Raw genomic sequence first — 223,944 nt, 5'->3', positions numbered from 1 at the left:
CCGATTTCCGATGCCGCCGGATCCCACGTCTTCACCATCCCCCCGGGTGCGCCCTTCCTGGAGACCCTGGCCGAGGCGCTGATCGCGGGCCGGCTCGTGGGCGACATCGGCGCCGATCCGTTCGCGCTGGCCTCCGTCACCCTCTACCTGCCGACGCAGCGCGCCGTCCGGGCCCTCTCGGCGATTCTGGCCGCCCGCCTCGGCCACGCGGCGCTGCTGCCGCGCATGGTGCCCCTCGGCGAGGCGGACGAGGCGGAGCTCGATCTCGCCGCCAACCCCCTCATCGAGAACGGCCCCGACGTGCTCGCCCCGGCGATGCCGCCCCTGGAGCGCCGGCTGATCCTGGCGCGCCTCGTCCAGGGCTGGGCGGAGGCGGTCGACCGCACGCTGCTGCCCATCGACGACGACGTGCCCTTCCTCGTCCCCTCCTCGCCCGCCGACGCGATCGGCCTCGCCGCCGACCTCGAACGGCTGATGGACGCGCTCACCGTGGAGGGCCTGCCCTGGGCCGAGATCGGCAGCGCCGTCGAGGCCGAGTATTCCCGCTATTTCGGCCTGACCCTGGATTTCGTGAAGATCGCCGCCGAGGCCTGGCCCGGCATCCTCGCCGAGCGCGGCATGAGCGACCCCGTTTCGCGCTCGCGCAGGCTTGTCCTCGCCGAGGCCGAGCGCCTCGCCCGGGATCGTCCGGCCGAGCCCGTGATCGTGGCGGGCTCCACGGGCTCGGTTCCCGCCACCGCCCGGCTGATCGGCGCCGTGGCGGCCCTGCCGCGCGGCGCCGTGGTGCTGCCGGGCCTCGACGGCGCGCTCGACGCCGCCGGCTGGGATGCCATCGAGACCGGCGAGGGCTTTTCACGGGAAATCGCCCATGGCCATCCGCAGGCGATCCTGCACCGCCTGCTCGGGCCGGGATGCCTCGGCCTCGACCGAACGCGGGTCGTCCCCCTGGGCACGCCGTCCGACGCGGCGCAGGCCCGCTTCGCCCTGCTCTCGCAGGCCCTGCGCCCGGCCGAGACCACCGAGGCCTGGGCCGAACTCGATGCCGGCGCGCGTGCAGCCCTGGCCGAGGCGGGGATGCGGGGCCTCGCCCTGGTCGAGGCTGCCGACGAGCGCGAGGAGGCGCTGGTCATCGCCATCGCCCTGCGCGAGACCCTGGAGACCCCCGGCGCCACCGCGGCGCTGATCACCCCCGACCGGGGGCTGGCGGTGCGGGTCGCCGCCGAGCTCGCCCGCTGGGGTATCGTCGCGGAGGATTCCGGCGGCGAGGCCCTGTCGCGCAGCCGCGCGGGGCGCCTCGCGCGCCTCGCCGCCGAAGTCGCGGCCGACCTTCAGCCGGCCCGGCTGATCACGCTCCTGTCCCATCCCTACGTGCGCCTCGGCATGCCGCGCAGCGACGTGGTCCGGGCCGCCGCCGCCCTGGAGATCGGCGCCCTGCGCGGGCCCGCGCCGGCGCCGGGCTTTGCCGGATTGCAGCAGGCTCTGGCCGACCAGCGCGCCGGCACCGGGCGGCGTCCCCGGGCCAAGCGCCGCCTCACCGAACACGACTGGGACCTCGCCGCCGGCCTCCTCGACCGGCTGCAAGTGGCCTTCGACGGCTTCCTCGACGTGGATCATCGCGGCGTCGGCAACCTCGTCGCCTACGCCGCCTGCCACCGCGCCACCTTCGACCGGCTGATCGACGCGGCCGAGGGCGAGCCCGTCGACGACGCCTCCCTCGGGGTGCTCGACAGCCTGTTCGACGACCTCGAACTGGCCGAGCCCGGCCTGCTGCCCGGGCGCTTTTCCGATTACCCGGCCTTCTTCAGCGCGCTGGCGCGGGAGCGGCTCGTGGCCTGCAGCGACGGGCGCCCGCATCCCCGCCTGCGCATCCTCGGCCTCCTGGAAGCGCGCCTGATGCACGTCGACCGCGTGGTGCTCGGCGGCCTCGACGAGGGCGTCTGGCCGATGAAGACGACCACGGACGCCTTCCTCAACCGGCCCATGCGCGAGCGCATCGGCCTCAACCCGCCCGAACGCCGCATCGGCCAGAGCGCGCACGACTTCGTCCAGGCGCTCGGCCATCACGACGCGATCCTGACCCGCGCCGCCAAGCGCGAGGGCGCCCCCACCGTGCCCTCGCGCTTCCTCCAGCGCCTGCGCGCCTTCGCGGGCGAGGCCCGCTGGACCGAGGTGACCGAGGCCGGGCGCCGGTACCTGAGCTATGCCGCCGCCCTGGACCAGGGCACCGGCCCCGCGAAAGCCCGTCTCAAGCAGCCGAAGCCCCGGCCCGACCCGGCCCTGTTCCCGCGCTCCCTGAGCGTCACTGAGGTCGAGACGTTGGTGCGCGACCCCTACGTCATCTTCGCCCGGCACGTGCTCGGCCTCGATCCCCTCGATCCCGTGGCGGCCGAGCCGGGCGCCGCCGATCGCGGCACCCTGATCCACGAGATCCTGGGGGAATTCGCGCAGGCCCACCCCGACGCGTTTCCAGACGCGGCGGTAGAGCGATTGTTCAATCTCGCGCTCAACGCCTTCCGGCCGATCTCCGACACCTATCCGGAGCTGTATGCCGAGTGGTGGCCCCGCTACGAGCGGCTGGCCGCGAAATTTTTGGACTGGGAGGCCGAGCGGCGCGGGCAGGTGGCGAAGGTCCATCCGGAGATCTCCGGCAAGTGGGTGATACCGATGGGCGCTGAGAGCTTCACCCTGCGGGCGCGCGCCGACCGGATCGAGCGCCGCCGCGACGGCGGAGCCTGCATCGTCGACTTCAAGACCGGCCTGCCGCCGAGCAACAAGGAGGTCTTCGCCGGCTTCTCGCCCCAACTCACGCTGGAAGCGGCGATGCTCATGGCCGGCGCCTTCGACGGCTTTCCCGCCAGCACGTTGACGCCCGATCTCCTCTACGTGCACGCCTCGGGCGGCCGCAAACCCTTCGAGCCGCTCCCCGTGAAGCCCCCGCGCGGCGAGGAGCGCGAGGTCGCCGCCATCGTCGACGAGCACGTCGCCCGCTTCCGGGGCCTCGTGGCCCGCTTCCTGGCCGGCGAGGCCGCCTACACCTCGCGGCCATACCCGAAATACGCGAAATCCTACGGCGACTACGACCACCTCGCCCGGGTGCTCGAATGGTCGCTCGGCGGCGAGGGAGAGGGCTGAAATACCGCGAGGGACAAACGGGATTTCGATCTTGACCGATATCGCCCGCGATATCATTCTAGGCGCATGATCGTCGTCGATGCCAACGTCGTGCTCGGCGCGCTGCGATCACGCAACGGAGCATCCCACGTCGTGCTTCGTGGTCTGCTCACCCGTCGGTTTTCGTTCGCGCTCTCGCCCGCGATGGTTCTCGAGTACGAAGATGCCCTCAAACGGCCGGGACTTCTGGGGCCGACGCCCTGGATCGACGAGGCCGGAATCGACGCGATCCTCGACGCGCTGTGCGCGACCGCCGTCCTGACCCTGCCTTGGTTCCGCTTCAGGCCGTTTCTCGATGATCCAAAGGATGATGTCTACGTCGAATGCGCCTTGGCCGCCGGAGCCGAGCTGATCCTGACCCACGATCGCCACTTCCGGAAGCCGGTCCTGTCGGCCTTCAGGCGATGACACCGCAAGCCTACTTGACCCGCTGACAGATACGAGGATGGGCCATGCCGAACTTCGCACTCCGCCTGCCCGACCACGTCATGTCCCAGGCCAAGACGGCCGCCGACGAGGACAACGTCTCCATCAACCAGTTGCTCGTCGCCTTCATCGCGGAGGGCCTCGGACACCGCCGCGGCCTGAAGGCGCTCCAGGCGCGGGCCGAGCGCGCCGACGTGGAGGCGGCCCTCGCCCTGCTCGACGGGGCCCCCGACGTCCCGCCCGAGCCGAAGGACCGGATGAGGTTGGATCGATGAGCGGCACGACCGTGCGCGAAGCGTTCGTCGTCGACGATCTCACCAAGGACCGTCAGCGCAAGGCCGCCGATCCGCGTGCCTCGGCCTGGGTCTCGGCCAATGCGGGGGCCGGCAAAACCAAGGTGCTCACCGACCGGGTGGTGCGCCTGCTCCTCGACGGAGCGCCGCCGGCCCGCATCCTCTGTCTCACCTTCACCAAGGCGGCGGCGGCCAACATGTCGATCCGCGTCTTCCGCGTGCTCGGGCGCTGGGTGACCCTGGACGACGCCACCCTCACGGCCGAACTCACCGAACTCACGGGGGAACGCCCATCGCGAACGACCCTGCGGGTGGCCCGGCGGCTGTTCGCCCGCGCGGTGGAGACCCCGGGGGGCCTGAAGATCGAGACCCTGCACGCCCTCTGCGAGCGGCTCCTGCACATGTTCCCGTTCGAGGCGAACGTGCCGGCCCGCTTCGTGGTGCTCGACGAGACGCAGGCCGCCGACGCCTTCCACATCGAGACCGGCAACGTGCTGGCCGATGCGATCGGCGGCCGCCATCCGCATCTCGGCGAGGCGCTGGCCGTCGTCGGCCCCGAGGCGACGGGGGACGCCCTGCGCAAGGCGATCCGCAACGCCATGCGAGCCCGCGACGTGCTCGACAGCCGCGCCGGCCTCGACGGTCCCTTCACGGGGCTCGCCGAGGCCCTCGGCGTCCGCCCGGGCGAGACCGCCGACGCGATCGAGGCGCGGATGCTCGACGGCGTCCTGGGGGATCTCGGCGCGTTGGCCGCGCGCCTGCGCACCGGCAAGGCCACGGATGACGGCATCGCCGACCGGCTGCTGGCGGTCGAGGCCGCCGGGACGCGCTCCGACGCCCTCGAGATCTATCTGGGCATCTTCTTCACCAAGGAGGGATCGCCGAAGGCCGACAAGAGCCTCGGCACCAAGGCCGTGCCGGAGGATGTGAAGAGCGCGCTCTGCGAGGAGCGGGACCGCCTGGAGCCCCTGCGGGATACCCTGCGGGGCGTGCGCGCCCTGGAACGCACCCGCGCCCTGTTCACCCTGGCGGGCGAGATCCACCGCCGGGTCGAGGCCCAGAAGGCCCGCCTCGGCGCCCTCGACTTCGACGACCTCATCCACAAGACCCTCGACCTCCTCGGCCGGGTCGATTCCACCTGGGTGCTGTACAAGCTCGACCGCGGCGTCGACCATGTGCTCATCGACGAGGCGCAGGACACCAACCCGCACCAATGGGAGATCCTGCGCCGGATCACCGCCGAGTTCGCCTCCGGCGAGGGCGCCCGTGAGGTTGCCCGCACCCGATTCGCCGTCGGCGACCCCAAGCAGTCGATCTACAGCTTCCAGGGTGCCGAGCCCCGCGAGTTCGAGACCACCCGCCGGGCCTGGAAGCGGGCGACGGAGGGCGCCGGCCTTGCCTTCGCGGACGTGAACCTCACCCTGTCGTTCCGCTCGGCCGGGGGCGTCCTGCGCGCGGTGGACGCGACCTTCGCGATCCCCGAGCACTACGAGGGCCTCTCCTTCGACGACACGGCCGTCGGCACCAACCACAGCACGGCGCGGACGTCCGCGCCCGGCACGGTCGAGCTCTGGCCGATCGAAGAACCGGCGGACGAGCCGGAACCCGACGCCTGGGCCGCCCCCGTCGACGCGCCCGAGACCAACGCGCCCGCGATCCTCACGGCCCGGCGCGTGGCGCGGGCCGCGCTCGCCTGGATCACCACCGGCGACGAGACCGGCCGGGTCTGGCGTCCGGGCGACATCCTCATCCTGGTGCGCAAGCGCTCGGCGGCCTTCGAGGAGGTGATTCGCGCCATGAAGGCCCTCGGCGTGCCCGTCGCCGGCCAGGACCGCCTCGACATCGCCGCCCACATCGCCGTCAACGACCTCGTGGCGGTGGGCCGGGCCGGGCTCCTGCCCGCCGACGACCTCACCCTGGCCGGCGCCCTGAAGACACCCCTCGTCGGCCTCGACGACGACGACCTCGTGCGCATCGCGGCGCGCCGCGAATTTCACGAGACCCTGGAGGACGCGCTCGCGCGGCACGCCGCCGGCGGCGACCCGGCCGCGATCCGGGGTCACGCGGCCCTGCGGTCCTGGATCGAGCGCGCGGCCTGCGAGGGGCCGTTCGGGTTCTACGCCACGCTGCTGGGCGCGCAGGGCGGCCGGCGCGCCCTGGTCTCGCGCCTCGGCGGCGAGGCGGGCGATGCCATCGACGTGTTCCTGATGACCGCGGCCCAGGCCGAGCAGGGCACGGACGCACCGTCCCTCGGCGGCTTTCTCGCCCGCTACGACACCGTGCCCGGGCGCGGGGAGGGCGGCCACACCGTCAAGCGCGACCTCGACTCGGGCCGGGACGAGGTCCGGGTGATGACCGTCCACGGCGCCAAGGGGTTGGAGGCGCCGGTGGTCATCGTCATCGACGGCTGCGAGACCCTCGGGCGCAACGACCCGCCGCTCCTCGCGATGGCGCCCGGAACCCCGTCCGAGCCCCGGTTCGGACGGGGCGCCAGCCCCCTCCCGCCGATCTGGGCCGGTGCCAAGGCGGGCGATTGCGCGGCCGTGACCGAGGCCCGCGCCGCCCTGCAGGCCCGCGCCCGCGAGGAGCACAACCGCCTCCTCTACGTCGCCATGACCCGGGCGGCCGACCGCCTCGTGGTGGCACCCTATCGGGGCCACGAGGCGCCGACGGAGGCTGCCTGGTGCGAGATGATCCGCAGCGGGATGGAGCGCGCCTTCGGCGCGGGCGAGGTCATCGAGGCCCGGTATGGCCCCGCGACCCTGTGGCGGGAGGGCGGCGCCGTGCCCCCGGCCGAGCGCACCGCTTCCGCGCCCCCGCCGCGGCCCGCGCTTCCGGCCTGGCTCGAAGCGCCCGTGCCCTCGGAAACCGATGCGGCGCCTCCGGTGACGCCCTCGCGCGCCCTCGGCGCCGCCGATACCCGCCGCGAGCCGGGCCGGCGCCAGGCCGACAGCGAGGCGCGTCGGCGCGGCACCCTGATCCATTCCCTCGTCGAGCACCTGCCCCGGATCGAGCCCGGCCAGCGCGAGGCGGCGGCCACCGCCTTCGTGCGCGCCCGCGCCCCGGCGCTGGAGCGGCCCAAGCAGGCGGCCATCGTCAGCGCGACCCTGCGCCTCCTGGAGGAACCCGATCTCGCGCCGCTCTTCGCCCGTGATGCCCGGGCCGAGGTAACGCTCTCGGGACGGGTGACGGCAGGGGGCGTCGCCCGCCCGGTCTTCGGCCGGGTCGACCGCCTGGCGATCTCGGGCGACACGGTCTGGGTGGCGGATTTCAAGACGGGCCGGCCGCCGGCGGCGGGAGCCCCTCTGCCCCGCGCGGAGGCCGGGCAAATCGCCCTCTACGCGGCACTCCTCGCCGAGATCTACCCGGCACACCGGGTCATCCCGATGCTGGTCTGGACCTCGGGGCCGACGATCCGCCGGCTTTCGGCCGACGAGATCGCGGATGCCCTCGCGGCCCTGGCGCAGCGCGCCGCGTGAGGAGCCCTAGCGCCGTCCGCCCGCCGCCCTGCGGCGCGGTGCGGCGGCGCCTGCATCCTCCTCGAACAGTTCGGCGAGCTTTTCCGTCATCGCGCCGCCGAGCTCCTCGGCGTCGATGATGGTCACGGCCCGGCGGTAGTAGCGCGTCACGTCGTGGCCGATGCCGATGGCCAGCAGTTCCACCGGCGAGCGGGTCTCGATGTCCTCGATCATCCAGCGCAGGTGACGCTCGAGATAGTTGCCGGGGTTCACCGAGAGCGTCGAGTCGTCGACCGGCGCGCCGTCCGAGATCACCATCAGGATCTTGCGCTGCTCCGGTCGCGCCAGCAGGCGCTTGTGCGCCCAGTCCAGCGCCTCGCCGTCGATGTTCTCCTTGAGCAAGCCCTCGCGCATCATCAGCCCGAGGTTCTTGCGAGCGCGCCGCCAGGGGGCGTCCGCCGACTTATAGACGATGTGGCGCAGGTCGTTGAGGCGGCCCGGCGTGTTCGGCTTGCCGCCGGCCAGCCACGCCTCGCGCGACTGTCCACCCTTCCAGGCCCGCGTGGTGAAGCCGAGGATCTCGACCTTGACGCCGCAGCGCTCCAGCGTGCGCGCCAGGATGTCCGCGCAGGTCGCCGCCACGGTGATCGGGCGCCCGCGCATCGAGCCGGAATTGTCCAGCAGCAGGGTCACGACGGTATCGCGAAAATTCGTGTCCTTCTCGCGCTTGAAGGAGAGCGGCTGGAACGGGTCGGTGACCACGCGCACGAGGCGTGCGGGATCGAGCTGGCCCTCTTCGAGGTCGAAGTCCCAGGCGCGGTTCTGCTGGGCCAGCAGCCGGCGCTGCAGCCGGTTGGCGAGGCGCCCCACCACGCCCTGGAGATGGGCGAGCTGCTTGTCGAGGTAGGTGCGCAGGCGCGCGAGCTCGTCCGCGTCGCAGAGGTCCTCGGCGTGGATGATCTCGTCGAAGCGCGGATTGAAGACCTTATACTCGGGCCCGCGCGGCTCGTTGGTCTTCTGCGACGGCGGCCGCCACGCTTCCGAGGCTTCCTCGGAGTCGGCGTTCTCGGCCTCGTCGGGCAATTCGCCGGAGGGCGCGTCGGCGGCCTCGGTGGCGCCTTCCTGCAACTCGTCGGTCGCCTCCTGCGAGGTCTCCATCTCGGAGCGGTCGCCCTGGGACTGCTCCTCGGCCTCGCCCTCGCTCGGGGTCTGCTCGTCGTCCTGTGCCTCGTTCTCGTCCTCGTTCTCGTCGTCCTCGGGGTCGAACGGCGTCTCGTCCGCCATGTCCAGGGAGGTGAGGAGGTCGCGCACCGAACGGGCGAAGGCGCGCTGATTCTCGATGGCACCGATGAGGCCGTCGAGGTTCGGGCCGGCCTTCTCCTCGATATGCGGGCGCCAGAGATCGACGATCTTCTTGGCGGCCGCCGGGGGCGCCGCCCCGGTCAGGCGCTCACGCACCATCAGGGCGACGGCATCCTCCATCGGAGCGTCGGCCCGGTCGGTGATGTCCTCGTACTTGCCGCCGCGATGGTAGCGGTCCTCCAGCATCGCCGAGAGATTCGAGGCGACGCCGGCCATGCGCCGCGAGCCGATCGCCTCGACCCGGGCCTGCTCGACGGCGTCGAAGACCGCGCGGGCCCCGGCATTCTCCGGCGCGAGGCGGCGGTGCACGGCGACGTCGTGGCAGCCGAGGCGCAGGGCCATCGAATCGGCGTTGCCACGCAGGATCGCGACGTCCTCGGGCGTCAGCTTGCGCGGCGGCTCGGGCAGGCGTGCCTTGTCGCCGGTCAGGGCCGGCCGGTCACTGGCATAGACCACCTCGATCTCGGCGCGCTTGGCGATGGCGCGCAGGCACCCCGCCACCGAGCGCTTGAGCGGTTCGGCGACGGGCTCGCGCCGGTCGCCGGGCTTGCGGTTGGAGATGCTCACGGGCGCTGCTTCTTCACCGAATCGAAATCGAAGGGGCGGTTCAGGATGTCGTCCCACGCGTATGGGCATTCCGCCGGAAACTCATCCGGCGGAATGTGGGTCTCGTCCGAGGCCCAATCGCGCGCGTCGGGATAAGCGTGACGCAAGGCCTCGTCGATACGAGGCTTGAGGCCCGGATTGGTCGCCAGGATTCGCGCGTAGCGCCGCCGCTGCTCGCGAATTGAGAAGATCCAACTCGGCGTGCGATGCTCGGGCTGCTGGTCCCATTTCAGCATATGCATGACGAGAACGCGCAAGGAGCTCTGAAGCTTGGCGAACTCGCTCTTCGACAATCCCTCCAGCTCCTCGGCGATATGTTCGATGTCGAGCGCATCGACCCGTCCGGCCCGGAGCAGCGCGACCTGCTCCTCCACCCAGGTGTAAAGGTCGTCCTCGTAGCGTGTCCGAGCCGAGATGGCTGCCCCACCTTCGGTCGGTTCGCCCTTCAGAGCCGGCTCGCCCATCGCGTCCTCCGCTCAAAAACCCCTAGCTCAGCGCGACGTTCGACGCGCTCTCCGGCAAGTCCTTGCCGAAGGCGCGCTGGTAGAACTCCGCCACCAGGGTCCGCTCCAGCTCGTCGCACTTGTTGAGGAAGGTAACCCGGAAGGCGAAGCCGATATCCTTGAAGATGTCGGCGTTCTCGGCCCAGGTGATGACCGTGCGCGGGCTCATGACCGTGGAGAGGTCACCGTTCATGAAGGCGTTGCGGGTCAGGTCCGCGACCCGAACCATGCGGTTGACGATGTCGCGGCCGCCGTCGCGCTGGTAGTGCGCCGCCTTGGAGAGCACGATGTCGACCTCGCGGTCGTGGGCGAGGTAGTTCAGGGTGGTGACGATGGACCAGCGGTCCATCTGGCCCTGGTTGATCTGCTGGGTGCCGTGATAGAGGCCCGACGTGTCGCCCAGACCCACCGTGTTCGCCGTGGCGAACAGGCGGAAGGCCGGGTGGGGGCTGATGACCCGCTTCTGGTCGAGGAGCGTCAGCCTGCCCGAGAGTTCGAGCACGCGCTGGATCACGAACATCACGTCGGGGCGGCCGGCATCGTACTCGTCGAAGACGAGCGCGACGTTGTTCTGGAGAGCCCACGGCAGGATGCCGTCCTGGAAGGCCGTGACCTGCTTGCCGTCCTTCACCACGATCGCATCCTTGCCGACGAGGTCGATGCGCGAGACGTGGCTGTCGAGGTTGATCCGGATGCAGGGCCAGTTCAGGCGCGCGGCCACCTGCTCGATATGGGTCGACTTGCCGGTGCCGTGATAACCGGTGACCATCACGCGGCGGTTGCGGGCGAAGCCCGCCAGGATCGCCAGGGTGGTCTCGCGGTCGAAGATGTAGTCCGGATCGAGGGTGGGCACGTGCTCCTCGCTCTGCGAGAAGGCGGGCACCTGAAGGTCGAGGTCGATGCCGAAGGCCTCGCGCACGGAGACGGTCCGGTCGGGCAGCGAGGCGGGCGTGACGTCAGAAAGCATAAGGACCTCGTCGGAGCGCGGGTGCCGGGTCTTCAGGCACGAACCGCGCAGGCTGTGTCGGGTTCTGGTGTCCGCCGGCTCGATTTTCGAGCCGCGCGCGACCGCCATCTAAGGGTCGGCGCCGGGAAGCGCCAAGGGACTTGGCCACGATATAGGGCCTCGCGCGGCAATTGCCCCCCATCGAGACCGATCGGGGCGGTGAAAACCTGCATCGATCGTGCCGTGGGGACGCGGCCGGTCAGCAAAGGCCCGCGGCGCGCAGGGCGTCGTGAGCCCGGATGATGTCCCGCAGCCGCTCCTCGAAGGAGCGGTCGCCGCCGTTCGCGTCGGGATGGAAGCGCTTCACCAGGACCTTGTACTGCGCCTTGATCGCGGCGGAATCGGCGTTCTCGTCGAGGCCGAGCACGTCGAGGGCCTTGAGGGTGGCGGCCGAGTGCCGTGGGCGGCGCGGCTCGGGCGCCTTGCGGCGCGCGGTCTCGCCGACGCCCTCGGCGCGCAGGATGTCCAGCGGGTCGACATAGGCCCAGTCGCGCTTGGGAGCGCCCTTGCCCTTGGCGCGAACCTCGGCGGTCGCGGGGTTCACCCCCATCGCCCAGGTCGGGCGGTGCCCGATGATCGCGTCCTTCTGATAGGCCTGGACAGCGGCATCGTTCATGCCGTCGAAGTAGTTGTACGTGGCGTTGTAGGCGCGCACGTGATCCATGCAGAAGCGCCAGTACTGCCCCTCTGCCTTGCGGCCCTTGGGCGCGCGGTAGAGCCCGGCATTCTTGCAGCCCGGGGTCTCACAGGTCTGGGCTGCGGCCGTCTTCGGCTCGTCGCAGGACGGCTTGATGCGGATGCTGTCGAACAGGGGCGAGTTGAGATCCATGATGGGGCGATTATGAGGGGGCGGTTCGCAGACACAAGAGCGGCGGGCCTGATGCCGCATGCGGCCGCCGGGGGTTGACGCGTGAGACCGGACGAAGGCTCCCGCGCCGGGACAATGGAGACGCCGACATGAGCGAGACCGGAACCCTGAAGGCGTGGATCGCCGAGACGCTGCAGGCCGAACTGGCGCCTCAGGTTCTCGAGGTGATCGACGAATCCCACCTGCACGCGGGCCATTCGGGCGCGCGGCCGGAGGGCGAGACGCACTTCCGACTGAATGTGGTGGCCGCCGCCTTCGAGGGGAAGAGCCGGGTGGAGCGCCACAGGCTCGTCAACGCCGTCCTCGATCCGGCCTTCAAGCGAGGCCTGCACGCGCTGGCACTGCGCGTCCGCACGCCCGCCGAGGCCGTCTGAGGATCCCCCGCCGTGGCCCTGCAATGCACGCCCCACATCGCCATCGACGAGGCGGAGTTGGAGGAGACCTTCGTGCGCGCCTCCGGCCCCGGCGGGCAGAACGTCAACAAGCTCTCCACGGCCGTGCAGTTGCGCTTCGACGCCCGGCGGTCGGCCTCCCTGCCGGACGCCGTGGCCGTGCGGCTGATGCGGCTCGCGGGCCGGCGCCTCACCGTCGACGGCGTCATCGTCATCAGCGCCCAGCGCTTCCGGACGCAGGACCGCAACCGGGCCGATGCCCGCGAGCGGCTGGCCGAGCTGGTGGCCGAGGCGGCGGTGCCGCCGACGCCCCGGCGCGCTACGCGCCCGACGCTCGCCTCGAAGAAGCGCCGCCTCGACGACAAGTCGAAGCGGAGCGCCACCAAGCGCCTGCGCGGGAGCGGCGTCGACTGAGCCGGCGACTCAGATCTTGGCCGCCGCCGTGCCGTCCGGCGGGTGCGTCTCGACCTCGCCGCTGACATAGGCGCTGCCGGGCTTCATGATCGTCAGCACCAGGGCGATGAGGGCCAGGAGCGCCGAGACGGCGGCCGGGAACAGGAAGGCGTCCTCGCCGTACCGTAGCTGCAGGAAGCCGCCGATCACCGCGCCGGTGCTCAGCGCCGCCCAGAGGGGGGCCTGAATCCAGAACGAGGGCGCGACGGTGCCGAGCATCAGGTTCGCGAGGCCGGTGCCGAAACGCACCACCGCGCCGGTGACGTAGGTCAGCGCGAGGCTGCGGCCGCCCTCGTCCTGCAGGGTCGCGTTCTGGAGGCCGAGCGCGATCACGATGGGATAGGCGTGGAGCGGGAACGCGAAGGTCCCGTGGGGCACGATGAGGCCGATGGTGAGCAGCACCGATTGCAGCAGCAGCAGCACCGAGAGGCGCCAGCGCCCGACCCACGCGGCGATGAGCGTGCCCGCGAAGGCCCCGAAGCAGAACAGCACGATGACGGAAGCGACGCGCGAGGTGCTCTCCCAGTCGAACCGGCTCACCGAGACGCCGAACCGCGTCGTGTTTCCGCTCATGAAGGACATGAACAGCTGCGAGAATTCGAGGAAGCCGATCGAATCGGCGCAGCCCGCCACCGCCGAGAGCGCCAGCGCGAAGGGGATGCGTGTCGCGGCGCTCGCGGGAAACGACTTGTTCTGCGTCTCTGCCATAGGTTTGCTAATCCTCCGTCCCGTGTGGCGGCTGAACTACGGTGGCGTAAGGCCGGTACGCCCGGTGCGGAGCCGGACCTCGCGCAGAGGCCGCGGGCGGGGTGCACCGATGCGTCCGGGGCAACAGTCACGCTCCCGTTTGGTTCAACCGCGTCGTGCGCCAGCGCTCAAGGGCGGCAACGGAAACGTGAACGGTCCGGACGCCGGGCCACGATCACCCGGCCGGGCACGTCGACGCCGTTCTCCCGCCGCGCGACGGCCGGCGCGAAGCGTTCGAGGTCGAGGCCCGCCGCCGCCAGGGTCTCTCGCACCAGGGCGTCGCCGTGGGCGTAGCGCGCATCCGGTCCCAGGATCAGCCCGTCGCCGGAATGCGACTGCACCGTGAAAGCGAAGCGTCCGCCGGCACGCAGGACGCGGGCGCTGCCGGAGACCATGCCTAAGACGTCGCCCACGTAGATCATGACGTCGGCGGCCGTGACGCAGTCGGCCGAATCGGGGTCTTCGGCCGCGAGCGCCGCGATCAGCTCGCCCTCCACCAGCCGGTGATAGAGGCCGCGCCGCCCGGCCTCGGCCAGCATGCCGGGCGAGAGGTCGATCCCGGTCAGGTGTTCCGGGCGGCCGGCGAGGGCGGCTCCGACGAGCCCCGTGCCGCAGCCCAGATCGATCACCCGCCCGAGGGGCGCCCCCGGGCCCGCCACGGCGTCGAGGGCGTCGACCACGAGGCCGTGCCCGCGATAGGACAGGCCCTCGACGAGGTGGCGGTCGAAGCGCGGCGCGTAGGCGTCGAACAGCGCCCGGACGTAGCCCGGCGATATCGCGGTGACCGCGTCACCGGCACCGATCCGCACCAGGGCGAGGCGGGCGCCCTGCGCATCCTCGGGGTCGATGTCGAGGGCGGCGGCGTAGGCGCGCAGAGCCGCGTGGTGGTCGCCCGCCTGCCCGCCCCGCAGGTAGCGGGTCTCGCGGGCCCGGCCGAGGAGGAACCAGGCCGGGGCGAAACGCGGGGCGATCTCCAGGGTCTGCTCGGCCATCTCGGCGGCGGCGTCGGGATCGCCGTCGTCGAGGCAGCCCTGGGCGTAGTCGTAGCGCCGGTCGGCACGGAGGTCGCCGGAGGTGATCGTATGGGACATGAGGCTGCGCGGGTGCGTCGGGCGCCCTATATGGCGCGCCAATGAGTTTCAGCGCCAGCGATCTTCTCACCCTGACCCGCGAGGGCCTGTACTGCCCCCTCGGCGGCTTCCATGTCGACCCGACCTGGCCGGTCCCGCGCGCCCTCATCACCCACGGGCATGCCGACCATGCCCGGGCCGGCCACGGCCGGGTGCTGGCCACGGGTGAGACCCTGCGGATCATGGCGGTGCGCTACGGGGCGGATTTCTGCGAAAGCCGCCAGGAGGCGCCCCTCGGAGAGGCGATCCGGATCGGCGACGTCACCGTGCGCTTCGCGCCGGCCGGGCACGTGCTCGGCTCGGCCCAGATCGCGATCGAGGCGCAGGGCGTCCGGGTTGTCGTCTCGGGCGACTACAAGCGCGCCTACGACCCGACCTGCCTGCCCTTCGAGGTGGTGCCCTGCGACGTGTTCATCACCGAGGCGACCTTCGGTCTGCCGGTGTTCCGGATGCCGGACACCCGCGACGAGGTTAGAAAGCTCCTCGATTCCGTGGCCCTGTTCCCCGAGCGCGCCCACATCGTTGGCGCCTACGCGCTGGGCAAGGCGCAACGCGTGATGGCGCTCCTGCGGGAGGCCGGCTACGACCGGCCGATCTACCTCCATGGTGCCATGGAGAAGCTGACCGAGCTCTACAAGCGGGAGGGCATTCCGCTCGGCGAGACCCCCAAGGTCGTCGCCGCCGAGCGCGGCAAGCTCCACGGAGCCATCGTGCTCTGCCCGCCCTCCTCGATCCAGGACGTGTGGTCGCGCAAGTTCCCCGACCCCGTGACCTCCTTCGCCTCGGGCTGGATGCGGGTGCGGGCCCGGGCGCGCCAGAAGGGCGTCGAGCTGCCGCTCTGCATCTCCGACCATTCGGACTGGCCGGACCTCTGCCGTACGATTCTGGAGACCGGGGCCGGCGAGGTCTGGGTTACGCACGGGCAGGAGGACGCCCTGGTGCATTGGTGCGGGACGCAAGGCATCAAGGCCAAGCCGCTGCACCTGCTGGGCTACGGCGACGACGGTGAATCCGAGCCGGCCGCCGCAGCGGAGGAGGCCGCGTGAACGATTTCGCCCACCTCCTCGACCGCCTCGCCTACGAGCCGCGCCGCAACGCCAAGCTGCGCCTGTTGCAGGACTATTTCACCCACGCCCCCGACCCGGAGCGCGGCTACGCGCTCGCCGCGATGACGGGCGGCCTGACGTTTCGCGAAGCCAAGCCCGCGATGATCCGGGGCCTGGTCGAGGCGCGGGTCGACCCGGTGCTGTTCGGGCTCTCGCACAACTACGTCGGAGATCTGGCCGAGACCACGGCCCTGATCTGGCCGGCGCACGATTCCCCCTCCGCGAATGACGGCGGCTTATCCGCATCGGGCCGGCAGCGCGGGTCCCCTCTCCTGGAAGGAGAGGGACAGGGTGAGGTGCGTGGATCATCCGGAGAGGGCACACACCTCACCCCAACCCTCTCCTTCCAGGAGAGGGAGCCTCTCGCGGGCGCTCCCATCGGCCACAACAACCCGCCGCCGCACGTGCCGACGCTGGCTGAGGTGGTCGAGACGCTCGGCACCGTGAAGAAGGCTGACCTGCCCGCCCGCATCGCCGAATGGCTCGATGCGCTCGACGAGACCGGGCGCTGGGCGCTCCTGAAGCTCATCACCGGGTCGCTGCGCGTCGGCGTCTCGGCCCGGCTCGCCAAGACCGCCATCGGGGCCCTCGGCGGCCACGAGGCCGATGCGGTCGAGGAGGTCTGGCACGGGCTGGAGCCGCCCTACGCCACCCTGTTCGCCTGGGTCGAGGGCCGGGCCGAACGGCCCACCACCCTGAACCCGGCCCCGTTTCGGCCGCCCATGCTCTCCCACCCCATCGACGAGGCGGGCGACTTCGAGAAGCTCGACCCGGCGGCGTTCTCCGGCGAATGGAAGTGGGACGGTATCCGTGTCCAGCTGGTCGGTGGCCGCGACGCGGACGGCGCGCAAGTCGCCCGGATCTACTCGCGCACCGGCGAGGACATCTCCGGCGCCTTCCCGGATCTGGCCGAGGCCATCACCTTCTCGGGCGCCATCGACGGCGAATTGCTGATCCTGCGCGAGCAGCGCGTGCAGAGCTTCAACGTGCTCCAGCAGCGCCTGAACCGGAAGGCCGTGACCCCGAAGCTCCTCGAAGAATTCCCCGCCCATGTTCGCGCCTACGACCTGATGCAGGCCGGGGGCGAGGACCTGCGCCCGCTGCCCTTCACCGAGCGCCGGAGCCGGCTGGAGGCCTTCGTGGCCGCACTCGACCACGCCCGGATCGACCTCTCGCCCCTGGTGCCGTTCGCGACCTGGGAGGATCTGGCCGCCGCCCGCGCCGACCCGGCCGCCGTGGGGGCGGGCGCAGATGCCGACGCCATCGAGGGCATCATGCTGAAGGCCCGCGACAGCGCTTACCTGCCCGGGCGCCCCAAGGGTCCGTGGTGGAAGTGGAAGCGCGAGCCGTTCCGGGTCGACACCGTGATGATGTACGCCCAGCGGGGCCACGGGAAGCGCTCGTCGTTCTATTCCGACTACACCTTCGGGGTCTGGCGCGCGCGGGAGGACGGCGCGCCCGAGCTGGTGCCCGTCGGCAAGGCCTATCACGGCTTCACCGATGCCGAGCTGCAAAAGCTCGACCGCTACGTCCGCAACAACACAACCAAGCGCTTCGGCCCGGTGCGCGAGGTCGCCTACGGCCTCGACCACGGCCTCGTGCTGGAGATCGCCTTTGAGGGCGTGCAGCGCTCGACCCGGCACAAGTCCGGGGTCGCCATGCGGTTTCCCCGGGTGGCGCGCATCCGCTGGGACAAGCCGGCGGCGGAGGCCGACCGGATCGAGGCCTTGGAGACCATCCTGGCGCGGGGGATCAGCGAGATCGCGCCGGGCGAGACCCTGAAGGAGGTGGGCGCATGAGGCATTCGGGCAAGATTGGCGCGCTGCAGGGCTTGTCCGCCGGCCCGATCGCGCGACAGGCCGGCGCCACGTTCACGGTGACGACGCCGGGGCAGGGTTTTACGGACATCACCCGGGCGGTCGCGGACTTCCTGGGCCAGAGCGGCATCGCGACCGGCCTCGTCACCGTGTTCTGCCGGCACACCTCGGCCTCCCTGACGATCCAGGAGAATGCCGATCCGGACGTGCAGACCGACCTCCTCACCGCCCTCGACGGTCTGGCGCCGCGCCATGCCGGCTACGTGCACGGCGCCGAGGGGCCGGACGACATGCCCGCCCACATCCGCACGATGGTCACGGATGCGACCCTCGGCGTGCCCGTCGTCGGCGGACGCCTCGCCCTGGGAACCTGGCAGGGGATCTACCTCGTCGAGCACCGCGACCGGCCGCATCGGCGCGAGATCGTCCTGCACGCGCTCGGGGCGTGAGCCCACCTCGCTCGGGAAACCCCGGGCGGAACGCGCGCGAGGCCGGATTGACCTTCGGCCGACGGGCGGGCAGAGGGGGGCTCGGAGCCCTGGATGCGCCGGTGCGGCGTGAGGGCCGGTCGTCCCCATCGCAGAGGTGTCCCGTGGCGGATGAAACGGACGACCCGACGACCCCCGTGCGGGCCTTCCCGCCGCCCTGGATCGTGACCGAGCGGACGGCAGGCTTCTGTGTCGAGGATGCGGACGGCCTCGCCGTCGCCTGGACCTACTTCTCCGACGATGCGGACCAGCGCGCCACCGCGGGCCTGATGAGCCGCGCGGAGGCGCAGCGGATCGCCAAGGCGGTCGCGATGGTCCCCGAGATGCGCACGATCATCCGCTCGCTGCAGGATGGCTTGGCCGAGGCGGATGCCGACGGACCGCAGGCCTGACCCCATGCGGTGCGTGCCTTGCGTGCGTGCCTTGCGGGAATGTCGGGCTTCTGCGAGGGCGGTCGGACACGATCGACCGGGCCCGAGAATCGCGGGCCGGGAACCGGAGGCCATGAACCGGAGGCCATGACATGAACGGGCTCAACCTCGATTGGGTCGAGGCCATCGGATATCTCGGCACCGCGCTCACCATCACCGCCTCGGCGATGACGACCATGATTCCGCTGCGGATCATCGCCCTGGTCGCCAGCGTGGCGGTCATCACCTATGGCGGGCTGATCGGAAGCTGGCCCGTCGTCCTCACCGAGGCGATCCAGATCCCGTTCAACGCCTTCCGCCTTTGGCAGATGGTCCGCCTCGTGCGGCAGGTCGAGACGGCGGCCAACGGCGACCTCTCCCTCGACTGGCTCAGGCCCTTCGGAAACACGATCCGCTTCAAGGCCGGACAGACCGTGTTCCGCAAGGGGGAGGATGCGAACGAGATGTACTACGTCGAGGGCGGCGCCTTCCGCATTCCCGAATACGGGATCGAGGTGCGGGCCGGCGGCGTGGTGGGCGAACTCGGGCTGCTCTCGCCGGGCAACACCCGCACCGCCTCCCTGGTCTGCGTCGAGGCGGGCCAGGCGCTGCGGATCTCCTATTCGGAGGTCAAGCAACTCTACTATCAAAACCCGGAATTCGGCTTCTACTTCCTCAAGCTCACCAGCGAGCGCCTGTTCCAGAGCGCCCAGGAGCGCGCGCAACCCCTGCATCAGGCCGCGATCCCGGCTGGCAGCGAGGCGCTCTGAGCCTCGCCGAGGCTTCAGCCTCCGGCCATTACCAGCGCCCAGAAGCGCTTGTAGCGGGTGCCCGGCGCATCGACTCGCGCGATGCCGACGCGCTTCAGCTGGGGCATGAGCATATTCTTGTTGTGCTCGGGCGAGGCTTTCCAGCGGGCCAGCACCTCGTCGAAGGTCGCCGAGCCGGCGCTGAGGTTCTCGGACGCGTAGGTCCGGCCGAAGCCGGCCTCCGCCATGCGAGCATTGAAGGTGCCACCGATCTCGTGGCTCAGCCGGCCGGCCTTCGCGTTCGTGCCGGCCTGGTAGGAGGCGGCCCGGATCAGGCTCGAATCGATGACGACCGGGCCGAGCCCGTGCTGCGCGCGGTAGCGCGAGATCGCGGCGGCGGCCGCCTGCTCGTCGAGGATGACGAGACTCGTGGGCTGGTCCGGGACGAGGAGGCTCGGCGCGCCGCATCCCGCCAGCATCAGCAGGACGGACAGGCCGATGACGGTGCCCCCGAAGCGGGCGCCGCGCGAACTGGGACGAAGGGGAGGGGTAGGGACGTTGCGCATCGATGCGGGCGGATCTCGGAGGGGCGGCTGGGCGTCCCTCGCCTTGCCCTCCGATACGGCGAAAACACGGCGTCATCGTCCCGCTTGCGCACGGGCTCCGGCCCCTGTGTCCTGGGCACCACGGGAGATCGGCGTCAGATCCGCGTCCCACGGTCGCGCAAGGGTGCGCCGCAGCGCCACCCGGTGATGCGGAACTCGGGGTGCGTGCCGATCCACCGTGCGAGCTGCGGCTGGGCGACGTGCAGGCAGGCCGGAGCGTCCTCCACGTCCAGGGCGAGTTTCAGCGATTCGCAGGTGTCCGGCGCGCGGGCGAGGCAGGCGGTGAAGTACAGGAAGAACACGCCCGACATCCGTCGCCCTCCGGCAAGATCCAGAGGAAGAGAGTAGGGCTCCAGGCTTGAATAGCGAGATGGGAGGGCCGGAAAGCGATGGCGCGGGCGACGGGACTCGAACCCGCGACCTCCGGCGTGACAGGCCGGCACTCTAACCGACTGAGCTACGCCCGCATCCAATATTCGGGCTAAAGGTGACGTGGCGCGGGCGACGGGACTCGAACCCGCGACCTCCGGCGTGACAGGCCGGCACTCTAACCGACTGAGCTACGCCCGCTTGACGTCCCGCCCCGTTTCCGGCGGTGTCGGGGGTGTAGGTTCAGTGCCCTGGGCTGTCAAGCAATCCCGGGGCGCATTCGGCCGGGAATTTCCGGCGCCTGCCTTCGCCCCGGACCGCGGCCGGGAACCTGGCCAGGAACCTGGCATTGAACCCGCGTCTCTTTTCTGTCATACGCCACCTCGCGTTGAACCGCCCGGCCGATCGGGCTGCCGTGGCGGTTCGTGCTGCTCCATCAGAAGCATCAACCGAGCGCATCTCTTCGATCCGAACCGGATCGGAGCCGCTGCGCGTTCAGGAGAGCCAAATGCCCAAGCTGAAAACCAAGTCGGGCGCGAAGAAGCGCTTCAAGATCACCGGCACCGGCAAGGTCATGTACGCCCAGGCCGGCAAGCGCCACGGGATGATCAAGCGGACGACGAAGCAGATCCGCAACCTGCGCGGCACCACCACCCTGTTCGAGGGCGATGCTGCCAACGTGAAGAAGTACTTCCTGCCCAACAGCCGGTAAGCCTTCACGACGCCGACACTGCTTTTTTCGTAATCCAGGAGAACTCCCATGGCCCGCGTCAAGCGCGGCGTGACCAGTCACGCGAAGCACAAGAAAGTCCTTAAGGCCGCCCGTGGTTATTACGGCCGCCGCAAGAATACGATCCGGATCGCCAAGCAGGCGGTCGAGAAGGGCATGCAGTATGCCTACCGCGATCGGAAGAACAAGAAGCGCACGTTCCGCGCCCTCTGGATCCAGCGCCTCAACGCCGCCGTGCGCGAGCATGGCCTGACCTATTCGCGCTTCATCAACGGCCTGTCGAAGTCCGGCATCGAGGTGGACCGCAAGGCTCTGTCCGAGCTCGCCATCCACGAGCCCGCCTCTTTCGCGGCGGTGGTCGAGCTGGCCAAGGCCGCTCTCCCGGCTGCCAAGGCAGCCTGAGCCTCGGACTGTCCGGGGCGAGCCAGGCTTCGCCCCGGTCGAGCACTGATCTTCACGAAAGGCGCGGCGCCCCTGAGGGCCCCGCGCCTTTCGCGTTTCCGGTCGCGATGCTTTTTGGCCGATCGGCCGGGATTTTCCGGAGGCGACCGCTTGCATTGCGGGGCGCGACCCGCAAAACCCCACGCGACATCCGAATGACCGAGCCCGGCCGATCCCTCCCGATCGCCGCCGCCGCAGCCGGTGAGTTGAACCGATGACCGATCTCGACACCCTCGAAGGCGATTTGCTGCGGCAGGTCGCGGACGCGTCCGACGAGGCCGCGCTGGAGGCCGTGCGCGTCGCGGCGCTCGGCAAGAAGGGGTCGGTCTCCGAACTCCTGAAGACCCTCGGGGCGATGACGCCCGACGAGCGCAAGGCGCGCGGCCCCCTCATCAACGGCCTGCGCGACCGGGTGCAGGGTGCGCTGGCGACCCGGCGCGAGGCCCTGGCGGAGGCGGCGCTGGCCGCCCGCCTCGCGGCCGAGCGCATCGACGTGACCCTGCCGGTGCGCGAGGCGCCGGAGGCGCGCGGGCGCATCCACCCGATCAGCCAGGTCATGGACGAGATCACCGCGATCTTCGCCGATATGGGCTTCTCGGTGGCCGAAGGCCCCGACATCGAGACCGACGACTACAACTTCACCGCCCTCAACTTCCCGCCCGGCCACCCGGCCCGCGAGATGCACGACACCTTCTTCCTGGCCCCCGACCGCAACGGGCAGCGCAAGGTGCTTCGCACCCACACCTCACCGGTGCAGATCCGGACCATGCGGACGCAGGCGCCGCCGATCCGGGTGATCTGCCCGGGCCGGACCTACCGGCACGATTCCGACCAAACCCACACGCCGATGTTCCATCAGGTCGAGGGCCTGGTCATCGACAAGGCCGCCAACATCGCCAACCTGAAATGGGTGCTGGAGGAGTTCTGCCGCAGCTTCTTCGAGGTCGAGGCGGTGAAGATGCGCTTCCGGCCCTCGTTCTTCCCCTTCACCGAGCCCTCGGCGGAGGTCGACATCCAGTGTTCGCGGAAAGGCGGCGAGATCCGCTTCGGCGAGGGCACCGACTGGCTCGAGATCCTCGGCTGCGGCATGGTCCACCCCAACGTGCTGCGCAATTGCGGCCTCGATCCCGACAGCGTCCAGGGCTTCGCCTTCGGGGTGGGCATCGACCGCATCGCGATGCTGAAGTACGGCATGCCGGACCTGCGCCCATTCTTCGAGGCGGATGTGCGCTGGCTCGACCATTACGGCTTCCGGCCCCTCGACATTCCGAGCCTGGTCGCTGGGCTGACGAGCTGACGCGCCGTCCAGGTCCGGTGGAACCGGGCCTCACCTCTCCATCCTGATGGGCGACGGATCCTCCCGCGCGGACGGGTCCCGGGTCGCCGAGGGACGCAAGCAATGAAATTCACCCTCTCCTGGCTCAAGGACCACCTCGACGCCGAGGCCTCCCTGGACACCATCGCCGAGACGCTGACGCGGATCGGCCTGGAGGTCGAGGGCATCGAGGACAAGGCCGCGAGCCTGAAGCCCTTCGTGGTCGCCCAGGTGCTGACCGCCGAGCAGCATCCGAACGCCGACCGCCTGCGCGTCTGCACGGTGGATGCCGGCGACGGCCGTCCGGTGCAGGTGGTGTGCGGGGCCCCCAACGCCCGGGCCGGGATGAAGACGGTGTTCGCCCCGCCCGGCACCTACGTGCCTGGGCTCGACAAGACCCTGGCGGTCGGCACCATCCGCGGCGTCGAGAGCCTGGGCATGCTGTGCTCGGGGGCCGAACTCGGCCTCGGCGAGGAGGCGAACGGTATCCTCGATCTTCCAGAGGACGCGCCCACGGGCCAGCCCTACGCCCTCTACGCCCGGCTCGACGATCCCGTCATCGAGATCAATCTCACGCCGAACCGGCCCGACTGCACCGCGATCCACGGCATCGCGCGCGATCTCGCCGCCACCGGCCTCGGCGGCCTCAAGCGCGAGCCGCAGCCGCCGGTACGCGGGGAGGGTGCTTGCCCCGTGACGGTCACCCTCGATTTCGAAGCCCACGATCGGGGGCTGTGCCCCTACTTCACCCTGCGCCTCGTGCGCGGCGTCAAGAACGGCCCGTCGCCGGACTGGATGCAGAGGCGCTTGCGCGCCATCGGCCTGCGCCCAATCAACGCGCTGGTCGACATCACCAATTACCTGACCTTCGACCGGGGCCGCCCCCTCCACGTCTTCGACGCCGCCAAGGTGCAGGGCGGCCTCGTGGTGCGCCGCGCCCAGGAGGGCGAGACCCTGAAGGCCCTCGACGGGCGGACCTACACGCTCACCGGCGACAGCGTGGTCATCGCGGATGCCAACGGGCCGGAATCTATCGGCGGCATCATCGGCGGCGAAGCCTCCGGCTGCGACGCGGACACCGTCGACGTGCTCATCGAATCGGCCCTCTGGGACCCCGTGAACATCGCACAGTCCGGCCGGCGCCTCGGCATCATCACCGATGCCCGCTACCGCTTCGAGCGCGGCGTCGATCCGGCCTACACCCTGCCGGGCCTCGACCTCGCCACCCGTCTCGTCCTCGAGATCTGCGGCGGCACGCCGAGCGAGCCCGTGATCGTGGGCGAGCCCCCGGCCACCGAGCGCGTCATCGACTTCCCCTGGACCGAGACCCGCCGCCTCGCCGGCATCGAACTCTCCCGCGCCGAGATGAAGGTGACCCTGGAGGCGCTGGGCTTCCACGTGGCCGGTACGGGCGACCGCGTGAAGGTGCTCACGCCCTCCTGGCGCCCCGACGTGGAGGGCAAGGCCGACCTCGTCGAGGAGATCGTGCGCATCGCGGGCCTCGACCGGATCGAGCCCAAGCCCCTGCCGCGCATCGAGGCGGCCGTGGGCAAGCCGGTCCTCACCGTGATGCAGAAGCGCACCCGGCAGGCCAAGCGAGCGCTCGCCAGCCGCGGCCTCGTCGAGGCGGTGACCTGGTCGTTCATCCCGCACGACGATGCCGTGCTGTTCGGCGGCGGCGGCGCGGACCTGGCCCTCGCCAATCCCATCGCGGCCGACCTCTCCGACATGCGCCCGAGCCTCGTGCCGGGCCTGCTGCGCGCCGCCCAGCGCAACGCCGACAGGGGCAGCGCCGACGTCGCGCTGTTCGAGGTCGGCCAGTGCTTCGCCACCGACCAGCCCGAGGGACAGACCATCCGGGTGGCGGCGATCCGCCGGGGCAGCGCGACCCATGCGGGCGCCGGCCGCCACTGGGACGGGGGCGCCGGCGCGGTCGACGCCTTCGATGCCAAGGCCGACGCGCTGGCACTCCTGGCTGCCCTCGGGGTTCCGGCCGGCGGCCTGCAGGTCGTGGCCGGAGGTCCCACCTGGCTGCATCCCGGCCGCTCGGGCACCCTGCAGTTCGGACCGAAGAACCCGGTCGGGTTCTTCGGCGAGGTGCATCCGCGCGTGATGAAGGCCCTCGACCTCAAGGGCCAGCTCGTCGCCTTCGAGATCACCCTCGACGCGGTGCCGCTCCCGAAATACCGTCCGACCAAGGTCAAGCCGGCCCTCGCCCTGTCCGACTTCCAGCCGATCTCCCGCGACTTCGCCTTCGTGGTCGGTCGCGACGTCGCCGCCGGGGACGTGGTCAAGGCGGCTCAAGGGGCCGAGCGCAAGCTGATCACCGGGATCGACGTGTTCGACATCTACGAGGGTGTCGGCATTCCGGAGGGTTCGAAGTCGGTGGCGATCGCGGTGCGGCTCCAACCCGTGGAACGCACCCTGACCGATGCCGAGATCGAGGCGGTGACCGCCCGGATCGTGGCCGAGGTCGGCCGCAAGACCGGCGCGACTCTGCGCTCCTGACACGGAAAGCCACAGATGCTCGACCCGGAACTCGTCTCCGCGCTCTCGGCGGCCAAGTACCTTCCGTCCTCCGAGATGCGCGCGGCGCTTGCGGAGCCGAGCAGTATCGCCGACGCGGTGCTCGACGTGTTGGGCCGGGTCGCCGATGGCGGGGAGATCGACGATTCGGAGTCCAACCTGCTGTTCTGGGGCCTGCACGTTCTGGCTGGCGCCCGCGAGACGCGGGTGTTCAGGCCGCTGGTGCGGATGCTCCGCCTGGACGGCGAAACCCTCGACCTGCTTCTCGGCGATGCGCTGACCGAGACGCTGGCTAGGATCCTCGTGAGCGTCTTCGACGGCGACATCGCGCCGCTCGGTGCCCTGCTGGTCGACAGCACGGGCGACGGCACGGCGCGCTACGAGGGCTTCACGGCCCTAACTTACCTGACGCAGACCGGGCGGGTTCCCCGCGAGCAGACACGCGACCTGCTCGTGCGCTTCGACGAGAAGCGCGCTGCCGTCGAGGGCGACATCGCCTGGGCCGGCTGGGAGGAGGCCATCGCGCTCCTGGGCCTGCGCGAGCTGGAGCGCCGCGTTCAGGCGGCGCGCCGCGAGGAGCGCCTCAGTGACGAGTTCAGCGATCCGCCCTGGTTCGCCAAGACCCTGCGGCACGCGGAGGCGCGGCCCGACGACCTGACACGCTTCGATGCCCACCGCTTCGGGACCCTGGACGATCCCGTCGCCGCTCTGGCCTGGACCGCCGAGGGCGTCGGTCAGCCCGTGCGCAACCCGTTGAAGAATGTCGGTCGCAACGATCCGTGCCCTTGCGGCAGCGGCAAGAAGTTCAAGAAGTGCTGCCTCGACAAGGTCGCTTCCTGACGCGGAACCGGACCGTCGCCACCGACGCGCGGCGGCTTGGCCGGCCGAATTCCGCTTAGGCGAGTTCACCCGTCGGCGCCCGTGGCGAACCGGTAGCGCGCCGTGGTTGATCGTGAACATTCTGTAATTATCGATGGGTCAGGGAGCGTTTTAATCCCTGTCGGAGCGAACAAAATACCAGCATAGCGGGGTGCGATTTGGCCCCTCCAGCCTTGGCCGCCCCCTTGTGCGGGACAGCGTGACCGAACATATTTCGGTGCGAGGCGTCGCATGGCGCCAGAGGTCGTGTGCGTGAGCCTCATTCCGAAATCACACGCTGAGAGAGCTTCCAAGGGAAACTCCCATGGCATTCGATAACAGCCCCTTCCGGTACGGCGCTCAGCCGACCGGGTACGCCGGCAGCCAGGTCGAGATCGACCAGGGCCTGCGCACCTTCATGCTGGGCGTCTACAACAACATGGTCATCGGCCTCGGGATCTCCGGTCTCGTGGCGCTGGGCCTCAATATGGCCGCCGTCGCACAGACCGCGACGGGCCGCGTGGCGCTGACCCCGTTCGGCCAGCTCCTCTACACCAGCCCGCTCAAGTGGGTGATCATGCTGGCGCCCCTCGCCTTCATCTTCATCTTCTCGATGCGGATGGACCGGATGTCCGCCGCCTCGGCGCGCCTGACCTTCTTCGCCTTCGCGGCGGTGATGGGCGCCTCGATGTCCTCGCTCCTGCTCGTGTTCACGGGTGCGAGCGTCGTGCGGGTGTTCTTCATCACGGCGGCGACGTTCGGTGGCCTCAGCCTCTACGGCTACACCACCAAGCGCAGCCTGTCGGGCATGGGCTCGTTCCTGATCATGGGCCTGATCGGCCTCATCATCGCCTCGCTGGTGAACATCTTCCTCGCCTCTTCGGCGCTTCAGTTCGCGATCTCGGTGATCGGCGTCCTGATCTTCGCGGGCCTCACCGCCTACGACACGCAGAAGCTCAAGGAGATGTTTCTCTACAGCGGCGCCGATGCCGAGGGCGCGGCCAAGCTTTCCGTGAACGGTGCCCTGACGCTGTACCTGGACTTCATCAACATGTTCCAGATGCTGCTCTCGCTCCTCGGCGACCGCCGCTAAGCGACCCGGTCACTGATCACGAATGAAGAAGGCCCCGGCGGGACACCGCCGGGGCCTTCTTGCTGTCCGGCGTTTCAGGAACCGGCGCGCCGCCGCTCTGCGCAGGGCGTGGCCGGTCAAACGGCCCGTAAGGGCGGCTCCAGCACGGCCAGCACCCTGGCGAGGTCGGTGCCGCGCTTCATCACCAGCCCCGAGGCGGCCACCACCGCGTAGGCGCCCTGGCGGCGGGCGAGCTTCGGGTCCTTCTCGACGCGGTAGAGCGGCATCTCCGAGCTGCGGCGGTAAATCGAGAACACCGCCTTGTCGCGCCGGAAATCGAGGGCGTAGTCACGCCATTCGCCCTGGGAAACCATCCGTCCGTAGAGGTTGAAAATGGTGCGCAGCTCGGCGCGGTCGAAGGCGATCTGCGGGGTCACCGGCGCTGCGGGGAAGGGGATGACCCGGGCGGGAGGCTCGGGCGATCGCGGGTCGGCACCGGTTCTCTCGGTCATCGTCGCTCCTGGTCCGAGTCTGGATCGTCATCATGGTGTCGCGCCAGAGCCCCCGCAAGGGTGCCGAATCAGTGCGCGGAGCGGAAACACATCATCATGATTTCGCCGTCATCAGGCCCCGCGCCGGCCTTGATGAAAAGCGATCCCTGTGGCCGAAACTTCGTCGGCCCTGTTCCCGGTGCGGCGTCCGATCCTACCGGCTCCCCAGCTCTTCGGCCGGCGACCGGCTTGGCAGGACCGACATTCCAGAGGTTTCGAGACCCAAGGACTTCAGGCCGCCTCCTCGGAGTGCGGCCCTTTTTTTGTCCCTTGTTTTGTCCCTTGCCGGATGAGCCGTCTCCGGCGAGAAACGCCCGCGCGACGAACGGGGCGGCTCCCCGCGGGGGACGGATCGTGGTCAGCTTCGATGCCGCTTTTCGCGAGACGCTCGCGGAACTGTTCGCGTGGCGCCGCGACGTGCGCCGCTTCCGGCCCGATCCGGTGGACGAGTCCCTCCTGCGCGCCTGCCTCGACCTCGCCACGCTCAGCCCGTCCGTGGGCAACAGCCAGCCCTGGCGCTTCGTGCGGGTCTCCGATCCGGTCCGGCGGGCCTGCGTGGTCGCGAGCTTCGAGCGCTGCAACGCTGAAGCCGCCGCCGGTTACGAGGCCGAGCGCCGGGAGGCCTATGTCCGGCTGAAGCTCGCGGGCCTGCGCGAGGCGCCCGTCCACCTCGCGGTATTCTGCGACGAAGACACGGCGACCGGTCACGGCCTCGGCCGCACCACCATGCCGGAGATGCTGCGCTACTCGGTCGTCACCGCGATCCAGACCTTCTGGCTCGCCGCTCGCGCGCAGGGACTCGGCGTGGGTTGGGTCTCGATCCTGGAGCCGGATACCGTCTGCGAGACCCTCGCGGTGCCCTGTGCCTGGCACCTCGTGGCTTATCTCTGCGTCGGCTATCCGGTGGAGGAGCATGCCGATCCGGAACTCGTCCGGCACGGCTGGCAGCCGCGCCTCGGGAACGGCATGCCGCTGATCGAGCGCTGATCGCCACCCGGCCGTCGATCCCCGCAGGGTCAACGAACCCTGAAAGCAACGCTGCGGCTTTGTCCTGAAAGACGCGCCATCGCTTTACCGCATCCGGCGATACACCTCGGATAACCCCAAGTCCCCGCGTCGCTTTACCGGAACGACAACCCCGCCCTGCGGATTATCGGCGGGCCAAACGGTCACGCTTACGGGGATGTCGGGTCATGGTGCGTCAGGGAATGGGATCTATACTCGCGGCGGGCTTGATGCTCAGTCTGGGCGTTTCGGGAGGATCGGCCCTGGCCCGCGAGGTCGTGGCCTTCCAGGACGGTGTCATGCCCGGCACCATCGTGGTGCGGACCTCGGAGCGCCGGCTCTACCTCGTCAACGGCGACGGCACCGCGATCCGCTATCCCGTTGCCGTGGGCAAGCCCGGCAAGCAATGGAGCGGTGCCACCCGGATCGACGGGAAGTACGTCGAGCCAGCCTGGGCTCCGCCCCGCGAGGTCAAGCGCGACAACCCGCGCCTGCCCGCCGTGATCGCTGGCGGCTCGCCCTCCAACCCGATGGGTTCGGCCGCGCTGACCCTCGCGGGCGGCGAGTACGCCATTCACGGGACCAACCGCCCGAACTCGATCGGAACCTACGCGTCCTACGGCTGCATCCGCATGTACAATCAGGACGTGGTCGACCTCTACGAGCGTGTCTCGGTGGGCACGCAGGTCTACGTGACCCGCTGAGGAACCTTCCCCGCCGGCCGTGCAGGCGGCTGCGAGCATCACGGGATGGCACGCAGGGGAGGAACTCGCCACGGGCGGGACCAAGCGCTTGCCATCACCGGCGTGGAAGCGCGATGCGACAGAGCGGACGGTTCATCGTGCCGTACCCGGCTCCATTGGGTCGATCCGAGCGCTTCCCGCATATGCCTGTGACAACCGTGGTTGATCGATCGGAGATGGCGCGCGACGTACTCGAACGGTCGCGCCGGAATCTCGTCCATTTGTTGAGCGTCCTGATCAATTTATATCAGTTAGACTCAGCGTGATCGTGAATAGAGCCGTCGCTAGGCATTTTGAATAATGTCCCGCGAAGGGGCTGTCGGTCACATTTATTTGTTGGGCCGATGTTTTTTCGAAGCGTCGCCACATAATTGTTTTCTCGCATTCAATGAGTGTTTGCGGGAGGTTCGGATCAGATGTCGATTGCGTCGGCGGTGCCCGCGCTGCGTGCAGCAGGTTTGGTCGGCGTCTGGGAGACGAACGTCGCGGCCGGCCAATCCATCCTTGACGAGGGCGCCGCTTCTCTTCTGGCTGGCAATGCCAGCCTTGCAGGCCAACCGATCCCGATGGAGGTCGCGCTCTCCCGCACCCATCCGGAGGATCGGCCCTGGGTCTTCGAGCGCATACGCCAGGTCCGGCGGACGGGCGGTCCGTTCGCGGCCGAGTTCCGGGTCCTGACCGAGGGCGGTCATGTCCGCTGGGTTCTCAACCGGGGCATCCTCAGGGCGGACGGCCAGGGTGCCATGCACGGACTGGGGGCCTACATCGACACGACGGACAGCCACGGTCATCCTTTCCTCACCGCCCCGTCTCCCGATCAGGACGCCGCCGATCGCCTCGCGCTCGCGGCCGATCGCTGCATCGAAGCGCACGCCGCGCTGAAGTCGGGCGGTCATACGGATCTGCGGCTCCGCGCGGAATCTCTGCTGATCGGTATCGGGCGGGCGCTCGCGAAGCGTCGAGACTGACCGCGCGCGGTGAAATCCGCGACGCCGCGCCCGCCGGTTGGATCGTCTCGCGATATCTCTTCGGAGCCGAGCGCGACGACGATTGCGTTCGTGGCTGGGGTGGCGTCGACGCCGGTACGGGCGTCGATCACAGGGTTCGTTCCAGATGGCGACGATCGTGCTCCCGTCGCTCTTTGGCATCATCGGCGCATGGCCGGCCGGAGACCTTGGTCGGCCGTCGTCGTCGGCGGTAGTAAAAGCCTTCGTGCCGGCGCGGTTGCGCGGGACCGATCATGCGCAGCGTGGACCAGGCTTGCTGGGACGGTGCAGGTTCCACTCCGGCGTCGGCCACGCGAGCGATTGGGCCCGAGCTATTTCAACGTCCAACCGGCCCCGGAGCGGATGGGCCATCGAGCCGGAGCGACCCGGCAGGAACCGCTACGGGCGCCAGAGATCGCCGACCACCACAAGGGTGAAGCGGTACACGATGTACACCCGCCTGCGTGCTGCGCGTAGGCCCGTCGCGTCCACATCGTCGATCAGATCCATAGCCCAACTCAGCCCGCCTGGAATCGCTCGCGAGAACAACAACTTAAGGAAGCCTCAACAAGGTAAAGCAAGATGGTGGATCGCTTGATGCAAAGCTTCGGCCAATCTTCGCTGATCCGGTCGCGTGAGCCCAAGTGCGCCGCCCGATGGACATGATGCGCCTGGCCGCCGAGCCCGTTTTCCCTGCGGGAACTGTTGGAGGGTGAAGGCAAGGACCCGATCCCGAATGGTCCGCAGCCCAACACTGCCGAGCGCGGCTCCTCGGGCTGGCGCAATGCGAAAGTCCATTTCCTGATCTGGGTCCATAGCGTCGCGGCGCGGTCGGCCGTGCTGATGCACCGATGCAGAATGCCTGGAATTTGGATCGCCACCCGGGCGTGGTATCCGGTACCGCCACATTTCCGCATCCGCTCGACGGACGTCCCCGCACCGTGAGAACGACAGCATGCCGCCTTGAGCGACAATGCTGCTTGGAGTCACGTGATGGAACGGTCAAGAAGCGAGAAGGCACAGTTGTGAAAGAGGTGGCGTAGACCCCGATCGAGTAGTTGAAATGATAGACAAGCCCAATGCTATCAGTCCGTGGCGCTTATCGATTGCGCCCATGATGGACTGGACCGACCGTTACTGTCGTGCCTTCCACCGAACCCTGTCGCGGCGCGCCCGCCTCTACACCGAGATGGTCACCACCGGGGCGGTCATCCACGGACCCCGCGACCGTCTGCTCGGCTTCGCTGACATCGAGCATCCGGTGGCGGTGCAGCTCGGCGGTTCGAACCCGGCCGACCTCGCCGAGGCCGCGCGGATCGCCGAGGGCTACGGCTACGACGAGGTCAATCTCAATGTCGGTTGCCCCTCCGACCGGGTGCAGGACGGGCGCTTCGGTGCCTGCCTGATGCGCGAGCCCGCCGTGGTGGCCGCCTGCGTCGCCGCCATGAAGGCGGCGGTGTCGGTGCCGGTGACGGTGAAGTGCCGGATCGGCGTCGACGACCAGGACACCGAGCAGGCCCTCGACGCTCTGACGGACGCGGTGATCGCGGCGGGCGTCGACGGCCTCGTGGTGCATGCCCGCAAGGCCTGGCTCCAGGGTCTCTCGCCCAAGGAGAACCGCGACGTGCCGCCCCTGGACTACCCGCGGGTGGCGCGGCTGAAGCGGTCCCATCCCGGCCTGCCCATCGCCATCAACGGCGGCATCGCCACCATCGCGGAGGCGGCGGCCCATCTCGCGGAGGTCGACGGCGTGATGATCGGCCGGGCCGCCTACAGCGATCCGGCCCTCCTCCTCGCGGTCGATCCGGTCCTGTTCGGCGAGCCTGCCCCGGTCGCCGACCCGTTCGCGGCCCTGGAGGCGTTCGAGCCGGTGATCGCCGGCTTCCTGCAGGAGGGCGTGCGCCTGCATGCGGTGACGCGGCACATGCTCGGCCTGTTCAACGGCCGCCCGGGCGCCCGCGCCTATCGCCGTCATCTCTCGACGGCCGGGACCCAAGCGGACGCCGACCTCGCGACCCTGCGCGCGGCGATCGCCCAGGTGTCCCGCCACGGCCCCGTCTCGGAGCAGAGCGCCCGAGATGCCGTCGCTGCGCAGGACGCCGCGTAACTTCGGGGCGCGGCGACAATCGTCTCGGTTCTACTTCGCTGGCAAATCACTTGACGGGCAAAGCGAAGTTGTTGCCGATTCAGCACGGCGCGATCCCGCGTATAATATGACAGGATTATGAACAAGCGCGAAACGTAAGCCTCGCTATTCAGTCCCTCCGTCCGGTGGACGGAAGCAGGGGGCGAATCATGCGGTTCCAATACGGGGTTTCGACGGCAGCCATCATACTCTCGGCGACGGGCTTAGCCTCGGCGCAGGCGCAGACGGCCAACATCACGCCGGCCAACGCGAATGTCCTGAACCTGCTCGGACCGTTCCTCGCCCTCAATGCCAGCCCGGTCGGCCAGGCGACGCTTCAACTCAACCTCTCCCAGGCCATCGCCACCAACAACCAGTCGACGCCGCAGCAGCGGGCGCTCGCCATCAGCGACAAGGCTCTGCCGGGCAGCACGCCCTTCCTCGGCACGATCACCCTCATCAACGGCTCGGTGGTCAATCTGGGCCCGGCGGACAACCTGGCCGGCGGCCTGCCGCTCCAGGCGATCCAGAGCAATCCGGGAACGCCGGGCACCATCAACCCGGTCCAGCCGGTGGGCGGTTACGGTACGGTCCTGGGCCCGCTCTACCAGCAGGGAATCCGCGCCAGCACGGCGACGACAGGGCCGCTCGCCCGGACCTTCGACCTCCTCAACCGGGCCTATACCTTCACGAGCTCCGATCTCGGCGTGGCCAAGAACTACTTCGCCAACGGGGCCGCCACCAACCCGAGCGTGACGCCGGCCGGCTACGTCGCAGTCCCGGCCGTGGCGCCGGCCGGCTACACGCTGCCGCGCTTCAACGGGCTCCCCAACACCACGACCAGCGTCCTCGACATCGCCGCCGGCGTCACCAACACGCAAGCGGGTCAGGACGTCTACGGCAGCTCGCGCCCCGTCCAGGCGAGGCCGAACGCGATCAACTCGTTCGACCCGACCTCGATCAACGGGTTGACCACCAACCCCTCGTTCCCGAGCGGGCACACCAACTACGCGATCACCGATTCGATCCTGCTCGGCATGCTGACGCCGTCGCTCTACCAGAGCATGCTCCTGCGCGGGTCGGAATACGCCGACAGCCGCATCGTGCTCGGCGTCCACTATCCCCTCGACATCATCGCCAGCCGCGCCTTCGCGGCCTACGACCTCGCTCAAGCCTTCACCAACCCGGCCTACATCAACAACGCCACCACCACCGGCACCGCGATCAACCTGACGTCGCTCTTCACCCAGGCGCAGGGCGAACTCCAGGGCTACCTCTCGGCCGGCTGCGGGGCCGCCGTCGCCACCTGCGCCACCGGCGCGGCCAACACGGCGAACAACCCCTACGTCCCGTCCGCCGCCAATCAGGCTCTCTACCAGTCGCGCCTCACCTACGGCCTGCCGATCCTGACCTTCGCCCAGGCCCCCCGGGAGGCCGCGCCCGCCGGCGGGCCAGATGCCGCGATCCTGCTCGCGCCCCTCTATGGTGGCAGCAGTGACGCGGCGGCGCAGATCGCGCCGCGGGGCGGCCTCTACGGCTCGCTCCAGACCGGAACGATCAATCAGATCATCGTCAACACCGAGACGAACGCGCTGAGCGCCTTCTACGGCACACCGCTGAGCTATTGGTCGCGCATCGATCTCTACAGTGCGGCCGGCTACTTCCAGAACGTCATCGGCACCCTGTCCCTGGCCGCGAGTGACCGGGTCGCCACCGACGTCACCATCGGCCAGACCGGCGCGCTGTATGCCAACGGCACGATCGCCGGAACGGTGACGGTGGGCGCGGGCGGACTTCTGGGCGGCACCGGCACGGTGGGCGGCCTGGCGGCCCGGTCCGGCGCCGTGGTGGCGCCGGGCAACGGCATCGGCACCCTCGCGGTGGCGGGCAATGCGAGCTTCGCCCCCGGCTCCACCCTCCAGGTCGATGCGGACGCCGCAGGCCAAGCCGACCGCCTCGCGGTGGCCGGCACCGCCACCCTCAACGGCGGCACCGTCCAGGTGCAGGCTGCCGCCGGCACCTACGATCCGCGCACCGCCTACACCGTGCTCACCGCCGGCGGCGGCGTGCAGGGCCGGTTCGACGGGGTCAGTGCCAACTTCGCCTTCCTCACCCCCACCCTGCGCTACCAACCCGGGGCCGTCGACCTGACGCTGACGCTCAACGACATCGCCTTCTCCAGCATCGCCCAGACCCGCAACCAGGCCGGCGTCGCCGACGCCATCCAGGCCGCCGGGCCGGGGGCCGCCCTCTACGGCCGCACCGTCGGGCTGACCACGCCCGAGGCGCGCGCCGCTTTCGGTGCGCTCACCGGCGACATCCACGCGAGCATGGCGGGCGCGCAGTTCGAGACCGCCTTCTTCGTGCGCGAGGCCATCCTCGACCGCCTGCGCTGGGGCGCCACCCCTGGTGCGGCCGAGTTCAGCGATTACGGTGCCCTGCCGGCGGCCTACACGGCCGATCTGCCGGGCCGCGCCGCTCCGGTCGCGCCGGTGCCGGTGCGCGTCCTCGACCCGCGAGTGTTCGGGCTCTGGGGCCAGGGCTTCGGCAGCTTCGGCGAGGCCCGGACCGACGGCAACGCCGCCGGCCTGGCGCGCCAGACCTCCGGCTTCGTGCTCGGCGCGGATGCCCGCCTGGAGACGGGCTTCCGCTTCGGCGTGGCCGGCGGCTACACCGCGACCAGCCTCGACAGCACCGGGCGACTCTCCTCCGGCACCATCGAGAGCGGCTTCGGCGGCGTCTACGGCGGCTTCGAACGCGGACCCGTCGCCCTGCGCCTCGGCGCGGTCTACGCCGACCAGTCGAGCCGCCTGCGCCGGGCCGTGAGCTTTGCCGGGTTCACCGACAGCGACACGGCTCGCTATGGCGGTTCGACCGTGCAGGGCTTCGGCGAGCTCGGCTACAGGTTCTTCCTGGGCGCGCCCCAGGTCGGCCTCCTCACCAAGGGCGAGGGGCCGGTCGCGGCGATCCAGCCGGCCTATCTCGAGCCCTTCGTGGGCGGCGCCTACGTCTCGATCGGGCGGGACCGCTTCACCGAGACGGGGGGCCTGGCGGCCCTGACGGGCGCGGCGCAGACCACCGAGGTGGCGACCTCGACGGTGGGCGTTCGTGGCCAGACCAGCCTCGATCTCGGGTTCGGCGCGCCGGTCTCGCTGCACGGGCTGGTGGGCTACCGCCGGGCCTACGGCGACGTGGTGCCCAAGGCCCTCCTGAGCTTCGGCACGGGCCCGGCCTTCCTCACGGCGGGCACCCCGATCAGCCGGGACGCGCTGGTGGCCGAGGCCGGGCTCGACGTAAGGGTGGCGCGCGACGCCACGCTGGGCGTGGCCTATACGGGCCAAGTCGGCGAGCGGGCGCAGGACCATGCCGTCAAGGGCAACTTCACCTATCGGTTCTGAGCGCGCACGAGACGCCGTCCTCCGGGGCGGCGTCTCGCCTCTCAGCGGTCCCGCAGGATGAGCCGGTCGCCGCGGACTTCGAAGGAGGCCAGCCGGTCGAGGAAGGTCATGCCGAGAAGATTCTCGCGCAGGGCCCCGGGGCGGCTGACCAGGGCGGGCACGCGCCGCTCCACGATCGAGCCGACCTGCAGGCTATCCAGGAAGGCGGGGGCCGCCACGGTGACGCCGTTGGCGGTGGAGACGCGCACGCTGAACTCGGATTCCGCCGGGCGGATACCGAGTTCGGCAGCGCTCTCGGCGGTGAGGACCACGGAACTCGCCCCGGTGTCGAACTGGAAGCCCTGCGGCCGGCCGTTCACCTCGGCCCGGACGTGGAAATTGCCGTCGCTGCGTCGGGTGATCGTCACCGTTCCGTCCGCGCCCGTGACGGCGCTGCCGGGCCGAACCGCGCCGAGCATCCGGTCGCCGAGGGTCCGGGCCTCGTCGCGATAGGCGTAGCCCGCCACCAGGGCCGCGCCGAGGACGCCCCAGATCAGGAGCGCGGTGACGTTCGCGCTCATCCGGCTGCGGAACTGGTGCCAGAACCCCGCCACGATCACGGTGAGCAGGCCCGTGGTCATGGCCACCTGCGCGAACTGGTCGGGCTCGAGACCCGCGATGCGCTGGTTGTCCCCCGACAGCAGGAGGAGCGCGAGGGCACCTCCGACAATCAGCAGCCCGATCAGCCACATGGCGCCGCTCCCGCCAGGGTCCGCGCCGGATAGGCTGCCCTCAGGCGGCCCTCCAGCGTGGCCATCACGGCCCGACGCTGGGGCTCCGACATCGAACCCCACAGGGCGATCTCGTCGCGGGTGCGGCCGCAGCCCTCGCACAGGCCGGTGGCCGCATCGAGGATGCAGAGCTTCGTGCAGGGGCTGGATGGTTTGGGGCGGATCTGGCTCATCGCTCCGATCCATGCCAGGGCGGCGGCACCCGGATCAAGCCCGGCCGGTCTCGCGGCAACCGGATCAGGCTGGGATCGCCGCGACGAGCGCGAGCAGGGCGGCGATCTCCGCGCCCTGCTGCGCGGCGCCCACCACGTCCCCGGTCTGGCCCCCGATGGCGCGGCGCGCGAGCGCCGTGACGGCGAGCGCCGCCGATACGCTCAGGACCGGCATCAGACATCCGCCCAGCGGCGGGAGCCCGAGGAGCAGGGCGAGGAGGGTCAGGGCCACGGCGAGGGCGCCGGCGGTGATCAGCGTCGCCCGGCTCGGGCGGCCGACGCTGGCGCCGGCCCCGTCCGCGCGGGCGGGCGGCAGGAGCGCCAGCGGCGCGAGGGCGACACTCCGCGACAGGGCGGCGGCGAGCATCAGGGCGAGGGCCGCCACGGCCCCCGAGCGGTCGAGGAGCGTCGCCAGGGCGCCGATGCGCAGGGCCAGCGACAGCATCAGGGCGACCCCGCCATAGGCCCCGATCCGGCTGTCGCGCATGATCTCCAGGCGCCGGGCCGGCGTCGCGCCGCCGCCGAACCCGTCGGCCACGTCCGCCAGTCCGTCCTCGTGCAGGGCTCCGGTGATCAGCACGCCCACCGTCACCGCCAGGGTCGCGGCGAGGAAGGGCCCGAGGCCGAGGCCCCAAGCGCCGAGCAGCATTCCCGCGCCGGGCAGGCCGAGGATCAGACCCGCCAGCGGCAGCATCCGGGGCAGGGTGCGGAAATCCGGTACGCCGTGCGGGTCGCCCTCGCCGGGCAGCCGCGGCACCGGCAGGCGCGAGTAGAAGCGCAGGCAGCCGGCCAGATCGTAGGCGAGGGCAGCGCCCGGAAAGGCGGGCTCGACCGTCTCATGCATCGCGAACCGGCCCGCCTTCACCACCCGTGCCCGGGCCGTTATAGCTCCCGCGACGGGCGGCCCGCCATCCTGGCGCCGGGGCCGGCCACCGGATTTGCCCCATGACCGACGTTGACCAGACCGCCGCCACGCCGTTCGACGATATCCGTCGCCTCGTCGCGTCCCTGCCGGGGCCGGACCGGGACGCGGTGGCGATGGTGGCCGAGCGCGACGCGACCCTGACGAAGCCGGCCGGGTCCCTCGGCCGCCTCGAGCACCTCGTCTCCTGGCTCGCCGCCTGGCAGGGCAAGGGCCAGCCGACCCTCGACCGCCCGCTGGTCTGCGTCTTCGCCGGCAGCCACGGCGTCACGGCGCGCGGCGTTTCGGCCTTTCCGGATGCGGTGAACCGCCAGATGCTCGACAACTTCGCGGCCGGCGGCGGGGCGATCAACCAAATCTGTGCCGCTTACGGCCTCGGCTTCAAGGTGTTCGACCTCGCCATCGATATGCCAACCGGCGACATCACGGTGGGACCGGCCTTCGACGAGAAGGCCTGCGTGGCCACCATGGCGTTCGGTATGGAGGCGGTGGCCGCCGGAACCGACTGCCTGGCGCTGGGCGAGATGGGCATCGGCAACACCACCGTCGCGGCGGCGATCTACGCGGCCCTCTATGGGGGCGAGGCCGCCCACTGGGTCGGGCGCGGCACCGGGGTCGACGCCGCGGGGCTCGCCCGCAAGGTCGCGGCGGTGGAGGCCGCGCTCGCCCACCATGCCGGGCATCTCGACGATCCCCTGGAGATTCTGGCACGCCTCGGCGGCCGGGAAATCGCCGCCATGGCGGGGGCGATCCTGGCGGCCCGTCTCCAGCGGGTGCCCGTGGTGCTCGACGGCTACGTGGCGACGGCCGCCGCCGCCATCCTGCACCGCCTCGATCCGACGCTTCTCGACCATTGCCTCGCCGGGCACGTCTCGGCGGAGGGCGCGCACGCGGACGTGCTGGAGCGCCTCGGCCTCGTGCCGCTGCTGGCGCTCGGCATGCGCCTCGGCGAGGCTTCGGGCGCCGCCCTGGCGCTCGGTCTCCTCAAGGGCGCGCTCGCCTGCCACCGCGACATGGCGACCTTCGCGCAGGCCGGGGTCTCGGAGCGCAGCGCGGGCTGATCCTCAAGCGGCGCGGGCACGCCTCTCGGCGGGGGCGGTCTGGGCCTCGCCCGGCACCTCGATGGCGGGCAGCGTATCCATCACCCGGCTCGCGGGGAGGATCACCACGACCTCGGTGCCCTCGCGCGGCCGCGACTTCAGCTGGAAGTTGCCGCCGTGCAGGTCCACGAGGCCCTTCACGATGGGCAGGCCGAGGCCCGAGCCCTGCTCGGCCGTCTTGATCGCCAGCGACCCGCGCCCGAAGGACGACATCACGGTGCCGATCTCGTCCTCGGGAATCCCGGGGCCGCTGTCCTTCATGCTGACATACTGGCCGCCCGACGAGGTCCAGCCGACCTTGATGGTGATCTCGCCCCCCGGCGGCGTGAACTTCACGGCGTTCGAGAGCAGGTTCAGGACGATCTGGCGCAGCGCCCGCTCGTCCGCCCAGAGGCGGGGCAGGGTGGCGTCGATGAACTCGTGGATCGTCTGGTTCTTGCCCCGGGCCCTGAGGCCCATCATGTGCCGGCAATCCTCCACGACGTGGCCGAGCTGCATGGCCTCCTCGTTGAGTTCGTAGCGGCCGGCCTCGATCCGCGACAGGTCGAGGATCTCGTTGATGAGGTTCAGGAGGTGCAGGCCGCTGTCGTGGATGTCGGCGGCGTATTCCTTGTACGAGGCCGCCACGTGGGCGCCGAACACCTCGTTCTTCATCACCTCCGAGAATCCCAGGATCGCGTTGAGCGGCGTGCGCAGCTCGTGGCTCATGGTGGCGAGGAAGCGGGATTTGGCGAGGTTGGCTTCCTCCGCGCGCCGGCGCGCCTCGTCGGAATTCGCCTTGGCCTGCTCGAGCTCGCCGAAGATCGCATCCTTCTCGGCCTGGGATTGCAGGGCCTCGACGGTGGCGGCGTAGACGCGGCGGGCGAGCCCCATGAAGAAGATCTGCGCGCCCACCACCATGGTGACCAGCATCATCGTGTTCACGTCCTGCGACACGGCCAGGAGCGAGAGGGCAGCGACGCAGAGGGGAACGAGGGCCGCGACGGCCGCCGCCGGCAGCGTGGCGGCGAGCATGGTGGCCACGGCCGCCACGATGACGAGTCCGAACAGCACGAAGGTGAGCGCCCCGGAGGCGCCGACGAGCACCATCATGCCCCAGGCGGTGCTCTGGAGAAATTCGGCCGCCATGAAGGTCCGGCGCCACCGCCAGACCGAGACCTGCGCGGGATCCTGCGCCAGGAAGCGCCGGGTCAGCAGAGTCGACAGCGTCACCGTGGCGAGCAGGCAGAGGCCCCAGGCCGCCGCGATCACGGGGGGAGTCCACACGGATGCGATGCCCGCGACCGCGAGGCCGAGCAGCCCCAGGGGGATCACAGCCCCCGCGCGGTGCTGGGCGTAGGCGCGGATGAGTTCGTAGTCGAAGGCGCGTTCCAGCCCGCTCGTCGAGGTGAGCTTCTCGCGGGCCGAGCGCATGTCGCGCGCGACCTCGCGGCGGCGGGCCGCTTCCTGCGCGGAGGGTCCGCGGCCACGCTGTATCATCTCCGCAGTCAGGTCGGTCATCACCGTCTTGAGGATTCGGGGAGGCGTCGCGATCCCGATGAGGGGACCACCGACAGGCCGGGATACGACCGCGCCGAGAGTGCGGGGGATGTGTTAAGAACCGCCTGCCCGGATGGGCGGCATTGTCCGGATTTTCTCAAGTTTTCGTCCGCCGCGCGCGATCCCACGCCGGTATTCACGGTGATGCCGTTCTCCGGCCGGGCGGGCGCAGGTGCGCTGGCGCACACGAATCGGGGCGCGCAAGGATTAGCTCTGTTCCAAACTGCGCGCCTGGAGGCCGGGATGCTGAAACTCACCGTCAACGGAGTCGCCCACGAGGTCGACGCCGACCCGGAGATGCCGCTCCTCTGGGCCCTGCGCGACCACCTGAACCAGACCGGTACGAAGTACGGCTGCGGCATCGCCCAGTGCGGCGCCTGTACGGTCCATCTCGACGGCCAGCCGGTCCGCGCCTGTCAGACCCGGATCGGCGACATCGGTGAGGCCAAGATCACCACCATCGAGGGCGTCTCCGGCAAGGTCGCCGATGCGGTGCGCACCGCCTGGCGCGGCCTGGACGTGGTCCAGTGCGGCTACTGCCAGTCCGGCCAGATCATGTCGGCGATCGGGCTCCTGTCCGAGAACCGCAAGCCGACCGATGCGGACATCGACGGCGCCATGGACGGCAATGTCTGCCGCTGCGGCACCTACCAGCGCATTCGCGCGGCGATCCACGAGGCGGCGCGAACCCTCGCCTGAGCCGCGCCCCCTTCGCCAACGAATTCTTCGATCTCCCGAATCCCGCGTCTGAACTGGAGCCACCCATGCTAAAGGTCCGTCAGGCCGCCCCGCCCGTGCCGTCCCGCCGCGCCTTCCTCGGCGGCGCCACCGTGGCCGCCGGGGCCCTCGTCGTCGGCTTCACCCTCGATCCGGCGAAGTTCGCCCAGGCCGCGCCCGGCCCCGACCTCTCGGGCCTGCCGCCGATGCCGAACGCCTTCGTGCGGATCGCGGCCGACGACACCGTGACAGTGGTGATCAAGCACCTCGACATGGGCCAGGGCAACACGACGGGGCTGGCCACGATCCTGGCAGACGAGCTCGACGCGGACTGGGCCACCATCCGCACCACCTTCGCGCCGGCCGACGCCACGCTCTACAACAACTTCGCTTTCGGCCCCGTCCAGGGCACCGGCGGCTCCACCGCCATCGCCAATTCCTGGGTCCAGCTGCGCAAGGCGGGTGCGGCCGCCCGCGCCATGCTGGTGGCGGCCGCCGCCGAGCGCTGGAAGGTCCCCGCTGCCGAGATCACGGTCGCGTCCGGCACGGTGCGCCACGCGGCCTCGAACCGGCAGGCCCGGTTCGGCGAACTCGCCGAGGCCGCCGCTGCGCAAGCTGTGCCGAAGGAGCCGCGCCTCAAGGAGGCGAGCCAGTTCACCCTGATCGGCAAGAAGCTTCCCCGCCTCGATTCCGTGGCCAAGACCGACGGCACGGCGATCTACTCCCTCGACGTCCGCCGTCCCGGGCAGCTGACGGCGGTGGTCGCCCATTCGCCGCGCTTCGGCGGCACCGTGAAGAGCGTCGACGACAAGGCCGCCCGCGCGGTGGCCGGCGTGGTCGACGTGGTGACGATCCCCACCGGTGTCGCGGTGCTGGCGAAGGACACCTGGTCGGCCATGAAGGGCCGCGACGCGCTCAAGGTCACTTGGGACGACAGCGCGGCCGAGACCCGCTCGTCCGACGCGATCCTGGCCGATTTCCGCAAGCGCCTCGACAGCCCCGGCCTCGTCGCCTCGAAGAAGGGCGATGCCGCCGGCGCCATTGCCGGCTCGGCCAAGGTGCTGGAGGCCGAGTTCACCTTCCCCTACCTGGCGCACGCGGCGATGGAGCCCCTCAACGCCACCATCGAGAAGGCCTCGGACGGCACCTACGACGTCTTCGCCGGCTGCCAGCTTCAGACGATCGAGCAGGCGGTGGTGGCCGGCAATCTCGGGGTGACCACCGACAAGGTCCGCCTCCACACGCAATGGGCCGGCGGCTCGTTCGGCCGACGCGCGACGCCGAGCGCCGATTACTTCGCCGAGACCGCCTCCATCGTGCGCGCCACCGGCGGCAAGGCCCCGGTCCACCTCGTCTGGACCCGCGAGGACGACATGGCCGGCGGCTTCTACCGGCCGATGGTGGTCCACCGCCTGCGCGCCGGCCTCGACGCCAAGGGCGGGATCACGGGCTGGGAGCACCGGACCATCGGCAAGTCGATCATGATCGGCACCGCCTTCGAGACCATGATCGTGAAGGACGGCGTCGACGCGACCACGGTGGAGGGCGCCTCCGATACGCCCTACGCGCTGCCCGCCTACCGCTTCGAGGTCCACAACGCCCGCGAGGGCGTGCCCGTCCTGTGGTGGCGCTCGGTGGGCCACACCCACACCGCCCAGGCGATGGAGGTGTTCATCGACGAGCTCGCCCATGCGGCCGGCGCCGATCCCGTCGCCTACCGCCTCGGGCTGCTCGGCGGCGCCCCGCGCCTCTCCGCGACCCTCAAGCTCGCCGCCGAGAAGGCCGGTTGGGACCCGAAGAAGGCCGCCGACAAGAACCGGGGCCTCGGCGTCGCGGCGCACGAATCCTTCGGCTCCTACGTCGCCATGGTGGCGGACGTGACGGCCGAGGACGCCAAGGTGAAGGTGAACCGCATCGTGGCGGCGGTGGATGTCGGCGTCGCGGTCAACCCGGACGTGATCCGCGCCCAGGTCGAGGGTGCGGTCGGCTTCGCCCTGTCCTCTGTCCTGCGCAACAAGATCACGCTTAAGGACGGCGTGGTGCAGGAGCGGAACTTCGACTCCTACGAGCCGACCCGCATGAGCGAGATGCCGGTGGTCGAGGTCCACATCGTGCCCTCCACCGCCGCACCCACCGGCATCGGCGAGCCCGGCGTACCCGTGATCGCCCCGGCGATCTCGAACGCGATCTTCGCCGCCACCGGCCAGCGCCTGCGCTCACTGCCCCTCGACCTCAGCGGCCTGAAGGGCGCCTGAGCGGAAGCGACGACGCGGCCCCTCGTCCATGGGCGCGGGCCGCCTATCTCGGAAGGCATCATGCTCTCCGAGATCGACTCCGCCGAAACTCCGTTCGACGCCACCGTTGCGCGCCTGCGTGCCTGCCGGATCTGCCGGGACGCGCCGCTCTACGGGGCGCCCCTGCCGCAGGAGCCGCGCCCCATCGTCCAGGGGCTGGCCTCGGCCCGGCTCTGCGTGGCGAGCCAGGCGCCGGGCAACAGGGCCGACAAGAGCGGCGTCCCGTTCATGGACCCGTCGGGCACGCGGCTGCGGGACTGGCTCGGCCTCGACGAGGCGGCGTTCTACGATGCGAGTCGCCTCGCCATCGTGCCGATGGGGGCCTGCTTTCCCGGCTATGACGCCAAAGGCGGCGACAAACCCCCGCGCCGGGAATGCGCCGAGCGCTGGCGGGCGGAGCTGTTCGCCGGGCTTCCCAACCTCGAACTCATCCTGGTGATCGGCCAATACGCTCAAGCATGGCATCTCGGGCGCCAGAAGGCCGGGCTCACCGATACGGTGCGGCGCTGGCGCGAGATCCTGGCGAGCCCCGGCACGCCGCGGGTCCTGCCGCTGCCCCATCCCTCCTGGCGCAACAGCGGCTGGCTCAAGGCCAATCCCTGGTATGAGGCCGAATTGCTGCCGGTCCTCAAGACGGAGGTGGCGCGCGCGATGGCGCCCCGTTGACAGGAGCCGCCATGCGCGGGATCGCTCGCCCGCGAAACCGGAGAGAGCCATGACCGTCTTGCAGGACCCGCGCGACCGCCTGATCGTCGCCCTCGACGTGGGAACCGTGGCGGAGGCGGAGGGCCTCGTCGACCGGATCGGCGATGCCGCGACCTTCTACAAGATCGGCTACCGGCTCGCCTATGCGGGCGGGCTCGCCCTGGTGCCGCGCCTCGCCGCGACCGGCCGCAAGGTCTTCCTCGACCTCAAGCTGCACGACATCGGCAACACCGTGGAGGAGGGGGTGCGCGCGCTCACCGACCTCGGCGCCACCTTCCTCACCGTTCACGCCTATCCGCAGACCATGCGGGCGGCGATCCGCGGCCGGGGCGCGAACGGCCCGAAGATCCTCGCCGTGACGGTCCTGACCTCCTACGACGATGCGGACGCCGCCGAGGCGGGCTATGCCCTGCCGGTGGCCGAACTCGTGGCCCGTCGCGCCGGTCAGGCGGCCGAGGCCGGCATCGACGGAATCGTCTGCAGCGCCGCCGAGGCTGCGGCGGTGCGCATCCGAATCGGGACGGACCGCGCCATCGTCACCCCGGGCATCCGGCCCGCCGGTGCCGAGACCGGGGACCAGAAGCGCGTGATGACGCCCGGCGCGGCGCGCCGCATCGGGATCGACCACGTCGTGGTCGGCCGCCCGATCACCCAGGCGGCGGACCCCCGCGCGGTGGCGCAGGGCATCGTCGCGGAGATGCGGTGAGAGTTTGTCGCGTCAGGCCCTGCGGCGCAGGCTTCCAAGCAGGAAGGCGATCATCGCGGCGAGCGGCGGAGCGCCCGCGTCCGGGTAGTGGCTGACCAGGGCGGGATGACAGTAGCGGATGATGGCGGTGTGGATGCAGGCCGCCGCGATCGCGGGATCGGCGACGTCGAACTCGCCGGCTTCCATACCTTCCTCAACGAGCCGGCGTAGGACCGAGCCGATCGCGTCGATATGGGCGTGGCAGACGTCCCAGCTCTCGGTGATGGCCGCCTCGACCATCTCGTGCAGGCGAGGGTTGGCTTCGCAACGCTCGACGCAGGCCTGATGCATGACCGTGATCGTGTCGGCGATGCGCTCGGCCGCGTTTCGGCCCGGCGCGACGGCGGCGAGAGCCACGCGGCGCTCGGTGTCGTCCATCAGGCGCTTGATCACGGCCTCGTGGATCGCCTTCTTCGATTCGAAGAAGCGGTACACGTTGGCGGGGCTCATTCGCAGGGTCTTGGCGATGTCGGCGACGGTCGTCTTCTGGTAGCCGACGACGCGGAATGCCTCCTCGGCCGTCGCCAGGATGCGGCAGCGGGTGGTGGGCGCGGATTCTTCGGGGATGTCGCGGACAACGGCCGCCGTGCGGGTCATGACACTTAAACTAGGCTGTCGCCGCAGCGGCGTCAAAACCGCACCTGGAGCCTGGGGAGCGGTTTGACGGGTGATCGGAGGGATCAGGAGCCGAATTGCGAACCCAATTGCTCCAGGTATTCGGCCAGATCGACGCCGCCGACCCGCTTGCCGTAGTCGAAGCGCATGCCCTGGCGGATGTCGACGCTGCTGCTCTTCGTCGTCAGCGTGAACGGCTTGACGCAGATCCAGGCGCCGTCGCGGCGATGTTCGAAGAAGTTCAAGATCTCATGCTTGGCCATGGCGCGCTCCTGGCTGTCTCGCCATACAACGAGGCAGGACCGGAACGGTTCACCAAGGGTCGCGCTTTCACGATATTCAGTGCAAGCGTGGCCTTGAGCCTGATCTAGTGTTGCGGTGCGGGGCCGTGATGTTGCGCCGCATGGATCTGGATTGAATTCGGTTCCCCGCCTCCGTCGGAAGCGCGCCCGCCGGGGCGTATTCCCGGCGGGCGCCGATGGTGCATCAGGCGGCGCTTTTCAACGCACCCGTGCTGTCGTGAAAGTCGGGACCGTTGACGGTGCGCGTCACGTAGCCGTCGCGGATCAGGTAGTCGCCGAAACGCTCCCCGGCCTGCTTGTTGCGGGCATAGGCTGCGAAGAGCGGGTCGAGGTGGGTCTTGATCTCCGCGGCGGTGACGTCCTCGGCGTAGAGCTTGCCGAGGCGCGAGCCGTCGAAGGCCGCGCCGAGATAGAGGTGGTAGCGCTCGGGGCCGCGGCCGACGAGGCCGATCTCGGCGATGAAGGGCCGGGCGCAGCCGTTGGGGCAGCCGGTCATCCGTATGGTGATCTCGTCGTCCTGCAGGCCGTGGGAGGCGAGGCTCGCCTCCAACTCGTCCATCAGGCTCGGCAGGTAGCGCTCGCTCTCGGCGAGCGCGAGGCCGCAGGTCGGCAGGGCGACGCAGGCCATGGAGTTGCGGCGCAGGGCGCTGGCGCCCTTCATCATACCGTACTGGTCCACCAGCGCCTCGATCTCGGCGCGCTTCTCGGCCGGCACGTTGGCGATGATGACGTTCTGGTTGCCGGTCAGGCGGAAATCGCCCTGGTGAACTTCCGCGATTCGGCGCAGGCCCGTGAGCAATTGCGGGCCGCCGTCCGGATAGTCCTTGATGCGGCCCGACGCCACGTAGAGCGTGAGGTGGTGGCGCCCGTCGTCGCCCTCGGTCCAGCCGTAGCGGTCGCCGTTGCCCGTGAAGGTAAAGGGTTTCGGATCGTCCAGCTTCTTGCCGACGCGCTTCTCGACCTCGGCCCGGAAGGCGGCGAGGCCGTAGCGCTCGATGGTGTACTTCAGGCGGGCGTTCTTGCGGACCTTGCGGTTGCCCCAGTCGCGCTGCACCGTCATCACGGCCTCGGCCGCCTTCAGGGCGTCCTCGGGCTTCACGAAGCACATCACGTCGGCGGTGCGCGGGAAAGTATCGGTCTCGCCATGGGTCATGCCCATGCCCCCGCCGACCGTGACGTTCCAGCCCGTCACCTTGCCCTTCTTGTCGAGGATCGCGATGAAGCCGAGGTCGTGGGCGAAGATGTCGACCTCGTTCGAGGGCGGCACCGCCACCACGGTCTTGAACTTCCGAGGCAGGTAGGTCTTACCGTAGACGGGCTCGACCTCGGCCACCTCCTCGCCGCCAACCACGCGCTCGCCGTCGAGCCAGATCTCGCGCCAGGCGCTGGTCTTGGGCAGGAGCGAATCCGAGATGTCCTTGGCGAGTTGGTAGGCGGCCTTGTGGGCGCCGGTTTGGGCCGGGTTCGTCGCCGCCATCACGTTGCGGTTGACGTCGCCGCAGGCCGCGATGGTGTCCAGCAGCGTCGCGTCGATGGCCGCCATCGTGCGCTTGAGGTTCGACTTGATCACGCCGTGATACTGGAAGGTCTGGCGCGTCGTCGCGCGGAGAGCCCCGCCCGCATAGGTCGTGGCGATCTCGTCGAGCGCCAGCCACTGCTTCGGGGTGACGACGCCGCCGGCGATGCGCAGGCGGATCATGAAGCTGTAGGCCTTCTCGAGCTTCTTCTTGGTGCGCTCGGCCCGGATGTCGCGGTCGTCCTGCAGGTACATCCCGTGGAACTTCACGAGCTGCCCGTCATCTTCCGAGATCGCCCCGGTGGCGTGCTTCAGGAGGCCGTCGGCGAGCGTACCGCGCAGGTAGCCGCTGGCGATCTTGATGTGTTCGTTGGCAGCCAGTCCCGCCGCGCGCGCCGCTTCCGCGTCCGAGATCGGGCGGTCGGTGGGCGGGGTCTCGTAGGTGCGGGTGGTGGTCTTGTCGGCCATGGCGGGCATCCGGTTCGGGAGCTCTCCTCCCCCCTGTGGGGAGGAGTTGGAGGTGGGGGTGGTGCAGAAGGCACCGCGAGCGCTCGATCCTGCACCACCCCCACCCTCGGTCCCTCCCCGCAAGGGGGAGGGAGGGGTCTCAGTAGACGTCCTGCTGGTAGCGGTGCGCCCGCTCCAGGGCGGCCACCGCCGCCTCGGCATCCGCCGGGCTGAGGGCCTTCACGTCCTGGTAGGCCTTGACCACGGCGCCCCGCACGTCCTTGGCCATCCGGGTGGCGTCGCCGCAGACGTAGAAGCTGGCGCCGCCGTCGAGCCAGGCCACCAGTTCCTTGGCGTGCTGGGCGATGCGGTCCTGCACGTAGATCTTCTCGGGCTGGTCGCGGGAGAAGGCCACGTCGATCTGCGTGAGCGAGCCGTCCTCCAGGGCCTCCTGCCATTCGAGCTGGTACAGGAAGTCGTGGGTGAAGTGCCGGTCGCCGAAGAACAGCCAGGCGCGGCCGGGGGCCTCGACGGCGCGGCGCTCCTGCACGAAGGCGCGGAACGGGGCGACGCCGGTGCCGGGGCCGACCATGATGATGTCGGTGGCCGGGTCCTGCGGCAGGCGGAAGTGCCGGTTGGGCTTCAGCTTCACCCGCAGCTTGGCGCCGTTCTTGATCCGGTCGGCGACATGGGTGGAGGCGACGCCGGAACGGGCCCGGCCGTGGGTCTCGTAGCGCACTGCCGCGATCACGAGGTGGACCTCGTCGCCCACTTCCTTGCGCGAGGAGGCGATGGAATAGGCGCGGGGCGGCAGCGGCCGGGTGATGGTGTTGAGGTGCTCGGCGGTGATCGCGGCCGGGAAGCTCTGGATGAGGTCGATGAGGTGGCGGCCCTCGATCCAGGCCTTGGCCTCGCCGCTGTCGATGAGCTTCTGGGCCTCTCCATGGCCCGTTGCCTTGACGAAGCGCTCCACGGTGGTGGCCGACAGCGTGGTGATGTCGCGCTCGGCCAGCAGGGCCTGGCGCAAAGCCACGTCGCCGGCGAGGCCGGTGGCGGCGAGGATCTCGTCGACCAGGGCCGGGTCGTTCTCCGGATAGATCTCCAGGGAATCGCCGGGCTCGTAGGCCGGGGCGCCGTCCTCGAATTCGAGGGCGATGTGGATCGTCTCCTTGTCGGAGCGCGACGAGTTCAGGTTCACGTGGTCGATGACCTCGACCACCCGGGGCTCGCGGCTCGGCTCGACGTCGTCCTCGTCGCCTGCGGCGCGGGCGGCGAAGTCCACCGCCACGACGTTGTCGGCGCTCGGGGGGGGCGCTAGCGCCTTAAGCGTGTCCTTGATCCAGGCGGCGGCCGGCGTCTCGAAATCGAGGTCGAGATCGGCGCGTTCGTGGGCCCGGGTGCCACCCAGCGCCTCGAAGCGGGCGTCCAGCGCCTTCCCGATGGCGCAGAACTCCGCGTAGGAGGTGTCGCCGAGCGAGAGCACGCCGAACGAGACGCCGTCGAGGCGCGGCGCGCCGTCGCCCATCAGCTCGTTGTAGGCGCGCGTCGCGCGGGCCGGCGGCTCGCCCTCGCCCCAGGTCGCCGCGATGGCGACGATGCGCTTCTCGCCTGCGAGGCTGGCGATCTCGAGGTCGGCGAAGTCGACGACCTTCGGCTTGAAGCCGTTCTTGCGGGCGAGCTTGGCCATGTCGTTGGCGAGCGTCTCGGAATTTCCGGATTCGCTCGCGAACAGGATGGTCAGCGGCTCGGCGGCCTTCGGCGGGGCCGCTGGAGCGGCGGCGGCCTGCGGCGCCCCGCTGGCGTCGAGGCCGGCGAGGAAGCCCGCGAGCCAGGCGCGCTGAATCGGGGAGGCGGCGCCGAGGACGGCGTCGAGGCTGGCGCGTTCGGTGTCGCCGAAGGGAGCCGTGCGGGGAATGATCGCGTGTCGTGCCATGTGGGGAGCCATGTCGTCCTGAGAGGCCGGCTGTCAACGGGGTTGTCCGTTTTACAGAACGACGTCACGGTAGAAGGAGCTGCCTGCGTGTGCAGTGCAAAAGAGAACTTTATTCCCCGGCCACCACCGACAGCGTCGGCGTGAAGCGTCCGTTGGCGGGCGGGGCCGGAAGGGGCAGGGCCGTGGTGGACTTGACCTTCTCCATCGCGAACCGGGAGGTCACGTTCTTGAGGGGCAGAGTCGCGATGAGGTGCTTATAGAACGTATCGTAGGCGCGCATATCGGCGACGACGACGCGGAGCATGTAATCCACGTCTCCGGCCATGCGATAGAACTCGAGCACCTCCGGCATCGCCGAGACGGTCTCGGCGAAGCGCTCCAGCCATTCGCGGGAATGATCCGCCGTCTCGATGGAGACGAACACGGTGAGGCCGAGGCCGAGCTTCACCGGATCGAGCACGGCGACGCGCCGGTCGATGACGCCGTCCGCTTCCAGGCGCTGGATGCGCTTCCAGCACGGGGTCTGCGACAGCCCGACCTTCTCGCCGATGGTGGCGATGGACAGGGTGGCGTCGTGCTGCAGCAGCGCCAGGATCTTCAGGTCGATCGAATCCAAGCTGGCCTCGCGGGTTCGTGAGACGGACGTGCGGGTCGACACGTCGCGGCGACCCGATGAGAGGAATTTTCCTCACCGGGCAACGGAATGCGTCGTGGCCCGTTGCGCCAGGGCCACGTCCACACCCCGGGGTTGCCCCGCGCGGATGGCCGTCATGCCTTGACAGCGTTCGTTATAGCGAACATTTCAGGGGTCAGACAAGTCACCTCGCCGACCCCTTTCATCAAGTCACGTCCACCACGTCACATCGCGAAGTCTCTCATGAGTTCTCCCTTGGAACACGCGTCGCGGGATCTGGCCTCCGCGATGGCGGGTCTCGACCTGAAGGGCCGGATCGCGCTGATCGAGGCGACGGTGCCGGGCCGGCTGGTGTTCACCACCAGCCTCGGCATCGAGGACCAGGCGCTGACCCACGCGGTGGCGATGCACAAGGGTCGCACCGAGATCGTCACCCTCGACACCGGGCGGCTCTACCCCGAGACCTACGACACCTGGAGCGAGACCGAATCCGCCTACGGCATCCGCATCCGCGCCTACGCGCCCGAGCGCGAGGCCGAGGAGCGGTTCGTGGCCGCGTCCGGCATCAACGGGTTCCGCCACTCGGTCGCCGCGCGCCAGGCCTGCTGCGGCTTTCGCAAGGTCGAGCCCCTCGGACGGGCCCTGGACGGGGCCGTCGGATGGCTCACCGGCCTGCGGGCCGGGCAGTCGGCCAACCGCGCCGACACGCCGCTCGCGGAGGCCGACGCGGCGCGCGGCCTGATCAAGATCAATCCCCTGGCGGACTGGACCCGCGCCGACGTGGAGCGCTTCGTCTCCGACAACTATGTGCCCTACAACGTGCTGCACGATCGCGGCTTCCCCTCCATCGGCTGCGCGCCCTGCACCCGGGCGATCCGCGTCGGCGAGGACGAGCGCGCCGGCCGCTGGTGGTGGGAGCAGGCCTCCAAGAAGGAATGCGGCCTGCATGTCCACGGCGCGGGCGACCACGCCTCGGAAGAGACGATCGCCCCCGGCCAGGAAGCGGCCGCCTTCGAAACGAACCCAACCCCGAACGCCCTGGAGATGGCCCGATGAGCGCCGCCCCCCTCACCACTCAAGCGGCCACCACTCAAGCGGCGAGCCGGTCCGACCGGCTCACCCACCTCCAGCGCCTCGAAGCCGAGAGCATCCACATCATGCGGGAGACGGTCGCCGAGACCGAGAACCCGGTGATGCTCTATTCCATCGGCAAGGATTCGTCGGTGCTGCTGCACCTGGCGCTGAAGGCCTTCGCCCCGGGGCGGCTGCCGTTCCCGCTCATGCACATCGACACGACCTGGAAGTTCAAGGAGATGATCGCCTTCCGCGATCGGCGTGCGAAGGAGCTCGGTCTCGACCTCATCGTGCACACCAACCAGGACGGTCTCGCCCGTGGCATCGGCCCCGTGAGCCACGGCTCGGAGGTCCATACCGACGTGATGAAGACCCAGGCCCTGCGCCAGGCCCTGGACAAGCACCGGTTCGACGCGGCCTTCGGCGGCGCGCGGCGCGACGAGGAGGCGAGCCGGGCCAAGGAGCGCATCGTCTCCCTGCGCACGGCCCAGCACCGCTGGGACCCGAAGCGCCAGCGCGCCGAGCCTTGGCACCTTTACAACATGAGGAAGAAGCGCGGTGAATCGCTGCGCGTGTTCCCGCTCTCGAACTGGACCGAGCTCGACGTCTGGCTCTACATCGAGCAGGAGCAGATCCCGATCGTGCCGCTCTACTTCGCCAAGCCCCGTCCGGTGGTGGAGCGCGACGGCCAGCTCATCATGGTCGACGACGAGCGCTTGCCGCTCAACCCCGGCGAGACCCCGAAGGACGTGTCGGTCCGTTTCCGGACGCTCGGTGACTATCCGCTCACCGGGGCCGTCGAGAGCGACGCCGCGACCCTGCCGGAGATCATCGGCGAGACCCTGGCTGCCCGGACCTCGGAGCGCCAGGGCCGGGTCATCGACAAGGACGGCGCGGGCGCCATGGAGCGCAAGAAGCAGGAGGGCTATTTCTGAGATGACGATCCACCAGTCACCCGAAGCCTTCGGCTACGACGCCTTCCTGGCGGCCCACCAGAACAAGGAAGTGCTGCGCTTCATCACCTGCGGCTCCGTCGACGACGGCAAGTCGACCCTGATCGGGCGCCTCCTGCACGACACCAAGCAGATCTTCGACGACCAGGTGACGGCCCTGCAGCGCGATTCGCGCAAGCACGGCACGCAAGGCGCCGAGATCGACCTGGCGCTCCTCGTGGACGGCCTCCAGGCCGAGCGCGAGCAGGGCATCACCATCGACGTCGCCTACCGGTTCTTCTCCACGGACAAGCGCTCCTTCATCGTGGCCGACACCCCCGGCCACGAGCAATACACCCGCAACATGGCCACCGGCGCCTCGACGGCGGACGTGGCGGTGATCCTGGTGGACGCGCGCCAGGGCCTGACCCGGCAGACCAGGCGCCACGCGCTCCTGGTCTCGCTCTTGGGCATAAAGCGCGTGGCGCTCGCGGTGAACAAGATGGACCTCGTCGGCTGGTCGCAGACCCGCTTCGAAGAGCTTCTGGCGGCGTTCAAGGACTTCGCGGCGCCCCTCGGCTTCACCGAGATCCGGGCGATCCCGCTCTCGGCCAAGAACGGCGACAACGTCGTGCTGCCGGGTACCGCCGCGCCCTGGTACACCGGCACCCCGCTGCTCCAGTACCTCGAGGCGGTCCCGGTCCGCGTCGAGGAGCAGGCCGCCCCGTTCCGCATGGCGGTGCAGTGGGTCAACCGGCCGAACTCGGACTTCCGGGGCTTTGCCGGCCTCATCGCCAGCGGGCGCGTGGCCCCCGGCGACGCCGTGATCGTGGAACCCTCGGGCCGCACCTCGACCATCGCCCGCATCGTCGCCGCCGACGGCGATCTGCCCCACGCGGTGGAGGGCCAGTCCGTCACCCTGGTGCTCGCCGACGAGATCGACGCCTCGCGCGGTTCGGTCATCGTCACGGCCGACGCGCCGATGCGGGTGACCGACAGCCTCGAGGCCCGCCTGTTCTGGGCGGCCGAGACCGAGCTCCTGCCCGGCGCCACCCTGCTCGCCAAGATCGGGACCGTGACGGTGAACGCCGTCGTCACCGCGATCCGGACCCGGATCGATCCCGAGACCGGCAACCCCGAGCCGGCCGCGCGCCTCACCGCCAACGACATCGCCGACGTCACCCTGACCCTCGACCGGGCGGTGGCGGTGGATGCCTACGCGGCCAACCGCGACACCGGCGGCTTCATCCTGATCGACCGCGAGACCACCGACACGGCGGCCCTGGGCCTGATCCAGGCCGATGCGGCGGCGGCTCCGGTCAAGGAAGAGCCCGCGGCGGTCCGCGAAAAGCGCTCCGGCGGCGGCTTCCTGTCGAAGCTGCGCTGGGTCTTCGGCGGGATCTGACCGCGCCCGGATTTCGGGCCGTCCGGCCCGGCATCCGCCCGTTTGAAGCCAGAACGCCGGCCCGCCTGTCGCGGGCCGGCGTTTTTGCGTTCCGGCCTCAGGGGCCCAGCCCGAGTTCGGCCCCGAACCGCTCGGCGCAGTAGGCGGCGAGGTCGAAGCCGTCGTCGGGCACCTGGAACATGAAGCGCTCGGCGATCTGCGTGACGAGGATGTCCGGCATCGTGCGCTCGACGTAAGCCCAGTCGATTGAGGTCGACCAGATGAAGTGCACCTCGCGGAACGTCTCCGCGAGCATGATGGTCAGCATCGACGGCGCGAAATGCGCGTAGGAATCGCCGAACAGGACGAGGCGGCGCGGATCGGCGGCGGGGGACGCGTTCCGGTAGATCACGTGCGCGCCCACATGCAGGGTGTTGATGGCGCCGTCCGCCTCCCGCTTCTCGACGATGGGGCTCGCGTAGTGCCGCACGGCGTCGCGCTGGAGGTCGTAGAAGCGGGCGGGCTCCGATCGCGGCGGTTCGAGCTGGCCGCCGAGGTCGCCCTGGAACTGTTGCACCGCGAAGGGCCGTTCCGGCAGGTCATCCTGCGGCACGGCCCCGAGGGACTGGCAGAGGGCGCGATAGGCCACCATGCGTCCGGCGAAGGACCAGTGGCTGTCGGTCCGGAAGTAGAGATCCTCGTCCCGGCAGCGCTGGCGGAAGGCGGTGACGAGGTCGAGGCAGGACCGGCGCACGAGGGGATGCCAGATCAGGCTCTGGCGCAGGCGCAGGGCCGGGGACAGGCGCTGATCGATCTCGAGACCCTGCAGGAGGTGGTCGTAGACCGTCAGCTTCTCGGGCACGATCAGGTGCTGGTAGGTGGTGCCGAGGCTCTCGCAGCGCCGGCTCCGGGCGATGAGCAGCCCCTTCCAGTCCGCCAGCCGCTGCTTCATGAGGGGCGTATCGCTGAACTGGCCGATCACGTTGTTGCTGCCCGCCGTGAGAAACAGCCAGCCGTCGCGTCCCTCGTGAATGAAGGCCGCCAGCGCGTCGGGCATCCGTGATCCTTTCCGGCCTGATCTCGCCTCTCGGGGCAGCGCTTAACGCGCGGCCGGTTCACCGGCAACCGAGGCGCTGATCACGGTGTGCGATCCGGCCCCACCCGTCGGTGGGGAATCGCCGTCCGTGGGGGCGGACGGCACGCGTTCCCGAGGCCCCGAACGGGTCTGGATCTTGCTCCCATGGGTCGGCATCACTAGGGTCCGCGCGCCACCGGGGCCGGGCGTCCGACGCCCCTTCGCCCCGCGCGGCGCGACCACGAGATCAGCAGGAGCACCCCGCCATGGGCTTTTTGGCCGACGCCTTGTCCCGCGTGAAGCCGTCCGCGACGATCGCGATGACGCAGAAGGCGCGCGAGCTGAAAGCGCAGGGCATGGACGTGATCAGCCTCTCCGTGGGCGAGCCTGATTTCGACACGCCCCAGCACATCAAGGATGCCGCCATCGAGGCGATCCGCCGGGGCGAGACCAAGTATCCGCCGGTCTCCGGCATCGTCCCCCTGCGCGAGGCCATCGCGAAGAAGTTCAAGCGCGAGAACGGGCTCGACTACAAGCCCGCGCAGACCATCGTGGGCACCGGCGGCAAGCAGGTCATCTACAACGCCCTGCTGGCCACCCTGAACCCGGGCGACGAGGTGGTGATCCCGCGTCCCTACTGGGTGTCCTACCCCGAGATGGTGGTGCTGTGCGGCGGCACGCCGGTCTTCGCCGAGACCGACATGGCCCACGACTTCAAGCTCCAGCCCGAGGAGCTGGAGCGGGTGATCACGCCCAAGACCAAGTGGATCATCCTGAATTCGCCCTCCAACCCGTCGGGGGCCGCCTACGCGCATGCCGAACTCAAGAAGATCACCGACGTCCTGATGCGCCACCCGCACGTCTGGGTGCTCACCGACGACATGTACGAGCACCTGACCTACGGCGACTTCGCCTTCGTGACCCCGGCCCAGATCGAGCCCGGCCTCTACGAGCGCACGCTGACCATGAACGGCGTCTCCAAGGCCTACGCCATGACGGGCTGGCGCATCGGCTACGCCGCCGGCCCCGAGCACCTGATCAAGGCCATGGACTTCGTCCAGGGCCAGCAGACCTCGGGCGCCACCACGATCTCGCAATGGGCGGCTGTGGCCGCCCTGGAAGGCACGCAGGAACACCTCGCGGAGTTTCGCGCCGCCTTCCAGGTCCGGCGCGACCTCGTGGTCTCGATGCTCAACCAGACCAAGGGCCTCAAGTGCCCGACGCCGGAGGGGGCGTTCTACGTCTATCCCTCCTGCGCCGAGACGATCGGGCGCCGGACGCCCTCGGGCAAGGTCATCGAGACCGACGCGGATTTCGTGGGCGAACTCCTCCAGGCCGAGGGCGTCGCGGCCGTGCCCGGCTCGGCCTTCGGCCTCGGGCCGAACCTGCGCATCTCCTACGCGACCTCCAACGCCGCCCTCGAGGAGGCCTGCACGCGCATCCAGCGCTTCTGCGGCTCGCTGAGCTGATCCGCGAAGGATCCACAAAGACCGGTCCGGCGGCCACCGAGGCCGCCGGACCGGGCGTTCCCGTGACGAGGGGAGGGTGCCCATGACGACGATCGCGATCGTGGCCGCCGGGGCCATGGGCAGTGCCATCGCGGGGCGCCTGACCGAGCACGGCGCCCGGGTCCTCACGAATCTCGAGGGGCGCAGCGATGCCACGCGCGCCCGCGCCGCCGCCGCCGGCATGATTGAGGCCGACCACGCCGGCCTGATGCGCGCCGACCTGCTCCTCGCGATCGTGCCGCCGGCCGATGCGGAAGCCCTGGCGCGGCGGCTGCTCCCGACCCTGCTGGCCGCCGAGCGCAAGCCCGTCTACGTCGATTGCAACGCGGTCGACGTCGAGACCGTGCGGCGGATCGCCGGCCTCGTCGCCCCCACCGGGGCGGCCTTCCTCGATGCGGCGATCATCGGCTTGCCGCCGAAGTCCGGCCAGCGCGGACCGCGCCTCCATGTCGCCGGGGAATCCGCCGAACCCGCGCTGACCCTGCGCGCCTTCGGCCTCGATGTTCGCGCCATCGATGGCGGCATCGGCGCGGCGTCTGCCCTGAAGATGTCCTACGCGGGCATCAACAAGGGCCTGACCGCCCTCGCGGCCCTGATGGTCCTGGCCGCCGAGCGGGCCGGCGCCGGTGAGGCGCTCCGCGCGGAGCTCGCCGAGAACGAGCCCCACCTCTATGCGCGCTTCGCGTGGGGGCTGCCGGACATGCTGCCCAAGGCGCAGCGCTGGGTGGCGGAGATGGGCGAGATCGGGGCCTTCCTCGGCGAGGATGCCGCCGGGCGCCAGGTCTTTGCCGGCGCGGCCGCCCTGTACGAGCGCCTGGCCTCCGAGGCGGGGGCGGACGACGCGGCGCGTCTGCGCGCCTTCGCCGAGGCGTGCGGATCGTCGCAGCCGGGATGAACCGCGCGATGTCGGTTGCCGGCTTTGCGCGCGCCCCCTACATCGGGCGTCCCTGCCACCGAGGCGTCCGATGGTTTCGCGAACCCTCTCGGGCTTGGCATGGTAGCGGGGCTTGTCGTGACGGGGCGGCGCGGACCAGTTCTCTGCGCGGTTCCTGTGAGGCCTAGTGGGCCGGGTTGCGACAGGCGTGTCACGGGCGCGGGGAACAGGAACCGCCGCCGTGGCGCATGGCCCACCTCGAACATTCCGCGTCGCGGCCCCGGCCCATCCCGAAATCGTGCCGAAGCGGAACAGGCCGCCCCCGCGGGAGGGCGTCGATCGTTAAGGATCCTCGGCAACAGTGGGGGATGACCGGGGAACCGGTCGCGTCCCACCGCGTAGCTTCGGGCCCGACTATCATGAGACGCCTCCTGACGGGTGGCATCAAGGCGATCCTCGCCATCGCCGCGCTTGCCACCGCCACCCACTGGGTCCTGCGCCTCCAGCGCGAGCCCACGCCCTCGGCCCGCGTTCTGGCCGAGATCGCCGATCCGGTGACCACCGGCTCGATCACCCCGCGCAAGGGGGAGGGCGGCGAGCCCGTCGTCGAGCATCCGGACGTGACGAAGGGCCTCGACCAGCGCGGCCTCTCCGCCCTGTTCGAGGGTGCGAAGCTTCAGAAGGCCGCCGCCAAGCGCTGAACCGCGCGCGGGCGTTCGCCGGATGGCGCAACGCCGCGGCGACGGCCGGCCTCGCGACCTGTGATCCGCTCCCGCCCGGGGGCGGATCGGCGTCCGCGCGGTGCGTGCCGATCCGGCCGAGACCGGAACCGGCCCTGCCTCGGGGTGTTGGTGGGCATCCACCACAACCTGACAGGAGGCTCCGCATGGCCACGTTCAACATGGCCAATCCCGGCCTACCCATTCCCGAGCCGTTGCCCGGCGGTATTCCCGGCGACCTGCCGCCGCCGCCGATCCCGGACGACCAGCCGGATATCGGCCCGACCGGTCCGCGCACGCCTTATCCCGTCAACGATCCGGGCATCGACGAGCCGACCGGGCCGGGCTCCGAGCCCGATTATCTCCCCGGCGGCCCGACCGATCCCGGCGTGCGCATGTAGGGGTCAGTGATCGCCGTGCGACGCCCGCACATCGCGCGGCGCGCTGAGGATCTCCGAGAGGCTCGTCATCACGTGGCGGGCCTCTTCGTCCGTCAGGCGCAGCTGGAACGGCGGCAGGGCGCCCGCCTGCAGGGCGACCACGGCCTGCCCCTGCTCGTCGGTGCCGACCTCGATGGCGGAGGAGGTCACATCGAGCATCGCGATGTCCTCGTCGCTCAAATCGTCGGGCAGATCGGTGTCGTCCGGCTCGTCGATGGCGGTGAGGAGCTGGCCGACGGCACGCACGAGGGCGCGGGCCGCGCGGGCATCCATGACCACCGCCGTCGCCTGATCGTCCTTCTGGAACGAGAGCTGAATGTTCGCGCCTTCGAGGGAAACCGAGATGCCTGCCATGAATCGCCTAAATGCCTGGTCACGAACTCTTATATGCGGTCGGAACGGCGAAGAACACAGGGTCCGGCCGGCCCTGCGCGAGGGGCGGCGACGGTTCGGTCGGGCTGGACGCCTTGTTGCGGCCGCATGATCGGACTACATGTATCGACAGCGGGCATCGGTGAGCTGAGCGCTTGTACCATGAAGCGTCTCACGTCCTGCTGATTCCGTCAGGTCTACTGAAGAGGGTCCGCCGCTTGCGTCGCGTAGACGTGGGCTGTTGATCGACGAACGATACGAGGATCTATTTCGTGAATACCGGCACTGTTAAGTGGTTCAACGAGACCAAGGGCTACGGCTTCATTCAGCCTGACGACGGCGGCAAGGATGTGTTCGTTCACATCTCCGCAGTCGAGCGCGCTGGCATGCGCAACCTCATCGAGGGTCAGAAGATCTCCTACGAGATTCAGACCGACAAGCGCAGCGGCAAGGACTCGGCTGGTAACCTCCAGGCGGCCTGACGCTCCCGGCGCCAGCCTTCGGGCTGGCGTCTTTCAAGTCGGCCTCCTGTGAGGTCGCAAGATGGCCTCCTGCGAGGCTTGAGAGCCGCCGGCGATCGGGACCCTTCCGGGGAGAAGGGAACGCGAAACCCGGCATTCCCCCAACACCAACGATTCGAGCCCCCTGGGGCCTGCACATCCAAGTCTCTGAAAGTACATAAGAAAAATATGTTGTTTGAATACACTCGGCGCCGCGGCGTCCGTTCGCCCGTCACGGACGCGGCGACATTCAAGGTCGGTCGTCTCAAGCAGACCCTGGCGCACGATGCCCAGGTTCAGGATGCCAAGAGCCGCGATATCGACCTCAGCCACCTGATCGACACCTCCTACAACTATCATTCGCCGCGCGAACTGCGCTGGCATCTGGCCGAGCGTTTCGGCATGGCCCCCGAGGCCGTTGCCCTGCGCGAGCACGCCTGAGAACCCTGCCGAGCCGCCGTACGCGGATGCTCGGCACACGGCGTTCCTCATCAGTTCGATAGGTCCCCGGCCCAGGCGTGCCGGATCTCACACGCCCCTGTCCACCCAATCGAGCCGGAGCCCGGACCCGCGTCAGCGGGTCCCCATGGCCGCCACGACCGCGTCGCGCAGCCCGTGCGACACGGCCGCGAGTTCGCCGTGGACCGGGTCCGGCCGATTGTAGGTGGTCGGCCGGCCCTGGAGGTCGCAGACCGATCCGCCGGCCTCCCGCAGAATCAGGTCGGCCCCGGCCAGATCCCAGTCGCGCGCGTTCGGCGAGACCAGTCCCACATCGACCGAGCCCTCGGCCACCCGCACCACCCGCAGGGCCAGGGATGGGATGCGCTCGATGGTAACGAAGTCGGGCCGCACGCCGTCGTGGGTGGCTCCGCGCGCGAGCCGGTCCAGCATCGGCTTCGGCCCGGTGACCCTTGCCCCCTCGATCGCCCCCTGTTCCGACACCCCGATGGGCTGCCCGTTCCGGGTGGCGCCCGCCCCGGCGGCGGCCTCGTAGAACGTGTCCGTCACGGGCGCGTGGACGAAGCCGAGCACGGGCTGGCCCGCCGCGAGTAGCGCCACCGCGATCGACCAGTCCGGATGCCCGGACATGAAGGCGCGGGTGCCGTCGATGGGATCGACGATCCAGACGAGGTCGGCCTTCAGGCGTAACGCATCGTCGCTGGTCTCCTCCGAGAGCCAGGCCGCACGGGGCAGCAGCGCGCTCAGGCGCACCTTCAGGAAGGTGTCCACCGCGACGTCGGCCTCGGTGACGGGGGAGCCCCCCGACTTGGACCAGACCCGCGCACCGGTCTGCCGGCCCGCCTGATAGAAGGGCAGGGCGAGGGTGGCCGCTTCGCGGATCGTGGCGCGCAGGGCCGGAACGAGGGCCTGCGCGGCCTCCGGGGACATCGGGTCGGACATGCGTCTCCGTACGGCGCTGGGGGGCGGTCTCTTGTCGCGTGAGACGCCGCTCGTTCCACACCCTCGGCGGGGCGAGACGCGGCCCCACCGTTGTAGGCGGCACGCGGACTTGTCACAAGCCGACGACCCGCCGTGCTTCGGACACGCGCCATGCGCGTCGAAGGGGGCCGGGCCGAACCTGCGCAGATGTCGATACGTGCGAATGTGCCTGATCTCGGCAAGGAAGCGTTGAGCATTCCACGCGCTTGAGCCTCGTCCACACTCGCTTAACGCTCACTCTTAAGGTGGTCTGAGGAGGTTAGACGCAAATCTGCTTGCCATAGACGGGTGGCCCACAGAGGTTGCCGGCGCCAACAGGGTGTACGAGCCATGAGCACTTTCGCGAACACGAACGGCCCTTCCAGAGAAACCGCATCCGCAGTGGCGCGCGCGCCCTTCGCCGTCGCCTCGTCCCTGCCCGTGTTCGGCCGCGGCGCCACCCGCCGCCCTGCCGGCATCGCCCTGGCCTTCGCCGAGGACGATTCGGATGCCTGCGGCGAGGACCGGTTCGACCTGCTCCTCGTCGATGCGAATGAGACCGTGATCACCCGCCTCGGCCCGTTCTGCGAGGAGGAGGTCGTCGCGATCTGGCGGGATTGCGCCGCGAAGTCCGGCCTGCCCCGCATGATCGTCAAGGAGGACGGCGCGCTCTCGATCGTGTCGGCTCAGCTCGGTCCCGTGGCCCTGGGCCGCACCCGGATGCGCCGCCGCGTCGGACTGCTCAACGGTCGGCGGCCGCGCTTCCTGGTGCGCCGCAAGACCGGCGCCCTGCCGGTGCGTCCCCTGATTCACCGGGGCGAGAGCGAGATCATCTCCGGCGCGCGCTGCTGAAGTCCGTCCCTCAGGGGCCGGTGAGGTGCCGCAGGATGGCGTCCGCCGCGAGGCCCAGGAACAGGATCAGGCCCGCATCCCGGTTCGAGCGGAACAGCCGGAGCGCCCCGCGCCCGTCCCGCGTGTCGAGCCGCAAGACCTGGCCGCCGAGATGGCCGGCAAACAGCGCCACGCCGAGGAGGCCCGGCCAGCCGGCGCCCGCCCGCCAAGCGGCCGCCGCGATGCAGGCCACGCTGACCCCGTAGCAGAGGCCGATCGCCCCCCGCATCCGGCGCCCGAAGAAGCGGGCCGAGGAGCGGATCCCGGCGATCTCGTCGTCCTCGATGTCCTGCACCGCGTAGATCGTGTCGTAGCCGATCACCCACGCGATCGTGCCCGCGTAGAGCAGCAGGGCCGGCGCATCGAGGTGCGCGAACACCGCCACCCAGCCCATCAGCGCCCCCCACGCGAAGGCGAGGCCCAGCACCGCCTGCGGCACCGGCATCACGCGCTTCATGAACGGGTAGATCGCCACGGGAACCAGGGAGGCGATGCCGACCCCGATGGCGGTGGCGTTGAACTGCAGCAGCACCGCGAGGCCGACCAGCGCCTGCGCCACAAGGAACAAGGCAGCGTGTCGCGCGCGGACCTGGCCCGAGGGCAGGGGGCGCGAGCGCGTGCGCTCGACCTGGGCGTCGAGGTCCCGGTCTGCGATGTCGTTGTAGGTCGAGCCCGCCCCGCGCATGGCCACCGCGCCGACGAAGAACAGCCCGAGATGGACCGGATCGGGATAGGCCGCGCCGGACGCGATGGCGGCCAGCGCCGCGGACCACCAGCAGGGCAGGAGCAGGAGCCACCAGCCGATGGGCCGGTCGATGCGGGCGAGGCGCAGGTAGGGGCGGGCGGGCCGCGGTGCGAGCCGGTCGACCCAGTGGCCCGCCACCGCATCGGCGACGCGCCGGTCGGCCGGGGGGGCGTTCACGCCGTCCATGGACGACGGATCAGAGCGCACCCTGGGGCAGCTTCAGGCTGCCGGTGAGGCCGGGGCCGCCGAGCAGGCCGCCCTGTCCGCCGCCGTTCTGGGCCTGGGCCTTGGCCTGGGCTTCCATCTTGGAGGCCTGGGCGGCGATGCCGCAGATCTTCGTCTTGATGCCCGAGACCTTGTTGTGGTCGGCCTTGAAGCCTTCCGCGAACGAATCCGGGATCGAGCACCATTCCTTGTTGGCGGTGATCCACTTGAGGCCGGCGGTGCCGTTCGCCTGGAGCTTGCCGAACAGGGCGCAGGCCTCGGCCGGCGTCATCTTCTTCTTCGAGTTCGAGGCGGAATTCGCCTTGGCCACGAGGTCCTTGCGGGCCTGGAGCGTCTGCTGGATCGCGCCGCATTCGGCGGCGGCCCCTTGCGCGAAGGCCTGGCCGCTGGCGAGGGCCGTGCTGAGCACGGCCAGGGCCGCGATGGTCTTGAAAGACATGCGTTGAGATCCTTTCTCCCCCAATCCGCACGCTCGGTGGGCCCGGGCCCGTGATCCATGGCGGACTTGCTGATTCGTGTCGGGCCGCACGCGATGGTTCCGTGCCGCCCGTCCTTGCTCTCGTTTCGGCATAGGAATGTGGCGTCTTTCGAGCCGCAAACGCCCGGCCGCGATTGCGCGGGGATCGGCGGCGTAATCTACGCGCGTGTTGCCGACCTGCATCACCCCGGGCCGGGCACGCGTTGACAGGGCGCGGGCGGCGCGCGACCACCCCGGCCATGGCTGCCTACGACTTCACCGCCCCCCGCCTCCACGTCGCGGCCGATCTCGGACCCGGCGCCGTGCTGCCCCTCGACCGGGCGCAGGCGAACTACCTCCTGAACGTGCTGCGGCGCGGGCCCGCCGACCCGGTGCTGCTGTTCAACGGCCGGGACGGCGAGTGGCGGGCGGAGATCGCGCCGACGGGCCGCAAGAGCGCCAACCTCGTCGTGCGCGAACGCACACGCGAGCAACCGCCGCGCGCCGACCTGCAATACCTGTTCGCACCCTTGAAGACCGCGCGGCTCGATTACATGGCCCAGAAGGCGGTGGAGATGGGCGCCGGCACTCTGCGGCCCGTGATCACCCGTTACACGCAGGCCGAGCGCCTGAACCTCGACCGCCTGCGCGCGAATGCGGTGGAGGCAGCCGAGCAATGCGGCATCCTCGGCCTGCCGGACGTGCCCGAGCCGGCCAAGCTCCCGGCCGCGCTCGCCGATCTCAACCCGTTGTGCCTGCTGGTGTTCTGCGACGAGGACGCGGCCGTCTCCGATCCCGTCGAGGCCCTGCGGCGCGGGGTGGCCGACCCCGCCGACCCGCCGCCGCTGGCGGTGCTGGTGGGACCCGAAGGGGGCTTTGCCCCGGAGGAGCGGGCGCTGATCCTCGCGCGGCCGAACACCGTGGCGCTGTCCCTCGGGCCGCGCATCCTGCGGGCCGACACGGCGGCGGTGGCGGTGCTCGCTTTGGTGCAGGCCGTGCTCGGGGACGCTCGCTGAGAGGCGGTGTGGCGCGTTGTTCGCGCCGGTTCCCTGGCCTATGAGGCACGATATCCCGACAGGGGCCACGCCGCTGCGGTCCGGTGCGCCTCTCCTCCGTACGACCTTCTGCACGAGGCAGCGCATGGCGCGCGATACGTCCGACACGACGCCCCTGACCACCCGGGACGAACTCATCGCGTGGTTCGCCGAGGGCGAGAAGCCGCGCGCGCGCTTCGCCATCGGCACCGAGCACGAGAAGGTGCCGTTCTACCGCGAGGGCCACCGTCCGGTGCCGTATGCGGGTCCGAACGGCATCCGCGCCCTCCTCGAAGGGCTGGCCCGCGACACCGGCTGGGAGGCCATCGAGGATGCAGGGCACCTGATCGGCCTCGCCGGTGCCGAGGGGGGCGCGATCTCCCTGGAGCCCGGCGGACAGTTCGAGCTCTCGGGCGCGCCCCTGCCCGACATCCACGCGACGGCGGCCGAGCTGCGCACGCATCTCGACGCCACCGCCCGCGTCGCCGATCCCCTCGGCATCGGCTTCCTCGACCTCGGCATGAGCCCGAAATGGACCCGGGAAGAGACGCCGGTGATGCCAAAGAGCCGCTACAAGATCATGGCGGGCTACATGCCGAAGGTCGGCACCCTCGGCCTCGACATGATGCTCCGCACCGCCACCGTGCAGGTGAACCTCGATTTCGCCTCGGAGGCCGACATGGTCGCCAAGATGCGCGTCGCCCTGGCGCTCCAGCCCGTGGCCACGGCGCTCTTCGCCAACTCGCCCTTCACCGACGGGCGCCCCAACGGTTTCCTCTCGCGCCGCTCCGAGATCTGGCGCGACACCGATCCGGACCGCACCGGCATGCTGCCGCGCGCCTTCGAGCCGGGCTTCGGCTACGAGGCCTATGCCGACTGGCTGCTCGACATGCCGATGTACTTCGTCAAGCGGGGCGAGACCTACCACGACGTGTCCGGCGCCTCCTTCCGCGACCTGATGGACGGGCGCCTCGCCGCCCTGCCGGGCGAGCGCGCCACGGTTTCGGACTGGGCCAACCACGCCTCCACCGCCTTTCCGGAGGTCCGCCTCAAGCGCTTCCTCGAGATGCGCGGTGCCGATGTGGGCGGTCCCGCGATGATCGCCGCGCAGGCCGCCTTCTGGGTCGGCCTGCTCTACGAGCCCTCGGCCCTCGCGGCCGCCTGGGACATCGCCAAGGGCTGGAACGCCTGCGACCGGGAAAACCTGCGCGCCACGGTCCCGCGCCTCGGCCTCGCCGCCCGCATCGCCGGGCGCCCCCTCGGCGCCGTGGCGGCCGAGGCCCTGGCCATCGCCCGCACCGGGCTCGCAGCGCGCGGCCGCCGGGACGCCCAGGGGCGCGACGAGACGCAGTACCTCCAGCCCCTCGAAGCCATCGTGGCCGCCGGCCGCTCCCTCGCGGAGGAGCGCCTCGCGGATTACGAGGGCGCCTGGCAGCGCTCGGTGGAGCCGGCCTTCACCCAGTGCGTTTTCTGACCGGGCCGCATGGCTTCCGCCCGGGCCGCCACCCTCGCATGTGTTCGGCCACACGAGGGCGAATGGCTTGACAGTGGCAGTCCGGGAACGGATCGCCACCTCTGCCGTTTCCAGGGTGATTCAACCCTGTGACGGAGAACGCTCGCATGTCGCGCATCTTGTCCCTCGCTCTCGCCGGAACCACCGCCGTCGGTCTGTCGGCCGGTTCCTTCACCGCGGCCCAGGCCGCGCCGATGCCCGCCCTGAACGCGGCCCAGGTCGCCGGCGGTAACGCCAGCGTCGAGAACGTCCGCTACCGCGGATACGGATACGGCTATGGCCGCGGTTACGGCCGTGGCTATTACGGCGGCTACCGCCGCGGTCCCGGCGTCGGCGGCGCCCTCGCGGCCGGCGCGGCCCTCGGCATCATCGGCGGCGCCATCGCGGCCAGCCAGGCGCCCCGCTACGGCTACTACGACGGTGGCTATGCCGGCGTCGGGTACGGCGGCGGCTACGGCTATGGCGCACCCGCCTACGGCTACTACAGCGCCCCGGCCTACGGGTACGGCTACCCCGCCTACGGCTACGGTTACTGAGAACCCTGTGGCGGGTGCCTCCCCGGCACCCGCGACGCCCCGTCCGTATCCCGCTTCCGGCCTCGCCCGGGGGCGGGATTTTTTCGGTCAGGCCCTGTAGACCGTCCGCCGGCGACACGCAGTCGGTTCGGCTGCGACACGCGGGAGGTGCCCGGTGCAGGATGACGGCGCGATCACCCATCTCGATCTCAGCGGCCTGAAGTGCCCGCTGCCCGTCCTGCGCACCGCCAAGGCGCTGCGCGGAATGGCTCCGGGCAGCCTCCTCACCGTGATCTGCACCGATCCGATGGCCGCCATCGACATTCCCAATCTCGTGCGCGAGGCGGGTGACGCACTGGTGCGCCAGGAGCGCGGATCGCACGGCCTGTCCTTCACGATCCGCAAGGGCACAATCCGCGAGGGCGTGGCCGAAATCCCGCAGGTGCCGCCTCATTGATGCGACAAGCCGCTGCTAGATCGCCCTCGACTTGGCTGCTCTCCGCGAGCGGCCCGCCGAGGGGAGAACAGCATGGCGCCCATCATCCGGGGCACCCGGATCGTGCATGACGGCTGGAGCCGGTTCCTCGTCGCGGAAGTGACGATGGCGGACGGCACCCGGCTCGCGCGCGAGATCGAGGATCACGGACGCGCCGTGGCGGTCCTGCCCTACGACCCGGACCGCCGGGTCGCGCTCCTCGTCGAGCAGTTCCGGGCTCCGGCCCTCTACGCGGCGGGCATCGCCAGCGTCCTCGAAGTGCCGGCGGGTCTCCTCGACGAATCCGAGCCGGAGGAGGGCGCCCGCCGCGAGGCTTTCGAGGAGACCGGCCTGCGCCTCGGCGTCCTGGAGCCCGTCACCTGCGGCTGGAGCATGCCGGGGATCTCGACGGAGCAGATGGACCTGTTCCTCGCTGCCTACGCGGCGGCCGACCGGATCGGCACCGGTGGCGGCCTGACGAGCGAGAACGAGGACATCACCGTGCACGAGATGCCGCTGGCCGATCTCGCTGCCATGAGCGATCGGGGCGAGATCACCGATCTGAAGACCCTGGTCCTCCTCCTCACCCTCCGGCTGCGCCGGCCGGAGCTGTTCTCCGGAGCGTGAGGCACGCGAACTCAGCAGGAATCCGGATTGCTCCGGGCCCGGGCACCGACCGGGCCGAGGGGCGCGGCGTCGGCGGGTTTGCTTGCGCCGTTCCGGAACGCCCGGATGCCAATCCCGACCAGCCGCCAGGATCGCACGAAGTAGCGGCGAAACAGCCGCCGCGGGGCGTGCAGGAAGCGGAAGAACCATTCCAGCCCCGCCCGCTGCAGGAAGACCGGCGCGCGCGGCACGAGGCCGGCGGCCACGTTCATGGCCTCGCCGACGGCGAGCACCACGGGCGCGCCGAGTGCCGCCCCCTGGCGGTCGACCCAGATCTCTGAGCGCGGCGCACCGACGCCCAGGACGAGGAGCGTGGTGCCGTGCGCCCGCACGGCCTCGGACAGGGCGCGGCTGTAGGCCTCGTCGGCCTCGAAACCGTAGGGCGGCACCGTCGTGGCGATGGCCTGGCGGCCGATGCCCGCCGCGACGAGGCGCTCGGTCAGGTGGCGACCCACGGCCTCGGTGGCGCAGACGAGGTAGAGCCGCTGCCCGGCGGGCCAGGGCGGCGCGAGGGCCGCCGCGACGAGATCGTGCCCCGTGACGCGCCTGGCCGACCGCGCGCCCCGCAGGCGGGCGAGCCAGACCAGGGGCATGCCGTCGAGGGTGCGGGCGACGGCGCCGTCATAGGCCTCCCGGAAGGCCGCGTTCTCCGTGAGGGTGACGACGTGATCGAGGTTCGCCGTGACGATGAGGCGGGGCCGTGTCGCCGGCTGGGCGGCGGCGAAGCTCAGAATGTCGGCGGCGCTCCCCGGCGTGAAGGCGATGTCGAACAAGCGAACGTTCATGCGGGTCTCGCCTGCCGGGTGGGGCGTGTCGCCGAGGAGGCCGGATGCGGATCCGATCCCGGCGCGGGTCGCGCTTTGGGAACGACCCGGCTCGCGCGGGCGAAGTTCCGAAGAAGGCGTCGATACGTCCGAGAGGGCGGTCCCTGGCTCAGGCATCGACGGCACGGAAGCTGCGCGCGCCCGGTAGGGGAGCGGCGCCCGGGGGGACGGCGCGGCGGCGGTCGCGCCGGGCGCCGCGCGCCAGGGCGATGGCGGCCCCGAGGCCGAGCCCCAGCAGCAGCGCGACCGGCAGGACCACCTTCGGCGAGGGCGGCCAGGTGCGCAGCCGCGGCGGCGTCGCCGAGGAGATCACGCGCACGTTGGAGCTGTTGAGGCGCTCCTGCTCGTTGGTCTCGCGCGAGCGGCGCAGGAAGGTCTCGTAGACGGAGCGGCGGGATTCCACCTCGCGCTCCAGTTCGCGCAGGCCGACATTGGCCCGGTCGTTGCCGGCGGTCTCGGTCTTGGCCCGCTCCAGGCTCCGGCTGACGGCGGCCTCGCTCGCCACCGCGCGGTCGTAATCCTTCTGCGAGGTGTCGATGATCCGCTCCTTCTCGCGCTGGATCAGGCGCTGGAGGTCGCGCTGCTGGGCGTACTGCTCGGCCATGGCGGGGTGGCGCTCGCCGAGGCGGGTGGCGAGTTCGGCGGTGTTGCGGGAGAGCGCGGCGTATTGCTGCCGCAGGTTCTGCATCTCCAGGGATTGCAGCATCTCGGGCAGGGCCGTGCCGGCCTCGCCGGTCCGCATGCGCCTGGCCTGTTCGAGGCGGGACCGGGCATCCGCGGTGCGCAGGTTGGCGGTGACGAGCTGCTGGTTGAGGTCGCTGAGCTGCTGGTCGCTGAGGAGGCGCCCGCTCGTGGTCACGAGCTTGTTCGTCTCCCGGTACTGCTGCACCTTGCGCTCCGCCTGCTCCACCGCCTGGCGCAGGCCGGCGAGGCGGCCGGAGAGCGCCTCCGAGGCGCGCCGCGCCGTCTCGGCCCGCGCGCCCGCCTCCTCGGCGAGGTAGGCCTCCGCGATGGCGTTCGCGATCCGGGCGGATTTCTCCGGATCCCAGGTCTGGACGAAGATGTCGATGACGAAGGTGCGCTCGGCCCGGCGCACGCCGAGCTTCAGGCGCAGGGTGTCGAGGGCGAGGTTGACGGGATCGCGGCTCGCGGCCGGGGGTTCCATGCCGAGGAGGGCCTTGAGCCGGACGATCAGCGGATTGGTCGAGGGGGGGACGACGAACTCCTCGTCGTCGGCGAGGTCGAGCCGTTCCACGACCCGGCGCAGGACGTTGTCGGACTGGACGACGCGTGCCTGGCTCTCCGCGATGGAGACGCCGCTATCCGCCTGCGGCTGCCGGTTGCTGAGGTCGTTGGCGATCACCGGCAGGTCGGCCGGGTCGACCAGGATCTGCGTGTTCGCGGTGTAGTTCGGACGCGCGAGGTTGAGCAGCACCACCGCCAGGGCCACCGTGACGAGGCCGCCGAGTAGGATGTACGCGCTGCCGCGCCAAAGGCGCCGCAGGATCGCCCCGCCGTCGAGGGGGGCCTCGCGTTTCCCCATCAGGACCGGTTCGCCGCCGACGGGGCTTCCGAAGTCGAACATCTGTGTCGTCTCCCGCCTCGACCACCCGCCACCGGCGCGGACCGAGTACCACCCTGAATGCACCTGTCCCGTTCCGCAGCGCCATCCGTATCAAACCGGGACCGGAACGGCAGGGATCGTTACCGATGTGTTAAAGGTCGCACCTGGCATGCCAAGTCGGCGGATTGGCGCGTCCACCGGTGATCGCAGTCCGCCCCCTGCTTGATGTTTTGGCTCTCACGCCGGCCCGGCGGAGTGGGGCGCGGCGACGGTCGCGTCGGCCTCCGCATAGGCCGCCCGGCCGATCGCCAGGAAGCGGGCGAAGCGCTCCGCATCGGCGCCGGCCAGGGCGTTCCAGCGCGCGACGTTCGCCCGCGCGGCGGCCGGGGCCGCCGCGAAGGCGCTCCGCGCGACCCAATCCCGGATCGCCGCGGCGGCGCGCGCGGGGTCTGCCGGATCGATGAAGAGGCCGGATGCACCGAGCACCTCGGCGAAGACGGGCCCGTGCGGGGCGGCAACGGGCAGGCCGCCGTGCTGCACCTCCAGCAGGGGCAGGCCGAGGCCTTCCGCCTTCGAGGTCGAGATGAGGAGGTGGCAGCGCTCGACGAGCCTGCGCAGTTCCGCGTCCGCGAGGTAGCCGTGCAGGGTAAGAAAAGGCGGCGGCGCCGACAGGAAGGCGTGGCGTCCCCATCCGACGCGCCCGACCACGTGCAATTCCGCGGGCACGCCCGCCGCGTTGAGGGCGGCCACGATGGCGATGGCGGCCGGATAGTCCTTGCGCGGCTCGATCGTGCCGATGGCCAGGAGCCGGAGCGGTTCGCCCGGGCGGGGCGTCGGCGGGGACAGGTCGCCGAGGCCGAAGACGTCGCGCACCCCCGGCCGGAGGAGAGCCACCAGGGCGTCGGGCGCGCAGAGCGCGCGCAGGGCCGTGCCGGTGGTGCGGGAATTGACGAGGAAGCAGCGGCCGAACCGCATCGCGAAGGCGAAGCTCGGCACCATGTAGAGCCGGCTCTTCCAGTTGAGGTCCTGCGGGCGGTCGAGGAGGAACGTGTCGTGGATGTAGGCGATGCAGCGTGTCCCCAGCAGCGTCGCGATCGGCCCGGGCGGAAACCCGGGGAAGATCGCCAGCGCCCGGCGGTCGCCGAGCAGGCGCAGGGGCAGGCCGATCTGCTGGGCCAGGATCATGCGCGCCACGCTTCGCGAACGGACGGGTACGACGGCGTGGGGGCTCAGGCGCTCCGGCCCGAACAGGTCGATCGCCACCCGCTCGATGCCAGTGACGGGGCCGTGCAGATGGGTGTGGTCGACGTAGATCCGGCGCGGGCCCGGGGGGCTGGCGGCCGTCATGGCGCGCTCCGCCGAAGCCCGGCGCGCAGGCGGGCGGCGCGGTAGAGTCCCCGGCGCAGCCAGAGCGGCATGCCACGCCCGATGAGAGCCTGCTTCAGCCGGCGCGCGGCGCGGATCGCCGGGCCGGAGGGGCCCGGGACCGTGCCGCCGCGCCCGGGTGCGCGCTCCCGCGCCATGGCGAAGTGCGCGAGCATCTCGGGGCGGAAGCGGATGCGCCCGGTCCCGGCGCCCGCCGGCCGCAGGCCGTGCGCCACCAGGACGTCGTTGAGCTGCATCACCGCCGCCGCGTGGGAATGGCGGCCCTCGACGGCGATCCGCCCGAGGGCGCCAAGGCGGGCCCGCGCCGGTGCGTCGGCGATCAGGGCCCGCAGGGCGGCCTCCAGGGCGCCCGGCACCGGCTCGACCAGATGTCCGGAAATGCCGTCGATCACCGCCGTGGTCAGGCCCGTCGAGCGATAGGCCAGGGTGGGGGTGCCGCAGAGGGCGGCCTCCACGGGGGTCTGGCCGAGGGTCTCGTCGCGGCTCGCCGTGACGTAGAGGTCGCAAGCGCCGTACCAGCGCGCCAGGGTGTCCTCGTCGCCGATCGGCCCCGCCGCGATGAGCCCGGGCAGGCCGAACGCGCCCGGATCGTCGAGGCGCCCCACGGCGACGAACCCGATCCCGGGTTCGGCGATCCGCCGCAGGATCGCGGCGAGTTCGGCCGCGCCCTTGCCGGGTGCGTCGGCGATCACGGCGGCGAACATCACCAGGATGTCGTCCGCCGGCAGGCCGAGGTCGCGCCGCAGGGCTGCGCGGTCGCCGGGCCGGAACACGCCCGCCGGAAAGGCGAGGCCGATGCGTCCGACCCGGGTGCCGGCCGGCGCGAGGTGGCGCGCGACCGTCTCGGTCCAGTGGGAATTGGCCAGGAGCAGTGGCGCGTGGGGGCCGGCCAGGACCGCGCGCTTGTCCGCGTAGGCGCGCGCGATCCGGTTCGGCGCGAGCTGCGGATAGGCGTCCGGCGTGGGGCAGCGCGCGTCGCATCCCGCATCGATCAGCGGGCAGGCGCCCGGGAAGGCGCAGCGCCCGGTCAGCGGAAAGAGGTCGTGGAGCACGGCGGCCACCGGCACGCGCCGCCCGAGGTCCTCGAGGATCGCGGGGCTGCGGGTCGCGCCGTGGAGGTTTCCGGCCAGGACCAAGTCGAACCCGCCGCCTTCGATTGCCGACACCGTGCGGGGGAAAGCCGAGGTCCATTCCGCGGCGGCGGGGGGCGATTCCGCCGCCAGGGTGAGATGGGCGACGGCGTGGCCCGCCAGCGCCAGGGCATCTGTGAGGCGGCGGTGCCCGATGCCGGCACCGCCGGCATAGCCCCGGTCGGTCAGGCTGGCGATGCGCAGGCCCACCGGCATCGGCGCGACCGCGTCCCCGGGCGCGTGCTGCAGCAGCACCGGACGCCCGACGCGGGCGAGCCGCGCGCCCTGTTCGGCCAGGCGCGGCCAGAGCGCGGCGACCGGGTGGGCCGCGCGCGGATCGAGCCCCCCGGCGCGCGCCACGCAGGCGCGGGCCAGGAGGATCTCGCCCCCGGTGAAGGGGGCGAGATCGCCCTCCGGCGGCGCGGGATCGCGCAGGGGACCGGCGGGGGCCGCGCAGGCGTCGAGGCCGAGGAGCTTCGCGCTGAAGACGAGGCGCAGGCCCGCCACGAGGTCGGCCCCGCTCAGGGTCATCTCCAGGCAGAGGGCCGCCAGGGCGCCCGGCGCCAGCAGGTCCCCCGGCCGCAGGACCATCAGGGCGTCGAAATCGGCTTCAGTGCCCCACGCCGCCGGCTGCAAATCACCGGGCGGCACCACCGCGTGCCGCAGGTTCGGATAGGCCTGTCCGTGGACGGAGGCGCGGGTGGCGGCGAGGCCCGGCGCGTCCGGGCAGGCCGGGGTGAGGATGCGCACGCGCGGCCAGGGGGCACCCCCGGGCAGGGCGGGCCAGGGCGTCGCGGAGGCGGGCGTGCCGAAGGGCCAGTCCGCGACGCCGTGGGCGGCCGGCCCGTAGGCCGAGCCCTCCGCGTCCGGCGCCGTCGTCACCGGAGAGGCTTCGCGCGGGTTCGTCACGTGACGTCGATCGTCCCTCGTTTCCGGCCCGCGCGGATCGCGCTGCCGGCCGGTCGCCCGGACCATGGCGGCGAAGGACTGAATCTTCCGTGAGTCGCGCCGCGTCCCCGCTCAGTAGCCGAGGGCGCAGCCGTCCTTGCGCGGATCGGACCCGGCGGCGCGCATGCCGGTGGCCGGGTCGATCCAGATGATCTGGCCGCCGCCGATCGGGACCGGGGCCGGCACCGTGAGGTGGCCGCGCGCGGCCAGCCCCTCGGCGAGGCCGGGCTCGAAGCCGCCTTCCAGCTCGATGCCGCCGCCATAGGCGAAGCTGCGCGGTGCATCGAGGGCTTCCTGCACGTCGAGGCCCCGGTCGATGATGCCGGTGAGCAGTTCGACATGGCCCATGGCCTGGTAGTGCCCGCCCATCACGCCGAAGGGCGCCACCACCGCGCCGTCGCGCATCAGCATGCCGGGGATGATGGTGTGCATCGGGCGCTTGGACGGCGCGATGGTGTTGGGGTGGCCGGGCTCGACCCGGAACGAGAAGCCGCGATTGTGCAGCAGCACGCCGCTCTCCGGCGCCGTGATGCCGCTGCCGAAGCCCTGGAAGATCGAGTTGATCAGCGAGATCGCGTTGCCGTCGCGGTCGACCACGCAGAGATAGACCGTGTCGGTGTGGCGGATCTCCGGCCACAGCACCGGCTCCTGCGCACGGGCCATGTCGATGGCCCCATGCGCCCGCGCCTGCCAGGCCTGGGACAGGAGGTGCTCGACCGGCACGGCATTCACCACCGGATCGGCGAAGAGCGCGTCGCGGTGGTGGTAGGCCTGCTTGCAGGCCTCGGCGAAGAGGTGGACCCGGTCGAGTTCGGAGAGCGCGCCGATATCGTATTGCGAGAGCACGTTGAGCATCATCAGGGCGGCGAGGCCCTGGCCGCTCGGGGGGCACTCGTAGACGTCGTAGCCGCGATAGCGGGTCGAGATCGGCGTGACGTATTCGGGCGCGGCCGCCGCGAAGTCCTCCAGCGTGTGCAGGCCGCCGCGTTCGCGCAAGGTGCGCACCATGTCCTCGGCCACCGGGCCTTCGTAGAAGCCGGGTGCGCCGTGCTCGGCGATGCGGCGCAGGGTGGCGGCGAGCTTCGGGTGGCGCATCGTGGTGCCAACCTTCGGCGCCTCGCCGTCGACGAGGTAGGCGGCGGCCGAGCCGGGATCGGCCCGGAGCTTGTCGCGGTTGCGCGCCCAGTCGTAGGCGACGCGCGGCTGCACCGCGTAGCCCTCCTCCGCATAGCGGATCGCGGGCTGGAGAAGCTCACCGAGACTGCGGGTGCCGTGGTCGGCCAGCAGCCGCGCCCAGGCCGCGACGGCGCCCGGCACCGTCACGGCGTGCGGCGAGGTCGGCCCGATGGCCACATCGTTCGCGACGTACCAGGAATCGTGCGCGGCCGCCGGGCTGCGGCCGGAGCCGTTCATGGTGATGGGGACGGAGGCGCCCTTCGGTGCGTAGAGGGCGAAGCAGTCGCCGCCGATGCCGGTCATGGCCGGCTCGACCACGCCTTGCACCGCCACGGCCGCGATGGCCGCGTCGACGGCGTTGCCGCCCGACTTCAGGATTTCGATGGCCGCCAGCGAGGCGAGGGGATGCGAGGTCGCGACCGCGGCGTTCGCGGCATAGACGGGCGAGCGGCCCGGTTTCGAGAAATCTCTCACGGTGTCGGGTCCTCGAAGGGTCAGGAATAGCGGGTGTCGGCGACCCAATGGCCGGGGGCGACCTCGACCAGACCGCCGATGGCGTCCGAGTCGGCGGGGGGCAGGAGGGAGGCGGCGCGCAGACGGGCGCGCTCCTCCACCGGGTTCGGCACCGGCACCGCGCCGAGGAGGCGCCGGGTGTAGGGGTGGCGCGGGTCCTCGTAGAGGGCGTCCGCCTCGGCGAGCTCGACCACGCGGCCGTGCCAGAGCACGGCGACGCGCTGGCAGAGGTAGCGCACCATGCGCAGGTCGTGGGAAATGAACAGGTACGAGATGCCGAGCTCGTCCTGGAGGTCCTGCAGCAGGTTCACGACCTGGGCCTGGATCGAGACGTCCAGCGCCGCGATGGGCTCGTCGGCGACTATGAAACTCGGCTTCAGCGCGATGGCGCGGGCGATGCAGATGCGCTGGCGCTGGCCGCCGGAGAACTGGTGCGGGTAGCGCCGGGCGAAGCGCGGATCGAGCCCGACCCGGGCGAGCAGGCCCTCGACCTCGTCGCGCCGCTCCGCCCGCACCATGCCGGGCCGATGAAGCCGGAAGGGCTCGGCCACGTAGTCGCCGATGCTCATGCGCGGGTTGAGGGCGGCGTAGGGGTCCTGGAACACCATCTGGATGCGGGCGCGCATCCGGCGCATCTCCCCTGCGGAGAGCTTGGCGAGATCCGTGCCCTCGAAGGCGACGGTGCCGGCGCTGGGCGGGTTCAGCATGGTGACGGCGCGGCCGATGGTGGACTTGCCCGAGCCGGATTCGCCGACCAGCCCCAGGGTCTCGCCCGGCCGGATGTCGAAGCTGACATCCTGCACCGCCCGGAACACCGAGCCCTTGCCGCCCCACCAGCTGCGTAAGGGATAGTGCTTGCTGAGATTCCGCACCGAGAGCAGCGGATAGCGGTCGGCGGGTTCGGGCCTCATCGCGCGGCCTCCTCGGCGGCGAGCCGCGCAGGCAGGTCGTACCAGGCGGCCACGAGATGGCCCGGCGCGGCCCCGGGGGCCTGCGCCAGGGGCGGCGCCTCGGTCAGGCAGCGCGGGGTCGCGTAGACATTGCGCGCCGCGAAGGGGTCGCCCGCCGGCGGATGGCGCATGTCGGGGGGGGCGCCCTCGATCTGGTGCAGGCGCCGGCGCCCGGCCCGGCCCCGGCTGAGGTCGGGCAGCGAGCGCAGCAGGCCGAGCGTGTAGGCACTGCGTGGATCGCGAAAGATGTCGTCCACGGGGCCGCGCTCGAGAATGCGGCCGGCATACATGACCTGCACGGTGTCGGCGATGCCCGCCACCACCCCGAGATCGTGGGTGATCCAGACGATCGCCATGCCGATCTCGCGCTTCAACTCCTGCACCAGCGCGATGATCTCGGCCTGCACGGTGACGTCGAGGGCTGTCGTCGCCTCGTCCGCGATGAGGAGCTTCGGGCGGCAGGACAGGCCGATGGCGATCATCACCCGCTGGCGCTGGCCGCCGGAGAACTCGTGCGGATACTGGTCGAGGCGCGCACCCGCGTTCGGAATGCGCACGAGGTCGAGGAGGTCCTTGGCGCGGGCGCGGGCCGCGCGTCCGTCGAGGCCGAGATGGATGCGCAGGGGCTCGATGATCTGCGCGGCCACCGTCATGCCGGGGTTGAGCGAGCTCATCGGATCCTGGAACACGAAGCCGATCTGCCCGCCCCGGACCTTGCGCAGGTCCCGCTCCGGCAGGCCGAGGAGGTCGCGGCCCTCGAACAGCACTTGCCCGCCGGTGATGCGGCCGGGCGGACGCGGGATCAGCCCCAGCATCGCCAGCACGTGCACGCTCTTGCCCGACCCGGATTCGCCCACGATGCCGAGGGTCTCGCCCTCGGCGAGCGTGTAGGACACGCCGTTGACCGCGTGGACCGCGCCGCCCTCGCTGTCGAAGGCGACGGCAAGATCGCGGACGTCGAGCAGGGTCTGTCTCGCCTGCGCCATCGTCAGGTCCTCTGCCGGGGGTCGAGGGCGTCGCGTAGGCCGTCGCCCAGGAGGTTGAAGGCCAGCACCGCGAGGAAGATCGAGGCGCCGGGCCAGATCGCCATCCAGGGCGCCTGCTCGAGGAAGTTCTTGGCGACGTTGAGCATCGAGCCCCAGGAGGGTTCGGGCGGCTGCTGCCCGAGGCCCAGGAAGGACAGGCTGGCCTCGGCGATGATCGCGGCCGCGATCGTGAGCGTCGCCTGGACCAGGATCGCCGGCACGATGTTGGGCACGATGTGGTGGATCGCGATGCGCCAGGGCGGATTGCCGACGGCACGCGCCGCCTCCACGAACTCCTCCGCCGCCACCGCCTGCACCTGCGCCCGGGTCAGGCGCACGAAGGTCGAGGTCGCCGAGAGGCCGATCGCCACCATGGCGTTGGTGAGACTCGGCCCGAGGAAGGCCGCGAGCGCGATGGCGAGGATGAGGAACGGGATCGCCAGCAGCGCGTCGGTCAGGCGCATGATCACCATGTCGACCACGCCGCCCGCGTAGCCGGCGATGAGTCCGAACGGCAGGCCCAGCGCCACCGCGAGGGCGACCGAGGTCAGGCCCGCCCCCAGCGAGGCGCGGGCGCCGAAGACGATGCGCGCGAGCACGTCGTGCCCGACCTCGTCGGTGCCGAACGGGTGCGCCCAGCTCGGCGCGGTCCGGATCGCGCCCCAGTCCGTGGCGATGGGATCGTAGGGCGCGATCCAGTCGGCGAAGACCGCCATCAGGATCAGCGCCACCACGATGACGAGGCCGAGCATGGCGCTGCGCCGCGCTTTCAGGCGGGTCCAGAATTCGCGGATCGGGCCCGGCTCGGCGCGGGGGACGGGCTCGGCGGCCGGCAGGGCGACGCCGGCCGGGGCGATGGCGGCCTTGGTCATCGGGGGCCGTTTCCGTTGATCATGTCATCCCCGAAAAGGGCGCGCTTCCCTCCCCCTTGCGGGGAGGGATCGAGGGTGAGGGTGGTTGGGCGACCCTCAGGCTGCGGAGGCTGGCGGAGCCACCCCCACCTCCAACTCCTCCCCGCAAGGGGGAGGAGAGGCGCACAATCCTCGGACGAGGCCTGTGCCCAGGGTTCGCTCATCCTCACGCGCGCCTCAGCTTCGGGTTGACGAAGGCCGCGAGGAGGTCGGCCGCGAGGTTGAGGAGGACGTAGGTGGTGGCGGTGCAGATCACGACGCCCTGCACGGTGGCGTAGTCGCGGTTGAACACGGCATCGACCATGAGCTTGCCGAAGCCCGGCACCGAGAAGACCTGCTCGGTCAGCACCGCACCCGACAGGAGCTGCCCGAATTCGAGGGCGCCCAGGGTGATGATGGGAATCGCGGCGTTGGGGAGCGCATGGCGCAGGATGAGCCGCAAGGGCGAGACGCCCTTGGCCCAGGCGGTGCGGACGTAGTCCGAGCCGAGCACGCCCAGCATCGCCGCGCGGGTGTGGCGCATCATCACCGCCGCGATGGCGTTGCCGAGCACGAAGGCCGGCATCGCCATGGAGCGCAGGTTCTCGGACAGGCTCTCGAAGGGCGAGACGTAGCCGGAAGCGGGCAACCAGCCGAGCTGGACCGAGAACAGCAGGATCATCAGGATGCCGAGCCAGAAGTTCGGCACCGACAGGCCCCAGAGGGCGATGCCGTTGGCGATCGTGTCCGCGGCGGTGCCGCGCTTCACCGCCGAGAGGATGCCCATCGGCACACCGATGACGAGGGCCACCAGCATGGCAAGACAGGCGAGCTCAAGGGTGACCGGAAGCTTCTCGATCACGAGGTCGATGACCGGCTTCTGGAGACGGATCGACTCGCCGAGATCGCCCTGGAGCACACCGCCGGCCCAGAGGGCGTAGCGCACGGGCAGGGGCTGATCGAGGTGGTACTTCTGCCGGATGAAGGCGATGACCTCGGGGTCGCGCTCCTCGCCCGACAGTGCGGTCGCGGTGTCGCCCGGCAGCAATTGCTGCAGGGTGAAGATGATCATCGAGGCGATCACCAGGGTGGGGATCGCGAGCGCCAGGCGCTGGACAAGGAAGCGCAGCATCGGCCGGGCTCCCGCCTCAGTTCAGCGTGAGGCCGGTGAAACGCACGAGGCCGTCGGGATAGGGCGTGAAGCCGGAAAGCTTGGTGCTGTAGGCCCAGAACAGCTTGCGGTGGAACAGGTAGATCAGCGGCCGGTCGGCCATCACCCGATCGGCCAGTTGCTTCCAGGCTTGCGCCCGCTGGGCGGGGTCGACCGTGGCGCGCTCGGCGGCGAGCGCCGCATCCGCCTCAGCGTTGCAGTAGCGGGCGTAGTTCAGGGGCGTCTTGCAGGCCAGGAAGCTGAAGGTGTTGCCGTCCGGGTCGGGCCGTCCGCTCCAGGAGTAGAGATAGGCGTCGAAGTTGCCCTTGTCGGCGGCGTCGAGCGCGGTGGTGAAGTCGGTGGCCTGGAGCTTCACGTCGAAGCCGGCCTCGCGGGTCATCGCCTGGATGACCTGGCCCACCTGGGGCGCCTCGTTGTTGGCGTAGACCGTGAGGGTGACGGACGGTTTCGGCACGCCGGCCTCGGCCAGCAGGGCCTTGGCCTTGGCGACGTCCCGCTTCGGGAGGGGATAGTCCTTCACATAGGCCGGGTGCTTCGGGGAAACCCACTGGTTGCCGGGCAGGAACTCGCCGCTGAACACCACCTGGTTCAGGGCGTTGCGGTCGATGGCGAGATCGAAGGCGGCGCGCACGCGTGGGTCGGCCACGGCCGAGCCGGCCCTGTTCGGGTTGAAGACGATGGACTGGAAGCCGAGCTCGATGGTCGAACCGACCTTGAGCTTCGGGTCCCGGGTCACCTGCGGCAGGTCGGTGGGGGTCAGGCGCTCCAGGAGTTCGAGCTGGCCGGCGCGCAGGTTGGTCAAACGCACGGTGCCGTCGGGGATCGGCCGGAACTCGATGCGCTTGAGGTGGATCTGGTCCTTGTTCCAGTAATCGTCGAAGCGCTCGACCACGATCCGGTCCTGCGGCACCCGCTCGACGAACCGGAACGGCCCGGCGCAGACGGGGGCGGTGGAGAACTTGTCGCCCAGCCGCTCGGCTGCCTTGGGCGAGACCATCATCCCGGCCCGGTCGGTGAATTGCGCCATGAGGGGCGCGAACGGCGTCTTGAGAAAGATTTTGAAGGTCAGGTCGTCGACGACCTCGACCCGGTCGATCGGCGCGATCTCGCCGCGCCGTTGCGAGCCGGGGAGCTTCAGGTGGCGCTCGATGCTGTACTTGGCCGCCGCCGCGTCGAGCTTCTCGCCGTCATGGAACAGCACGCCCGGCCGCAGGGTCATGGTGAGCGCCTTCTGGTCCTCCGACAGGTTCCAGCTGGTGGCGAGCTGCGGCACCGGCTTCAGGTCGGGGCCGATATCCACGAGCTTGTCGCACATCGCGGCGAAGACCATGCGGCTGGTGAAGGTGCGCGCCAGCGTCGGGTCGAGGGCGTCCGGGTCCTCCATCAGGCCGAAGCGCAGGGTCTGGGCCTGCGCCGAGCGTGTGAGAGCGGGTGACAGCGAGACAGCGCCCACGGCGAGGCAGGCAGCGAACAGACGCAGCATCCAGTGTCCTTCGGGTCAGGGACCGTTCGGGATCGGCGTTCGTCCGCGCGGGACGCGCGGCAGGGTCGATCCGGTCGGCACGTCCAAAAGTGTATACATTATCTGTGCCAGCGGGCCGCTTTGCAACGACCCGGCATCACCAGACCGAGACCTGCCCGTCGCGCCGCGGATCGCTGGCGCCGACATAGCCCTCGGTGCCGGGGTCGCCCATGCGCCAGATGAACTGGCCGGCGCCGAAATCCTGGTAGCTGTCCTCGATCACGTCGACGCGGTGGCCGCGCTCCACCAGCCCCTGCAGGGTCGCGGCCGGCATCGCGGCTTCCGCGTTGATCTCCAGGCCGGCGTTGAAGCGCCAACGCGGCGCGTCGCAGGCGGCCTGCGGGTTCTGGCCGTGGTCGATCATCCGCACCAGGGTCTGCACGTGGCCTTGCGGCTGCATGTTGCCGCCCATCACGCCGAAGCTCATCACGGGCGCGCCGTCTTTCGTGAGAAAGCCTGGGATGATGGTGTGAAAGGGCCGCTTGCCCGGCGCCACAACGTTGGGGCTCGCCGCATCCAGCACGAAACCGTAGCCGCGGTTCTGCAGGGACAGGCCCCATTCGGGCACGACCACGCCGGAGCCGAAGCCCATGAAGTTCGACTGGATGAAGCTCACCATCATGCCGGATTCATCGGCGGTCGTGAGGTAGATCGTGCCGCCCCGGACCGGGTTGCCGGCGCCGAACACTTGAGCCCGGCGCGGGTCGATCAGCTTCGCGCGCGATGCGAGATAGCCTGGGTCGAGCATCGCCTCCGGGGTCACCGCCATGCTGCGGGCGTCGGCGACGTAGCGGTAGGTGTCGGCGAAGGCGAGCTTCATCGCCTCGATCTGGAGGTGCTGCGCTTCCGGCCCGTCCGGGGCCAGGCCCGCGAGGTCGAAGGATTCGAGGATGCCGAGGGCGATCTGGGCGGCGATGCCCTGTCCGTTCGGCGGGATCTCGTGGAGCGTGTAGCCCCGGTAATCCTTGGCGGTCGGCGTCACCCATTCGGGCCGGAAGGCAGAGAGGTCCGCCACCGTCATGGCGCCGCCATGCGCCGCGGCGTGCCGGGCCATGGCCTCGGCGATCTCGCCCTCGTAGAAGGCGCGCCCCTTCGTCTCGGCGATGGCCCGCAACGCGCGGGCGATGCCCGGCAGGGTCACGCGCTCGCCCACGTGCGGAGCGCGCCCGTGGGGCAGGAAGGTCTCGGCGAAGCCCGGCTGGCGCACGAGGTCGGCGACCTTGGCGGCGGCGGCCCATTTCTGCTGCACCACCACCGGCGCGAGGTAGCCGCGCTCGGCAATCGCGATGGCAGGCTGCAGGAGATCCGCGAAGGGCAGCTTGCCGAAGCGCTCGCTCAAAGTGACCCAGGCGGCGACGGCGCCCGGCACCGTGACGGAATCCCAGCCCCGCATCGGCGGCCGCTCGGCCGCACCGTATTTTCGGGTGAAGTAGTCGGGGGTCCAAGCCGCCGGCGCCCCGCCCGAGGCGTTGAGCCCGTGCAGCTGCCGGCCGTCCCACAGGATGCAGAAGGCGTCCGAGCCCAGCCCGTTGCTGCAGGGCTCGGTGATGGTCTTGGCCGCCGCCGTGGCGATGGCGGCGTCCACCGCGTTGCCGCCCTGCCAGAGCATGCGGATGCCGGCTTGCGCGGCGAGCGCGTGCGAGGTCGAGACCATGTTGCGGCCGAAGATCGGCATCCGCACGGTGGGGTAGCCGGTGGTCCAGTCGAACGGCTTCATCGGATCGGGGTCTCGCGCATCGAAGGATCGGGCGATGATGGCGACGAACGGCCGGGCCGCCAAGTCGGGCGACCGGCTGCTCAGGGCATGCCGGTCACCCGCGATCCCCCGCCGCGCGGGACGGCGCGCGCGTCAGGGAATGACCCGCTCGGCCCGCAGGCGCGCGAACAGGTCGAAGAACGCATCGTCGGTGGCCTGGTAGTCGAGGAAGCCGAGGCGCCGGCTCTTGCTCATGTCGGTGACGACCTCGATCGGCCGGCCGAGATCCGCGTCCGTGTGCCAAGCCGAGGCGAGGCGCCTGAGATCGGCCTCCTTGAGGCCGTGCCGCGCGGCGAGTTCGGCCCAGAGCGGCGCGGCCCCGTCCATCTGCTGCGCCAGGGGCAGGATCGTGCCGTCGAAGGGTGCCGGCTCCACGCCGAACCACTCGGCGATCCGGCCCCACATCCAGCTCCAGCGGAAGACGTCGCCGTCGACGATGTTGAAGGCCTCGTTGCGGGCCGCCGGCGTGGTCGCGGCCCAGGCGATCTGGCGCGCCAGGATGCGGGCATCCGTCATGTCGGTGAGCCCGTTCCACTGGGTGGCCGAGCCCGGGAAGCGGAAGGGGCGGCCGGTCTCGCGGCAGAGCGTTGCGTAGACGGCCAGCGTCACGCCCATGTTCATGGCGTTGCCCAGCGCGTAGCCGATGATGGTGTGGGGCCGGTGAACGCTCCAGCCGTAGCCATCCCGCGCGGCGGCGGCGAAGACTTCGTCCTCCTGCGCATAGTAGAAGTTCTCGACATCGAGGCGGCCCTGGTCCTCGCGGAAGGGTGTGGCCGGCAGCGTGCCCTTTCCGTAGGCCTCGAAGGGGCCGAGATAGTGCTTGAGGCCCGTGACCAGTCCGACATGCTGCACGCCACCGTTTGGCCGCAGCGCATCGAGGAGATTGCGCACCATCGCGCCGTTGACCCGGATGTTCTCGGCCTCCGTCTCCTGGCGCAGCCACGTCGTGATGAAGACGTCGGTGGGGCGGACCTCCGCCAGGGCCTCGCGCAGATTTCCCGGGTCGAGCAGGTCGGCGGCCACCGGCGTCACGCCGGGCACGTCGGCCGGCGGGCGCCGGGCCAGACCGGCCACGGACCAGCCCTCCGACACGAGGTGCCGGGCGAGGTTGTTGCCGACGATGCCGCTGACGCCGGCGATGAGGGCCGTTCGGGTCATGAAAGTCTCCGTCTTGATCTGAGGCGGACCTATGGAGAGAGTCCGCCCCCGACCAGACGGCACCGTTCGGGGTCATAGGCACCAGAAGGTAACCACGATGGAGAGGCGGAGCGCGGACGAGTCGTGGCGCGAGGATTGCGCGCCGCGCCGGGTGCTCGAACTGTTCGCCACGAAGTGGACGAGCATGGTGCTGCATACGCTCCACGCCCGCCATGCCGGGTGCGCCCGCACCGGCGTGCTCCAGCGCAGCCTGCCCGGCATCTCGAAGAAGATGCTGACCCAGACCCTGCGGGACATGGAAGCGAGCGGCCTCCTCACCCGACACGTGGCCGGCACGGTGCCGCCCGCGGTGGAGTATCGCCTGACTCCCCTCGGCGGCCGCTTCGTCGAGCCGGTGGAGATCCTCTACGCCTGGGGCCGGGCCAATGCCGACGCCCTCGACGACCTGAAGCCCCGGCCGACGTCGCGCCGCTAGTAGCCGCGCGCGCGGTCGACGCCGACGGGCACCGCGCCCGTCTCGCGGAACGACCGGATTGCGGCCGCCACGATCGCCGAGGCGGAGGCGCGGCTCGTCGGCGCCGCCACGTGGGGCAGGATCGTGACGCCCGGATGGTCCCAGAGGCGGTGCCCCGGCGGCAGCGGCTCGGTCGCGAAGACGTCGAGGATGGCATGGCCGAGATGGCCCGAATCCAGTGCCGCGATCAGATCGTCCTCGACGACATGGGCGCCCCGCCCGAAATTCACGAGGCCGGTGCCCCGGGGCAGGCGCGCGAAGATGTCGTGGCCGAGGATGCCCTGCGTCTCGTCCGTGAGGGGCAGCAGGTTCACGAGGATGTCGGTCCGATCGAGGGCGCGTGCCAGCCCGTCCGGACCCGAGACCACCGCGACGCCGGGGCAGGCCGCGCCGGAGCGGCTCCAGCCCTGGACCGGGAAGCCGAGCGCGCGCAGGACGGCCGCCGACGCGCGCCCCATCTCACCCAGGCCGAGCAGGGTCACGGTGCGGCCCTGCGCCGGGCGCGCCTCATGCTGCACCCAGACATGCCGGCGCTGCTGATCCGCATAACGCGGAAAATCCCGGTGGAGGTGCAGCACCGCGGCGGCCACCGCCTCCGCCATGGCGCCGGCCAGGGCCGGATCGACGAGGCGCAGCACGGGCACCGGCGGCAGCGCCGCGTCGAGGAGCAGGCGGTCCACGCCCGCCCAGAGGCTGTGGATCCAGCGCAGAGCGGGCAGCCGCGCGAGGGCACCGGGCGGCGGGTTCGCCACGATGGCGATCTCGGCCCCGCGCACCGCATCGGAATCGGCCGGACTCGCCAGAGTCTCGTCCGGCATGGCCCGCCTCAGAGCCGCGCGCCAGGCCGCCTCGTCCGCCGGCTCCAGGCTCGTGACGAGCAGAAGCGGGGGCCGTGTCCGATCGGGCGCCATGCGGGTCGTTCCAGAGAAGAGTGCAGCCGGGTGAGGCCGGCCATACGCCTCCGCCACGCGTCGTCAAGATCGATGGATCAGCGCGACGTTGGGGAGACTGAAGATGCTCGGGAAATAAATGGTGCCCAGGGACGGAATGGGCCCACGAGCTAGAACCACTACCTAAGACACTGATATTGCAAGGATACAGCTTTTACCGCCCGCCCCTCTGTGACCCACATTGTGCCCCAGGATTACCGCTAAAGCAAATCGTCGTGCAACTGGTTGCAACAAGCCCAGTCAACGAGCGGCCACATCGGCTGGCCTCAGCTGTGGGATCGACCAGTGCACACCGTTTGCGTGCGTCTCGCTCTCGTCGAAGGCGGCCAAGACAACTCCATCCGAGCTGCATCTGATAGTCCAACGTCTCGACTTGAACGTCTCACATCACGGTGTCATACGCCTTTGCCCATCGCCCCCTTTTTCCGTTGAGGTGGTGGCAAGCCCATGAACGCCACCACTGAAGAAGCCGCTGTCTCCATACAGGCTCTGGCGATCGAAGTAGGCGGGATTGTCCCGCAAATTGAGTGTAGAAGCATTTCGACTCCTCGGGTTGCCATGCCGGAGTTAGCAAGGCATCCCGCAGAATTGGCGGTCCCGTGTGACTGCGCGGCAATCCAGCTGTATATCAGAAAATTTTCTTATAATGGATCCTAGGATCTGGATGCGTCGAAATCGTATTTCGACTAAGAAACTGATTTGAAAGAGTTATTAGTTAGCAAACCTCAGGCTTCTCGAGGCTGATTTTTTCCCGGAATTGATTCTGGCATCTCCCCCCCCCTCCCTACAGAAGGTTCAAATCATATCGCGAAGCGCCCTCTCCCCCCAGGGTGTGAAACTGTCCTAAAATGTGATCACGTGACCAAGCGCTTGTCGCATCTAAATGCCTAGCTCAATTGCAGAGCGTCCAGCTGCGAGTTGAGTTGTTGACGCCTGTTGCGGGGTTGGGAAGCCGCCGGTGCAGGGGCTCGCCTTCATCAGTTGCTGCGAGAGAGCCCCCACGATTCCAGTCAATTCGCAGTCAAGTCGACCAAAGCCTAAGGTAGTGTCTTAGTTCTGAATCTGATTCCGAATGGTCGATTCCTTCGTTCTCGTCCGAATTCCCACGCGATCCTTCCTCCTGGCGTAGACTTGGCGCCAAGCCCGAGTGTACCCAATTGTGCCACTCAGAAATAGGCCTCTGCCATCTGCCCGAAACCGACGAACTGATGTAAGCTGGGCACGAAGTGGAGCCTCGTCACCTACACACCTTGCGTGCCGCTTCGCTCCTTCCTGAACATGGCTAATAGGCATGATAGCGTAACGATGATCCCGTTTCTCGATGCTTCTTCGCCGTTGCGGAACGGACGGGGGTAACCGCGACGCCGCCCAGTCATGCGGCCCACCAATAAGGCCTACAATGCTAGAACTCGCCGTTATGATTGCCGGCGACGCGGGAGCGTGCCGCGCATTGCCTCTTGGAAGATCGACAGCAACGAGAGGCTTGGTCGCTACCAGTGGACAATGGGGCGAACGCACGGCTGGCTCACCCGCCTCCCGCGCTCGCTGGTTTGCGAAGAGCGCCGTGCCGACATCGCCGAGGCCTTCATCAGCTACGCGGCAGGCTTCAGTTCAATTCCAGGCGCTATCCGCTGCTCGCAGGATGAACCTAAGCGGTTGCAGAGCCAAGCTCTTGCATTAACACTCCTGCTAGGAGGCGAGCGGTATCAAGCGAGTCGTCGCCGACCTAATTAGCTCGGGCATATGTCAGAATCGTACGATGTCGTTCCTCCCCTTGCGGGAGCCATGGTCGAGTCCTTGAGGGGCGTCGGCTATTCGATCGCGACGGCCCTAGCGGACATCGTGGACAACAGCATCTCCGCCGGGGCGCGGAACGTTTGGGTGACCTTCGCCTATCGTGGGGCGGCATCCACCGTCTCGATACTCGATGACGGCGGTGGGATGTCCGCAACGGAGCTCCTCGGGGCGATGACTCTCGGCGGAATCAGCCCGCTGCTCCATAGGGCAGAAAAGGACCTCGGTCGCTTTGGCTTGGGGTTGAAAACCGCGTCCTTTTCCCAATGCCGATGCCTGACCGTCGCCTCCCGACGCAACGGCTTAGTCTCCGTCCGTCGTTGGGACCTAGACTATATCGCGAGGCCGGACGTTGGGGATTGGCGGCTGCTATCGTCGCCGAGGAAAGGATCGGAAGAGCTGCTGTCTCCCCTCGACCTGTTGGAGCAAGGCACGCTTGTCCTGTGGGAAGGCTTAGACCGCATCGTCGGCCCTGGAGGGATGAAGGACGCGGCTTTAGAGAACGCCTTTCTGGCTCTGGTAGAGCGAGTGGAACAGCACCTCGCGATGGTCTTTCACCGTCTGATCGAGGGCATGTCGCCGGAACTGCGCTTGTACATCAATGGCCATCGAGTCAAAGGCTGGGATCCTTTCCTGAGGAGCCATCCAGCCACTTACAGCACTCCTACCGACCCCTTCAGCTCCCCACATGGTCGGGGAGAGCTTCAGGGATTCGTGCTCCCTCACAAGGACAAGCTCAGCGAAATTGAATACCGCGCAGCAGGCGGTATCGAGGGCTGGACGTCGCAGCAGGGCTTCTATGTCTACCGGAACCAGAGGCTGCTGGTCGCGGGTGGCTGGCTTGGGCTCGGTTCGCCCCGTGTTTGGACTATGGAGGAGCCATTCAAGCTCGCCCGCATCAGGCTTGATTTCACAAACAGCGCCGACCACGAATGGGACATTGACGTCAAGAAGTCGACCGCACGCCCGCCGAGATACCTCCGCGCTCGCATACAGGAGCTTGCTGAGAACGTGCGGGTGAGGGCCAGGAGAGTGTTCGCTCATCGGGGGGAATACGGAGCGAGGGCCGCCGTTCAGGACCTTTCGACGGTCTGGGTGTCCAGAACCTTGAAAGGCGGCACTTCCTATCGGCTAAATCGCGACCACCCCCTGGTGGCTCGGGCACTCAATGACGCAGACTCGAAGTCGGTTTCCGAGCTGCTGAGGTTGGTGGAAGAAACCGTTCCCGTGCAGCGCATCTGGCTCGACACTGTCGAGAAGGGCGAGATGCAGAAGGAGCCGTTTTCCGAGGACGCCTCGCCCGAGGTGGAGGAGCTTGCAAAATCGATGCTGTCCCATCTTGTTGGCAAGGTAGGGCTGTCTCATGAACTCGCCGTCATGAGGCTCCGGACTACAGAGCCGTTCCAGAACTTTCCGCAATTGATCGCGCGGCTTTCCGCGAGCCCTTCCATTCAGGTAACCGCATGAAGTCGCCGCAGGAGACAGCGCTCGGATTTGCACAGACCTCAATCGAGGGGCAGAGGGGCGAAGCGCCAATCACTCCCGAGACAATCGCAGCTGTTATCGACCAAATCATGATGCTCCCTGCAGCGCTGCTCGCGACCAAGCAGGTGGATCGTGAAGCTCTACGCGAGGAGCTTGAGACGCGTTATAGCGTGTGGATCGGCAAGGCCACGGCGCTCGAGCAGAACGACAACCATCTTGCTTGGCTGACACCGGAGCGAAAGATGAACTGGCGGCTCTGGCCGCGATACCGGCAGTTCCTGGAAGGGAGCTGGTCGCCGATGGCGGTGGACGGGCTTGACGACGCCACGGATCAAGTGATCTCGCGCCTGGAGGCACCGGACAGGCCCGGCGCCTGGGATCGCCGCGGCCTTGTCGTAGGGCACGTTCAGTCCGGCAAAACCTCTAACTACACGGGCCTGATCTGCAAGGCAGCCGACGCAGGCTACAAGGTGATCATCGTGCTGGCCGGGCTACACAACAATCTCCGCAGCCAGACCCAGATGCGCTTAGACGAAGGCTTCCTAGGCTACGAAACCTCTACACAGTACGACCGCTCAGCCACTCTCGCGAACTCCATCGGCGTGGGTCTGATCGACAGCGATCCCTCGATCAGGCCAGACTACATCACGACCAGGGACGAGAAGGGAGACTTCAAAGCCGCGCTCGGCAAGAACTTCGGCATCAGTCCCGGCGGTCGCCCGCTCTTGTTCGTCGTTAAGAAGAACGTCAGTGTACTCAAGAGCCTCCTTGGATGGATCGACAAGGTCCTGAACGGGGCTTCGGTTCTGGAGAATGTGCCTCTGTTGATCATCGACGACGAGGCGGACCACGCCTCGGTCGACACCAACGAGCAGGCTTTCGACGAGAACGGCAAGCCGGACGAAGAACACAACCCAACGAAGATCAACGGGCAGATTCGTCTTCTCCTCCGCAAGTTTCAGAAGTCGTCCTACGTGGGGTACACCGCAACCCCCTTCGCCAACGTCTTCATCCACGAAGCAGCCGATACGCCGAAGCTTGGGCCAGACCTGTTCCCGCGCAGCTTTATCGTGAACCTGCCGGCCCCTTCGAATTATGACGGGCCGGTGAGGCTGTTCGGCCTCGATCCGAACGATGACGAGGCCGGCGTCACGGCACTGCCGCTCGTCCGCGTAATCATGGATCATGCGGCCACAAGCAACTCGAAGGAGACGTCCGGGTGGATGCCACCCGCGCACAAGAACGGGTTTGCTCCTCGTCATGGCGGCAAGGATGAGGTCCCGCCAAGTCTGCGCGAAGCGATTCTGTCGTTCATCCTCGTATGTGCCGCACGCCGCGTAAGGGGACAAGCGAACGCACACAACTCCATGTTAGTGCACGTCACCCGTTTCACATCCGTGCAGTCGGCGGTGCGTGGTCAAGTCGAAGCCGAGCTGAACCAGATTCGACGGCGGCTGCGGTTTGGGGAAGGAGGAAATGAAGGCGTCAGATACCAGCTCAGGAAGCTGTGGGATGAGGATTTCGTCCCGACTTCTGCTGCCTTCCTGTCAATACATCCGGATCGCAAGTCGGCACCGGTAACGTGGGACAAACTCGATCAGGAATTCGCCGACGTGACCGAACGGATCATGGTTCGGACGATCAACGGCAACGCTGGAGACATTCTCGACTATGAAACCCACAAGGAGATGGGCCTGAATGTCATCGCCGTCGGGGGCGACAAGCTGGCGCGCGGCCTGACTCTCGAGGGCCTTAGTGTCAGCTACTTTCTGCGCGCCAGCAAGATGTACGACACACTCATGCAAATGGGGCGCTGGTTCGGCTTCCGTCCAGGATACCTTGACCTCTGTCGATTATATATGACGGGGGAACTCAGGGAGTGGTTCGCTCACATCACAGAAGCGGCGGAGGAGTTGCGTCGCGAGTTCGATCACATGAGGGCGATCAATGGAACGCCGAAGGACTACGGACTGAAAGTCCGCTCGCATCCGGTGATGATGGTGACCTCGAAGGTTAAGATGCGCCACGCCTCGGAAGTTGATATCGACTTCGCTGGAGCCATTCAGGAAACTGTCGTGTTCGCGCGGAACCCGAACGTGATCCGCGCAAACTTCGAGGTCACCCAGGACCTTCTTGCCGCCCTCGGTCCGCCGGCTGAACGCCCACCTGTACGGCCCCGCAGCGGGAGCAAGGCACACGAATGGACTGGGGCAAGGTTGTGGTCTCATGTCGATGGACCACACATCGTGCGCTTTCTCCGGGACTACCGAACGCACGATAGCGCCCATTCCGTGAATGCCCAGATGATGGCTGAGTTCGTGGAAAAGCAAATCGAGCGAGGAGAGCTGACCGACTGGACAGTTGCCCTGCTTTCCGGTGATGACGAGGTCGTATTGCCTGTCGCGGGCGAGGACGTTCAACTTGTTCACCGCAAGGAGAACGAAAGGTCCGTACTCATAGCGGACCAGAGAGCGCAAGGCCGTTACTTGATCGGACGTCTGCTGGCACCTCGCGATGAAGCCATCGATTTCGACGCCGGGAGCTACGACGAAGCACTCGCCCAGACGCAGGCGAAATGGGAAGCGGACGCGGGCAGGTCGCGTCGCAAAACACTACCAGACACGCCATCGGGGCCGGCCATTCGGGCGGTGCGAGGCCGCCATCCACAGCATGGGTTGCTACTGCTCTACCCGTTGTCACCAAAACCGGCGGACATCGATGTGAAGGTCCCGATCATCGGGTTCGGAGTAAGCTTTCCGGAAAGCCGTGACGCGAAGCCAATCAAATACACGGTGAACAACATTTTCTGGCAGCAGGAATACGGAGCAGAAGCTTGAGCGAGGTCAGGAGAGCCTGGGACGCGCTCATTGGTGAGGGGAGGACAGAACCAGGGTGGCATGTCAGGCGTGTCCATAGCGTGTCGTCCTGCGACATCCGAGCCGCTATCAGCGCACCCAGCGGCGCATTAGCGCTGCTGTTCGAGGTGCAGTCCCGTTCGATCCCCGCCGGCGCAGCGCTGCCCGCATGCGTTGGCTTCCAGCTGACTCCGGAAACGATGGTGCCCGGCCCAAGCGGCCAGACACGCCTGTGCCTGTCGCTTCGGGATGCCCGTTTCCGGACAGTCTTCGAGACTCTCGCCGGCGATGTTGCCGGGGCCGTCGCCTCGGCCCCGTCCGAGTCATTGGGGGTGAAGGCTCTGCTTACGCGTTTGAGGACCTGGGAACGGTTCGTGCAGCGCTTCGGCCCAGACCATCTCAGTGACGAGCAGCAGCTGGGGCTGTTTGCCGAGTTGCGTTTCCTGACATCATGTATCCTGCCCTTCATAGACACCGGCGCAGCTGTCAATGGATGGCGAGGTCCGCACGGCGAACCTCAGGATTTCCGCTTCCGTGCGGCCGCCATCGAAGTGAAGGCGACTGCATCCCGCAACCCGGTGTCGTTTCGTGTCTCGAACCTCGATCAACTAGACCGGAATACGCTCGAAATTCTGTTGGTCCATTTCCTCGCAGTCGATCCTGGATCGCCCTCTGGCCCCACCCTTCCTGAGGTCGTGGCAGACCTGCGTGCTGCCCTCGCGAACGCCGACCCGGTTGCCGCCTCGGATCTGGACCTTTCGCTCATCGAGGCGGGCTATCTCGATCAGCACGAGCCCGCCTATGCAGACAAGCGCTATGCTGTGCGGAGCGTCTCTTGGTTCGTCGTCGAAGCTGGATTCCCCCGCCTGACCAGGAGCACGGTCCCGCCGGGCATCGGCGAGGTGAAATACAGTGTCATGCTGCAATCCTGCGCGCCTTACATGATCGACGAGGCAACCGCGTTAGGCATGCTTCGGGGAAGAATTTGATGTCGCAAAGCTTCCTCTCTGAACTGCAGGCGGAAGTGCTGCATCGTGCCTCGGGTGGCGACGGTTCTAGCCCCGACTTCCGCGAAAACGTGTTCACGGAATACGTTATGGAGCTGCTCTCGGGAGAGGTCGGCATCGTCGAAAATCCGGAGGCGGTACACTACCAGGGGGAGATTGGCCGGGGGCAGGCTAGGATCAACGGCTACGCCCTTGCTGACGACCATCCGGAGCAGGACACTATTGACCTGTTCGTGGCCGTTTACAGGGGAGTCGACGAGCTGACGAAGATCTTGACCAAGGAACTGGAGGATGCAGCCAAACAAGCAGTGCGGTTTTTCCAGGCAGCACTGGGCGACCTTCATGCCCGTTTAGATCCGGCACATGACCCTTTCGCCATGGCCCAACGAATCCATGATGCGCGGTCAAGGATCAAGCGGGCGCGCCTGTTCATCCTGACCGACGGCCTTTCCGACTTGGCCCGGGCCAAGCCTAAGGTCATGCCCCTTAAGGACAGTAGCGTCGACCTGAAAATCGAGTTCTGGGATCTTGAACGATTGGCTAGGGCGCTCGCTTCGGGTCGTCCCCATGAGGAAATCGATATTGACGTGGCCGCGCTTTCAGGAGCACCGCTCGCGTGTATACCGCTGCCAAGCGGCAGTGGCGATGAGTATACAGCATTCGTGACGGTGATCCCCGCGACCCTTCTTTTTCGCATCTACGAAGATCACGGGCCTCGCCTGCTGGAACGCAACGTGCGATCATTCCTTCAGGCGAAGGGCAAGGTAAACCGAGGCATCCGGGACTCGCTCAAGGTGCAGCCGAGTCGCTTCTTTGCCTACAACAATGGAATCTCGCTGACCGCCGACAGTGTTGAAACACAGGACCTCGGGAACGGATCGGTCGGCATTTCCCGTATCAAAGGTTTGCAGGTCGTCAACGGTGGTCAGACCACTGCCTCGATACACCGCTCTGGCAAAGAAAAAATCGATCTCAGCAAAGTTTTCGTTCAGGCTAAGCTGACGGTGATCCAACCCGATCTGACTGACGAGCTTGCTCCACGAATCGCTGAATTCGCCAATACTCAGAACCCAATCCAAATGGCGGATTTCTCGGCTAATGATCCGTTCCACATCGAGATCGAACGCCTATCGAATGTAGTGTGGCTGCCGGATCAGCAGGGCAGATGGTTCTACGAACGCGCACGAGGCCAATACTTTGTTGCCTTATCGAATGAGGGTAGAAATGATGCAAGAGTGAAGCGTTTCAAGGAGAAGACCCCTGCTCATCGGAAAATAACCAAAATCGAGCTCGCGAAATACATAAGCGTCTGGGACCAGTTGCCAAACTCTGTAAGCCTGGGCGGCCAAAAGAACTTCGTGCAGTTCACTCAGCGAATCCGCGAGACAAAACCGAAAACCTGGAAACCCGATGAAAAATTTTACAAGGAGCTGATCGCTAAGGCGATCGTCTACAAGGAGGTCACTCGCGTCGTGCACACCGGCGGCTTTCCCGATCTCCGCGCGCAACTTGTCGCCTACGTGGTCTCAGCACTTGCCTTCCGGACAGGCGGCCACTTCGACCTTCTACTCGTTTGGCAGGAACAGCGGATCTCGGCCCAGCTTGAGGACTTGGTCCGCGCCTGGGCAGCGGAAATTTCTGCGGGCATTCGCGATAGCGCCGCCCGGCGAAAGCTGAGCAATTTCTCCGAGTGGTGCAAGAAGGCCGATTGCTGGAAGGAGGTGCAGAAGCTTGCTCTTCCTTTCCCGCTTAAAATGCCGCCGGAATTCGGCAAGGTTGAGAAGAAGAGTGGCGGGTGGGGCGTTGCTCCCGAAGAAGTCCGCGTGGCTATGCGACCTGACGACATGGACGCTCAAACGCAGTGCCGCCGCGTTGCAGCCGAGGAGTGGATTCGCATCATCGCTTGGGGCACGGAGAGTGGACATCTCGACGCGCGGCAGAAGCAGGTGGCCACGGAACTCGGAGCCGCTGCTGCAGCCGGGTGGGCGAAAGAAATCGATGCGAAACGCGCTCGGGAAGGGCGTGCGATCATCAATCTCGCGATGGAGAACGGAGGCTTAGTCGCGGCGTCCGTCGCTTGAGTTCAGCCTCCGAAGACAGCGCCCCAGTCGTCGGTTTCGAATGACCCTTCCGCATTGATGCCGGATTGACGAGCTTGCGATCCGGCGAACGCCTTACCGGTCGAGATCCCGTCTGCTCGCCAGGCGGGCATTGCCTGCCGGTATTCTTCAGCGTTCACCCAGCCGCGTGAAGCAGTCGGCGGTGCGTCGTAGAGGTCGTTTTTCAGCCGACTGAAAACATCCTCGCCCCTTGGTGGCGCGTCACCGTGGAGGTGGCGCTCCCGTCGGGCTTCGAGGAACAGGCGCTTGGCGAGATTAGTCGGACGATGCCGAGCCTGCCAGTCCAACTCCGGTTCAACAAGTCCGGTCATCACAAGGAAGGCGAGTACGTCGGCTGCGTCGTGGTTGTCAGACTTTGATCCGGTCACACGATTGACGCCGACCCAGCTAATCCAATTGAATACGACCAGATGCGTCAGTATTGAAAAAAACTGTCCCGCGTCTAAGAAGCGGTGCCCAAATGGAACGCGCCTTGAAGCGCCAAGCTGCCACTGCCCGTCCCGCCAGCGGAGCGCCTCGAACTCCGCGATGATCTCAGGTGCTGCAGGCCACACCCCCGGCTGGATGACAGCCATGAGGGATCGATAAAGATCGGGCGGCGCGTGACGTTTTGCCCAGTAAGCCAGTCGCATCTCGTAAGCCGCACCCCACATCGGATAATAGTCTTGAGGTGAACCCGAGTGCCGCGCATGACAGTACAGCCGACAATGCCGATCTTCGAGTAGATGGTCGTCAATGGCTGCCGGTACTTCCGAAGTGCCGGTGTAGAGCCCGAAGATGCCGGGAGCCACGCGTCTGAAACATGGATTGGAGATCAGTACGGCGCCGACGCTTGATTCTGAGAAAGCGCCCTGACCATGATCGATAATTTTTCGCCGCAGATCGATCATGCGCTGTGCGCCGAACTGCGCGAGTTGCTTTACCAGCATGTCGCCGAGAGAGCCATCGGCGAAGTGGGTCTCCTCGACACGTCGGCGTTCGAACGGTGGCACAGATAGGCAATCGACCTGCTGGAAATTGTTGGCGAGGCACAGCCATATTCCGTCGAATAAGGGTGCGAAGAGATGCGTAGCTTCGCTTGCCTGCATCTCGAACATCCGTGAACCGCAGTCGTCATCTGGGAACTCAGAGCGATACTCGATGATCAGCGTTCCGATGTCGAAGATACCCGACTGCGCGATGCGACGCGCGACCGCGTGCATGCGTCCGGTCCGCCGCGCTTTAGAGCCAATGTGACCTGTGAAGATATACCCGTCGTACACTGCCCAGAGGTCGTCTTCTCCGGAGATGGAACCAATGACCGATGGGGCGATCTCTTGCAGTGTGTCCAATGGCATCGGGGTTTGATAGTTGCTTAAAACGTCGCCCAAAAGGCGATCCAGCTTCTGCCAATCCTCGGCCTCCTCGGCACTCCTGAACCAGCCGGCAGAAGTCTTGTGCGCGCTCGCCCCAAGATATCCAACGATGCCGTTATTGAACACGATGTCAATCGCGAGCAGGAACCACGGGTCAAGCTTTCGAAGGCGCGCCTGCACCTCGTTTTCTGGAAGCAAAGACTGCGGTCCGAAAAGTGTGACCCATTGCGCATTCCTCTCCTCATCGAGGTAGCGCTTGAATGCTGCGCGACTTTTAGTATTCGCGCGTAGCCGCGTGAGAGCTTTGCCTTCGACTTGGCTCACTCTTTGTCGCGTAACGTGCACGCGTTCAGCAATTTCCTGGAGCGTTTGTGGTGCATCTCCATCCAAACCGTAGCGGCTGTGAAGCACTTCGACTCGGTTCGGAGGAAGTGCAGCAATCTCCTGCTCAATCCACTCGCGCGTCGTGAGCCCCTCCGGCACTTCATCTTCAGTTTGGACAACAACTGAGTCGGCGTCAGGCAGCCCTAGTGCTTCGACATGGGCAGTGAGAAGCTCGAAAGCTTCGGTCACCGTCTTCTTGCCGGCGTTCTTACACCCTGTCATGCGTGCACGGACTCGATCCGGCTGGAGAAAGAAGTCACGCACCTTCAGGTCGTCCAGTGCTCCCGTCGCGAGCAGATTGGTCAGCCGCACGGAAACATGGCGACTGCCGAGCACAGTTCGTATCGATGCATCAAACTCGGCCGGATCGAAGCCACTCAGCGGATCGGTGATGGGTAGCCCATCTTCCTTGACAGTCAGGTGCAGCGCAAAGGCGTTCAAGGCGTCGAGAGCCTCATTGGCGGTCTTGCGGCCCAGGTTCCGTACATTCATCAACGCCGACGCAAATTCCGACCGGTTGGCCAGCGCCTTCCCGACAGTCCAACCGCAGAAGAAGTCTTGGTTCGCCGCGATGCAGTTCGACAGACGAACGCTGCATTCGCCCTCCAACATTACCTCGCCAACTGTCCTGACTTTCCATGAGATTGGAGCGGTCATCTCGTCGGCGATGACGATGCGCTCAGTGATACTCTCAGGCTCCCGAAACTCTTCACTGACGACCGTAGCATCCTCCAGAAGAGGGGCCGCCAGGACCTCCGGATTTAAGGGTAGCGCAGTAAAGGTGGTCCTGATTGATTCGTCCAAGTCGAGTTTGAGAATTTTCAGGATATTCGGACCGGTATCGTCCGTTTCTGCCTCTTCGCGACTGATGGGGTTGCGCACAAAAGCGTGGAACTCGCCCAGGATCTCTGCAGAGGGGTGCGCTTCCGGAGCCAGTTGTATTGCTCTCTGGTTCACCGCTGGTGTTGCCAAAGGAAAATGGTCAGCCTTCTCATCCCTCCCACTGGTCTCATCGGTGGCAATGGGAGTCAGATTGGGCTCTGAAGAGATGACCGGAGCGGGCAAGCTCACGTCGTCATCGGCAATCTCGACGGCTTCGACTGAGTGGAGCGCGACTTCCGACGGAGGCCCATCGGCACACCGCTGCTCACCCTGGTAGGGCACATCGGTGGCGATGAGGGTCGGATCGGTCTCCGAAGGGACGGCCGAAGCTGGCAGGTTTACCTTGCTATCGGCAATCTTGACGGCTTTGACTGCTTGGAGCGCAACTTCCGTCGAAGGCTCTTCGGCACAGCGCTGCGCACCCTGGTTTGGCACATCGGCGGGGATTGACTTAGGCCTGGAGCTAAGCGTCCCGGGTTCATTGGCAGCGACGGCGGCACAGGGCGTCTCTAACAGAGGACCAGCAGCCGGAGATTGTTGCCTGGAGGTACGATGGTGAAGGCGTTCGGCGATTTTCTCCGGGGTAAGCAGCACCTGCGGCGCGACTGCGGTCGGAGCCTGTCTCCGCTTACTGAAGACACCAAACAATTTTTGGAAGAGGGCGCTCACGTCCCGACCCCTATCGAACCTCGGCACTTACGAGCCCTGCGTAACACGCTGGTCTTGTGTCCGCGAGCCGGTACCCCAGAAAGGCCACACGTGATGCATCATGGCCATCAATCGCCTTGGATGCCTTGACCGGATCGATACAAGAAGGGTTGTCGAAGGCTGAATTGCCTGGCAACCTGGCTCAGGAGGCGAGTTAGGGGATCAGTGTGATCAAGGGCATAGACCTTTTCTGCGGAGCGGGTGGCAGCAGCATCGGCGCGCGTCGTGCTGGCGTCGAAATGGTCGGCGCTGTGGACGGTTGGGACATGGCCACCCGAACTTATGCCGACAACTTCCCGTTGGCGAAACGCAACGTGATCACCACGCGGCTGGATGATGATTCGGGAGAGGCTTTATTCAATCGGCTGGGAAAGATCGACCTGATCATCGCGTCACCCGAATGCACACACCATTCGATAGCCAGGGGCGCTAAAGCCCGCTGTGAAGAAAGCAAGCGCTCAGGCTGGTATGTGATGCCCTTCGTCAACGCCCTTAAACCAAGATGGGTGGTGTTGGAGAATGTCACGCCCATGCGAAACTGGACAGGTTTCGATCAGCTCATGGCAGCGCTCAAGGCAGATTACAATGTCAGGCTTCAAGTGCTGAACGCCTGTGATTTCGGCGTGCCGCAATCCCGTCGGCGGTTGTTCGTAATGTGCGACAGGCGTCGTATGCCAGACGAGATTGTTCCTCTTGCCGGGCAGCAGCGTACGGCTGCCAGCGTGTTGGACCCTCAGGGTACTTGGGCAGCAGGGCCCCTACGAAAACCCGGTCGCGCTCCCGCAACGCTGGCCAGGGCCGATGCAGCAATCGAAAAGCTGGGTGCAGCCAAGGACTTCATTGTCGTCTATTATGGCTCTGACCGTGCTGGTGGATGGCAGCCACTCGACCGCCCCTTACGCACCCTGACCACGCTCGATCGCTTTGGGCTGGTCCAGTGGCAGGACGGCGAGCCGACGTTCCGGATGTTGCAGGTGCCTGAAATCCAGCGCGCGATGGGCGTTGAGGACATGATCCTGAACCAGGGTTCACGCAGGGATAGGATCAAGCTCCTGGGTAACGGAGTGTGTGCGCCCGTGATGGAGCATGTGATAAGAAGCCTGACAGCGCGGGAGTTCGGATTGCAGAAAGCGGCTTGACCGGGATGAATCCGGCGCTCGGGATATCATGAAGGCTAAAAGCGACGCCCCGATCACGCGATCCGAAAACATGTCGAGGATTCGGGGCAAAGATACCAAGCCAGAGATGCGGGTCAGGAAGCTGGTCCATGCGCTCGGCTTCCGATTCCGGCTGCACAGGCGCGACCTCCCGGGAACTCCGGATCTCACCTTCCCTGGCCGGCAAGCGGTCATTTTCGTACACGGTTGTTTTTGGCATCGGCACAGCGGATGCGTGAATTGCACTACCCCGAAGACCCGCGTGGCATTCTGGAGCGAGAAGTTCGCGAAAAACGTCGAGCGCGATCGCAGAGCCGTTTCTCGACTTCAGGACCTCGGGTGGCGTGTGTTGACCGTCTGGGAGTGCGAGATCTCCGACGAAGAGGCACTGCAATCGCGGATAATACAATTCCTTGGCGCTCCTGTACTGCCCCTTAACCTCAGAAATAGTGGTCGGGACCAGCGCAAGTTTTGAGAGACGAAGGTACGCGGCCCTTCCGCACCGCCAAGCCGTGGGCCGGACTTCCCCGTTCTTCCTACTGTCGGCTTCGCCTTAAATCGTACCAACCCGCTTTTTGGCGGCCTAGCCCGTCGGTCCTCCTTACAACAAGGCCTGCGGTCCCACCCATTATGCTCCCGGGCCCACAGCAGAGCTGAAGGACAGGTACGCAGCACGTCGGCTACATAAGAACACTCGGTTGCGCACGAAGCTAACTAAGCGTCGGATCTGCAGTCGTCGTTTGAAGCTCGCTTCACCCAGTGCAACAGGTTTCACCATAAAACGCATTGATTGGCAGACCTGCCTCCTGTGTAGACGCAATATCAAGAGCCTAGACTTGTTGATGCAACCGGTTGCAATCGATTTTCTGGCTCAAACGCAATTCATGACTTGAAAGGTGACTCGTATCTGGTGTACCTCCGGCCATGCAGTATCCTGAGTTTACGCGGCGCAACACGTCGTACTGGAGGGAGACTGATCCATGGTACAAGATTTTCTGCATCTGATCCGTTTGGTTCAGTCTGCAAACGAGGTAGATCTTGCAGACGCAATGCTCTGTATCATTGTGCACGCGGCTTTCTGTGAAGGTGTGCCTGTTCGTGCCTGTGACCTTGGTCATCAAATGGGAATGCCCCAGCAAACGATTTCTCGCCGGGTCCAGAGACTCGTCAACCGCGGGCTCGTCATGTCCTTCCCACTCACCGGCCGCTCTCGAACGCTTCAGCCCGGTTTCGGCATGGACATCGGCACCTCTCTCCTCGGCTCACGACCCCAGCAGCATATGACATCTTAGATAAATCTTCGCAATAAATTCGGTTTGAAGTCACGTATCTTATAAGACGGAAAATATACTCGAAATTTAAGCGAATTTAATCTATTCATTACAAAATTTGGATCAAGATAAATTGAACTAAATCTGGGTTTTTCAATAATCATTCATTTCAACGTTATAAATAATTCTACAAAAATGGTCACGTCGGGTTTTTATACGTCTCTAGGTCAAAACCAAAATCTTCCGAAGCATCCCTCTGATTGTTTAGCTTAACTCCTGGGCGAGCGCTGCCCCGCGCCTGCCTATGGCACTCGCATGTCGGAAAGCTCGTCGCATGGCCCACGAAACGACCAATCTGATCCAGCTTTCCGTAAAAAGGAAAAAGCATGGAAACTCAGAGGGGTTAGATGCCTTCCATCCCGCATCCTATATAACTCCGGATGTTGACGGGAAGGAGCGGCCGAAAGGACGAAAGGCGAAGCTGCCCCGGAGCACTGTGACATCGTACGAAGCTCGGGTTCCAGTCGAACAGTTCCGCCTAGACCTTGAACGGCCTGCGGCATGGCTGAAGGTTCGCTACGCAGGTAGCTTGGCGGCCCTCGAAAGCCGCATTCGCGTCTCTAAAGCTGAGGGCACTACAATCGATCCTAGTTGGCGCGGAAGAGGCGGCTTCCAGCAGTTTCTGCGAGACATGCCCGAGCCACGGCGGCACGAGAGTCTTTCTCTCGACCGGTTGAATCCACACGGCACGCATTATGGACCGGGAACTTGTCGATGGGCCGACAAAAAGGAACAAGCCAACAATCGACGTTCCAATGTCATGGCGACTCACCCAGCTACCGGCAAGCCTGCGACGGCGACCGAAGTGGCGGAGTATCTTGGTATCAAGCCGAACACGCTACTCAAGCGAATCCGAGAGGGAAAATCCCTTCCAGATGGAGTCGTGGTGGGGCGGCAAGCTGAGCCGATGATACTTCCTGAGGAAGAATCACAGTACGGAAAACGGTGGCCGTGGCCACTTACGCGCGAGCAACACGCACAGTGGGAGAACAACTATGCCGTGAACCGGCAAACGATGACCGACGAGCGGGGGCGCGATATTTTCGAACATCGCTGGGAGTTTGCGCTTCGTATTACGCGGCTTCATGCGTCGGGGTGGCGTCGGGAGGCTCAGAGTCTCTCTAAGCAGCTTTGTGAGCTTTACGATGAAGACAACGGGCCGCCCGCTGTGATCGCAGAGTATGAACGCGCCTTGTCCTTGGGGCAGCATTGGCACAAACGTCAGGTGGCAGCCGAGGCATTTGTGGCCGCTGCCTTACCAAAACTCCGTTTGATCCCTCGCGAGCGTCCGCATCGATAGGGCAGTGCAAATGTTTGCCGTCTTCGCTCACGCCTTTGTACCGGGAATTGGGATGGCGGCGACAGCAGCGGCGAGTGTCGCCACGTCGAAATGTCGATACCTTCCGGCTTCATTTGACGCAGCGTGGCCCTGGATCGCATCGGCGAGGCTGTCCGCGATGCCCGCTTTGGCCGCGGCGCTCTTGAACCAGTGTCTCATCGCATGTGCCGGCGCCTTCCTAGGGTCGATAAAACCCTGGTTTCTAATCCAAGTAGCTAGGTGATTGGCCACACCTTTCGATGCGTGCCGCCTGGCAGTGCTACCCGACGTACGTCGATAGAAGAGGGGGCCGGCACCCTTTCTCGCGACGAAATCGCCAAATCCCTCCGCAATTAATGCGGGATGTAGCGGGACTAAGCGTTCTGACCCCTCATTTTTGAGACTTCCCCCGTCCTCGGCGGGCGCTAGTCTCATCACATGGACACCATTCACTACCGTGACACGGTTTCCCCAAAGCTGCGCCAACTCACCTATGCGAGCGCCTGAGGTTGCCGCAAGCCAGGGAAGCCACCGCCGCCCTCCATTCTCCTCTCGGCGCACCAACGTCAGTAAGCGTGCGATTTCATCGTCTGCATATGGCTGCATCGACGTTCCGGCTCGCGTACGACTAATGACACGAACACCGTCAGCGGGATTGTCCACTCTCATTTTGTTGCGCACCGCGTAGCCGAAGATCGCCTTCAACGCAGTGATGTAGCTTTCGTTGATGGTCCTCGCGGTGAGGCCTCGTGCAACAGCTGCGTCCTTGAATGCCACCACGTCCGCCGCTGTGATTTTTGTTATGTCGTCAGAACGCTCGCCGACGCTCGCTGCGAAAGAGCGCCAAATACCCCGCCATGTTCCCAACGTGGCCGCACTTGGCTTCGTCTCCGCCTCCCATTTGCTGAAGAGCACCTGGAGGCTTGCGGCCGACACAAGGCTGGCGACTGCTGGGAAACGGGCAGCCTTCGGGTCTGGCGTGTAATCGCCTTCGGCCGCACGCTTTAAGGCCCATGCAGCATCCGTGGAAGCTCGTTCTACCTCGATTAGCAGGCGGATGCGGGTTTGCCGGTCCACTGCGAGAGCATGCTTCTGCAAGACCCAATCAACGAAGAACCCGAGGCGCACCTCGAGGCCAGCGAGATCGGTACTTGGTGGAAGTGCGTTGATGCCCTTCGTCAGATCGGCCCCGAAAATTGCAACAGCTTGCTCAAGCGTCTGGGTTTCGCCGGGGTGGAGTACAGGCGCATTCAGCAATCGACCTTCACGGGCTGCTCGGTTGAACGCCTTTAAAGCAGCCCAGCGCTCTGGGGCGCCTGGCTCGTCGGAGAACTTCTCTACGTATAATCGGTATACCTCACCTGAAAGGGCAACGACCTGCTTATGCGAGATCGGCTTCGCTCCCTCCCGCCAAGCTTCAAAGGTTTTTTCAACTTGTGCGCCGGCGACAGCCGCACGGAACTTCGCGACATCGGGGTCCCGGGTCCGCAATGATAGCTTGAGGAATGTGCCTGCTGTTGCGGCAACGCTGATGGCAGGCTCTCCCTTCATCGCTGGAAGGTCGACAAGCACAATTCGACCGCGACACGTCTGAGCGAGGTCGACAGGTACCCGGCGCCTAAATTGCTCGAATGAAGAGTTTTCGCGACGTGTCGGTCTGGTCATGCTTAGAACCATCTGTGACCCACTGCTGTGACCCAGCGGGCGGCTCCAAGCTATTGATCTCTAGCCTTCACAACGCCTTAAGAGGAAATGGTGCCCAGGGACGGAATCGAACCGCCGACACTGCGATTTTCAGTCGCATGCTCTACCAACTGAGCTACCTGGGCCGCCGCCGGTTCGCGTGAGCGCCACCGGCTGGAGCGGGGGTATAGGGGGTGGATTGCGGCCTGTCCAGCCTTGTTCGAAAGAGTTTTCGGACGGCCGTCGCGGGCTTCAATCGCGCTCGCGCGCAGGGTCCGCCGACCCTTCGGCATCCGCGTCCTCGTCCTCCGCGGTGGGGATGGCGTAGCGGTCGGTGAGCCAGCGGCCGAGGTCGATATCGGCGCAGCGCGCCGAGCAGAATGGGGTGAAGGCCGGCACGGCGGGCTTGCGGCAGATCGGGCAGGGATCGGCCTTGGGCGCGCGCCGGGTCGGTGTCGGGTCGGACGCGCTCACAGGGGCTGTCCCCAGCTCTGGCGCACGGGGAATCCCTCGCCCTCGAGGAGGCTCAGGGTCTCGTAGAGGGGCAGGCCCACCACCGCGCTGTGCGAGCCCACCAGCTTGACCACGAAGGCGCCGGCGAGCCCCTGGATGGCGTAGCCGCCGGCCTTGCCGCGCCACTCGTCCGAGGCGAGGTAGGCGTCGATCTCGCGCGCGGACAGCCGCTTGAAGCGGACCCGCGTCTCCACCACCCGCTCGCGCCGGGCGTCGCGGGGCGAGAGCAGGCAGATCGCGGTGTAGACCCGGTGCTGGCGGCCCGAGAGCAGGCGCAGGCAATCGGCCGCCTCGTCGGGCAACTCGGTCTTGGGGAGAACGCGCCGTCCCACGGCCACGACGGTATCGGCCGCGATCAGGTAGGCCTCGCGCATGTCGTCGCGCCGTCGGGCGGCGGCCCCCGCCACGGCGAGCTTCTCGCGCGCCAGGCGACGGGCGAGCTCGCGCGGCGTCTCGGATTTGTGCGGCGTCTCGTCGATGTCGGCGGGCAGCAGCGCGTCGGGTTCGATGCCCGCCTGCTGCAGCAGGGCGAGGCGCCGGGGCGAGGCGGAGGCCAGGACGAGGCGGGCGCTCCGGACGGGGCCGGCGGGGTCTTCGGTCTGGGTCACGTGCGAGCCGTCATGCGCGGGTGCTGCATCCTGTGGAGCTTCGAAGAGCGGCAAGGTCCCGCGCGCCGGACGGTGCCGACCCGGCCGGGCGATGCCGGGAGCCATCCTCCGGCGCGACGCGGCGCCCCGGAGCGGCGGGAACCTATCGGAAAGCCCCGGGCTTGTGAACGCGCCGCCCGGCCCGGATGAGCGTCATCGTCCGTGGGATCGGTAAGGCCCTCAGCGCACCGGGCAGGGGGGGCCGCCCGCGATGAGGATCTCGGGGCTCTGGCTGGCGAAGCGCCGGCCGTACCGGACCGGCCACAGGGCCTTGCGCGACATGGTGAACCCCGCCGCGCCGGTTCCGAGGAAGACCGAGCCCGTCACGGGCGCATAGGTCGCCGAGACCTCCACGAGGAGGAAGCGCGCGCCCTTCGGCTGCACGCTGTCGGCCGTCTCCGTCGGCGCCGGGCTGCCGGGCAGGCGCAACGGGGATCCCGCCGCCGAAGCGCTGGAGCAGACCTGCAGGAGCCCCGTCTCCGCATCGCCGACGACGCCGACCGCACTCACCGTCATCCGGACGCCGGCGCTGCCGAACGGCGCCATCAGGATGGGCGCCACCTCGAAGATGTCGCTGGATTCCGACGGCGTCGGCGCATTCCGCTGCGAGAAGGTGTCGCCCAGGGTCCGCGACAGGAGATCGAGCTTGCGGGCGTAGCGCATGGCCGTGGCCAGCTCCACGGTCCCGAAATAGATGAGCAGCAGGATCGGCGTGACCAGCGCGAATTCCAGGATGGCGACGCCGCCCTCCGCGCGGGCGAAGCGCGTGCCGGCCCGGCCGCCGAGACGGCGGGCGCGGCGCGCGATCGGGGGAGGGGCGTCGCTCATCGTGCTAGCAGGCGGCGCTCATCGTGGAATTGCCGTCGAGCTGAAGCACGGCGGTCGCCAGGATCAATCGGCTGCCATCACTGAACTGATCCTTCACGATGCCGAATCTCTGGAACGTCTGCTGTGCCAGGGCGGCCTGCACGACGACGACGCTGCCCTTGCGCAGGCAGCCGTGCTGCTCGCCGAAGCCGGCGCGCCAGGTTCCCGTGCCGGTATCGATCGGGGCGGCGTTGTCGATGGCGCCGAAGCTGTCATAGGCCGCGATGTCGAGCTTGAGCCTGGCGCAGCTGACGAAGGGCGACACGTTCCGGCAGAGTTCGTCGCGGACGCTGGCGGCCAGGGTTTCGGGGGTGGCCTGGGCCTGGACGTAGAACTGCCGCATCGAGGAATCGAGGCCGTTGTCCAGGGCGGACGACACCCAGTAGACCAGCGCGCCCTCCAGGATGAAGAAGATCAGGATGAACAGCGGAAACAGGATCATGGCGAACTCGACCGCCATCGCCCCGCGCTGATCCGCACCGAACCGCTTCGTCAAAGAGCGGCGCATCGCCGACGCCAGGCTCCCTCGTCGCGAAATCGCCGCCGGCGAGAGTCGATTCAAGGGCGAGGCGAACATGTCGCGCGAATTCTCGTTCTCTTCATTCTGTCCAGGCCTGGGTTGCCAGTGTTCGTCTGGTACAACCCGAGACCACCTCATTCTGTAGGCCAAGCCTACGACGCTCCATTTAATTTTTTGGCAATGGAGTCTATCGCGATGACAGGCGCAGACCGGGTCCGCGTGGCGCGACGACGCGCCGGTTAAGCGCACAGTGAGGAACCGCGCCTACGCTCGGCCTCCATGAGCGACCCACGCCCCGCGTCCCGTCCCGTCCGCAAACCCCGATTCACCGCGTTGGCGGTGATGCGGTCGCTGGCCGCGCGGCTCGCCCTCACGGTCTTCGGCTCCGTCGTGCTCGCCCTCACGGTGGCCACCGCCTTCTCGCTCTGGCAGGAGGTGCATCGCTACGCGGACACCAAGCGCGAGACCCTGGGGACCATCGCGGAGATCTTCGCCGCCGCCAGCGCCCGGGCCGTCGATGCCGGGGATTCGGGCATGGCGGCCGCGACCCTCAACGCCATCGGCCGGCATCCGAGCCTCGTCTACGCGGGAATCGAGCGCCCGGACGGCTCCATCCTGGCCGATCGGGGTCTCGCGATCCGCCTGGAGAGCGACATCGATCTCGGCGAGGGTGGCTCGCCGTTCCGCCTCCTGTTCGGCCGGACCGCTCAGGTGCAGGCGCCGATCCTGGAGGCGGGGCGCCGGGTCGGCACCCTCGTGCTCGTGGCGGACACGACCGACCTGCCCGCCAACGTGCTGGGCCTCCTCAAGGCGTCCGTCCTCGGCTGGCTCCTGGCGCTCGGCTGCGGTGTCGCCCTGTCCTACGGCCTGCAACGCGCGATCACGCACCCGATCGCCTCGCTGGCCGAGACCATGGACGGGGTACGCGAGAGCCAGGACTACGCCCGCACCACCCGCATCGTCCGGGACGACGAGGTCGGGAGCCTGGCGCGCTCCTTCAACGCGCTTCTCGGAGCCTTGCGCGAGCGCGACGGGCGCCTCGCGCGCCACATGGAGCACCTGGAAGACGAGGTCGCGGCGCGCACCGAGGACCTGCACACGGCCAAGGAGGCGGCGGAGGCCGCCAACCAGGCGAAATCGACCTTCCTCGCCACCATGAGCCACGAGATCCGGACCCCGCTCAACGGCATGCTGGTCATGGCCGAACTCCTGGCCGAGGCGGACCTGCCCGAGCAGCAGAAGCGCCACGCGGAGGTCATCGCCCGTTCGGGCCAGAGCCTGCTCGCCATCATCAACGACATCCTCGACTTCGCGAAGGTCGAGGCCGGTAAGCTGGACCTCGAGCGCGTTCCCCTCGACCCCGCCGAGATCCTCGACACCGTGGTCAGCCTCTTCGCCGAGAAGGCCCGCGAGACCGGTCTCGATCTCGCCGCAACCCTGGCGCCCGACGTGCCGGGCCGTGTCCTCGGCGATCCGGTCCGCCTCGGCCAGATCCTCGGAAACTTCGTCAACAACGCCCTCAAGTTCACCCAGGCCGGCTCGGTGCGCGTGCGCCTGGAGCGCGGCCCGGCGGAGACCCTGCGTCTCAGCGTGCGGGACACCGGCATCGGCATCGCGGCCGACAAGGTCGACACCATCTTCTCGGCTTTTTCGCAGGCCGACCAGTCCACCACCCGCCGCTTCGGCGGCACCGGGCTGGGGCTATCCATCGCCCACCGGCTGGTGCTCGCCATGGGCGGACGCATCGGCGTCGACAGCCGCCTCGGCGAGGGATCGATCTTCTGGGCCGAGATACCGCTGACGGCCGCCGAGGCTGCCCCGCGCCCCGTCCCCGCGCGGGAGGCGAGCGTGGCGCCCTTCGTCGTCGTGGCGACGGCGGGGCCGGCAACCGGGGACACCTTGCGCGAGGGGCTTGCAGCGGCCGGCTTCGCGCCGGTCGGCCCGGGGGCGCCGGAGGCATCCGGCGCGCACTGGATCGTCGACGCGGCGACCCTCGTGGAGCTCGGTCGGCGCCCCGGGCTAGAGGGCCGCGTGCTGGCGCTCGCCCGCTTCGGCGAGCCCGACGGTGCCCATGCCCTCGCGGCGGGCTGGGCCGATGCGCTCCTGACCTGGCCGATCGTCCAGGTCGAATGGCGCCGCACCCTGGCCGCCCTGGCGTCGGGGGCCGCCTTCACCGGCCAGGCGCAGCCCGCGCAAGGGCCGGCCGCATTGCCGCAATTCCCGTCCGCGCGGGTTCTCGTGGCGGACGACAGCGCGGTGAACCGCGAGGTCGCCCGCGCGGCGCTCGCCCGCTGCGGCATCACCGCGATCGTCATGGTGGAGGATGGTCGGGCCGCCCTGGAGGCCTGCCGGACGGGCGGGTTCGACCTCGTGCTCATGGATGGCAGCATGCCGGTCCTCGACGGCTACGCGGCGGCCGCCGCGATCCGGGCCGAGGAGGCGCTGCGCGGCGCCGAACGCATGCCCATCGTCGCCCTGACCGCGCACGTGGTCGGCGCGGCGGCGGAGGCCTGGCGCGCCGCCGGCATGGACGGAACCCTGACAAAGCCCTTCACCCTGCGCGCCCTCGGGGACACGCTGCTGGGCTTCCTCACCCCCGGCGGCGCCCTGGCGGCGCCGGACCCGGCGAGCCAGGGCGCGGTGGGTGAAGACCGGTCCGCCATCGGCCCGTCGGAGGATATGGACCTCCTCGATGCGGAGGTGATCGACGGCCTCGTGGACATGGCGGAGCGCGCGGGTACCGGCTTCGCCGCGCGCATTCTCGCCCTCTACGCCGAGACGGCGCCCGCCGCCCTCGCGGCCATCCGGACCGCCACCGAGGCGGAGGCGGTGGCCAAGGCGGCGCATGGCCTGCGCTCCATGAGCCTCAACATCGGCGGCCGTGCCCTGGCGCGGGCCCTCGCCGAGATCGAGGACGCCGCGCGGACGGGGGGCCGCCTTCCGACGCCCGAGGCCGTCGCGCGCCTCGAACCCCTCGTCGAGCGCACGGCGGCACAGGTCGGGGAGCGCCTCGGGATCGTGGCCGAACTCCCGGGTGAAGGCGGCCTGCGCCTCTCGGCGTGATGGCCTCGCTCGGAGACCGTGAGCATACCCGCCGGGCGGGTCGATGTCGGGCAGGGAATTTTCGTCTCCGCCGGAAGGTCTTCATAACCATGGCAGGGCCAATCCTGAGGATAAGCGTCCGCTGCCCGCACGACCGAAGGCGCGCTGAGAGACTTGTCTGCCAGAGAGACGGGATGGAATACCGCGATCTCTTCACGCCGGGGAAACAGTTTCGACGCGACCAGACCGGCGGCGTCCTCCTGCTCTTCGCTCTCCTGATGCCGATCCTGATGGGGCTCAGCGCCGCAGCGCTCGAATATGCCGGGCTGGTCAAGCGGCGCGCCGAACTCCAGCGCGCCGCCGATGCCGCCAGCATCGCAGGCGTCAACCAGTTCAAGCTCGCCAACGCGGACGATGCCGCCGCCGTCAACGTCGCCCGATCGATGGTGCTGGCGCAGGCACGCAGCGCCGGCGGGGGCACCCCGCAGGTGACCGCCGCCGTCCTCGGCAACCACTCGGCGGTGCAGGTGACGGTGTCGGAGACCGTGCCCCTGAGTTTCGGCAAGCTCATCAACATGGCGAGCGTCGACATCGCCGTCCGGTCGACGGCCAAGCTGAGCGGGACGACCCGCCTCTGCCTCCTGGCCCTCGATCCGCTCGCTCCGGGCGCCTTCCATCTCGAGAGCGCGGCGCGGATCACCGCCAGCGACTGCTCGCTCTACTCGAACTCCGTCAGCACGGCCGGCATTCAGGGGGAGAACGCATCGGTGGCCAAGGCCCTCTCGACCTGTTCGGCGGGCGGCTTCTCGGGCCCGAGTTCCAACTTCCTCCCCCCGCCGGCCATCAATTGCCCGCCTCTGCGCGATCCGCTGATCGACAAGCAGGGGCCGACGCCGGGCCCTTGCATCGACCTCGGCATCCTGTTCGATCCCAAGAAGCTGATCGGGCTGGTCGAAGACCTCCTCTACGGCGCGAACGTGGTCAGCGGGCCCGCGACCCTCAACCCCGGCACCTATTGCGGCGGCCTGCACATCACCAAGGGCGCGCAGGTCACCCTGCGGCCGGGGATCTACATCATCAAGGACGGCCCGTTCGTCGTCGACAAGAACGCCAGCGTCACCGGAACCGGAACCGGCTTCTACTTCACGGGGGTTCGGGGTGGGCTTCTGTTCGACGAGAAGAGCACGATCAGCCTGACCGCTCCGCGGGACGGGATCATGGCCGGCCTGCTGCTCTTCGAGGATCGCTGGGCGCCGCCGGGGCTCCTGTCGCTGCTGCCCCTGGACGGGAAGGGCAAAGCCAAGGCGGCGCCCAACGGCGTCGCGGCGCGGCGCGAGTACCGGATCATCAGCGACAACGCGCGCACGCTCCTGGGCACGATCTATCTGCCCGTCGGCCGTCTCATCATCGACTCGAAGCGCCCGGTGGCGGACCAATCCGCCTACACGGTCATCATCGCCCGCATGATCAACCTCTATGACGGGCCGAACCTGATGCTGAACGCTCGCTACGGCTCCACCGACATTCCCGTCCCGAACGGCGTCGGACCGAGCTCCGCCGACACGCAGCTGACGCAGTAGCCTCGGGCGGGGCAGCCTGACCCTGGGCGGTGGGCGCGCGCCGGCCCGTCAGCGGGCCGGCTCGATATCCGCCCGCGACGGCTCGTAGGTGCACCAGTTGCAGTACCCCTTCTCCGCCGCCTTCGGCGCGTTGCGCTGCGAGCAGTGCGGGCAGATGAGCAGCGACAACCGCGTCCCGTTCAGTCGCGCGTGGCCACGGCCCCGGAAGGTGACGTCCTTCGGTTCGGCGGTGCCAGAATTCAGGGTCTGGCTCATGGGTCGGTCCTTGATGCTCGGCACGGTGACCAACGAGCGAGGCGCCGAGAGGTTCGCGGCCAAGCTGAGCAACCTGCAGCTTCCGCACGCGGTACGGGATGAAGAGGCGGTGATGATCCGTCTACCCTTCACCTCCTGAAGCTTGGAGGCCGTCACCTTCCCCCCGCCCGGCTTCGGCCGCGGCGGATTTTTTTTGCGGCCGACGCGAAGGATCGCGGGCGCAGTCGGCCAGCGCCGGGGGCTTCAAGGCCCGTCGCGTCACCGGCCGCGGTCGTCGTCCAGTTGTTGGAGGAGTTCGGCCAGGCGCGGATCGAGGGGTTCGTCGATCACGGGCTCGTAGAGGGCCTGCAACTGGCGACCCAGGCGCAGGCGCGTCGCCTCGCTCAGGACCGGCCCGATGGGCTCGTCCGGAAACGCGCGGGACTCGTGCGGGTGATCGCTGGCCATGTGGCTTAACTGGAGGGGAAGGCCGATCCGGCAATGGGGCCGTGGGGGACGATCCGTCGGGCTGATCGATCCGTGAAGCCCGGCGTTCTTCACGATGGGGATCGAGGGCCGGGCCCTGCGTTCGATCGCGTGCCGAAGCGTTCTGGTGGGTGCGCGAGGCTTCGGCGACCACGCGCCGTGAGCGTTCTTTCGCGGCGCGAGCACACGAAGCCGAGCTTGTCCGGCCGGCTGCGTCCCGTCGATGCCGGTGTGCTTTGAGGCATCGTCGTCGATGCGCTCTCGTCGTTCTCGGTGTGCTGACCGCGATCGCCGCAGCACAGGGAACGCATAGGGCGCTCCGGGACTTGTCATTCCGAGTAACGGGAGTTCGCGGATGACGCTTTTTCAGGTGAAGCAACGCTCGACCGGCGTCCTCCTCTGGGTCGGCCCGGCCGACAGCGAAGGACATGCGCTGGACGTCATGGCCCGCGCGGCGGGCTTTCGCGATGCGGCTCACCTGCCGGTTCATGTCCGCTACGGCGGCTTCCGGACCGCGCGCGTGGTTTCCTGAAGGACGGCGGGCGGCGCGGCCGCTCCCCCGATCGGAGCCGAACCGGCGGCGGGTGACTGGAAATCGCAGCGCGGTGCGCGCACAAGGCGGGCGATCTCGCTGTCCCCGCCAGAGCCGCATGGAGCGTCCCGGATGGATCTCGCCGACCTTGCCCCGCACGCCCACCAGGTTCTGCGCGAGGCGACGCTGCCCGAGCTGCCAAACCATTACCGGGGCAAGGTCCGGGACAATTACGACCTTCCCGACGGCCGGCGCATCCTCATCACCTCCGATCGGATCAGCGCCTTCGACGTCGCGCTGGCCGCCATCCCGTTCAAGGGACAGGTCCTGACCCAGACAGCGCGGTTCTGGTTCGAGCGCACGGCGGATCTCTGCCCGAACCATGTCCTGGCCTATCCCGACCCGAACGTCGTGGTGGGTCGCCGCCTCGACATCCTGCCCGTCGAGATCGTCGTGCGGGGCTATCTGGCGGGCACGACCTCGACCTCGATCCTGACCCGCTACCGGGCCGGCGAGCGTAACCTGTACGGCCACACGTTCCCGGACGGGATGCGGCCGAACCAGCGCCTCGACCAGGCCATCATCACGCCGACCACCAAGGCCTTCGACGGCGGCCACGACGAGCCCCTGACCGAGGCCGACATCCTGGCCCAGGGCCTCCTCACCCCGGAGCAGTGGGCGACCGTCTCCGGGGCGGCCCTCGCGCTGTTCGCGCGGGGCCAGGAGATCGCCGCGACCCGCGGCCTGATCCTGGCCGACACCAAGTACGAGTTCGGCACGGATGCGGATGGGCGCATCGTGCTCGCCGACGAAATCCACACCCCCGACAGCAGCCGCTACTGGTTCGCGGAAAGCTACGACGCGCGCCTGGCCGCCGGCACCGCGCCCGAGAGCTTCGACAAGGACTTCGTGCGCAATTGGGTGGTGGCGCGCTGCGACCCCTACCGCGACGCGATCCCCGAGATTCCGGCGGAGGTCGTGCTGGAGACGGCGGACGTCTACATCCGGGCCTACGAGACCATCACGGGCGAGCGCTTCGTGCTGCCCGACCCGGGCGAGGCGCCGCTGGCGCGGATCCGGCGCAATCTCGGGGCCTATCTCGGCACCGATCCGGCCCCGTAGCCGGCGCGCCCTGTTCCCGACGCAGCGACGCTGCTTCGTATCGTCGCCTCGCCGGGAACGATGCATCCGCTACCCTCGATCACCTGACGGCGCGGGGGATTCATGATTGCGGCGCAACTCCTCGGACTGACCGCCCTGGCCTTCCTGGCGCCGATTCCGGCCGAGCGCTACCAGCCGCCGGAGCCGCCTCGGGGCGTCGGCTGGGCGGTCTTCGCGGTGGCGGCGCTGCTGCTCGTGGTGACGGTGGTGCCCCTCAGCCTCGCGCTCGCCGACAAGTGGGCGATGGATGCCCATGCCGCGGAGTGCCGGGCCTCCGGCGGCCGCTTCGCCGCGAGCCCGTCGGCGACCGGGCGCGGCGGCTATCGCTGCGACCGTCCCGACCGGTAGCGCGCGCGTCAGAAATCCGCGTGGATGCGCGTCGCGAAGAAGTCGGCCGGTCCGCGATCCCGGTTGTAGGCCGGGTTCTCGACGTGCTGATAGTTGAACGACACCGTCAGGGCCTTGCCGAGGCTGAGGGCGTAATAGGCCTCGATGGCCCGCTCGGGGGCGTAGTTCAGGCGTCCGTCGCCGATGAGGAGGCCGATGCCGCCATTGGCGAAGAAGGCCCGGTGGCTCGGCGAGATCCCGTTCAGCGAGGTGCCGAGGCCCACCGTGTCGGCTGGCCGGCCCCAGGCGGTTCCCTTCAGCGAGACGCCGCCCGAGACGGACTGGTCGATGTCGGTGAAGGACAGGCTCTCGCTCCGGCCGTTGTTGGCGCTCACCCGGGCGAAAACCCCGAGATCCGGCGTCACCGCCTGTTCGAGGTTGAGGTAGAAGCCGGTCTTGCGCCGGGCCGCGCGGGTGGCGGCGGCCGCGTCGTTGATGTCGCCGAACACGCCGGCCTGGGTCAGGCCCACGACCTGCCGGTAATCGGCGGTGTTGCCGACGTTCGAGAAGAACCCGATGCGCAGCCTGCCGGGCTGGTCGAGCACGGGCAGCACGTGGCGTTCCTCGAACTCCACCGTGGTGCCGGCCCGGCGGAACACGCGCGGGTCGAGCACGTCGCTCGACGGCTCCTTCGGCACCTGCGTGTAGGCGGCGCGGATCGCGAATTCGGCGCGGTTGTACTCGACCATCACGCCTTGGGTGAAGCCGGGTAGGTTGGCGGGGAAATCGTAGGCGCCGGACGCCCAGATGCCCCAGTTCATGAAGTCGACGCGCGGATCGTGGGCGTAGACGTTGCCGTCGAAGTAGTCGCCGAGCGCGAACTTGCCCGCCACCACGGTGATCCGCTCGATGTCGCGCCTTGTCGCGACCTGGTTCGGCCCGTCGGGCACGTCCTCGGTCTCGCCGCCGAGCCCGAAGGTCTGGCGCACGAAGTAGCGGTTGGAGCGCAGCTTCGGGAACGGCGCGCCCGCCTTCTGTGCCTCGCCGTTGACGAAGCCGGCGACACCCAAGGTGCGGCTGAGGCCGAAACCCTGCGAGAATTCCGGGTTGTAGTAGAGTTCGGTGCCCTCCAGAAGCTTGAGCCCCAGGAAGGCGGTGGCGGTGGTGGTCGACTGGACCTGACGGCCGATCAGGCTCGCCGGGCCGGTATAGGGCGCGCGGAACCCCGTCACGCCCTGCGCCACGATGGTCGTCTGCCCGTGCAGCGAGAAGCGCTGGTCGAGATCGTTGCCGCCGGCATCCTCGGCCTCCGGGGGCAGCACGAGACCGCCCGGATGCCAGGACAGCCGCGCCATCATCTGGTTCGCGGTGTAGGCGGCCCGCGTCGCGACGGGGCCGCCATCGGCGCGGGGCAGCGTGCCGAGATCGAAGCGGCCGCTGCCGCCGAGATCGAGGTAGCGATAGTCGATCCCGAGGGACAGGTGTTCGCTGAGAGCGAACTGCACGCCGGCCCCGAGGGTGAAGCCGAGATACGAGAGGTCCCGGCGCGCGGTGGCGGCGCTGCCTCCGGCCAGGTCCGGATAGGTCGCCAGCACGCGGGCATTGGCCCCGGCCAGACCGAAGCTCGCATAGACCAGCGCCCGGTCAAAGGCGTAGCCGAAGCGCCCGCGCAGGGTGCCGTAGACATCCGTCTTGACGCGGATCAGGCCGAAGGCGGGGTCGGTGTCCTCGTAGCCGAAACCGGGGGCGCTCGACGCCACGGGCCGCTTGAGGTTGGCCGCCGAGACATCGGCCTCGAGACCGTAGACCCAAGGACCGGTCTGCCAGTTGTAGCCGCCGAACAGGCCGCCCAAAGCCGTCGTGGCGTTGCGGGCGAGATCCGCCCGACCCGTGGCATCGCCCGTCTTGAACGCCGGCACCGCGCGCGCGCCGATGGTCGTGTCGCGGAAGTTGAAGGCGCCGTAGGAATTGCCTCCGCTGCCCTGGATCCCGAGATACCCGCCCGACCAATCGACGAAGGCAGGGACGGGGCCGGTGGCGCGCAGGCCGGCCGGATCGGCCGCGAAGGCGCCGGTCGCACCCGCGAGGCCGAGGGCGCAGCCGGCGAGCCGCGCGCCTCTGGCGCATCCGAAGCGATGCCGTCGTCCCATACCGCCCCCCTACCGATCTCCCCTCGATATAGACGATGCTATAACTGTGACAATGAGGTTTAATCCGCGCGTCGGCGGATTGGGGTGGCTGTTGCCCGATCGCCTCACTGGGCCGAACGGTGGGCCCCGACGGATCTCCTAGGCGTCGCACATGACGGGTCTTTGACGGGCGGCGCGATCCTCCATGCCCGTCCGGGGACGCGGATCGGTCCGGTGGGCCTTATTCAGGCGTTGCCCGTCTCGATCTGCTCGATCAGGCCGGTCAGTTCCTGGATCCGCAGGCGCAGGCCCTCCATGGCGCTCGCGTCGGTGTCGCGCAGGGCATAGCCATCCGTGAATTGCCGGCCCTCCGGATGGCCCTCGTCGCGCATGGCCTGGAGTTCCTGGATCAGACGGTCGCGTTCGGCGACGTAGCGGCTCCGGTCCGCCTCGATAGTGGGCATCGTCGGTCTCCTGGGTTCGGCGCGGGGTGCCCGGGGTGGAGGCCTTGCCGTTCCACTTGGCATCGCCGGACCAATCCTTCAGGGCGGCCCGAGGTTCAAACCCCGCCCGACTGGCAGGGCCGGGCTGGCGCGATCCCGCTGTCCCGATCGCGCTCATGGAACTCCGCCGTCGTGCGTTCGTTGACCCGGCGACCCAAGCTCGATGACCTGAACGACCCGCCCGGCCCAGCCGCGGCGGGTTCTTTTTTGGTTTTTTGGATGGGACGCATCGCACATGTAGCATGCAGAGGCATTCCGAAGACTTTGGATAGGAAATATGACCGGCAATATTTCTCGCGCGGCATATAGGCCTAGGGAGTGCCGTGCAAGAAACAGCATGTTGTGCTGACTAGCCGGCGTGCTTTCTGCAAGAAAAATAGCCAGGCGAAAAATTTTAGCCTGGGCTTAAAACCTGTGCGACTAGCCAGAATGCTTACCGTCTCGGAGAACGAACGTGGGCCTTCTCGCGCGCTTCAGCATCATTACCAAATTGATGAGTGTGGTCGTCCTGATCGGCGCCATCGTCAGCGGGTGCCTCTGGTACGCCACGACCCGCATGGCCGTCATCGACGGCGCCTATACGCAGTTCCTCAATCGGGACACCAAGGCGATCGCCGATCTGCGCACGGTCAACCGGCTGATCTTCACGCTCAGCTACTTCAACTTCCGCAATATCGCCGAGACGAACCCCGTCGACATGCAGCGGACCGATCGCGGCTTCGAGGAGGCGAGCGAGCGCCTCAACAAGGTTCTGGGCGAACTGCGCGACGCGGCGCCGAGCTTCGCGGGACGCCTCGACCTCCTGAAGCAGAAGATCAACGGGTTCGTCGCCGATTCCTCCGAGGCCCGGACCCTGGCGAGCAGCGGCCTGAAGACCGAGGCGCTCGCGCTGCTGCACCAGAGCGTCGATCCGACCTTCGACGCGATGGTGGCGGAGGGCTCGGCGCTCGGCCGGGACATCCGAGCCTTCGTCGACGCGGGCGCCCGCAACCTCGCGGAGACGACGGACAGGACCCGCCTGAACACGCTGCTGCTGGGCGGCTTCGGTCTCCTCGCCGGGCTCCTGGCCGCCGGCCTCGTGGCGGTGTTCGGCATCACGCGGCCGATCGCGCGGTTGGTCGAGGCCCTGCGGCGCATGGCGGCCGGCGACAGCGAGGCCGTTGTCGCCGGGCGCGAGCGCCGCGACGAGGTCGGCGCGGTGGGGCGCGCCGTGGAGGAGATCCGGACTCTCGTCGCCCGCAAGGCCACCGAGGAGGCGGAGCGCCAGCAGACCGCCGACGCGGCCGCGTCCGCCGAGCGCCGGCGCACGATGCACGCGCTGGCCGACGGCTTCGAATCGGCGGTCGGCTCGATCATCGCGACGGTGTCCGCCTCCGCAGGAGCCCTGCAGGGGACGGCCGAGGCCATGAGCGCGACGGCGACACGGACCTCGCAGCAATCCGGCACCGTGGCCAGCGCGGCCGACGAGGCCGCCGCGAATGTGGGCACCGTGGCGGCGGCGGCCGAGGAACTCGGCTCCTCCGTGCAGGAGATCGGCCGGCAGGTCGACGGCTCGGCCGAGCTGGCGCGGCGGGCGGTGGAGGAGGCCTCCCAGACCGGCGCCCTCGTGCAGGATCTCAGCGTCGCGGCCGGCCGGATCGGCGACGTGGTGGCGCTGATCACCTCCATCGCGAGCCAGACCAACCTGCTGGCGCTGAACGCCACCATCGAGGCCGCGCGCGCCGGCGAGGCGGGCCGTGGCTTCGCGGTGGTCGCGGCCGAGGTCAAGGAACTCGCCAACCAGACCACGCGGGCCACGCACGAGATCGAGGAGCAGATCGGGCGAATCCAGGCGTCGACCGGTCATGCGGTCGGAGCGATCCGCTCCATCTCCGGGCGGATCGGCGAGATCGCCGCGGTGACGACGAGCATCGCGGCGGCGGTCGAGGAGCAGGGCGCGGCCACCCAGGAGATCGTGCGCAACGTCGGTCAGGCCGCGAGCGGCACCAGCGACGTCACCGCCAACATCCTCGGGGTCGCCCAGGCCGCCGAGCAGACCGGCGCCGCCGCGTCGCAGGTCCTGATCTCGGCCGCCGAACTCTCGACCCAGTCCGAGCACCTCAACGGACAGGTCACCCGCTTCCTGCAGACGGTTCGGGCGGCGTGAGGCCGCCCGTGGCGTAGCGGGACGGCGGACGGCTGAGATAGCGCGAGCCGGCGAGCAGGAATCGCCAGGGCGTTTCCACCCCGCGCGAGATGCCGATGCGTCGGTCTGCGATCCAGGCCGGGGCGGCGTCCGGGGCGGCGAGGCGAAAGGGCGCCGCGTCGAGGGCGGCGCCATCCAGGGCTCCGGTGACGCCGAGCGCCTGGCAGAGGCGGCCGGGGCCGGCGCAGAGCCGGCGCGGATCGGCAAGCCCGCGCCGCGCGGCCATCGCCGCTAGGCCGTGGCGCGGTTCCAGAGCCCGGATCAGCACGGCGCTGCCGGGCGCGCAGACGAAGTTCAGGCACCAGTGCAGGCCGTAGGAGCGATAGACGTAGGCCCGGCCGGGCGGTCCGAACATGCTGGCGTTGCGCCGGGTCGGCCCGTTGACGCTGTGCGAGGCCGGATCGGCCGCGTCGTAGGCCTCCGTCTCCACGATGGTGCCGCCGATGCCCTCCACCAGAAGGCCGCAACCGATCAGCGCGGCGGCGACGACCGCCGCAGGCCGCGCGAAATAGCCGGCCGGGAGGGCGGCGGTGGTGCCGTCGCTCATGGCGCGGGGTTGGCCTCCGTGGCTTTGGGGGCCGCAGCCCCGCCCGCCTCGGCCCGCATGCGCTCGAACGCTTCCGGCCCGAGATCGAGGGCGAGGCGCACCGCCCGCTCGACATAGGCCTGGGGCGTCAGTCCGGCGCCGTTGGCCGCGCGCGAGACCTCCAGGCCGAGCCCGAGATCGAGAGGAATCGACGTCGTGCGCGGCGGCGCCCGTTCGACCACGGCGGGTGCCGTGGCGAGGGCCGCCGGTGCGACGGCGGCGCGCAGGGCGGCGGTGCCGGTGAGGGGGGCGGGGCCGCCCTCCGGCCGGGGCGGCAGGCCGAGGGCCTCGCGCCGCCCCTGGGCGGCGAGCCGGTCGGCGCGCTCGTTGCCGACCTCCCCCGTATGGCCCCGCACCCAGGTCCAGCGCACGTCGCGGCGCGCCGCCAGCGCGTCGAGCTCCTGCATCAGCTCGACGTTCTTCACCGGGCCGGTGGCGGTGCGCCAGCCCTTGGCCTTCCAGCCGCGCATCCACTCGGTCACGGACTTGATGACGTACTGGCTGTCGCAGCGCATCTCGATCTGCGCGCCCTCGGGGAAATGCCGCAGGGCGTTGATCGCCGCCGTCAGCTCCATGCGGTTGTTGGTGGTGGCGCGATCCCCGCCGCAGAGTTCGATCCGGCCGGCCTCGGCCTCGATCACGACGCCCCAGCCGCCCGGGCCTGGATTGGGGTCACATCCGCCGTCCGCATACACGATCGTGCGCATCAAACTCGTTTCGACCTTCTCGCGGCAGCCGGTCCAGCGAGCGGGCGGCGCCGGGGTTTCCGGGCTCCCGCCATAGCACGGGCCGGCCCCCCGGCGGCACCCGGGCTCAGGTGCGGGCGGGGTCGATGCGGTAGCGGATCGGCTTGAAGCTGCCGTTGTTGGATTGCAGGGCCGAGCAGGCGGTCAGACCGATCACGAGGTCGCACTCCGCCTCGAAGGTGACGTGGTCGCCGGCCCGGCTCAAAGGCGGCTCGACCTTCAGTTCGCCGGTGCCGCCGTCTACCGTCACGTTCATGAAGACGTTGAAGGCGACCGGAATCCGGTCCGGCGCGACGCCGTAGGGGGCGAGTGCCGCCGCGAGATTGCCGAAGCAGCCCCGGTGCGGGTGGGCGTCGCCGTAGATGATCCGGAAGGTGTCGGCCGAGCACGGGGTGAGCAGGAAGTCGTGCCGGCCCACGGTGTCCGCGACGATGCGCAGGAGCACGTTCGAGCGGTTGGAATAGATCGGGTCGCCGGTGGTGAGGTAGATCCGGCTAGCATAGTCCAGGGTTCGGCCCGAGGAGATGACCTCGTCGAGGTCGCCCCGCACGAAGGCCAGGAGGTCGGCGACCTGCTCGCCCTGCGGGTCGATCACGGTCAGCCGCTCGCCCTTGTCGAGGGTGAAGGCGGTGCCGGAGCGGGGCGCGATCTCGTGCACGGGAGCCTCAGGCGGCATCGCGGCTCTCCGTCGCGCGGCCCCGGAACGGGCAGACCCAGTCCGCATCCACGACACGGCCGCTGTACTGGCGCGCCTCCGAGGCGTCGCCGTGCCGGGCCAGCATCGGGTTGATCGAGCCGGCCAACGCCTCGTCGCGCGACAGGATTGCGCTGCGCAGCTTCTCGTAGCGGCCCTCCGCACGCAGCTGCTCGAACTGGGCGCGCAGGTTGAACACCAGGACGGGGTGCGAGAAGCGCCGGGCCGGGCGGCTCGCGCCGGGATGCATCCCGACGACGAAGAACGCTTCGCCGCCGAAGGAGAGCGAGAAGTGCGGATCGTTCGGATCGGCCTCGACGCGGGCGTCGTAGCGCTGGCCGAGGAACGCGTCCTTGTCCGACAGGGACTGCACGCGATTCCAGAGGTGGCGCTCGAACGCCTCCTCGCCGAAGGCGGTCTCGTCCGCGAAGATGACGGCGAAGCTCTGGAACAGGTCGGGCTTGGCGCGGTAGCGGCAGATGAAGGCGAGGAGCGCCGGATAGAGCCGGGGATCGTCCCAGCTCGAGGCGATGCTGCGCGCCACGACGATCTTCATCTGGCCCTTCGAGAGCGCGGATTTCGCACCGACGCAGGGGAAGGGCTGACTTCTGATGAAGTCCTCGAAGGCCACGGCCAGGGGATGGCCGCTGTCGTCTGTGGGGAGATGCATGGAAACTCGACGCTGACGGTACGCGGAACACGAAGGTGCCGACGTGAACCGGCCCTTGCTGGCCATGTTCCGTTCGCGCGACGGCATGGCACGCCGCATCCACAGTTGCGTGAGCCCCCGTGTGTCGCGCGCCGCCGAACCTTTGCCGGCGCCGGGCATTGACCCGCGATGCCGGGACCAGCCGATGATGACGCAACCATGAGCCGTTCCGGGGCCTCCCGCCTCGCCAGGGTCGCCCTGCGGGCCCTGCGCCTCTTCGCCAAGCCCGTCCGCCGGTCTCAGGGCAGGGCCGGCACGGTGGTGGAGACCTATCGCGGCTACGGCTCGCGCGACGAAGTCTTCCTGATCGGCCGGGTCTTCCGCCAGTCGCAGCGGGCGGCGAGCGCCGCCGACGAGGGCTGGGCGGCGGAACTGCGCGACATCCGGCGGCGCATCACCCGCCGCAAGGTGGCGGGCGCGGTGCTCACCGCGCGGTTCTTCGGCTGCGAGGAACAGGTCGTCACCGACCGCGACGGCTACTTCCGCGTCCATCTGCGGCCGAACCTGCCCGCCCCCCCGGAAGCGTCCTGGCACCTGATGGAACTCGATCTGGCCGGGCCCGAGCCGGTGCGGGCTGAGGGGCAGGTCTTCATCCCCTCCGCCGCCTGCCGCCGGGTGGTCATCAGCGACATCGATGACACGATCATGCGCACGGGCGTGGCCAACAAGGCCAAGATGCTCTGGCGGCTGTTCGTGGAGGATGCGGAGAACCGCGTCGCCTTCCCGGGCGCCGCCGCCCTCTATCGCGCGCTCTATGCGGGGCCGTGCGGCGCCGAGGGCAACCCGATGCTCTACGTCTCGCGGGCGCCGTGGGGCATCTACGACATGCTGAGCGAGTTCTTCGTCATGCACCGGATTCCCGTCGGACCGGTGCTGTTCCTGCGCGAATGGGGTTTGTCCTGGACAAGCCCGCTGCCGCGCCGGGCCGAGGACCACAAGCGCGAGTTGATCGAGCGCATGCTCGCGCTCTACCACGACCTGCCCTTCGTGCTGATCGGCGACAGCGGACAGCACGACCCCGAGGTCTATGCCGGAATCGTGGCCGCCCATCCGGGCCGGGTGGCGGCGGTCTACATCCGCAACGTCTCCCACGGCGCGGGGCGCCTCGACGAGATCGCCCGCCTCGCCGAGGCGGTGGAGGCGGACGGCAGCAGCCTGGTGCTGGCCGCCGACAGCCTCGCCATGGCCGAGCACGCCGCCGAGCGCGGGCTGATCCATGCCGACGCGATCGCGGATGTGGCGCGGGAGTGGAACGCGGACGGCGCGGTCCCGGAAACGGGCCGGCGGGCGGGCCGAACCCGGGCGCGTGCCCTGCGCAAGGTCCTGGGGGAAGCAGGTGCGACACCCCCGAACGTGGTCGTCGAACCGGCGCGATCGGACCCGCCGAGCGGATAGGAAGAGGGGCTGCACCCGTGATGGGAATGAGACCGGCCGGATTGGTGGTGCTCGCCGCCCTCGTCCTTCCCGTCTCGGCCGAGGCGGAGCAAGCCGAGTCCATCCTGGGCGAATGGCAGCAGATCGCCACCAATGCGGGCGCCTGTCCAACCTGTCGGATCAACTTTCGGACCAGAGATCGGGGCATCGTCGTCAGCGCCAACAACGGGTGGACGGCGACCCTCGAGCGGACCGGCTCCACCGATCTGACCGGCAATGGCCGCTGGGACCCGCAGGGACGCGGCTGGCCGACGGGACGGGCCTTCACGATCCGCTACCGCTAGGACGGCGATCGTCTCGTCATGACGATGGTTGTCGATACCGGCTGCGGCCGAAGGCCTACCGTGCACGCGACCTACGTCAGATCCTGGCAGGGTGTCTGACCGAGGCTCCACCGGCCGCGCGAAACCCCGCGACACCGGATGACCCGGACCATTCGACCGGCGTGGCGTCCGCGCGATAGGTCGGGCTCTGCGCCGAACCCGAGGAGAGCCGATGGCCCCCATCAGCCCCGCCGCCAACATCTTCGCCGACCTGCCCGACGCATCGGCGGGCGAGGTGTTCACAGACCTCCTCGCGCGGCCCGGATGCCGGATCGAGCGCATCGTCTCCCGGGGGCAGATCACGCCGGTGGACCGGCCCTATCGGCAGGCCCATGACGAGTGGGTTCTGCTCCTAGCCGGCGCGGCCCGGCTGGACATGGGCGACGTCGAGACGGCCTTGGCGCCGGGCGACCACCTCTTCATTCCGGCCGGTACGGCCCACCGGGTCACCTTCACCGACCCGGACCGGCCGACGATCTGGCTGGCGATCCACCTCGGGGAGACGGACCGGCCGGTGCAGATTTCGGCCGATCCGGGTTAGGTCTCAGATGGCCGCGGCCGGGTCGCCGCCGAGGGGGTTGCCCGCATCCTCGTTGCGGTCGTCCGCCGCGTGGCGTGCCCGGCGCGCGCGTCCGCCCCGGTCGAGGAGCGAGCGGCCCAGCGCCCGGAAGGGCGCGGTGAGGCGACGGGCGTCGTCGGCGCGCTCCATGAAACGCTCGCCGTTGCGGATCTCCTTGTCGAGGCGCGCCATGGTCCGGGCCAGCGCCGGATCGTCGTCGTCGAGCCAGACCTCCACCGTGCGGGCGAAGGCGATGACCACGCCCTGGAGCTTGAGGCGGCCGAGCGGCCCCTCGGTGTTGATGCCGGCGGCGGCCAGCATGTAGCGGTGCGAGTTCAGGGCGACGCCGTTCAGCGCCAACATCGAGAGCGGATCGCCGCGCAGGGCGTAGGAGATCCGACGCAGGGCGTCCTTGTAGGGCGTCATCGCGTCGAGGCGGCGCATCAGGACGTCGAATAGGCGCTCGCGGGTCGGCTCGTCGGCGAGGTCCGAATTGTCGCCCTCCAGCACCTTGCGGTCGATGATGCGCGAAAGGCCCCCGAGCACCGCCCCCTTGGACGGGAAGAGGTCGCGCAGTTCGGCGAGGCTCAGGCCGGCCTCCCGGGCGATGTCGCCGACCTCGATGTCGTTCCACGGCTGCTCGGCGGCGAGCCGCATCAGGGCCTCGACGGCGGCTTCGCGCGGGGACGGCTTCGTCTCGCCCGACACCACCTCGGTGCTGACGGCGTTCGTGTCGGTCTCGTGGGTCTCGGGCTTGGGAGAGCCGGGGCGTTTGGCCATGGTCGTGCGATCCTCGTCCAATTCGCTCCCCATGTAGTGTCGCGATGGCGGAACGTTAGGTCCGGCTCAGCCCGCCAGCGCTCCGGCGCGGCGCCGCGCCGCGTCCACGGCCTCGCGCATCAGGTCCGGCAGGCCACCGCTGCGCATCAGCACGGCCAGCGCCTCCGCCGTGGTCCCGCCCGGCGAGGTCACGTCCTGGCGCAGCAGCCCGGCCTCGCGGGGATTGGCGTCGAGGAGGGCGGCGGCGCCCGAGACCGTGGAGCGGGCAAGACGCGCGGCCATGTCGGCGGGCAGGCCGGCGGCGGCGCCCGCCTGCGCCATCACCTCGGCCAGGAGGAAAACGTAGGCCGGGCCGGAGCCCGAGACGGCGGTCAGGGCGTCGATCAGGCCCTCGTCGTCGAGCCATTCCACCGAGCCGACGCTGGCGAGAAGCGCGTCCGCCTGGGCCCGCTGTCGCGCCTCGACCTCCGCGCTCGCGACGGCCCCGGTCGCCCCCCGGCCGATGCTGGCGGGGAGGTTGGGCATGGCCCGCACGATGGCACGGGCCCCGGGCAGGCGGTCGCGCAGGTTGGCGATGGTCTTGCCCGCCAGGATGGAGATTACGAGCGTGTCCGGTCCGATAAGGGACACGAGCCCCGGGGCGGCGGCCTCTAGGCCCTGCGGCTTCATCGCCAGCACCAGGGCCTCCGACACGGGCGGCACGGCCGGGTTGAGCGCGAGCCCGCGCGCCGCGCAGAGCGCCCGCATCTCCGGGGAGGCCTGCGGGTCGAGGATCGTGGTGCGGCCGGCATCCAGCCCGGCGGAGAGCCAGCCGGAGAGCATCGCGCCCCCCATCTTGCCGGCGCCGACGAGTGTGAGGGTGGCGGGGAGGGCGGCGGAGGACGGGGAGGGCGCGCTCACGCCTCGCCTTCGGTCTCGAAGAGCACGGCATCGAGGGACTCGCGGGCGGACTTGCCGGCCCAGAGCACGAACTGGAACGCCTGATAGTAGCGCTCGCAGGCATCGACCGCCGATTTCAGCATCATCGTGCACTGGCCCTGCGTCGGCGCGGCCCCGCCCGTCAGCAGCAGCGAGTGGCGGAACATCACCACGTTGTCCGTCGACCACAGGTCGAAATGCCCGACCCACAATTGCTCGTTGACCAGGGAGACCAGCGTCAGGATCTCGGTGCGCCGGCGCTCCGGCACCTTCAGGTCGAAGGCACAGGCCACGTGCAGCGCCTCCACGTCCTCGATCCAGGTGAACGCGACGTGGTAATCGGCCCAGCGCCCGGCGACGGAGACCGACATCTCGTCGGTCTCCGCCCGGTCGAAGATCCAGTCGCGCAGCGACGCGAGGCGCTCGACGATGTCGAGGGGATGCTCGTGCCGGTCGTGATCTTCGATGTGGAGTTGGGTCATGGCGGTCCAGTTTGTCGATCCGTGGCAGATCGGCGAAGTCGTTGCGAGCGTCGGACGGACGACCAGGGCCACCGTGATCCGGATCTGTGCCAGTCACGCCCGCGAGGATGGGCGAAACACGGCGATTCTGTTCGGTGCAGGGCGGTTCGGGTCGAAGGCGAATCAGGTCATGACCCACTATAGACCGGGCCGGACTCCCGTTTCAAAGCGCGTCGGTGAGCCGGTGAACAGGAAAGCGACCGTCCACCGTTCCTTCCTGTGCACAAGCGCGACGGCCTTGGAGGCCCGCGAATCGGCCAGGAAACCAGCCAGGAATCAGACCGCTTCGCTGGCCCCCGCATGCGCGTCCGCGCCGAGCTTGGCCTCGAGCGCCGTGACGCGGGCGGCCAGGGTGTCGTTCTGGGTGCGCAGCGCCGAGACGAGGTCGCGCAGCACGTCGAGCTCCTCGCGGGAGGCGATGTCCATGTCGCGGATCAGACGCTCGACCTGGGCCTTGAACACCGTCTCGGCCTCGCGGCGCACGCCCTGGGCGGCCCCGGCGGCGTCGGTCATCAGGCGGGCGAAATCGTCGAACAGCCGGTTCGAGCCTTGCATCATCGTCTCCCGAAGGGTCGAGGCCGCCATCCGTGACGGTCACGAGACCGGCGCCATCGCACCGACATAAGAATCGGCGCGTCCCCCGGCAATCCGTGCCGGCGGATTGCCGGGCCCGGGCCCGTGTGTTTCGGGCCGTTTCCGATGCGGCGCGCTCGAAACAGCCGTTTACAAATCGTTGCGGGAGCGGCCCTTCGCCCCGGGGTCGGGAGGGCGCATAATCGCACGCCGACCAATCCGCGCCGGGGTTTCCCGGATGCGCGAGGAGCCGCGATGCTCGGGACCATGCCGCAGACGAGTACGACCCATCCCCATATCCTCCTCGTCGAGGACGACCGCGAGATCAGCGCCCTCGTGGCGCGCTACCTCCGGGCGAACGAGTGCCGCGTCAGCCTCGCGGGGGACGGCGTCTCCATGGACCGGATTCTGGCCGATGCCCGGGTCGATCTCGTCGTGCTCGACCTGATGCTCCCCGGCGAGGACGGCCTCAGCCTCTGCCGGCGCCTGCGCGCCGCCTCCCGCATCCCGATCCTCATGCTCACCGCCAAGGCGGAGGAGATCGACCGGATCATCGGTCTGGAGATCGGGGCCGACGACTACCTCGGCAAGCCGTTCAATCCGCGCGAGCTCCTGGCCCGCATCCGCGCCATCCTGCGGCGGGGCTCGGGCACGGAGACCGAGGCGGAGGAGGGCGTGCGCCGCCTGCGCTTCCTCGGCTGGACCCTCGACGTGTCCCTGCGCCAGCTCCTCAGCCCCGAGGCGGCGCGCATCGCCATCACGGGGGCGGAGTTCGACCTGCTGCACGCCCTCTGCCTCAGGCCCGGCCGGGTGCTCTCCCGCGACCAGCTCCTCGACCTGACGCAGGGGCGGGCCGCCGGACCGTTCGAGCGCAGCATCGACGTCCTGATCAGCCGCATCCGCCAGAAGATCGAGCAGGACCCGCGCAATCCCGAGATCATCCGCACCATCCGCTCCGGCGGCTACCTGTTCACGCCCGAAGTGACCCGCGCATGAGGGTCCGCTGGAACCGCCTGCGCGCCCTCGTTCCGTCGAGCGTCGCCGGGCAGATCGCCCTCCTCATCGTGGCGGCGGTGGTCCTGGCCCACGCGCTGGCGACCCTCGCGTTCTTCACCCTGCGCGAGCCCTGGCGGCCCGACGACCATCCCGGCGTCGCGGCGACGCGCATCGCCACGGTCACGCGCCTCCTCGACGGCGCCAGCCCGGCCGACCGCCCCGCGCTGCTGGCCAATGCGGCGCGGATGCTGCCGACCCTCCGCCTGGAAGCGTGGGACGGCAAGCCCACGGACGCCGCGGCGCCGGAGGCCGGGGATCGCATCTCCGACCATCCGATGGTCCAGCGCCTGCGCGACGGCTTCGCCCGGCCCCTGGCGATCACCGATCTCGGGGGCGGATCGCGCGCGGCGGAGGCGCCCGTCGGCGTCAGGGTCGGGGTCGAGACGCCCGGTGGCGCGCGGCTCTCGGCCCTGGTGCCGGACGACGACCGGCCCCCGATGCGGCAGGGCGCCATCATCTTCACCTTCGTGTTCCTGGCCGTCGTCGTATCGGTGATCTCCCTCTACGCGACCCGGGCGCTCACGGCGCCGCTGGCCCGCCTGGCCGAGGCCGCCGACGTGTTCGGCACTCGCATGAACCTCGTCGACCTGCCCGAGAACGGCCCGCGCGAGGTCGTCGCGGTGTCGCGGGCCCTCGACCGGATGCGCGCCCGCGTGCGCCGCCTCATCGACGACCGCACCCAGATGCTGGCCGCCATCAGCCACGACCTGCGCACCCCGATCACCCGCCTGCGCCTGCGGGCGGAGTTCATCGAGGACGAGCATGCTCGGGCCATGACCCTGCGCGACCTCGACCAGATGAACGGCCTCGTGGAGGCGGCCCTGTCCTTCGTGCGCGACGGTCAGGCTCCCGAGGGGGGTGCCAAGACCCTGGTCGACCTCGCCTCCGTCGTGCAGACCGTGGCGGACGAGTTCGCCGATATCGGCGCCGACGTCCGGGTGGCGGAAACGCGCCACGTGCTGGTCCAGGCGCGTCCGGACGAGTTGCAGCGGGCGATCGTCAACCTCGTGGACAACGCCGTGAAGTACGGCGGTGGCGCCCGCCTCTCGGTGACGCAGACGGAACGCGGCGTCGCCGTCGAGGTCAGCGACGACGGACCCGGCATTCCGGAGGCGGAGCGCGACGCCATGCTCCAGCCCTTCGTGCGCGGGGACCGGGCGCGCAACCTCGATACCGCGAGCGGCTTCGGCCTCGGCCTGTCGATCGTGCTCGCCATCGTGGAATCGCATGAGGGCCGGCTCACCCTGCGCAACCGCACGCCGCGAGGCCTGAGCGCGCGGATCGAAATGCCGCGCGCCGCAGCCGTGGCGGGCGCCCCGACGAGCCCCGCCGTCGACCCGGGCACCCGCGCCGCCGCCTGATCCCCGCCCCCGGGCCTGATCAGAACTCCATGTCGAGTTCCTCGATCTCGTCGGGTTCGCGACCGGCCTCGGCCGCCCATTCCTCCATCAGCGGCCAGGCCAGGATGGTGTCGCGGTAGAGGGCGGTCTTGCGCGAGAGCGCGACGTCGTAGGTGCGGAAGCGCGTGCAGACGGGCGCGAACATCGCGTCGGCGAGGCTCGGCGTCTCGCCGAACAGGAAGGGGCCGTCGTAGCGCGACAGGCACTCGTCCACGATTGTGATGACCCGCTCGATGTCGCCCCGCGCGCCGTTGAAGATCTTGAAGTTGGTGTGGCGCGCCTTGAGGTTCATCGGCAGGGCCGAGCGCAGGTTGATGAAGCCGCCATGCATCTCCCCCGAGATCGAGCGGCAATGGGCGCGGGCCACGGCGTTGCGGGGCAGGAACCCGGCCTCCGGCCGGATCTCGTTGAGGTACTGGGCGATCGCCAGGGTATCCCAGACGATGATCTCGCCGTGGACGAGGCGAGGCACGAGGAAGGAGGGCGAGAGATGCAGCAGCTCCGCCCGGGTGGAGGCGTCGTTGCCGGAAAGCAGCTCGGTCTCGAAGTCGAGGCCCGCCATGCGGCAGACCAGCCAGCCGCGCAGCGACCAGGACGAGTAATTGCGACTGGAGATGGTCAGTGTCGCCGCAGGCATGGTCACCCCTGATGGTCTTCACATTCGAGCGATCGAGGCCTGCTCGCGCGGCCACCTCGCGATCCAAGACTCATGCCGCGAACGGACGAGCCTGCAAGATGATTCTGGTGTCCCGTGGTCCGCATCGCAGGGTTGAGGGATCTTTTCTCAGGCGCGGCGGGTTGACCCAGTCCTTTCGCGATCGGGAACCCGGGAGCCCGCGCATCATCCGGTCCGCAGCGTGTTCCTGTCCTTGTGATGTATACGCACAACAGCCGCAGGATATCACCTGTCAGGCCCGTTGCGTCGGGCGCCGGCCTGCCGCAGCGTAGCGCCCCGTCGCCGGCCCTGCCGGCGCACCCGTCCATCGCGGACGTTTTTCTTGTTCGACCGTTCGCGTAGGAGTTCGGGCTGCATGCTCTATCGTGCTTTCGATGCCCAGTCGGATCTGGCTGCCCAGACCCGAGCCTGGGGACGTCTCGTCCACGACGCCGTTTCGCCCTGGACCGCCGCCGGCTACCGGGAGCCGCTGAACTGGTGGTCGGCCGGCGCCCGCATGATGATGCGGGCGGGCCTCACCTTCGCGCGCCCGGCCTACGGCATCGACAGCGTCACGGTGGGCAACCGCGAGGTGCCGGTGACCGAGGAATCGGCCTTCGCCACGCCGTTCGGTACCCTCCTGCGCTTCAAGAAGGACATCGACACGGTGCAGCCGCGCGTCCTTGTGGTGGCGCCGCTGTCGGGGCACTTCGCGACCCTGCTGCGCGGCACGGTGCGCACCCTGCTGCCCGACCACGACGTCTACATCACCGACTGGCACAACGCCCGCGACGTGCCCCTGAGCGCCGGGCCGTTCGGGTTCGACGACTACGTCGATCACCTCGTGCAGTTCCTCGGCGTGATCGGTGAGGGCGCGCATCTCGTCGCCGTGTGCCAGCCCGCCGTGCAGGCCCTCGCCGCCGCGGCCGTCATGGCGCATTCCAAGGACGTGGCCCACCCGCGCAGCATGACGCTGATGGCCGGCCCGGTGGATTGCCGGATCTCGCCGACCTCGGTGAACCACCTCGCCACCTCGAAGCCGATCGAATGGTTCGAGAAGAACCTGATCGCCACCGTGCCGGACCGCCACAAGGGCGCGGGCCGGCGGGTCTATCCGGGCTTCATGCAGGTCTCGGCCTTCGTCTCGATGAACGCCAAGCGCCACATGCAGGGCCATGCCGACCTGTTCTGGCATCTCGCCAACGGCGAGACCGAGAAGGCGCAGCAGATCGAGGGCTTCTACGACGAGTACTTCGCCGTCCTCGACCTCGCGTCGGAGTTCTACATCGAGACGGTCAAGACCGTGTTCCAGGACTACACCCTGGCCAAGAACGAGCTCACCTACCGCGGCAATCCCATCGACATGGGGGCGATCCGCAGGACCGCGCTGATGACGGTCGAGGGCGAGCGGGACGACATCTGCGCGGTGGGCCAGACCATGGCGGCGCACGACCTCTGTACGAGCCTGCCCCATCACATGAAGAGCCACCACCTCCAGGCCGGCGTCGGCCATTACGGGGTCTTCTCGGGCCGCAAGTGGGAGAACCAGACCTACCCGTTGGTGCGCAACTTCATCCAGTCGCACAACTGAGCGGCGCTTGGATCTCGGGCCAGCCCGAGATCCGCCAGGCCAAGGGCGGGTCCCACCGGGGCGCGACGTGCTCGGCGCGTCAGGCCGCCGCGAGCGCCATCGACATGGATTCCTTCTTCATCAGCTCGCGGTAGAAGCCGTCGAGATGGGTGAGCTTGTCCGGCGAGCCGTCCTGGATGATCAGGCCGCCCTCCAGCACCACGATCCGGTCGAAATCCTTCAGGGTGGAGAGCCGGTGCGCGATGGCGATCACGGTGCGGCCCTTCATCAGGTTGGCGAGCGCGTGGCGGATCGCCTCCTCGGACTCGGCGTCGAGGGCCGAGGTCGCCTCGTCGAGGAGCAGGATCGGCGAATCCTTCAGGATCGCCCGCGCGATCGCGATGCGCTGACGCTGGCCGCCGGAGAGCTTCACGCCCCGGTCGCCCACGATCGTGTCGAACCCTTCCGGCAGCGCCTCGATGAAGTCGGTGCAGTGGGCGGCCGCGGCCGCCTTCCAGACGTCCTCGTCGGACGCGTCGGGCCGGCCGTAGCGGATGTTCTCCCGCAGGGTGCGGTGGAACATCGAGACGTCCTGCGGCACCACCGTGATGGCCTCGCGCAGGGATTCCTGCGTGACCCGCTGGATGTCCTGGCCGTTGATCAGGATGCGGCCGCCCTGCGCATCGTAGAAGCGCTGCAGCAGGGAGAATAGGGTCGACTTGCCGCCCCCCGACTTGCCCACGAGGCCGACCCGCTGGCCGGGCTGGATGACGAGGTCGAAATCCGTGAAGACGCCGCGCCCGTCCGGGTAGGCGAAGGCGACGTGGTCGAAGGTGATCTCGGCGCCCGTGCTGCCGGAGAGGGGCTCGGCCTCCGGGTGGTCGATGAGATCGTGCGGCTGGAGCAGGGTGTGGAGCGCTTCCGAGAGGCGTGCGGTGTGCTGGGTCGCGTCGACGAGCGCCACGGCGAGGTCGCGGGTCGCGGCGAGGATGCGGATGCCCAGGGTGCAGACCAGCACCACCTGGCCGTTGGTGGCCTGACCGGCCTCCCACATGGTGATCGCCCAGTAGAGCAGGCCCAGCACCGCCAGTACGGTGAGGATGGCGTGCACGATGCGCAGCTTCTCGAGATAGAGCAGCGAGGACCGGCGCGAGCGCATCTCCTGGCCGATGGTGCCGTCGAAGCGGGTGTATTCGCGCTTGAACGCCGAGAAGGCGCGCACCAGGGGCATGTTGCCCACGAGGTCGACCATCTCGCCGTCGACGGAGGCCGCCTTGGCGGCGAAGTCGTGGTGGAGGGGCTTTCCGGCAGCCGCCATCTTGAACATCAGCACCACCACGGCGGCGAAGATGCCGGCGAGCACCAGCGCCATCGTGAGATTGACGGTGCCGATGTAGAGGATCGAGCCAAAGGCCGCGACGCAGGGCGGCATCACGTTGAACACGAACATGTTCTCGACCGTGAAGATCGCGTTCGAGGTCGCGGTGATGCGCGAGGCCAGGGTACCCGGCTGGCGATCGGCGAAAAACGAGGGCGAGTGCCCGGTCATGTGGCGGAACAGGTCGCGGCGAATGTCGCCGGTGACGCCCACGAAGGTGAAGGAGCCGACGAGGCTCGCCACGCGCCAGAGCAGGTTGTCGGCGGCGATGAAGGCGATCAGGACGGCGAGGGCCCCCCAGATCAGCCCCGCCGATGGGCCCTTGCTGAGCGCATCGACCACACCCTTCAGCGCGTAGTCGGTGCTCACGGAGAAGCCGACCGCGCCGAGAACCGCGCACAGGATCACCGCATGCGGCAGGGCGCGGCGGCGCAGGTAGCGTCCCACGAAGGCGAACGGCCGATCGGCATAAACGCAGAGGTCTTCCATCGCGGTGACCATCCCGGTTTCGAGCATCCACCCGATGACGGGGGGACGTACCCTTGTTGAAAGCGTCCTCGCGGACCCTGGTTTCCCGCGTGTGTCACACACGGGAACTTGAGCCCCCCTAACGCGCAACGCGAAAAGGAGACAAGCGTTGCAGTGTCTGACGGAGGTTCGCGCGTTCTAGCGCACGAACCTGAACCCCGCTTGAGCGGCAAGCGAATTCGATGCCGCCCCCATGCTTTTCCCGTTCACGCCTCGGTGGCGGGGCGCGTCTCCGGCATGATCAACGCGACCAGGGCGAAGGCCGCGAATCCCACGATGGCGAGGCCCAGGAAGGCCGTGTGGCTGCCAAGCCGGTCGGCCATGATGCCGGCCAGCGACGTCGAGAGCGCGGCACCGATACCCATGGCCGTGCCGACCGCGCCCAGCGCCAGGTTGAAGTGGCCCGTCTTGCGGGTGGCGTCCGAGACCACGAGGGGCACCATCACGCCGAAGACCGCCGCCGAGACGCCGTCGAAGACCTGCACGGCCACGAGGAGTTCGGGGCTGTCCACGTAGGCGAAGAGCAGGCCGCGGATCGGCAGTGCGAGGAAGCCGATGAGGAGGAGCGGGCGCCGGCCCCAGCGCTCGGCGGCGCGCCCGACAGCCGGAGCCGACAGGGCCAGAACCACCTGCGGCACCACGATACAGGCCGCGATCAGCGCCGTCGCGGTCTCGCTCGCTCGCAGGGTGAGCATGCTGCCCACCAGGGGCAGCATCGCCGCATTGGCGAGGAAGAACAGCGTCATGCAGGCGCCGAAGCACAGCAGGGCGCGGTTGGTGAGGAGCGCGCGCAGGCCGTCGCCGCCGCGCGGGGATGGCGCGTCCGCGGCGACCTTGGCGCGGGGCGGCCCGTCGATCTCGCCGGGGCGGATCCAGGACAGTGCGATGAGCGTCGGCACCATGAGGGCTGCCGTCAGGTAGAACACGGCGTCGTTGGAGAGGTAGTAGCCGCAGGCGCCCATGCCGGCGGCGGCGACCGCGTTGCCGAGGGCGGAGAAACTGGCGTTGCGCCCGAGGCGCTCGCCCGCCCGCGCATGGCCGACGAGGCCGATGCTGATCGCCGCGATGGCCGGCGTGAGGATGCAGCTCGCGGCGGAATGCGCCGCCATGGCCAGCAGCACGACGAGGAAGTTCGGCCACATGGCGAGCGCGAAGGCGCTCAGCGCGATGGCGACCACCGAGAAGCCCGCGGCGAAGCGGCGCGAGCGCACGGCGTCCACGAAGGCGCCGCCCGGCACCTGTCCCAGCAGACTGACGAGGCTGCCCACCGTGAGCGCGAAGCCGATATCGGACTGCGTCCACTTGGCTTGGGTGAAGTAGACGGCCAGGAAAGGCCCGAAGCCGGTCTGCAGGTTGGCCACGAAGAACGCGAAGCCGTCCAGGCCGCGGGTGCTTGCCCGAGAGATCACCTTCATGTCGCCCGGAGCCTCCACTGCCGTCGCGGCCGGGGCGTCGTCCGTGAGGGCGTCGCGACGGGGGAGCGGACGCGGCCGGAAGTCCGGGCGCGGCACCTCGCGGGGCTTGAGGGCCCGGCGGTTCTTCGGACGCGGCGCCGTCATCGATCCGGCGACTTCTCGGCCGGCTTGTCCGGCGCCTTATCGGGGGTAGCGGGGGCGGCGCCCGGAGCCGGAGCCGTCACGGCGACAGGCGCGGAAGCGGGGGCAGGCGGTCCCTGAACGGGTGCGGCGGCCTGCTCGCCCTCGGCGGGCGTCGCCGGGCTCGCGGGGCCGAGGACCACGATGGGTTCGCCGGGCTTGTACTCGGGGGAGACGCGGACCTGGTTGCGGCTGAGCTGGAGCACCAGCCGGCTCGGCTTGCCGTCCGAGGTGAAGCGCATCGCGCGCCAGTCCACCGCGATCTTGCGCGAGCCGACACCGAGGAAGCCGCCGAAATCGATGATGGCGGCGCGCGGCCGGCCGTCCTTGTCGAGGATGATGTCGATGATCCGGCCCATATCCTCGCCGGTGGAGCTGCGCACGGCCTTGCCGAGCACGCCGTCGTAATCCTGCGTGTCGAGCACGGTGGCGGGCGTGCCTGTGGCGCCCGCCGGCGGCGGCGCGGATGCGGGCGGAACGGCCGGCTGCGCCGACTGTGCCGGTGCCGCCTGCGGCGGTGCGGCGGGGGGCGGAGCCGTGCCGGGCGAGCCCGTCGTGACGTCGCCCCCGGCGGAGGCCGGTTCCTTCCCGGGCGTTGCCGGGCTTTGGGCGGCCGCGGCTGCGGCCCAAAGGGTGATCGTCGCGGTGGCGATCATCCGGACAATTCTGAACACGCGCGTTCCCCGAGGTATGCGTCGGCCCGGTCTCGCACAATCGTGGCTTGAGCGGCGGGTTCCGCCCGAGGGCGGCGCCGGCCTCATTGCGCGGGGACCAAGGCGAAGTTGTGGATGAGCCGATAGGGTGTGGGTCGTCGCGGCGGCCGGTTCCCGACGAATCGGGAATGCCTGCGCGCCGGGCAAGAAACGGACCGCCCCCGGGGCGGCTGCGTTCCACCGGATTCACTCTGGCACCAGTCGAAGCGTGGCCGCAATGTCCCGCGCGTGGCGGCCCGTCTGGTTTTCGCCCAAACCGCGTCGTAGAGAGGCAGAATGATGCGCAGGGTGCCCCCGGGGCACCATCGTCTTGCTTGAGGACCAGATCCGATGTCGTTTCCGTCCAGAGTCTGCGCCGCGGCGCTCGTTGCCGCCGCCCTCGGGGGCTGCCAAGCCCTCGGCGGGGGCGGTGGCGTGATGCCCGAGACGGAGGTCGGGCCGCCGCCCTCGATGCGCGGCACCGCCCCGGCCCCCCGGCGCGGCGCCCGTGCCGATGCCGACGGCGGAGAGGCCCAGACCACGCCGACCCGCCGCCTGAACCTGCCGAGCAGCGCCGGCGGCCAGACCCGCGCGGCGGCGAACGAGGAGCGGCGCATCCGCCGGGAGGACATCGAGGGCGAGACCACGAGCCGCTCGAGCTCCGGCGGCCTCGGGCCCCAGATGAGCCAGGGCGGCGGCGTCGGCGTCGGCGGGAAGTTCTAGACCCGCCGCCCGGGCTGACGCGCCCCGGGGCGCGGACTGCCGCCGAACGCAGGGCTCCCGTGCCGGTCCGGTGGTTCCGGTGCGCCCGCGACGGTCCTACAGATCGCTCCCGCGGAAGGGGTCCCGCCGCCCGTGCGGACGGGACCTGACGTTCCGTGGAGCCTGCGCGTGCCCGCGACCCCACCGATCTCCGGCAAATCCCGCTCCGCAACCGGCCCGCGCCGGAGGGCGCGCGCCGCCGCGTTCCTGCGCGGGCGCGGCACCCTGGCCAATCCGGGACAGGATCTCACGCGCTTGCCGATCGGCCTCGATCCGCGCGGCCTCAGCCTCGTCGACGGGGTGCGGGCGGCCCTGGCCTTCGGCCTCGTCATCCTGCTGCACGAATGGCTGCCCTGGCCGCCGCTGCTCACCGTGGCGCTCGCCGCGAACCTCGCGTGCTTCGCCGATGCGGGCGGGCCGATGCGCTCGCGCCTCCTCGTGCTCACGATCTTCTCGCTGCTGGGGGGCGTGATCTGGGGCCTGTTCGGCCTGATGCAGCCCCTCGGGCCGGTCCCCGTGGTGCCGCTCGCCGGCATCGTCATCTTCGGCTGCACCTATGCGCGAGTCTGGGGCGTGCAGGCGCAGGCCGCCGGCAACGTCCTCGTCCTCGTCCTGTGCTTTGCCCTCGACCGGCCGCTCACGCCCGATCAGGCGCTGGTGGCCGGGCTGGTCTTCGCCGCCGGTGGATTGTGGGCGACGCTGCTGGCACTCCTGCTCTGGCGGCTGCATCCCTATCGCCCGACGCACCGCGCGGTGGCCGAGGTCTGGCGCCGCCTAACCCGCCTCTGCGACGACCTCGAGGACCTCGCCTCTCTGGCCTGGCCCGAGAAGCACGAGACGCGGCACGCCGGAGGGGGCGCCCGCCAGATCTTCGATCGCCAGACCTTCGAACGCCAGGCCTTCGACCGGCACGCCCGCGCCCACCGCCGGGGCGTGCGCGAGGCGATCGAGCAGGCGCGGACCGTCATCGTCGACCTCGCCCGCAGCCGCGAGCGCATCTCCGACCGCACCGCCCAGGCCCTGATCCGCCTGGAGGCGGCCGAGCAGATCTTCGCCGCCCTCATCGCCCTGTCAGACCTCGTCGAGGGCGAGCCGGACCCGCGCCGGCGCCGGATGGCGCGCCGCTTCCTGCGCCGGCTCCGGCCGCTGCTGGGCGTCATCGCCCGGGCCATCCGCGACGACAGCGCCATCGACCTCGTCCGCCTGGAGCGGGCGATCGACCGCGGCACCCGGCGTCTCGCCCATGACCGCGAACTGCACGATCTCGCCATCCGCATCCTCGACCGCGTCCGCATCGGCGCGAAGCTCTCGACGCCGGAGGGCTACCGGCCCGGCGGCGCCCTGCTCGGCCGGGCGAGTCTACCCCTCGGAACCCGGCTCCTCGGGCCGCTCGGCACCAACTTCACCTTCGCCTCCGCCAACCTGCGCCACGCCGTGCGGGCGACCGTGGTCGCGGCCCCCGCCCTCTGGGCCACCCTGGTCTGGGCGGGACCCTTCGCCCACTGGCTCACCATGACGGTGGTGCTGACGATGCAGCCCTTCTACGCCGCCACCTGGCAGCGCGCCCTGGAGCGGATCGGCGGCACGGTGCTCGGCGGGCTGATCGGCGCCGTCCTGGCGAGCTTCGCCACCTCGCCCCTGGCCCTGGCGGCCCTGGTCTTTCCCCTGAGCATCATCGGCTTTGCCGCGCGTCAGGTCAGCTACGGGGTCTTCATCGCCTGCCTGACCCCCCTCGTGGTGCTCCTCGTCGAGGTGGTGGAGCCCGGCCACGGGTCCTGGGAGGTGGCGGGCATGCGGGCTCTCCTCACCCTCCTCGGCGGCCTCATCGCGGTGGGCAGCGCCCTCGTGCTCTGGCCGATCTGGGAGCCCGACCAGGTCCGCCTCGAATTGCGCAAGGCCGTGCGGGCGCATGCCGCCTTCGCCCGCGCGGTGCTCAGCACCGGCGCCGAGGCCGAAGCCTCGGGTGCCCGCGCCCAGGCCGCCCGCGCCGCCGGACTCGCCTTGAACGACCTCGAGGCCGCCCTGGCCCGGGCCCTGCAGCAGCCGCGCGCGGGACGTCATCCCCAGGTGGAGACCGCGATGGTCGCCGACGCCACCCTGCGGCGGATCTCGGCCCGGCTCACGGCCCTGCGCTACGCCGCCGAGCCGGCGGAGCCGGAGGCCCTTGCCGCCTGGAGCGACTGGATCGCCGCGACCCTGGCGAGCCTCGGCGGCGAGGGAATGCCGCCGGGGATGCCCGGCGCACCCCGCGGCGACGGACTGCGCCGCCTCGTCGGTCAGGTCGAACTCCTCTCCGAGACCCTGAGGCCCGGCGGATCGTAGCTCACCGGCGCCTGAGCCCGCGCCCCGTGCCGGGGTCGGCACCGTGACGCGTCTGCAACAGTCCTGCGCCGCCGAGTGGATTCCGACGGTTCCGATGCCCTCCGGCCCGGACCGGGATCACAGGATACCCGGTCACTTAATGCAAAATTAACCATTTCCTTAAAGAAATGTTGTTAACGCAAATCGGCGGACGGCGGTGGTCAGATCCCTCCAGGGGACAGTGCCGCGAAGTCATCATCAAGTAAAAACCTGTATGCCAAGGGCGGACAACGAAGTCGCTCTGCGTTCAAGGTGATGGTCCGACGGGGTTGCGATAACGTTCGTTTTCGGCGGGGCGCTGGAATGTATATCGTTGTCGATGAAAGGCAGTCCGTTGCCGCCGAATACCTGGCGGGTTTCGGAGCGCAGGACGTTCCCGCGCGAAGCCTGAGGGCCGAGGAGTTCCTGGCCTGGCTCGCCGGCCACCCGACCGATACGGTCCAGGGCATCGTTCTCGGTGAGTGCGACGACCGTGCCGGCCGCACCGCCGCGATCCGCAGCCTGTCCCAGGCGCCCATCATCGCCCTCAACGAGACCCGCTCCCTGGAGCAGACCCTCGACCTCTTCACCGCCGGCATCGACGACGTGGTGCGCCGTCCGGTCCATGTCCGCGAGATCCTGGCCCGGGCCGAGGCGATCCGCCGGCGCGGCATCCGCGGCGAGGCCCAGGCCCCGGCCGCCCAGGACCGCAGCGGCCGCCTCAAGGTCTTCGCGGACGGACGCGACCCCGAGATCGACGGGGTCAGCCTGAACCTGCCGCGCCGCGAGCGCCATATCCTGGAGTTCTTCGCCAAGCATCGCGGGCGCCCGCTCAGTCGCGCGCAGATCTTCAACGCGGTCTATGCCGAGCACGGCAGCGACGTCGAGGAGAGCGTGGTCGAGGGCCACATCAGCAAGCTGCGCAAGAAGCTGCGCCTGCGCCTCGGCTACGATCCGATCGAGGCCAAGCGCCTGGCCGGGTACACCTTCGTCGGCTGATCCGACCCTTTCCCGTCCGCTCCGGAATGCGAAAAGGCCACGCTCCCTCGCGGAGGCGTGGCCTTTTCGTCGTCGCGCCGCCCCCGGAACCTCCGGGGGCGGCCGTTCGGCTTAACGGAACAGCGAGAGCACGTTCGCGGAGGCGCCGTTGGCGATGCTGAGGGCCTGGACGGCCAGCTGCTGCTGGGTCTGGAGGGCCTTCAGCTTGGTCGACTCCTCTTCCACGTCGGCGTCCACCAGGATGCCGATGGTGCGGTCGTTGGCCTTCATCAGCGTGTCGACGAAGGTCTTCTGGCCGTCGATCTGGGTCTTGTTGGCGCCGAGCTTCGTGCCGGCGTTGGTGACGCTCGAGATGGCCTTGTCCACCTGGGAGATCAGGGTTGCCAGGGTGGCATCGCCGGTGGTGCCGGAGAGGGCCGAGATGTTGATCGAGTTGATCGACTGGCTGGTGGTGCCGTCCACGGTGTCCAGGATGCCCTTGGCGTTCGACGTGCCGGCATCCGTGCCCTTGCCCGCCACGACGGCGAGGCCGGCGGTGGTGCCGAAGCCGATATCCACCAACGCATTGCCGCCCGTCGCGGCGACGACGTCGACGTTGATCGTGCTGGCGGCGGCGGCCGTGGTGGTCTTCAGGACGATGCGGCCCTGCGTGTCGAGGCTGGCGGCGACCAGACCCTTGACGCTGTTGGCGCCGGTGGAGGCCGCGATCTGGTTGTTGATCGCGCTCAGGACCTCGTCGGTCGTGACCTTGGCGAGGTCCTTGACCGCCGCGCCGAGGGTGGTGGCGTCGAGCTTGATGTTCTGCGTCTTGCTGCCGTTCAGGTTCACCGTGAAGTTCACCTGCTTGGCGCTGGCGGCCGAGAAGTCGGCGGTGCCGGCCGTGAAGGCCGAGGTGCCGGTCAGCGAGGTCGAGCCGGCGACCTGGGCCTCCGTGGCGGGCACGCTCGCGCTGGCGGCGTTCACGTCATAGAGCTTGATGTTGGAGACCTCGACGTTGATCTTCGAGTAGGTGATCGCGCCGGCGGTGGAGCGCGAGAAGCCCGCGATCACGCTCTGGGTCGCCTGGTAGGCGGTGTTGGAGGCCGAGGAATCCACCGAGAGCCAGTTCTGGCCGCTCGACACCGACGAATCCGCCGTCGCCTTCATCTTGCTCTGGATGGCGGTGATCTCGGTCTGGACCTTGGCACGGTCCACGCCCGGCTGCAGGGCGGTCTGCAGCTTGGCACGCATGTTCTGCAGATCGGTGATGATGCTGTTCAGGCCGTTATAGGTCGTGTCGACGGCCGAGGAGCCGAGGCCCAGCGAATCCTTGACGGCGGAGAGCGAGGCGTTGTCGGTCCGCACCGTGGTGGCGATCGACCAATAGGCGGCGTTGTCGGCGGCGCTGGAGACCCGCTGGCCGGTCGAGACCCGGTTGCTCGTCATGTCGAGCTGGGTGTTGATGCTCTTGAGGGTCGTCAGCGCCGTCATTGCGGCGTTGTTGGTCAGCAGGCTGGTCATTGCGAGGATGTCCGGTTGACAGGAATTACAAGGAATTCGTGTGTGTGGCCGCGCAGCAGGTCGCGCCAATCCAATCTCGGGATCAGATTGTTTTTGCGTAGTGCTGTCTACATCCCGGGTTTTCACCGGAGCAGTGGGACGACATCATGTCTATAGGTCCACGAAACCTATCCACTGCGTTGGCTTCGACGGCGTTCAACCCCTTCGGGTCGCCGTTTCACCGATGGAGCGACTATGCACGGCTCGGCTTAGCAGGAGCTTAAGGGCGGCCCGCGGGTGCCTGTGCCCGGATGCGACCGTCCCCCCGGGCAGGCAGCCTCCGCATCCGGTTCCGTCCGGATCAGTCCCGGGCCAGGAAGGTCACGCCCGCGAAGTCGGCGCGCTGCCAGCGCAGGCGCACGGACAGGGTGCGGATCTCGTGGCCGGCGATGATGAGGTCGAATTCCGGTGGCAGCGGCCTCGGGCGCGGCAGGCGAAGGCTCGCGCCCACCGGCGACAGGTCGCGCACGACGCAGGGGAGCAGGCTCTCGGGCCCGAGGACGATGCGCCCCTGCTGCATCACGCGGTGACGCTTCGGCGTCGGGCTGCGCAGGGGCCGATCCCCGCGGGACACCGCCTCCTGCCAGTCCGCCATCGTCGATCCGTCCGGTGTCACGCGCCGTATCGGACTTAACAGCGCCGCTCCGGACTGTCGATCGAACAGATCTTAACCATTTGCTAACCATAGCGCGGGAGTGTTGCGCGGAACGCCGCCGATCCTTCAGCGACCCTCATGAACCGATCCCTCCCCTCGCGAACGACGGCACCCGCCCTGCGGCCCGGCCATGTCCGTCCTTCGACGGGGGCCGAGCTGCTGCGCCGCGCCCGGGCCGCCACCCTCGAGCGGGCGGCCGTCGCCGTCTGTGTCGGGCTGGCGCTGGTCTCGGGGAGCTTCGCCGCCTACTCCATCACGGGCGCCTCGAATACCTATTCGGTCCAGCCTTTCCTGCCGGCCCTCGGGGGTGGCTTCGCCTGGAAGCGGAACGCCGCTCCCGTGCGCGAAGCGGCCCTCGACCTCGACCCGACCACCACCGGCTCGCTTCCCGACGGCGCGCGCGCGGCCCCGGAGCGCCCGGAGCCGGCGCCGGGCGCGCGCGGCTACGTCCTGCGCCGCGTCAGCGGCGGGGCCGCCCTCGTGGAGGGACCCGAGGGCCTGCGCCAGGTGGTACCCGGCGCCGTCCTGCCGGGAGCCGGACGCATCCTGTCGATCCGCGCCACGGGCGCGGGCTGGGTGGTGATCACCTCCGAGACCATCATCGGGCCGACCCCGCTTTGACCCGGATGCAACGCCTCGCCCGGGCGCCTTCGCAGCGCAAGCCCGGCTCCGCGCCGGTGGCGCAGCCGATGCTCCGAGATCTTCCGCGCGCCCGTGCCCGGCCAGGACGCTCCCGCCCATGACGAGCACCTTCACGAGCTACTGGCTGATCGCCCGGGACCTGACGGCCTCCCTGGCCCGGAAGGCGGCCCAGCCCGACGTCGCCCGCGAGACCGCCTACTACAAGGCCAAGATCGGAGACGTGAAATCCATCGACGACTTCCTCGGCGACCGTCGCCTCTACGCCTACGCCATGAAGGCCTACGGCCTGGAGGACATGACCTACGCCAAGGCCTTCATGCGCAAGGTCCTCACCGAGGGCGTGAGCGATCGGGCCGCTTTCGCCAACCGCTTGGCCGACGATCGTTACGTCGCCTTCGCCAAGGCCTTCGATTTCAAGACCTACGGCGCGGGCACGACGACGCTCGCCGCCGCCACCACCGACACCACGAGCGCCTACCTGCGCCAGAGCCTCGAGACCGACGCGGGCAGCGACGATACCGGCGTGCGCCTCGCCCTCTACTTCGCGCGGCAGGCGCCCACCGTGTCCTCGGGCTACGGCGTGCTGGCCGACCAGGCCCTGTCACAGGTGGTCAAGACCGTGCTGGGCCTGCCCGACGTCGCCTCGGCGGACGGGATCGCCCGGCAGGCGGCGATCATCGAGAGCCGCGTGGACCTCGCGAGCTTCAAGGATCCGGACAAGCTGGAGCGCTTCGTGCAGCGCTTCACCGCGATCTGGGACGCGCGGAACAACGCCACCTCGGCGCCGGTCCTCAACCTGTTCGCGGATTCCTCTTCGCAGGGCCTCGACGCGAGCCTGCTCCTGAGCCTGCAGCGCATCCGGTCGGGGACCTGAGGCGATGCAGAACGCACTCTACGTGGCGCTCTCGGCGCAGGTCGCCATGGAAAAGCGCCTGAACGCCGTCGCTAACAACGTCGCCAACCTCTCCACCAGCGGTTACCGGGCGGAGGACACGAAGTTCACCGCGCTCCTGGCCCAGGCCAGCAAGGGCGCCGTCGCCTTCGCCTCGTCCGGCGACACCTACATCTCGCAGCGGGCGGGGCCGACGATCAAGACCGACGCCCCCCTCGACGTCGCCGTGCAGGGCGATGCCTGGTTCGCCGTGCGCGGCGCCAACGGCCCCGTCTACACCCGCGACGGCCGCATGAAGATGGACGCGCTGGGTCAGCTGCGCAGCATCACCGGGCAAGCCATGCTCGACCCGGGCGGTGCGCCGATCCTGCTCGACCCCCAGGCCGGCCCTCCGACGATCGGGCGCGACGGCAGCGTGGCGCAGGGCGTCAACCAGGTCGGCTCCATCGGGCTCTTCGCCCTCGATCCGAAGAGCACGCTCACCCGCGCCGAGCCGAACGGCGTCACCAGCAGCCTGGCCGCCGTCCCGGTGCAGGACTTCACCCGCAGCGGCATGGTGCAGGGTTTCATCGAGGGCGCCAACGTCAATCCCGTCATGGAGATGACGAAGCTCATCAACATCCAGCGCGCTTTCGAGAGCGCGGCGTCGCTGGTCTCCGAGACCGAGACATCCTTTACCGGGGCGGTCCGCTCCCTCAGTCCGCAGGGTTGAGCCGATGACGGACGCCCTCCACCGCCTCGGCGCCGCTCTGGCGGCGGCCCGCGAGGCCCTGCCCCTGGTGCGCGTCGGCGGCCCGATCCAGGAAGTCACCGCCAGCGCGGCCCGCGTCGCGGGCGTCGCGCCCTTCATGACCCTGGGCGACCGCATGGGCTTCGTGGGCGGTGGCCGCGAGCAGATCGGCGAGGTCGTGCGCGTGGATGCGGCCGGCGTCACCGTGAAGCCGTTCGACAGCCGGATCGAGGCCGGGATCGGCACCCGCGCCTATCGCCTCGGCGATCCGACCCTGCGCCCGGACCCGAGCTGGAAGGGCCGGGTCATCGATGCTCTCGGGCGTCCCATCGACGGGCAGGGCGCCCTCGTGCCGGGCCAGCGCGCCGTGCCCCTCGACGCGGCGCCGCCCGCCGCCATGGAGCGCGCGCGGGTGACGAAGCCCCTGCGCACCGGGGTGCGCGCCCTCGACCTGTTCACCCCGCTCTGTCTCGGCCAGCGCATCGGCATCTTCGCGGGCTCCGGCGTCGGCAAGTCGACCCTGCTGGCGATGCTGGCGGGGGCCACCGGCTTCGACAGCGTCGTGGTGGCCCTGGTGGGCGAGCGTGGGCGCGAGGTCCGCGAGTTCCTGGAGGGCGCGATGGCGCCCAACTTGGCGCGCGCCGTCGTCGTCGTCTCCACCGGCGACGAGAGCCCGATGATGCGGCGCCAGGCACCGAAGATGGCGCTGGCCATCGCCGAATCCTTCCGGGATGCCGGGGAATCCGTCCTCCTCATCGTCGATTCCGTGACCCGCTACGCCCATGCCGCCCGCGACGTGGCGCTGGCGGCCGGCGAGCCGGCGGTGGCCCGGGGATACCCCCCGAGCGTGTTCTCGGACCTGCCGCGCCTGCTGGAGCGGGCCGGGCCGGGGCTCGACGGCGCGGGCACCGGCCCCCACGGGGGCGGCACTATCACGGGGGTGTTCTCGGTGCTCGTCGACGGCGACGATCACAACGATCCGGTGGCCGATTCCATCCGCGGCACCCTCGACGGACACGTGGTCCTCGACCGCGCCATCGCCGAGCAGGGCCGCTACCCGGCGGTGCACCTCCTCGGCTCGATCTCGCGACTGGCCACCGAGGTCTGGACGCCCGAGCAGCGCGAACTCGTGCGCCGCCTCAAGGCCATGATGGCCCGCTTCGAGGAGACCCGGGACCTGCGCCTGATGGGCGGCTACCGGGCCGGCGAGGATGCCGAGCTCGACCAGGCCATCCTCCTCGTGCCGCGCATCTACGAGGCCCTGCGCCAGGAGCCCGGCATGGCGGCGAGCCAGGACGCGTTCCTGGAACTCGCCCAATCCCTTCGGACCTGAGGCGCACCCATGCGAACGCCTCCCGAACCCGGGTTCCGGCCCCTCCGGCGCGCCGGCCCAAGCCCCGCGCAAGCCTGTCTTTCTTTAGTGCCCGCCAAGCTCCCGCGCCGCGCCGCGCGCCATTCCTCGAAGGTGACGTCATGAGTCTCATCAGTGTCCTGCGCACCGGCGTCTCCGGCATGAACGCGCAGTCCAACCGCATCTCCACCGTGGCGGAGAACGTGCAGAATTCGAGCACCACCGGCTACAAGCGCACCTCGGCCGAGTTCTCCTCGCTGCTCATCGAGAACAACTCCGGCACGAGCTACAATTCCGGTGCCGTGGAGACCACGATCCGGCGCGCCATCAACGAGGGCGGCTCGATCAGCTCGACGACCTCGAAGACCGACCTCGCCATCCAGGGCCACGGCTTCTTCGTGGTGCAAGACGAGAACAAGGCGCCGCTCCTGACCCGCGCCGGCAACTTCGTGGTGGACGGTCCCACGGGCAACCTCGTCAACTCCGGTGGCTTCACCCTGATGGGCTTCAACATCCTCGAAGGCGAGGCGAATCCGACGCTCAACGGCATCCAGGGCATGGTGCCGGTGAACACCTCCGGCCTCAGCATGCGCGCCACGCCCTCCACCGCCGGGTCGATCTCGGGCAACCTGTCGGCGGATACGGCGGACCTTACCGGCGCGCTCTCGCCGACGAACTACTCGAAGAAATCCTCCATCGTCACCTTCGACAAGCTCGGCAAGAGCGTCACCCTCGACGTCTACCTCGCCAAGGTGCCGGCTTCCGCCACCGCGCCGGTGGTGGCTCCGAACACCTGGAGCGCCAGCATCTACGCGCCCGACGGCACTCAGCTCACCAGCCCGGCCGTGACCCTCGCGTTCGGCACCGACGGCAAGCTCAGCGGAGCCGCCGCCACCGCGGCCAAGACGAGCTTCACCATTCCGGGCGGCGAGACCTTCGCCCTCGATCTCAGCGGCGCGACGCAGTTCGCCGGAAGCTACGACCTGAAGGGAACCGCCAACGGCAAGGCTCCCTCGGCCGTGACCGGGACCGAGTTCAGCGGGGACGGGACCGTCTACGCCACCTACGCGGACGGGACGCGCCTGGCCGCCTTCAAGGTGCCGCTCGCCGACGTGAAGAGCCCAGACAACCTGGAGCCGCGGGCCGGCAACGTCTTCCGCACCAACAACGAGTCCGGCGATATCCAGATCGGGTTCGCCAGCACGGGCAGCCTGGGCTCGCTGAAGGCCGGTGCCCTGGAAGCCTCCAACGTGGATGTCAGCTCCGAGCTGACCACGATGATCGAGTCGCAGACCGTCTACACCGCGAACTCGAAGGTGTTCATGACCGGCAACGAGCTCCTCGAGACCCTGATGAACCTCAAGCGCTGACCGGGCGGCCGCGCGCAGGCGCGGCGCCCGCACCCTCGCCCGTCGCCCCAAGGGGCGGTGGGCCGCGCCGCTCGCACGCTCGCTCCCCAGGACACACCCGATGGGCCTCTCCCTCGCCCTCAACTCCGCCCGATCGTCCCTCATCGCGACCTCCGCGCAGGTCGCGCTCGCGGCCCGCAACACCGCCGGGGCCAGCGACCCGTTCTACACCCGCAAGATCGCCAACCTCGTGGCGACCAGCGGCGGCAGCGCCGTCTCGATCCAGCGCGCCACCGACAGCGCCCTGTTCGACCGCAAGCTGTCCGCGACGTCCTCGGTGGCGGCCAGCGAGGCGGTGCTCGACGGTCTGACCACCCTGAAGGGCACCATCGGCGACACCGATGACGGGACCGCGCCGGCCGCCCGCCTGGGGGCCCTCAACGCCGCCCTGCTGATGGCGGCCAACAAGCCCGACGACGCGGCGCTCGCCCGCACCGCCGTGGACCGGGCCCGCGATCTGGCCGCCAGCCTCGCCGCCGGCGCCACGGCGGTCCAGTCCGTCCGGGCTCAGGCCGATGCGGGCCTCGCCGACTCGGTGGCGCGGATCAACGATCTCCTGACCCAGTTCGACGCCGCCAACCGCCTCGTCACCAACGGCACGGGATCCGGCGCCGACGTCACCGACGCCCTGGACGACCGCGACCGCATCCTCGCCGGCCTGTCGCAGGAGATCGGGATCTCCACGGTGACCCGCGCGGGCAACGACGTCGCCATCTACACCGACAGCGGCGTGCCGCTGTTCGAACGCAGCCCGCGCCGCGTGTCCTTCACGCCCACCACCACCTTCTCGGCCGGGACCATCGGCGCTGCCGTCACGGTGGACGGGGTGCCGGTGACCGGCGCGAATTCGCCGATGCCGGTGCACTCGGGGCGCATCGCCGGCCTCGCCGAACTGCGCGACGGCGTCGCGACCCGCTACGAGGCCCAGCTCGACGGCATCGCCAACGGTCTGATCGACGCCTTCGCGGAGACCGGGACCGATGCCCTGGGAAATCCGGTGCGGGCGGCGGGCCTGTTCACGGCCGGCCCGGGCGGCCCCGTCCCCAACGGCACCACGGCCAACCAGCTCGGGCTCGCCGCCCGGATTCGGGTGAACGCGGCCGTCGATCCGCAACAGGGTGGGAACGTCAGCCTCCTGCGCGACGGCGGCATCGCCGGGACCGCCTACCGGTCCAACCCCAACCCGGCAACGAACGCGGCCTACCCCGACCGCCTGCGCGCCCTGGCCGCCGCCCTGGGGGCGGACCGCCCGTTCGATGCATCGTCGGATCTCGGGACCCGCAGCTCCCTGCAGGACTTCGCGACGGCCTCGACCGGATGGCTCTCGGCCAAGCGTCAGGCCGCGACCACGAACTCCGACTACCAGTCGACCCTCCTCGCGCGGGCCTCGGACGCCTACTCGAACGCGACGGGCGTCAACGCCGACGACGAGACGGCCATGACGCTCCAGCTCGAACGGTCCTACACCGCCTCGGCCAAGCTGCTGACGGTGATCAACGACCTCCTCAAAACCCTGATGGATGCGGTGCGATAGACGCCATGCGGACCAACGCCCTCTCCACCCTCAGCTTCTGGAGCGCGCCCCGCACCGGGGTCGCCCGCATGCAGGCGGACATCGCGCGCGGCAACGAGGAACTCGTCACCGGGCGCTTCGCGGATGTGGGGCTGGCGCTCGGCAGCCGCGCCGGGATCACCGTGGGCCTACGCCAGAAATCGGCCGAGCTCTCGGCCCTGCGCGACGGCAACGCCGGCACCGCCCTTCGCCTGAGCACCAGCCAGGCCGCCCTGAAACAGATGCAGGAGACGGCCGACACCACGCTCAAGACCCTCACGGGCTTGCCGGAGGACAAGCGGGCCGGTGCGCTGAAGGCGATGGCCGCCAGTCAGCTCGCCGGGCTCACCAGCCTCCTCAACACCTCGGTCGACGGCCAGTTCGTGTTCGGCGGGACCAATACGGGTCGCGCGCCGATGACGGCCTACACGGCGAGCCCGGCCTCACCGGCCAAGGCGGCCGTCGACGCCGCCTTCCTGACCGCCTTCGGGGTGACGCAGGAGAGCGCCGGCGCCGGCGCGATCACGGCGGATGCCCTCTCGGCCTTCCTCGACGGCCCCTTCCAGAACCTGTTCGACGACGCCTCCTGGGCCGCCGACTGGTCCGGCGCGGGCGCCGCTCCGCTCACCAGTCAGATCTCCCTGAGCGAAACGGTGCAGACGTCCGCCAGCGCGAACGCGCCGGCCTTCCGCAAGCTTGCCATGGCCTACGTGATGGCTTCCGACCTCGGGGCGTCGAACCTCTCGGCCTCAGCCCAGGCCGTCCTCGGTGACAGGGTCGCGAAGGGCTTGAGCGAGGCGAGCGGCGGACTGGTCGCGCTGCAGGCGGATCTCGGCCGCTCGCAGGCGGCGATCACCGCCGCCAACACCCGGATGGACGCGCAGAAGAGCCTGTTCGCGAATCAGGTCGGCCAGATGGAGGGGGTGGACACGGCCGAGGCCAAGACCCGCGTCGACCGCCTCTCGACCCAGGTCCAGATCTCCTACGCCCTCACCGCGCAGCTGCGCCAGCTCAGCCTCGTGGCCTACATCTGACGCGGCTCGGCCGTGTGCACCACCCGGCGGACGCCTCCGCCGGCCCCTCGGATCTCCGGCCCGAACCCGCGCCCCGGCGCGCGGCGGGCTCCGGACACACGGGACAGGACCCCATGTACCAGTTTTCCTATGCCGAGATCCTGGAGGAGGCCCCCGCCATCGGGCGCGAGCGCGAGCGCGCGGCCTTCGACCGGGCCCTCGACCTCCTTCGGATCGCGGACCGGCCCGACGCCGAGCAGACCGACCGCGCCACGGCGGCGGGCTTCCTGCAGAGCCTCTGGGGCGTGCTGATCGACGACCTCCAGAGCGAGGAGAACGGCCTGCCGCCGGACCTGCGCGCGGACCTCGTCTCGATCGGCCTGTGGAGCATGCACGAGGCCAACGCCGTGATCGCGACGCCGCAGCGGGACCTCTCCGCCCTGATCGCGGTGAACGCCTCCATCCGGGACGGCCTGCGGTGAGCCGACCTCTGCGCCTCTCGCTGCGCGCCGGCGAGCGCGTCTACATGAACGGCGCGGTCCTGCGGGTCGACCGGAAGGTCTCCCTGGAGCTTCTGAACGACGCAAGCTTCCTGCTCGAGACCCACGTGCTGCAAGCGGAGGCGGCGACGACGCCCCTGCGCCAGCTCTACTTCGCGGCCCAGACGATCCTGATCGAGCCCGCCAACGCCGAACGGGCGCGCGCGCTGTTCCGCACCCTTCAGGCCGGCATCCTGGCGGCCGTGGTGGATCCGGGCATCCGCGATGGCGTCACCGCCGCCGGCCCGCTCGTCGAGGGCGGCCGGCTCATCGAGGCCCTCAAGCTGATCCGCGGGCTCTACCCGGCGGAGGCCGCCCTCTTGGCGGCGATACCCCAGGTCGAAGCCGCGTCGGCGGCCGATCCGCAAACCCAGACACGTCCGGCCTGAGGGCCATTCTTCGGGCCCCAGGGCCGCCACACGTAAGGAGGCCCGCGATGAGCGTCGCCAGCGTCACCAGCACGGCCACATCCCAGACGGCCAGCACCGCCGCCGCGACCAAGTCCGCGACGGGCGTGGCCGCCAAGTTGAACGCGGACACCTTCCTCACCCTGCTGATGACGCAGCTGAAGAACCAGGATCCGACGAAGCCGATGGATTCCACCGCCTACGTCAGCGAGCTCGCGACCTTCTCGCAGGTGGAGCAGGCGACGAAGACGAACACCAAGCTCGATTCGCTGCTCTCCTCGAGCTTCCTCTCCCAGGCCGACCAGATCATCGGGCGCACCATCACCTCCGCCGACGGCACCGTCACCGGTCAGGTCCAGTCCGTGAAGATCACCAGCGAGGGTGCGCTCGCCCGCCTCACCACCGGCGCGGACGTCCTGCTCACCGAAGGCATTTCGCTGTCGCAGTGACGGGCCGGCCGGGTTAGACCCGCGATCCCAGACCCTCAGGACAAGGCCGCCCCGGATGAACGAGGTCGACGCCCTCGAACTCGTGCGCGCCGCGATCTGGACCGTGATCGTCGCCGCCGGCCCCGCCATCGGTGCCGCCATGCTGGTCGGCATCGCGGTGGCGCTGCTCCAGGCGCTGACCCAGATCCAGGAGGTGACGCTCACCTTCGTGCCCAAGATTGTGGTCATCCTGCTGGTGCTGCTCGTCACCAGCTCCTTCATCGGAGCGCAGATTTACACCTTCGCCGAGGCCACCTACGGGCGCATCGTCACGGGGTTCTGAGGGCGAATCCGCGTAGGGCGATCCCGGCTCCTTCGAGGCGCGCCCGCACCGCTCGGGCCATCGCGATGGCGTGCGCGCTGTCGCCGTGCACGCAGACCGAATCGATGCGCGTCGGCAGATGCGTGCCCGCCGCCGTCACGATGGCGCTAGCGCGCACCATCGCCAGCACCCGTTCGGCGGCCGCCTCCGGATCCGTGACGAGCGCGCCCGCCTGCCCGCGCGGGATCAGCTGACCCGCCTCGTCGTAGCCGCGATCGGCGAAAATCTCCGCGTGGACGGCGAGACCCGCCGCCTCTCCCGCCGCGACCTGCTGCGTGCGGGCGATGGCGAGGAGCCCCAGCGTGGGATCGACGGCCCGGACGGCGCGGGCGACGGCATCGGCCGCATCGCGCTCCGCCGCCGCGCGGTTGGCGAGCGCGCCGTGCGCCTTGACGTAGCCGAGACGGTGCCCGGCCAGGGCGGCGAGGCCCTGCGCGGCACCGACCTGATAGGCGACCTGCCGCTCGATCTCCGCCGCCGTCACCGGCATCGGCCGCCGCCCGAACCCGGGCAGATCCGCGTAGCCTGGATGCGCGCCGACTGCGACGCCGCGGGACCGGGCCAGCGCGAAGGTCTCGGCCATGATCTCGGGGTCCCCCGCATGGAAGCCGCAGGCGACGTTGGCCGAGGTGACGATGGCGAGCATGGCCGCGTCGTCGCCGCAGCGATAGGCGCCGAAGCCTTCGCCGAGGTCGGCGTTCAGGTCGATGGTCGGCATCGCGTCTCCTTGCTTCCGGCGATCCTACCCGAAGACGCCGTCGATGAGGTTGGTGGCGAGCAGGAATTCCGAGGTGAAGCGCGTGCGCAGGACGGGTCGGCGCGTCACGGCCGAGACCAGGGCCGCGACCTCCGCCCGGCGCGCGGCCACGGCCTCGGCGAGATCGACCTTTGCAAAGCGCAGGACCGTCCCGGGCCGGGCCTGGGCGAGCCGGCCGAGATCGGCGCCGATCACGGTCGCGATCTTGGGGTAGCCGCCGGTGGGCTGGCGGTCGGCCATCAGCACGATGGGCTGGCCCGAGCCCGGCACCTGGATCGCCCCCATGGCGATCCCGTCCGAGACGATGTCGTGGGTCCGGGCCTCGATGGTCGGGCCTTCGAGGAAGCAGGCCATGCGGTCGCCGCGCGCGCCCACCCGCCAGGGGCCGGCCAGGAAGGCCGCGATGGCGGCCTCGGCGAAGTGATCGTCCTGGGGCCCGAGCACGATCCGGATCTTGTCCGGCGGCCGATGGAGGACGGGCAGGTCGAGCTGCGCGGCCTCGCCGATGACGGCGCGCGGTTCCAGCACAGACAGGACATCCCCGGTCCGGAGCCCGCGCCCGTCGAGGCCGCCGAGACCGGACCGGGTGTGGGTGGCGGTGGAGCCGAGGACCGGCGCCACGTCGATATGGCCCGCCACCGCGAGGCTCGTCCAGGCGCCGGCCTCGCCGGCCCGGATGCCGAGGCGCTCGCCCGGGCGCAGGGTCAGGCCGACGGGGCAGGGCAGGGCCCGCCCGTCGAGGTCGATGCGGGGGGCGCCGCCCGCCAGCGCCACGTCGACCGGTTCGCCCTCGACCGTCAGGGACATCCCGCTCAGCGAGACCTCGATGGCGGTGGCGCCCGGTGGGTTGTCGAGCGCCCGGTTCGCGCAGGCCTGCGCGAGGGGGTCCATCGGGCCCGCCGGCGTGATGCCGTAGCGAAGGTAGCCGTGGCGGCCGCCGTCCTGCAGGGTGCTGCCGGCGCCGGCTGACAGGATGCGGATGCGGGTCCGGTTGCCCATCAATCCTCCCGGCGGGCGACGATGTCGCCGCGTGCGGCCCGCGCGTCGAGTTCGGCGAAGGTCGCCGCATCGATGGCCGCGAAGCGCAGGACGTCGCCGGGCTCGATGAGGAAATTCTCGGTCCGCACCGTCGCGAAGAGCCGCTCGGGCGTTCGCCCGATGACGTACCAGCCCGTGGGCATCGGCACGGTGGCGACTGCCGCCAGTCCGCCACCGATCAGGATCGCGTTGGCCGGGTGGGGCGGGCGCGGCGAGGCGCGCCTGCCGATGGCGAGCGCATCCGGCAGCCCGCCTAGATAGGCGAAGCCCGGTGCGAAGCCGTACATGTAGACCCGGTACTCCGCTTGCGCGTGCAGGTCCGCGATCCCCGCGGGGGACAGGCCGGCCCAGTCGGCCACCGCCCCGATGTCCTCGGCAAGATCCGGGTCGTAGCAGCAGGGCAGGGTCCAGCGGCGCCCGCTTCCCGCTCGGGGTCGAGCCCCGGCGATGCCCGCCTCGACGAGGCGACAGAGATCGGCCCGGTCGAGCACCAAGGGATCGTAGTGGATCATCAGGGAGCGGTAGGTCGGCACCGTCTCGCGCAGGCCCGGAACGCGCGCCTCCGCGAGGGCGGCGTCGAGGGCCAGCACGCGCGCGTTCAGGTCCGGATCGACCCGGTCGCCGAACTCGACCACGAGGGCCGTTTCCCCGGAATCGCGCATGCGCACCGGTTCGATGCCCGCCTCGCTCCGACCCTGCACGGCCACGCCCTCGAGCCTCCCGGCGCCGAAACCCCGAGCCGGCGCGGGCGGCAGCGTTTCACAGCACGGGCGGCCTGACGAGTCCCCGGTGCGGCGCGCGCGCTTAGTGTCCGCCCGAGACCTGCCGGTTCCGCTTCTTCTCGCGCTGATAGGCGTGGATTGCCTGGGCGCAGGGGCGCGAGAGCTTGCGGATGTTCTGCCGGAAGCAGGCCTCCACCTCGGGGCCGCCCGGCGCATGCATGCTGCAATGCTCCAGGTAATCGCCCGTGCAGTTCAGCTTGAGCAGATCGCGCATCGAGGCCGGCTGGGCGATCGCCGCGGCGGGCAGGAGGACGACGCCGAGGACGAGAACGGTGGAGCGAGGAAGAGGCATGGGTACGCAGGTGCTTTCGAATCAGAATGACGAAGTCATCTCTCAACGCCAAAGTGACGCTTCCCGACGCATGATGTCGAGCGTTTCACGCGTTTAGACCTCCGAACGCCACAGGTCAGGCACCGGAGACGGGGGCCCGATAGGAAATCCCGTTGGCTTCGTCGAAGATCTCGACCACCCAGCTTCGCGTCGCGTTGCAGCTGGAGGCCGCCGTGCGGCGGCAGGCCTTGGCGAGCCGATCTGCGATCTGCATGGCTTCCGCAAGCAGCGAGGTCTCGAGTGCTTCGGGCGCCTGCCAGATCATGGCATGGGTCGAGCGGATCTGGAGGCGAAACGCGAACATCGGACCCTGCATCGAAATCGTCATTGTGTTTTTACATCGGAGCGCGTGACCGTATTTTCTAAAGACCGCGTCGGACACCGACAAGGTCATGGCAATGCCCTGGGGTCCCTTCGGCTTGTCTGAGCGTCCCATTCGGCGGCCGGATGCGGCCCGTCCCGTGACGTGGCGGTCGACGCGGCCCCCGCCGCCGGCCGGGCAGGCGACCCTCGCGCAAGCTTGGGACGCGACAAGCCCCCGTTCCAGACACGGGGGTTGAGCATCCGCCATGGCGGCAAGCGAAGCGATCGCGGGAGAGCGCCGGTCCCAGCGGGACATCGGGTTCGCGGCGGGCATCGTCGCCATCCTGGCGATCCTGTTCCTGCCGGTGCCGGCGATCCTGCTCGATATCGGGCTCGCCTTCTCGATCGCCCTGTCGGTGCTGATCCTGATGGTGGCGCTCTGGATCAAGAAGCCGCTCGAATTCTCGGCCTTCCCCACCGTCCTCCTCATCGCGACCCTGCTGCGCCTGGCGCTCGGCATCGCCACCACCCGGCTGATCCTGGCCAACGGCCAGCACGGCGTCTCGGCGGCCGGCCACGTCATCCAGGGCTTCTCGCAGTTCGTGATGAGCGGCGACTTCGTCATCGGGATCGTGGTCTTCCTGATCCTGATCACGGTGAACTTCCTCGTCATCACCAAGGGCGCCACCCGTATCGCGGAGGTGGGCGCACGCTTCACCCTCGACGCGATCCCCGGCAAGCAGATGGCGATCGACGCCGATCTCAACGCCGGGCTCATCGACGACAAGGAGGCGCAATCCCGCCGCCGCGAACTGGAGGAGGAGAGCGCCTTCTTCGGCTCCATGGACGGTGCCTCGAAATTCGTGCGCGGCGAGGCCATCGCCTCTCTCATCACCATCGCCGTCAACGTGTTCGGCGGTATCATCATCGGCACCACCCGCCACGGCATGCCGCTCGGCCAGGCGGCGGAGGTGTTCACGAAGCTCTCGGTCGGCGACGGCCTCGTCTCGCAGATCCCGGCGCTGATCGTCTCGCTGGCCGCCGGCCTCCTCGTCTCGAAGGGCGGTACGCGCGGCACCGCCGAGCAGGCGGTGATGGGGCAGCTCGGCGCCTATCCGCGGGCCCTGTCGGTGGCCGCGGCCCTGATGTTCATGTTCGCCCTGGTGCCGGGCCTGCCCTTCGTGCCCTTCATGGTGCTCTCCGGGCTGATGGCCTTCACCGCCTACGCGATCCCGAAGAAGCTCGCGGCGCAGAAGGCCATCGTCGACGCCAGGGCGGTGGCCGACGAGGAGAAGAAGCAGGTCGCGGTGCGCGAATCCGTCAAGGAATCGCTCAAGACGCCGGAGATCGAACTCTGCCTCGGGCGCCAGGTCTCGGCCCAGCTTCAGGGCACGCAATCCGAGCTGACGCACCGGGTCGCCAAGATGCGCCGCAAGTTCGCGCGCCAGTACGGCTTCGTGGTGCCCGACATCAAGCTGACCGACAGCCTCGCCGTGCCGCCGAAATGCTACCAGATCCTCATCCACGGCACCGTAGTGGCGACCCAGGAACTGCGGCCCGGCGAACTCCTGGTGGTGGTGGGCGACGGCCCGGTGCCGGACGTGCCGAGCGACGAGGTCCGCGAGCCCGCCTTCGGCATGAAGGCGCGCTGGGTGCTCGACGCCTATGCGGGCGAGGTGCGGCGCGGCGGCTTCGAGCCCATCGACGGCTCCTCCGTGCTGCTGACCCACCTCTCCGAGGTCATCCGCAACAACCTGCCCACCCTCCTGTCCTACAAGGACATGCGCAACCTGCTCGACCGGCTCGACCCGGAGTACAAGCGCCTGCTCGACGAGATCTGCCCGTCGCAGATTTCCTATTCGGGCCTCCAGGCGGTGCTCAAGCTCCTGCTCTCCGAGCGGGTCTCGATCCGCAACCTGCACCTCATCCTGGAGGCCGTGGCCGAGATCACGCCGCACGCGCGCCGGGCCGAGCAGATCGCCGAGCATGTCCGCATGCGCATCGCCCAGCAGATCTGCGGGGATCTGGCCGAGAACGGCGTGCTCGCGGTGCTGCGCTTGGGCAGCGCCTGGGACCTCTCCTTCCACCAGAGCCTGAAGCGCGACGGCAAGGGCGAGGTCATCGAGTTCGACATCGACCCGCGACTCGTCGAGCAGTTCGGCACCGAGGCCTCGGAGGTGATCCGCAAGCAGATGCGCGAGACCCGCAGCTTCGCCCTCGTCACCGCGCCGGATGCCCGCCCCTACGTGCGCATGATCATCGAGCGGCTCTACCCGACGCTGGCCGTGCTCTCGCACCTCGAGATCGCCCGCGGGGTCGAGATCCGCTCCCTCGGGACGATCTCGTGACCGCGCTGGTCGCCTCGGGTCTCCTGGGTCCGGAAAGCTTCCTCGCCGTCTTCCTGATCTTCTGCCGCGTCGGCGCCTGCCTCCTCATCGTGCCGGGCTTCTCCAGCCCCCGCGTGCCGGCCCAGGTCCGCCTCCTCATCTCGCTGGCGGTCTCGCTGGCCCTCAGCCCCCTGCTGCTGCCTCTGTTCCAGGGCAAGCTCTCGGCCCAGGACCCCGGCGCGACCCTCGCCTGGATCGTCACCGAGAGCCTGACGGGCCTCGTCCTCGGGTTCCTCGGTCGGATCTTCTACGTGGTGCTGGAAACGGTGGTGAACGCCGCCGTCACCATGGTGGGCTTCGGCGGCATGCCGGGCTCGGTGGCCGAGGGCATGGACCCGGTGCCGGCCGTCGAGGCGATGATCATGATGGCCGCCGCCGCCCTGCTGTTCGCCGCCGACCTGCACTGGGAGCTGTTCCGGGGGCTGATCGATTCCTACAGCCGCATCCCCCCCGGCGAGGGCATCGGCTCGCAGCCCGCCCTGGTGCGCATCGTCGATCAGGTGACGACCGCCTTCGTCCTAGGCCTGCGCATCACCTCGCCCTTCCTCGTCTACGCGGTGGCGGTGAACCTCGCGGCCGGCTTCATCAACAAGCTCGTTCCGCAGATCCCCGTCTACTTCATCGCCACGCCGTTCATCATGGCCGGGGGCCTGCTGCTGCTCTACGCCATCACCAACGAGTTCATGATGCAGTTCGTGATGGGCTACTTCGACTACCTGCGCCGGGGCTGAGCCGATGACCACGCGCCTCCGGCTGATCCGTGCCCAGCGCCTCCTCAAGGTCCAGGAACAGATGCGGGGCATCGCCGAGCGCGACCTCGCCGAGACCCGGGCCAAGGCCGCCAAGGTGGAGGCCGACCGGGCCGCCATGCTGTCCACGCTGGCCGGCGAGACCATGCACGGCCTCTTCCTCGATGCCGCCGCGCGCCGTCTGCGGGCGCTCGCCGGCGAGGCGACGGATCTCGCCGCCACCGCCGCCCGGCAGTCCGAGACCGTCCGCGCCCGGGGCCTGGCCGAGAAGCGGGCCGAGCGCCAGACCGAGAGCCTCGTCCGGCTGCGCGCCCACGAGCGCGAGCAGGCCGACATGCTGGAACAGCTCGACCTCATGGTCGCGCGGGCCGGGACGCCGCGGGACTGACGCGTCGCGCCGGGCGCCGACGCAAGCCTGCCGAAAGCCACGGCGCCTATCCCTGTCGACCATCGGCGCTCTCGAACCCGAATCGCGGCGTCCGCCAACAGAAGATCTGCACGAGACGACGCGCAAGAGACGACCCGCATGAGCATCTCGCCCCCCACCGACATCGTCCTCGATGTCGCCCGCGCCGCCGATCCGGGCCGCGTGCAGGAAGCCACCGCCAAGCTGTCGGCGCCCGGGACCGACCCGGCGGCCTTCGGCGATGCCTACCGCATGGCCGGCACCTCCGTGCACATGCCGCTCGATGCCCGCGGCACCCTCACGGCGCTCCAGACCGACAACGCGGTCTCCGGCGCCGGCAAGGCGGGCGATCCCTACAAGCAGTTCGAGGCCTTCGTCCTGCGCCAGTTCGTCGAGACGATGATGCCGGCCAAGTCCAACGCGGTGTTCGGCAAGGGCAATGCCGGGGGCATCTGGAAGTCGATGCTGGCCGATCAGGTCGGCACCCAGGTCGCCAAGGCGGGCGGCCTCGGCATCGCCCGGATGCTGGAGGCGGCCCGCCCCCTGAACACGCCCGCGCCCGCCCCGGCCACCAAGACCTCGGACATCTGAAGGCGCCCCATGCTGATCGCATCCCTGAAGCGGCTCGAAGACACCGTGGCGGCGGAGACCGAGGCGCTGATGGCCCACCGGCCCATCGACCAGGAGGCGGTGAACCGGCGGAAAAGCCACAGCCTGCTCGAACTCACCCGGCTGACGCGGGACCTCGATCCGGACCAGCTCGACGCCCCCGTGATCGATCAGCTCCTGCGCCTGCGCGGGGTCCTGGAGCGCAACCAGGCCACCGTCGGCCTGCATCTGCGCGCCGTCGAGGAGATCTCCGGGATCGTCGCGGACTCCCTGCGCGACGCGGAATCCGACGGCACCTATTCCGGTCACGTCCGGCGCTGAGATCGAACGCCCGCCATGCGCATCCTCGTCACCGGCCTCTGGATCTGCGGCCTCACCATCCTGTCCTGCTACGGGGCGGTGACCTGGGGGGAGGGGCTGTTCGCCAAGAAGACCGAACCCTACCTCGAAGGCCTGCAGTACCAGAAGCTGCCGCCCATCAACGTTCCGATGGTGGTCGACGGCAAGGTGCAGGGTTACATCGTCGCCGTTCTGGTCTTCACCGCCGATGCACGGTTGATGCACACGCTCTCGGTGCCGCCAAATGCCTTCGTGGTCGACGAAACCTTCCGGCAGATCTACACGGACCCGGCAATCGATTTCAAACGCCTGTCCCGCTACAACGTCACCCAGCGCCTCGCCGAGATCCGCAAACAGGTCAATGTCCGCCTGGGCTCGGACGTGGTGAAGGACGTGCTGGTCGAGGAGTTCAACTTCGTGGCCAAGCGCGAGGTCCGGTCCTGAGCGCTCACGCCTCCGCCAGGGCGCGCGCGACCGCATCTCCCGCCAGGAGCGCCGTGAGCCGCCGGTCGGCCTCGGCATCCGCCGCAAGCGCGAGGCCGCCGCAGGCCACCCCCGTTCCGGCGACGGCGTAGCGCAGCGCGCTCGTGGGCTGGAGACCACCCGCCGACGCCGCGATGAAGCCGCGCAGGGCGCCCGGATGCGCGTTGCAGCCGTTCTGGATCGTCAGGCCGGCGCCGCGTCCCTCGCGCACCAGGGGCGAGAGCGCGAGGCGGGCCCGGCCCGCCTGCGCCATCGCCCGACGCGGGCCGGCGAGGCCCACCAGGATCTCGGGCGCGAGGTGGACGATCCCCTCGAAGGCGACCGGGCCCGCCTCCACCGCGAAGCGATCGAGGACGACGAGGCCCGAGAGGTCGTCGAGCACGAGGAAGACCCGGCGATGCGCGAGATCCGGCCCGTGCACCTGCGTGGCGAGCCGGTGCAGCGTGGCCCCCTCCAGGCGCTCCGCCCCGAGGTATCGGGCGACGCCGGCGCTGGCCGCGCGCCCCTCCGGCACCGGCACGTTGTGGCCCGCCTCCGAGAGGACATGGTGGCGCGACGCCCCGGTCTCGACCAGGCTCGAGCCGCCCGCCTCCACGATCCAGCGCACGCCGTCGCAGGCATAGACAAAGGAGCCGCCATCGCGGTGGCCGGCGCCCTGGCTCGCGAAGGTGCAGGCGAAATGGCCCCAGCCACGCCCCGGCGCGTCGTGCCGCAGGGCGATCATGCCGGATGCCGGGTCGACCCGCCCGGTGGGGGGACCCGCCGGCGCGTCGTGCCGGTCCGGATGCGCATGCCGGAGCCGCGCCCGGTCCGATCGGCGCTCGATCACCAGGGCCCGGCCGGCGCCCGTGCCGAGGCGGCCGATCCAGCCGGCCGCATCCTGGCCCTGGGGCGTGTCGCCGAAGGGCGGTAGCCGGCCGCCGGGGTCCAGCATGCCCGCGACGGCCGGGAGTGCCGCTGCCAGGATCCGCGCGAGGCTGGATCGCAGGCCATCCCGGGTGTCGTCCCCGGTGAGGCCGACGTCGAGGGCGCGCAGCAGCGTCAGGAGTTCGAGGCGCTGGTGCAGGGACGGGTCCGAGAACCGCCCGGCCTCGTCGACGAGGGCCGCGATGCCGGTCTCCAGAGCGCCCGTCGCCAGGCACGACCAGTGCGGCGAGAGCGGCAGCAGCGGCAGGGCGCGGGCCACGCACATCAGGCTGGCCGCCGCCTGGATTTGATGGATGGAGCGCCCGAAGGTGCTCTGCCCGACGATCTCGGCCAGGGCGAAGCCGTGCCGCACCGCCTCGCCCGTGAGCGTGAGGGAGGCCGGGCCACCGGGCCTGCCCGCCCGGGCCAGCAGCCGCACGAGGGTCTCGGCGCGCGCGGCGAGTGCCGCCGGATGCAGGGCGAGGCCGTCCGCCGGAGCGCCCCAGGGGTTCCCGCGCGACCAGGATAGGGCGAGGCTCACGGCGGCGGAGGCCCCGCCCGGCGCCTCCGCCAGGACGCCGAGCCAGGCGAGCGACTGGTATTCGAGCCGCCAGGGCACCGAGCGGAACGGGTCCTCGGTCCAGTCCGGGGCGTCCGGCAGGGTCCAGGGCGGGGCCGGGCCGAGGCGCAGGGTCCGGTCAATGCCCGCCGCCGGGGGGGCGTCCCCCCGCTGGATGGCCCGGGCCCGCGCCAGGACCGCCGGGATCGCCGCGACGGCCTCGGGCTGCGGGCACCAGCCGGCGAAGGCGCCGCCGGCCAGCCCGAGGCGCTCGGCGAGGCGGGCGAGGAAGTCCGCCGCTTCGAGGAGGTCGTCGCCGCACAGACTCTGGAGCCGCATCCGGTCCGCGAGGGCGATCTCGGGCGGGCTCAGGAGTTCCGCTTCCGGAGGCTTCGATTCCCGGCCGTCCGCCGTCCAGGTCGCGAAGCCGACCGCCACCCGCGCCGCGTCCTGCGGCGGCTCGAGTTCGAGGGTGAAGCGCCGCGTCTGCTGCTGGGCGGGCAGGTCGACGAGCGCATCCAGCCCCGGCACCGAGATCGTGCCCGGATAGGGGGGCGGCAGGACCGCGCCCCGATGATCCCGATAGACGATGTGGGCGAGCGCCCCGCGAGTCCCGGGCGCCGCGACGTGGAGCTGCCCGCGCAGGACGAGCCCGCAGCCGGGCACCAGGGCATGCTCGCTCCAGGCCGGCTCGGGTCCGAGCCGGTGGCGGGTGCGCGGGAGCAGGGCGGGGGAGGGCGTCTCCGCCGGCCCCTGCCGCAGGGTCGGCTCGGAGACCGCGAAGGTCTCGCTGTTGCGCCAGGAGCGGATCGTCACGGTGAGCCGGCAGGCGGGCGCCGGGACCCGGAAGGCGAGGTGGACGAGGCCGATTCGCACCCCTTGCGCCTCCGCTGGGAGGTAGCCGGGGCCGGCGATCCAGGCGCCGTGCGGATCGAGGAGCGTCCGGTCGAGACCCGGCACGTGGTCGAAGTCGAGGCTCGACCCGTCCTCGGTCAGGAAATCGATCCCCGCCAGGGCGAAGTCGAGGGCGGCCCCGGCCGTCTCCGCCGCCTCCCAGGCGAGCCGGAAGGTGAGACTGCACCACGCCTCCGGCAGGAGGCCGGCGAAGGGCAGCACCACCCGCGACCAGCGGTTCTTGGCCGGGACGAGGTGTTCGCTCGCGCCGGGGCCGACGCCGGCGCCGCCGGCATGGCGGACGGGCCCGGCCACCAGGATTCGTAACCCCGGAAGGGTCGCCTGCACCGCGCTCAAGGGGCGGTTCGGATGCGGAACAGGGAGGCGGACATCGTGCGCTGGGCGGCCGTGGTCTTGATCTGCGACGTTTCTTAAGACGATCCGACCGTTCGACGCGGGTCCGGTACCGGATTGGTACTGAAGGGGTTCGACGGGCGCCGTCAAGCCGCGCCAGCCTGGGGCAAGATTGGCTGCCTAGGGATCGGTCATGATTGATCGGGACCGGAGCCGGCCGTGACAGGCGTCTACCTCTTCGACCTGGCCTCGCAGCAGGCCCGCTACCTCGCGGTGCGTCAGGCGACCATCGCCAGCAACGTCGCGAACGCCAACACGCCCGACTACAAGGCGCGCGACGTGGTGCCGTTCTCCGAGGTGATGGCGAGGACGACCACCATGGGCATGTCCATGACGGAGAGCGCCCACGTCACGTCCGGCGAAGGGCGCATCCCGACGAAGCCGATCACGGCCTCGCAGGCCTGGGACGCGCTGTCCACGTCGAGTTCCGTCAGCCTGGAGCAGGAGATGCTCAAGGCCGGCGAGGTCAGCCGTCAGCACAATCTCAACATGGGCATCACGAAGGTCTTCGACCGGATGCTCAAGGCCGCCGTGAGGGGCAGCTGATGATCGATCCGCTCAGCGCCTCGACGCGGCTCGCCAGCGCCGGCCTCGAGGCGCAGTCCCTGCGCCTGCGCATCGCCGCCGAGAACGTCGCCAACGCCCAGTCGGTGGGCGACGGGCCGGGCGCCGACCCCTACGCCCGCAAGACCGTGACGTTCCGGGCCGCGATGGACCGCGCCGCCGGCGGCACCTCCGTGGCGCTCCAGAAGATCGGCACCGACGATGCGCCGTTCCGGATCGAGCGCGACCCCGGCAACCCGGCGGCCGACGCGGAGGGCAACGTGAAGATGCCCAACGTCAACGTGCTCATGGAAATGGCCGACATCCGCGAGGCCAACCGGTCCTTCGAAGCCAACGTGCAGGTGATCAAGCAGGCTCGCGCCATGGTCGCCAGCGTCATCGACCTCCTGCGAACCTGAGCCCGTCCGATGATCGAAGCCCTCACCTCGCTCGCCGCCTTCGACCGGGCCGCCGGCATCACCCGCACCGACTCCGCCGCGCCCCTGGCGCGGGCGAGCTTCCCCGTGATGCCGGCAGCGAGCACCGGCGGCACCGATTTCGGCGACGTTATGGCCCAGCTCGCCACCGGCCTGCGCACCTCCCTGCGCACCGGCGAGGCCACCGCCATCTCGGGAATCCAGGGCAAGGCCACCACGCAGCAGGTGGTCGAGGCGGTGATGGATGCGGAGCAGAGCCTGCAGACCGCCATCGCGGTCCGGGACAAGGTGGTCGCTGCCTATCTCGAACTCAGCCGCATGCCGATCTGACCATCTGCCGATCTGACCATCTGCCGATCTGATGACCCAACGTCCTCGCCGCATCGCCACGACGGAACCGTGAAGACATGAGAGCGCTCGCCATCGCGGCCACGGGCATGAACGCCCAGCAGATGAACCTTGAGGTCATCGCCAACAACATCGCCAACCTGAACACCACCGGGTTCAAGGGCGCGCGGGCCGAGTTCACCGACCTGCTCTACCAGGCCGAACGCCAGCAGGGCGTGCCGAACCAGGCCGGCCAGGAGCCGGTGCCCGAGGGCGCGATGCTCGGCCTCGGCGTGCGCACTGCCGCCATCCGCAACCTGCACCGCCAGGGACCGCTGGCCAACACCTCGAACCAGCTCGACGTGGCGGTGAACGGCCGGGGCTACTTCCAGATCACCAACCCGAACGGCGAGATCAACTACACCCGCGCCGGCTCGTTCAACCGCAACAACACCGGCCAGATCGTGACCCTGGAGGGCTACGCCCTCGATCCGGCGATCCTCATTCCCAACGGCGCCGTCGACGTGGTGATCAACCAGTCGGGTCAGGTCTTCGCCAAGATCGACGGTCAGGTCCAGGCGCAGAACCTCGGCCAGATCACGCTCGCCAACTTCGCCAACGATTCCGGCCTGGAGCCCCTTGGCAACGGCCTCTACCGCGAGACCGCCGCCTCCGGCGCGCCCGTCACCGGCGTGCCCGGCGACCCGAGCTTCGGGAAGCTGCAGCAGGGTTACCTGGAAAGCTCGAACGTCGATCCCGTCAAGGAGATCACCAACATGATCACGGCCCAGCGCGCCTTCGAGATGAACTCGAAGGTGATCCAGGCCGCCGACGAGATGGCGGGCACGGTCTCCAAGGGGATCCGGTAAGCCCGCCCCGTAGACGCCTGTCCCAGACCGATCCGAATCCCACATCCGCGCGGTCGCGACGGGAGGCACGACGCCTCCCGCCGGAGCCGGCGGTCGCCCGTCCGGGCTTCCTTCAAGGGCGCGACCACACCCCATGGGTCTTCCCACACTCACCCGCCTGCCCGTCGCGATCCTGGCCTTCGGCCTCGCGCTCGCCGCCGCTCCGGTCGCGGCCGCCGAGATCATGCTGCCCGTGCCGACGGTGACGATCTATCCCGGCGACACGATCCGGGAATCGATGCTGCGGATGCAGGCCTATCCGGAGACCTTCAAGGCGCGTACCGCCGTCATCGACGCGCCGCTCGCCATCACGGGCCGGGTCGCGCGCCGGATGCTGCTGCCGGGCGAGCCCGTGCCGGTCAACGCCATCGACGACCCGCGCCTCGTCAGCCGGGGCACCCCGACCCAGATCGTGTTCGAGGAGCAGGGCCTGCTCATCACCGCCGTCGGCGCGCCCCTCCAGAACGGCGGCCTCGGCGACGTGATCCGCGTGCGCAACACGGACACGAACCGCATCGTGCTGGGCACCGTCATGGCGGACGGCCGAATCCGGACCGGGGACCGCTGATGCGCCGCATCCTGGCGATCCTCGCGGCGCTCCTCCTCGCGCTCCCGATGCCCGCGCTGGCCGGCACGCGGATCAAGGACATCGCCACCCTCAAGGGCGTGCGCGACAACCAGCTCGTGGGCTACGGCCTCGTCACCGGCCTCCAGGGCTCCGGCGACACCCTGCGCAATGCGCAATTCACCGAGCAGTCCCTGCAATCGATGCTCGACCGCATGGGCATCAACGTGCGCGACGCCCGCCTGCGCACCCGCAACGTCGCCGCCGTGATGGTGACCGCCGACCTGCCGCCCTATACCGGGACCGGCACGCGCATCGACGTCACCGTCACCTCGCTGGGCGACGCCACCTCGCTGAAGGGCGGCACCCTGCTGATGACGCCCCTGATGGGCGGCGACGGCCTGACCTATGCCGCGGCGCAAGGGCCGCTGGCGGTCTCGGGCTTCGTCGTCTCCGGCCAGGCCGAGAGCATCACCCAGGGCGTGCCCACCGCCGGGCGCATTCCCAACGGCGCCCTGATCGAGCGCGAGGTCCCGGGCACCTTCCGCGACCTGCCCGAACTGGTCTTCGAGTTGAAGAACCCGGACTTCAAGACCGCCACCATGGTGGCGGATGCCATCAACGCCTATGCGCTGGCCCGCTTCGGCCGCCGGGTGGCCGCCCCGCGCGACCAGCGCGCCATCGCGTTGATGCGGCCGAGCAACATCGCCCAGACCCGGTTCGTGGCCGAGATCGGCGACCTCACCGTCAATCCCGACACGCCGGCCCGCGTGGTCGTCGATCAGCGCACCGGCACGGTCGTGATCGGCCGCAACGTCCAGATCTCCACGGTGGCGGTCACCCACGGCAACCTCACCGTGCGGGTGACGGAGGCCCCCGAGGTTTCGCAGCCCGCCCCGTTCTCCAACGGCCAGACCGCGGTGGTGCCGCGCACCGAAGTGGCGATCAACGAGCAGTCCGGCCGCATGGCGATCATCGGCGGCTCCGACCTCCAGACCCTGGTGCGCGGCCTCAACAATGTCGGCCTCAAGCCCAGCGACATCATCGCGATCCTGCAGGCCGTGAAGACCTCGGGCGCGCTTCAGGCGGAGCTCGTGGTGCAATGAGGCAGGCGAACGACTTCAGTCGGCACTTCGATCCGGCCCGGTTGATCGTCGGGCTTCCGGCGCCGGCGCATCCCATGCGCGCCCTCGCCCTGATGGCGCTGCGGGTTCTCCTGTTCCTCGCGGTTCTGGCGGGCGCCTCGCTCGGGTTCGGCCCGGCGCGCGCCTTCGAGGGGGAGGGGCTTTCGGATACGGGCAAGCCGAGCATTCCGGGCAAGCCGATCGTCGCGACCCGATCCATCGATCCGAGCGAGCCCGTCGCTCCGGGCAATCCGACCGTTTCCAGCAAGCCGCCTGTGTCGGGCACGCCGACCGTGTCGGGGATGAATCCCGGTCCGCTTCCCAAGAACGCCGCGCCGAAGCCACCGGCACCGAAGCTGTCCGTCGCGGTCAAGCTCGTGGACACCAAGGCCCCCGAAACCACGGGTGCGATCGAGCCCCGGGCCGAGGCGACGAAACCCATCGAGACGGTTCAGGTGGCCGAGGTCCGGCTGCCGGAGCCGGCCCCCGAGCCGGTCAAGGCGGCGGTGAAGCCTCCCGCCTACTGCGCCAGCATCGCGGATGCCGCCGCCGATGCCCGCTTCGCCTGGCAGAAGGAGCAGCTCGCGACCCTGGAGCGCCAGGTCGAGGAGCGCATCGCCAAGCTCGAGGCCAAGCGGGCCGAGTACGAGAGCTGGCTCGCCCGCCGCAACGCCTTCCTGGCCAAGGCCGACGAGGGGGTGGTGGCGATCTACACCAAGATGCGGGCGGACGCGGCGGCGCTGCAACTCGCCAACATGCCCGACGAATCGGCCGCCGCGATCCTGACTAAGCTCAATGCCCGCACCGCCAGCGCGATCCTGAGCGAGATGGAGGCCGCGCGCGCCGCGCAGCTGGCCCGCATGATGACCGAGCTGGGCAAACGAGCCCGCGAGAGCGAGAAATCCTGATGTCCCTCAAGACCCTCCGGGCCGGCCTCCTCGCGGCACTCGTCGCGCCGTCCCTGGCCGCCTGCAATTCCTCCCTCGACCGGATGGGCCAGCCCCCGCTGCTCACCCCGATCGGCACCGGCCTGCAGCCGCCGCGCGAGGCCCTGCCGACCGCCTACGGCGCCCTGGGGCCGCGCAGCTATCACTCGACCTGGGCGCCGGGCAGCGCCGAGATGTTCCAGGACCCGCGCGCCCGCAACGTCGGCGACGTGATCACGGTCTCGATCCTCATCGACGACAAGGCGCAGTTCGGCAATTCGAGCGACCGCTCGCGCAGCCAGAAGTCGAGCCTCGGCTTCGATTTCGGCTACGGCGTCTCGGGGCTGAAGGATTCGGCCACCGCGGATACCGGCATCCGCTCGGGCACCGAGACCAAGGGGGCGGGCAACATCGACCGCTCCGAGGTGCTGCGGCTCCAGGTCGCCGCCATCGTCACCGAGCAGATGCCCAACGGCAACGTCGTCATCAGCGGCTCGCAGGAGGTGCGGGTGAACAACGAGGTCCGCGTGCTGACCGTCGCGGGCATCGTCCGGCCGCGCGACATCTCGCGCAAGAACACCATCGACTACGACAAGATCGCCGAGGCGCGCATCTCCTACGGCGGGCGCGGCCGCATCACGGACGTGCAGGCACCCACCCTCGGCCAGCAGGTCTTCGAGACCCTGGCGCCCTTCTAGCACCGGCAGGCAGGACGCGACCCATGGCGGCCAAGACCGATACGAGCGAGCCGAAGAAGGGCGGCAAGGGCTGGATCGCGGCGCTCGCGCTCACCAGCCTCGTCGCCATCGGCACCGGCGGCGGCCTCGGCCTCTATCTGCTGTCCACCGTCGAGAAGGCGGTGGACGTCAAGAAGAAGGACGAGGAGGACAAGGCGGTGAAGGTGTTGAAATACACCGGCGACCTCGCGCTGCGCAGCGTCGGCTCGGTGGTGACCAACCTCGCCGACACGCGGGACGCCTGGGTGCGTCTCGAATCCTCCGTGGTGTTCACGGCCGGCGCCGTGCCGAACCCCGACGTGGCGCTGGCCGAGATCCGCGCCGACATCCTGGCCTACCTGCGCACCGTGACCCTGCGGCAGATCGAGGGCGCCAGCGGCCTCCAGCACCTGCGCGAGGACCTCAACGAGCGGGTCGCCCTGCGCACCAAGGGACAGGTGCGCGAGCTGATCGTCGAGATGCTGGTGGTGCAGTAGCCCCATGGCCGCGCTCACTCTCTCCAGGCTTACCCTCGCGGGCCTCGCCCTCGCCGCCAGCCTGACCCTCGCGGGCCCGGCCCTCGCGCAATCCGCCACGGGGCTCCCCGCCCTCGACGCCCTGCTGCCGGCCGGCAACGGGGCGGCGAGCGGGCGCATCCTGCAACTCGTGGCCCTGCTCACCGTGCTCTCGCTGGCGCCGGGCCTCCTTGTGATGGTGACGAGCTTCACGCGCTTTGCCATCGCGTTCTCGTTCCTGCGCTCCGGGCTCGGCCTCCAGAGCACCCCGGCCAACATCTTCCTCGTCAGTCTTTCGCTGTTCATGACGTTCTACGTCATGGCCCCGACCTTCGACCGGGCCTGGAACGAGGGTCTGAAGCCGCTCACCGAGAACCGCATCTCGGAGGAGGAGGCGATCCCCAAGCTCGTCGAGCCGTTCCGCGAGTTCATGGCGAGCCACGTGCGCCCCAAGGACCTCCAGACCTTCACGGATCTGGCGAGCCGCAACATTCCGAAGGCCGAGGGGTCCGAGAAGATCGACCTGCGCATCCTCATCCCGGCCTTCATGATCTCGGAACTGCGGCGCGGCTTCGAGATCGGCTTCCTGATCGCGCTGCCCTTCCTCGTCATCGACATGATCGTCTCCACGGTCATCATGTCGATGGGCATGATGATGCTGCCGCCCACCGTGATCTCGCTGCCGTTCAAGGTGCTGTTCTTCATCCTCATCGACGGCTGGAACATGCTGGTGGGCGGGCTGGTGCGATCGTTCTTCTGAGGCGCAATCTCCGCGCAAGGCTGGCGGGCGAGAGGACCGGATCGGGTCGCGGACCCGAAGCGGAGCAGCCCACCGAATGTCCGGTCTTCAGCACGCCGAACGGCTCTGGAACAACATCCTCGCGCTCGGCGGCCGGCGCATCGCCGCCCTGTCGCTCATCGGCGTGGTCGTCTTCCTCGCCGTGGGACTCGGCGCCTACTATCTCAGCCGCCCGGCCCAGGAGCCGCTCTACACGGGCCTGAGCCGAGAGGATGTCGGGCGCATCGGCAGCGTGCTGAAGGACGCCAACATCCCGTTCGACGTCAGCGCGGACGGCGCCGCCGTGCTGGTCGCCTACGGCCACACCGCCAACGCCCGCATGCTGCTGGCCGAGAAGGGCCTGCCCCAGAGCGCCAAGTCCGGCTACGAGCTCTTCAACGACCTCGGTTCCCTCGGCATGACCTCGTTCATGCAGGAGGTGACCCGGGTGCGCGCCCTCGAGGGCGAGATCGCCCGCACCATCCAGGGCATGAAGGGCGTCAAGGCCGCCCGCGTCCACATCGTGCTGCCCGACCGCGGCTCGTTCCGCCGCGACCAGCAGCCGCCTTCCGCCTCCGTGGTGGTACGCACCGAGCCGGCCGACGACGCCAGCGGCGCCCAGTCGATCCGCCACCTCGTCGCCTCGGCGGTGCCGGGCATGAAGCCCGACCGGGTCACCGTGATCGGCTCGGACGGCGCGCTCCTGCTCTCGGGCGACGACGGGGCCGCCGTCCCGACCGGCAAGATGGCGACCCTGGAGAAGACCATCGGGCACGAGGTCCAGGACAACATCCGCCGGACCCTGACCCCCTATCTCGGCGTCGGGAACTTCGAGGTCAGCGTCGCCGCGCGCCTGAACACCGACAAGACGGTGCAGAACGAGACGATCTTCAACCCCGACCAGCGCGTCGAGCGCTCCACCCGGGCCGTGCGCGAGACCGAGACCTCGCAGAACCGCAGCGCCGCCCAGCGCCCGACGACGGCGCAAGCGAACCTGCCCGAGCCGCGTGCGCGCTCGGATGGCAACGACTCGGCCAGCAACGAGACCCAGAAGCGCGAGGACCTCACCAACTACGAGATCTCCTCCAAGACCATCCAGACGGTGAGCGACGGCTACAACATCCGCCAGATCTCCGTGGCGGTCCTCGTCAACCGTGCCCGCCTCGCGTCCCTGGCCGGGCCGGAGGCCGGAAAGGCCGGCATCGACGCCCAGGTCGCCGAGATCGAGCAGCTCGTCGGCTCGGCCGCCGGCTTCAACAAGGAGCGTGGCGACAACGTGAAGGTGGCGGCGGTCGGTTTCGTCAACGACGGCCAGCCCCTGGAGCCGGTGGCGCCTTTAAGCCTCACCGAGGTGCTGATGCGCCAGTCGGCCACCCTCATCAATGCCGGCACCATCCTGCTGGTGGCGGGCCTGCTGATCTGGTTCGGCCTGCGCCCGGCCATGCGCGCCATCCTGGAGATCCCGGCCGCGCAGCAGGAGGAGGCGCGGGCGCTGGCCGCCGCGGCGGAGGCGCAGGCCCTGGCCGCGGGCACACCGAACGCCGCGCTCGCCGGCCCCGGTGCCCCGGCGCAGGACGCCCTGGCGGGCGGCGCGCTGCCCAGCCTCGCGGCGCCCGGCCAGAGCCCGGTCGCCAGCATGATCGAGGACCTCACCGAGAAGCTGAACCGCTCGCCGCAGAAGAGACTCGAGCAGATGATCGAGACCGACGAGGCCCAGGCCGCCGAGATCCTGAAGCGCTGGCTCCTGCGTGAGGCCGCGTGATGGCCGCCGCGATCGCTCGGTTCCTGCCCGACTTCTCCGACGACGTGACGCCGGCGCGCCCGCCCGCCACCGGGGGGAGCGCCTTCGCCCCGGCCGCCCGGCCGGCGCCGCGCGCGGCGGAGGCGCTCGCGGCCCTCCTGCGCAAGCCCGTCGCTCCGCCCGAGACCCCGGAGGACCGGGAGGCCCAGCTTCGTGCCGCCGAGGCGCGAGGCCTGGAGCGCGGGCGCGAACTCGGCCGGGCCGAAGCCGCGGCCGAGACCGCCTCGGTGCTCGCCTGCATGCAGGCCGATTACGATGCGCGCCTCGCCGAGATGCGCCAGGCCTGGTGCGTGGACGAGGGCGACCGTCTCGCGTCGGGGTTTGCCGACGCGCTCCAGGCCCTCGGGGCCGGGCTGACCGACCGGGTCGGGCACCTCCTCGTGCCGGTCCTGACCGAGGCCCTGCGGCGGCAGGCCGTCGACGAGCTCGCCCGGAGCCTCGCCCGCATCCTGGGCGACGCCCGCGCCCCTGTGCGGGTGAGCGGCCCGGCCGACCTCCTCGAGGCGGTGGCGGGCAAGCTCGGGCCCTTTGAGGCCTCGCTGGACCTCGTGGTCGCCGACACCGCCGAAGTGACGGCCCAGGCCGACCAGACCGTGATCGAGACCCAGCTCGGCGCCTGGGGCCGCCTGATGACGGACGCGGTCCGGGGAGCCTGAGCCATGGCGGACGAATCCCACCACGAGATCATCATCATCAAACGCCACGGCGACCACGAGGACGGTCACCACGGCGGCGCCTGGAAGATCGCGCTCGCCGACTTCATGACCGCGATGATGGCGCTGTTCCTGGTGCTGTGGCTGATCGGCTCCACCACCAAGGAGACGAAGACGGCCATCGCCGAGTACTTCAACCCGGTGAAGCTCGCCGACGTCACCTTCGACCGCAAGGGCCTGCGCGACCCGCAGAACAAGCCCGGCGAGCCGACACCCGAGGAGGGCAAGCCCGAGGCCGGCAAGGGCGAGGGCGAGGGCGACGGCAAGGGCGACGGCAAATCCGAGGGCAAGGGGGCCTCCGGGCCGCCCGGCAGCCGCGCCCGCGAGGCGGCGCTGTTCCAGGACCCCTACGCGGTGCTGGCCAAGCTCGCGGCCGAGGCCGAGCCGGGTCCGGAGGTCGCCTCCGCCGACGCCGTGGTGACGGAATCGGGCGAGCCCGGCATCAAGGGCGGCGAGGCCGCGCGCGACCCCTTCGACCCGCTTTACTGGCAGGTCGCGCCCCTGGCCAAGACGCGCACCGAGCGGGCCGGCGCCACCGGCACGGTCACGCCCCTGCCGCAGGAGGCGCGTCCCGACGTCCGCGCGGCCACGCCCGCGAAGCCGGCGACGATCAAGGTCGCCTCGGCCGTGGCCGACGAGATCGACCCGAAACTTCTGGCCCCGAAGCTGACGCCGAAACCCGCCGCGCCGGCCAGCACCGTCACGCCCAAGGTCCCCGAGGCGCGACCTGCCGAAGCCAAGCTGGCCGAGGCGAAGGCCGCCGAGGAGAAAGCGGCGCTGGAAGCGAGGCAGGCCGCCGACGCGGCCGAGACCGCCGCGATGGCCGAGATCAAGGCCGAGATCGCCCGGGTGCTGCCGGTGCAGGGCGCACCCGCGCCGCGCGCCGAAGTTCGGCGCACCGGCGAGGGAATCCTCATCAGCCTCACCGACGAGGTGAACTTCAGCATGTTCGGCGTGGGCTCGGCCGAGCCCCAGGCCAAGGTGGTGCGTGCCCTGGAACAGGTCGCCCGCATCCTCAAGGATCGGCCCGGCCGCATCATCGTGCGCGGCCACACCGACGCGCGGCCCTTCCGGTCGGAGACCTATGACAACTGGCGCCTATCCTCGGCCCGCGCCCAGATGGCCTCCTACATGCTCGTGCGCGGCGGCGTCGCGGATGCCCGCCTAGAGCGCATCGAGGGCTACGCCGACCGCCAGCCGCGCAACCCGGCCGATCCGAAGGCCGCCGAGAACCGCCGCATCGAGATCCTGCTGCGGGGACGGCCCGAGTGATGGCGCGCGCCCTCGTCTCGGGGCTGTGGGCCGCAATGCTCCTCGCCGCCCCCGTGCAGGCTGCGGATTCGCATGGGGGCGGCAGCCATGGCGAGGCGCCCGCCGCCCCCATCGAGCCCCTGCCGGTCAAGCCCTACACCGTCCCGGTCGAACTCGTGCGTACCCTGCAACTCCTGCAGGACCAGGTCGCCCTCGGTTCCGCCCAGGCGCATCACGGCCAGCGCGCCCTGCTGGCGCATGCCGAATCGCGCATGCTCGCCCTGGAGCCCGATGCGTGGGCGGAGACCGTGAACCTGCGCGCGGCCGTCACCTTCGCCCTCAGCGGCGGCGGCCCCGCGCTGCCGCGCCACCTCGTCGCCTCGGGCAAGGTGACAGAGTCCGACACCGCCCTGGTCCTTGGCGCGCTCGCCTATCTCGAGGGGCGCGAGAAGGAAGCCCGCGCCCTCCTCGTGAAGATCGATCCGCTCTCGGTCCCCGTGAGCCTCGGAGCGCAACTGGCCATGGCGCAATCGGCCCTGGTCGTGCGCGATGACCCGACGCAGTCGATCCGCCTCCTCGACCTCGCCCGCCTGCTGGCGCCCGGCACCCTGGTGGAGGAGGGGGCCCTGCGCCGGGAGATCTTCGTGCTCGCCCAGGCCGGCGACCTCGCGAAGTTCGAGGCCCTGGCGGTCCAGTACCTGCGCCGCTTCCGCCACTCGGTCTATGCCGGCAACTTCCGCCAGCGCTTCGCCGCGGCCCTGACCCGCCTCGACTTCACCGGCGGCGAGGCGCGCTTCGCCCGGCTGCAGGCCATGCTGGACGAGGTCGAGGTCGAGGGCCGGCGCGAGCTCTACCTCCTCGTCGCGCGGGCCGCGGTCGACCAGGGCAAGTCCGCCACGGCGGTGTTCGCCGCCGAGCGCAGCGTCACCCTCGCGGAGCCCGGCTCCCAGGAGGCGCTGCGCGCCGGCCTCTACCGGGCGGCGGCCCTCATCGTGGTGGAGGGGCGCTTCGAGGAATGCCTCGACACCCTGCGGGCGATCGACCGCGCGCGGCTGGAGCCCGGCGACCGCGATCTCCTCGACGCGGCCCTCTCCACCGCCCGTGAGATCCGGGCGGCGGCGCCCCCTTCGGCGTCCGCCGACGCGACCCCCACGGGCCCGCGGGTGCTCCCCGTGGCGCCCGCCATCGCCCGCGCCGAGGGCGCGATCGGGCGGATCGACGAGATCATGCGCAGGAGCCAGCGTTGAACGCCCTCGGCATCACCAATCCCACACCCCGCGCGCCTGTGGATGCGGCCGGCACCCGCAACGGGGGCGCCGATGCGCTGGATGCGACCGGCACCGCCTTCGTCGCGCTGCTCGGCGCCCTGAAGGGGACGGTCGCGCCGGAGGACAAGCCCGCCGAACCGGACGGCCCTCCGGCGGAGGACGAGGCCCATGGCTCGGCGCCCGGTGCGACGACCGAACCCGTAAAACCGCTCGACCTCCTGGCCGCGTTCAACGTCGCGCTGCCCCTCGGGACGGGGCCCACGCCCCTGCCTGCCCGCGACGCGCTGGATGTGCTCGTCGCCCGCGCCATGCCGGCCTCCGTGCCAAGCTCTGATCTGCCCCAGCCCCTGACTGTGACCATGTCCGCCCTTGCGCAGGCCGCCGGGCCGGCGGACCCGGTCGAGCTCGCGATCCTGCCGCAGGGCAAGGGCGCGGACGATGTCCCAGTCCAGGCCGGCGCATCCGTACCGGCCCCCGAGGCGCGGACCCGCGCGACCATCCTGCGACGGGAGACCCATTTCGCCCCGGTGCTCCCGCGCCTCCTGGCCGGGTCCCCCGCCAACGTTTCCGTTGGACGGCCGGCCCCGATCGGCGCGCCCTTCGAGGCCGCAGCCGCGTCGCCGGATGCCGGTGTGCTCCCCACCCTCACGCCCCTAGGGGCGGCGCCGTTTACGGAAGCCGCCACGGCACGCGCGCCCATGGCCCCGGCGTCGGACGCGTCGGCGCTCCAGACCGCGAACGTCATGCCGCTCTCCGTCGAGAGGGCCCTGAGGCCTGCCCAGCCTACGGGTGTGCCCCCCGCCGATGAAAGCCCCCGCGTCGGCGCGGCCGTTCCCGCCCCGGCCTCGCAGGCTGCTGGGGCGCCCCCGACCACCGCGCCGCTGCAATCCGTGTCCGGTGCGTCGAATTCCATCATGTCGGAGGTCAGGCTGGGCGCGCCGCCGCCGGCCCGGGTCGGTCCGCAATCCGTCTCCGATCTCGCCGCGCCGCCGCCGACCGGTGCGGTCGGACGCCCCCCGGAATCAGCACGAGCGACCCATCCGGCAGCATCCTCGACCGCTCCGGCCTCGTTGCTGCGCGGGGTGGCGTCGACCGTCGCTTCGCTGGGCCACGGGCCGGCCGACCCACTCGCTCCGGTCCTCCCGGTGGCGGTGATCCAGGCCGAGGCGGACGCCGCACCGCCACCGGGGTTCGGCGAGGGGGACGCCCGGTCCGTCATCCGGCAGCCGGCAGATTCGGCGAATCAAACCCTGGCCTCCGATGCGCCGGTGGTCCAGGCACCCCGTCCCGCCACGGCTCCGCCGGCCGATGTGCCCGTACGACCCGCCCGGGTCTCGGGTGAGGCACCGATGCCCGATGCGGACCCCGCCCCGAGGCCGCTCGACACCTCGGCCGCTGCCGGTGCGGCGCCAGCCGCCGAAGAGTCCTTGCCCGCGCTCCCCAGCCCGGCACCGGTCCCGGCGCTGCCCGCCGGCACAACGGCCGGTGTCGCGGCGTCGGACGTCCCTCGATCACACCCGGCTTCGGCCGAGTCTCCCGTGGGGGATGCGCCCGCTCCGGGTCTCGGCGCGATGGCCTCATCCGAGCAGGCGGCCGCCACGCAGACGGTGCGCGTTTCCCCGCGCCCGATCCCCGCAGGCGCACCGGCACCGGTCGATCTCGGATCGCCGACCGGCCACAACCCCGCTTCACCCCAGGAACCCGGTCCCGGCCAGGACCTGCCGGCCAGGCCCGAACCCGCGCTTCCTTCCTCCGTCGTTCCGTCGGTCCCGCGCGCGCCCGCGCAACCACGGCAGCCGGGCGAACGCGTCGATCCTGCGATGCGCCAAGCCCTGGACCTGGCGGTCGCCGGCCCAAGCGCTGCGGCCTCACGGGACGCTGCGACGCCGAGTCCGGCCGTGACCGTGGATCTCGACGCGGCCGCGATCGTGGCGGAGCCGCCGGCGCGAATGCCGCCCGGGCGTGTGGCCCAAGCGGCCGTGAGCCGGCCTCGGGCCGAGGGTGTCGCGACGCCGTTCGTCGCGGTCGCGGCCGCCCTCGGCGGCCCTCCAACTGGCGCGCTCCCGTCCGATGCCGCTCGGGACGTCCCTCCGCAGGCGAATCCGGTGCGGGAGGCCTCTACCGTGCCGGCGCGCCCGCCCGTCGATCCCACGCGCAGTGCCGTCTCCGTCCCGGGCGAGGCACCGGGACTGGCCGGTCCGCAGGCCGTGCCCGCGCAGCCGGCCGCGCGCCCTGGATCTGATGATTCGCTGCCTGACGCGGCGGTTCGTGACGGCGTAGCGCGCGCGCGCGCGGAACCCGCCATGCCCGTGTCCCCGCCTCCGCCCCACGATTCCGAGGCCGGCCCGCAACGCGCCGAGGCGCGGCGATCCCAGGGGGCCGAGACGCCGCCGCTCGGCGAACCGATATCACCCGGTCCTTCAGCCTCGGACCTCGGGGTGCAGCCCGGTTTAGGCGCACCGACGGCACCACTCCCGGGACAGGGCTTGGCCGGCACGCCGCCGCAGACCGCTTCCGCCCCGCCGGCGCAACAAATCGCGGCCGCGATCCTGGGGCAGATGCCGCACGGATCCGTCGGTGGGGTTCCGGGGGCCTCGGGGATCGAGGGACCGCTTCGCCTCCTTACCCTCCAGCTGCATCCCGCCGATCTCGGAATCGTCCTCGTGCGGATGCGCCTGCGCGACGGGCAACTCGAGATGAGCCTGCATGCCGCCCGCGAGGAGACCGCGACCCTCCTGCGCGAAGGGGGCGAAGTCCTTGCCGATCTCCTGCGCCAGGGTGGCTACCAGCCCGAGCGCGTGGCGATCACCAGCGGCTCACCGCCCAACGGACCCGCACCGGGCGAGGGGCAGGCCTTCCAGGCGCAGGCCGAGGCCGGCGCGAACCCGGATCACGCCACGCCCGGCCAGCCGGAACGGCGCCAGCCCGATGGCCGCCCGGCGGCTCCCGACACCAGCGAGCGAAACCATGAGAGCGTTCCGAGCAGCCCTGACCGCAGCGGCGTTTACCTGTAGCCTCGCCGAGCCGGTGCGCGCCAACAGTGCGCCGCCGGCGCCCGCCGCATCCCCGGCCGCCGTGAAGGCGGCGGCGCTGCCGGCATCGGCCAACATCTGCGAGCGTGAGATGGCGGGCGCCTCGGCCCGCCACGGGGTGCCGCTGGGCGTGCTCTACGCGGTCGGTCTGACCGAGAGCGGCAAGCGCGGCTCCCTGCAGCCCTACGCCATGAACATCCAGGGCCGGGCGTATTTCGGGACCAGCGCGTCCGACGTGATGGGCCAGCTCGCTCAGGCGCGGGCGAGCGGGATCAAGCTCGTCGATCTCGGCTGCATGCAGATCAACCACCACTACCACCGCGAGAAGTTCGCGAGCCTGGAGGCGATGATCGATCCGCGTCGGAACGTGGAATACGCGACCCTGTTCCTGAAGCAGCTCAAGGCCCGCGAGGGAAGCTGGACCCTGGCCGTGGCGCGCTATCACGCGGGCCCGAACAACAACCCGGCGCAGAAGCTCTATGTCTGCCGGGTGATCACCAACATGGTCGCGACGGGCTTCGGCGCCTGGACGCCGGGCGCGCGCAGTTTCTGCCAGTGAGGCACGGGGGGCCTTCGCTCCTGGGACAAGGGCCCTTCACATCCATCGCGCAGGACGGTGCCGCGACCGGGCGTCAGCCGACGAAGGTATAGCCCATGAAGCGCTTGGCCTCGATCGGGTCGTGGCCGAGGCGCTGGCTGAGCTTCTTGCGCAGCTTGCTCACGTGACCCTCGATCACGCTCTCCTCGACGCCGTTGCTGTAGACGCCGTAGACGATGTTGTAGATCTGCGCCTTCGTCATGCGCTTGCCCCGGTTGCGCACGAGGCATTCGAGGATGTGCCGCTCGCGCCGGGGCAGGGGCAGCACCTCCCCGTCGATCTCGGGGTCGCGCCCGTCGAAATGCACCTTCAGGCGCTCGGCCTCCGGCGCGGCCTCGCGGATGGACCCGGCCTGCGCGTTGACCCGGCGCCAGATCGCCTCGGAGCGGGCCAGGATCTCGCGGATATGCACGGGCTTGGGCAGCACGTCGTCGATGCCGGCCTCGAAGAGCTGCAGGGTCTGGTCGAGGGAGCGCACGTCGCTCAGGGCGATGATGGGCGCGCGGGACATCCGGCGGATCAGGGTCGCGCACTTGGCCCGGCCCTCGAAATCGCCCAACAGGAATCCCTGGATCGCCTCCCGGTCGACCCGGGACGAGGACTGGAACCAGTGCGTGAATTCCTGCGGGTCGAGACCGAGGGAGGAGATGCCTTCGCGATCGAAGCTGGCCTTGTACCCTGAATTCACCGATGGCCGCGCATCGACCAGGACGTACATCGAGCGGCTCCGACTGACCTTGCGCAAGACACGAGCGTTGCCGTGTTCGAGCGCCAAAGCGAAACAAAGACAAGACGGGAGGACGCTTTGTCTTCGCGTTTCGCAATCGCGCGAACCGGATCGATTCGCTTATCTTTTAGCAATGTCTGGCATCCTCGCCTCCGTCAATGACCGGAAGAACACACGCGTTCGTGATCCGGTCGACGGAGGGTCGGCGCGGTGCCGCAGGGGGCCCTCAGGCGGAGGCGTGGCTCAGCCGGGCGTCGTCGAGGGCCGAGCGGAAGCCGTCGAGGCAGAAGCCCGGGCCCTGGTCCGCCAGGATGCGCTGGATGGCGACGCCGACATAGACGCCGTCGAGGATGAGCTTGAAGAACACCGTCACGGGTTCGGTGACGAACTCCATGTCGAGCACCACGGTCAGCGAGCGGCCCCAGTCGAAGCGCACGTCCGCCCCGTCCGCGTACGCGATGGTGGCCTCCTTGAAGAAGGGCTCGGCGGAGGAGGCGACGAGGTCGGCGATGTTGCCGTGGCGGGCGGCCTGGACCCAGCCGATCAGGATGCCGCCGTCGAGGAGGCAGAGTTCGGCGATGAAATCCCGGATCGCGGTGGCGAAGACGCGCTCGGCATCGGCGAGCACGTCTGCGCCATCCACGCGGAGGGCTCCGGTCGAAGAGGACGCGGCCATCAGCGGGCTTTCGAGAACAGGAAGAACAGGATCTGGGCCACAGCGCTGTAGAACTCCGCGGGAATCATCTGGTCCACCTCGACACTCTCGTACAGGGACCTTGCGAGAGGCTTGTCTTCCACCACCGCGATGCCGTTGGCCTCCGCAATTTCTCGGATGCGCAGTGCGACGAGATCCTTGCCCTTGGCCAGGACCAGGGGGGCGGGCTGCTCGTCGCGGGCGTAGCGCAGGGCGATGGCGTAGTGCGTCGGGTTGGCGATCACGACGGTGGCCTGCTTCACGTTGCCGAGCATGCGCTTGCGCGCGCGGTCCTGCGCCAGGGAGCGCAGGCGCCCCTTCACCAGGGGATCGCCCTCTGTCTGCTTGTGCTCGTCCTTGAGGTCCTGCTTCGACATGCGCAGCGAGCGCTGCCAGCGCATCCGCGACCAGACGAGGTCGGCCGCCACGATGACGATCGTGGCGACGCACACGACCGAGATCAACCGGATCGACAGGGTCAGGATGAGATCCGGGATCTGGCTCGGGTCGCTGAACATGGCACTCACGGCTTTGCTGCCCTCCGAGCGCAGGAGCAGCAGGGCGACGAGACTGACGCTTAAAAATTTAAGGACCGATTTCAGGAACTCGACTTGGCCCGACTTGCCGAAGATCCGTCCCCAGCCGGCCATGGGCGAAACCCGGGACCATTGCGGCCGGATCCGCTCGGTCACGAGACTCGGGACGTTCTGAACGAGGGACGCGACGAGGCCGCACAGACCGAGAATCAGCACGATCGGGATCAGGAATCGCGCGGCCGCGACGGCGGTTCCCTCCAGGATGTGGGCGACGTCCTGGTTGTTCTCCAGGGCGAAGTCGCGGGGGTGGTCGAGGAAGGGTGCCAGCGCCTGGAGGAGCGGGTTGACCGCGTCGCGGACCACGAAGCTCAGGGCGATGAGGAGCCCGAGGATCGAGGCGAAGACGGGGGCCTCGCGGGAGAACGGAACGTTGCCCTTCTCCACCGCCTCGCGGATCTTGCGCTCGGTGGCGGCCTCGGTCTTGCCCTCCTGGTCTTCGTCGGACATCGCGCGATCGGGTCGGGCGGCCCGTCCCTAGCGGACGAGGGCCTCGACCTCGCCCCCGGCATTGATCTCCAGTTCGCCCCGCCCGGCCATCTCCAGGGCGAGGTCGGTGATGCTGCGGCGCGCCTCCGTCACGTCCTTCTGCGCCGCCGGCTCGCCGCCGTTCAGCTCGTGCTCCACCATGCGGCGCACGCGGGCGGAAAGCGCCCCCAGGATGACCCCCCGGAACTCGGCGTCGGTGCCCTTGAGGGCCAGGACCAGCCGGTCGTTGGGCACGGCGTCGAACAGGGTGGTGCGGGCGCGCGGGGCCAGCTTGACGATGTCGTCGAAGGTGAACAGCAGACCCTTGAGGATCTCCACCGATTTCGGGCGCGACTCGGAGAGGCTGGTGAGCACCTCGTCGATCTGGGTGCGCTCCATCTTGTTGATGATGTCGGCCATCTTGGCGTGGGTGTCGGCCCCGGCGTTGCGCGCGCCGTTGGCGAGCAGATCCTCGTGCAGGGCGCGCTCGATGATCTCGATCACGCCGTCGCCGACCGGCTTGAAGCTCAGCATCCGCCGCATCACGGTGTTGCGGGTCGGCTGGGGCAGGTGGGCCATGACCTTGGCCGCCGCCGCGGGCTTCAGGCGCGACAGGATGAGGGCCGCGGTCTGGGGGTGCTCCTTGACCACGTAGCTCGCGATCACGCTCTCGGAGACGCCCGACATGCGTTCCCAGACGGAGCGGGTGGCGTCGCCGCGGACATCGGCGAGGATCTCGGCGACCTGATCGGCGGGAAGAAGGCCCGTGAGCAGCTTCTCCACTTCGGAGGCGGTGCCCACGAGGCGGCCGTCGGACGCGAACTCGTCGGAGAACATCTCGACGATGTCCTCGAGCTGGCGCGCGCTCACGGTGCCGAGCTGGGTGGCCGAGCGGGTGATGCGCCGGATCTCGTCCGGCTCGAAGTACTTCAACAGGCGACCGGCCGCGGGCTTACCCATGGCGAGCAGCAGCGCGGCGACCTCGTCCGCCGGACTGAGGACCCGGTTCGCGCCCGGGGCGCGCTGGGGGATCGGCACGCTCGCCACGCTGCTGTGTCCTCAGCCCTTCAGGCCGGCATCGGCGGGGCCGACGATCTCGGTCAGGGAGACGCCGAAGCGGGAATTGTCCTCCTCCACCACCACGATCTCGCCGCGCGCGACCACCCGGCCGTTGACGGTGACGTCGACGGGTTCGCCGACGCGGTGATCGAGGGCCACGATGGCCCCGCGTCCGAGTTTCATCAGGTCGGCCACCGGCATGGTGGCCGAGCCGAGCACCACCTGGATCAGCACGGGGATTCGCAGGATCGAGTCGAGATTGCGGGCGTCGCCGATCCGGGCGTCGTCCGCCGCGGGGCCGGCGGCAGAGACGCTGGGGAACACCGCCGCGGTGCCGGAGGATGCGAGGTCCGCATCGTCGAAGGGGCTGTTGCTCATCATCCGCTCGTCAGGGGGTGTCATCGCGTATCAAGGCGCCGGGGCTCGGCGGCGGATGATCGGAGAGGATCGGCCAAAGTCGGTCGGGGCGCAAGCCGCGCATGCACGGTCAGCCGACTCGGCCGGCGCGTGTGGCGGAGAGATCGCGGCGACTGGCCTCGAGATCCGCGAGGAGCTGGCGCGCCTCGCCGATGCGCTGGTCGAGGGCCTCCAGGATCTCGCGGCCCTCGGTGCTGAAGCCGCGCACCGCGTCGCCCGCCTGGGTGAGCGCGTGGCCCGACTGCATCAGGATGCGGCCGTACTCCGCCTGGGTCCGGTCCAGGCGCTTCAGCTTGAGGTACATCGGCACCACGCAGGCGCTCGTCGCCACGAGGGCGATGAGGAGAATGGTGTCAACCCACGGCGTCATCGTGCGCGCCTTCCTTGTCTTGAGCGATGGCTTCGTCGACCCGCAGCACGTAGGAGCCCTGCGCCTGGCCCATGTGGCACCAGAACAGGGGCCGGTCGTTGCCCTCGAGCTTCACTCGCGTCGCGGGCGTGGCGTCGAGACCGATGACCTGGCCGACCTTGAGGCCGGCGATCTCGCCGAGCGTGAGGGTGCGCTCCTCCAGCACGGCCCGCAGGGTGACCTCGGCCTTCCGGACCTCGGCGGTCATCTGCTGCGTCCAGGTCGGGTCGCGGGCGGCGCTGTCGCCGGTGAGCACCTTCGACAGCGCCGGCCGCATCGGATTGATCACCGACTGGGGCAGGATGAGGAACATCTCGCCGCCGCGGTTGAGCGCCTGGACCGAGAACTTGGCCTCGACGGCCTTGTTGTTGCGGCCTCCGATGACCGCGAACTCCATGCGGGTCTCGGTGCGTTCCAGGCGGAAGGGGGTCATCGACACCAGGGCGAACGAGGATTCCAGGGCCTTGCCGACCTGTTCCAGGATGGTGTGCGCCAGCCGGAGTTCGATGGCCGAGAAGGGGCGCTCGTCCTCCACCGGCGGCTCGGCCCCGTCGGCGCCGAACAGCGCCTCCACCAGGGTGAAGAGGAAGTCGCGGTTGAGGCCGACCAGGATGTGGCTGTCCCATTCGGGCGCGTGGAAGATGCCCGCCACGGCGTTGTTCTCGTAGGCGTCGAGCATCTCGCCGAAGCGACCGCTGGTGAAGCCGTTGAAGGCGAAATAGACCGGCGAGGCCACGAGGGGCTTGAGGTTGTCCGAGCAGCCCGAGGTGAGCCGGTCGAAGACCACGTGCAGCATCGGCATGCGGTCGAGGGACAGGCCCCCGGCATCGATCAGGCGGGCACGGATGTCGGTGGCGTTCCCGATCGGCACGTCCATGGTTCAGGCGGCTTCCCTCTGCGCGCCGCCGTTGACGGTGGCGTTCTCGACCTCGTCGATGGTGGGCCGGTCGCCCAGCGAGATGCCCTTGCGCCCGTGCTCGACGGCGATCTGCGGCACCGCTCCGCCCATGTAGGCGATCAGGGTCTGCTTGACGATGACGTAGACGTGGCTCTGCTTCTCGCGGATGGTCTTGATCTTGATCGCGAAGGGGGCGAGCACCCCGTAGGACATGAACACGCCGAAGAATGTCCCCACGAGTGCGGCGCCGATGAGGCCGCCGAGGATCTGCGGCGACTGGTCGAGGGCACCCATGGCCTTCACGATGCCGAGCACCGCCGCCACGATGCCGAGCGCCGGCATCGCCTCGGCCACGGTCGTGACCGCGCCGTAGGGCTTGAGGCGGTCCTTGCGGTAGCCGCTGATCTCCTCGTCCATCAGGGCCTCGATCTCGTGGGCGCGGGCGTTGCCGATGAGGATGAGGCGGGCGTAGTCGCAGATGAACAGCACGAGGTCGGCGTTCTTGGCGACATCCGGATAGGCCTTGAAGATCTCCGAATTGGCCGGGTCGTCGAGATGCGGCTCGACCTCGTTGCGGGGTTTTGCCTTCAACTCGCGCATCAGGGCGTGGAGCAGGCCCAGGAGAGCGAGGTAGTCCTTGCGCTTGGGGACCTTCCCGGTGAGAGCGTCCATGCTCGCCTTGCCGGAATCCACCACCGTCTTCATCGGGTTGGCCATGACGAAGGTGCCGGCACCCATCCCGCCGATGATGACGAACTCCCAGGGCTGCCACAGCACGACGAGGTGGCCGCCCATGGCGACGAAGCCGCCGAGCATGCAGCCGATTGCGATGACGAGGCCGATCAGAACGCCCAAGGCTCAACGCCTCCGCTGGGGGTGAGAAATCCGGTGCAGCGGACCTACGCAGGATGGCTTGCGCGGGGCTGGATGGCCGGTCCGGCCCGAAACGCACCGGCGGCCGGGTCCGCGCGTTAGGGCAGAGACCCGACACCGCAGCGAGAGCCCGCCATGAGCAGCAGCACGACGCCCGACAACGACCACGAGCCCGCCACCGTCAACGTCTCGGAGCCCTGGACCCTGGCCTACTGGGCCCGCCGCTTCGAGGTGCCGCGCGAGGAGGTCGAGGCGGCCGTCGCGGCGGTGGGACACGAGCCCGCGAAGGTCGCCGCCCAGCTCGGCCGGCCCTGGCCCTTCGAGGGCAGCGGCATCGTGTGAGGGGCTGCGCCTCAGCGGCGCCCGGTGGAGCCGAAGCCGCCGGTGCCGCGTCCTCCGGCCTCCTCCGATCGCGCCGCGTCATCGGCGCCGTCGCGGATCGTCAGCGTCGGCCGGGTCACGCGGGTGAAGACGAGTTGGGCGATGCGGTCGCCGGGCTCGATGCGCAGGCCGGGTCCGCCGGGGTTGCGGTTCCAGGCCGAGATCATCAGCGGGCCCGCGTAATCGGCATCGATCACGCCGGTGCCGTTGCCGAGGACAAGGCCCTCGCGATGGCCGAGGCCGGAGCGTGGGAAGATCAGCCCGCACCAGGACGGATCGCGGATCGCAAGGCTGAAGCCCGCCGGGATCAGGGCGGGCGGCCCCTGGGGCGGAAGGTCGAGGACCGCGTCGAGGCAGGCGTGGAGATCGAGGCCCGCCGCCTGGGCCGAGCCCCAGCGGGGAAACCCCCAGCCGGCGAGGCGGGCATCGAGCAGGCGGATCTCGACGGCGAGGTCGGGGTTCACGCGGTCCGGGCCGCGATGGCGTCGGCCAGCGCCACGGTGCGGGCGGCTTCCGCCGCGTGCAGGCGCTCCACCATCTTGCCGTCGAGCCCGATGACGCCGCGATTGCGGTTCTTCGGCTCGGCGAAGGCGGCCAGGATGCGCCGGGCACAGGCGACCTCGTCCGCGTTCGGCCCGAAGGCGGCGTTGGCCGGGGCGATCTGGTCGGGGTGGATCAGCATCTTGCCGTCGAAGCCGCAATCGCGCCCCTGCGCGCATTCGGCGGCGAATCCTGTCGCATCACGAAAGTCGTTGTAGATGCCGTCGACGGCGTCGATCTCGTAGGCACGGGCGGCGGCGATCACGCTCATCAGCCAGGGCATCAGGGCCGGCCGGCCCGGAACGCCGAGGCGCAGCCGGCTGGCCTTGGCGAGGTCGTTCGGCCCGACCATGAGACAGGCGAGGCGCGTGTCGACGTCCCGGGCGGAACTGGCGATCTCGGCGAGGTGCAGGATCGCCATCGGGCTCTCGATCATCGCCCAGGTCCGGGTCCGGTCCGGCGCGCCGAGGCGGCGCAGGCGCGAGCCCACCGCCACCAGGGCATCGGCGCCCGTCACCTTCGGCACCACGATGGCGTCGGGACCGGCGGGCGCGATGGCGGCCAGATCGGCCTCGCCGTAGGGCGTGTCGAGGGCATTGATGCGGACCACGACCTCGCGGGAGCCGAAGCCGCCCTCGGCGACCGCCCGGGCGACGGCCTCCCGGGTCGCCGCACGGGTGTCGGGCGCGACGCCGTCCTCGAGGTCGATCATTACCACGTCCGCGGGTAGCGTGCGGGCCTTCTCCAGGAGACGCGGGTTCGATCCCGGCATCGCCAGGACGCTGCGGCGCGGGCGGATCTCGGTCATGGCGCATCCCTTGAATGACGGTCGGGGATCGGGCGCCGCGTGACCGCACCCGGCGGCGCGGAGGGCTTGGTCCCGACCGGCCGCGACTCACCGCAAGCTCCCGCGATAGCCGTCCGCGTATCCCGATTCAAGGCGGGGGCGTCCTGCTCACCGCCCGCCGGCTTCCGGCTCGCCATCCCCGGCAAACTGCTTAAAGGGCGGGCGTGTCGGCCCCGGCCGGGGCGCGTGTCATCGAACTGTCGCGCAATCGTCATACCGCCTTGCCCGACCGGACGTATGGCGCGGTGCACAACGGAGGACGGGCTCGAACCCCGGCCTTCCGCGCACGCTCCCCCAGGAGACCAGCACATGAAGTTCACCACCCTCGCCGCCCTCGTGGGCCTCGGCCTCGCCACCGTTGCGCCGGCGCGCGCTGCCGACATCACGGGCGCGGGCGCGACCTTCCCCTTCCCGGTCTATTCGAAGTGGGCCGAAGCCTACCGCAAGGACAGCGGCATGGGTCTCAACTACCAGTCGATCGGCTCGGGCGGCGGCATCAAGCAGATCCAGGCCAAGACCGTCGATTTCGGCGCCACCGACGCGCCGCTGAAGGGTCCCGCCCTGGAGAAGGACGGCCTCGTCCAGTTCCCCACCGTCATGGGCGGCGTCGTCACCGTGGTGAACATCCCGGGCGTCGAGCCGGGCAAGCTGAAGCTCACCGGCGAGGTCATCGCCGAGATCTACGCCGGCAAGATCGCGAAGTGGTCGGACCCCAAGATCGCCAAGCTCAACGAGGGCCTGAAGCTGCCCGAGGCCAACATCACCCCGGTCTACCGCTCGGACGCCTCCGGCACGACGAACATCTTCACCACGTACCTCTCGCAGGCTTCCGAAGCCTGGAAGAAGGAATTCGGCGCGGCCACCACGGTGAGCTGGCCGGTGGGCCAGGGCGGCAAGGGCAACGAGGGCGTCACCGCCACCGTCAAGCAGGTCCCCAACGCCATCGGCTACGTCGAGTCGGCCTACGCCAAGCAGAACAAGCTCAGCCACACCCTGATCCAGAACAAGGCCGGCAAGTTCCCGCAGCCCGACGACAAGGCCTTCCAGGCCGCCGCCGCCAGCGCCGACTGGAAGTCCGCCCCCGGCTTCGGCATCTCGCTGACCGACCAGGCCGACGAGGGCGCCTGGCCGATCACCGCCGCCACCTTCATCCTCGTCCACAAGGACCCGGCCGATCCGGCCAAGGCCGCCGACGTGCTGAAGTTCTTCGACTGGGCCTACAAGAACGGCGACAAGCTTGCCACCGACCTCGACTACGTGCCGCTGCCGGACGCCGTCGTCGGCCAGATCCACGACGCGTGGAAGGAGATCAAGGGCAAGGACGGCAAGCCCGTCTTCAACATGTAAGCCCGCCTTCGACATGTGAGGAGGCGCCCGCGGGCTTACGCCCGCGGGTCCTGGGGACGAGCCACCGCGTCCCCGCGTGATCGCGACAATCGAGCCCGGCGCGACCCGCCGGGCTCTCCCGGGAACGAAGCGGTGATTCCCCTCGCGCCGGTGACCGGCCCGCTGTAGGACGCCGCACGGTGAAGAGAAGACATTCGGATGGCCGCCTTGACTGACCAGATCGCCCTGACACGCGACCGCGCCGCGGCCCGCAAGAAGCCGGGTGGTCTCGGCGACAGCCTGTTCCGCGCGGCCTCCTACGGCTCGGCGCTCCTGGTGCTGTTCGTGCTCGCGGGCATCCTGGCCTCCATCGCCTACGGCGGCTGGCCGGCCTTCAAGGAGTTCGGCTTCGGCTTCATCACCTCCAGCGCCTGGAACATCGGGCAGGAGCAGTACGGGGCCTTCGTGGCCATCGTCGGCACCCTGGCCTCCGCCTTCCTCGCCCTGCTCATCGGCGTGCCGCTCTCGCTCGGCATCGCGGTCTACCTGACGCAGCTCTGCCCCGGCTGGGCTCGCAAGCCCGTCTCGATGACCATCGAGCTCCTGGCCTCGGTCCCGAGCATCATCTACGGCATGTGGGGCCTGTTCGTGTTCGCGCCCCTCTTCGCCCGCTTCGTGCAGGTGCCGGTCTCGAACGTTGTCGAGGGCATGCCCATCGTCGGCACCCTGTTCTACGCCCGCGTGCCCTCGGGCGTCGGCATCCTCACCGCCGGCATCATCCTCGCCATCATGATCGTGCCCTTCGTGGCCTCGATCACCCGGGACATGCTCGATCAGATCCCGACCGTGCTGCGCGAGAGCGCCTACGGCATCGGCTGCACCACCTGGGAGGTGGTGCGCCACGTGCTGGTGCCCCAGGCCTCGGTCTCGATCATCGGCGCGATCATGCTCGGCCTCGGCCGCGCCCTCGGCGAGACCATGGCGGTGACCTTCGTCATCGGCAACGCTAACCGGCTCTCGGGCTCGGTCTTCGATCCGGGCTCCACCATCGCGTCCCGCATCGCCAACGAGTTCAACGAGGCGGACGGCCTGCAACTGAACTCCCTGATGGCGCTCGGCTGCATCCTCTTCGTCATCACCTTCTTCGTCCTCGTCATCGCCCGCCTCCTCACCCGCCGCGCCAAGGTCGCCTGAGACCCATCGCCTGAGACCGCCCCCTCGCCGAGAGATCAGGAACCCACCATGGACGCCGCCACCCCCATCGCCACCACCGCCGCGCCGGCCCGGATCAGCCGGGTCCGCTCCGGCCGCCGGATCGCCGACAGGACGCTGATCCTGGCGAGCACCCTCGCCACCCTGATCGGCATCGTCGTCCTCGGTTCGATCCTGTTCATGCTGGTGGTCGAGGGCATCAGGGGCTTCTCGCCGATGCTCTTCACGGAGCCGACGCCGGGCCCCGGCTCCGAGGGCGGCGGCATCGCCAACGCGATCCTCGGCAGCCTGGTGCTCACCTTCCTGGGCATCCTGGTGGCGACGCCGGTCGGCGTGATGGCCGGCACCTTCCTGGCGGAGTACGGCCGAAACTCGAAGCTCGCCGACCTCATCCGCTTCCTCAACGACATCCTGCTCTCGGCGCCCTCCATCCTCATCGGCCTGTTCGTCTACACGCTGATGGTGCGGCCGATGGGGAGCTATTCCGGCTGGGCCGGCGCGGTGGCGCTCGCCATCATCGCCACCCCGGTGATCGTGCGCACCACCGAGGACATGTTGCGCCTCGTACCCTCGACCCTGCGCGAGGCGGGTGCCGCGCTCGGCGCTCCGCCCTCCATCGTGATCAAGAGCATCACCTGGCGCGGCGCCAGCGCCGGCATCGTCACCGGCATCATCCTGGCGCTCGCCCGCATCGCCGGCGAGACCGCGCCCCTGCTCTTCACCGCGTTGAACAACAACTCCTGGTTCCGCGCCGACCTCATGGGCGGCATCCCGAACCTGCCGGTGATGATCTACCAGTTCGCCCTCTCGCCCTACCCGAACTGGCAGCAGCTCGCCTGGGCCGGCGCCCTCCTCATCACCATCACGATCCTCGCCCTCTCGGTCGTGGCCCGGTTCGTCATCAAGACCGAGCGGTCGCGCTGATCGTCTGCGCGACGCCCCTCCCTTTCCTTGCCTTCGATCGACAGGACGCTGAACCGATGAACGCCGCCCCCGCGATCACCCAAGCGCAGCTCACCGGACGCCACAAGGCCGATGAGAGCTCCCCGGTCCGCATCGCCGTCAAGGACCTGAATTTCTACTACGGCAGCTTCCACGGCCTGAAGTCGGTCCACCTCAACTTCCACGACCGTCAGGTCACCGCCCTGATCGGCCCCTCGGGCTGCGGGAAATCGACCCTGCTGCGGACCTTCAACCGGATCTACAGCCTCTATCCCGAGCAGCGCGCGGAAGGCCAGATCCTGCTCGACGGCCAGAACGTCCTCGACGCGAAGGTCGACCTGAACGAGCTGCGCTCGCGCATCGGCATGGTGTTCCAGAAGCCAACCCCGTTCCCGATGTCGATCTACGACAACGTTGCCTTCGGCCTGCGCCTCTACGAGAAGCTGCCCAAGGCCGACCTCGACGTGCGCGTCGAGGAATCGCTTCGCAAGGCCGCCCTCTGGGACGAGGTGAAGGACAAGCTCAAGCAGTCCGGCATGGGTCTCTCCGGCGGTCAGCAGCAGCGCCTCTGCATCGCCCGTACGGTGGCCCAGCGGCCGGAAGTGATCCTGTTCGACGAGCCGACCTCGGCGCTGGACCCGATCTCGACGGGCCGCATCGAGGAGCTGATCGAGCAGCTGCGCTCCGAGTTCACCATCGTGATCGTGACCCACAACATGCAGCAGGCGGCACGCATCTCGCAGTTCACCGCCTTCATGTATCTCGGCGAACTCGTCGAGTTCGGACCGACCACGCGCATCTTCATGAATCCGGAGAAGCGTCAGACGCAGGACTACATCACCGGCCGCTTCGGCTGATCCTCGGCGGGTCGAAGCTGACCCGTCGCGGGTCGAAACCACCCCCTGGCGGGCCGGAACCGATCCTTGGCGGGCCGGTTCCGGCCTGCGCCAGACACCACCGTTAGGGCGGGCACCCGACAGGCGGGCCCGATCGAGGAGCGCAATCCATGCCCGACCACATCGTCAAATCCTACGACACGGACCTCGAAGACCTGCGCCGCTCCATTTCGGAGATGGGCGGCATCGCCGAGAAGATGATGACCGAGGCCGGGCAGGCCCTGGTGCGCCGCGATTCGGTTCTGGCCCAGGCCGTGATCTCCGCCGACACCCGCCTCGACATCCTGCAGCGCGAGATCGAGGAGCGGGCGATCCTGCTCATCGCCCGGCGCCAGCCGCTGGCCATCGACCTGCGCGAGACGGTGACGGCGATCCGCGTCTCGAACGATCTCGAGCGTATCGGAGACCTGGCCAAGAACGTCGCCAAGCGTGTGGTGGCGATCGCCGACCAGATCCAGCCCCAGAAGATCGTCATCGGCGTCCAGCACATGAGCGATCTCGTGCAGGAGCAGCTCAAGGACGTCCTCGACGCCTATGCCAGCCGCGACACCAAGGCGGCGCTCGACGTGTGGGAGCGGGACGATGCCATCGACGCGCTCTACAATTCGCTGTTCCGCGAACTCCTGACCTACATGATGGAGGACCCGCGCAACATCTCATTCTGCACCCACCTCCTGTTCGTGGCCAAGAACATCGAGCGCATCGGCGATCACACCACCAACATCGCCGAGACGATCCACTACCTCGTCACCGGCGAGAACCTCCTCGCGGAGCGCGAGCGCCCGAAGAACGACGCCTCCAACTACGCCACCGTGGACATGCCCGGCGCGGCCTGAGCCCGGCTGCGCCTGTTCGAAAGGGCACGATGAGTACGCGTATCCTGATCGTCGAGGACGAGGAGGCCCTGACCCTCCTCCTCCGCTACAACCTCGAGGCCGAAGGCTTCATCGTCGACTCGGCCGCCCGCGGCGACGAGGCGGACCTGCGCCTGCAGGAGCAGGTCCCCGACCTCGTCCTCCTCGACTGGATGCTGCCGGCCCTGTCCGGCATCGAACTCTGCCGCCGCATCCGCGCCCGGCGCGAGACCGAGCGGCTGCCGGTGATCATGCTCACCGCACGCGGCGAGGAGGGTGACCGCATCCGCGGCCTGGGGACGGGGGCGGACGACTACATCGTCAAGCCGTTCTCGGTGCCCGAGCTCCTCGCCCGGGTGCGCGCCCTGCTGCGTCGGGCCAAGCCGGCCCACGTCGCCAACATGCTGGTGGCCGGCGACATCGAGCTCGACCGGGTCAGCCACCGCATCCGCCGCGAGGGCCGCGAGATCCATCTCGGGCCCACCGAGTTCAAGCTCCTCGAATTCCTGATGCAGAGCCCCGGCCGGGTGTTCTCCCGCGAGCAACTCCTCGACGGGGTCTGGGGCCACGACGTCTACATCGACGAGCGCACTGTCGACGTCCATGTGGGCCGCCTGCGCAAGGCCCTGAACCGGCCCCGCCAGAGCGACCCGATCCGCACCGTGCGCGGCTCGGGCTACTCCTTCGACGAGATGTTCGAGGGCGAGTAGGCCCCGACCTTACACGATGCTGCGCACCACGCCGCCGTCGACCCGCAGCGCCGCGCCGCTGGTGGCACTGGCGGCCGGGCTGCAGATGTAGGCGACCATGCTGGCCACCTCCTCGACGGTGGCGAGGCGGCCGATCAGCGAAGTCGGGCGGTGCTCGGCCACGAAGGCGCGGCCTGCGGCGTCGAGGTCGACTTCACCCCCCGTCCCGCCGCCCTGCGCCATGCTCTTCATGAAATCGGCGACCCCCTCGGACAGGGTGGGGCCCGGCAGCACGCTGTTCACGGTGACGCCGCTGCCCGACACGGTCTCGGCGAGGCCGCGGGCGACGGCGAGCTGGGCCGTCTTCGTCATCCCGTAATGGACCATCTCCACCGGGATGTTGACGCCGGATTCGGAGGAGATGAAGACCACCCGCCCCCAGCCGCGCTGGACCATGCCGGGGGTATAGGCCCGCGACAGGCGCACGCCGCTCATCACGTTGGTATCGAAGAAGCGGTGCCAGTCCTCGTCCGGAATCTCGAAGAAGGGTTTGGGCTCGAAGATGCCGGTGTTGTTCACCAGGATGTCGACGTCCGGCAGCCCGGCGACGACGCGGGCCGCCCCGTCCGGGTTGGCGACGTCGCCGGGCGCCCCGATGAAGCCGGCGTGATTGGTCTCGCGCTTCAGACGCTCGACGGCGTCGCGGACCCGGTCCTGGGTGCGCCCGTTGATCGCCACGTTAGCCCCGAGTTCGCCCAACGCCTTGGCGATGGCATAGCCGATGCCGCCGGTGGAGCCGGTGACGAGGGCGCGCTTGCCGGAGAGATCGAGTTGCATGGGATCGTCCTTCGTGCGGGCCGTGCCTCCGGGGATGACCTCCCGGGGCCACAGCCTCTGGGGGCTTCGCCCGGTTCAACGCGCAGGACGGGCCCTGGTGCGATTCCGGTGTCCCCTCAGCCCTCGGGTCGGCGCCGCAGCACGCTCGTCACCGCGCCGAGGCTCGCGAGGCCGACCGCGCACCACAGGGTCGCGGCCACCGGGCCGGCCGGCGCAGCGCCCTGGTGCAGCCCGAAGATCACCGCCACCAGGGCGGCGCCGAAGGATTGTCCGGTGAGGCGGGCGGTGGATTGCATGCCGCTGGCGCCGCCGCTGCGGTCGCGCGGGGCGCTGGTGATGATGACCTTGTTGTTGGGCGACTGGAACAGCCCGAAGCCGAGGCCGCACAGGGTCAGGCGCCAGGCGATGTCGAGGTGGGACGCCCCCGCCGGCAGCAGGGCGACGGCGGTCAGGCCGCACGCCATCAGGCCGAGGCCGGCGCCCCCGAGGAGGCCCGGCGCGTAGCGGTCGGCGAGGCGCCCGGAGATCGGGGCCATCAGCGCGATGGCGATGGGCCAGGGCGTCATCAGGAAGCCGGTCTGCGTCTCGGAGAGATGCAGCACGTCCTGGAAGTAGAAGGGCAGGGCGACGTAGGCCATCATCTGCGCCGAGAAGGAGGCGACCGAGCTCGCCATCGACAGGGCGAAGGCGGGGATCCGCAGGAGATCGACGGGCAGGAGCGGGCGGGCCATCCGGGTCTGCGTCCAGACGAAGACGGCGCCGATCACCACTGCCGCGCCGATCTCGGCCAGCGCCAAGCCCCGGGTCGCGGGATCGCCGAGGCCGTCGATGCCGATGATCAGGAGCCCGAAGGTGAGGGCGTTGAGGACGGCGCTGCGGATGTCGAAGCGCCCGCCGCTCCGGGGCGTCACCGGCAGGGTGCGGGCGCCCACCGTGAGGGCGATCAGGCCCACCGGCAGGTTGACGAGGAACAGCCAGGGCCAGGTCGCCACGGACAGGATCGCGGCCGCCACGGTCGGCCCGGCGGCGGAGGCCATCGCCACCACCAGGGCGACGTTGCCGACGCCACGCCCGATCAGCCGGTGCGGGTAGATGAAGCGCACGAGCGCGATGTTGACGCTCATGATCCCGGCCGCGCCCAGCCCTTGCGCGATCCGCGCCGCCACCAGCCAGTCCAGGGAGGGGGCGAAGGCGCAGGCGACGGAGGCCGCCGTGAACAGGACGAGGCCGGTGAGGTAGACCCGGCGATAGCCGAGGATGTCGCCCAGCGACGCCAGTGGCAGCAGCGAGGCCGTCACCGCGATCTGGAAGCTGTTGGTGACGAAGATCGCCGCGGAGGGCTCGACCGCGAGGTCCTTGGCCATCACCGGCAGGGCGACGTTGACGATGGCACCGTCGAGCACCGCCATGGTCATGGCGAGGCCGATCGCGAGGAGCGCCAGCATGCGCTCGCGCACCGGCAGGCCGTCCGTCACGGGCTCCGGGGGGGCAGGGTGCGGGGCGTCGTTCGTCATGGGCGGACCCGTGGAACCCCGCGCCGGGTTTCGCAAGGGGCCGAGAAATCCCGCGTGTCCTTTGTCACGTCGATCCGGCGGCACGGACCGGCATCCTGCGCTATCTGATGTCGGACGCGCCGGACCGCGCGCTGCCGGGAGTCCACATGGACGCGCTTCTCAAGATCTCCGCCCTCGTGCTGGCGGCCCAGATGTCCGTGATGCCTGTGTCCCTGGCGCCCGCCCTCGCCCAGACCGCCGGGACGGACACCGCGCCCCTCGGCATCGGGCTCGAGGGCTTCGCCTATCCCTACCCGGTGTTCTTCCTCGAGCGGGTGCGCGACGGCGTGCGCCAGCGCCTCGCCTACATGGACGTGGCCGCCGAGGGGCAGGCCAACGGGCGCACCGTCGTCCTGCTGCACGGGCGCAATTTCCCCTCGAGCTACTGGCAGCCGGTGATCCAGGCGCTCACCCGCGCCGGCTACCGCGTGGTGGCCCCGGACCAGCTCGGTTTCGGCAAGTCGGCCAAGCCCGTGGGTCCCTACACCTTCGACGCCATGGCGGCCGACACCCTGGCGCTGCTCGATTCCCTCGGCCTGAAGCGGGTCGACGTGGTGGCGCATTCCATGGGCGGGATGCTGGCCGTGCGCCTGACCCGCAATGCGCCGACCCGGGTCAACAGCCTCGTGCTCGAAGCGCCGATCGGCCTGGAGGATTACCGGTTCACGGTGCCGCCGGTCTCCGACGCCACCCTGCTGCGCCTGGAGGGCGACGCCACGGCCGAGTCCTACCGCCGTCAGCTGATGACGAACTATGCCCTGTCGCTGCCGGCCTCCGCCATCGAGCCCTTCGTGTCGCTGCGCGAGCGGGTGAAGGGCTCGGGCGAGTATCCCCGCTGGCTTCAGTCCTTCGTCAATTCCTACCAGGCCATCTGGGGCCAGCCGGTGGTGCACGAGATCCCGCTGATCGCGGTCCCGACGCTCTTCGTCATGGGCGAGAACGACCACAACGCTCCGGGCAAGCCCTTCGCGCCGGAGGCCCAGCGGGCGGGGATGGGGCGCAATGCCGAGCATGCGCGGATGCTGGCCGGGCAGATGCCGAGCGGGCGCGCCGTGGTGCTGCCGGGCATCGGCCACCTCGTCCACATGGAAGCCACCGACCAGTTCAACACGCTGACGCTCGAATTCCTCGACGGTCACTGAGCGCCGGACCACCGCAACGGGAGACACGTCATGGGCATGGATGTCGGACTGATCGGCCTCGGCCGGATGGGGCGCGGCATGGCGGCGAGCCTGGTCCGGGCGGGCCACGGCGTCCGGGTCTGGAACCGCTCGCCCGGCGCGGCGGACGGCCTCGCGGGCGTCACGCCGGTGGCGAGCGCCGCCGAGGCCTTCGCGGGGGATGCGGCGATCACGATGCTGGCGGACGACGCGGCCCTGCACGCCGTGATCGTCGAAGGCGGGCTCCTCGACGGCGTCCGGCGCCCGGGCCTTCACCTCTCGATGAGCACAATCTCGGTCGCCCTGGCGCAGGATCTCGCCGCCATCCATGCCCGCGCGGGCGTGCCCTACATCGCCGCCCCGGTCTTCGGGCGCCCGGACGTCGCCGAGGCCGGCGCCCTGAACATCGTGGCGGCCGGCGACCCGGAGGCGATCGCCCGGGCCCAGCCGCTCCTCGACGCGATGGGCACCCGGACCTGGGGCTTCGGACCCGAGCCGCACCGCGCCAACGCGGTCAAGCTCGCGGGCAATTTCATGCTGATCGCGGCGATCGAGGCGATGGGGGAGGCGGCGGCGCTGGCGGAAGGGCATGGGGTGACGGGGGCCGACCTCCTCGACCTCCTGACCAGCACCCTGTTCGCCTCGCCGGTCTACAAGAACTACGGCGGCCTCATCGCCGCCCGCCGCTACGAGCCGCCGGGCTTCAACCTCAAGCTCGGCGCCAAGGATGTCGGCTTGGCGCTCTCCGCCGCCGGCGCCGCTGGCGTGCCGATGCCCTTCGCCAGCGTGCTGCGCGACAACCTCATCGAGGCGATCGGCCACGGCGATGCCGACAAGGATCTCGCCGCCCTGGCGGAGGTCGCCCGCCGGCGCGGCCGGCCGGCCTGACGCCCTTCGTCTCAGCGGTTGAAGACGAACAGCGACACGCCCACCACCACCGGAACCAGGGCGGCGCAGCCGATGAAAAGCGGCATGATCCAGCCGCTGCCGTCCTCCGGCTTGGCGGCCTTCTGCACCTTGGGCGGCGCGGCCGCGGTTTTCCGGGCGAGGGCGATGCGCGCAGGCGAGGGGGCGTTGCCCGCCGCCTCGTCGTCGGTGCCGAGCTGCGACAGGCCGGGATCGTAATGGGCGATCTTGTCGCCGGTCCGGCCGCTGTCGATATCGGCCTTCAGCATGGCGGTGGTGGGCCGATCGGACTCGGGCGGCGCCTCCACCGCGAGGTTGCCGGGGGCGGGGGGAGTTTCGGATCGGAGGGTCATGGGGCCTGGGTGTCCGTGCGCGGATCTGTACGCGTGCAACGCGCCATGGCGTCGCCCGTTCGCCGCCGCCCCTGTGACGCAGGCGCGCCGGATACCCGCGCGGTCTCGATCCAAGCCGGCTCGAACCGAGGCCGGTGCTCAGGGTCAGGGTGCCGGTATCACGCGGCGCCGCGTTCCCGGTCCTGCAGGCCGGAATGCGTCTCGACGTGGTTCCGGCCGTTGCTCTTGCAGCGGTAGAGGGCGCCGTCGGCCCGGGTGACGAGGCTGTCGGGACTTTCGCCGATCCGCGATTCGGCAACGCCGAAGGAGCAGGTCTGCGAGCCGGTCAGCGGCAGGGACGTCGCGGCGATGCGGTGGCACAACGCCTCCGCGAGGGCGCTGGCCTGTGCCAACCCGGTGCCGGGACAGACGATCATGAACTCCTCGCCGCCCCAGCGGCCCAGGGTGTCGCCGGGTCTGACACCGTCGCTCAAGGCCGCCGCGAGGGCGACGAGCACCCGGTCGCCGACCTTGTGGCCGTGCCGGTCGTTGATCGCCTTGAAATGATCCACGTCGGCCAGGATCACGCTGAACAGCGCGCCCTCCGCACGGGCCTGGATGGCGCAGGCCTCCAGCGCGGCGTCGAGCCGGCGGCGGTTGTCCAGGCCGGTGAGCAGGTCGGTGTGGGCGAGGCGTTCGAGTTCGCGCGTCCGCTCCTCCACGCGCGCCTGCAGCGACGCGTTCACCGCGCGCAGTTCGTCCATGAGGTGGGCATTGACCGCGAAGGCCCGGCGCAGGCGCCGCGCCATGCCGTTGAGCGTGTCCGTCAGGGCGTGGAATTCATGGCGCCCGCCGGTGGAGAGCTTGAGCGGGCGCGCACCGAGGTTGTCGGCGTCGAGTTGCGCCAGGAAGCGGCTGATCTGGCTCAAGGGCTGCCCGACCATGTGCCGGATCACCACGAAGAAGATCAGCGCGAGCACGAACGATTTCAGCATCGCGTTGATCAGGATCACCACGAGCGTGTTCTTGACCTGATCGAGGGCGATCGCATCGTCGGAATGGAGCGTCCAGGATCCGACGGGAAAGATCTGACCGTTGCGCTCGGTATGCATGAGGGCGAAGGTCCGGCTGAAGGGGCGTCCGAAGCCCGGGGTGACCGGGCTTTCCCGGCCCTCCGCATCCACCCGCACCGCCTGGCCCTGCGCGCCGGTCACCGTGCCGAGGGCCTGGACCCGCTCGCCGCGCTCGTCGCGCACCTCGACGCCGAGGACGACCGGGATCTCCTTCATGCCGGTGAGGATGCCGCCGAGCACCGCGGCGTTGTAGCGCCAGAGGGCATCCTCCAGGCCGGGGCTGAACGTGCGCTGCATCGCCGCCACGTCCGCCTGCAGCCGGTCGCTGGCGCGCCGGTACTCGATCGCCATCTGGACGCCGGTCAGCGCGACCGCCACCACCACGTAGCAGCCGAAGATGACCCGCATGAGGTGCGTCGCCAGGGCACGGCTGGCCGGCGGAGGAGCTCCTCCCGGCGGCGGCGACCGGTACCGGAACGGCGATCTCGGCATCCGCGGGGCTACTCGCTCGACAGGAAGGATGAATCGTAGACGGCGCGCAGCTTAGCCAGATCCTCGGGCGCCGACCACGCTTCGACGATGCCGCGATAGCGCGCGCTCGCGCGTTCCGCGGGTAGAACAGCGTCGATCCGGTCGATGACGGTGCGTCCCCACGGCGTGCGCGGGCACATCACGCGACTGAAGATGGGCTCGGGGCTCTCCGCCATGGGCAGGCCGATCCAGGGTGCCGGCTCCCCCAGGGCCTTGGCGTAGTAGGCGGCGATGTTCGCGAACTCGACGAGGTAATCGAGCCTGTCGTTCTGGAGCATCCGGAACGCCTCGCTGAACTCGGAATGCCTCTGAGCCGAGGTCGATGCCTGGAGGAGGGCATCGACGCCCGGCGCGATCGCGCGTTGGCGCAGGACGCTGGTGCGCAGGTTCGGGTGGTCCGTCAGCAGGCTGCGCAGCGAGAGCGGGCCGAGGGCTTCGAAGCGGGCCCGCTGCGTCTCCCGGACCACGATCCGCAACGGGTAGAACAGGCCCGTGGGGCGCGAGAAATACGCGTAAGCGTCGCGCTCCGGCGTCTGGACGCCGCCGACGAAGCACCATTCCATCCCCTGCTTCATCGCGCTCACCACGCGGGGGAAGGGCACGACCAGGGTCTGATGCGTGTAGTCGGCGAGATGGCCCATCAGGAGGTGGCGGACCTGATCGAAGATGCCGGTGTCGGCCTCAGGACCACCGGTGATCATGTACGGCGCCGCGTCGTAGCGGGTCCACGTCACCTGCTTCGGGGGACCCGGTTCCTCGGCCCGTGCGCCGGCCATCATCGCCAGGAGGGCGGTGACGGCCCACGCGACCGGCACGAAGGCGTGCCTCGCGCGGAACCGGGAGAGCGGGTTCGCTCGGCCCATCAACCGCGATGCTCCGCCGGCAGCGGGAACGGGATCGTCGCCGACGCGTCCGAGCGGTCTCCGCATCGGCAGAACAAGCCTTCCCCCATCGCCCGTATCCCGGCCCGCTTCCCGGGATTCATGCCCGAGGGATGTTCACCAACCCGTTAACGATGGCTCATGAAACCAACGAGAATCATGTATTCGCTCGATGATAAATCTCAGGATCGATATCTTGTTGGTCGCGTACGCCTAAATTCGAAGGATGTATTCCGTGAATGAAAATATGATTCGGATGTCTGCGCCGTGGATAACTGCTTATACTTGATGATCATAGGTTCATTTGCGATGTGATTCGTTGAAAGGAGCGTGAAGCGTGGAACGATTTCCTGGATGAACGGCCATACACGGCCGCGCGCCGACCGGGTGCGGGACCTTGCGGAAACCCGGCCGGCGGCACAGGACCTCGTCTGGTCCCGCTCGTGCTTTCCGAACCGTCGGGACGCGCGGGAGGAAGCGGGACGACATGCGGGACGACGCGACACGTGTGGACAACCGGGATCGGGTGGGCTCGATCTGCCGCTCCCTGCGCCGGGCGATCGTCGAACGGGCGATCATGCCGGGCGACCGGCTGCCGGAGGATGCCCTGGGCGAGCGCTTCGGCGTCAGCCGCACCATCGCGCGCCAGGCCCTCGGGCAGCTGGCGGGGGAGGGGCTGGTGGAATTGCGGCGCAACCGCATCGCCGTGGTGGCGACCCCGAGCTGGGCGGAGGCGCGCGACACCTTCGACGTGCGCATCAGCCTGGAGCGCCTCGTGGTCGCCCGCCTCGCCGGGCGTCTCACCGAAGCGCATCAGGCCGCGCTGCATGCCCATATCGGCCGCGAGGAGGCGGCGCAGGGCGGCGCGGACGGCGCCTCGATCCGCCTCGCCACCGAGTTTCACCTGCTGCTCGCGCAGATGACCGGCAGCCCCGTGCTGGAGCGCTACGTGGCCGAGCTCGGCTACCGCTGCGCCCTCGTGCTCTCGCTCTACAGCCGGCCGCATTCGGCGGAATGCGGGGTCGCCGAGCACCGCGCCCTGGTCGCCGCCCTGATCGCGGGCGAACCCGAGCGGGCCATGGCGCTGATGGACCACCACCTCGACGCGGTGGCCGAGCGGGCGCGGATCGTCGCGACCCCACCGCGGGAGCGCGACCTCGGCCGCCTGCTCGCGCCCTATATCGAGCCCGTGGGCGGCTGAGCGCGCCTTACGTGTTCAGACCGTGCTGGCTGAGGATGCGCTCGGCGCTGTCGTTCCAGACCTCCATGGTGACGATCAGGCCGTCGCGCACCGTGAACCGGTCGACGTAGCGGTTGCCCTCGAAGGGCGTTCCGTCCGGCCATTCGCCGTAGAGCGTGCCGAGGCTGTAGACCGTGGTGATGCCGTCGCCCGGCACCACGTCGAGGCGCTCCATGCGCTTCTTCACCCAGGCGTAGCGTCCGGCGTTGAAGGCCGTGACCTCGCGGGGGTGGCCGAAGGTGCGCCCGCCCGTGAACACGATGGTGATGCCCGGTGCCATGTAGGTCGCCGCCCGGTCGGGGTCGGGCACCATCGAGGCTTCCAGATAGGCGGTGACGTTGGCGGCGTCGCGGGCGGTGGTGTCGTCGGGCTGCGCTGAGGAATCGGTCATCGGGACTCTCCGGTTTTGCGCTTCCCTGCCGCAAACGGCGGGCAAGTGCATGCAACAAGTGTATGCACTTTGGCGCGTCGTGAGGCAGTGGGTTGGCGCGGGCCGGCATTTTGCCAGCAAGTTCAAGGCCGAAGCCGCTGGCACGGGGGTTGCGGTCAGGCGGGCTATGATCTGCCGGAGAGCCCCCATGCGCACGCGACCGACGCCGCACCTGACCCGCCGCCTCGCCCTGGGCGCCTGCCTGCTCCTCGGCCTGCCGCTCATGGCCCGGGCTCGGGCCGAGGAGCCGATCCGCATCGGCCTCGTGACGGCGCTGAGCGGGCAGTCGGCGAAGTCCGGGGAGGCGATCTCGCGCGGCATCGGGCTCGCGATCGACGAGATCAACGCCGGCGGCGGCGTGCTCGGGCGGCCCCTGGAACTGGTGGCGCGGGACGACGAGGCCAACCCGTCGAAGGGCGTGCTCGCCGCCCGCGAGCTGATCCAGCGGGTCGGCGTGGTGGCGCTGGTCGGCGGCCTCGACACGCCGGTCTCGATGGCGCTGGTGCCCATCGCCAACCAGATGAAGGTGCCCTTCCTCGGCCCCTGGGCCGCCGGCACCGGCATCACCCGCAACGGGGCCGCCGACAACTACGCCTTCCGGGTCTCGGCCGTGGATGCCCTGGTCGACGAGGCGCTGGTCGCCTACGCGGTGAAGACGCACGGGGCGAAGAAGCCCGGGATGATCCTGGTCAACAACGCCTGGGGCGAGTCGAACCAGCAGGGCCTGACCGCGGCGCTGAAGGCCGCCAACCTGCCCGCCGCCGGCGTCGAGAAGTACGAGGCCGCCGACCTCGACATGGTGCCCCAGCTGACCCGCCTGCGGGAGGCCGGCGCCGACACCCTGTTCCTCGTCGGCAATGTCGGGCCCTCGGCCCAGGTCGTCAAATCCCTCGACCGGATGGGCTGGAGCGTGCCGGTGGTCTCGCACTGGGGCCCGGCCGGCGGGCGCTTCGACGAGCTCGCCGGGCCGAGCGCGGCCAAGGTCCACTTCATCCAGACCTTCACCTTCGCGGGCAATACGAGCCCCAAGGCGCTCGCCGTCCTCGACGCCCTCAAGAAGAAGTACCCGGCGATCAAGTCGATGGCCGACGTGACCCCGGCGGTGGGCATCGCCAACGCCTACGACGCCACCCACCTGCTCGCCCTGGCGATCAAGGCCGCCGGCTCCACCAAGGGGCCGGAAGTGCGCGACGGCTTCTACAAGGTCGCGGCCTATCCGGGCCTGATCAAGACCTACGACAAGCCCTTCGCGCCGGGCCAGCACGACGCCCTCGGGCCCCAGGACTACGTCTTCACCCGCTTCAAGGATGGCGAGATCGTCGCCGTCACGAACTGACGGAGCAGGGCCGATGCTCACCGGAACGCTCATCACCGGCCTCGGCCTCGGCAGCATGTACGGGCTCGTGGCGCTCGGCTTCCACATCACCTACGCGGTCTCCGGCACCGTGAACTTCGCGCAAGGGAGCGCCGTCACCCTCGGGGCGGTGCTGGGCTATACGCTCGGGGTGACCCTGGGCTGGCCGATGCCGGTGGCGATCCTCGGAGCGCTTCTCGGCTGCGCGTTCCTCGGCCTCACCGTCGAGCGGCTGCTGGTGCGGCCCTTCGTCGAGAAGGGCTCGGACGCGTGGCTGCTCGCCACTGTGGCGGGCGGCATCGTCCTCGACAACGCGATGCTGTTCACCTTCGGCAAGGAGCCCCGCAGCCTGCCCTCGTCGCTCGCGGTGTCGCCGGTGGAGATCCTCGGCACCGGCATCTACCCGCTCCAGCTCCTCATTCCGGTGGTCGGGCTCACGGTGGCAGTGGCGATCCAGACCCTGTTCCGCCGCACCGATCTCGGCCGGGTGCTGCTGGCGGTGGCGCAGAACGCCGACGCCGCGCGGCTGATGGGCATCGACGTCCGGCGCACGGTGGCCTGCGCCTTCGCGCTCTCGGCGCTGCTGGCCGGGGCCGCCGGCCTCCTCATCGCGCCGCTGTTTTCGGTCTCGGCCGAGATGGGGGCGCTGTTCGGGATCAAGGCCTTCGCGGTGGCGATCCTGGGCGGCATCGGCTCGGCCACCGGCGTGGTTCTGGCGGGCCTCCTCTACGGCCTCGTCGAGGCCGGCGTCACTGCGACCCTCGGCTCCACCTACACCCAGCTCGTGGTGTTCTCGGTGATCATCCTGGCCCTGGCCCTGCGCCCCGACGGGCTCCTCGGCCGCGCCGCGATCAACAAGGTCTGAGCCCGATGAACGCCCTGCGCGCCCCGGCGGCCGAACTCCTGAAGAGCATGCCGCTCACGATCCTCGCCCTCACCCTGGCGGGCCTCGCCCTGGTGGGGCTGACGGCGGGCTACAGCCACTTCGTCATCGCCCTGGTGGCCCTGACCACCGTGGCGGGGACAGGGCTGAACGTCCTCCTTGGCTTGACGGGGCTGATCTCCTTCGGGCATGCGGGCTTCTACGCCATCGGCGCCTATGCGAGCGCGATCCTCACCGGAGCCGGCCTGAGCTTCTGGCTCGCGCTGCCGGCCGCCGGCCTCGTCTCCGGGCTCGTCGGGGCCGGCCTCGCGGTGCCGGCCATGCGGGTGAAGGGCCCCTACCTCGCGATGGTCACCATCGCGTTCGGCTTCATCGTTGAGCACGCCCTGATCGAGGGCGGGTCGCTCACCGGCGGCCAGAACGGCCTCGTGGTCACCGCCGGGCCGAGCCTGTTCGGATTCCCCTTCGCGGAGCGCGAACTGGCCTTTCTCGCCGTGATCGGTGCGGGTCTCAGCCTCTACGGCTTCCACCGCCTCGCCCGCAGCCGCCTCGGCCGGGCGATGCGGGCGGTGCGCGACGCCGACGTGGCGGCCGCCTCCCTGGGTTTCGATCCGGTACGGGTGAAGACCCTGGCCTTCGCGATCTCGGCGGCGCTGACGGGCCTCGCCGGGGCGGTGCTGCCGCCGCTCATGCTCTTCATCGCCCCGAGCTCGTTTCCCTTCGCGCAGTCGATCCTGTTCGTGCTCTCCGTGGTGGTCGGCGGCGCCGGCACCGTGCTCGGGCCGCTCTTCGGCGCCCTCGTCACCGTGCTGTTGCCCGAGACGCTTGCCGGGCTCGCCGAGTACCGGCTGCTGTTCTTCGGCCTCGCCACCCTGGTGGTGCTCTGGCTGGTGCCCTCGGGCATCGTCGGCAGCGCGGCCCGGCTGCTGCCGCGGGCGCGGACCGGCGCCCTGCTGCCGGCGATGGATTACGCCCGGCTCATCGGGCAGCGCGGAGCCGAGGCCCTGGTGGTCGAGGGCATCGGCATCAGCTTCGGCGGCATCCGCGCGGCCGAGGGCGTCTCGGTCACGGCGCAGACCGGGGCGGTGACGAGCCTGATCGGGCCCAACGGCGCCGGCAAGACCACCGTGCTGAACATGGTTTCGGGCTTCTACCGACCGCAGGCCGGGGCAATCCGCCTCGGCGGCCGCGATCTCGCCGGTGCCCCGGCCCACGCCATCGCCCGGGCCGGCATTGCCCGCACCTACCAGACCACGCGCCTGTTCGGCTCGCTGAGCGTCCTCGACAACGTCGCCCTCGCGTTCGAGCCCGGCCGCCTCCGGCGCCGCTCCGGCGGGCAGGACCGCGCCGCCGCCGCCGCCCTGCTGGCTTTCGTCGGCTATGCCGGCGACCTCGACCGGCCGGCGGCGGAACTGCCCCATGTCGACTGCCGCCTCGTGGAGATCGCCCGGGCGCTGGCCGGCCGCCCGCGCATCCTGCTCCTCGACGAGCCCGCCGCCGGCCTGACCCGGGCCGACACCGACGCGCTCGGCGGTCTCCTGCGCCGGATCGCCGGGCAGGGCATCGCCGTGGTGCTGGTGGAGCACGACATGCCCCTGGTGATGGGCGTCTCCGACGCGATCCTGGTCATGGATGCCGGGCGGCCGATCGCCTACGGGAACCCGGCCGCGATCCGCCGCGACCCGGCGGTGATCCGCGCCTATCTCGGCGGCGCCGACACGCCCGCCCGGCCCCGCGCGGCCGCCTGGACGCCGCGCGCCGACGCGGTGCTCTCCACCCTGGGCCTCACCGCCGGCTACGGCGCCGCCCCGGTCCTCGACCGCGTCGCCATCCAGGTCCGCCCCGGCGAGACCGTGGCGCTGCTCGGCGCCAACGGCGCCGGCAAGTCGACGACCATGCGGGCCCTCGCCGGCTTGCTCCGGCCGGTCACCGGCGGGATCGTGCTGGAGGACCGCGCCATCGCGCACCTGCCCGCCCACACCATCGCCCGCCTCGGCCTCGCCCTGGTGCCCGAGGGCCGGCAGGTGTTTCCCGAACTCACCGTGATCGAGAACATCCGCCTCGGGGCCCATGGCCGCGCGGCGCCGATCGACCCGGCCGAGATCGAGGCGCTGCTCACCCGCTTTCCGCGCCTGCGCGACCGGGCGACGAGCCGGGCCGGGCTGCTCTCGGGGGGCGAGCAGCAGATGCTGGCCATCGCCCGCGGGATGATGGCGCACCCGCGCATCCTCCTCCTCGACGAGCCCTCCCTCGGCCTGGCGCCCGCGATGATCAACGCCCTCTACGCCGTGGTCGCGGACCTGCGCGACCAGGGCGTCACCATCCTGATCGTCGACCAGATGGCGGCCCTGGCCCTGACGGTGGCCGATCGCGGCTACGTGCTGGAGCAGGGCCGCGTCGTCACCGCCGGGACGGCCGCCGAACTCAGCGCCGATGCCGGCCTGGAGGCCGCCTATCTCGGCGCCGCCTGAGGGCGCTCAACCCGGCGCGGCGGCGGAGGCTTCGCGCAGCAGCGCCTCGGCGCGGTCCCGGGCGCGCGCCCAGCGCCGGCATTCGCGGCGCGCATCCGACAGGGCGCGATGCTCCGGGGCCGGATCGACCCGCGATTCCTGACGCAGCGTGGCCATGAGCTTGCCCGCCAGGGCGTCGCGCGCCGTCGGGGCGATGCCGCCCGTCGCGAGCACGTCGAGGATCGCGCGGCGCTGCGCCTCCACCGTCGCCTTCAGCCGCAGGGCGTGGCGCGGCAGTCCGGCCGCGCGCAGGAGCCGGCTCAACCACTGCCCGTCCCAGGAGGGGGCCGAGGCGTAGAGGGCGACGTCGCGCAAGGTTGTCAGCATGTGCAGCGCCACCCAGTCGTGGGCCACGCCCTCCCGCACCAGACGCTCCCGGGCGAGCCCGTGGACCGCCTCGGCCTCGGGCGCCCAGTCGGTCCAGCCTGGGGCCGGACGGATGAGGAAGCTCTCCGAACCGCCCTCGGCAAACACCCACGCGACCTCGATCGGGTAGCTGGTCCTGGCGAGCGAGGACGCCTCGAAATCCAGGAAGGCGATGCGGCTCAACGACGGACCCTCGGGGTGGAAACCGGCTCGGGATGGGAAAAGAAGCGATGCCGGGCAACAAACCCGCGCAAAGCCGAGTTCCGGCTTCGACGAACCGCGAAGGACCCCGGGTGAGCGACGCAACACCGATCTCGATGCCCGTGCGCGGGACGCGCCGCTGGCTCGCCGATTCCGCCCCCATCCCGCTCACGCGCTTCCCCCCCGCAAGACCCGTCGCCCATATCGGCCGGATCTCGGCAGCCCTGGCCGCGCCGCATCCGGCGCTCTGGGGCCTTGCCCTGGCGGTGGCCGTCCTCGACGCGGTGTGGCTGCGCCGCGCCGGGATCGCCCTGGCGCCGTTCGGCTTCAGCGTGGCGGCGGCGCTGGTGGCGGCGCTCCTCGCCCTCGCCACCCTGTTCGGCCCCGTCCTGTCCGAGCCGAAGCTGCGGGCGATGGCGCTGGCGAGCGCCGCGCTCGTCGCCGTGACCGTGCCGCTCGCGGTGCTGCACTATCTGACCGCCACCTGGGCCTTGCCGCTGGCCGATGCGCGGCTGGCGCGGGCCGAGGCTGCGCTGGGCTTCGACTGGCCGGGCTACCGCGCGGTCCTCCAGGCGCATCCGCGCCTCGCCTGGTGGCTGGCCCTCGCCTACCACACCAGCGGCCCGCAGGTCGGCCTCACGGTGATCGCGCTCAGCGCGACCCTTCGGGTCGGCCGGCTCTGGGCCTATGTGCGGATGTTCGCGGTGCTCCTCCTCGCGGTCGTGCTGGTCGCCGCCCTGGTGCCGGCGGCCGGGCCCTTCGTGCATTATGGCCTCGCCACCGTGCCGGACGGCTCGATCGAGACCCTGGGCGCCCTCTGGCACCTCGACGCCCTGGAGCACCTGCGCGCCGGCACCCTGCGCGTCCTGGCCCTGGAGGACATCCGCGGCCTCGTCACGTTCCCGTCGTTCCATGTCTGCCTCGCGGTGCTGACCGCCTGGGCGCTGGCACCGATCCCGATCCTCGGCCCCCTGGCGATCGCCCTCAACGCCGTCGTCATCGTGGCGACCCTGGGGGCCGGCGGGCACTACCTGCCCGACCTGCTCGCCGGCTTCGTGCTCTCGGTCACGGTCATCGGCGGGCGTGCGATCCTGCGGGGGCGCCGCGCCCGAACCGACCTCGCGCGGGTCGCGTTATCCGGGAGGAGCGGCTGGCACGCCGAGCGCTGAGGCCGCCGTTGCCACGAGAGCCGGCATGATTTGCGTTCGGCTGCGCGGTACCCCACCTCGTGGTCAGAGCCGCCCGCCGCGCCGCATACGGGACCCAAGCCCTCGATGACAGCCGCCATCCCCTTCGCCAACACCTATGCCCGCCTGCCGGAGCACTTCTTCGCGTCGGTCGATCCCACGCCCGTGGCGGCGCCGCGCCTGATCCGGGTCAACCGGGACCTCGCCGCGGAACTCGGGATCGACGCCGCCTGGCTCGAGAGCCCCGAGGGCGTCGCCGTGCTGGCGGGCAACCGGGTGCCGGAGGGCGCCGAGCCCCTGGCGATGGCCTATGCGGGCCACCAGTTCGGCAACCGCGTGCCCCAACTCGGCGACGGCCGGGCGATCCTCCTCGGCGAGGTCGTCGGCCGCGACGGTCTGCGCCGCGATATCCAGCTGAAAGGTTCGGGCCCGACGCCGTTCTCCCGGCGGGGCGACGGTCGCGCCGCCCTCGGGCCGGTCCTGCGCGAATACATCGTCAGCGAGGCCATGACGGCGCTCGGCATCCCCAGCACCCGCGCCCTGGCGGCGGTGCTCACGGGGGATTCGGTGATGCGCGAGACGGTTCTGCCCGGCGGGGTCCTGACCCGGGTCGCCACCAGCCATATCCGCGTCGGCACCTTCCAGTACTTCGCCATGCGGGGCGACGTGGACGGCGTCCGGGCGCTGGCCGACCACGTCATCGGCCGGCACGACCCGGATCTGGCGGAGGCCCCGAACCCCTACGCCGCCTTGCTGACCCGGGTGGTGGAGCGGCAGGCCGACCTCGTCGCGCGCTGGCTCCTCGTGGGCTTCATCCACGGGGTGATGAACACCGACAATTGCGCGGTCTCCGGCGAGACCATCGATTTCGGGCCCTGCGCCTTCCTCGACGCCTACGAGCCCTCCGCCGTGTTCAGCGCCATCGACGAGTACGGCCGCTACGCCTACGGCAACCAGCCGGGCATCCTGCACTGGAACCTGACCCGGTTCGCCGAGGCGCTCCTGCCCCTGCTGGCACACGAGGCCGAGGCGGGCATCGCCGTGGCGCAGGATTGCCTCGCCGCCTTCGGCCCCCGGTTCGAGGCGGCCTATTACGGCGGCCTACGTGCCAAGCTCGGCCTCACGACGGAGCGGGACGCGGACGGCGACCTCGGCCGCGCCCTGCTGGAGGCGATGCAGGCCGGGGGCGCCGATTTCACCCTGACCTTCCGGCGGCTCGGGCAGGCCGCCCTCGGTCCGGAAGGCGACGCGGCCGTGCGCGCGCTTTTCGCCGACCCGGGCCTGTACGACGCCTGGGCGACCCGCTGGCGGGCGCGGCTCGCCGCCGAGCCGCTGGACCCGGCCGCGCGCCGGGCGGCGATGGACGGGGTCAACCCGGCCTTCATCCCGCGCAACCACCGGGTCGAAGCGGTGATCCAGGCGGCGATCGCCCGCGACGACTTCGCGCCCTTCCACGAACTCGTGACGGTTCTGGCCCGACCTTACGACGACCAGCCCGCCTTCGCGGCCTATGCCGAGCCGCCCCAGCCGCACGAGCGGGTGCTGCAGACGTTCTGCGGCACCTGACGGCATAGAACCGGCGCGGGCGGCCTGGCGAGGGGGACACGCGATACCGTGACGGGCAGGATCGGGGAGGACCCGGCCGAACCGCTGGAGCGACCGGGCACCGAGAGGGCCGAGCCGGCCGTGCCTGCGATCGACAGTGCCCGCCTAACTCACAGGTGCGGCTTGCAAACGCTTTGGTATACCGTATTCCATGGATGCGTTAGCCCAAGCGGACAGGTGCCCCGATGAGCCAGATCGTGAAGCCGGATCGCCCGATCTGGCCGCCCGTACCCGAGACGACCGTTCCACCCCAGCCGCAGGCACCCCATACCGAGCCTCGGGTAGCGCCGGCCGAATCGAAGGATCGTGACGCCGCCCTGCACGACGCTCTGCTGGCCGAAAGCGACGCCAAGGCCGGTCTCAGTGCCTTCGAGGGGTTCGGCTCCTTCTCGGGATGAACGCTTCCCATCGGGTCGCATCCGGCGCGGTGAAGTCTGCGAACCCTGCACCGCCCCGGACATCGCGGTCGCGGCGAAGGACCCCGAGCTCAGGCCGCGGGCGTCACGGCCTCATCCTGCGTTGCCTCGGCGCCCTCGCGCCACGAGACCGCGAAGAGCTGCATGTCGCGCGTGTCCGCGCAGTCCGAGGGGGGCATGTCGGCGAGGTGTAGGCGCGCGCGGACGGCCGGGCTGAGCAGCCGGACGAGATCGCACGACCCCGCGAGCGTCAGGTTCGCCGCCTTCGCCCGGGCCTCGATCCGGGCGAGGCGGTTCATCGCCGTCCCCAGCACCGTGAACTCGGCCCGGTGGCCGTCGTCGAAGACGCCGACCAGCACCTCGCCCGCATGGAGCGCCATGGTGATGCGCAGGAGCGGCCGGCCCTCGCCGCGGCGCTCGGCGTTGAGCCGCTCGAGACGCGTCGCGATGGTCCGGGTGCAGGTCAGGGCCGCTTCGGCCTGGGCCTGCGGCCGCCCGACGATGAACTGGGCCAGGATGCCGTCGCCCACGTACTTGTCGACGATGCCCCCGTGCTCCGTCACCGCCACGTGGGTCAGGGCCCGCACGTCGAGCAGCGCCCGCACCACCTCCTCCTGCGAATGCTCCCGCGAGAAGGCCGAGAACCCCCTCAGGTCCAGGCCGAACAGGCAGGCGTGGCGGGACTGGACCCCGCCGAGGCCGCCGCCGGTCTCCGCCAACTCGCCCGCCACCCGGCTGGGCACGAAGCGGGCGAGGCTGGCGCGCTCCCGCTCCATGCGCAGGGCCGTGCTCACCGCCGACCGCAGGCGCCGGACCCCGTCGATGACCACGAGGCTCGCGGCCGCGAAGGTCAGGAGGCCGGTCACCTCCTCCTCGAGGGTGACGTAGGGGCCGAGGAGCGCGTGGTCGGGCTCCAGGAACGCCAGCAGGATGGTGCCGCCCCAGGCAAGGCTCACGAGCCCCGAGAACACGACCGTGTGCCAGACCCGCATGCTGAGACCCGTCTGCAGCAGCAGGAGAAAGGCCGGCAGCCGGCTCACCGCCGTCGCGGTCTCCTCCGTCTCCACCGCGCCGACCAGGATGTGCTCGACGACGAGGAACAGGGCCACGCCGGCATTCAGCAGGGTCGCGCTCCAGGTCAGCCACGCATTCGTGCGTTCCGTGCGCCCGTCCCGATGGGCGGCGCGCCAATCGGCGAGGGCGAGCCCCAGGGACACCACGGCGTAGACCCCGAGCCCGACCCAGTGGTGGATGGAGTGGTTCGAGCCGTCGTAGCCCTGGGCGGTGGCCAGCAGCACCAGAACGATGACGAGGTGCAGGACGAGGGAGCGGCGCCCCGACGCGAGCTGAAGGCGATTCAGGACCGTGGAATCACCCGCGTTCGGACGGCGGCGGGAAGGGATACGCATGACGGGGGCGATCGATCAGGGTGGGGCGGCGCCTTAGCACGCCGCGCCGGCCGGGCACATGCTTCCGGGCACACGTTTCAAAGCGCGCCCTCGCGGATGGCGCCGGGGTCGGCCAGCGCGTGCAGCAGGCGCGCGGCGCTGTGGGCGAAGCGCAGGGTCACGGCCTTGCGGCGGGGGCCGCTCAAGGGGTGATCGGCGGGGTCGCGCAGGATCGCGGCCCCGAAGGCGTCGGCGACGATCAGGCCGGCCTCGTCCGGGGTCAGGGTGGTGGAGAGCGTCTCGGGGATCGCGAAGTAGAAGCGGTCGCAGTAATCCCGGTAATCCGGCCATTTCCGGTCGGCCCGAAAATCCGCCACGCTCGACTTGATCTCCACGATGGTGAGGCGACCGGCCGGGCACAGGGCGATGACGTCGGCACGCCGGCCGTTGGCCAGGGAAAATTCCGGGATGGTGACGTGACCGAGTTCGGCGAAGAGCCGCCGGACGCCGCGCTGGACCTGGAGCGCGGTGGCCGATTGGCGCCGGTCGGGCGGGAGGATGACGTTCGCGAGGGCTGCTGACATACGGCTCCGGTCGGTCGTGCGATCTGTTCCGAATCGGGATCGCGCCCAGCAAACCAGCCGGCGCCCGCCTTGTCACCTGCGACCCCGTTGCGCGTGCGCCGCCCGCATGCTCCGATCGCTTCGGACCCGGAAGGAGGGAGCCCTGCTGGAGGAGCGAGCCGAGGCGCGGGGCGGCAACCGCGCCACCGAGATCGGCCGTGTCACCCGCGATCTGCGCCGCCTGGAAGCCCTGGTCGCGCGCCGGCGCCTGCGGGTGCGGCTCCTGCGGACCCTGCGCGGCGGTCTCGGCGCGGGTGCGACGCTGGCGGCCCTGATCAAGCTGAAGGTCGCGGGCTCGCTCGCGGTGAAGCTCGGGCTCGCGGCGCTGGTGGGGCTCGGGCTCGCCTGGCCCTTCGTCGTCCTCGCGGTCATCTTTCTCGCGGGGCTCGTGCTGTCGATCCTGAGCCTGTTCGGGGAGGGCTCCGTCGCGTGCCCGGACGGGGATTGCGATTGCGGATGCGACCGGCGGGAGGCCCGCGCCGAGCGCCTCCGGCAGCTGATCGCCCGGCGCCGGGACTGGCTCGCCGAGCCTGTCGGCCCCGCCCCGGGCCGGCGAACGGCCGCGGCTCAGCCCTTGAAGTAGCTCAGGATGCCGGCGCCCGGCGCCAGCATGAGGAAGGACCAGGCGAGCGCCGACGTCACGTTGGCGATCTGGAAGGGCAGGCGCTTGACTCCGAAGATACCGGCGATCAGCGGCACCACGGCCCGGGCGGGCCCGATGAAGCGGCCGATCACGATCCCGCCAGCCCCCCATTTGCGGCAGAATTCCTCCGCGCGGGCGAAGATGGCGGGGTAGCGCCGCATCGGCCACATCTGCTTGGCGCCCTCCTTGTAGTGGTGCCCGAACTCGTAGGAGGCCCAATCGCCGAGCGCCGCGCCCAGGGCGCCTGCGAGCATCACGGGCCAGAACGGAATGCCGATCGCCCCCATCAGCGCGCCGATGCCGAGAAGCAGCACGGTCGCGGGCACCAGCAGCGACAGGAAGGCCAGCGATTCGCAGAAGGCGAGCACGCCCACGATGAGCGGTGTCCAGCCCTGGTGCGCCTCCACGAAGGCGAGGGTGCTGGCGCGGAGGGCTTCGAAATCCATGGGGCTCGCTTGTCGGCTCGGGCTGCCACGCTGTGGCCGAGGCCGCGCCCCGGGGCAAGAGCAGGACGTTCGCAACCGGCGGGCCCGAATGGTCGCCACCGGCGGGGCCGAGCGCCCGGCCGCGCGCGAGGACGGGGTGCGACGGCGGGCAAAACTGGGTTAAGCCCTGGACCCGATCGCCCATCGCCACCGGAGACCCGGCTTGAACATCCTCTCGATCCAGTCGCACGTCGCCTTCGGCCATGTCGGCAACACCTCGGCGGTGTTCCCGATGCAGCGCCTGGGCGTCGAGGTCTGGGCGATTCACACGGTGCAGTTCTCCAACCACACCGGCTACGGCGCCTGGCGCGGGCGGGTCTTCGACGGGCCGGCCATCGAGGAACTCGTCGCGGGCATCGCGGAGCGCGGCGTGCTCGGCACCTGCGACGGGGTGCTGTCGGGCTACATGGGCTCGGCCGATATCGGCACCGCCATCGTGGCGGCGGTGGCCTCCGTACGGGCCCTCAACCCGAAGGCGCTCTATGCCTGCGATCCGGTGATGGGCGATGTGGGCCGGGGCTTCTACGTGCGACCCGGGATTCCCGAATTCCTGCGCGCGCAGGCCGTGCCGGCCGCCGACATCGTCACGCCGAACCAGTTCGAGCTGAACTGGCTCTCGGGCCTGCCCACCGGCACCCTGGCGGAGACCAAGCGGGCTGTGGCCTCGGTGCAGGCGCTCGGCCCCCGCGTCGTCCTCGTCACCTCCCTGATCACCGACGACACGCCCGCCGACGCCATCGACCTCATGGCCGGGGAGGGCGGTGCGTTCTGGCGCCTGCGCACGCCGCGCCTGCACCTCGACGTGAACGGCGCCGGGGACGCCATCGCGGCGCTCTTCCTCGTGCATTACGCCCGTACCGGCTCGGCCGCCCTGGCGCTCGGCATGGCCGGCGCCTCGGTCTACGGCCTGCTGCGGCGTACGCTGGAGGCGGGATCGCGCGAGATCCTCACGGTGGCGGCCCAGGACGAGTTCGTCGCGCCGAGCGAGACGTTCCCCGTGGAGACGGTCTAAGGTCCGGGCCTCGTCAGCCTGGAGACACCGCCCATGCCGCGCCGCTTCGTGACCCTCGACGTGTTCACCGACACCGCGCTCACCGGCAATCCCCTCGCCGTGGTGCTGGACGCCGAGGGACTCGACACGGGCGCGATGCAGGCGCTGGCCGCCGAGTTCAACCTCTCCGAGACGGTGTTCGTACTGCCCCCCGAGGCGGAGCGTCACCGGGCGCGGCTGCGGATCTTCACGCCCGCCGCCGAACTCCCCTTCGCAGGGCATCCCACCCTCGGCACCGCCGTGCTCCTGGCGCTCCGCGACCGGCGGGCGGGCCTCACGGACGCCCTGGCCTTCGGCCTGGAGACCGCGCTCGGCACCCTCGCCTGCGTGGTCGAGCCCGGTGAGGGACGCGGCACCGGGCGCTTCAAGATGCCGGTCCTGCCGGAATTCCTCGGGCCGGGCCCGGAGCCGGAGGCGATCGCCGCCGCCCTCGGCCTGGAGGCGGCCGAGATCGGCTTTCGCCGCCACGCCCCGAGCCGCCACCGCGCGGGTCCGAGCTTCCTGTTCGTGCCGCTGGCGAGCCGCGAGGTCCTCGACCGGGCCCGCGTGGTCCCGTCCGCCCTCGACGACCTCGGCGAACCGGCGGCGCTCTACTGCTATACCCCCGATCCGGACGGGTCGGGGCAGCACTACCAGGCCCGGATGTTCGCGCCGCATCTCGGCGTCGCCGAGGACCCGGCGACCGGCTCGGCGGCGGCGGCCTTCTCCGGGGTGATGATGCAGTTCGAGCCCCTCGGCGACGGCGAACACGACATCGTCCTGCGCCAGGGCGTCGCCATGGGCCGCCCGAGCATCATCGGGGTGCAGGTCTGCATCGGCGCGGGCGCCCTGCGCTCGGTGGAGATCAGCGGCGCCGCCGTCCTGGTGAGCGAGGGCAGCCTGCTTGTCTGACGGCTTCACGCTGACGCCGATCCGCCACCTCGACGCCCGGCTGGTGACCCACGACTGGACCTGGGCGAAGGCCAACGCCGCCGCCATCGCGACGCATTGGGACCGGCGGCGCGCGGCGGCGCCAAAGATGTTCGACGGGTGCGTCCTCCTCGCCTGCGCCTGCCGGATCGAGGGGGATGTCTGCCGGATCGACCTGTTCGAGACCCGCTTCTCGCGCTTCATCGCCTTCCGGGATGCCGGCTCGCCGGACCCGACCGTCTTCAACGCGTTCGCGGCGGTGGTGCCCTGGACCTCGGACGGCGCCGCGCTTCTCGGCATCATGGGCGGTCACACCGCGAATGCCGGACAGGCCTACTTCCCCTGCGGGACGCCGGACCGGCAGGACATCCGGCCGGGCGGGCGCGTGGACCTCGCCGGCAGCGCGGCCCGGGAATTCCTGGAGGAGACCGGTATCGGCCTGGCTGCCGACGCCCCCGAGGCATGGGTGCTGCTCGCCGGGCGGAGCCAGCGCGCCTTCCTGCGCCCGGTGCGCTTTCCCGACGACGCACAGGCCCTCCTCGCCCGCATGGAGGCGCATCGCCGCGCGGAAGCGGTGCCGGAACTCGCCGGATTTCTGGCGACCCGGGGGCCGGACGACATCGATGGCGCCCGGATGCCCGGCTTCGTGCGAGCCTACCTCGCCGACGCCTTCGCGGCCGCCTACGGGTAGCCGTAGCGGGCCTTGGCGGCGGCGAGGAGGCCGAGGGCCTCGCGCTCGCGTCCGCCCTGGCAGACGCTCGCGGCATTGCGCAGGTCGGCGCTGAAGCGCTCCCCCACCGGCGCGTTCAGGTTGCCCGTGGCGACGTCGCTGTCCACCACGGCCTGCGTCCGGGCGATGGCCGGGCCGCAGCCGCTGCCCTGGGGCAGGGGGGCGACGACCACGGGTGCCGCCGCGACGGCGGCGGGCGGGGCCGAGGCCTTCGGCGTGCAGGCGCCGAGCAGGGCAGCGGCGAGAAGGGCGGCGGCGAGGCTGGCGCGGGACACGGCGACTCCTGACGGCACGGGGCGCTGTGCATACGGCACAGCTTGATCCGCGCTGTTTCTGCGCCGCGCCGCAATGCGGGTCAATCGCGGCTTCGCCCGTCGTCTGTGCGCGCCGCCGGAGGGCTACGGGAAGCCCTCCGGCGGCCATGCAGCGCTGGCGCGCCTTACTTCGCCTTGTCGGCGATCGCCTTGAGGCCCGAATCGTAGATGCCCGAGATGGCGTCGACCGCGACCGCGTCCGGGGCGCCCTTGGCCTTGAAGCTGCCGGTCCAATTCACGGTCGAGCCCGAACCCTTCGGCACCACCGAGAGGGTGGAACTGTAGTCGCTCACCGGCAGCGGGCCGGAGACGATGGCGTAGGTGTAGCTCATGGCCTTGTCGTCGCGCTTGGTCTGGGACTCGACGATGGTGCCGCCGCCCTTGAGGCTCAGCGTCCGCAGGGTCTTACCGCCGTCCTGGGACAGGACGCACTTCTCGATCGCCGGGTGCCACTGGCCGATGCCGCAGAAATCGCCGATCGTCGCCCAGACCTTGGCGGGGGGCGCGGCGACGTCGATGGTCTTGGCGGCATCGAGGGCAAGCACCGGCGCCGTTCCGGCAAGCAGGGCAAGGGTAGGCAGCGCGAGGGTGCGCGACAGCATCCGCGACATGATGGGTGTTCCTTCCAGATTTTTTCTTGGGTGGACGGACTGATTTCGCCGTCGGACCGTGCAAGGTCCTCCGCCCAAGTTAGGCGGCGATCGCCCGACGGCAATGCGCCGCGCCGGTCGATGCGACCGGATGGTGCCGCAGGGCCTGCGGGCCGGACGCCTCAGGTCGCGCAGGCATAGGCGTCGCCGTTGCCCCGCACATCCACCGTGTATTCCCGGAACGTCGTGCTCGAACCTATCAGATACTGTGCGATGAGTTTGGGAAGGAACGGCTTGTAGGTGATCGTCAGGTAGGCGAGCGCGCCAGCATCCTTGTCCTTGAGCACGGCCAGGGCCGAAGTCTGCATGTCGCTTTCCAGATAGGTCATGTTGCCCGGGCACATGCGGATCACGTCTCCGACCCGCTGGATCGAGGCCATCCCGAACGTGACGTCGGGAAAGTTCACCAGCACGTTCGGTATCCGGTCCTTGAGCAGGTTCATGGTCGCGGTGACGCAATCGGTGCCGCGCCAGGCGAGCAGTGTGTTGGTCGTCGTGTTGGCGGGGCAGGATGTCAGCGCATGTGCCAGCAGGGTCGAGGCGCGCTCGGCGTCCCGCTTGGCGTAGAACATGATGCTGAAATCGAGCACGACGGCGAACAGCGCCAGCAGGACCGTGCTGATCAGGGCAAATTCCACCGCAACGGCGCCCTCGCGCGCCGACCGGAACGCGAGCGCTGTGCGGACGCTTCGGGGGGGCAAGACCTTGCTCATCAAGACCGTGCTCATAGGGTGGGGCGCCGGAACAAGACCGATGCCTTCACGGTCAGCGTTGGGAACATCGGGAGGAAGTTGATGACGTTGGATGAGCCGCGCAGCACCAGAACGTCGTTCGTCGAGCCGGGATCGAAGGTGGTTCCCGTTATGGCCGTCGCACTCGTGGCGACATTGGAGAGCGGCTGCATTTCCAGTTTGATCGTGCTGAGGCAGGTATCGACGAAAGCCGTCTTGTTGCAGACAATGGTCTTGTAGGCGTCCTTCTGGCCGAGCAGCAGCACAGTCTCCGGATTGGCTGCGGACTGGTAGAGTGCGTCGCTGAGCGTACCGCGCATGATGTGGAAGCAGAAGTATTGCAGGATTGCGAGCACGATCAAGAAGAACGGCAGGCAGAGCAGGCTGAACTCGACCGCCGTCGCCCCGCCGGACGCGGCGCCGAAGCGCCGGATCAGGCCCTCGCCTGCCCGACCAGCGGCTCCGCGTTCGCGTCTCACGGGCATGTGCCCTCGCAGATCCGGAGGTAGTCGATCAGCCCGCCGTAGGTGTCCTGCCTGCCGCCCGCCCGCCAGCTAATGCGGTAGCTGCCTTTGCGTAGGACCGTGAAGCTGATCTTCCGCTCGATCCACGGGTTGGCCCAGATGCAGGCATCGACGAGGTTGGACGACGTGAAGAGCGTGTCTGACGCGCCATCAACATAGACCTCGATCCGGAACGTTTGTCCGTCGGCCACTGCTTGCCGGACCGTCGATTCCCTGGTGGCGCGATCGGCGAAGTCGTCCCGGGCCGAGCCTTTCGCCTTGGTCAGGTCCGAGCAGATCGGCTGCGTACCGTAACCTTGTACGTTGATGTAACCCTGCCGGGCCACGTACCAGTACCGGATCTCGTTGACGCCGGCATTGAGGTCCACCGTCCGCGTCATCGCGGAGTTGGATTGGCAATTGCGGACGCCGCTGTTGACCCAGGTGCCGCAGTCGCTGTCGAGCTCGGCGAAGAAGTCGCCGTTCTTCATCGTGTTGCCGGCCAGGGCTCGCTGGCCGTTGATCTCCACGCCGGCATTCGTCGTGGTCCAGCCGTTCCAGTTCTTCAGGACATCCCAGGAATTCGGCTGGACGCTGTGGTTGACCTCGAACGACTCGGAGAACAGCAGCTTCGATTCCTCCGTGCCCGTTCCGTTCGCGATCGGAATCAGGGAGCAATCCTGCACGACGTTGAAGCTGATCGTCGACCGGGGCAGGAACGTGCTCAGGATGGAGTTGAACGTGCCGGAATTCTCCACGCGCACGTTGGTCAGGGACAGGGTCGGTGGCTGGGAGGTCGCGTTGGTGATGCCTTTTTCGCGCAGGTTCGCGGCAATGACCCTGGCGACGTCGCCCGTGTAGTCCTTAGTCAGGTCTGTTTTGCGCTGGGTCCTGACATAGACGGCCGCCTGATTACAGGCGAGTTCCGTGGCGCTGGCCAAGCGCTGCTTGTAGGCAGTCGCCCGCGTCATCTCGATCGCTCCGCTCACGGCCGTGAGAAGGACGGGCAGGGCAATCGCGAAGATGGTGGCGATCGAGCCGGATTGGTTGTTTCTGAACATCGTCGCGGGTCCGCGCCGCCTCCGTGAAAGCGTCGAGGCGCAGACTCACGGAAAAACGCTAAGACTCTGTCAAAACACACTCGCGGATCTGCGACTGTTCATCTTCTTTCCCGCGCATCTTCTTTCCCAAGTATCGCCTTCGGCCGCCCGATGCTCGGAACCCGAAGGTCTTGTCGGGCCGTGAAGGCGTCCGAGCAAGGTGCGCGGGCGTCTCGTCGAAGCGTCGCTGACGCGCCTGGACGGGATCCGCACCCTGACAGGAGCCTCGCTCGCTCGCGGGCTTCGCGAAAGCTTGTCAAGCCGGTGCCCAGGGTCTACGACAGCCGCCTTCGTAGACGGCCGCGCCGCATCGACGCGCCGTTGCCCCTCGGGAGAGACGAGCCTTGGCCATCGCCGGCTCCATGCGCAACACGACCGACGCCGCCCGCGCGGCCGCCCGGTCGCGCGCGTCTCTTGCCGCTCTGCTGCTCCTTATCCGCCCCTGAGGGCCGTCCGGGCGCGTGCGCCTGGGCTCTCAGGGGAGCGCATCGGCGAGGCCGCGGGTCGGCCGTCCGCCGCCAGGATTCCATCGATCGATTTCCAGGGCGCCGCGTCCGCATCCGGAGCGCGCCGCGACAGGACACCCGACCATGACCGTATCCCCGACCGGCTTCTCGACCGCGAGCAAGGACCGCGTCCTCATCTTCGACACCACCCTGCGCGACGGCGAGCAGTGCCCCGGCGCCACCATGAACCTAGACGAGAAGCTCGCCGTCGCCGAACTCCTCGACACGATGGGCGTCGACATCATCGAGGCGGGCTTCCCGATCGCCTCGCACGGTGATTTCGAAGCGGTCTCGGAGATCGCCCGCCGGGCCAAGCGCGCCACCATCGCGGGCCTCGCCCGCGCGATTCCCGCCGACATCGCCCGGGCCGGCGAGGCCGTGCGTGGAGCCAAGCGCGGCCGCATCCACACCTTCGTGTCGACCTCGCCGATCCACCTCGCGCACCAGATGCGGAAATCCGAGGACGAAGTGGTGGAGATCATCCTGAAGACCGTGGCCCAGGCCCGCGACCTCGTCGAGGACGTGGAATGGTCGGCCATGGACGCGACCCGCACGCCGATCGACTACCTCTGCCGCTGCGTCGAGGCGGCGATCCGCTCGGGCGCCACCACCATCAACCTGCCCGACACCGTGGGCTATGCCACGCCCGATGAGTACCGCCGGATGTTCCAGGACGTGCGGAACCGGGTGCCGAACGCCGAAAAGGCGATCTTCTCGGTGCATTGCCACGACGATCTGGGGCTCGCCATCGCCAACTCGCTGGCGGGGGTCGAGGGCGGCGCGCGCCAGGTCGAGTGCACCATCAACGGCATCGGCGAGCGCGCCGGCAACGCCGCCCTGGAGGAGATCGTCATGGCGATTCGCACCCGCGGTGACGTGATGCCCTACGAGACCGGCATCGAGACCACGATGCTCACCCGCGCCTCGAAGCTCGTGAGCCACGCCACGAACTTCCCCGTGCAGTACAACAAGGCCATCGTCGGCCGGAACGCCTTCGCGCACGAGAGCGGCATCCACCAAGACGGCATGCTCAAGCACACCGAGACCTACGAGATCATGACCCCGGCCTCGGTCGGCGTCGCCAAGACCTCCCTCGTCATGGGTAAGCATTCGGGCCGGGCCGCCTTCCGTTCGAAGCTGGACGAGCTCGGCCTGGTGTTGAGCGACAACCAGCTGCAGGACGTGTTCGAGCGCTTCAAGGCGCTCGCCGACCGCAAGAAGCACGTCTACGACGAGGACATCGAGGCGCTGGTCGACGAGAACCTCGCCACGGCGCATGACCGCATCCGCCTCGTCTCCCTGTCGGTGATCGCGGGTACCCGCGGCCCGCAGCGGGCGACGCTGAAGCTCGACATCGCGGGCCGGATCATCACCGAGGAGGCTGACGGCAACGGCCCGGTGGACGCGGTGTTCAATGCGATCCAGGCCCTGGTGCCGCATGAGGCCGACCTCGAACTCTACCAGGTCCACGCGGTCACCGAGGGCACGGACGCCCAGGCGGAGGTCTCGGTGCGCCTGAAGAGCGGCGAGCGCAGCGTCACCGCCCGCGGCGCTGATCCCGACACCCTCGTCGCCTCGGCCCGCGCCTACCTCTCGGCCCTCAACAAGCTCGAGGCCTGGGCCGTGCGCCTGCACGCCCAGAGCCCGGCCCCGGTTTAGCCGAGAAAATGAAGCCCCGGGGGTGGACACCCCCCGGGGCGTTTGCTATCAGCCCCCTCGTCGCAGCGGACTTGGTGGCCGCAGCGATCGCCGCAAGGCGATGGGTGCATAGCTCAGTTGGTAGAGCAGCTGACTCTTAATCAGCGGGTCCAAGGTTCGAACCCTTGTGCACCCACCAAACATCTCAATCACTTAGGTGATTTTACAGCCCAGACCTGAGAATGGTGGGCTGCATCTGGGCTGCAGATAAATCGATTGGCTCTGTCCCTCGACCTGCGTTCTGCTTGCCAATTCGTTTGGCTCATCCTTCAGCCACTTATGAATTTGACAATTAGCTGCGGCCGATCGCTTGGAAAGGCGCTGTGGCTTGGGTCAAACCAAGTTGCGTACGTTGATATGCGTCTGAATTTTTCCTCTAAGGGGAGAAGCTGAAAGGAGCGATCCATTGAGCTGGCGCGCCCAACTACCAGGATAAACTTAAATTCAACATCACACACAGACCTGTTTCTTCGGTACGATGGATCCGTTGGCTGTACGCCAGTATGCCATTCTGGTGTCGAGGTGTCATGTCAAGTCAGTATCTCATTTCTTCCGAACCAGCGAGCTGATAATCAGATGCATACTCGAGCCCAAAACGAGAATGTGACTTGAAGCTCCGGCGGCTGCAGATTGACGGTTTTAAGTCTCTCGGCGAACTCGATTTAGGGGTTCCGCGGGACCTCGTGTTCCTAATTGGGTGAATGGAGCCCGTAAGTCTTGGTTGCTGCAGGCTTTAGCCTTCGTTCGGTCTTTCGCGAATGGGAAAGTTGAAGAATTTTATACTGAGCGTGGATGGCGGCAGTCCGATGCGCGTCCCCGAATAGCTAGCCTGCCCCTATCCGGTGGTCCAAGTTCGAAGTTAGTACATCGTCGGTCTGGAGTTGACCCCGTTTGTGGTCCACGGCCTATGCAAGTTCTCGGGCTGTGACAGCTTGGTTGGCGAAGGCTCGGGGCGTCAAGCCGCCCAGGGCCGTGTGGGGGCGATCGTCGTTGTCGCGGCACCTCCATTCCTCGATGCGGTCGCGGGCATCAGCCAGAGACAGGAACCACGAAGCGTTCAGGCATTCCGCTCTTAAGCGTCCGTTGAACGACTCGACGTAGGCGTTGTCGGTGGGCTTGCCCGGTCGTGAGAAGTCGATCTCGACCCCGTTCAGGTAGGCCCACTGGTCGAGCATGCGACCGGCGAACTCCAGCCCATTGTCGACCCGCAAGCTCTTGGGCCGTCCCCTCAGCTTGACCAAGGCGTCGAGCGCCTCGGTCACTTGGTAGGCGCGGAAGTTGGCTCTCGGTGTCAGTGAGAGCGCCTCTCGCGTGTGGCAATCGACGATGGTCAAGATCCGGAATGGGCGTCCGTCGAAGATGCGGTCGGAGACGAAGTCCATCGCCCAGACCTCGTTGGGCCCACCGATCCCTGGCCTACCCTGACGATACCGCCAAGCCCGCTTGCGCTTAGGCAGCTTTGACCGGATCGATAGCCCCTCGTCTCGGTAGATCCGGTAGGTGCGCTTGTCGTCTAATTGATCAAGCCTTGTACCAGGGTGCTTGTGTTCGATCTGCCTTGCGCATCGTTGTCGTCTTCGAGGTCGGCACCGCGTGCCCCCTCAACATGGCGCCAGATCACCGGCCTCTCAATGTGGTTCTCGTGTTCCGGATGGTCACGAAGCGTACCTCGAGATGGCCGTGGTCGCACCCTGGCGGGGCGGCAGCTTTGGAAGCGAAGCGATATCAGGCCATGGCGATCACCTTCGGCTCGAAGGGACGCTCATCGATCCACATGCGATGGAGGATGACGGACAGCTTGCGCGTCAATGCGACGCGTGCCTTCCAGAAGTCAGACCTCCGGCCGATCGCTGCTCCCCACTCCTTTAGGGCGAGCGGCATGGAGATGCGCGACAGCATCGCGTTGGCGGCCTCGAACAGGAGCTTGCGCGTTAGGCGGTCTCCGCACTTCGAGATCCGGCCGTTGATGTCGACATCGCCCGACTGATATCGGCGTGGCGTCAGCCCGAGGTAGGCGCCTACATCCTGCGAACGTCGAAAGCGATGAGGATCCTCGATCGTCGTGACGAAGCTGATCGCAGTGATGGGACCCACGCCTGGCGTCGTCATCAGGAGCCGGCAGATTTTGTTCTGACGTCCAATACGCGCAAGCTGCTTTGCGATGCCGTGACTGCGTTCCTGGATCGTGCCCAGAATGGTCAGGAGTGTCTCGAAGAGTGAGCTTAGGATCGGATCGTCGGGCAGCTGGGCTCGAACCTGCCTAGCGAAAGTCCCGCCTTTGCCCGGCCCAACTAGGATCCCGAAGGTCTTTGCCAACCCGCGGATTTTGTTGATGAGCGCCGTCCGCATGCCGACCAGCTGGTCGCGGGTGATCAGGAGGGCACGCAATCGATGGGTCTCAATCGACCGCACAGCTACCGGTCGATACCATCCCGAGCGAACCAGGCGTGCAAGACCTAACGGGTCGTTCCGATCCGTCTTGTTCATCTGCAACTTGAGAGCTGCAGCCGCATGCCTCGCATGAAGGCAGACGATTGGCAGCCCCCGCTCGTTGAGGGCATGCCAAAGCCAAACCGTGAGGGGCCCTGTCTCGATCCCGACCTTCACGGCGCCGGGTGCTCTACGCTTTAAAACGGTCGCGATAACCTCGGGATCGGTCCGCGACGTTCCAGCCCACACACGCTCGCCCGCTTCGTCGACGACGCAGATCGCGGTCTCCTTCATCGAGACGTCCAGTCCAACGTAGGAGGTTATCTTGTGTCCTCCTCTTCAGGGGACGACAGGCTACCCCGAGAGCCACGCCCTCAATTACGCCATGTGGTTCACCTCTCAGCCCTCCCGTCGCAGCAAGATGTGCAGCCCTCGATAGCCGTAACGGACCCGTGCGGCGGCCAGCTCCTTCAACCGCATCCGCAGCGCGACCTGCGGGTCCGAGCGCTTCCTATAGCGCTGGGACGAACGGCCGAAGCCGGTGGCCAGACAGGCCCGACGCTCGCTGATGTCGTAAGCCACCTGCAGGTGACCGGCGACCTCACGGCGAACGGCGGGCCTCACCACTGATCCTTGAGCACATCCTGCAGCATCGAGCGGTCCAGCGTCAGGTCTGCGACTAACCGCTTGAGCTTGCCGTTCTCGTCCTCCAGCTGCTTTAGCCGTCGGATCTCCGGCACGCCCATGCCGACGAACTGCTTCTTCCAACGGTAAAACGTCGGCTCGGATACACCCATCTTCCGGCAGACCTCGTCCACCGTCGCGCCGTTCTCCGCCTGCCACAGGGCAAAGGCGATCTGTTCGTTCGTGAAGCGTTTGCGAGGCATGGCATCCACCCTCCTTCAGGGTTCAGGATGCCCGAAAAACTTGCGCTCAGCGCGGACCAGTTTGCTGGGTCAGAGTCAGAGAGCCCGAGCGCTAGCGGATCGACCCATCACACCTCATCCCGGGTCCATACATTTAGCCCGCGCATTGGCCGAGCTTCCACTCGGCTTAGCGTACTAGGTGCAGCGACGTCTCGCCCGACCAGCCGATTTTGGCGACAATCGAGCGGGTCGCATAGTATCAAAAGTCGTGCTGGGCCAAGTGCTTCAACACCATCCGCGAAGACCGTTCATGGACCTATCGAGAAAAAAGTCGGCTTAACTTCGGGACGGCCTCCATCTAGGGGGAGTTAGCGCTTACAAGAAACCCAGGGCGTTTAACATGACATCGCACCGCATACATGAGATACGTATCAGGGCCTTAATCATCGGTTGGTTAGACGAATGAAGTGGTATACCTGCTGCAATGAGGTTGGCCTGATAAATGGCGGTGATTGCCTCATTGCAGCGCTCGCTTCCTGTCGCGCAAAAACAAATCTTATTCCCCATCTTCTCTTTGATGGTCGCCCTAATTCTTTGACGGAGCATTTTAAACAACAAGGGGTGAAAGTATTATACCAAGAGCTCAGCTTCAAGAAAAGCATTGAAAATGAGAGAGGAAAAGCGCGCATTGATTATAACTGGCTTTTAGCGAATGCACTAAAATTTGACATAGCATGCTGTGAAACAAGCGACAGTCATATTTTATACACAGATACTGACGTATTATTTCACAAGGATCTTCTTTTAAATGCGCCTCACCCGCCATTGTCCGCGGTAAACGAAATCATTATTGAAAAGAACACTGCTTTTGAAACTCGCCGTGCGTTTAACGCGGGAGTGATGATAATGAATGTACAATTTATGAAGTCGCTACTCCCCACATTCCGTATTAAATGTGTAGAACTCGCACAAGGTCGCTATGTAAATTCGTGGTATGATCAAGGGATTTTAAATTCTGTGTGTAAAGGGGCTTGGTCTACCCTGCCTCAAGAGTATAACTGTCGGCCCTTTTTTGGAAGCGCAGGCGATCCGATCATTACTCACTTTCAGTTCGTCAAGCCGCACAATGTTACACATGATGGAAAGCTCATCGGTCTAGACAGCCCAGCTGCAAACCTAGCTCGCACGCAAATAAAAACATACACTGCGCTCAAATCTCAAGTAGAAGATTATATCTCGACTGCCGCACGACGCGCATGGATGGATTTTTCACATAACGGGCGGAACGGGTTGGCGTAAATTGTAATTATCGCCTCATATGACAAAAAATAACATCAGTGCATCGTATGTATGTAATAAAAAATATGACCTAATTAGAGCGTAATAAACTCATAAAAATAGAATATAATGCCTAGGTTTATGCAATACAAGTCATACTAACCCTCATCGCTTAGCATCCATGGGCCCATCGGCGCAGTCCGATGGAACTTGATCCGCCCCCGTTGAAGTGGTCCGCCCTTTGGTATGGCTTTTGAGCCTGGAGGACGGACGAGATGGCAAAGCACCCGAAGCCCGAGGAGATCGTCGCCAAGCTACGGCAGGCGGATGTGCTGATCTCCCAGGGCCAGAGCGTGGCCGATACAATCCGCGCGCTCGGCGTGAGTTCAGTGACATACTACCAGTGGCGGCGTGAGTTTGGCGGCCTGAAGTCGGATCAGGTTCGACGGATGAAGGATCTGGAGACCGAGAACGCTCGGCTCCGAAAGGCAATTGCGGATCTTACCCTCGACAAGCTGATCTTGCAGGAGGCGTCCCGGGGAAACTTCTGAGCCCCGCGCGCCGACGTGCCTGTGTCGAGCACATCATGCGGACGATGACCGTCTCCGAACGCCGCGCCTGTCGGGCGCTCGGACAGCATCGCTCGACACAGCGCAAGGTACCGCGGGGCCGC

Annotated in this window: 212 protein-coding genes, 4 tRNA genes and 4 pseudogenes (1 of these 220 only partly in view); 123 read left to right on the top strand and 97 right to left on the bottom strand. The window is 69.4% G+C overall.

All coding sequences use genetic code 11. The features are described from left to right. From addB to addA, 4 genes are all read left to right on the top strand, one after another. A protein-coding gene (addB, locus tag MKK58_RS09170; protein ID WP_243911774.1) for a double-strand break repair protein AddB crosses the window boundary here: on the top strand, positions 1-3,132 show its 3' portion. It extends 3 nt beyond the left edge of the window; 3,132 of the gene's 3,135 nt are visible here — the last part of the coding sequence; its start codon lies off the left edge, out of view; it ends in the stop codon at positions 3,130-3,132. Between the two features lie 66 nt (positions 3,133-3,198). After that, positions 3,199-3,579 carry a putative toxin-antitoxin system toxin component, PIN family gene (locus MKK58_RS09165; RefSeq protein ID WP_243911773.1) on the top strand — a complete coding sequence of 127 codons (381 nt, stop codon included), beginning with the start codon at positions 3,199-3,201 and terminating at the stop codon, positions 3,577-3,579. A 44-nt stretch (positions 3,580-3,623) separates the two neighbouring features. Continuing rightward, positions 3,624-3,872 (top strand): hypothetical protein, encoded by a 249-nt coding sequence (locus tag MKK58_RS09160; protein ID WP_243911772.1) that lies wholly within the window; start codon positions 3,624-3,626, stop codon positions 3,870-3,872. Continuing rightward, positions 3,869-7,369, top strand: coding sequence for a double-strand break repair helicase AddA (addA, locus tag MKK58_RS09155; RefSeq protein ID WP_243911771.1), 3,501 nt, complete (start codon positions 3,869-3,871; stop codon positions 7,367-7,369). Before MKK58_RS09160 ends, addA begins: the two co-directional genes overlap by 4 nt. Before the next feature lie 6 nt (positions 7,370-7,375). Here the strand turns inward: addA and cobT (MKK58_RS09150) are convergent, their stop codons facing one another. From cobT (MKK58_RS09150) to MKK58_RS09135, 4 genes are all read right to left on the bottom strand, one after another. Beyond that, a complete protein-coding gene (cobT, locus tag MKK58_RS09150) occupies positions 7,376-9,277 on the bottom strand; it encodes a cobaltochelatase subunit CobT (protein WP_243911770.1) in 1,902 nt (633 codons plus the stop codon). After that, positions 9,274-9,780, bottom strand: coding sequence for a DUF29 domain-containing protein (locus MKK58_RS09145; RefSeq protein ID WP_243911769.1), 507 nt, complete (start codon positions 9,778-9,780; stop codon positions 9,274-9,276). Before MKK58_RS09145 ends, cobT (MKK58_RS09150) begins: the two co-directional genes overlap by 4 nt. Before the next feature lie 22 nt (positions 9,781-9,802). Beyond that, on the bottom strand, positions 9,803-10,786 hold the full coding sequence (cobS, locus tag MKK58_RS09140; RefSeq protein ID WP_243911768.1) for a cobaltochelatase subunit CobS: 984 nt from the start codon (positions 10,784-10,786) through the stop codon (positions 9,803-9,805). 238 nt (positions 10,787-11,024) lie between these two features. Next, a complete protein-coding gene (locus MKK58_RS09135; RefSeq protein WP_243911767.1) occupies positions 11,025-11,654 on the bottom strand; it encodes a J domain-containing protein in 630 nt (209 codons plus the stop codon). 128 nt (positions 11,655-11,782) lie between these two features. On the opposite strand from MKK58_RS09135, the gene MKK58_RS09130 reads away from it, so the two are divergent. Together MKK58_RS09130 and arfB are read left to right on the top strand one after the other, a co-directional pair. Then, entirely contained in the window at positions 11,783-12,067 is a 285-nt protein-coding gene (locus MKK58_RS09130; RefSeq protein ID WP_243911766.1) for a BolA family protein, read from the top strand. 12 nt (positions 12,068-12,079) lie between these two features. Continuing rightward, positions 12,080-12,499 (top strand): alternative ribosome rescue aminoacyl-tRNA hydrolase ArfB, encoded by a 420-nt coding sequence (gene arfB / locus MKK58_RS09125; protein WP_238275440.1) that lies wholly within the window; start codon positions 12,080-12,082, stop codon positions 12,497-12,499. A 9-nt stretch (positions 12,500-12,508) separates the two neighbouring features. Here the strand turns inward: arfB and MKK58_RS09120 are convergent, their stop codons facing one another. Both MKK58_RS09120 and MKK58_RS09115 read right to left on the bottom strand, forming a co-directional pair. After that, positions 12,509-13,246 carry a YoaK family protein gene (locus tag MKK58_RS09120; protein WP_243911765.1) on the bottom strand — a complete coding sequence of 246 codons (738 nt, stop codon included), beginning with the start codon at positions 13,244-13,246 and terminating at the stop codon, positions 12,509-12,511. 167 nt (positions 13,247-13,413) lie between these two features. Continuing rightward, on the bottom strand, positions 13,414-14,376 hold the full coding sequence (locus MKK58_RS09115; protein ID WP_243911764.1) for a methyltransferase domain-containing protein: 963 nt from the start codon (positions 14,374-14,376) through the stop codon (positions 13,414-13,416). A gap of 41 nt (positions 14,377-14,417) precedes the next feature. Here MKK58_RS09115 and MKK58_RS09110 point away from each other — a divergent pair, with 41 nt between their 5' ends. The 5 genes from MKK58_RS09110 (at position 14,418) to MKK58_RS09090 (ending at position 19,006) form a co-directional block, all read left to right on the top strand. Further along, entirely contained in the window at positions 14,418-15,461 is a 1,044-nt protein-coding gene (locus MKK58_RS09110) for a ligase-associated DNA damage response exonuclease (protein ID WP_243911763.1), read from the top strand. Next, positions 15,458-17,320, top strand: coding sequence for a cisplatin damage response ATP-dependent DNA ligase (locus MKK58_RS09105; RefSeq protein ID WP_243911762.1), 1,863 nt, complete (start codon positions 15,458-15,460; stop codon positions 17,318-17,320). Before MKK58_RS09110 ends, MKK58_RS09105 begins: the two co-directional genes overlap by 4 nt. Next, positions 17,317-17,787, top strand: a complete 471-nt coding sequence (locus MKK58_RS09100) for a secondary thiamine-phosphate synthase enzyme YjbQ (protein WP_243911761.1) — start codon at positions 17,317-17,319, stop codon at positions 17,785-17,787. The genes MKK58_RS09105 and MKK58_RS09100 overlap by 4 nt, the downstream gene beginning before the upstream one ends. 143 nt (positions 17,788-17,930) lie before the next feature. Continuing rightward, positions 17,931-18,218, top strand: a complete 288-nt coding sequence (locus tag MKK58_RS09095; RefSeq protein WP_243911760.1) for a hypothetical protein — start codon at positions 17,931-17,933, stop codon at positions 18,216-18,218. Between the two features lie 131 nt (positions 18,219-18,349). Further along, positions 18,350-19,006, top strand: coding sequence for a cyclic nucleotide-binding domain-containing protein (locus MKK58_RS09090; RefSeq protein WP_243911759.1), 657 nt, complete (start codon positions 18,350-18,352; stop codon positions 19,004-19,006). A gap of 14 nt (positions 19,007-19,020) precedes the next feature. Here MKK58_RS09090 and MKK58_RS09085 read toward each other — a convergent pair whose 3' ends face one another. The 4 genes from MKK58_RS09085 to MKK58_RS09070 form a co-directional block, all read right to left on the bottom strand. Further along, on the bottom strand, positions 19,021-19,464 hold the full coding sequence (locus MKK58_RS09085; RefSeq protein ID WP_243911808.1) for a CAP domain-containing protein: 444 nt from the start codon (positions 19,462-19,464) through the stop codon (positions 19,021-19,023). A 221-nt stretch (positions 19,465-19,685) separates the two neighbouring features. Further along, positions 19,686-19,901: a hypothetical protein gene (locus MKK58_RS09080; protein WP_243911758.1), complete on the bottom strand. Its 216-nt coding sequence runs from the start codon at positions 19,899-19,901 to the stop codon at positions 19,686-19,688. Positions 19,902-19,980: 79 nt separating this feature from the next. Beyond that, positions 19,981-20,057, bottom strand: a tRNA-Asp gene (locus MKK58_RS09075). A gap of 26 nt (positions 20,058-20,083) precedes the next feature. Next, a tRNA-Asp gene (locus tag MKK58_RS09070) sits at positions 20,084-20,160 on the bottom strand. 307 nt (positions 20,161-20,467) lie between these two features. Between MKK58_RS09070 and rpmI the strand changes: the two genes are divergently transcribed. The 6 genes from rpmI (at position 20,468) to MKK58_RS09040 (ending at position 26,922) form a co-directional block, all read left to right on the top strand. Beyond that, on the top strand, positions 20,468-20,671 hold the full coding sequence (gene rpmI / locus MKK58_RS09065; protein ID WP_018044555.1) for a 50S ribosomal protein L35: 204 nt from the start codon (positions 20,468-20,470) through the stop codon (positions 20,669-20,671). Positions 20,672-20,719: 48 nt separating this feature from the next. Continuing rightward, positions 20,720-21,091: a 50S ribosomal protein L20 gene (gene rplT / locus MKK58_RS09060; protein ID WP_055955353.1), complete on the top strand. Its 372-nt coding sequence runs from the start codon at positions 20,720-20,722 to the stop codon at positions 21,089-21,091. A 253-nt stretch (positions 21,092-21,344) separates the two neighbouring features. Beyond that, positions 21,345-22,427: a phenylalanine--tRNA ligase subunit alpha gene (gene pheS, locus MKK58_RS09055; RefSeq protein ID WP_243911757.1), complete on the top strand. Its 1,083-nt coding sequence runs from the start codon at positions 21,345-21,347 to the stop codon at positions 22,425-22,427. Positions 22,428-22,529: 102 nt separating this feature from the next. Then, positions 22,530-24,953, top strand: a complete 2,424-nt coding sequence (pheT, locus tag MKK58_RS09050; RefSeq protein ID WP_243911756.1) for a phenylalanine--tRNA ligase subunit beta — start codon at positions 22,530-22,532, stop codon at positions 24,951-24,953. 15 nt (positions 24,954-24,968) lie between these two features. Beyond that, positions 24,969-25,811, top strand: a complete 843-nt coding sequence (locus MKK58_RS09045; RefSeq protein WP_243911755.1) for a DUF1186 domain-containing protein — start codon at positions 24,969-24,971, stop codon at positions 25,809-25,811. Between the two features lie 343 nt (positions 25,812-26,154). Further along, complete coding sequence (locus tag MKK58_RS09040; RefSeq protein ID WP_243911754.1) at positions 26,155-26,922, top strand: Bax inhibitor-1/YccA family protein; 768 nt, start codon at positions 26,155-26,157, stop codon at positions 26,920-26,922. A gap of 116 nt (positions 26,923-27,038) precedes the next feature. Here the strand turns inward: MKK58_RS09040 and MKK58_RS09035 are convergent, their stop codons facing one another. After that, positions 27,039-27,413 (bottom strand): DUF2794 domain-containing protein, encoded by a 375-nt coding sequence (locus MKK58_RS09035; RefSeq protein ID WP_243911753.1) that lies wholly within the window; start codon positions 27,411-27,413, stop codon positions 27,039-27,041. Positions 27,414-27,806: 393 nt separating this feature from the next. Between MKK58_RS09035 and bluB the strand changes: the two genes are divergently transcribed. The 5 genes from bluB (at position 27,807) to MKK58_RS26825 (ending at position 35,709) form a co-directional block, all read left to right on the top strand. After that, positions 27,807-28,439, top strand: a complete 633-nt coding sequence (gene bluB, locus MKK58_RS09030; RefSeq protein WP_243911752.1) for a 5,6-dimethylbenzimidazole synthase — start codon at positions 27,807-27,809, stop codon at positions 28,437-28,439. A gap of 248 nt (positions 28,440-28,687) precedes the next feature. Beyond that, positions 28,688-29,161 (top strand): L,D-transpeptidase, encoded by a 474-nt coding sequence (locus MKK58_RS09025; protein WP_243911751.1) that lies wholly within the window; start codon positions 28,688-28,690, stop codon positions 29,159-29,161. Positions 29,162-29,616: 455 nt separating this feature from the next. After that, positions 29,617-30,168 carry a PAS domain-containing protein gene (locus MKK58_RS09020; RefSeq protein WP_243911750.1) on the top strand — a complete coding sequence of 184 codons (552 nt, stop codon included), beginning with the start codon at positions 29,617-29,619 and terminating at the stop codon, positions 30,166-30,168. Between the two features lie 1,081 nt (positions 30,169-31,249). Then, positions 31,250-32,293: a tRNA dihydrouridine(20/20a) synthase DusA gene (dusA, locus tag MKK58_RS09015; RefSeq protein ID WP_279578283.1), complete on the top strand. Its 1,044-nt coding sequence runs from the start codon at positions 31,250-31,252 to the stop codon at positions 32,291-32,293. A 188-nt stretch (positions 32,294-32,481) separates the two neighbouring features. After that, positions 32,482-35,709: an autotransporter domain-containing protein gene (locus MKK58_RS26825; protein ID WP_279578282.1), complete on the top strand. Its 3,228-nt coding sequence runs from the start codon at positions 32,482-32,484 to the stop codon at positions 35,707-35,709. Positions 35,710-35,750: 41 nt separating this feature from the next. Here the strand turns inward: MKK58_RS26825 and MKK58_RS09000 are convergent, their stop codons facing one another. The 3 genes from MKK58_RS09000 to cobS (MKK58_RS08990) all read right to left on the bottom strand — a co-directional run bounded on the left by MKK58_RS09000 (position 35,751) and on the right by cobS (MKK58_RS08990) (position 37,535). Continuing rightward, positions 35,751-36,440, bottom strand: coding sequence for a TIGR02281 family clan AA aspartic protease (locus tag MKK58_RS09000; protein ID WP_243911748.1), 690 nt, complete (start codon positions 36,438-36,440; stop codon positions 35,751-35,753). Continuing rightward, positions 36,431-36,652, bottom strand: coding sequence for a DUF1289 domain-containing protein (locus MKK58_RS08995; protein WP_243911747.1), 222 nt, complete (start codon positions 36,650-36,652; stop codon positions 36,431-36,433). Before MKK58_RS08995 ends, MKK58_RS09000 begins: the two co-directional genes overlap by 10 nt. 64 nt (positions 36,653-36,716) lie before the next feature. Beyond that, a complete protein-coding gene (cobS, locus tag MKK58_RS08990) occupies positions 36,717-37,535 on the bottom strand; it encodes an adenosylcobinamide-GDP ribazoletransferase (RefSeq protein WP_243911746.1) in 819 nt (272 codons plus the stop codon). 101 nt (positions 37,536-37,636) lie between these two features. On the opposite strand from cobS (MKK58_RS08990), the gene cobT (MKK58_RS08985) reads away from it, so the two are divergent. Beyond that, entirely contained in the window at positions 37,637-38,674 is a 1,038-nt protein-coding gene (cobT, locus tag MKK58_RS08985; protein ID WP_243911745.1) for a nicotinate-nucleotide--dimethylbenzimidazole phosphoribosyltransferase, read from the top strand. Positions 38,675-38,677: 3 nt separating this feature from the next. Here cobT (MKK58_RS08985) and MKK58_RS08980 read toward each other — a convergent pair whose 3' ends face one another. Continuing rightward, complete coding sequence (locus MKK58_RS08980) at positions 38,678-40,213, bottom strand: sensor histidine kinase (RefSeq protein ID WP_243911744.1); 1,536 nt, start codon at positions 40,211-40,213, stop codon at positions 38,678-38,680. A gap of 282 nt (positions 40,214-40,495) precedes the next feature. On the opposite strand from MKK58_RS08980, the gene MKK58_RS08975 reads away from it, so the two are divergent. From MKK58_RS08975 to pyrF, 4 genes are all read left to right on the top strand, one after another. Then, positions 40,496-40,951, top strand: coding sequence for a (2Fe-2S)-binding protein (locus MKK58_RS08975; RefSeq protein ID WP_243911743.1), 456 nt, complete (start codon positions 40,496-40,498; stop codon positions 40,949-40,951). Between the two features lie 65 nt (positions 40,952-41,016). Beyond that, positions 41,017-43,224, top strand: a complete 2,208-nt coding sequence (locus MKK58_RS08970) for a xanthine dehydrogenase family protein molybdopterin-binding subunit (protein WP_243911742.1) — start codon at positions 41,017-41,019, stop codon at positions 43,222-43,224. A gap of 60 nt (positions 43,225-43,284) precedes the next feature. Next, positions 43,285-43,929, top strand: a complete 645-nt coding sequence (locus MKK58_RS08965) for a uracil-DNA glycosylase family protein (protein ID WP_243911741.1) — start codon at positions 43,285-43,287, stop codon at positions 43,927-43,929. Between the two features lie 49 nt (positions 43,930-43,978). Beyond that, positions 43,979-44,674 carry an orotidine-5'-phosphate decarboxylase gene (gene pyrF, locus MKK58_RS08960; RefSeq protein WP_243911740.1) on the top strand — a complete coding sequence of 232 codons (696 nt, stop codon included), beginning with the start codon at positions 43,979-43,981 and terminating at the stop codon, positions 44,672-44,674. A 12-nt stretch (positions 44,675-44,686) separates the two neighbouring features. Here pyrF and MKK58_RS08955 read toward each other — a convergent pair whose 3' ends face one another. The 5 genes from MKK58_RS08955 to MKK58_RS08935 form a co-directional block, all read right to left on the bottom strand. Continuing rightward, positions 44,687-45,310, bottom strand: a complete 624-nt coding sequence (locus MKK58_RS08955; protein WP_243911739.1) for a TetR/AcrR family transcriptional regulator — start codon at positions 45,308-45,310, stop codon at positions 44,687-44,689. Between the two features lie 83 nt (positions 45,311-45,393). Further along, on the bottom strand, positions 45,394-45,591 hold the full coding sequence (locus MKK58_RS08950; protein ID WP_243911738.1) for a hypothetical protein: 198 nt from the start codon (positions 45,589-45,591) through the stop codon (positions 45,394-45,396). A gap of 223 nt (positions 45,592-45,814) precedes the next feature. Next, positions 45,815-47,623, bottom strand: coding sequence for an NADPH-dependent assimilatory sulfite reductase hemoprotein subunit (locus MKK58_RS08945; RefSeq protein ID WP_409565222.1), 1,809 nt, complete (start codon positions 47,621-47,623; stop codon positions 45,815-45,817). Positions 47,624-47,753: 130 nt separating this feature from the next. Then, positions 47,754-49,526, bottom strand: a complete 1,773-nt coding sequence (locus tag MKK58_RS08940) for a sulfite reductase flavoprotein subunit alpha (protein WP_243911736.1) — start codon at positions 49,524-49,526, stop codon at positions 47,754-47,756. 109 nt (positions 49,527-49,635) lie between these two features. Continuing rightward, positions 49,636-50,142, bottom strand: a complete 507-nt coding sequence (locus MKK58_RS08935) for an Lrp/AsnC family transcriptional regulator (RefSeq protein ID WP_056185002.1) — start codon at positions 50,140-50,142, stop codon at positions 49,636-49,638. A gap of 261 nt (positions 50,143-50,403) precedes the next feature. Here MKK58_RS08935 and MKK58_RS08930 point away from each other — a divergent pair, with 261 nt between their 5' ends. The 3 genes from MKK58_RS08930 to cysN are packed head-to-tail and all read left to right on the top strand — an operon-like array spanning position 50,404 to position 53,571. Then, a complete protein-coding gene (locus MKK58_RS08930; RefSeq protein ID WP_243911735.1) occupies positions 50,404-51,216 on the top strand; it encodes a phosphoadenylyl-sulfate reductase in 813 nt (270 codons plus the stop codon). Further along, positions 51,213-52,169 carry a sulfate adenylyltransferase subunit CysD gene (gene cysD / locus MKK58_RS08925; RefSeq protein WP_243911734.1) on the top strand — a complete coding sequence of 319 codons (957 nt, stop codon included), beginning with the start codon at positions 51,213-51,215 and terminating at the stop codon, positions 52,167-52,169. The genes MKK58_RS08930 and cysD overlap by 4 nt, the downstream gene beginning before the upstream one ends. Before the next feature lies 1 nt (position 52,170). Beyond that, positions 52,171-53,571 carry a sulfate adenylyltransferase subunit CysN gene (gene cysN, locus MKK58_RS08920; RefSeq protein WP_243911733.1) on the top strand — a complete coding sequence of 467 codons (1,401 nt, stop codon included), beginning with the start codon at positions 52,171-52,173 and terminating at the stop codon, positions 53,569-53,571. A gap of 97 nt (positions 53,572-53,668) precedes the next feature. Here cysN and MKK58_RS08915 read toward each other — a convergent pair whose 3' ends face one another. After that, positions 53,669-54,607, bottom strand: coding sequence for an alginate O-acetyltransferase AlgX-related protein (locus MKK58_RS08915; RefSeq protein WP_243911732.1), 939 nt, complete (start codon positions 54,605-54,607; stop codon positions 53,669-53,671). A gap of 284 nt (positions 54,608-54,891) precedes the next feature. On the opposite strand from MKK58_RS08915, the gene MKK58_RS08910 reads away from it, so the two are divergent. The 4 genes from MKK58_RS08910 to MKK58_RS08895 all read left to right on the top strand — a co-directional run bounded on the left by MKK58_RS08910 (position 54,892) and on the right by MKK58_RS08895 (position 58,127). Next, a complete protein-coding gene (locus tag MKK58_RS08910) occupies positions 54,892-56,094 on the top strand; it encodes a pyridoxal phosphate-dependent aminotransferase (protein ID WP_243911731.1) in 1,203 nt (400 codons plus the stop codon). 82 nt (positions 56,095-56,176) lie between these two features. Further along, positions 56,177-57,028: an NAD(P)-dependent oxidoreductase gene (locus MKK58_RS08905; RefSeq protein WP_243911730.1), complete on the top strand. Its 852-nt coding sequence runs from the start codon at positions 56,177-56,179 to the stop codon at positions 57,026-57,028. A gap of 398 nt (positions 57,029-57,426) precedes the next feature. After that, positions 57,427-57,708 carry a hypothetical protein gene (locus MKK58_RS08900; protein ID WP_243911729.1) on the top strand — a complete coding sequence of 94 codons (282 nt, stop codon included), beginning with the start codon at positions 57,427-57,429 and terminating at the stop codon, positions 57,706-57,708. Positions 57,709-57,908: 200 nt separating this feature from the next. Next, on the top strand, positions 57,909-58,127 hold the full coding sequence (locus tag MKK58_RS08895; protein ID WP_243911806.1) for a hypothetical protein: 219 nt from the start codon (positions 57,909-57,911) through the stop codon (positions 58,125-58,127). 3 nt (positions 58,128-58,130) lie between these two features. Here the strand turns inward: MKK58_RS08895 and MKK58_RS08890 are convergent, their stop codons facing one another. Then, positions 58,131-58,520 carry a hypothetical protein gene (locus MKK58_RS08890; protein ID WP_243911728.1) on the bottom strand — a complete coding sequence of 130 codons (390 nt, stop codon included), beginning with the start codon at positions 58,518-58,520 and terminating at the stop codon, positions 58,131-58,133. A gap of 290 nt (positions 58,521-58,810) precedes the next feature. On the opposite strand from MKK58_RS08890, the gene MKK58_RS08885 reads away from it, so the two are divergent. Together MKK58_RS08885 and MKK58_RS08880 are read left to right on the top strand one after the other, a co-directional pair. Continuing rightward, positions 58,811-59,020, top strand: a complete 210-nt coding sequence (locus MKK58_RS08885; protein WP_055956856.1) for a cold-shock protein — start codon at positions 58,811-58,813, stop codon at positions 59,018-59,020. Between the two features lie 207 nt (positions 59,021-59,227). Further along, on the top strand, positions 59,228-59,479 hold the full coding sequence (locus MKK58_RS08880) for an AsnC family transcriptional regulator (RefSeq protein ID WP_243911727.1): 252 nt from the start codon (positions 59,228-59,230) through the stop codon (positions 59,477-59,479). Positions 59,480-59,611: 132 nt separating this feature from the next. Here the strand turns inward: MKK58_RS08880 and MKK58_RS08875 are convergent, their stop codons facing one another. After that, entirely contained in the window at positions 59,612-60,439 is an 828-nt protein-coding gene (locus MKK58_RS08875; protein WP_243911726.1) for an inositol monophosphatase family protein, read from the bottom strand. Positions 60,440-60,808: 369 nt separating this feature from the next. On the opposite strand from MKK58_RS08875, the gene MKK58_RS08870 reads away from it, so the two are divergent. Continuing rightward, entirely contained in the window at positions 60,809-61,309 is a 501-nt protein-coding gene (locus MKK58_RS08870) for a DUF6101 family protein (protein WP_243911725.1), read from the top strand. A 10-nt stretch (positions 61,310-61,319) separates the two neighbouring features. Here the strand turns inward: MKK58_RS08870 and ubiA are convergent, their stop codons facing one another. Next, positions 61,320-62,279, bottom strand: a complete 960-nt coding sequence (gene ubiA, locus MKK58_RS08865) for a 4-hydroxybenzoate octaprenyltransferase (RefSeq protein WP_243911724.1) — start codon at positions 62,277-62,279, stop codon at positions 61,320-61,322. A 10-nt stretch (positions 62,280-62,289) separates the two neighbouring features. Beyond that, a complete protein-coding gene (locus tag MKK58_RS08860) occupies positions 62,290-62,757 on the bottom strand; it encodes a hypothetical protein (RefSeq protein ID WP_243911723.1) in 468 nt (155 codons plus the stop codon). A 278-nt stretch (positions 62,758-63,035) separates the two neighbouring features. Here MKK58_RS08860 and MKK58_RS08855 point away from each other — a divergent pair, with 278 nt between their 5' ends. The 5 genes from MKK58_RS08855 (at position 63,036) to MKK58_RS08835 (ending at position 66,939) form a co-directional block, all read left to right on the top strand. Continuing rightward, complete coding sequence (locus MKK58_RS08855; RefSeq protein WP_243911722.1) at positions 63,036-63,791, top strand: 16S rRNA (uracil(1498)-N(3))-methyltransferase; 756 nt, start codon at positions 63,036-63,038, stop codon at positions 63,789-63,791. A 124-nt stretch (positions 63,792-63,915) separates the two neighbouring features. Continuing rightward, positions 63,916-65,283 carry a glutamate--cysteine ligase gene (locus tag MKK58_RS08850; protein WP_243911721.1) on the top strand — a complete coding sequence of 456 codons (1,368 nt, stop codon included), beginning with the start codon at positions 63,916-63,918 and terminating at the stop codon, positions 65,281-65,283. A 146-nt stretch (positions 65,284-65,429) separates the two neighbouring features. Then, positions 65,430-65,858 (top strand): hypothetical protein, encoded by a 429-nt coding sequence (locus MKK58_RS08845; RefSeq protein WP_243911720.1) that lies wholly within the window; start codon positions 65,430-65,432, stop codon positions 65,856-65,858. A 154-nt stretch (positions 65,859-66,012) separates the two neighbouring features. Continuing rightward, positions 66,013-66,294, top strand: a complete 282-nt coding sequence (locus MKK58_RS08840; RefSeq protein ID WP_243911719.1) for a sulfurtransferase TusA family protein — start codon at positions 66,013-66,015, stop codon at positions 66,292-66,294. Between the two features lie 72 nt (positions 66,295-66,366). After that, positions 66,367-66,939 (top strand): NUDIX domain-containing protein, encoded by a 573-nt coding sequence (locus MKK58_RS08835; RefSeq protein WP_243911718.1) that lies wholly within the window; start codon positions 66,367-66,369, stop codon positions 66,937-66,939. Between the two features lie 11 nt (positions 66,940-66,950). Here the strand turns inward: MKK58_RS08835 and MKK58_RS08830 are convergent, their stop codons facing one another. From MKK58_RS08830 to MKK58_RS08775, 12 genes are all read right to left on the bottom strand, one after another. Continuing rightward, the gene (locus MKK58_RS08830; RefSeq protein WP_243911717.1) at positions 66,951-67,763 is read right to left on the bottom strand and encodes a WecB/TagA/CpsF family glycosyltransferase; all 813 of its coding nucleotides are present in this window, start codon (positions 67,761-67,763) and stop codon (positions 66,951-66,953) included. Between the two features lie 148 nt (positions 67,764-67,911). Beyond that, positions 67,912-69,387, bottom strand: coding sequence for a GumC family protein (locus MKK58_RS08825; RefSeq protein ID WP_243911716.1), 1,476 nt, complete (start codon positions 69,385-69,387; stop codon positions 67,912-67,914). Between the two features lie 216 nt (positions 69,388-69,603). Further along, positions 69,604-70,713, bottom strand: a complete 1,110-nt coding sequence (locus tag MKK58_RS08820) for a glycosyltransferase (protein ID WP_243911715.1) — start codon at positions 70,711-70,713, stop codon at positions 69,604-69,606. Further along, positions 70,710-72,791: a glycosyltransferase gene (locus tag MKK58_RS08815; RefSeq protein WP_243911714.1), complete on the bottom strand. Its 2,082-nt coding sequence runs from the start codon at positions 72,789-72,791 to the stop codon at positions 70,710-70,712. The genes MKK58_RS08820 and MKK58_RS08815 overlap by 4 nt, the downstream gene beginning before the upstream one ends. A 111-nt stretch (positions 72,792-72,902) precedes the next feature. After that, positions 72,903-74,480, bottom strand: a complete 1,578-nt coding sequence (ggt, locus tag MKK58_RS08810) for a gamma-glutamyltransferase (protein WP_243911713.1) — start codon at positions 74,478-74,480, stop codon at positions 72,903-72,905. Between the two features lie 20 nt (positions 74,481-74,500). Further along, the gene (locus MKK58_RS08805; RefSeq protein ID WP_243911712.1) at positions 74,501-75,430 is read right to left on the bottom strand and encodes an ABC transporter ATP-binding protein; all 930 of its coding nucleotides are present in this window, start codon (positions 75,428-75,430) and stop codon (positions 74,501-74,503) included. Next, complete coding sequence (locus MKK58_RS08800) at positions 75,427-76,455, bottom strand: ABC transporter ATP-binding protein (RefSeq protein WP_243911711.1); 1,029 nt, start codon at positions 76,453-76,455, stop codon at positions 75,427-75,429. The genes MKK58_RS08805 and MKK58_RS08800 overlap by 4 nt, the downstream gene beginning before the upstream one ends. Positions 76,456-76,457: 2 nt before the next feature. After that, positions 76,458-77,366, bottom strand: a complete 909-nt coding sequence (locus MKK58_RS08795) for an ABC transporter permease (RefSeq protein ID WP_243911710.1) — start codon at positions 77,364-77,366, stop codon at positions 76,458-76,460. Positions 77,367-77,571: 205 nt separating this feature from the next. Continuing rightward, positions 77,572-78,516: an ABC transporter permease gene (locus MKK58_RS08790; RefSeq protein ID WP_243911709.1), complete on the bottom strand. Its 945-nt coding sequence runs from the start codon at positions 78,514-78,516 to the stop codon at positions 77,572-77,574. 16 nt (positions 78,517-78,532) lie between these two features. Continuing rightward, positions 78,533-80,038, bottom strand: coding sequence for an ABC transporter substrate-binding protein (locus MKK58_RS08785; protein WP_243911708.1), 1,506 nt, complete (start codon positions 80,036-80,038; stop codon positions 78,533-78,535). 136 nt (positions 80,039-80,174) lie between these two features. Continuing rightward, the gene (locus MKK58_RS08780; protein ID WP_243911707.1) at positions 80,175-81,794 is read right to left on the bottom strand and encodes a gamma-glutamyltransferase family protein; all 1,620 of its coding nucleotides are present in this window, start codon (positions 81,792-81,794) and stop codon (positions 80,175-80,177) included. Between the two features lie 132 nt (positions 81,795-81,926). Then, the gene (locus MKK58_RS08775; RefSeq protein WP_243911706.1) at positions 81,927-82,991 is read right to left on the bottom strand and encodes an SDR family oxidoreductase; all 1,065 of its coding nucleotides are present in this window, start codon (positions 82,989-82,991) and stop codon (positions 81,927-81,929) included. Positions 82,992-83,088: 97 nt separating this feature from the next. Between MKK58_RS08775 and MKK58_RS08770 the strand changes: the two genes are divergently transcribed. Continuing rightward, entirely contained in the window at positions 83,089-83,466 is a 378-nt protein-coding gene (locus MKK58_RS08770) for a winged helix-turn-helix transcriptional regulator (RefSeq protein ID WP_243911705.1), read from the top strand. Here the strand turns inward: MKK58_RS08770 and MKK58_RS08765 are convergent. Further along, positions 83,463-84,416 (bottom strand): 2-hydroxyacid dehydrogenase, encoded by a 954-nt coding sequence (locus MKK58_RS08765; RefSeq protein ID WP_243911704.1) that lies wholly within the window; start codon positions 84,414-84,416, stop codon positions 83,463-83,465. The genes MKK58_RS08770 and MKK58_RS08765 overlap by 4 nt on opposite strands. 1,824 nt (positions 84,417-86,240) lie before the next feature. Here MKK58_RS08765 and MKK58_RS08760 point away from each other — a divergent pair. Genes MKK58_RS08760 through MKK58_RS08745 form a run of 4 tightly spaced genes read left to right on the top strand, consistent with a single transcriptional unit; the run spans position 86,241 to position 93,677 of the window. Further along, complete coding sequence (locus MKK58_RS08760; protein ID WP_243911703.1) at positions 86,241-87,716, top strand: ATP-binding protein; 1,476 nt, start codon at positions 86,241-86,243, stop codon at positions 87,714-87,716. Further along, positions 87,713-90,571 (top strand): Z1 domain-containing protein, encoded by a 2,859-nt coding sequence (locus MKK58_RS08755; protein ID WP_243911702.1) that lies wholly within the window; start codon positions 87,713-87,715, stop codon positions 90,569-90,571. The genes MKK58_RS08760 and MKK58_RS08755 overlap by 4 nt, the downstream gene beginning before the upstream one ends. Further along, positions 90,568-91,578, top strand: a complete 1,011-nt coding sequence (locus tag MKK58_RS08750; RefSeq protein ID WP_243911701.1) for a PD-(D/E)XK motif protein — start codon at positions 90,568-90,570, stop codon at positions 91,576-91,578. Before MKK58_RS08755 ends, MKK58_RS08750 begins: the two co-directional genes overlap by 4 nt. Continuing rightward, positions 91,578-93,677 (top strand): AIPR family protein, encoded by a 2,100-nt coding sequence (locus tag MKK58_RS08745; protein WP_243911700.1) that lies wholly within the window; start codon positions 91,578-91,580, stop codon positions 93,675-93,677. The genes MKK58_RS08750 and MKK58_RS08745 overlap by 1 nt, the downstream gene beginning before the upstream one ends. Positions 93,678-93,679: 2 nt before the next feature. Here the strand turns inward: MKK58_RS08745 and MKK58_RS26985 are convergent, their stop codons facing one another. Further along, entirely contained in the window at positions 93,680-97,006 is a 3,327-nt protein-coding gene (locus MKK58_RS26985; protein ID WP_243911699.1) for a sigma factor-like helix-turn-helix DNA-binding protein, read from the bottom strand. 206 nt (positions 97,007-97,212) lie between these two features. Between MKK58_RS26985 and MKK58_RS08735 the strand changes: the two genes are divergently transcribed. The 3 genes from MKK58_RS08735 to MKK58_RS08725 all read left to right on the top strand — a co-directional run bounded on the left by MKK58_RS08735 (position 97,213) and on the right by MKK58_RS08725 (position 100,833). Continuing rightward, complete coding sequence (locus MKK58_RS08735; RefSeq protein WP_243911698.1) at positions 97,213-98,184, top strand: DNA cytosine methyltransferase; 972 nt, start codon at positions 97,213-97,215, stop codon at positions 98,182-98,184. A 28-nt stretch (positions 98,185-98,212) separates the two neighbouring features. Beyond that, on the top strand, positions 98,213-98,677 hold the full coding sequence (locus MKK58_RS08730) for a very short patch repair endonuclease (protein WP_243911697.1): 465 nt from the start codon (positions 98,213-98,215) through the stop codon (positions 98,675-98,677). Between the two features lie 1,130 nt (positions 98,678-99,807). Continuing rightward, positions 99,808-100,833 carry a hypothetical protein gene (locus MKK58_RS08725; RefSeq protein ID WP_243911696.1) on the top strand — a complete coding sequence of 342 codons (1,026 nt, stop codon included), beginning with the start codon at positions 99,808-99,810 and terminating at the stop codon, positions 100,831-100,833. A gap of 27 nt (positions 100,834-100,860) precedes the next feature. Here MKK58_RS08725 and MKK58_RS08720 read toward each other — a convergent pair whose 3' ends face one another. From MKK58_RS08720 to MKK58_RS08695, 6 genes are all read right to left on the bottom strand, one after another. Further along, on the bottom strand, positions 100,861-102,516 hold the full coding sequence (locus MKK58_RS08720) for a DUF6538 domain-containing protein (RefSeq protein ID WP_313899276.1): 1,656 nt from the start codon (positions 102,514-102,516) through the stop codon (positions 100,861-100,863). An 88-nt stretch (positions 102,517-102,604) separates the two neighbouring features. Then, positions 102,605-102,680: transfer RNA gene (locus tag MKK58_RS08715), tRNA-Phe, on the bottom strand. Between the two features lie 106 nt (positions 102,681-102,786). Beyond that, the gene (locus tag MKK58_RS08710) at positions 102,787-103,008 is read right to left on the bottom strand and encodes a DNA gyrase inhibitor YacG (RefSeq protein WP_243911694.1); all 222 of its coding nucleotides are present in this window, start codon (positions 103,006-103,008) and stop codon (positions 102,787-102,789) included. Then, positions 103,005-103,655 (bottom strand): Maf-like protein, encoded by a 651-nt coding sequence (locus MKK58_RS08705; protein WP_243911693.1) that lies wholly within the window; start codon positions 103,653-103,655, stop codon positions 103,005-103,007. Before MKK58_RS08705 ends, MKK58_RS08710 begins: the two co-directional genes overlap by 4 nt. A 219-nt stretch (positions 103,656-103,874) precedes the next feature. Further along, entirely contained in the window at positions 103,875-104,522 is a 648-nt protein-coding gene (locus tag MKK58_RS08700; protein WP_243911692.1) for a TadE/TadG family type IV pilus assembly protein, read from the bottom strand. Between the two features lie 4 nt (positions 104,523-104,526). Then, positions 104,527-105,069, bottom strand: a complete 543-nt coding sequence (locus tag MKK58_RS08695) for a TadE/TadG family type IV pilus assembly protein (protein WP_243911691.1) — start codon at positions 105,067-105,069, stop codon at positions 104,527-104,529. A gap of 354 nt (positions 105,070-105,423) precedes the next feature. Here MKK58_RS08695 and MKK58_RS08690 point away from each other — a divergent pair, with 354 nt between their 5' ends. Together MKK58_RS08690 and MKK58_RS08685 are read left to right on the top strand one after the other, a co-directional pair. Further along, a complete protein-coding gene (locus MKK58_RS08690; protein WP_243911690.1) occupies positions 105,424-108,144 on the top strand; it encodes an ATP-binding protein in 2,721 nt (906 codons plus the stop codon). Positions 108,145-108,317: 173 nt separating this feature from the next. Further along, positions 108,318-109,703: a TadE/TadG family type IV pilus assembly protein gene (locus tag MKK58_RS08685; RefSeq protein ID WP_243911689.1), complete on the top strand. Its 1,386-nt coding sequence runs from the start codon at positions 108,318-108,320 to the stop codon at positions 109,701-109,703. 48 nt (positions 109,704-109,751) lie between these two features. Here the strand turns inward: MKK58_RS08685 and MKK58_RS08680 are convergent, their stop codons facing one another. Further along, positions 109,752-109,958: a hypothetical protein gene (locus MKK58_RS08680; RefSeq protein ID WP_243911688.1), complete on the bottom strand. Its 207-nt coding sequence runs from the start codon at positions 109,956-109,958 to the stop codon at positions 109,752-109,754. Here MKK58_RS08680 and MKK58_RS08675 point away from each other — a divergent pair. Continuing rightward, a complete protein-coding gene (locus tag MKK58_RS08675) occupies positions 109,957-110,097 on the top strand; it encodes a hypothetical protein (RefSeq protein ID WP_243911687.1) in 141 nt (46 codons plus the stop codon). The genes MKK58_RS08680 and MKK58_RS08675 overlap by 2 nt on opposite strands. A gap of 119 nt (positions 110,098-110,216) precedes the next feature. Here the strand turns inward: MKK58_RS08675 and MKK58_RS08670 are convergent, their stop codons facing one another. Continuing rightward, complete coding sequence (locus MKK58_RS08670; protein WP_243911686.1) at positions 110,217-110,405, bottom strand: hypothetical protein; 189 nt, start codon at positions 110,403-110,405, stop codon at positions 110,217-110,219. A 373-nt stretch (positions 110,406-110,778) separates the two neighbouring features. Between MKK58_RS08670 and MKK58_RS08665 the strand changes: the two genes are divergently transcribed. The 3 genes from MKK58_RS08665 (at position 110,779) to MKK58_RS08655 (ending at position 112,464) form a co-directional block, all read left to right on the top strand. Next, positions 110,779-110,955 carry a hypothetical protein gene (locus tag MKK58_RS08665; RefSeq protein WP_243911685.1) on the top strand — a complete coding sequence of 59 codons (177 nt, stop codon included), beginning with the start codon at positions 110,779-110,781 and terminating at the stop codon, positions 110,953-110,955. 132 nt (positions 110,956-111,087) lie between these two features. Next, entirely contained in the window at positions 111,088-112,077 is a 990-nt protein-coding gene (locus MKK58_RS08660; protein WP_243911684.1) for a phosphoribosylaminoimidazolesuccinocarboxamide synthase, read from the top strand. A 102-nt stretch (positions 112,078-112,179) separates the two neighbouring features. Beyond that, positions 112,180-112,464 (top strand): hypothetical protein, encoded by a 285-nt coding sequence (locus MKK58_RS08655; RefSeq protein WP_243911683.1) that lies wholly within the window; start codon positions 112,180-112,182, stop codon positions 112,462-112,464. A gap of 8 nt (positions 112,465-112,472) precedes the next feature. Here the strand turns inward: MKK58_RS08655 and MKK58_RS08650 are convergent, their stop codons facing one another. Continuing rightward, on the bottom strand, positions 112,473-114,593 hold the full coding sequence (locus tag MKK58_RS08650) for a carbohydrate porin (protein WP_243911682.1): 2,121 nt from the start codon (positions 114,591-114,593) through the stop codon (positions 112,473-112,475). 224 nt (positions 114,594-114,817) lie between these two features. Continuing rightward, a complete protein-coding gene (locus MKK58_RS08645) occupies positions 114,818-115,036 on the bottom strand; it encodes a hypothetical protein (protein WP_243911681.1) in 219 nt (72 codons plus the stop codon). A 532-nt stretch (positions 115,037-115,568) separates the two neighbouring features. On the opposite strand from MKK58_RS08645, the gene MKK58_RS08640 reads away from it, so the two are divergent. Further along, positions 115,569-117,221 carry a methyl-accepting chemotaxis protein gene (locus MKK58_RS08640; RefSeq protein ID WP_243911680.1) on the top strand — a complete coding sequence of 551 codons (1,653 nt, stop codon included), beginning with the start codon at positions 115,569-115,571 and terminating at the stop codon, positions 117,219-117,221. On the opposite strand, the gene MKK58_RS08635 is transcribed toward MKK58_RS08640, so the two are convergent. From MKK58_RS08635 to gntA, 4 genes are all read right to left on the bottom strand, one after another. Beyond that, a complete protein-coding gene (locus tag MKK58_RS08635; RefSeq protein WP_243911679.1) occupies positions 117,187-117,807 on the bottom strand; it encodes a DNA-3-methyladenine glycosylase in 621 nt (206 codons plus the stop codon). The genes MKK58_RS08640 and MKK58_RS08635 overlap by 35 nt on opposite strands. Further along, a complete protein-coding gene (rnhA, locus tag MKK58_RS08630; RefSeq protein WP_243911678.1) occupies positions 117,804-118,553 on the bottom strand; it encodes a ribonuclease HI in 750 nt (249 codons plus the stop codon). Before rnhA ends, MKK58_RS08635 begins: the two co-directional genes overlap by 4 nt. A gap of 106 nt (positions 118,554-118,659) precedes the next feature. After that, complete coding sequence (locus tag MKK58_RS08625; RefSeq protein ID WP_243911677.1) at positions 118,660-119,268, bottom strand: DUF1989 domain-containing protein; 609 nt, start codon at positions 119,266-119,268, stop codon at positions 118,660-118,662. Continuing rightward, a complete protein-coding gene (gene gntA, locus MKK58_RS08620; RefSeq protein ID WP_243911676.1) occupies positions 119,258-119,956 on the bottom strand; it encodes a guanitoxin biosynthesis heme-dependent pre-guanitoxin N-hydroxylase GntA in 699 nt (232 codons plus the stop codon). The genes MKK58_RS08625 and gntA overlap by 11 nt, the downstream gene beginning before the upstream one ends. Positions 119,957-120,124: 168 nt before the next feature. Here gntA and MKK58_RS08615 point away from each other — a divergent pair, with 168 nt between their 5' ends. From MKK58_RS08615 to MKK58_RS08605, 3 genes are all read left to right on the top strand, one after another. Continuing rightward, on the top strand, positions 120,125-121,390 hold the full coding sequence (locus MKK58_RS08615) for an App1 family protein (RefSeq protein WP_409565221.1): 1,266 nt from the start codon (positions 120,125-120,127) through the stop codon (positions 121,388-121,390). Between the two features lie 26 nt (positions 121,391-121,416). After that, a complete protein-coding gene (locus MKK58_RS08610; RefSeq protein WP_243911674.1) occupies positions 121,417-121,713 on the top strand; it encodes a hypothetical protein in 297 nt (98 codons plus the stop codon). 211 nt (positions 121,714-121,924) lie between these two features. Next, complete coding sequence (locus MKK58_RS08605; RefSeq protein WP_243911673.1) at positions 121,925-122,293, top strand: cupin domain-containing protein; 369 nt, start codon at positions 121,925-121,927, stop codon at positions 122,291-122,293. A gap of 3 nt (positions 122,294-122,296) precedes the next feature. Here MKK58_RS08605 and MKK58_RS08600 read toward each other — a convergent pair whose 3' ends face one another. The 4 genes from MKK58_RS08600 to MKK58_RS08585 form a co-directional block, all read right to left on the bottom strand. Beyond that, complete coding sequence (locus tag MKK58_RS08600) at positions 122,297-123,091, bottom strand: TetR/AcrR family transcriptional regulator (protein WP_243911672.1); 795 nt, start codon at positions 123,089-123,091, stop codon at positions 122,297-122,299. A gap of 66 nt (positions 123,092-123,157) precedes the next feature. Next, positions 123,158-123,991 (bottom strand): pyrroline-5-carboxylate reductase, encoded by an 834-nt coding sequence (gene proC, locus MKK58_RS08595; protein ID WP_313899275.1) that lies wholly within the window; start codon positions 123,989-123,991, stop codon positions 123,158-123,160. Further along, entirely contained in the window at positions 123,988-124,491 is a 504-nt protein-coding gene (locus tag MKK58_RS08590; RefSeq protein ID WP_238277472.1) for a YbjN domain-containing protein, read from the bottom strand. The genes proC and MKK58_RS08590 overlap by 4 nt, the downstream gene beginning before the upstream one ends. 315 nt (positions 124,492-124,806) lie before the next feature. Next, entirely contained in the window at positions 124,807-125,085 is a 279-nt protein-coding gene (locus MKK58_RS08585; RefSeq protein ID WP_243911804.1) for an accessory factor UbiK family protein, read from the bottom strand. 273 nt (positions 125,086-125,358) lie between these two features. On the opposite strand from MKK58_RS08585, the gene MKK58_RS08580 reads away from it, so the two are divergent. Next, a complete protein-coding gene (locus MKK58_RS08580; RefSeq protein ID WP_409565220.1) occupies positions 125,359-126,099 on the top strand; it encodes a response regulator in 741 nt (246 codons plus the stop codon). Then, positions 126,096-127,520 (top strand): ATP-binding protein, encoded by a 1,425-nt coding sequence (locus tag MKK58_RS08575; RefSeq protein WP_243911671.1) that lies wholly within the window; start codon positions 126,096-126,098, stop codon positions 127,518-127,520. The genes MKK58_RS08580 and MKK58_RS08575 overlap by 4 nt, the downstream gene beginning before the upstream one ends. A 19-nt stretch (positions 127,521-127,539) precedes the next feature. Here MKK58_RS08575 and MKK58_RS08570 read toward each other — a convergent pair whose 3' ends face one another. Then, positions 127,540-128,196, bottom strand: a complete 657-nt coding sequence (locus MKK58_RS08570) for a glutathione S-transferase family protein (protein ID WP_243911670.1) — start codon at positions 128,194-128,196, stop codon at positions 127,540-127,542. 394 nt (positions 128,197-128,590) lie between these two features. On the opposite strand from MKK58_RS08570, the gene MKK58_RS08565 reads away from it, so the two are divergent. Then, positions 128,591-129,805 carry a polyhydroxyalkanoate depolymerase gene (locus MKK58_RS08565; protein WP_243911669.1) on the top strand — a complete coding sequence of 405 codons (1,215 nt, stop codon included), beginning with the start codon at positions 128,591-128,593 and terminating at the stop codon, positions 129,803-129,805. A gap of 79 nt (positions 129,806-129,884) precedes the next feature. Here the strand turns inward: MKK58_RS08565 and MKK58_RS08560 are convergent, their stop codons facing one another. The 3 genes from MKK58_RS08560 to MKK58_RS08550 all read right to left on the bottom strand — a co-directional run bounded on the left by MKK58_RS08560 (position 129,885) and on the right by MKK58_RS08550 (position 133,941). Beyond that, entirely contained in the window at positions 129,885-131,651 is a 1,767-nt protein-coding gene (locus MKK58_RS08560; protein ID WP_243911668.1) for an ABC transporter ATP-binding protein, read from the bottom strand. A 245-nt stretch (positions 131,652-131,896) separates the two neighbouring features. Further along, positions 131,897-133,249 carry an MFS transporter gene (locus MKK58_RS08555; RefSeq protein ID WP_243911667.1) on the bottom strand — a complete coding sequence of 451 codons (1,353 nt, stop codon included), beginning with the start codon at positions 133,247-133,249 and terminating at the stop codon, positions 131,897-131,899. Then, positions 133,246-133,941, bottom strand: coding sequence for a PRC-barrel domain-containing protein (locus MKK58_RS08550; protein ID WP_243911666.1), 696 nt, complete (start codon positions 133,939-133,941; stop codon positions 133,246-133,248). Before MKK58_RS08550 ends, MKK58_RS08555 begins: the two co-directional genes overlap by 4 nt. Before the next feature lie 387 nt (positions 133,942-134,328). On the opposite strand from MKK58_RS08550, the gene MKK58_RS08545 reads away from it, so the two are divergent. From MKK58_RS08545 to MKK58_RS08535, 3 genes are all read left to right on the top strand, one after another. Further along, a complete protein-coding gene (locus MKK58_RS08545) occupies positions 134,329-134,700 on the top strand; it encodes a hypothetical protein (protein WP_243911665.1) in 372 nt (123 codons plus the stop codon). 162 nt (positions 134,701-134,862) lie between these two features. Further along, positions 134,863-137,061 carry an FUSC family protein gene (locus MKK58_RS08540; protein ID WP_409565224.1) on the top strand — a complete coding sequence of 733 codons (2,199 nt, stop codon included), beginning with the start codon at positions 134,863-134,865 and terminating at the stop codon, positions 137,059-137,061. Between the two features lie 342 nt (positions 137,062-137,403). Beyond that, entirely contained in the window at positions 137,404-138,078 is a 675-nt protein-coding gene (locus MKK58_RS08535) for a response regulator transcription factor (RefSeq protein WP_243911663.1), read from the top strand. Positions 138,079-138,189: 111 nt separating this feature from the next. Here MKK58_RS08535 and MKK58_RS08530 read toward each other — a convergent pair whose 3' ends face one another. Next, complete coding sequence (locus MKK58_RS08530; RefSeq protein WP_243911662.1) at positions 138,190-139,578, bottom strand: flagellin; 1,389 nt, start codon at positions 139,576-139,578, stop codon at positions 138,190-138,192. 340 nt (positions 139,579-139,918) lie between these two features. Further along, entirely contained in the window at positions 139,919-140,212 is a 294-nt protein-coding gene (locus tag MKK58_RS08525) for a PilZ domain-containing protein (RefSeq protein WP_243911661.1), read from the bottom strand. A 138-nt stretch (positions 140,213-140,350) separates the two neighbouring features. Between MKK58_RS08525 and MKK58_RS08520 the strand changes: the two genes are divergently transcribed. The 11 genes from MKK58_RS08520 (at position 140,351) to MKK58_RS08470 (ending at position 149,578) form a co-directional block, all read left to right on the top strand. Next, a complete protein-coding gene (locus tag MKK58_RS08520; protein WP_243911660.1) occupies positions 140,351-140,893 on the top strand; it encodes a hypothetical protein in 543 nt (180 codons plus the stop codon). 118 nt (positions 140,894-141,011) lie between these two features. Continuing rightward, complete coding sequence (locus MKK58_RS08515) at positions 141,012-141,788, top strand: DUF1217 domain-containing protein (RefSeq protein ID WP_243911659.1); 777 nt, start codon at positions 141,012-141,014, stop codon at positions 141,786-141,788. A 4-nt stretch (positions 141,789-141,792) separates the two neighbouring features. Further along, entirely contained in the window at positions 141,793-142,518 is a 726-nt protein-coding gene (flgF, locus tag MKK58_RS08510; protein WP_243911658.1) for a flagellar basal-body rod protein FlgF, read from the top strand. Between the two features lie 4 nt (positions 142,519-142,522). After that, a complete protein-coding gene (fliI, locus tag MKK58_RS08505) occupies positions 142,523-143,869 on the top strand; it encodes a flagellar protein export ATPase FliI (RefSeq protein WP_243911657.1) in 1,347 nt (448 codons plus the stop codon). 140 nt (positions 143,870-144,009) lie between these two features. After that, entirely contained in the window at positions 144,010-145,257 is a 1,248-nt protein-coding gene (locus tag MKK58_RS08500; RefSeq protein WP_243911656.1) for a flagellar hook protein FlgE, read from the top strand. Positions 145,258-145,357: 100 nt separating this feature from the next. Beyond that, a complete protein-coding gene (flgK, locus tag MKK58_RS08495; protein WP_243911655.1) occupies positions 145,358-146,830 on the top strand; it encodes a flagellar hook-associated protein FlgK in 1,473 nt (490 codons plus the stop codon). A 5-nt stretch (positions 146,831-146,835) separates the two neighbouring features. Further along, a complete protein-coding gene (locus tag MKK58_RS08490; protein ID WP_243911654.1) occupies positions 146,836-147,882 on the top strand; it encodes a flagellar hook-associated family protein in 1,047 nt (348 codons plus the stop codon). A 113-nt stretch (positions 147,883-147,995) separates the two neighbouring features. Continuing rightward, on the top strand, positions 147,996-148,343 hold the full coding sequence (gene flaF / locus MKK58_RS08485) for a flagellar biosynthesis regulator FlaF (RefSeq protein ID WP_243911653.1): 348 nt from the start codon (positions 147,996-147,998) through the stop codon (positions 148,341-148,343). A gap of 44 nt (positions 148,344-148,387) precedes the next feature. Beyond that, complete coding sequence (locus tag MKK58_RS08480) at positions 148,388-148,789, top strand: flagellar biosynthesis repressor FlbT (RefSeq protein ID WP_243911802.1); 402 nt, start codon at positions 148,388-148,390, stop codon at positions 148,787-148,789. A gap of 47 nt (positions 148,790-148,836) precedes the next feature. After that, a complete protein-coding gene (gene flgD / locus MKK58_RS08475; protein ID WP_243911652.1) occupies positions 148,837-149,256 on the top strand; it encodes a flagellar hook assembly protein FlgD in 420 nt (139 codons plus the stop codon). Between the two features lie 55 nt (positions 149,257-149,311). Beyond that, entirely contained in the window at positions 149,312-149,578 is a 267-nt protein-coding gene (locus MKK58_RS08470; RefSeq protein ID WP_238279917.1) for a flagellar biosynthetic protein FliQ, read from the top strand. On the opposite strand, the gene MKK58_RS08465 is transcribed toward MKK58_RS08470, so the two are convergent. From MKK58_RS08465 to MKK58_RS08445, 5 genes are all read right to left on the bottom strand, one after another. Next, a complete protein-coding gene (locus MKK58_RS08465) occupies positions 149,565-150,335 on the bottom strand; it encodes a 5-oxoprolinase subunit PxpA (protein WP_243911651.1) in 771 nt (256 codons plus the stop codon). The genes MKK58_RS08470 and MKK58_RS08465 overlap by 14 nt on opposite strands. A gap of 24 nt (positions 150,336-150,359) precedes the next feature. Then, positions 150,360-151,373: a biotin-dependent carboxyltransferase family protein gene (locus MKK58_RS08460; protein ID WP_243911650.1), complete on the bottom strand. Its 1,014-nt coding sequence runs from the start codon at positions 151,371-151,373 to the stop codon at positions 150,360-150,362. Next, positions 151,373-152,074, bottom strand: coding sequence for a 5-oxoprolinase subunit B family protein (locus MKK58_RS08455; protein WP_243911801.1), 702 nt, complete (start codon positions 152,072-152,074; stop codon positions 151,373-151,375). Before MKK58_RS08455 ends, MKK58_RS08460 begins: the two co-directional genes overlap by 1 nt. Before the next feature lie 142 nt (positions 152,075-152,216). Next, positions 152,217-152,486: a hypothetical protein gene (locus MKK58_RS08450; RefSeq protein ID WP_243911649.1), complete on the bottom strand. Its 270-nt coding sequence runs from the start codon at positions 152,484-152,486 to the stop codon at positions 152,217-152,219. A 115-nt stretch (positions 152,487-152,601) separates the two neighbouring features. Then, on the bottom strand, positions 152,602-152,919 hold the full coding sequence (locus tag MKK58_RS08445; protein ID WP_243911648.1) for a hypothetical protein: 318 nt from the start codon (positions 152,917-152,919) through the stop codon (positions 152,602-152,604). A gap of 175 nt (positions 152,920-153,094) precedes the next feature. Here MKK58_RS08445 and flhA point away from each other — a divergent pair, with 175 nt between their 5' ends. The 6 genes from flhA to MKK58_RS08415 all read left to right on the top strand — a co-directional run bounded on the left by flhA (position 153,095) and on the right by MKK58_RS08415 (position 157,762). Continuing rightward, on the top strand, positions 153,095-155,176 hold the full coding sequence (gene flhA, locus MKK58_RS08440) for a flagellar biosynthesis protein FlhA (protein WP_243911647.1): 2,082 nt from the start codon (positions 153,095-153,097) through the stop codon (positions 155,174-155,176). Next, a complete protein-coding gene (fliR, locus tag MKK58_RS08435; protein WP_243911646.1) occupies positions 155,173-155,946 on the top strand; it encodes a flagellar biosynthesis protein FliR in 774 nt (257 codons plus the stop codon). The genes flhA and fliR overlap by 4 nt, the downstream gene beginning before the upstream one ends. Positions 155,947-155,950: 4 nt before the next feature. Then, a complete protein-coding gene (locus MKK58_RS08430; protein ID WP_243911645.1) occupies positions 155,951-156,352 on the top strand; it encodes a hypothetical protein in 402 nt (133 codons plus the stop codon). A gap of 138 nt (positions 156,353-156,490) precedes the next feature. Then, on the top strand, positions 156,491-156,961 hold the full coding sequence (locus MKK58_RS08425; protein WP_243911644.1) for a rod-binding protein: 471 nt from the start codon (positions 156,491-156,493) through the stop codon (positions 156,959-156,961). Between the two features lie 9 nt (positions 156,962-156,970). Continuing rightward, the gene (locus MKK58_RS08420) at positions 156,971-157,300 is read left to right on the top strand and encodes a flagellar protein FlgN (RefSeq protein WP_243911643.1); all 330 of its coding nucleotides are present in this window, start codon (positions 156,971-156,973) and stop codon (positions 157,298-157,300) included. A gap of 15 nt (positions 157,301-157,315) precedes the next feature. Then, positions 157,316-157,762: a hypothetical protein gene (locus MKK58_RS08415; RefSeq protein WP_243911642.1), complete on the top strand. Its 447-nt coding sequence runs from the start codon at positions 157,316-157,318 to the stop codon at positions 157,760-157,762. 4 nt (positions 157,763-157,766) lie between these two features. Here MKK58_RS08415 and MKK58_RS26980 read toward each other — a convergent pair whose 3' ends face one another. After that, a complete protein-coding gene (locus MKK58_RS26980; protein ID WP_313899273.1) occupies positions 157,767-160,475 on the bottom strand; it encodes a heparinase II/III family protein in 2,709 nt (902 codons plus the stop codon). A gap of 258 nt (positions 160,476-160,733) precedes the next feature. Between MKK58_RS26980 and flgB the strand changes: the two genes are divergently transcribed. The 16 genes and pseudogenes from flgB (at position 160,734) to MKK58_RS08325 (ending at position 176,037) form a co-directional block, all read left to right on the top strand. After that, entirely contained in the window at positions 160,734-161,120 is a 387-nt protein-coding gene (gene flgB / locus MKK58_RS08400) for a flagellar basal body rod protein FlgB (protein WP_243911641.1), read from the top strand. After that, positions 161,120-161,536, top strand: a complete 417-nt coding sequence (flgC, locus tag MKK58_RS08395) for a flagellar basal body rod protein FlgC (protein WP_238279929.1) — start codon at positions 161,120-161,122, stop codon at positions 161,534-161,536. Before flgB ends, flgC begins: the two co-directional genes overlap by 1 nt. A gap of 9 nt (positions 161,537-161,545) precedes the next feature. Beyond that, positions 161,546-161,884, top strand: a complete 339-nt coding sequence (locus tag MKK58_RS08390) for a flagellar hook-basal body complex protein FliE (RefSeq protein ID WP_243911640.1) — start codon at positions 161,546-161,548, stop codon at positions 161,882-161,884. Positions 161,885-161,961: 77 nt separating this feature from the next. Beyond that, a complete protein-coding gene (gene flgG, locus MKK58_RS08385) occupies positions 161,962-162,750 on the top strand; it encodes a flagellar basal-body rod protein FlgG (RefSeq protein WP_238279931.1) in 789 nt (262 codons plus the stop codon). 133 nt (positions 162,751-162,883) lie between these two features. Then, positions 162,884-163,357, top strand: a complete 474-nt coding sequence (gene flgA, locus MKK58_RS08380) for a flagellar basal body P-ring formation chaperone FlgA (RefSeq protein WP_243911639.1) — start codon at positions 162,884-162,886, stop codon at positions 163,355-163,357. Next, on the top strand, positions 163,357-164,460 hold the full coding sequence (gene flgI, locus MKK58_RS08375; RefSeq protein WP_243911638.1) for a flagellar basal body P-ring protein FlgI: 1,104 nt from the start codon (positions 163,357-163,359) through the stop codon (positions 164,458-164,460). The genes flgA and flgI overlap by 1 nt, the downstream gene beginning before the upstream one ends. Before the next feature lie 539 nt (positions 164,461-164,999). Continuing rightward, positions 165,000-165,386 (top strand): annotated as a pseudogene (locus MKK58_RS26975) (MotE family protein); the annotation flags it as partial. Further along, entirely contained in the window at positions 165,386-166,102 is a 717-nt protein-coding gene (gene flgH / locus MKK58_RS08365; RefSeq protein ID WP_243911636.1) for a flagellar basal body L-ring protein FlgH, read from the top strand. The pseudogene MKK58_RS26975 and the gene flgH, both read left to right, overlap by 1 nt. A gap of 23 nt (positions 166,103-166,125) precedes the next feature. Continuing rightward, positions 166,126-166,617: a flagellar basal body-associated FliL family protein gene (locus MKK58_RS08360; RefSeq protein WP_238279936.1), complete on the top strand. Its 492-nt coding sequence runs from the start codon at positions 166,126-166,128 to the stop codon at positions 166,615-166,617. 4 nt (positions 166,618-166,621) lie between these two features. Beyond that, a complete protein-coding gene (fliP, locus tag MKK58_RS08355; protein WP_243911635.1) occupies positions 166,622-167,395 on the top strand; it encodes a flagellar type III secretion system pore protein FliP in 774 nt (257 codons plus the stop codon). Between the two features lie 76 nt (positions 167,396-167,471). Further along, positions 167,472-169,175, top strand: coding sequence for a flagellar basal-body MS-ring/collar protein FliF (fliF, locus tag MKK58_RS08350; RefSeq protein ID WP_243911634.1), 1,704 nt, complete (start codon positions 167,472-167,474; stop codon positions 169,173-169,175). Then, positions 169,175-169,870, top strand: coding sequence for a hypothetical protein (locus MKK58_RS08345; protein ID WP_243911633.1), 696 nt, complete (start codon positions 169,175-169,177; stop codon positions 169,868-169,870). The genes fliF and MKK58_RS08345 overlap by 1 nt, the downstream gene beginning before the upstream one ends. Before the next feature lie 3 nt (positions 169,871-169,873). Further along, positions 169,874-171,199 (top strand): MotB family protein, encoded by a 1,326-nt coding sequence (locus tag MKK58_RS08340; RefSeq protein ID WP_243911632.1) that lies wholly within the window; start codon positions 169,874-169,876, stop codon positions 171,197-171,199. After that, complete coding sequence (locus MKK58_RS08335) at positions 171,199-172,425, top strand: chemotaxis protein MotC (RefSeq protein WP_243911631.1); 1,227 nt, start codon at positions 171,199-171,201, stop codon at positions 172,423-172,425. Before MKK58_RS08340 ends, MKK58_RS08335 begins: the two co-directional genes overlap by 1 nt. Beyond that, the gene (locus MKK58_RS08330; protein WP_243911630.1) at positions 172,422-175,460 is read left to right on the top strand and encodes a flagellar hook-length control protein FliK; all 3,039 of its coding nucleotides are present in this window, start codon (positions 172,422-172,424) and stop codon (positions 175,458-175,460) included. Before MKK58_RS08335 ends, MKK58_RS08330 begins: the two co-directional genes overlap by 4 nt. Then, positions 175,414-176,037, top strand: a complete 624-nt coding sequence (locus MKK58_RS08325) for a transglycosylase SLT domain-containing protein (protein ID WP_243911629.1) — start codon at positions 175,414-175,416, stop codon at positions 176,035-176,037. The genes MKK58_RS08330 and MKK58_RS08325 overlap by 47 nt, the downstream gene beginning before the upstream one ends. A 73-nt stretch (positions 176,038-176,110) precedes the next feature. Here the strand turns inward: MKK58_RS08325 and MKK58_RS08320 are convergent, their stop codons facing one another. The 8 genes from MKK58_RS08320 to motA all read right to left on the bottom strand — a co-directional run bounded on the left by MKK58_RS08320 (position 176,111) and on the right by motA (position 182,196). Then, complete coding sequence (locus MKK58_RS08320) at positions 176,111-176,794, bottom strand: response regulator transcription factor (RefSeq protein ID WP_243911628.1); 684 nt, start codon at positions 176,792-176,794, stop codon at positions 176,111-176,113. Positions 176,795-177,029: 235 nt separating this feature from the next. Then, positions 177,030-177,446: a hypothetical protein gene (locus tag MKK58_RS08315; RefSeq protein WP_243911627.1), complete on the bottom strand. Its 417-nt coding sequence runs from the start codon at positions 177,444-177,446 to the stop codon at positions 177,030-177,032. A gap of 32 nt (positions 177,447-177,478) precedes the next feature. Beyond that, on the bottom strand, positions 177,479-178,540 hold the full coding sequence (flhB, locus tag MKK58_RS08310) for a flagellar biosynthesis protein FlhB (RefSeq protein ID WP_243911626.1): 1,062 nt from the start codon (positions 178,538-178,540) through the stop codon (positions 177,479-177,481). A gap of 27 nt (positions 178,541-178,567) precedes the next feature. Beyond that, positions 178,568-179,605, bottom strand: coding sequence for a flagellar motor switch protein FliG (locus MKK58_RS08305; protein WP_243911625.1), 1,038 nt, complete (start codon positions 179,603-179,605; stop codon positions 178,568-178,570). A gap of 12 nt (positions 179,606-179,617) precedes the next feature. Beyond that, positions 179,618-179,995, bottom strand: coding sequence for a flagellar motor switch protein FliN (gene fliN, locus MKK58_RS08300; RefSeq protein ID WP_243911624.1), 378 nt, complete (start codon positions 179,993-179,995; stop codon positions 179,618-179,620). 109 nt (positions 179,996-180,104) lie between these two features. Beyond that, positions 180,105-180,404, bottom strand: a complete 300-nt coding sequence (locus MKK58_RS08295) for a hypothetical protein (protein WP_243911623.1) — start codon at positions 180,402-180,404, stop codon at positions 180,105-180,107. Further along, positions 180,388-181,320 (bottom strand): flagellar motor switch protein FliM, encoded by a 933-nt coding sequence (locus MKK58_RS08290; RefSeq protein WP_243911622.1) that lies wholly within the window; start codon positions 181,318-181,320, stop codon positions 180,388-180,390. The genes MKK58_RS08295 and MKK58_RS08290 overlap by 17 nt, the downstream gene beginning before the upstream one ends. Before the next feature lie 3 nt (positions 181,321-181,323). After that, complete coding sequence (motA, locus tag MKK58_RS08285; protein ID WP_243911621.1) at positions 181,324-182,196, bottom strand: flagellar motor stator protein MotA; 873 nt, start codon at positions 182,194-182,196, stop codon at positions 181,324-181,326. 153 nt (positions 182,197-182,349) lie between these two features. Here motA and MKK58_RS08280 point away from each other — a divergent pair, with 153 nt between their 5' ends. Beyond that, on the top strand, positions 182,350-182,556 hold the full coding sequence (locus MKK58_RS08280; RefSeq protein WP_243911620.1) for a DUF3606 domain-containing protein: 207 nt from the start codon (positions 182,350-182,352) through the stop codon (positions 182,554-182,556). A gap of 11 nt (positions 182,557-182,567) precedes the next feature. Here MKK58_RS08280 and dut read toward each other — a convergent pair whose 3' ends face one another. Together dut and MKK58_RS08270 are read right to left on the bottom strand one after the other, a co-directional pair. Continuing rightward, a complete protein-coding gene (gene dut, locus MKK58_RS08275) occupies positions 182,568-183,059 on the bottom strand; it encodes a dUTP diphosphatase (protein WP_243911619.1) in 492 nt (163 codons plus the stop codon). Beyond that, a complete protein-coding gene (locus MKK58_RS08270; RefSeq protein ID WP_243911618.1) occupies positions 183,056-183,943 on the bottom strand; it encodes an HpcH/HpaI aldolase/citrate lyase family protein in 888 nt (295 codons plus the stop codon). The genes dut and MKK58_RS08270 overlap by 4 nt, the downstream gene beginning before the upstream one ends. Before the next feature lie 348 nt (positions 183,944-184,291). On the opposite strand from MKK58_RS08270, the gene pstS reads away from it, so the two are divergent. The 6 genes from pstS (at position 184,292) to phoB (ending at position 189,922) form a co-directional block, all read left to right on the top strand. After that, positions 184,292-185,329 (top strand): phosphate ABC transporter substrate-binding protein PstS, encoded by a 1,038-nt coding sequence (gene pstS / locus MKK58_RS08265; RefSeq protein ID WP_243911617.1) that lies wholly within the window; start codon positions 184,292-184,294, stop codon positions 185,327-185,329. A 198-nt stretch (positions 185,330-185,527) separates the two neighbouring features. Beyond that, entirely contained in the window at positions 185,528-186,502 is a 975-nt protein-coding gene (pstC, locus tag MKK58_RS08260) for a phosphate ABC transporter permease subunit PstC (RefSeq protein WP_243911616.1), read from the top strand. A 48-nt stretch (positions 186,503-186,550) separates the two neighbouring features. Then, the gene (gene pstA, locus MKK58_RS08255; protein ID WP_243911615.1) at positions 186,551-187,444 is read left to right on the top strand and encodes a phosphate ABC transporter permease PstA; all 894 of its coding nucleotides are present in this window, start codon (positions 186,551-186,553) and stop codon (positions 187,442-187,444) included. 56 nt (positions 187,445-187,500) lie between these two features. Next, positions 187,501-188,319, top strand: coding sequence for a phosphate ABC transporter ATP-binding protein PstB (gene pstB, locus MKK58_RS08250; protein ID WP_243911614.1), 819 nt, complete (start codon positions 187,501-187,503; stop codon positions 188,317-188,319). 149 nt (positions 188,320-188,468) lie between these two features. Continuing rightward, a complete protein-coding gene (phoU, locus tag MKK58_RS08245) occupies positions 188,469-189,194 on the top strand; it encodes a phosphate signaling complex protein PhoU (RefSeq protein WP_243911613.1) in 726 nt (241 codons plus the stop codon). 29 nt (positions 189,195-189,223) lie between these two features. Continuing rightward, on the top strand, positions 189,224-189,922 hold the full coding sequence (gene phoB / locus MKK58_RS08240; protein WP_243911612.1) for a phosphate regulon transcriptional regulator PhoB: 699 nt from the start codon (positions 189,224-189,226) through the stop codon (positions 189,920-189,922). A gap of 9 nt (positions 189,923-189,931) precedes the next feature. Here phoB and MKK58_RS08235 read toward each other — a convergent pair whose 3' ends face one another. Beyond that, positions 189,932-190,738, bottom strand: coding sequence for an SDR family NAD(P)-dependent oxidoreductase (locus tag MKK58_RS08235; protein WP_243911611.1), 807 nt, complete (start codon positions 190,736-190,738; stop codon positions 189,932-189,934). A gap of 116 nt (positions 190,739-190,854) precedes the next feature. Beyond that, positions 190,855-192,252, bottom strand: a complete 1,398-nt coding sequence (locus MKK58_RS08230) for an MFS transporter (RefSeq protein WP_243911610.1) — start codon at positions 192,250-192,252, stop codon at positions 190,855-190,857. Positions 192,253-192,398: 146 nt separating this feature from the next. Between MKK58_RS08230 and MKK58_RS08225 the strand changes: the two genes are divergently transcribed. Continuing rightward, positions 192,399-193,433, top strand: a complete 1,035-nt coding sequence (locus MKK58_RS08225; RefSeq protein WP_243911609.1) for an alpha/beta fold hydrolase — start codon at positions 192,399-192,401, stop codon at positions 193,431-193,433. A 36-nt stretch (positions 193,434-193,469) separates the two neighbouring features. After that, positions 193,470-194,339, top strand: a complete 870-nt coding sequence (locus MKK58_RS08220; protein ID WP_243911799.1) for an NAD(P)-dependent oxidoreductase — start codon at positions 193,470-193,472, stop codon at positions 194,337-194,339. An 11-nt stretch (positions 194,340-194,350) separates the two neighbouring features. Here the strand turns inward: MKK58_RS08220 and MKK58_RS08215 are convergent, their stop codons facing one another. From MKK58_RS08215 to MKK58_RS08205, 3 genes are all read right to left on the bottom strand, one after another. Continuing rightward, positions 194,351-194,710 (bottom strand): hypothetical protein, encoded by a 360-nt coding sequence (locus tag MKK58_RS08215; protein WP_243911608.1) that lies wholly within the window; start codon positions 194,708-194,710, stop codon positions 194,351-194,353. A 158-nt stretch (positions 194,711-194,868) separates the two neighbouring features. Continuing rightward, positions 194,869-196,170, bottom strand: a complete 1,302-nt coding sequence (locus tag MKK58_RS08210) for a GGDEF domain-containing protein (RefSeq protein WP_243911607.1) — start codon at positions 196,168-196,170, stop codon at positions 194,869-194,871. Between the two features lie 92 nt (positions 196,171-196,262). Beyond that, complete coding sequence (locus MKK58_RS08205; protein ID WP_243911606.1) at positions 196,263-197,156, bottom strand: TIGR02285 family protein; 894 nt, start codon at positions 197,154-197,156, stop codon at positions 196,263-196,265. 505 nt (positions 197,157-197,661) lie between these two features. On the opposite strand from MKK58_RS08205, the gene MKK58_RS08200 reads away from it, so the two are divergent. Next, the gene (locus tag MKK58_RS08200; RefSeq protein ID WP_243911605.1) at positions 197,662-198,375 is read left to right on the top strand and encodes a GntR family transcriptional regulator; all 714 of its coding nucleotides are present in this window, start codon (positions 197,662-197,664) and stop codon (positions 198,373-198,375) included. Positions 198,376-198,382: 7 nt separating this feature from the next. Here the strand turns inward: MKK58_RS08200 and MKK58_RS08195 are convergent, their stop codons facing one another. Continuing rightward, entirely contained in the window at positions 198,383-198,805 is a 423-nt protein-coding gene (locus MKK58_RS08195; RefSeq protein ID WP_243911604.1) for a nuclear transport factor 2 family protein, read from the bottom strand. A gap of 187 nt (positions 198,806-198,992) precedes the next feature. Here MKK58_RS08195 and MKK58_RS08190 point away from each other — a divergent pair, with 187 nt between their 5' ends. The 3 genes from MKK58_RS08190 to MKK58_RS08180 are packed head-to-tail and all read left to right on the top strand — an operon-like array spanning position 198,993 to position 203,552. Next, positions 198,993-200,180, top strand: coding sequence for an ABC transporter substrate-binding protein (locus tag MKK58_RS08190; protein ID WP_243911603.1), 1,188 nt, complete (start codon positions 198,993-198,995; stop codon positions 200,178-200,180). A gap of 13 nt (positions 200,181-200,193) precedes the next feature. Next, positions 200,194-201,063, top strand: a complete 870-nt coding sequence (locus MKK58_RS08185; RefSeq protein ID WP_243911602.1) for a branched-chain amino acid ABC transporter permease — start codon at positions 200,194-200,196, stop codon at positions 201,061-201,063. Between the two features lie 5 nt (positions 201,064-201,068). Next, positions 201,069-203,552 carry a branched-chain amino acid ABC transporter ATP-binding protein/permease gene (locus tag MKK58_RS08180; protein ID WP_243911601.1) on the top strand — a complete coding sequence of 828 codons (2,484 nt, stop codon included), beginning with the start codon at positions 201,069-201,071 and terminating at the stop codon, positions 203,550-203,552. 6 nt (positions 203,553-203,558) lie between these two features. On the opposite strand, the gene MKK58_RS08175 is transcribed toward MKK58_RS08180, so the two are convergent. Beyond that, entirely contained in the window at positions 203,559-204,140 is a 582-nt protein-coding gene (locus MKK58_RS08175) for a transcriptional regulator (protein WP_243911600.1), read from the bottom strand. A 110-nt stretch (positions 204,141-204,250) separates the two neighbouring features. Between MKK58_RS08175 and MKK58_RS08170 the strand changes: the two genes are divergently transcribed. The 3 genes from MKK58_RS08170 (at position 204,251) to MKK58_RS08160 (ending at position 207,348) form a co-directional block, all read left to right on the top strand. Then, entirely contained in the window at positions 204,251-205,327 is a 1,077-nt protein-coding gene (locus tag MKK58_RS08170) for a phosphatase PAP2 family protein (RefSeq protein ID WP_243911599.1), read from the top strand. 105 nt (positions 205,328-205,432) lie between these two features. Beyond that, positions 205,433-206,911 (top strand): protein adenylyltransferase SelO, encoded by a 1,479-nt coding sequence (locus MKK58_RS08165; protein ID WP_243911598.1) that lies wholly within the window; start codon positions 205,433-205,435, stop codon positions 206,909-206,911. A 224-nt stretch (positions 206,912-207,135) separates the two neighbouring features. Continuing rightward, the gene (locus MKK58_RS08160) at positions 207,136-207,348 is read left to right on the top strand and encodes a hypothetical protein (protein WP_243911597.1); all 213 of its coding nucleotides are present in this window, start codon (positions 207,136-207,138) and stop codon (positions 207,346-207,348) included. A gap of 89 nt (positions 207,349-207,437) precedes the next feature. Here MKK58_RS08160 and MKK58_RS08155 read toward each other — a convergent pair whose 3' ends face one another. Together MKK58_RS08155 and MKK58_RS08150 are read right to left on the bottom strand one after the other, a co-directional pair. Next, a complete protein-coding gene (locus MKK58_RS08155; protein WP_243911596.1) occupies positions 207,438-208,775 on the bottom strand; it encodes an adenylate/guanylate cyclase domain-containing protein in 1,338 nt (445 codons plus the stop codon). A 77-nt stretch (positions 208,776-208,852) separates the two neighbouring features. Next, complete coding sequence (locus MKK58_RS08150) at positions 208,853-209,338, bottom strand: MmcB family DNA repair protein (RefSeq protein ID WP_243911595.1); 486 nt, start codon at positions 209,336-209,338, stop codon at positions 208,853-208,855. 106 nt (positions 209,339-209,444) lie between these two features. On the opposite strand from MKK58_RS08150, the gene MKK58_RS08145 reads away from it, so the two are divergent. Then, complete coding sequence (locus tag MKK58_RS08145) at positions 209,445-209,960, top strand: hypothetical protein (RefSeq protein ID WP_243911594.1); 516 nt, start codon at positions 209,445-209,447, stop codon at positions 209,958-209,960. On the opposite strand, the gene MKK58_RS08140 is transcribed toward MKK58_RS08145, so the two are convergent. Beyond that, positions 209,945-210,466 (bottom strand): DedA family protein, encoded by a 522-nt coding sequence (locus MKK58_RS08140; protein ID WP_243911593.1) that lies wholly within the window; start codon positions 210,464-210,466, stop codon positions 209,945-209,947. The two genes, MKK58_RS08145 and MKK58_RS08140, sit on opposite strands and share 16 nt — an antisense overlap. 202 nt (positions 210,467-210,668) lie before the next feature. On the opposite strand from MKK58_RS08140, the gene pdxY reads away from it, so the two are divergent. From pdxY to MKK58_RS08125, 3 genes are read left to right on the top strand one after another with little or no spacing between them, the layout of a single operon-like run. Then, positions 210,669-211,517, top strand: coding sequence for a pyridoxal kinase PdxY (pdxY, locus tag MKK58_RS08135; RefSeq protein ID WP_243911592.1), 849 nt, complete (start codon positions 210,669-210,671; stop codon positions 211,515-211,517). 33 nt (positions 211,518-211,550) lie between these two features. Then, positions 211,551-212,447, top strand: coding sequence for a PhzF family phenazine biosynthesis protein (locus MKK58_RS08130; RefSeq protein WP_243911591.1), 897 nt, complete (start codon positions 211,551-211,553; stop codon positions 212,445-212,447). After that, positions 212,440-213,156, top strand: a complete 717-nt coding sequence (locus MKK58_RS08125) for an NUDIX hydrolase (protein WP_243911590.1) — start codon at positions 212,440-212,442, stop codon at positions 213,154-213,156. Before MKK58_RS08130 ends, MKK58_RS08125 begins: the two co-directional genes overlap by 8 nt. Here MKK58_RS08125 and MKK58_RS08120 read toward each other — a convergent pair. From MKK58_RS08120 to MKK58_RS08100, 5 genes are all read right to left on the bottom strand, one after another. Continuing rightward, positions 213,147-213,470: a hypothetical protein gene (locus MKK58_RS08120; protein WP_243911589.1), complete on the bottom strand. Its 324-nt coding sequence runs from the start codon at positions 213,468-213,470 to the stop codon at positions 213,147-213,149. The genes MKK58_RS08125 and MKK58_RS08120 overlap by 10 nt on opposite strands. A gap of 164 nt (positions 213,471-213,634) precedes the next feature. Then, positions 213,635-214,120: an SRPBCC family protein gene (locus MKK58_RS08115; RefSeq protein WP_409565218.1), complete on the bottom strand. Its 486-nt coding sequence runs from the start codon at positions 214,118-214,120 to the stop codon at positions 213,635-213,637. A 161-nt stretch (positions 214,121-214,281) separates the two neighbouring features. Further along, positions 214,282-214,872: a TadE/TadG family type IV pilus assembly protein gene (locus MKK58_RS08110; RefSeq protein WP_243911588.1), complete on the bottom strand. Its 591-nt coding sequence runs from the start codon at positions 214,870-214,872 to the stop codon at positions 214,282-214,284. An 11-nt stretch (positions 214,873-214,883) separates the two neighbouring features. Further along, entirely contained in the window at positions 214,884-215,369 is a 486-nt protein-coding gene (locus tag MKK58_RS08105; protein WP_243911587.1) for a TadE/TadG family type IV pilus assembly protein, read from the bottom strand. Beyond that, the gene (locus MKK58_RS08100; protein WP_243911586.1) at positions 215,366-216,454 is read right to left on the bottom strand and encodes a TadE/TadG family type IV pilus assembly protein; all 1,089 of its coding nucleotides are present in this window, start codon (positions 216,452-216,454) and stop codon (positions 215,366-215,368) included. Before MKK58_RS08100 ends, MKK58_RS08105 begins: the two co-directional genes overlap by 4 nt. A 629-nt stretch (positions 216,455-217,083) precedes the next feature. On the opposite strand from MKK58_RS08100, the gene MKK58_RS08095 reads away from it, so the two are divergent. After that, positions 217,084-218,658: a 2-isopropylmalate synthase gene (locus tag MKK58_RS08095; protein WP_243911585.1), complete on the top strand. Its 1,575-nt coding sequence runs from the start codon at positions 217,084-217,086 to the stop codon at positions 218,656-218,658. 102 nt (positions 218,659-218,760) lie between these two features. Continuing rightward, positions 218,761-218,836 (top strand) — tRNA-Lys (locus tag MKK58_RS08090). A gap of 766 nt (positions 218,837-219,602) precedes the next feature. Here MKK58_RS08090 and MKK58_RS08085 read toward each other — a convergent pair. The 3 genes and pseudogenes from MKK58_RS08085 to MKK58_RS08075 all read right to left on the bottom strand — a co-directional run. After that, positions 219,603-220,217, bottom strand: a pseudogene (locus tag MKK58_RS08085) (IS3 family transposase); the annotation flags it as partial. A 205-nt stretch (positions 220,218-220,422) separates the two neighbouring features. Further along, positions 220,423-221,433, bottom strand: coding sequence for an IS110 family transposase (locus MKK58_RS08080; RefSeq protein WP_279578286.1), 1,011 nt, complete (start codon positions 221,431-221,433; stop codon positions 220,423-220,425). 96 nt (positions 221,434-221,529) lie between these two features. Next, a pseudogene (locus tag MKK58_RS08075) lies at positions 221,530-222,014 on the bottom strand (transposase); the annotation flags it as partial. 441 nt (positions 222,015-222,455) lie between these two features. Here MKK58_RS08075 and MKK58_RS08070 point away from each other — a divergent pair. Both MKK58_RS08070 and MKK58_RS08065 read left to right on the top strand, forming a co-directional pair. Next, a complete protein-coding gene (locus tag MKK58_RS08070; RefSeq protein ID WP_243911583.1) occupies positions 222,456-223,292 on the top strand; it encodes a glycosyltransferase in 837 nt (278 codons plus the stop codon). A 254-nt stretch (positions 223,293-223,546) separates the two neighbouring features. Beyond that, a pseudogene (locus MKK58_RS08065) lies at positions 223,547-223,944 on the top strand (transposase); the annotation flags it as partial.

The sequence above is a fragment of the Methylobacterium sp. J-078 genome (assembly GCF_022829285.1).
Taxonomy (GTDB): Bacteria; Pseudomonadota; Alphaproteobacteria; order Rhizobiales; family Beijerinckiaceae; genus Methylobacterium.
This window is presented reverse-complemented; position numbering and strand designations above follow the sequence as displayed.

Excerpts from the sequence above, each read along its gene's own strand:
- MKK58_RS08610 (WP_243911674.1), top strand. The coding sequence starts at position 121,417 with ATGAGACCGGCCGGATTGGTGGTGCTCGCCGCCCTCGTCCTTCCCGTC.
- MKK58_RS08535 (WP_243911663.1), top strand. The coding sequence starts at position 137,404 with ATGTATATCGTTGTCGATGAAAGGCAGTCCGTTGCCGCCGAATACCTG.
- MKK58_RS08110 (WP_243911588.1), bottom strand. The coding sequence starts at position 214,872 with ATGAGCAAGGTCTTGCCCCCCCGAAGCGTCCGCACAGCGCTCGCGTTC.
- MKK58_RS08615 (WP_409565221.1), top strand. The coding sequence starts at position 120,125 with ATGCCGGGACCAGCCGATGATGACGCAACCATGAGCCGTTCCGGGGCC.
- MKK58_RS08235 (WP_243911611.1), bottom strand. The coding sequence starts at position 190,738 with ATGCAACTCGATCTCTCCGGCAAGCGCGCCCTCGTCACCGGCTCCACC.
- MKK58_RS08195 (WP_243911604.1), bottom strand. The coding sequence starts at position 198,805 with ATGACCGATTCCTCAGCGCAGCCCGACGACACCACCGCCCGCGACGCC.
- MKK58_RS08095 (WP_243911585.1), top strand. The coding sequence starts at position 217,084 with ATGACCGTATCCCCGACCGGCTTCTCGACCGCGAGCAAGGACCGCGTC.
- MKK58_RS08470 (WP_238279917.1), top strand. The coding sequence starts at position 149,312 with ATGAACGAGGTCGACGCCCTCGAACTCGTGCGCGCCGCGATCTGGACC.
- MKK58_RS08980 (WP_243911744.1), bottom strand. The coding sequence starts at position 40,213 with ATGACCGACCTGACTGCGGAGATGATACAGCGTGGCCGCGGACCCTCC.
- MKK58_RS08335 (WP_243911631.1), top strand. The coding sequence starts at position 171,199 with ATGGCGCGCGCCCTCGTCTCGGGGCTGTGGGCCGCAATGCTCCTCGCC.
- MKK58_RS09035 (WP_243911753.1), bottom strand. The coding sequence starts at position 27,413 with ATGACCGAGAGAACCGGTGCCGACCCGCGATCGCCCGAGCCTCCCGCC.
- MKK58_RS08130 (WP_243911591.1), top strand. The coding sequence starts at position 211,551 with ATGCCGCGCCGCTTCGTGACCCTCGACGTGTTCACCGACACCGCGCTC.
- MKK58_RS09025 (WP_243911751.1), top strand. The coding sequence starts at position 28,688 with ATGCTCAGTCTGGGCGTTTCGGGAGGATCGGCCCTGGCCCGCGAGGTC.
- MKK58_RS09130 (WP_243911766.1), top strand. The coding sequence starts at position 11,783 with ATGAGCGAGACCGGAACCCTGAAGGCGTGGATCGCCGAGACGCTGCAG.
- MKK58_RS08760 (WP_243911703.1), top strand. The coding sequence starts at position 86,241 with ATGGTCGAGTCCTTGAGGGGCGTCGGCTATTCGATCGCGACGGCCCTA.
- MKK58_RS08825 (WP_243911716.1), bottom strand. The coding sequence starts at position 69,387 with ATGTTCGACTTCGGAAGCCCCGTCGGCGGCGAACCGGTCCTGATGGGG.
- MKK58_RS08720 (WP_313899276.1), bottom strand. The coding sequence starts at position 102,516 with ATGACCAGACCGACACGTCGCGAAAACTCTTCATTCGAGCAATTTAGG.
- MKK58_RS08765 (WP_243911704.1), bottom strand. The coding sequence starts at position 84,416 with ATGGCGCCCGATCGGACACGGCCCCCGCTTCTGCTCGTCACGAGCCTG.
- MKK58_RS08185 (WP_243911602.1), top strand. The coding sequence starts at position 200,194 with ATGCTCACCGGAACGCTCATCACCGGCCTCGGCCTCGGCAGCATGTAC.
- MKK58_RS08360 (WP_238279936.1), top strand. The coding sequence starts at position 166,126 with ATGGCGGCCAAGACCGATACGAGCGAGCCGAAGAAGGGCGGCAAGGGC.
- MKK58_RS08345 (WP_243911633.1), top strand. The coding sequence starts at position 169,175 with ATGGCCGCCGCGATCGCTCGGTTCCTGCCCGACTTCTCCGACGACGTG.
- MKK58_RS08970 (WP_243911742.1), top strand. The coding sequence starts at position 41,017 with ATGCTAAAGGTCCGTCAGGCCGCCCCGCCCGTGCCGTCCCGCCGCGCC.
- MKK58_RS08550 (WP_243911666.1), bottom strand. The coding sequence starts at position 133,941 with ATGATCGCCACCGCGACGATCACCCTTTGGGCCGCAGCCGCGGCCGCC.
- gntA (WP_243911676.1), bottom strand. The coding sequence starts at position 119,956 with ATGCATCTCCCCACAGACGACAGCGGCCATCCCCTGGCCGTGGCCTTC.
- MKK58_RS08880 (WP_243911727.1), top strand. The coding sequence starts at position 59,228 with ATGTTGTTTGAATACACTCGGCGCCGCGGCGTCCGTTCGCCCGTCACG.
- MKK58_RS08820 (WP_243911715.1), bottom strand. The coding sequence starts at position 70,713 with ATGACGGCCGCCAGCCCCCCGGGCCCGCGCCGGATCTACGTCGACCAC.
- phoU (WP_243911613.1), top strand. The coding sequence starts at position 188,469 with ATGCCCGACCACATCGTCAAATCCTACGACACGGACCTCGAAGACCTG.
- MKK58_RS09145 (WP_243911769.1), bottom strand. The coding sequence starts at position 9,780 with ATGGGCGAGCCGGCTCTGAAGGGCGAACCGACCGAAGGTGGGGCAGCC.
- MKK58_RS08965 (WP_243911741.1), top strand. The coding sequence starts at position 43,285 with ATGCTCTCCGAGATCGACTCCGCCGAAACTCCGTTCGACGCCACCGTT.
- MKK58_RS08150 (WP_243911595.1), bottom strand. The coding sequence starts at position 209,338 with ATGTCAGCAGCCCTCGCGAACGTCATCCTCCCGCCCGACCGGCGCCAA.
- MKK58_RS08640 (WP_243911680.1), top strand. The coding sequence starts at position 115,569 with ATGAGTGTGGTCGTCCTGATCGGCGCCATCGTCAGCGGGTGCCTCTGG.
- MKK58_RS08850 (WP_243911721.1), top strand. The coding sequence starts at position 63,916 with ATGGCGCGCGATACGTCCGACACGACGCCCCTGACCACCCGGGACGAA.
- MKK58_RS09040 (WP_243911754.1), top strand. The coding sequence starts at position 26,155 with ATGGCATTCGATAACAGCCCCTTCCGGTACGGCGCTCAGCCGACCGGG.
- MKK58_RS08210 (WP_243911607.1), bottom strand. The coding sequence starts at position 196,170 with ATGCGGGTCATCTTCGGCTGCTACGTGGTGGTGGCGGTCGCGCTGACC.
- MKK58_RS08515 (WP_243911659.1), top strand. The coding sequence starts at position 141,012 with ATGACGAGCACCTTCACGAGCTACTGGCTGATCGCCCGGGACCTGACG.
- flgD (WP_243911652.1), top strand. The coding sequence starts at position 148,837 with ATGAGCGTCGCCAGCGTCACCAGCACGGCCACATCCCAGACGGCCAGC.
- flhA (WP_243911647.1), top strand. The coding sequence starts at position 153,095 with ATGGCGGCAAGCGAAGCGATCGCGGGAGAGCGCCGGTCCCAGCGGGAC.
- phoB (WP_243911612.1), top strand. The coding sequence starts at position 189,224 with ATGAGTACGCGTATCCTGATCGTCGAGGACGAGGAGGCCCTGACCCTC.
- MKK58_RS08805 (WP_243911712.1), bottom strand. The coding sequence starts at position 75,430 with ATGAGGCCCGAACCCGCCGACCGCTATCCGCTGCTCTCGGTGCGGAAT.
- MKK58_RS08190 (WP_243911603.1), top strand. The coding sequence starts at position 198,993 with ATGCGCACGCGACCGACGCCGCACCTGACCCGCCGCCTCGCCCTGGGC.
- MKK58_RS08270 (WP_243911618.1), bottom strand. The coding sequence starts at position 183,943 with ATGACCGAGATCCGCCCGCGCCGCAGCGTCCTGGCGATGCCGGGATCG.
- MKK58_RS26825 (WP_279578282.1), top strand. The coding sequence starts at position 32,482 with ATGCGGTTCCAATACGGGGTTTCGACGGCAGCCATCATACTCTCGGCG.
- MKK58_RS08230 (WP_243911610.1), bottom strand. The coding sequence starts at position 192,252 with ATGACGAACGACGCCCCGCACCCTGCCCCCCCGGAGCCCGTGACGGAC.
- MKK58_RS09000 (WP_243911748.1), bottom strand. The coding sequence starts at position 36,440 with ATGTGGCTGATCGGGCTGCTGATTGTCGGAGGTGCCCTCGCGCTCCTC.
- MKK58_RS08295 (WP_243911623.1), bottom strand. The coding sequence starts at position 180,404 with ATGACGCCGTGGGTTGACACCATTCTCCTCATCGCCCTCGTGGCGACG.
- MKK58_RS08795 (WP_243911710.1), bottom strand. The coding sequence starts at position 77,366 with ATGACCAAGGCCGCCATCGCCCCGGCCGGCGTCGCCCTGCCGGCCGCC.
- MKK58_RS08790 (WP_243911709.1), bottom strand. The coding sequence starts at position 78,516 with ATGCTGCGCTTCCTTGTCCAGCGCCTGGCGCTCGCGATCCCCACCCTG.
- MKK58_RS08890 (WP_243911728.1), bottom strand. The coding sequence starts at position 58,520 with ATGGCAGGCATCTCGGTTTCCCTCGAAGGCGCGAACATTCAGCTCTCG.
- MKK58_RS09100 (WP_243911761.1), top strand. The coding sequence starts at position 17,317 with ATGAGGCATTCGGGCAAGATTGGCGCGCTGCAGGGCTTGTCCGCCGGC.
- flhB (WP_243911626.1), bottom strand. The coding sequence starts at position 178,540 with ATGTCCGACGAAGACCAGGAGGGCAAGACCGAGGCCGCCACCGAGCGC.
- MKK58_RS08800 (WP_243911711.1), bottom strand. The coding sequence starts at position 76,455 with ATGGCGCAGGCGAGACAGACCCTGCTCGACGTCCGCGATCTTGCCGTC.
- pstB (WP_243911614.1), top strand. The coding sequence starts at position 187,501 with ATGAACGCCGCCCCCGCGATCACCCAAGCGCAGCTCACCGGACGCCAC.
- flgC (WP_238279929.1), top strand. The coding sequence starts at position 161,120 with ATGATCGATCCGCTCAGCGCCTCGACGCGGCTCGCCAGCGCCGGCCTC.
- flgI (WP_243911638.1), top strand. The coding sequence starts at position 163,357 with ATGCGCCGCATCCTGGCGATCCTCGCGGCGCTCCTCCTCGCGCTCCCG.
- MKK58_RS08490 (WP_243911654.1), top strand. The coding sequence starts at position 146,836 with ATGCGGACCAACGCCCTCTCCACCCTCAGCTTCTGGAGCGCGCCCCGC.
- pheS (WP_243911757.1), top strand. The coding sequence starts at position 21,345 with ATGACCGATCTCGACACCCTCGAAGGCGATTTGCTGCGGCAGGTCGCG.
- MKK58_RS08870 (WP_243911725.1), top strand. The coding sequence starts at position 60,809 with ATGAGCACTTTCGCGAACACGAACGGCCCTTCCAGAGAAACCGCATCC.
- MKK58_RS09080 (WP_243911758.1), bottom strand. The coding sequence starts at position 19,901 with ATGTCGGGCGTGTTCTTCCTGTACTTCACCGCCTGCCTCGCCCGCGCG.
- MKK58_RS08205 (WP_243911606.1), bottom strand. The coding sequence starts at position 197,156 with ATGGGCCGAGCGAACCCGCTCTCCCGGTTCCGCGCGAGGCACGCCTTC.
- cobS (WP_243911768.1), bottom strand. The coding sequence starts at position 10,786 with ATGCTTTCTGACGTCACGCCCGCCTCGCTGCCCGACCGGACCGTCTCC.
- MKK58_RS09090 (WP_243911759.1), top strand. The coding sequence starts at position 18,350 with ATGAACGGGCTCAACCTCGATTGGGTCGAGGCCATCGGATATCTCGGC.
- rplT (WP_055955353.1), top strand. The coding sequence starts at position 20,720 with ATGGCCCGCGTCAAGCGCGGCGTGACCAGTCACGCGAAGCACAAGAAA.
- MKK58_RS08930 (WP_243911735.1), top strand. The coding sequence starts at position 50,404 with ATGAGTTCTCCCTTGGAACACGCGTCGCGGGATCTGGCCTCCGCGATG.
- MKK58_RS08320 (WP_243911628.1), bottom strand. The coding sequence starts at position 176,794 with ATGTACGTCCTGGTCGATGCGCGGCCATCGGTGAATTCAGGGTACAAG.
- MKK58_RS08115 (WP_409565218.1), bottom strand. The coding sequence starts at position 214,120 with ATGTCGCGGATGCTGTCGCGCACCCTCGCGCTGCCTACCCTTGCCCTG.
- MKK58_RS08555 (WP_243911667.1), bottom strand. The coding sequence starts at position 133,249 with ATGACGGCGCCGCGTCCGAAGAACCGCCGGGCCCTCAAGCCCCGCGAG.
- MKK58_RS08225 (WP_243911609.1), top strand. The coding sequence starts at position 192,399 with ATGGACGCGCTTCTCAAGATCTCCGCCCTCGTGCTGGCGGCCCAGATG.
- rpmI (WP_018044555.1), top strand. The coding sequence starts at position 20,468 with ATGCCCAAGCTGAAAACCAAGTCGGGCGCGAAGAAGCGCTTCAAGATC.
- MKK58_RS08650 (WP_243911682.1), bottom strand. The coding sequence starts at position 114,593 with ATGGGACGACGGCATCGCTTCGGATGCGCCAGAGGCGCGCGGCTCGCC.
- MKK58_RS08215 (WP_243911608.1), bottom strand. The coding sequence starts at position 194,710 with ATGACCCTCCGATCCGAAACTCCCCCCGCCCCCGGCAACCTCGCGGTG.
- MKK58_RS08845 (WP_243911720.1), top strand. The coding sequence starts at position 65,430 with ATGTCGCGCATCTTGTCCCTCGCTCTCGCCGGAACCACCGCCGTCGGT.
- MKK58_RS08070 (WP_243911583.1), top strand. The coding sequence starts at position 222,456 with ATGAAGTGGTATACCTGCTGCAATGAGGTTGGCCTGATAAATGGCGGT.
- fliI (WP_243911657.1), top strand. The coding sequence starts at position 142,523 with ATGACGGACGCCCTCCACCGCCTCGGCGCCGCTCTGGCGGCGGCCCGC.
- ubiA (WP_243911724.1), bottom strand. The coding sequence starts at position 62,279 with ATGGACGGCGTGAACGCCCCCCCGGCCGACCGGCGCGTCGCCGATGCG.
- flgA (WP_243911639.1), top strand. The coding sequence starts at position 162,884 with ATGGGTCTTCCCACACTCACCCGCCTGCCCGTCGCGATCCTGGCCTTC.
- MKK58_RS08950 (WP_243911738.1), bottom strand. The coding sequence starts at position 45,591 with ATGGCCAAGCATGAGATCTTGAACTTCTTCGAACATCGCCGCGACGGC.
- MKK58_RS08945 (WP_409565222.1), bottom strand. The coding sequence starts at position 47,623 with ATGCCCGCCATGGCCGACAAGACCACCACCCGCACCTACGAGACCCCG.
- flgH (WP_243911636.1), top strand. The coding sequence starts at position 165,386 with ATGTCCCTCAAGACCCTCCGGGCCGGCCTCCTCGCGGCACTCGTCGCG.
- MKK58_RS08685 (WP_243911689.1), top strand. The coding sequence starts at position 108,318 with ATGGAATACCGCGATCTCTTCACGCCGGGGAAACAGTTTCGACGCGAC.
- MKK58_RS08530 (WP_243911662.1), bottom strand. The coding sequence starts at position 139,578 with ATGACCAGCCTGCTGACCAACAACGCCGCAATGACGGCGCTGACGACC.
- MKK58_RS08600 (WP_243911672.1), bottom strand. The coding sequence starts at position 123,091 with ATGGCCAAACGCCCCGGCTCTCCCAAGCCCGAGACCCACGAGACCGAC.
- pstA (WP_243911615.1), top strand. The coding sequence starts at position 186,551 with ATGGACGCCGCCACCCCCATCGCCACCACCGCCGCGCCGGCCCGGATC.
- MKK58_RS08545 (WP_243911665.1), top strand. The coding sequence starts at position 134,329 with ATGTCGTTTCCGTCCAGAGTCTGCGCCGCGGCGCTCGTTGCCGCCGCC.
- MKK58_RS08675 (WP_243911687.1), top strand. The coding sequence starts at position 109,957 with ATGGGTCGGTCCTTGATGCTCGGCACGGTGACCAACGAGCGAGGCGCC.
- MKK58_RS08975 (WP_243911743.1), top strand. The coding sequence starts at position 40,496 with ATGCTGAAACTCACCGTCAACGGAGTCGCCCACGAGGTCGACGCCGAC.
- MKK58_RS08835 (WP_243911718.1), top strand. The coding sequence starts at position 66,367 with ATGGCGCCCATCATCCGGGGCACCCGGATCGTGCATGACGGCTGGAGC.
- MKK58_RS08560 (WP_243911668.1), bottom strand. The coding sequence starts at position 131,651 with ATGGAAGACCTCTGCGTTTATGCCGATCGGCCGTTCGCCTTCGTGGGA.
- cobT (WP_243911745.1), top strand. The coding sequence starts at position 37,637 with ATGACCGACGTTGACCAGACCGCCGCCACGCCGTTCGACGATATCCGT.
- MKK58_RS08605 (WP_243911673.1), top strand. The coding sequence starts at position 121,925 with ATGGCCCCCATCAGCCCCGCCGCCAACATCTTCGCCGACCTGCCCGAC.
- MKK58_RS08700 (WP_243911692.1), bottom strand. The coding sequence starts at position 104,522 with ATGAGCGACGCCCCTCCCCCGATCGCGCGCCGCGCCCGCCGTCTCGGC.
- MKK58_RS08730 (WP_243911697.1), top strand. The coding sequence starts at position 98,213 with ATGAAGGCTAAAAGCGACGCCCCGATCACGCGATCCGAAAACATGTCG.
- MKK58_RS08780 (WP_243911707.1), bottom strand. The coding sequence starts at position 81,794 with ATGAAGCCGTTCGACTGGACCACCGGCTACCCCACCGTGCGGATGCCG.
- MKK58_RS08830 (WP_243911717.1), bottom strand. The coding sequence starts at position 67,763 with ATGAACGTTCGCTTGTTCGACATCGCCTTCACGCCGGGGAGCGCCGCC.
- MKK58_RS08155 (WP_243911596.1), bottom strand. The coding sequence starts at position 208,775 with ATGCGTATCCCTTCCCGCCGCCGTCCGAACGCGGGTGATTCCACGGTC.
- pheT (WP_243911756.1), top strand. The coding sequence starts at position 22,530 with ATGAAATTCACCCTCTCCTGGCTCAAGGACCACCTCGACGCCGAGGCC.
- MKK58_RS08900 (WP_243911729.1), top strand. The coding sequence starts at position 57,427 with ATGAGACGCCTCCTGACGGGTGGCATCAAGGCGATCCTCGCCATCGCC.
- MKK58_RS08325 (WP_243911629.1), top strand. The coding sequence starts at position 175,414 with ATGAGAGCGTTCCGAGCAGCCCTGACCGCAGCGGCGTTTACCTGTAGC.
- MKK58_RS08415 (WP_243911642.1), top strand. The coding sequence starts at position 157,316 with ATGCGCATCCTCGTCACCGGCCTCTGGATCTGCGGCCTCACCATCCTG.
- MKK58_RS08905 (WP_243911730.1), top strand. The coding sequence starts at position 56,177 with ATGACGACGATCGCGATCGTGGCCGCCGGGGCCATGGGCAGTGCCATC.
- MKK58_RS08895 (WP_243911806.1), top strand. The coding sequence starts at position 57,909 with ATGGCCAATCCCGGCCTACCCATTCCCGAGCCGTTGCCCGGCGGTATT.
- MKK58_RS08100 (WP_243911586.1), bottom strand. The coding sequence starts at position 216,454 with ATGTTCAGAAACAACCAATCCGGCTCGATCGCCACCATCTTCGCGATT.
- MKK58_RS09120 (WP_243911765.1), bottom strand. The coding sequence starts at position 13,246 with ATGGCAGAGACGCAGAACAAGTCGTTTCCCGCGAGCGCCGCGACACGC.
- flgF (WP_243911658.1), top strand. The coding sequence starts at position 141,793 with ATGCAGAACGCACTCTACGTGGCGCTCTCGGCGCAGGTCGCCATGGAA.
- MKK58_RS08585 (WP_243911804.1), bottom strand. The coding sequence starts at position 125,085 with ATGCAAGGCTCGAACCGGCTGTTCGACGATTTCGCCCGCCTGATGACC.
- MKK58_RS08995 (WP_243911747.1), bottom strand. The coding sequence starts at position 36,652 with ATGAGCCAGATCCGCCCCAAACCATCCAGCCCCTGCACGAAGCTCTGC.
- MKK58_RS08745 (WP_243911700.1), top strand. The coding sequence starts at position 91,578 with ATGTCGCAAAGCTTCCTCTCTGAACTGCAGGCGGAAGTGCTGCATCGT.
- MKK58_RS09135 (WP_243911767.1), bottom strand. The coding sequence starts at position 11,654 with ATGGATCTCAACTCGCCCCTGTTCGACAGCATCCGCATCAAGCCGTCC.
- MKK58_RS09085 (WP_243911808.1), bottom strand. The coding sequence starts at position 19,464 with ATGCTGGCGGGATGCGGCGCGCCGAGCCTCCTCGTCCCGGACCAGCCC.
- MKK58_RS08855 (WP_243911722.1), top strand. The coding sequence starts at position 63,036 with ATGGCTGCCTACGACTTCACCGCCCCCCGCCTCCACGTCGCGGCCGAT.
- pyrF (WP_243911740.1), top strand. The coding sequence starts at position 43,979 with ATGACCGTCTTGCAGGACCCGCGCGACCGCCTGATCGTCGCCCTCGAC.
- MKK58_RS08695 (WP_243911691.1), bottom strand. The coding sequence starts at position 105,069 with ATGCGCCGCTCTTTGACGAAGCGGTTCGGTGCGGATCAGCGCGGGGCG.
- MKK58_RS08450 (WP_243911649.1), bottom strand. The coding sequence starts at position 152,486 with ATGCCTCTTCCTCGCTCCACCGTTCTCGTCCTCGGCGTCGTCCTCCTG.
- fliF (WP_243911634.1), top strand. The coding sequence starts at position 167,472 with ATGTCCGGTCTTCAGCACGCCGAACGGCTCTGGAACAACATCCTCGCG.
- MKK58_RS08465 (WP_243911651.1), bottom strand. The coding sequence starts at position 150,335 with ATGCCGACCATCGACCTGAACGCCGACCTCGGCGAAGGCTTCGGCGCC.
- MKK58_RS08660 (WP_243911684.1), top strand. The coding sequence starts at position 111,088 with ATGGATCTCGCCGACCTTGCCCCGCACGCCCACCAGGTTCTGCGCGAG.
- MKK58_RS08220 (WP_243911799.1), top strand. The coding sequence starts at position 193,470 with ATGGATGTCGGACTGATCGGCCTCGGCCGGATGGGGCGCGGCATGGCG.
- MKK58_RS08910 (WP_243911731.1), top strand. The coding sequence starts at position 54,892 with ATGGGCTTTTTGGCCGACGCCTTGTCCCGCGTGAAGCCGTCCGCGACG.
- MKK58_RS08635 (WP_243911679.1), bottom strand. The coding sequence starts at position 117,807 with ATGAGCGACGGCACCACCGCCGCCCTCCCGGCCGGCTATTTCGCGCGG.
- MKK58_RS08200 (WP_243911605.1), top strand. The coding sequence starts at position 197,662 with ATGCGGGACGACGCGACACGTGTGGACAACCGGGATCGGGTGGGCTCG.
- MKK58_RS08165 (WP_243911598.1), top strand. The coding sequence starts at position 205,433 with ATGACAGCCGCCATCCCCTTCGCCAACACCTATGCCCGCCTGCCGGAG.
- MKK58_RS08690 (WP_243911690.1), top strand. The coding sequence starts at position 105,424 with ATGCGGTCGCTGGCCGCGCGGCTCGCCCTCACGGTCTTCGGCTCCGTC.
- flaF (WP_243911653.1), top strand. The coding sequence starts at position 147,996 with ATGTACCAGTTTTCCTATGCCGAGATCCTGGAGGAGGCCCCCGCCATC.
- MKK58_RS08160 (WP_243911597.1), top strand. The coding sequence starts at position 207,136 with ATGAGCCAGATCGTGAAGCCGGATCGCCCGATCTGGCCGCCCGTACCC.
- MKK58_RS08570 (WP_243911670.1), bottom strand. The coding sequence starts at position 128,196 with ATGCCTGCGGCGACACTGACCATCTCCAGTCGCAATTACTCGTCCTGG.
- MKK58_RS08875 (WP_243911726.1), bottom strand. The coding sequence starts at position 60,439 with ATGTCCGACCCGATGTCCCCGGAGGCCGCGCAGGCCCTCGTTCCGGCC.
- MKK58_RS08420 (WP_243911643.1), top strand. The coding sequence starts at position 156,971 with ATGCTGATCGCATCCCTGAAGCGGCTCGAAGACACCGTGGCGGCGGAG.
- MKK58_RS08785 (WP_243911708.1), bottom strand. The coding sequence starts at position 80,038 with ATGCTGCGTCTGTTCGCTGCCTGCCTCGCCGTGGGCGCTGTCTCGCTG.
- MKK58_RS08340 (WP_243911632.1), top strand. The coding sequence starts at position 169,874 with ATGGCGGACGAATCCCACCACGAGATCATCATCATCAAACGCCACGGC.
- MKK58_RS08525 (WP_243911661.1), bottom strand. The coding sequence starts at position 140,212 with ATGGCGGACTGGCAGGAGGCGGTGTCCCGCGGGGATCGGCCCCTGCGC.
- cysN (WP_243911733.1), top strand. The coding sequence starts at position 52,171 with ATGACGATCCACCAGTCACCCGAAGCCTTCGGCTACGACGCCTTCCTG.
- MKK58_RS09045 (WP_243911755.1), top strand. The coding sequence starts at position 24,969 with ATGCTCGACCCGGAACTCGTCTCCGCGCTCTCGGCGGCCAAGTACCTT.
- MKK58_RS08390 (WP_243911640.1), top strand. The coding sequence starts at position 161,546 with ATGATCGAAGCCCTCACCTCGCTCGCCGCCTTCGACCGGGCCGCCGGC.
- MKK58_RS09160 (WP_243911772.1), top strand. The coding sequence starts at position 3,624 with ATGCCGAACTTCGCACTCCGCCTGCCCGACCACGTCATGTCCCAGGCC.
- MKK58_RS08655 (WP_243911683.1), top strand. The coding sequence starts at position 112,180 with ATGATTGCGGCGCAACTCCTCGGACTGACCGCCCTGGCCTTCCTGGCG.
- MKK58_RS08500 (WP_243911656.1), top strand. The coding sequence starts at position 144,010 with ATGAGTCTCATCAGTGTCCTGCGCACCGGCGTCTCCGGCATGAACGCG.
- MKK58_RS08280 (WP_243911620.1), top strand. The coding sequence starts at position 182,350 with ATGAGCAGCAGCACGACGCCCGACAACGACCACGAGCCCGCCACCGTC.
- dusA (WP_279578283.1), top strand. The coding sequence starts at position 31,250 with ATGATAGACAAGCCCAATGCTATCAGTCCGTGGCGCTTATCGATTGCG.
- MKK58_RS08140 (WP_243911593.1), bottom strand. The coding sequence starts at position 210,466 with ATGGATTTCGAAGCCCTCCGCGCCAGCACCCTCGCCTTCGTGGAGGCG.
- MKK58_RS08645 (WP_243911681.1), bottom strand. The coding sequence starts at position 115,036 with ATGCCCACTATCGAGGCGGACCGGAGCCGCTACGTCGCCGAACGCGAC.
- MKK58_RS09165 (WP_243911773.1), top strand. The coding sequence starts at position 3,199 with ATGATCGTCGTCGATGCCAACGTCGTGCTCGGCGCGCTGCGATCACGC.
- MKK58_RS09115 (WP_243911764.1), bottom strand. The coding sequence starts at position 14,376 with ATGTCCCATACGATCACCTCCGGCGACCTCCGTGCCGACCGGCGCTAC.
- MKK58_RS08145 (WP_243911594.1), top strand. The coding sequence starts at position 209,445 with ATGCTCCGATCGCTTCGGACCCGGAAGGAGGGAGCCCTGCTGGAGGAG.
- MKK58_RS08445 (WP_243911648.1), bottom strand. The coding sequence starts at position 152,919 with ATGACCTTGTCGGTGTCCGACGCGGTCTTTAGAAAATACGGTCACGCG.
- fliP (WP_243911635.1), top strand. The coding sequence starts at position 166,622 with ATGGCCGCGCTCACTCTCTCCAGGCTTACCCTCGCGGGCCTCGCCCTC.
- MKK58_RS08480 (WP_243911802.1), top strand. The coding sequence starts at position 148,388 with ATGAACGGCGCGGTCCTGCGGGTCGACCGGAAGGTCTCCCTGGAGCTT.
- MKK58_RS08430 (WP_243911645.1), top strand. The coding sequence starts at position 155,951 with ATGACCACGCGCCTCCGGCTGATCCGTGCCCAGCGCCTCCTCAAGGTC.
- MKK58_RS08460 (WP_243911650.1), bottom strand. The coding sequence starts at position 151,373 with ATGGGCAACCGGACCCGCATCCGCATCCTGTCAGCCGGCGCCGGCAGC.
- MKK58_RS08425 (WP_243911644.1), top strand. The coding sequence starts at position 156,491 with ATGAGCATCTCGCCCCCCACCGACATCGTCCTCGATGTCGCCCGCGCC.
- MKK58_RS08575 (WP_243911671.1), top strand. The coding sequence starts at position 126,096 with ATGAGGGTCCGCTGGAACCGCCTGCGCGCCCTCGTTCCGTCGAGCGTC.
- cobS (WP_243911746.1), bottom strand. The coding sequence starts at position 37,535 with ATGCATGAGACGGTCGAGCCCGCCTTTCCGGGCGCTGCCCTCGCCTAC.
- MKK58_RS08625 (WP_243911677.1), bottom strand. The coding sequence starts at position 119,268 with ATGCCGCCTGAGGCTCCCGTGCACGAGATCGCGCCCCGCTCCGGCACC.
- MKK58_RS08955 (WP_243911739.1), bottom strand. The coding sequence starts at position 45,310 with ATGACCCGCACGGCGGCCGTTGTCCGCGACATCCCCGAAGAATCCGCG.
- MKK58_RS08860 (WP_243911723.1), bottom strand. The coding sequence starts at position 62,757 with ATGTCTTTCAAGACCATCGCGGCCCTGGCCGTGCTCAGCACGGCCCTC.
- MKK58_RS08775 (WP_243911706.1), bottom strand. The coding sequence starts at position 82,991 with ATGACCCGAACGGCCCTCATCGCCGGCGTCAGCGGCATCGTCGGCAAC.
- MKK58_RS09110 (WP_243911763.1), top strand. The coding sequence starts at position 14,418 with ATGAGTTTCAGCGCCAGCGATCTTCTCACCCTGACCCGCGAGGGCCTG.
- MKK58_RS08915 (WP_243911732.1), bottom strand. The coding sequence starts at position 54,607 with ATGCCCGACGCGCTGGCGGCCTTCATTCACGAGGGACGCGACGGCTGG.
- pstS (WP_243911617.1), top strand. The coding sequence starts at position 184,292 with ATGAAGTTCACCACCCTCGCCGCCCTCGTGGGCCTCGGCCTCGCCACC.
- MKK58_RS08680 (WP_243911688.1), bottom strand. The coding sequence starts at position 109,958 with ATGAGCCAGACCCTGAATTCTGGCACCGCCGAACCGAAGGACGTCACC.
- MKK58_RS08670 (WP_243911686.1), bottom strand. The coding sequence starts at position 110,405 with ATGGCCAGCGATCACCCGCACGAGTCCCGCGCGTTTCCGGACGAGCCC.
- MKK58_RS08520 (WP_243911660.1), top strand. The coding sequence starts at position 140,351 with ATGAACCGATCCCTCCCCTCGCGAACGACGGCACCCGCCCTGCGGCCC.
- fliN (WP_243911624.1), bottom strand. The coding sequence starts at position 179,995 with ATGAGCAACAGCCCCTTCGACGATGCGGACCTCGCATCCTCCGGCACC.
- cysD (WP_243911734.1), top strand. The coding sequence starts at position 51,213 with ATGAGCGCCGCCCCCCTCACCACTCAAGCGGCCACCACTCAAGCGGCG.
- MKK58_RS08580 (WP_409565220.1), top strand. The coding sequence starts at position 125,359 with ATGCTCGGGACCATGCCGCAGACGAGTACGACCCATCCCCATATCCTC.
- flgG (WP_238279931.1), top strand. The coding sequence starts at position 161,962 with ATGAGAGCGCTCGCCATCGCGGCCACGGGCATGAACGCCCAGCAGATG.
- MKK58_RS08180 (WP_243911601.1), top strand. The coding sequence starts at position 201,069 with ATGAACGCCCTGCGCGCCCCGGCGGCCGAACTCCTGAAGAGCATGCCG.
- MKK58_RS08770 (WP_243911705.1), top strand. The coding sequence starts at position 83,089 with ATGGAGAGGCGGAGCGCGGACGAGTCGTGGCGCGAGGATTGCGCGCCG.
- MKK58_RS08725 (WP_243911696.1), top strand. The coding sequence starts at position 99,808 with ATGGCCCACGAAACGACCAATCTGATCCAGCTTTCCGTAAAAAGGAAA.
- MKK58_RS09020 (WP_243911750.1), top strand. The coding sequence starts at position 29,617 with ATGTCGATTGCGTCGGCGGTGCCCGCGCTGCGTGCAGCAGGTTTGGTC.
- MKK58_RS08455 (WP_243911801.1), bottom strand. The coding sequence starts at position 152,074 with ATGCGCGATTCCGGGGAAACGGCCCTCGTGGTCGAGTTCGGCGACCGG.
- MKK58_RS08290 (WP_243911622.1), bottom strand. The coding sequence starts at position 181,320 with ATGGACGTGCCGATCGGGAACGCCACCGACATCCGTGCCCGCCTGATC.
- rnhA (WP_243911678.1), bottom strand. The coding sequence starts at position 118,553 with ATGCGCACGATCGTGTATGCGGACGGCGGATGTGACCCCAATCCAGGC.
- addA (WP_243911771.1), top strand. The coding sequence starts at position 3,869 with ATGAGCGGCACGACCGTGCGCGAAGCGTTCGTCGTCGACGATCTCACC.
- MKK58_RS08590 (WP_238277472.1), bottom strand. The coding sequence starts at position 124,491 with ATGACCCAACTCCACATCGAAGATCACGACCGGCACGAGCATCCCCTC.
- MKK58_RS08940 (WP_243911736.1), bottom strand. The coding sequence starts at position 49,526 with ATGGCACGACACGCGATCATTCCCCGCACGGCTCCCTTCGGCGACACC.
- flgK (WP_243911655.1), top strand. The coding sequence starts at position 145,358 with ATGGGCCTCTCCCTCGCCCTCAACTCCGCCCGATCGTCCCTCATCGCG.
- MKK58_RS08665 (WP_243911685.1), top strand. The coding sequence starts at position 110,779 with ATGACGCTTTTTCAGGTGAAGCAACGCTCGACCGGCGTCCTCCTCTGG.
- pstC (WP_243911616.1), top strand. The coding sequence starts at position 185,528 with ATGGCCGCCTTGACTGACCAGATCGCCCTGACACGCGACCGCGCCGCG.
- MKK58_RS08755 (WP_243911702.1), top strand. The coding sequence starts at position 87,713 with ATGAAGTCGCCGCAGGAGACAGCGCTCGGATTTGCACAGACCTCAATC.
- MKK58_RS08565 (WP_243911669.1), top strand. The coding sequence starts at position 128,591 with ATGCTCTATCGTGCTTTCGATGCCCAGTCGGATCTGGCTGCCCAGACC.